193 protein-coding genes, 1 other RNA gene and 1 pseudogene (1 of these 195 running past the window's edge) are annotated in these 230,686 nt (G+C 38.3%); 69 read left to right on the top strand and 126 right to left on the bottom strand.

From position 1 onward, the window contains the following. Positions 1–50: 50 nt before the first annotated feature. A complete protein-coding gene (locus CKW03_RS09105; protein ID WP_236736449.1) occupies positions 51–1,217 on the bottom strand; it encodes an efflux RND transporter periplasmic adaptor subunit in 1,167 nt (388 codons plus the stop codon). Between the two features lie 317 nt (positions 1,218–1,534). Next, positions 1,535–3,277 (bottom strand): chloride channel protein, encoded by a 1,743-nt coding sequence (locus CKW03_RS09100; RefSeq protein WP_236736448.1) that lies wholly within the window; start codon positions 3,275–3,277, stop codon positions 1,535–1,537. A 267-nt stretch (positions 3,278–3,544) separates the two neighbouring features. Here CKW03_RS09100 and CKW03_RS09095 point away from each other — a divergent pair, with 267 nt between their 5' ends. Next, positions 3,545–5,710, top strand: coding sequence for a S46 family peptidase (locus CKW03_RS09095; protein ID WP_093095994.1), 2,166 nt, complete (start codon positions 3,545–3,547; stop codon positions 5,708–5,710). Positions 5,711–5,778: 68 nt separating this feature from the next. Here CKW03_RS09095 and CKW03_RS09090 read toward each other — a convergent pair whose 3' ends face one another. The 3 genes from CKW03_RS09090 to pckA are packed head-to-tail and all read right to left on the bottom strand — an operon-like array spanning position 5,779 to position 9,299. Continuing rightward, positions 5,779–6,636 carry a DUF6265 family protein gene (locus tag CKW03_RS09090; protein WP_093095992.1) on the bottom strand — a complete coding sequence of 286 codons (858 nt, stop codon included), beginning with the start codon at positions 6,634–6,636 and terminating at the stop codon, positions 5,779–5,781. Between the two features lie 51 nt (positions 6,637–6,687). Then, positions 6,688–7,713: a class 1 fructose-bisphosphatase gene (gene fbp / locus CKW03_RS09085; RefSeq protein WP_093095991.1), complete on the bottom strand. Its 1,026-nt coding sequence runs from the start codon at positions 7,711–7,713 to the stop codon at positions 6,688–6,690. 11 nt (positions 7,714–7,724) lie between these two features. Beyond that, positions 7,725–9,299 (bottom strand): phosphoenolpyruvate carboxykinase (ATP), encoded by a 1,575-nt coding sequence (gene pckA, locus CKW03_RS09080; protein WP_093095990.1) that lies wholly within the window; start codon positions 9,297–9,299, stop codon positions 7,725–7,727. Between the two features lie 541 nt (positions 9,300–9,840). On the opposite strand from pckA, the gene CKW03_RS09075 reads away from it, so the two are divergent. The 9 genes from CKW03_RS09075 to CKW03_RS09035 all read left to right on the top strand — a co-directional run bounded on the left by CKW03_RS09075 (position 9,841) and on the right by CKW03_RS09035 (position 24,031). Continuing rightward, entirely contained in the window at positions 9,841–10,845 is a 1,005-nt protein-coding gene (locus CKW03_RS09075; RefSeq protein ID WP_093095988.1) for an LLM class flavin-dependent oxidoreductase, read from the top strand. Between the two features lie 485 nt (positions 10,846–11,330). Then, positions 11,331–13,232 carry an FAD/NAD(P)-binding protein gene (locus CKW03_RS09070; protein WP_093095987.1) on the top strand — a complete coding sequence of 634 codons (1,902 nt, stop codon included), beginning with the start codon at positions 11,331–11,333 and terminating at the stop codon, positions 13,230–13,232. A 391-nt stretch (positions 13,233–13,623) separates the two neighbouring features. Beyond that, on the top strand, positions 13,624–14,148 hold the full coding sequence (locus CKW03_RS09065; RefSeq protein ID WP_169918990.1) for an RNA polymerase sigma factor: 525 nt from the start codon (positions 13,624–13,626) through the stop codon (positions 14,146–14,148). Between the two features lie 56 nt (positions 14,149–14,204). After that, a complete protein-coding gene (locus CKW03_RS09060) occupies positions 14,205–15,365 on the top strand; it encodes a FecR family protein (RefSeq protein ID WP_093095985.1) in 1,161 nt (386 codons plus the stop codon). 99 nt (positions 15,366–15,464) lie between these two features. After that, positions 15,465–19,133 (top strand): SusC/RagA family TonB-linked outer membrane protein, encoded by a 3,669-nt coding sequence (locus tag CKW03_RS09055; protein ID WP_093095983.1) that lies wholly within the window; start codon positions 15,465–15,467, stop codon positions 19,131–19,133. Positions 19,134–19,145: 12 nt separating this feature from the next. Then, entirely contained in the window at positions 19,146–20,402 is a 1,257-nt protein-coding gene (locus tag CKW03_RS09050) for a RagB/SusD family nutrient uptake outer membrane protein (RefSeq protein ID WP_093095982.1), read from the top strand. A 227-nt stretch (positions 20,403–20,629) separates the two neighbouring features. Next, the gene (locus CKW03_RS09045; protein ID WP_093095981.1) at positions 20,630–21,490 is read left to right on the top strand and encodes a substrate import-associated zinc metallohydrolase lipoprotein; all 861 of its coding nucleotides are present in this window, start codon (positions 20,630–20,632) and stop codon (positions 21,488–21,490) included. Further along, positions 21,487–22,752: a DUF4302 domain-containing protein gene (locus CKW03_RS09040; RefSeq protein WP_093095980.1), complete on the top strand. Its 1,266-nt coding sequence runs from the start codon at positions 21,487–21,489 to the stop codon at positions 22,750–22,752. Before CKW03_RS09045 ends, CKW03_RS09040 begins: the two co-directional genes overlap by 4 nt. A gap of 7 nt (positions 22,753–22,759) precedes the next feature. Next, positions 22,760–24,031: a DUF4302 domain-containing protein gene (locus CKW03_RS09035; protein ID WP_093095978.1), complete on the top strand. Its 1,272-nt coding sequence runs from the start codon at positions 22,760–22,762 to the stop codon at positions 24,029–24,031. A gap of 55 nt (positions 24,032–24,086) precedes the next feature. Here CKW03_RS09035 and CKW03_RS09030 read toward each other — a convergent pair whose 3' ends face one another. The 3 genes from CKW03_RS09030 to CKW03_RS09020 form a co-directional block, all read right to left on the bottom strand. After that, the gene (locus tag CKW03_RS09030; RefSeq protein WP_093095977.1) at positions 24,087–25,163 is read right to left on the bottom strand and encodes an acyl-CoA dehydrogenase family protein; all 1,077 of its coding nucleotides are present in this window, start codon (positions 25,161–25,163) and stop codon (positions 24,087–24,089) included. Next, complete coding sequence (gene pnuC / locus CKW03_RS09025; RefSeq protein WP_197700999.1) at positions 25,164–25,787, bottom strand: nicotinamide riboside transporter PnuC; 624 nt, start codon at positions 25,785–25,787, stop codon at positions 25,164–25,166. It lies immediately after the preceding gene. Between the two features lie 176 nt (positions 25,788–25,963). Continuing rightward, positions 25,964–27,460: a malate:quinone oxidoreductase gene (locus CKW03_RS09020; protein WP_093095975.1), complete on the bottom strand. Its 1,497-nt coding sequence runs from the start codon at positions 27,458–27,460 to the stop codon at positions 25,964–25,966. A gap of 1,272 nt (positions 27,461–28,732) precedes the next feature. On the opposite strand from CKW03_RS09020, the gene fabG reads away from it, so the two are divergent. Further along, positions 28,733–29,476: a 3-oxoacyl-[acyl-carrier-protein] reductase gene (gene fabG, locus CKW03_RS09010; protein ID WP_093095971.1), complete on the top strand. Its 744-nt coding sequence runs from the start codon at positions 28,733–28,735 to the stop codon at positions 29,474–29,476. Between the two features lie 189 nt (positions 29,477–29,665). Next, the gene (locus CKW03_RS09005; RefSeq protein WP_093095969.1) at positions 29,666–30,646 is read left to right on the top strand and encodes a LuxE/PaaK family acyltransferase; all 981 of its coding nucleotides are present in this window, start codon (positions 29,666–29,668) and stop codon (positions 30,644–30,646) included. 1 nt (position 30,647) lies between these two features. On the opposite strand, the gene ypfJ is transcribed toward CKW03_RS09005, so the two are convergent. Beyond that, positions 30,648–31,517 (bottom strand): KPN_02809 family neutral zinc metallopeptidase, encoded by an 870-nt coding sequence (gene ypfJ, locus CKW03_RS09000; RefSeq protein ID WP_093095967.1) that lies wholly within the window; start codon positions 31,515–31,517, stop codon positions 30,648–30,650. A 150-nt stretch (positions 31,518–31,667) separates the two neighbouring features. Between ypfJ and CKW03_RS08995 the strand changes: the two genes are divergently transcribed. The 3 genes from CKW03_RS08995 to CKW03_RS08985 are packed head-to-tail and all read left to right on the top strand — an operon-like array spanning position 31,668 to position 33,371. After that, complete coding sequence (locus CKW03_RS08995) at positions 31,668–32,243, top strand: PhnA domain-containing protein (RefSeq protein WP_093095966.1); 576 nt, start codon at positions 31,668–31,670, stop codon at positions 32,241–32,243. Between the two features lie 29 nt (positions 32,244–32,272). Continuing rightward, the gene (locus CKW03_RS08990; RefSeq protein ID WP_093095963.1) at positions 32,273–32,971 is read left to right on the top strand and encodes a thioredoxin domain-containing protein; all 699 of its coding nucleotides are present in this window, start codon (positions 32,273–32,275) and stop codon (positions 32,969–32,971) included. Positions 32,972–32,993: 22 nt separating this feature from the next. Beyond that, entirely contained in the window at positions 32,994–33,371 is a 378-nt protein-coding gene (locus CKW03_RS08985; RefSeq protein ID WP_093095960.1) for a DUF423 domain-containing protein, read from the top strand. A 49-nt stretch (positions 33,372–33,420) separates the two neighbouring features. Here the strand turns inward: CKW03_RS08985 and CKW03_RS08980 are convergent, their stop codons facing one another. The 5 genes from CKW03_RS08980 to CKW03_RS08960 all read right to left on the bottom strand — a co-directional run bounded on the left by CKW03_RS08980 (position 33,421) and on the right by CKW03_RS08960 (position 39,084). Next, on the bottom strand, positions 33,421–34,140 hold the full coding sequence (locus tag CKW03_RS08980) for a menaquinone biosynthetic enzyme MqnA/MqnD family protein (RefSeq protein ID WP_093095957.1): 720 nt from the start codon (positions 34,138–34,140) through the stop codon (positions 33,421–33,423). Next, the gene (locus tag CKW03_RS08975) at positions 34,133–34,759 is read right to left on the bottom strand and encodes a histidine phosphatase family protein (protein WP_093095955.1); all 627 of its coding nucleotides are present in this window, start codon (positions 34,757–34,759) and stop codon (positions 34,133–34,135) included. Before CKW03_RS08975 ends, CKW03_RS08980 begins: the two co-directional genes overlap by 8 nt. A gap of 12 nt (positions 34,760–34,771) precedes the next feature. Next, the gene (gene mqnE / locus CKW03_RS08970) at positions 34,772–35,971 is read right to left on the bottom strand and encodes an aminofutalosine synthase MqnE (protein WP_093095952.1); all 1,200 of its coding nucleotides are present in this window, start codon (positions 35,969–35,971) and stop codon (positions 34,772–34,774) included. A gap of 61 nt (positions 35,972–36,032) precedes the next feature. Further along, complete coding sequence (locus CKW03_RS08965) at positions 36,033–37,856, bottom strand: ABC transporter ATP-binding protein (RefSeq protein ID WP_093095951.1); 1,824 nt, start codon at positions 37,854–37,856, stop codon at positions 36,033–36,035. 172 nt (positions 37,857–38,028) lie between these two features. Further along, complete coding sequence (locus CKW03_RS08960) at positions 38,029–39,084, bottom strand: LacI family DNA-binding transcriptional regulator (RefSeq protein ID WP_093095949.1); 1,056 nt, start codon at positions 39,082–39,084, stop codon at positions 38,029–38,031. A gap of 584 nt (positions 39,085–39,668) precedes the next feature. Here CKW03_RS08960 and CKW03_RS08955 point away from each other — a divergent pair. The 5 genes from CKW03_RS08955 (at position 39,669) to CKW03_RS08935 (ending at position 43,193) form a co-directional block, all read left to right on the top strand. Next, a complete protein-coding gene (locus tag CKW03_RS08955; RefSeq protein ID WP_093095947.1) occupies positions 39,669–40,832 on the top strand; it encodes a pyridoxal phosphate-dependent aminotransferase in 1,164 nt (387 codons plus the stop codon). A gap of 38 nt (positions 40,833–40,870) precedes the next feature. Beyond that, positions 40,871–41,710 carry a prephenate dehydrogenase gene (locus CKW03_RS08950; RefSeq protein WP_093095945.1) on the top strand — a complete coding sequence of 280 codons (840 nt, stop codon included), beginning with the start codon at positions 40,871–40,873 and terminating at the stop codon, positions 41,708–41,710. 6 nt (positions 41,711–41,716) lie between these two features. Next, a complete protein-coding gene (locus tag CKW03_RS08945) occupies positions 41,717–42,220 on the top strand; it encodes a GNAT family N-acetyltransferase (protein ID WP_093095944.1) in 504 nt (167 codons plus the stop codon). Positions 42,221–42,332: 112 nt separating this feature from the next. After that, positions 42,333–42,662, top strand: a complete 330-nt coding sequence (locus tag CKW03_RS08940; RefSeq protein ID WP_093095942.1) for an ArsR/SmtB family transcription factor — start codon at positions 42,333–42,335, stop codon at positions 42,660–42,662. A gap of 57 nt (positions 42,663–42,719) precedes the next feature. After that, positions 42,720–43,193 (top strand): DUF6428 family protein, encoded by a 474-nt coding sequence (locus CKW03_RS08935; RefSeq protein ID WP_093095940.1) that lies wholly within the window; start codon positions 42,720–42,722, stop codon positions 43,191–43,193. Positions 43,194–43,235: 42 nt separating this feature from the next. On the opposite strand, the gene CKW03_RS08930 is transcribed toward CKW03_RS08935, so the two are convergent. Beyond that, positions 43,236–43,829: an LURP-one-related family protein gene (locus CKW03_RS08930; RefSeq protein ID WP_093095938.1), complete on the bottom strand. Its 594-nt coding sequence runs from the start codon at positions 43,827–43,829 to the stop codon at positions 43,236–43,238. A gap of 190 nt (positions 43,830–44,019) precedes the next feature. Here CKW03_RS08930 and CKW03_RS08925 point away from each other — a divergent pair, with 190 nt between their 5' ends. Further along, entirely contained in the window at positions 44,020–44,223 is a 204-nt protein-coding gene (locus tag CKW03_RS08925; RefSeq protein ID WP_236736447.1) for a SusD/RagB family nutrient-binding outer membrane lipoprotein, read from the top strand. Between the two features lie 70 nt (positions 44,224–44,293). After that, positions 44,294–46,177, top strand: a complete 1,884-nt coding sequence (locus CKW03_RS08920) for an alkaline phosphatase (RefSeq protein WP_093095935.1) — start codon at positions 44,294–44,296, stop codon at positions 46,175–46,177. A gap of 105 nt (positions 46,178–46,282) precedes the next feature. On the opposite strand, the gene CKW03_RS08915 is transcribed toward CKW03_RS08920, so the two are convergent. From CKW03_RS08915 to CKW03_RS08865, 11 genes are all read right to left on the bottom strand, one after another. Next, positions 46,283–46,807 (bottom strand): hypothetical protein, encoded by a 525-nt coding sequence (locus CKW03_RS08915; protein WP_093095933.1) that lies wholly within the window; start codon positions 46,805–46,807, stop codon positions 46,283–46,285. A gap of 10 nt (positions 46,808–46,817) precedes the next feature. Next, a complete protein-coding gene (locus CKW03_RS08910; RefSeq protein WP_093095931.1) occupies positions 46,818–49,922 on the bottom strand; it encodes an efflux RND transporter permease subunit in 3,105 nt (1,034 codons plus the stop codon). 2 nt (positions 49,923–49,924) lie between these two features. After that, positions 49,925–51,031 (bottom strand): efflux RND transporter periplasmic adaptor subunit, encoded by a 1,107-nt coding sequence (locus tag CKW03_RS08905; RefSeq protein ID WP_093095929.1) that lies wholly within the window; start codon positions 51,029–51,031, stop codon positions 49,925–49,927. A 2-nt stretch (positions 51,032–51,033) separates the two neighbouring features. Next, positions 51,034–52,305, bottom strand: coding sequence for a TolC family protein (locus CKW03_RS08900; protein ID WP_139185428.1), 1,272 nt, complete (start codon positions 52,303–52,305; stop codon positions 51,034–51,036). Positions 52,306–52,354: 49 nt separating this feature from the next. Then, positions 52,355–53,689, bottom strand: a complete 1,335-nt coding sequence (locus tag CKW03_RS08895; RefSeq protein WP_197700998.1) for a sensor histidine kinase — start codon at positions 53,687–53,689, stop codon at positions 52,355–52,357. Next, complete coding sequence (locus tag CKW03_RS08890; RefSeq protein ID WP_093095925.1) at positions 53,686–54,375, bottom strand: response regulator transcription factor; 690 nt, start codon at positions 54,373–54,375, stop codon at positions 53,686–53,688. The genes CKW03_RS08895 and CKW03_RS08890 overlap by 4 nt, the downstream gene beginning before the upstream one ends. 136 nt (positions 54,376–54,511) lie before the next feature. Next, a complete protein-coding gene (gene rny / locus CKW03_RS08885) occupies positions 54,512–56,071 on the bottom strand; it encodes a ribonuclease Y (protein WP_093095924.1) in 1,560 nt (519 codons plus the stop codon). Positions 56,072–56,340: 269 nt separating this feature from the next. Continuing rightward, the gene (locus tag CKW03_RS08880; protein WP_093095922.1) at positions 56,341–56,631 is read right to left on the bottom strand and encodes a cell division protein ZapA; all 291 of its coding nucleotides are present in this window, start codon (positions 56,629–56,631) and stop codon (positions 56,341–56,343) included. A gap of 49 nt (positions 56,632–56,680) precedes the next feature. After that, complete coding sequence (locus tag CKW03_RS08875) at positions 56,681–56,989, bottom strand: coiled-coil domain-containing protein (protein WP_093095920.1); 309 nt, start codon at positions 56,987–56,989, stop codon at positions 56,681–56,683. A gap of 27 nt (positions 56,990–57,016) precedes the next feature. Beyond that, positions 57,017–59,410 carry a phenylalanine--tRNA ligase subunit beta gene (pheT, locus tag CKW03_RS08870; RefSeq protein WP_093095918.1) on the bottom strand — a complete coding sequence of 798 codons (2,394 nt, stop codon included), beginning with the start codon at positions 59,408–59,410 and terminating at the stop codon, positions 57,017–57,019. A 178-nt stretch (positions 59,411–59,588) separates the two neighbouring features. Next, complete coding sequence (locus CKW03_RS08865) at positions 59,589–60,776, bottom strand: class I SAM-dependent methyltransferase (protein WP_093095915.1); 1,188 nt, start codon at positions 60,774–60,776, stop codon at positions 59,589–59,591. Positions 60,777–60,922: 146 nt separating this feature from the next. Between CKW03_RS08865 and CKW03_RS08860 the strand changes: the two genes are divergently transcribed. Together CKW03_RS08860 and CKW03_RS08855 are read left to right on the top strand one after the other, a co-directional pair. Continuing rightward, a complete protein-coding gene (locus tag CKW03_RS08860) occupies positions 60,923–61,711 on the top strand; it encodes a Cof-type HAD-IIB family hydrolase (RefSeq protein WP_093095911.1) in 789 nt (262 codons plus the stop codon). Between the two features lie 77 nt (positions 61,712–61,788). Beyond that, positions 61,789–62,523, top strand: a complete 735-nt coding sequence (locus CKW03_RS08855) for a DUF3575 domain-containing protein (protein WP_093095909.1) — start codon at positions 61,789–61,791, stop codon at positions 62,521–62,523. Positions 62,524–63,462: 939 nt separating this feature from the next. Here the strand turns inward: CKW03_RS08855 and trxB are convergent. From trxB to pyrE, 10 genes are all read right to left on the bottom strand, one after another. Then, positions 63,463–64,431 carry a thioredoxin-disulfide reductase gene (gene trxB / locus CKW03_RS08850; RefSeq protein WP_093097732.1) on the bottom strand — a complete coding sequence of 323 codons (969 nt, stop codon included), beginning with the start codon at positions 64,429–64,431 and terminating at the stop codon, positions 63,463–63,465. Between the two features lie 19 nt (positions 64,432–64,450). Further along, a complete protein-coding gene (locus CKW03_RS08845; protein WP_093095906.1) occupies positions 64,451–65,395 on the bottom strand; it encodes a 3'-5' exonuclease in 945 nt (314 codons plus the stop codon). Between the two features lie 104 nt (positions 65,396–65,499). After that, entirely contained in the window at positions 65,500–66,534 is a 1,035-nt protein-coding gene (locus CKW03_RS08840; protein ID WP_093095904.1) for a cytochrome-c peroxidase, read from the bottom strand. Positions 66,535–66,592: 58 nt separating this feature from the next. Continuing rightward, complete coding sequence (locus CKW03_RS08835; protein ID WP_093095902.1) at positions 66,593–67,459, bottom strand: MbnP family protein; 867 nt, start codon at positions 67,457–67,459, stop codon at positions 66,593–66,595. 65 nt (positions 67,460–67,524) lie between these two features. Beyond that, on the bottom strand, positions 67,525–67,902 hold the full coding sequence (locus CKW03_RS08830; RefSeq protein ID WP_093095901.1) for a hypothetical protein: 378 nt from the start codon (positions 67,900–67,902) through the stop codon (positions 67,525–67,527). A 1-nt stretch (position 67,903) separates the two neighbouring features. Continuing rightward, the gene (locus CKW03_RS08825; protein ID WP_093095899.1) at positions 67,904–69,895 is read right to left on the bottom strand and encodes a TonB-dependent receptor; all 1,992 of its coding nucleotides are present in this window, start codon (positions 69,893–69,895) and stop codon (positions 67,904–67,906) included. A 5-nt stretch (positions 69,896–69,900) separates the two neighbouring features. Beyond that, the gene (locus CKW03_RS08820) at positions 69,901–70,824 is read right to left on the bottom strand and encodes a hypothetical protein (RefSeq protein WP_093095897.1); all 924 of its coding nucleotides are present in this window, start codon (positions 70,822–70,824) and stop codon (positions 69,901–69,903) included. A 149-nt stretch (positions 70,825–70,973) separates the two neighbouring features. After that, entirely contained in the window at positions 70,974–71,270 is a 297-nt protein-coding gene (locus CKW03_RS08815) for a hypothetical protein (protein WP_093095895.1), read from the bottom strand. A gap of 1,444 nt (positions 71,271–72,714) precedes the next feature. Further along, positions 72,715–73,113, bottom strand: a complete 399-nt coding sequence (locus CKW03_RS08810) for an SRPBCC family protein (protein ID WP_093095891.1) — start codon at positions 73,111–73,113, stop codon at positions 72,715–72,717. 3 nt (positions 73,114–73,116) lie between these two features. Next, a complete protein-coding gene (gene pyrE / locus CKW03_RS08805) occupies positions 73,117–73,764 on the bottom strand; it encodes an orotate phosphoribosyltransferase (RefSeq protein WP_093095889.1) in 648 nt (215 codons plus the stop codon). Positions 73,765–73,786: 22 nt separating this feature from the next. On the opposite strand from pyrE, the gene CKW03_RS08800 reads away from it, so the two are divergent. Next, on the top strand, positions 73,787–74,374 hold the full coding sequence (locus CKW03_RS08800) for an NUDIX hydrolase (protein WP_236736446.1): 588 nt from the start codon (positions 73,787–73,789) through the stop codon (positions 74,372–74,374). Between the two features lie 52 nt (positions 74,375–74,426). Here CKW03_RS08800 and CKW03_RS08795 read toward each other — a convergent pair whose 3' ends face one another. The 3 genes from CKW03_RS08795 to CKW03_RS08785 form a co-directional block, all read right to left on the bottom strand. After that, entirely contained in the window at positions 74,427–75,071 is a 645-nt protein-coding gene (locus tag CKW03_RS08795) for a gluconate 2-dehydrogenase subunit 3 family protein (RefSeq protein WP_093095886.1), read from the bottom strand. Positions 75,072–75,081: 10 nt separating this feature from the next. Further along, on the bottom strand, positions 75,082–76,815 hold the full coding sequence (locus tag CKW03_RS08790) for a GMC family oxidoreductase (RefSeq protein ID WP_093095883.1): 1,734 nt from the start codon (positions 76,813–76,815) through the stop codon (positions 75,082–75,084). 576 nt (positions 76,816–77,391) lie between these two features. After that, positions 77,392–79,017, bottom strand: coding sequence for an ABC-F family ATP-binding cassette domain-containing protein (locus CKW03_RS08785; protein ID WP_093095882.1), 1,626 nt, complete (start codon positions 79,015–79,017; stop codon positions 77,392–77,394). Between the two features lie 225 nt (positions 79,018–79,242). On the opposite strand from CKW03_RS08785, the gene CKW03_RS08780 reads away from it, so the two are divergent. Next, positions 79,243–79,617, top strand: coding sequence for a PEGA domain-containing protein (locus CKW03_RS08780; RefSeq protein ID WP_093095880.1), 375 nt, complete (start codon positions 79,243–79,245; stop codon positions 79,615–79,617). A gap of 47 nt (positions 79,618–79,664) precedes the next feature. On the opposite strand, the gene CKW03_RS08775 is transcribed toward CKW03_RS08780, so the two are convergent. Continuing rightward, positions 79,665–80,618, bottom strand: coding sequence for a hypothetical protein (locus CKW03_RS08775; protein WP_093095878.1), 954 nt, complete (start codon positions 80,616–80,618; stop codon positions 79,665–79,667). Positions 80,619–80,845: 227 nt separating this feature from the next. On the opposite strand from CKW03_RS08775, the gene CKW03_RS08770 reads away from it, so the two are divergent. Together CKW03_RS08770 and CKW03_RS08765 are read left to right on the top strand one after the other, a co-directional pair. After that, positions 80,846–82,297, top strand: coding sequence for an alanine/glycine:cation symporter family protein (locus tag CKW03_RS08770; RefSeq protein ID WP_093095876.1), 1,452 nt, complete (start codon positions 80,846–80,848; stop codon positions 82,295–82,297). A 359-nt stretch (positions 82,298–82,656) separates the two neighbouring features. Further along, on the top strand, positions 82,657–83,982 hold the full coding sequence (locus tag CKW03_RS08765) for a Na+/H+ antiporter NhaC family protein (protein WP_093095874.1): 1,326 nt from the start codon (positions 82,657–82,659) through the stop codon (positions 83,980–83,982). A 17-nt stretch (positions 83,983–83,999) separates the two neighbouring features. On the opposite strand, the gene CKW03_RS08760 is transcribed toward CKW03_RS08765, so the two are convergent. The 7 genes from CKW03_RS08760 to CKW03_RS08730 form a co-directional block, all read right to left on the bottom strand. After that, positions 84,000–84,716, bottom strand: a complete 717-nt coding sequence (locus CKW03_RS08760; protein ID WP_093095873.1) for an AAA family ATPase — start codon at positions 84,714–84,716, stop codon at positions 84,000–84,002. A gap of 94 nt (positions 84,717–84,810) precedes the next feature. After that, entirely contained in the window at positions 84,811–88,458 is a 3,648-nt protein-coding gene (locus tag CKW03_RS08755; RefSeq protein WP_093095871.1) for a M1 family aminopeptidase, read from the bottom strand. Continuing rightward, positions 88,451–89,335 (bottom strand): ABC transporter ATP-binding protein, encoded by an 885-nt coding sequence (locus CKW03_RS08750; protein ID WP_093095868.1) that lies wholly within the window; start codon positions 89,333–89,335, stop codon positions 88,451–88,453. The genes CKW03_RS08755 and CKW03_RS08750 overlap by 8 nt, the downstream gene beginning before the upstream one ends. Positions 89,336–89,612: 277 nt before the next feature. Continuing rightward, positions 89,613–90,413, bottom strand: coding sequence for a M48 family metallopeptidase (locus CKW03_RS08745; RefSeq protein WP_093095867.1), 801 nt, complete (start codon positions 90,411–90,413; stop codon positions 89,613–89,615). Positions 90,414–90,487: 74 nt separating this feature from the next. After that, entirely contained in the window at positions 90,488–91,138 is a 651-nt protein-coding gene (plsY, locus tag CKW03_RS08740) for a glycerol-3-phosphate 1-O-acyltransferase PlsY (RefSeq protein WP_093095866.1), read from the bottom strand. 13 nt (positions 91,139–91,151) lie between these two features. Continuing rightward, positions 91,152–92,009: a carboxylating nicotinate-nucleotide diphosphorylase gene (nadC, locus tag CKW03_RS08735; protein ID WP_093095863.1), complete on the bottom strand. Its 858-nt coding sequence runs from the start codon at positions 92,007–92,009 to the stop codon at positions 91,152–91,154. 72 nt (positions 92,010–92,081) lie between these two features. After that, entirely contained in the window at positions 92,082–92,486 is a 405-nt protein-coding gene (locus tag CKW03_RS08730; protein ID WP_175486280.1) for a DUF4783 domain-containing protein, read from the bottom strand. 200 nt (positions 92,487–92,686) lie between these two features. Here CKW03_RS08730 and gpmI point away from each other — a divergent pair, with 200 nt between their 5' ends. Together gpmI and CKW03_RS08720 are read left to right on the top strand one after the other, a co-directional pair. Beyond that, the gene (gpmI, locus tag CKW03_RS08725; protein ID WP_093095860.1) at positions 92,687–94,222 is read left to right on the top strand and encodes a 2,3-bisphosphoglycerate-independent phosphoglycerate mutase; all 1,536 of its coding nucleotides are present in this window, start codon (positions 92,687–92,689) and stop codon (positions 94,220–94,222) included. Positions 94,223–94,241: 19 nt separating this feature from the next. Then, a complete protein-coding gene (locus CKW03_RS08720) occupies positions 94,242–94,766 on the top strand; it encodes a hypothetical protein (protein WP_139185427.1) in 525 nt (174 codons plus the stop codon). Between the two features lie 104 nt (positions 94,767–94,870). On the opposite strand, the gene CKW03_RS08715 is transcribed toward CKW03_RS08720, so the two are convergent. Continuing rightward, the gene (locus tag CKW03_RS08715) at positions 94,871–95,404 is read right to left on the bottom strand and encodes an adenine phosphoribosyltransferase (RefSeq protein ID WP_093095855.1); all 534 of its coding nucleotides are present in this window, start codon (positions 95,402–95,404) and stop codon (positions 94,871–94,873) included. A 5-nt stretch (positions 95,405–95,409) separates the two neighbouring features. Continuing rightward, positions 95,410–96,315: a ComEA family DNA-binding protein gene (locus CKW03_RS08710; RefSeq protein WP_093095853.1), complete on the bottom strand. Its 906-nt coding sequence runs from the start codon at positions 96,313–96,315 to the stop codon at positions 95,410–95,412. A 68-nt stretch (positions 96,316–96,383) separates the two neighbouring features. Here CKW03_RS08710 and CKW03_RS08705 point away from each other — a divergent pair, with 68 nt between their 5' ends. Continuing rightward, the gene (locus CKW03_RS08705; protein ID WP_093095851.1) at positions 96,384–96,998 is read left to right on the top strand and encodes a polysaccharide deacetylase family protein; all 615 of its coding nucleotides are present in this window, start codon (positions 96,384–96,386) and stop codon (positions 96,996–96,998) included. Here the strand turns inward: CKW03_RS08705 and CKW03_RS08700 are convergent. The 6 genes from CKW03_RS08700 to CKW03_RS08675 all read right to left on the bottom strand — a co-directional run bounded on the left by CKW03_RS08700 (position 96,987) and on the right by CKW03_RS08675 (position 105,646). Continuing rightward, positions 96,987–97,793, bottom strand: a complete 807-nt coding sequence (locus tag CKW03_RS08700; protein ID WP_093095849.1) for a DUF4249 domain-containing protein — start codon at positions 97,791–97,793, stop codon at positions 96,987–96,989. The two genes, CKW03_RS08705 and CKW03_RS08700, sit on opposite strands and share 12 nt — an antisense overlap. 1 nt (position 97,794) lies before the next feature. Next, positions 97,795–100,131: a TonB-dependent receptor gene (locus tag CKW03_RS08695; RefSeq protein WP_093097730.1), complete on the bottom strand. Its 2,337-nt coding sequence runs from the start codon at positions 100,129–100,131 to the stop codon at positions 97,795–97,797. A gap of 146 nt (positions 100,132–100,277) precedes the next feature. Beyond that, a complete protein-coding gene (locus CKW03_RS08690; RefSeq protein WP_093095847.1) occupies positions 100,278–101,087 on the bottom strand; it encodes an alpha/beta hydrolase in 810 nt (269 codons plus the stop codon). A gap of 5 nt (positions 101,088–101,092) precedes the next feature. Next, positions 101,093–101,980, bottom strand: coding sequence for a hypothetical protein (locus CKW03_RS08685; RefSeq protein ID WP_093095844.1), 888 nt, complete (start codon positions 101,978–101,980; stop codon positions 101,093–101,095). A gap of 49 nt (positions 101,981–102,029) precedes the next feature. Next, a complete protein-coding gene (locus CKW03_RS08680; RefSeq protein ID WP_093095841.1) occupies positions 102,030–102,674 on the bottom strand; it encodes a hypothetical protein in 645 nt (214 codons plus the stop codon). Between the two features lie 47 nt (positions 102,675–102,721). Then, on the bottom strand, positions 102,722–105,646 hold the full coding sequence (locus CKW03_RS08675; RefSeq protein ID WP_307724193.1) for an FAD-binding and (Fe-S)-binding domain-containing protein: 2,925 nt from the start codon (positions 105,644–105,646) through the stop codon (positions 102,722–102,724). 249 nt (positions 105,647–105,895) lie between these two features. Here CKW03_RS08675 and CKW03_RS08670 point away from each other — a divergent pair, with 249 nt between their 5' ends. The 6 genes from CKW03_RS08670 to hisD all read left to right on the top strand — a co-directional run bounded on the left by CKW03_RS08670 (position 105,896) and on the right by hisD (position 113,539). Next, positions 105,896–106,375 (top strand): Lrp/AsnC family transcriptional regulator, encoded by a 480-nt coding sequence (locus CKW03_RS08670; RefSeq protein WP_093095838.1) that lies wholly within the window; start codon positions 105,896–105,898, stop codon positions 106,373–106,375. An 8-nt stretch (positions 106,376–106,383) separates the two neighbouring features. After that, entirely contained in the window at positions 106,384–107,574 is a 1,191-nt protein-coding gene (locus CKW03_RS08665) for an EamA family transporter (protein WP_093095836.1), read from the top strand. A 454-nt stretch (positions 107,575–108,028) separates the two neighbouring features. Continuing rightward, entirely contained in the window at positions 108,029–110,608 is a 2,580-nt protein-coding gene (locus CKW03_RS08655) for a DUF5686 and carboxypeptidase-like regulatory domain-containing protein (RefSeq protein WP_093095831.1), read from the top strand. A gap of 240 nt (positions 110,609–110,848) precedes the next feature. Next, on the top strand, positions 110,849–111,145 hold the full coding sequence (locus tag CKW03_RS08650; protein ID WP_093095829.1) for a hypothetical protein: 297 nt from the start codon (positions 110,849–110,851) through the stop codon (positions 111,143–111,145). Positions 111,146–111,399: 254 nt separating this feature from the next. Continuing rightward, entirely contained in the window at positions 111,400–112,251 is an 852-nt protein-coding gene (gene hisG, locus CKW03_RS08645; RefSeq protein WP_093095827.1) for an ATP phosphoribosyltransferase, read from the top strand. Position 112,252: 1 nt separating this feature from the next. Beyond that, a complete protein-coding gene (hisD, locus tag CKW03_RS08640) occupies positions 112,253–113,539 on the top strand; it encodes a histidinol dehydrogenase (protein ID WP_093095825.1) in 1,287 nt (428 codons plus the stop codon). 60 nt (positions 113,540–113,599) lie between these two features. On the opposite strand, the gene CKW03_RS08635 is transcribed toward hisD, so the two are convergent. After that, positions 113,600–114,466 (bottom strand): hypothetical protein, encoded by an 867-nt coding sequence (locus CKW03_RS08635; RefSeq protein ID WP_093095824.1) that lies wholly within the window; start codon positions 114,464–114,466, stop codon positions 113,600–113,602. 327 nt (positions 114,467–114,793) lie between these two features. On the opposite strand from CKW03_RS08635, the gene ssrA reads away from it, so the two are divergent. From ssrA to CKW03_RS08610, 4 genes are all read left to right on the top strand, one after another. Then, positions 114,794–115,162, top strand: a transfer-messenger RNA (tmRNA) gene (gene ssrA / locus CKW03_RS08630). 91 nt (positions 115,163–115,253) lie between these two features. After that, complete coding sequence (locus tag CKW03_RS08625) at positions 115,254–116,192, top strand: hypothetical protein (RefSeq protein ID WP_093095823.1); 939 nt, start codon at positions 115,254–115,256, stop codon at positions 116,190–116,192. Positions 116,193–116,249: 57 nt separating this feature from the next. After that, on the top strand, positions 116,250–116,549 hold the full coding sequence (locus tag CKW03_RS08620; protein WP_093095821.1) for a helix-turn-helix domain-containing protein: 300 nt from the start codon (positions 116,250–116,252) through the stop codon (positions 116,547–116,549). Between the two features lie 246 nt (positions 116,550–116,795). Next, positions 116,796–117,689, top strand: coding sequence for a hypothetical protein (locus CKW03_RS08610; protein WP_139185426.1), 894 nt, complete (start codon positions 116,796–116,798; stop codon positions 117,687–117,689). A 27-nt stretch (positions 117,690–117,716) separates the two neighbouring features. Here the strand turns inward: CKW03_RS08610 and CKW03_RS08605 are convergent, their stop codons facing one another. The 25 genes from CKW03_RS08605 to CKW03_RS08480 form a co-directional block, all read right to left on the bottom strand. After that, on the bottom strand, positions 117,717–118,760 hold the full coding sequence (locus CKW03_RS08605) for a hypothetical protein (protein ID WP_093095817.1): 1,044 nt from the start codon (positions 118,758–118,760) through the stop codon (positions 117,717–117,719). Between the two features lie 16 nt (positions 118,761–118,776). Beyond that, positions 118,777–121,644, bottom strand: a complete 2,868-nt coding sequence (locus tag CKW03_RS08600) for a type I restriction endonuclease subunit R (protein WP_093095815.1) — start codon at positions 121,642–121,644, stop codon at positions 118,777–118,779. A 4-nt stretch (positions 121,645–121,648) separates the two neighbouring features. After that, positions 121,649–122,494, bottom strand: coding sequence for a hypothetical protein (locus CKW03_RS08595; RefSeq protein ID WP_093095814.1), 846 nt, complete (start codon positions 122,492–122,494; stop codon positions 121,649–121,651). Positions 122,495–122,501: 7 nt separating this feature from the next. Beyond that, positions 122,502–123,074: a hypothetical protein gene (locus CKW03_RS08590; protein WP_093095813.1), complete on the bottom strand. Its 573-nt coding sequence runs from the start codon at positions 123,072–123,074 to the stop codon at positions 122,502–122,504. Between the two features lie 37 nt (positions 123,075–123,111). Continuing rightward, positions 123,112–124,368, bottom strand: coding sequence for a restriction endonuclease subunit S (locus CKW03_RS08585; protein ID WP_093095811.1), 1,257 nt, complete (start codon positions 124,366–124,368; stop codon positions 123,112–123,114). Positions 124,369–124,370: 2 nt separating this feature from the next. Next, positions 124,371–125,921, bottom strand: coding sequence for a type I restriction-modification system subunit M (locus CKW03_RS08580; RefSeq protein WP_093095810.1), 1,551 nt, complete (start codon positions 125,919–125,921; stop codon positions 124,371–124,373). Positions 125,922–126,588: 667 nt separating this feature from the next. Further along, a complete protein-coding gene (locus CKW03_RS08570; protein WP_093095807.1) occupies positions 126,589–127,920 on the bottom strand; it encodes a tyrosine-type recombinase/integrase in 1,332 nt (443 codons plus the stop codon). A 122-nt stretch (positions 127,921–128,042) separates the two neighbouring features. Then, positions 128,043–129,602 carry a recombinase family protein gene (locus CKW03_RS08565; protein WP_093095806.1) on the bottom strand — a complete coding sequence of 520 codons (1,560 nt, stop codon included), beginning with the start codon at positions 129,600–129,602 and terminating at the stop codon, positions 128,043–128,045. A gap of 96 nt (positions 129,603–129,698) precedes the next feature. After that, on the bottom strand, positions 129,699–130,550 hold the full coding sequence (locus CKW03_RS08560) for a nucleotidyl transferase AbiEii/AbiGii toxin family protein (protein ID WP_093095804.1): 852 nt from the start codon (positions 130,548–130,550) through the stop codon (positions 129,699–129,701). A gap of 5 nt (positions 130,551–130,555) precedes the next feature. Then, on the bottom strand, positions 130,556–131,209 hold the full coding sequence (locus CKW03_RS08555) for a type IV toxin-antitoxin system AbiEi family antitoxin domain-containing protein (RefSeq protein WP_197700997.1): 654 nt from the start codon (positions 131,207–131,209) through the stop codon (positions 130,556–130,558). A 42-nt stretch (positions 131,210–131,251) separates the two neighbouring features. Continuing rightward, complete coding sequence (locus CKW03_RS20745; RefSeq protein ID WP_093095801.1) at positions 131,252–131,440, bottom strand: hypothetical protein; 189 nt, start codon at positions 131,438–131,440, stop codon at positions 131,252–131,254. A gap of 74 nt (positions 131,441–131,514) precedes the next feature. Then, complete coding sequence (locus tag CKW03_RS08545; protein ID WP_139185425.1) at positions 131,515–131,817, bottom strand: hypothetical protein; 303 nt, start codon at positions 131,815–131,817, stop codon at positions 131,515–131,517. 10 nt (positions 131,818–131,827) lie between these two features. Further along, positions 131,828–132,619: a hypothetical protein gene (locus CKW03_RS08540; RefSeq protein WP_093095797.1), complete on the bottom strand. Its 792-nt coding sequence runs from the start codon at positions 132,617–132,619 to the stop codon at positions 131,828–131,830. Positions 132,620–132,629: 10 nt separating this feature from the next. Next, positions 132,630–133,454 (bottom strand): conjugative transposon protein TraN, encoded by an 825-nt coding sequence (traN, locus tag CKW03_RS08535; protein ID WP_093095795.1) that lies wholly within the window; start codon positions 133,452–133,454, stop codon positions 132,630–132,632. Positions 133,455–133,490: 36 nt separating this feature from the next. Further along, entirely contained in the window at positions 133,491–134,702 is a 1,212-nt protein-coding gene (gene traM / locus CKW03_RS08530) for a conjugative transposon protein TraM (protein WP_157739453.1), read from the bottom strand. 139 nt (positions 134,703–134,841) lie between these two features. Then, a complete protein-coding gene (locus CKW03_RS08525) occupies positions 134,842–135,141 on the bottom strand; it encodes a hypothetical protein (protein ID WP_093095793.1) in 300 nt (99 codons plus the stop codon). 20 nt (positions 135,142–135,161) lie between these two features. Further along, positions 135,162–135,782, bottom strand: coding sequence for a conjugative transposon protein TraK (traK, locus tag CKW03_RS08520; protein WP_093095791.1), 621 nt, complete (start codon positions 135,780–135,782; stop codon positions 135,162–135,164). Positions 135,783–135,794: 12 nt separating this feature from the next. Then, positions 135,795–136,994, bottom strand: a complete 1,200-nt coding sequence (gene traJ / locus CKW03_RS08515) for a conjugative transposon protein TraJ (protein WP_093097726.1) — start codon at positions 136,992–136,994, stop codon at positions 135,795–135,797. A gap of 10 nt (positions 136,995–137,004) precedes the next feature. Further along, a complete protein-coding gene (locus CKW03_RS08510; RefSeq protein WP_197700996.1) occupies positions 137,005–137,643 on the bottom strand; it encodes a TerB family tellurite resistance protein in 639 nt (212 codons plus the stop codon). Between the two features lie 3 nt (positions 137,644–137,646). After that, positions 137,647–138,288, bottom strand: coding sequence for a hypothetical protein (locus tag CKW03_RS08505; protein WP_139185424.1), 642 nt, complete (start codon positions 138,286–138,288; stop codon positions 137,647–137,649). A 16-nt stretch (positions 138,289–138,304) separates the two neighbouring features. Continuing rightward, positions 138,305–138,985: a conjugal transfer protein TraI gene (locus CKW03_RS08500; RefSeq protein ID WP_093095788.1), complete on the bottom strand. Its 681-nt coding sequence runs from the start codon at positions 138,983–138,985 to the stop codon at positions 138,305–138,307. A 51-nt stretch (positions 138,986–139,036) separates the two neighbouring features. Then, positions 139,037–141,502 carry a TraG family conjugative transposon ATPase gene (locus tag CKW03_RS08495; protein ID WP_093095786.1) on the bottom strand — a complete coding sequence of 822 codons (2,466 nt, stop codon included), beginning with the start codon at positions 141,500–141,502 and terminating at the stop codon, positions 139,037–139,039. After that, positions 141,483–141,851 (bottom strand): DUF4133 domain-containing protein, encoded by a 369-nt coding sequence (locus CKW03_RS08490; RefSeq protein WP_093095783.1) that lies wholly within the window; start codon positions 141,849–141,851, stop codon positions 141,483–141,485. The genes CKW03_RS08495 and CKW03_RS08490 overlap by 20 nt, the downstream gene beginning before the upstream one ends. A gap of 2 nt (positions 141,852–141,853) precedes the next feature. Beyond that, entirely contained in the window at positions 141,854–142,189 is a 336-nt protein-coding gene (locus CKW03_RS08485; RefSeq protein WP_093095781.1) for a DUF4134 domain-containing protein, read from the bottom strand. Positions 142,190–142,318: 129 nt separating this feature from the next. After that, on the bottom strand, positions 142,319–142,789 hold the full coding sequence (locus CKW03_RS08480) for a hypothetical protein (protein ID WP_139185423.1): 471 nt from the start codon (positions 142,787–142,789) through the stop codon (positions 142,319–142,321). Between the two features lie 353 nt (positions 142,790–143,142). Between CKW03_RS08480 and CKW03_RS08475 the strand changes: the two genes are divergently transcribed. After that, positions 143,143–143,613, top strand: coding sequence for a JAB domain-containing protein (locus CKW03_RS08475; RefSeq protein WP_093095777.1), 471 nt, complete (start codon positions 143,143–143,145; stop codon positions 143,611–143,613). Between the two features lie 340 nt (positions 143,614–143,953). Here CKW03_RS08475 and CKW03_RS08470 read toward each other — a convergent pair whose 3' ends face one another. After that, positions 143,954–145,075 (bottom strand): hypothetical protein, encoded by a 1,122-nt coding sequence (locus CKW03_RS08470; protein ID WP_093095775.1) that lies wholly within the window; start codon positions 145,073–145,075, stop codon positions 143,954–143,956. Positions 145,076–145,126: 51 nt separating this feature from the next. Beyond that, on the bottom strand, positions 145,127–146,125 hold the full coding sequence (locus CKW03_RS08465; protein ID WP_139185422.1) for a helix-turn-helix domain-containing protein: 999 nt from the start codon (positions 146,123–146,125) through the stop codon (positions 145,127–145,129). Between the two features lie 188 nt (positions 146,126–146,313). Between CKW03_RS08465 and CKW03_RS08460 the strand changes: the two genes are divergently transcribed. From CKW03_RS08460 to CKW03_RS20350, 4 genes are all read left to right on the top strand, one after another. After that, positions 146,314–147,255: an AvrD family protein gene (locus tag CKW03_RS08460; RefSeq protein ID WP_093095772.1), complete on the top strand. Its 942-nt coding sequence runs from the start codon at positions 146,314–146,316 to the stop codon at positions 147,253–147,255. Continuing rightward, positions 147,221–147,955 (top strand): ATP/GTP-binding protein, encoded by a 735-nt coding sequence (locus CKW03_RS08455; protein WP_093095771.1) that lies wholly within the window; start codon positions 147,221–147,223, stop codon positions 147,953–147,955. The genes CKW03_RS08460 and CKW03_RS08455 overlap by 35 nt, the downstream gene beginning before the upstream one ends. 48 nt (positions 147,956–148,003) lie before the next feature. Further along, positions 148,004–148,993, top strand: coding sequence for a helix-turn-helix domain-containing protein (locus tag CKW03_RS08450; protein ID WP_157739451.1), 990 nt, complete (start codon positions 148,004–148,006; stop codon positions 148,991–148,993). A 208-nt stretch (positions 148,994–149,201) separates the two neighbouring features. Beyond that, positions 149,202–149,567, top strand: coding sequence for a hypothetical protein (locus CKW03_RS20350; RefSeq protein WP_093095768.1), 366 nt, complete (start codon positions 149,202–149,204; stop codon positions 149,565–149,567). A gap of 77 nt (positions 149,568–149,644) precedes the next feature. On the opposite strand, the gene CKW03_RS08440 is transcribed toward CKW03_RS20350, so the two are convergent. From CKW03_RS08440 to CKW03_RS08430, 3 genes are read right to left on the bottom strand one after another with little or no spacing between them, the layout of a single operon-like run. Then, positions 149,645–151,018, bottom strand: a complete 1,374-nt coding sequence (locus CKW03_RS08440) for a RagB/SusD family nutrient uptake outer membrane protein (RefSeq protein WP_093095766.1) — start codon at positions 151,016–151,018, stop codon at positions 149,645–149,647. A gap of 9 nt (positions 151,019–151,027) precedes the next feature. After that, the gene (locus tag CKW03_RS08435; RefSeq protein WP_157739449.1) at positions 151,028–154,222 is read right to left on the bottom strand and encodes a SusC/RagA family TonB-linked outer membrane protein; all 3,195 of its coding nucleotides are present in this window, start codon (positions 154,220–154,222) and stop codon (positions 151,028–151,030) included. 2 nt (positions 154,223–154,224) lie between these two features. Next, positions 154,225–154,800 carry a TlpA family protein disulfide reductase gene (locus tag CKW03_RS08430; RefSeq protein WP_175486278.1) on the bottom strand — a complete coding sequence of 192 codons (576 nt, stop codon included), beginning with the start codon at positions 154,798–154,800 and terminating at the stop codon, positions 154,225–154,227. 560 nt (positions 154,801–155,360) lie between these two features. Here CKW03_RS08430 and CKW03_RS20905 point away from each other — a divergent pair. Further along, positions 155,361–155,588, top strand: a complete 228-nt coding sequence (locus CKW03_RS20905; protein ID WP_093095763.1) for a helix-turn-helix domain-containing protein — start codon at positions 155,361–155,363, stop codon at positions 155,586–155,588. Positions 155,589–155,691: 103 nt separating this feature from the next. Beyond that, positions 155,692–156,093, top strand: a complete 402-nt coding sequence (locus tag CKW03_RS08420) for a hypothetical protein (RefSeq protein ID WP_093095761.1) — start codon at positions 155,692–155,694, stop codon at positions 156,091–156,093. A gap of 207 nt (positions 156,094–156,300) precedes the next feature. Here the strand turns inward: CKW03_RS08420 and CKW03_RS08415 are convergent, their stop codons facing one another. From CKW03_RS08415 to CKW03_RS08400, 4 genes are all read right to left on the bottom strand, one after another. After that, positions 156,301–156,828, bottom strand: coding sequence for a GNAT family N-acetyltransferase (locus CKW03_RS08415; protein WP_093095760.1), 528 nt, complete (start codon positions 156,826–156,828; stop codon positions 156,301–156,303). 422 nt (positions 156,829–157,250) lie between these two features. After that, a complete protein-coding gene (locus tag CKW03_RS08410; RefSeq protein WP_093095758.1) occupies positions 157,251–157,616 on the bottom strand; it encodes a VOC family protein in 366 nt (121 codons plus the stop codon). Positions 157,617–158,189: 573 nt separating this feature from the next. Beyond that, positions 158,190–158,801 carry a hypothetical protein gene (locus CKW03_RS08405; protein ID WP_093095756.1) on the bottom strand — a complete coding sequence of 204 codons (612 nt, stop codon included), beginning with the start codon at positions 158,799–158,801 and terminating at the stop codon, positions 158,190–158,192. 320 nt (positions 158,802–159,121) lie between these two features. Next, complete coding sequence (locus CKW03_RS08400; RefSeq protein ID WP_093095754.1) at positions 159,122–159,928, bottom strand: helix-turn-helix domain-containing protein; 807 nt, start codon at positions 159,926–159,928, stop codon at positions 159,122–159,124. A 258-nt stretch (positions 159,929–160,186) separates the two neighbouring features. On the opposite strand from CKW03_RS08400, the gene CKW03_RS08395 reads away from it, so the two are divergent. From CKW03_RS08395 to mobC, 8 genes are all read left to right on the top strand, one after another. Then, complete coding sequence (locus tag CKW03_RS08395; protein WP_093095753.1) at positions 160,187–160,477, top strand: relaxase/mobilization nuclease domain-containing protein; 291 nt, start codon at positions 160,187–160,189, stop codon at positions 160,475–160,477. Positions 160,478–161,593: 1,116 nt separating this feature from the next. Beyond that, positions 161,594–163,891 (top strand): TonB-dependent receptor, encoded by a 2,298-nt coding sequence (locus CKW03_RS08390; protein WP_169918988.1) that lies wholly within the window; start codon positions 161,594–161,596, stop codon positions 163,889–163,891. A gap of 14 nt (positions 163,892–163,905) precedes the next feature. Beyond that, positions 163,906–164,490: a MotA/TolQ/ExbB proton channel family protein gene (locus CKW03_RS08385; protein ID WP_093095750.1), complete on the top strand. Its 585-nt coding sequence runs from the start codon at positions 163,906–163,908 to the stop codon at positions 164,488–164,490. Further along, positions 164,487–164,825 carry a DUF2149 domain-containing protein gene (locus CKW03_RS08380; protein ID WP_093095748.1) on the top strand — a complete coding sequence of 113 codons (339 nt, stop codon included), beginning with the start codon at positions 164,487–164,489 and terminating at the stop codon, positions 164,823–164,825. The genes CKW03_RS08385 and CKW03_RS08380 overlap by 4 nt, the downstream gene beginning before the upstream one ends. A gap of 3 nt (positions 164,826–164,828) precedes the next feature. Next, complete coding sequence (locus tag CKW03_RS08375; protein WP_093095746.1) at positions 164,829–168,791, top strand: cobaltochelatase subunit CobN; 3,963 nt, start codon at positions 164,829–164,831, stop codon at positions 168,789–168,791. Between the two features lie 574 nt (positions 168,792–169,365). Continuing rightward, complete coding sequence (locus tag CKW03_RS08370) at positions 169,366–169,755, top strand: plasmid mobilization protein (protein WP_093095744.1); 390 nt, start codon at positions 169,366–169,368, stop codon at positions 169,753–169,755. Further along, complete coding sequence (locus tag CKW03_RS08365) at positions 169,743–171,032, top strand: relaxase/mobilization nuclease domain-containing protein (protein ID WP_093095742.1); 1,290 nt, start codon at positions 169,743–169,745, stop codon at positions 171,030–171,032. Before CKW03_RS08370 ends, CKW03_RS08365 begins: the two co-directional genes overlap by 13 nt. 67 nt (positions 171,033–171,099) lie before the next feature. Beyond that, positions 171,100–173,088, top strand: a complete 1,989-nt coding sequence (gene mobC / locus CKW03_RS08360) for a conjugal transfer protein MobC (RefSeq protein WP_093095740.1) — start codon at positions 171,100–171,102, stop codon at positions 173,086–173,088. 17 nt (positions 173,089–173,105) lie between these two features. On the opposite strand, the gene CKW03_RS20740 is transcribed toward mobC, so the two are convergent. Beyond that, on the bottom strand, positions 173,106–173,237 hold the full coding sequence (locus CKW03_RS20740) for a hypothetical protein (RefSeq protein WP_261771997.1): 132 nt from the start codon (positions 173,235–173,237) through the stop codon (positions 173,106–173,108). 13 nt (positions 173,238–173,250) lie between these two features. Further along, positions 173,251–173,565 carry a DNA-directed RNA polymerase subunit alpha C-terminal domain-containing protein gene (locus CKW03_RS08355; protein ID WP_093095738.1) on the bottom strand — a complete coding sequence of 105 codons (315 nt, stop codon included), beginning with the start codon at positions 173,563–173,565 and terminating at the stop codon, positions 173,251–173,253. A 509-nt stretch (positions 173,566–174,074) separates the two neighbouring features. Here CKW03_RS08355 and CKW03_RS08350 point away from each other — a divergent pair. Continuing rightward, the gene (locus CKW03_RS08350; RefSeq protein WP_093095736.1) at positions 174,075–174,371 is read left to right on the top strand and encodes a hypothetical protein; all 297 of its coding nucleotides are present in this window, start codon (positions 174,075–174,077) and stop codon (positions 174,369–174,371) included. 749 nt (positions 174,372–175,120) lie between these two features. On the opposite strand, the gene CKW03_RS08345 is transcribed toward CKW03_RS08350, so the two are convergent. After that, on the bottom strand, positions 175,121–175,528 hold the full coding sequence (locus CKW03_RS08345) for a hypothetical protein (protein WP_139185421.1): 408 nt from the start codon (positions 175,526–175,528) through the stop codon (positions 175,121–175,123). Between the two features lie 3,004 nt (positions 175,529–178,532). On the opposite strand from CKW03_RS08345, the gene CKW03_RS08340 reads away from it, so the two are divergent. Together CKW03_RS08340 and CKW03_RS08335 are read left to right on the top strand one after the other, a co-directional pair. Next, positions 178,533–179,159, top strand: coding sequence for a hypothetical protein (locus CKW03_RS08340; protein WP_093095733.1), 627 nt, complete (start codon positions 178,533–178,535; stop codon positions 179,157–179,159). Positions 179,160–179,303: 144 nt separating this feature from the next. After that, positions 179,304–179,963 (top strand): DUF6766 family protein, encoded by a 660-nt coding sequence (locus CKW03_RS08335; RefSeq protein WP_093095731.1) that lies wholly within the window; start codon positions 179,304–179,306, stop codon positions 179,961–179,963. Between the two features lie 24 nt (positions 179,964–179,987). Here CKW03_RS08335 and CKW03_RS08330 read toward each other — a convergent pair whose 3' ends face one another. Further along, positions 179,988–180,203, bottom strand: a complete 216-nt coding sequence (locus tag CKW03_RS08330) for a hypothetical protein (RefSeq protein WP_093095729.1) — start codon at positions 180,201–180,203, stop codon at positions 179,988–179,990. A 584-nt stretch (positions 180,204–180,787) separates the two neighbouring features. On the opposite strand from CKW03_RS08330, the gene CKW03_RS08325 reads away from it, so the two are divergent. Both CKW03_RS08325 and CKW03_RS08320 read left to right on the top strand, forming a co-directional pair. Then, entirely contained in the window at positions 180,788–181,306 is a 519-nt protein-coding gene (locus CKW03_RS08325) for an RNA polymerase sigma factor (RefSeq protein ID WP_236736445.1), read from the top strand. 5 nt (positions 181,307–181,311) lie between these two features. Continuing rightward, a complete protein-coding gene (locus CKW03_RS08320; RefSeq protein WP_157739445.1) occupies positions 181,312–182,142 on the top strand; it encodes an anti-sigma factor in 831 nt (276 codons plus the stop codon). Between the two features lie 548 nt (positions 182,143–182,690). Here the strand turns inward: CKW03_RS08320 and CKW03_RS08315 are convergent. From CKW03_RS08315 to CKW03_RS08280, 7 genes are all read right to left on the bottom strand, one after another. Then, the gene (locus CKW03_RS08315) at positions 182,691–183,458 is read right to left on the bottom strand and encodes a ferritin-like domain-containing protein (RefSeq protein ID WP_307724192.1); all 768 of its coding nucleotides are present in this window, start codon (positions 183,456–183,458) and stop codon (positions 182,691–182,693) included. Between the two features lie 81 nt (positions 183,459–183,539). Then, on the bottom strand, positions 183,540–184,259 hold the full coding sequence (locus tag CKW03_RS08310; RefSeq protein WP_093095725.1) for a ferritin-like domain-containing protein: 720 nt from the start codon (positions 184,257–184,259) through the stop codon (positions 183,540–183,542). A gap of 774 nt (positions 184,260–185,033) precedes the next feature. After that, positions 185,034–185,480: a GNAT family N-acetyltransferase gene (locus CKW03_RS08300; protein WP_093095722.1), complete on the bottom strand. Its 447-nt coding sequence runs from the start codon at positions 185,478–185,480 to the stop codon at positions 185,034–185,036. Positions 185,481–185,602: 122 nt separating this feature from the next. Beyond that, a complete protein-coding gene (locus CKW03_RS08295) occupies positions 185,603–185,929 on the bottom strand; it encodes a 2Fe-2S iron-sulfur cluster-binding protein (RefSeq protein ID WP_157739443.1) in 327 nt (108 codons plus the stop codon). Positions 185,930–186,002: 73 nt separating this feature from the next. Next, a complete protein-coding gene (locus CKW03_RS20735) occupies positions 186,003–186,125 on the bottom strand; it encodes a hypothetical protein (RefSeq protein ID WP_261771996.1) in 123 nt (40 codons plus the stop codon). 129 nt (positions 186,126–186,254) lie between these two features. Beyond that, the gene (locus CKW03_RS08285) at positions 186,255–187,154 is read right to left on the bottom strand and encodes a dihydrodipicolinate synthase family protein (protein WP_093095719.1); all 900 of its coding nucleotides are present in this window, start codon (positions 187,152–187,154) and stop codon (positions 186,255–186,257) included. Positions 187,155–187,173: 19 nt separating this feature from the next. Continuing rightward, entirely contained in the window at positions 187,174–187,674 is a 501-nt protein-coding gene (locus CKW03_RS08280) for a cupin domain-containing protein (protein ID WP_093095718.1), read from the bottom strand. A 98-nt stretch (positions 187,675–187,772) separates the two neighbouring features. Here CKW03_RS08280 and pdxR point away from each other — a divergent pair, with 98 nt between their 5' ends. Next, positions 187,773–189,194 carry a MocR-like pyridoxine biosynthesis transcription factor PdxR gene (gene pdxR, locus CKW03_RS08275; protein ID WP_093095716.1) on the top strand — a complete coding sequence of 474 codons (1,422 nt, stop codon included), beginning with the start codon at positions 187,773–187,775 and terminating at the stop codon, positions 189,192–189,194. Between the two features lie 215 nt (positions 189,195–189,409). Here pdxR and CKW03_RS08270 read toward each other — a convergent pair whose 3' ends face one another. From CKW03_RS08270 to CKW03_RS20720, 5 genes and pseudogenes are all read right to left on the bottom strand, one after another. Beyond that, positions 189,410–190,168, bottom strand: a complete 759-nt coding sequence (locus tag CKW03_RS08270; protein WP_093095714.1) for a TIGR03915 family putative DNA repair protein — start codon at positions 190,166–190,168, stop codon at positions 189,410–189,412. Continuing rightward, positions 190,168–191,421 (bottom strand): putative DNA modification/repair radical SAM protein, encoded by a 1,254-nt coding sequence (locus CKW03_RS08265; RefSeq protein ID WP_093095713.1) that lies wholly within the window; start codon positions 191,419–191,421, stop codon positions 190,168–190,170. The genes CKW03_RS08270 and CKW03_RS08265 overlap by 1 nt, the downstream gene beginning before the upstream one ends. 539 nt (positions 191,422–191,960) lie before the next feature. Beyond that, positions 191,961–192,263 carry a type 1 glutamine amidotransferase family protein gene (locus tag CKW03_RS20730; RefSeq protein ID WP_236736479.1) on the bottom strand — a complete coding sequence of 101 codons (303 nt, stop codon included), beginning with the start codon at positions 192,261–192,263 and terminating at the stop codon, positions 191,961–191,963. Between the two features lie 284 nt (positions 192,264–192,547). Beyond that, positions 192,548–192,847 (bottom strand): catalase-related domain-containing protein, encoded by a 300-nt coding sequence (locus CKW03_RS20725; RefSeq protein ID WP_236736444.1) that lies wholly within the window; start codon positions 192,845–192,847, stop codon positions 192,548–192,550. A 16-nt stretch (positions 192,848–192,863) separates the two neighbouring features. Then, a pseudogene (locus CKW03_RS20720) lies at positions 192,864–193,073 on the bottom strand (catalase); the annotation flags it as partial. A 130-nt stretch (positions 193,074–193,203) separates the two neighbouring features. Here CKW03_RS20720 and CKW03_RS08250 point away from each other — a divergent pair. The 3 genes from CKW03_RS08250 (at position 193,204) to CKW03_RS20345 (ending at position 196,870) form a co-directional block, all read left to right on the top strand. Further along, entirely contained in the window at positions 193,204–193,710 is a 507-nt protein-coding gene (locus tag CKW03_RS08250; protein WP_093095710.1) for a pyridoxamine 5'-phosphate oxidase family protein, read from the top strand. A 557-nt stretch (positions 193,711–194,267) separates the two neighbouring features. Further along, positions 194,268–196,460 (top strand): ATP-binding protein, encoded by a 2,193-nt coding sequence (locus CKW03_RS08245; protein ID WP_093095709.1) that lies wholly within the window; start codon positions 194,268–194,270, stop codon positions 196,458–196,460. A gap of 188 nt (positions 196,461–196,648) precedes the next feature. Next, positions 196,649–196,870: a hypothetical protein gene (locus tag CKW03_RS20345; RefSeq protein WP_139185420.1), complete on the top strand. Its 222-nt coding sequence runs from the start codon at positions 196,649–196,651 to the stop codon at positions 196,868–196,870. A 356-nt stretch (positions 196,871–197,226) separates the two neighbouring features. On the opposite strand, the gene CKW03_RS08240 is transcribed toward CKW03_RS20345, so the two are convergent. The 8 genes from CKW03_RS08240 to CKW03_RS08205 are packed head-to-tail and all read right to left on the bottom strand — an operon-like array spanning position 197,227 to position 202,830. Next, positions 197,227–197,793, bottom strand: coding sequence for a lipocalin family protein (locus tag CKW03_RS08240; protein WP_236736443.1), 567 nt, complete (start codon positions 197,791–197,793; stop codon positions 197,227–197,229). Further along, positions 197,774–198,475 carry a lycopene cyclase domain-containing protein gene (locus CKW03_RS08235; protein ID WP_093095708.1) on the bottom strand — a complete coding sequence of 234 codons (702 nt, stop codon included), beginning with the start codon at positions 198,473–198,475 and terminating at the stop codon, positions 197,774–197,776. The genes CKW03_RS08240 and CKW03_RS08235 overlap by 20 nt, the downstream gene beginning before the upstream one ends. After that, positions 198,472–198,930 (bottom strand): sterol desaturase family protein, encoded by a 459-nt coding sequence (locus CKW03_RS08230; protein ID WP_093095706.1) that lies wholly within the window; start codon positions 198,928–198,930, stop codon positions 198,472–198,474. The genes CKW03_RS08235 and CKW03_RS08230 overlap by 4 nt, the downstream gene beginning before the upstream one ends. Before the next feature lies 1 nt (position 198,931). Next, a complete protein-coding gene (locus tag CKW03_RS08225; RefSeq protein ID WP_093095705.1) occupies positions 198,932–199,399 on the bottom strand; it encodes an SRPBCC family protein in 468 nt (155 codons plus the stop codon). 3 nt (positions 199,400–199,402) lie between these two features. Next, a complete protein-coding gene (locus CKW03_RS08220) occupies positions 199,403–199,861 on the bottom strand; it encodes a hypothetical protein (RefSeq protein WP_093095703.1) in 459 nt (152 codons plus the stop codon). Then, entirely contained in the window at positions 199,858–200,694 is an 837-nt protein-coding gene (locus tag CKW03_RS08215) for a phytoene/squalene synthase family protein (RefSeq protein WP_093095702.1), read from the bottom strand. Before CKW03_RS08215 ends, CKW03_RS08220 begins: the two co-directional genes overlap by 4 nt. Before the next feature lie 4 nt (positions 200,695–200,698). Then, complete coding sequence (locus CKW03_RS08210; protein ID WP_093095700.1) at positions 200,699–202,171, bottom strand: bifunctional phytoene desaturase/3,4-desaturase; 1,473 nt, start codon at positions 202,169–202,171, stop codon at positions 200,699–200,701. Beyond that, a complete protein-coding gene (locus tag CKW03_RS08205; RefSeq protein ID WP_093095698.1) occupies positions 202,168–202,830 on the bottom strand; it encodes a MarR family winged helix-turn-helix transcriptional regulator in 663 nt (220 codons plus the stop codon). The genes CKW03_RS08210 and CKW03_RS08205 overlap by 4 nt, the downstream gene beginning before the upstream one ends. Positions 202,831–203,255: 425 nt before the next feature. Here CKW03_RS08205 and CKW03_RS08200 point away from each other — a divergent pair, with 425 nt between their 5' ends. After that, on the top strand, positions 203,256–203,453 hold the full coding sequence (locus tag CKW03_RS08200) for a CsbD family protein (RefSeq protein WP_093095696.1): 198 nt from the start codon (positions 203,256–203,258) through the stop codon (positions 203,451–203,453). A 495-nt stretch (positions 203,454–203,948) separates the two neighbouring features. Continuing rightward, on the top strand, positions 203,949–204,203 hold the full coding sequence (locus CKW03_RS08195; RefSeq protein ID WP_139185419.1) for a hypothetical protein: 255 nt from the start codon (positions 203,949–203,951) through the stop codon (positions 204,201–204,203). A 42-nt stretch (positions 204,204–204,245) separates the two neighbouring features. Here the strand turns inward: CKW03_RS08195 and CKW03_RS08190 are convergent, their stop codons facing one another. From CKW03_RS08190 to CKW03_RS08125, 11 genes are all read right to left on the bottom strand, one after another. Next, positions 204,246–206,261, bottom strand: a complete 2,016-nt coding sequence (locus CKW03_RS08190; RefSeq protein ID WP_093095692.1) for a BCCT family transporter — start codon at positions 206,259–206,261, stop codon at positions 204,246–204,248. A gap of 234 nt (positions 206,262–206,495) precedes the next feature. Continuing rightward, positions 206,496–208,772: a glucosylglycerol-phosphate synthase gene (gene ggpS, locus CKW03_RS08185; protein ID WP_236736442.1), complete on the bottom strand. Its 2,277-nt coding sequence runs from the start codon at positions 208,770–208,772 to the stop codon at positions 206,496–206,498. Further along, on the bottom strand, positions 208,769–209,758 hold the full coding sequence (locus CKW03_RS08180) for an NAD(P)H-dependent glycerol-3-phosphate dehydrogenase (protein WP_093095691.1): 990 nt from the start codon (positions 209,756–209,758) through the stop codon (positions 208,769–208,771). The genes ggpS and CKW03_RS08180 overlap by 4 nt, the downstream gene beginning before the upstream one ends. Positions 209,759–210,057: 299 nt before the next feature. Continuing rightward, the gene (locus CKW03_RS08175) at positions 210,058–210,213 is read right to left on the bottom strand and encodes a hypothetical protein (protein WP_157739441.1); all 156 of its coding nucleotides are present in this window, start codon (positions 210,211–210,213) and stop codon (positions 210,058–210,060) included. A 1,368-nt stretch (positions 210,214–211,581) separates the two neighbouring features. After that, positions 211,582–212,121, bottom strand: a complete 540-nt coding sequence (locus CKW03_RS08165; protein ID WP_093095687.1) for a YciE/YciF ferroxidase family protein — start codon at positions 212,119–212,121, stop codon at positions 211,582–211,584. Between the two features lie 518 nt (positions 212,122–212,639). Then, positions 212,640–212,795, bottom strand: coding sequence for a hypothetical protein (locus tag CKW03_RS20340; protein WP_157739439.1), 156 nt, complete (start codon positions 212,793–212,795; stop codon positions 212,640–212,642). 984 nt (positions 212,796–213,779) lie between these two features. Beyond that, positions 213,780–215,537 (bottom strand): RagB/SusD family nutrient uptake outer membrane protein, encoded by a 1,758-nt coding sequence (locus CKW03_RS08155; RefSeq protein WP_093095684.1) that lies wholly within the window; start codon positions 215,535–215,537, stop codon positions 213,780–213,782. Positions 215,538–215,547: 10 nt separating this feature from the next. Continuing rightward, positions 215,548–218,718, bottom strand: coding sequence for a SusC/RagA family TonB-linked outer membrane protein (locus CKW03_RS08150; protein ID WP_197700995.1), 3,171 nt, complete (start codon positions 218,716–218,718; stop codon positions 215,548–215,550). Positions 218,719–218,826: 108 nt separating this feature from the next. Then, positions 218,827–219,975: an Sb-PDE family phosphodiesterase gene (locus CKW03_RS08145; protein ID WP_093095681.1), complete on the bottom strand. Its 1,149-nt coding sequence runs from the start codon at positions 219,973–219,975 to the stop codon at positions 218,827–218,829. A 1,885-nt stretch (positions 219,976–221,860) separates the two neighbouring features. Then, positions 221,861–222,148: a hypothetical protein gene (locus CKW03_RS08130; RefSeq protein ID WP_093095676.1), complete on the bottom strand. Its 288-nt coding sequence runs from the start codon at positions 222,146–222,148 to the stop codon at positions 221,861–221,863. Between the two features lie 79 nt (positions 222,149–222,227). Further along, on the bottom strand, positions 222,228–223,097 hold the full coding sequence (locus CKW03_RS08125) for an AraC family transcriptional regulator (RefSeq protein WP_197700994.1): 870 nt from the start codon (positions 223,095–223,097) through the stop codon (positions 222,228–222,230). A gap of 212 nt (positions 223,098–223,309) precedes the next feature. Between CKW03_RS08125 and CKW03_RS08120 the strand changes: the two genes are divergently transcribed. Both CKW03_RS08120 and CKW03_RS08115 read left to right on the top strand, forming a co-directional pair. Continuing rightward, positions 223,310–224,374, top strand: coding sequence for a flavin monoamine oxidase family protein (locus tag CKW03_RS08120; protein WP_093095675.1), 1,065 nt, complete (start codon positions 223,310–223,312; stop codon positions 224,372–224,374). 453 nt (positions 224,375–224,827) lie between these two features. Then, the gene (locus CKW03_RS08115) at positions 224,828–225,424 is read left to right on the top strand and encodes a hypothetical protein (protein ID WP_093095673.1); all 597 of its coding nucleotides are present in this window, start codon (positions 224,828–224,830) and stop codon (positions 225,422–225,424) included. A gap of 5,145 nt (positions 225,425–230,569) precedes the next feature. On the opposite strand, the gene CKW03_RS08095 is transcribed toward CKW03_RS08115, so the two are convergent. Further along, on the bottom strand, positions 230,570–230,686 hold the end of the coding sequence (locus CKW03_RS08095) for a glycoside hydrolase family 140 protein (RefSeq protein WP_093095666.1). It continues 1,254 nt past the right edge of the window; 117 of the gene's 1,371 nt are visible here — the last part of the coding sequence; its start codon lies beyond the right edge, outside the window; its stop codon occupies positions 230,570–230,572.

Raw genomic sequence — 230,686 nt, 5'->3', positions numbered from 1 at the left:
TTCCTGCAAATGCAGAGGAAAGGTTAGAATACGCATAATTAATTTGACAATTATTTTTGTTGAGGTATAGGCATGATCGCTGAGCCATCAGTTAGCTCTTCGAATCCACTTAGAATAACGCGGTCACCTTCTTGCAATCCTTCAGATACGATGTACTTATCTTTTGTAGAACCGTTCAATTTGATGTTTCTGCGTTGTGCCTGATTGTTTTTGTCTACAACAAACACAAAGGTTTTATCCTGCAATTCATTAGTTGCAACTTGCGGGATCTGCAAAACATCTTTCTTGACTTCAGCAATTTTTAAGGTACCGGTACTACCAGAACGCAAGATATTGTTAGGGTTAGGGAAAGTAGCTCTCAAAGAGATGGAACCTGTAGTTCTATCTACCTGTCCATTAACCGCATCCACAACACCTTTAGACGAATATTCTTCACCATCGGCCATCATTAACGTAACTTCAGGGAAAGTCAGGCGTTTCAACTTATCGTATTTACGCCCTTCCACACTATCAGCTTTAGCTTGTGCTTTGGAGAAGTACAAGAAATCTGATTCGTTCATAGCGAAATAGATATAAACCTCCTGAATATCCGATAAATTAGTTAAAGGCTCTTTGTCACCCTTGGTAATTAAGTTACCGATACGTTTCGGAATACGTCCAATATAACCACTCACTGGCGCGGTGATCGTTGTAAAATTTCTACTTAATTGTGCGGAACGCACTTCTGCAGCAGCTTGGTCAAGCCCTGCTTTTGCGACTTGATAATCAGATTCAGCCGAAGCTAATCTAACATCTGCAATGACCTCGTTCTCAACCAATGGTTTCAAACGGTCAACTTCTAACTTCGCATTTTTCAACTTGGCTTGCGCCACTTTCTCTGCAGCATACATATTATTTAAATCCTCTTGATAAAAAGATGGATCTATTTTGAAAAGCTTCTGTCCTTTTTGGACATAAGCACCTTCATCGACATAGATTTCCTGCAGAAGGCCCTCAACCTGAGGACGTACTTCGACATTTACCTTACCTTCAATGGTACCTAGGTAATCTTTTACCGTTACAGCATCTGATTTCTCGACGGTGTAAACTGGTAATGCCATGGGTTTTGCGGTGTCTTCTTTTTCTTTGGATTTACTCTCAGAACAACTGGCCATGATGCCGACTGTTCCTATTAATAATAATGTTGCTTTTAAAATTGATAACTTTGTTTTCTTCACAGTAATTTTCCGATTTTGTACTTTGTCTTCGTAATATTTTTATTACACTTCCATCTTATTAACGTATCATTTAACAATTATTGTACCGTTTAACATTTGTTAACATATTATACTTTAGTTAACATTTTGTTAATTATGAGATATTTAAGCTATAAGACGTTGGTTTTCAAAGAATAAAACCAATCATTCGGAAAATAAAAAAAGACTGATTTATCTGATTTTTTTGATTAAACCTATGGCGGGTTTATTAGTCAAAGACAATCTTTTGTATGATTTTAGGGAATATTAAGGTAAAAAAGGAGTAATTCTAACTTATATTACTCCAAATATTGACCTTGTCTGATCAATAGCCAACGATATTTATTGAAAACAGAAGACTTAGAAATAAAGCCTAAGTATTGTTCATCCTTATTGACTACAGGAAGGATCCAAACATCTTCTTTATTCATCTTGGTCATTACATGCTCCATGTTTTCCGTTTCAATGATGATATCATTTGGTTTTTGGGCCAAGGCAGCAAATGTCTTTTCTCTTCCCTCCTCTTCCCCTAATAAAATGGAGAACAGTCGCTCACTATAGAGTATTCCAAGAAGCTTACCTTTTTCATCGACAATTGGAAATATATTTCGTTTAGAATGAATAATATCAGATTGACGGTCTAATGGTGTTTGATCTGGTCTAAGGACCACAAAATTGGTTTCAAGCACATACCTCAGCTTCATCATACTGAGAACCGTTCGGTCCTTATCTTCATAAGAAAGTAAATCCCCGGATTCCGCCAATACTTTGGTATACACCGAGTGTTTCATTACTCCTCTATTGATTAGATATGAAATTGAAGCTACCAACATCAATGGGACCATCAAGGTGTATCCTCCAGTGATTTCTGCAATCAGGAAAATCCCTGTTAAAGGGGCATGCATAATACCGGCCAAAGCAGCCGCCATCCCCGCCATAACAAAATTGGGAACATTCAGTTGTACAAAGCCTGTTTGGTTCATACCATAGGCAAAGGCAAAGCCGATCAATCCACCCATTACCAAACTTGGCCCAAAAATACCTCCATTCCCCCCTCCATTAATCGTGAACAGCGAAGCGAATGACTTTCCAAATAATACCAAAATCGTATAACAGACCACTACCCAGGCCATATCTCTATAGTCTGAAAAAAGGGAATTCTTGACAATGGAATTGAAATGACCGTCAAGAATTTGCTGAATGGTCAGATATCCCTCACCATATAAGGCCGGAAACACAAAGATCATGACTCCTAAGGAAATCCCACTGACCCAAACCTTATTGTATGGATTCTTGATCTTTGAAAACCAAGTCTTGACGACCTGACTGATCTTTGAGAAATAGATGGTATAAAGCCCTACCAACACCGCCAAGAGGATATAAAAGAAAATAGAACTTACTTCCCAGTCTGTAGCTGCAGTATGAAAAAGGGGTTCACTGTACAAGATCCTAGAGATAACAGCTGCAAGTGCTGAAGAGATCAATAAAGGGATAAATACCGGAATTGAAAACTCAGGCAACAAGATCTCAATGGCAAAGACCATCCCAGCAACAGGGCTATTGAAAGCCCCAGAGATACCTGCCGCAGCTCCACAAGCCAATAGCATGGTGACCTCCTTGTAGCTCAATCCGAAAAATCGTCCAATATTGGACCCAATCGCAGAACCTGAATAGGCAATCGGTGCCTCTAACCCAGAGGATCCACCAAAACCTACCGTAATGGCACTGGTAACAATTTGGGAATAAATATTATGTAGATCGATTCGACTGGAACGTCGTGAAATGGCGTATATAATGGGTGTGATTCCGTGCTCAAGCTTTTTGCCTTTGATAAATTTCCGGACGTAGAGCACACTGAGAAAAATACCTATCAGCGGAAATATTAAATAAAGGGAATATTTGAAATGCCATTCTAGGTCATCCTGCAATTTGGCCGCGATAAAATGAGTCATTCCTTTTAAAAGAGCAGCCGCTAAACCTCCTACGATACCCACCACAAAGGCTAGAACGATTAGAAAATTCCTGTTCGAAATCTTCTGCATTCTCCACCTATTTAAAGCCTCTAGTTTCTTTAGAAATTTTTGTCTCATTCCTTGGTCATTTCCCCTTTAAAACAGCTAAAACTAAACGTTCGCTATTAATAAAGGTTAAGGTTCCTATTATTTAATTAGCGTGAATATATTTCCTTAATTTCTGCAAATATAGGAACCATTTATCGAATAGTTAAATAATACCCTAGCTATTGCAGTAATAAATCTGATTTGGCGATTAACATTTAGTATTTTTGGGATGAAACAAAATCTATAGTTATGTTAAACTTTATCAAAGCAGGGATAATTGCTGCTTTCTTAACAACCGGAACGGTCATCATTCCAAATGCCATTCCTGATGAAGGGATGTTCCCTTTAAGTGAATTGGGCAAAGCAGGTTTGAAAAAAGCAGGATTAAAAATTAGCGAAAAAGAAATCTATAATCCAGGACAGATTGGGCTAGTCGATGCCTTAGTTCAGGTAAGTGGATGTTCAGGTTCGTTCGTTTCTCCAAATGGATTGATTATCACCAACCATCACTGTGCTTTCAGTGCAGTTCAATTAGCCTCTACTCCAGAACACAATTACCTAGAAAATGGATTCGTTGCTAATTCCCATGAGCAAGAGATCGAAGCAAAGGGACTCAACATTAGGATTACGGACTCTTACGAGGATGTGTCGCAAAGAATCTTAGATGCTGTGGCTAATGTCACAGATCCTAGCCAAAGAATTGACATCATTACCAATAAAAGAAAAGAAATTGCCAAAGAGGCTGAAGCTCAAGATCCAACCATAAAAGCTGAGGTATCTGAGATGTTCATCGGCAAGAGCTATGTGTTGTTTAAATATAAAACGATAGAAGATGTTCGCTTGGTTTATATTCCTAGACAGAACATTGGAGAGTTTGGTGGCGAAACTGATAACTGGGTATGGCCAAGACATACCGGCGACTTCTCTTTCTTGAGAGCCTATGTTGCTAAGGACGGTTCCTCTGCAAAATATTCTAAAGATAATGTCCCTTATAAACCAAAGAAACATTTAAAGGTGAACCCTAAAGGGGTCAATGAGAATGATTTCGTGTTTATCCTAGGCTATCCAGGTCGTACTTTCCGTCATAGACCTGCTCAGTATATCGAATACCAACAGCAATACCTATTGCCATATACTTCTGAACTTTATGATTTCCAAAATCAACAGATGTTACTGGCTGGGAAGGATGATAAAGCCACTGAATTGGCACTTGCAACAAGAATCAAGAGGAATGCCAATGTAATGAAGAATTACAGAGGTAAATTAAAAGGCCTAAGAAATATCGACCTTGTCAACACAAAAATCAAGGAGGACGAGGAACTAGCCAAGTTCATTGAAAATGATGCTGAACTAAAAGCTCAATATGGCTCTTTGATGAAGGATATTGATCAGCACTATCAATTGGTTTTTCAAAATGCTGAAAAAGAATTATGGTACAACAATGTATACTCCGGAATTCGTGGTTTACAGCTTGCTTCTTTGACAAACAGCTTCCAAGATGCAATTAACAAGGAATTATCTAGTAAACGTAAGGAAGAATTGTACAATGCTAACATTGAAAACTTTAAAAAGCAATTGGCTGGTCTTTACGAAAGCTTCAACTTAAATGTTGATAAAAGCATTGCGAGCACAATGTTTGCCCAAGCCTATCAATTAAAGGATGGTAATGCTCTACCATTTGTTGCAACTCATAAATTCAGCAATGAACAGGCAGCTTCTGACTTTATCTCGAAAACCATAGAGGACTCAAAGCTTTCTAATCAAGAGTATTTTGAGAACACCGTATTAAAGGATTTGAATTCATTCTTGAAATATTCGGATGATTTAATGAAGTTCCAAAAAGAACTGGACCAAGAAATGCAGCCTTTTTATGCTGAGCAAAAAAGAAGAGAAGGTAATTTGAACAAATTAATGGCGGACTATATTGCCGTGAAAGAAAAATTCCAATCTAAAAGCTTTATTCCTGATGCGAATTCAACTTTAAGATTAACTTTCGGAAACATCAAAGGCTATAGTCCAGCTGATGCGACCTATATGGAGCCATTCACGACCGTTAAAGGTATTATTGAAAAAGGTAATTCTGGATTAAACGAATTCCATTACCCTGAAGCAATCAAAACAAATTGGTTGGACAAAAACTTCGGAAACTATTTCAAAAAGGACCTGAATGATGTTCCTGTCAATATGCTATATAATATGGATACTACAGGCGGAAACTCCGGATCTCCTATTATGAATGCTTATGGCGAATTGATCGGAGTAAATTTCGACAGGGCTTATGATGCGACCATCAATGATTTCGCTTGGAATGAAAGCTATAGTCGTTCCATTGGAGTTGATATCCGTTATGTATTATGGATTGCTGACAAGATTGATAATGCCCAATTCATTATCCAAGAAATGGGTGTCAAATAAGTAACCCCTAATAAAAAAGAAATCGGTCAGTCTTGCTATGCAGACTGACCGAATCTTTTTTTACTATATTAGAATTTGGATTTGGTAATTTTTTCTGAATATGGCAGATACATTGGAAGAGCAGCCGAACCATACCATGTATAAAGGGAATAAGTCAAATACCCCGCTTTTATTGCTGGATCAGTTTCCAGAATCGCTTTCGCTTCGTCCTCAGATTTCACATTGTTCAGAATAAACAGACCTCTATATTGATCCGCGTTCTTCCCAAATGGACCTGCAACAATTAACTTCTCCTCTTTAACCAATCTATTGATGTTGTCCATGTGACCCTTGAAAGCTGTATTGATCGAATCTTTATCTTGATTCTTATTCTCCCCAGATTTCAATACCACATAAAAGTAGGACTTCATCCCATATTCATCTGAACCTAACTTTTCAGCTAGCTTCTCATCATAAGCAATTTCCTGCGCCTCATCTGAACCCTGGATCGGCTTCATGATTTGGGTATGCTCCTTTCCTTGACCTGCAATCTTGACAATCAAATTCCCAGTGGAATCAGAAGACTTGCTATAGGTGATTTCTTGAGGAAAATCATGCTTATGATTTACAAACTTGATCTGCTTATCAAAACTTTTCCCTTCAGCAATGAATTCAATAGGTTTTCCGTTATTCTGACCTATCACTGTTGCTATCAAAACCAGTTTCCCTTTTTTTAGCTGAATATCCAGATATTCAGTAACCTGGGGAATAGCATGGTCAATTTTATATCCGAAGCCTTTCATGCTCTCAGCAGAAAGAACATCCCAATGCTCTTCGTTATTACTTCCTTGTATCCCCCAATGCCCTTTTAAGAACAGAGGTAGTTTATTTTGGGCAAAAGAAAGTTGAAAAAAGAACAAACACAGTAGGCTAAAAAGTAATCTCATAATTAGATGTTTTTGCAAACATAATTATTTTCAAACTTCTTAAGTAATGCCCTATACAAAAGATGGTTCTACACTCGAATATTCAGCAATGAATTGCTCCACTTTTTCAACCATATTTTTACTTCCAATGATCAAAGGAGTTCTTTGATGCAGTTCTACTGGCTCTATATCCAATATTGCCATTTCACCCGTAGTTGCTTTCCCTCCTGCTTGTTCAGCAATAAATGCCAATGGATTACATTCATACATCAAACGTAATTTCCCATTTGGATACTGATAAGTATCAGGATACAAGAACAAACCACCTTGAATCATATTTCTATGGAAATCAGCGACCAATGAACCTATATATCGTGAAGAATAGGGACGATTGGTCTCTTTATCGATTTCCTTACAGAATTGAAGGTATTGTTTTATTGCAAGTGAAAATTGATTGTAATTACTCTCATTGACCGAATATGTCTTTCCATTTTCAGGAATCCTTAAACCTGGATGAGAAAGACAGAATTCTCCAATAGAAGGATCTAAGGTAAATCCATTCACCCCTTTTCCCGTACTATAAACAAGCATCGTTGAAGAACCATAAATAACATAACCAGCGGCAACTTGCTTTCTGCCGATCTGTGCAAAATCTATGCTTTCTAGGTCCTCTCCTGTACTTACTCTTTTATAGATAGAGAAGATGGTACCAACTGATACATTTGCATCAATATTAGAAGAACCATCCAATGGGTCAAAATAAACCATATACTTTCCTACAGAAAATCTATTCCGTTTCGTAAGATCTATCCCATCTTCATGTTCCTCTGAAGCTAGATAACAACATTCACCGAATCTTTCCAATGCATCCATAAAATAATGATCTGCAAAAACATCTAGCTTTTGTTGCTCTTCACCTTGTGCGTTTGTATTTCCTTGTTTACCTAAGATATCAGCAAGGCCGGCTTTATTTACTTCTCTATGAACAATTTTAGCTGCTAACGAAATCCCTTGTAGCAACCGCGTCAACTCTCCTTTAGCTTGAGGAAATTGAGTTTGTTGCTCAGAAATAAATTGCTCTAATGTTTGAATTCCCATTTTTGTTTTTATTAACTCAATACCTTTTCAACTGGTTTCGGGATAAATTGAGCATAGTTTTCATCAAACATTCCCTTTAATTTCTCCGCTAACTCCTCATAAGCCTCTGGGTTATCCCAAACACGTTTTGGATTTAATAGATTAGTCGGGATTTCAGGACATTCCCTTGGCATCTGCAGGTTAAAGATCGGATGTTTCTCATATCCTGCTTCGCCAATATGGCCTTCCATTGCCGTGCGGATTAATTGACGTGTATATTTTAATTGAATTCTTCTACCTACTCCATAAGGACCAGCAACCCAACCAGTATTGACTAACCAAACTTGGATCTCAGGGTTTTCCTCAAGTTTTTTCCTTAACATTTCAGCATAGTGCATTGGGTGCAATGGCATAAATGCAGCGCCAAAACAATCTGAGAAAGTTGCTGTTGGAGTCTTTACGCCCATTTCAGTTCCTGCTACCTTCGCGGTATATCCATTAATAAAGTAATACATCGCTTGTTCAGCAGTAAGTTTTGAAATTGGAGGAAGAACGCCAAATGCATCAGCGCTTAAGAAAAAGATATGTTTTGGTGAAGCACCATATCCTCTAGGATTCACATTTTCCAAAAACTCGATTGGATAAGATGCGCGCATGTTTTCAGTGATGCTGCTATCATCGTAATCTGCTTCACGAGTTCCCGGTTTGAAATTCACATTTTCTAATAATGCACCAAACCTGATGGCATTAAAAATCTGTGGTTCGTGTTGTTGAGTCAAGCCAATTGCTTTCGCATAACAACCACCTTCAAAGTTAAAGACCTCTTTTTCTGTCCAACCATGTTCATCATCTCCGATCAATAAGCGTCCATGATCAGATGATAAGGTTGTTTTACCCGTCCCAGATAGGCCAAAGAATAAAGCGGTGTCATTCTTCTTGCCAACATTAGCAGAACAGTGCATGGTTAACACGTTATGCTTTAATGGCAAATAATAATTAAGAGCAGAGAATATCCCCTTCTTAATCTCTCCTGTATATGCCGTTCCGATGATGATTACCACTTTACGGCTTAGATCCAAAACCACACAATGAGAAGTGGGTAAACCAAGTGCTGCATAATCATCTACTTTTAAATTTGAAGCAGCTAAGACAGTCCAATCAATTTGTTGTTGGGATTCTACATCAACATTGATAAACATATTGTTTACAAAAATATCCTGACATGGGCTTTGCGTAACTGTAAGTACATTTTGCGCGTAATCTTTATGATTACATGCCTGTACTGATCTTACATAAATGGGATTTAATGAAAGGTATTCAGTTACCCTTGCAAGCAACAGGTCAAACAGCTCGATGCTCATGGGCTTGTTTACTTTTCCCCAATTTACATGTTCAGCTGTCTCGGAGTCTTTCACGATAAATCTAGACTCTGGCGAGCGCCCTGTAAAGATGCCAGTCTTGAAACTTAATGCTCCTGTTTCTGTTAAAGAAGCTTCATTGTTTTTAATCGCTCTTTCTACCAGCTCTGGTACTGGAAGTTGAAAATAAATTGGACTTGATGGACGGATCCCAAGTGACTCCAATTGACTACTGATTAAATTTGTCATATATAGGATTTATTTTGCGAACAAAGCTATATATATTTTTAGCAATAAAAAAAGTAAATTTAGCATATTGTAAAATTTACACAATTGTAACTGCCTTATTTTCAATTCAATAAAATCAAAAATATTGATATAATTAATTTAGCAATTTTTTATAGCAAAAAACAGGGTTTTTCATAATGTGCCTTTAAACAGTTTAAACGCAATTTTCAATGTTTTTGGCGATTTTTAAAGGATTTTAAGGCATTTATTATTTTAATTGAAATGAAAATGTAGTCATAATTCTACCTTGCTAAAATGAAATGACAATATCCTTTAATAAATTGACAATATATGTTAAAAATTATTCCCATTTTGATTAAAAATCAAAGGTAAATTTTGAACTTACTCAAAGAAAAAAAACTCCAATTCCTATGTTGATACTAGACTAATGCCAACTCCTTAAATCTGGCCAGCCGCAAATTTTGACAATCATGACAAAGCTCAAATAATTCCATACATTAAGATTACCATTTCAATGTATTTTGAAATGTATATTTACCTTATGAAGAACATCCAATATTCCCTACTGGAATTAGCTACTCTAAAGAAGAACAATACCGCTGCTGATGCTATTGAGAGAGCATCACAAGGTGCCAGACATATAGATAAACTAGGTTATACAAGAATTTGGCTTGCAGAGCACCACAATATGGAATTCATTGCCAGTTCCGCGACTTCCGTTTTAATTGGTCATATTGCTAGCCAAACAAAAAACATTCGTGTGGGTTCCGGAGGTATTATGCTTCCAAACCACTCTCCCTTGGTCATCGCTGAACAATTTGGAACCTTAGAATCAATCTATCCAAACAGGATTGATCTAGGGCTAGGACGAGCTCCAGGTACTGATCAGGTAACCGCCATGGCCTTAAGAAGGAATAATTTAAATACAGCATTCTATTTTAAAGATGATGTGCAATCCTTACAACGATATTTCAGCCAGGAAAACCATAGCTCGAAAGTCCGCGCTTTCCCAGGAGAAGGATTGGATATTCCAATTTGGATCCTAGGATCAAGCACTGACAGCGCCTTCCTTGCTGCCGAATTAGGCTTACCTTATGCATTTGCGGCACATTTTGCACCTAATATGTTGAAAGCAGCTTCAGAAATCTATAGAATGAATTTCAAACCATCCGAGCAATTGCAAGAGCCCTATTTTATGGTCTGTGTAAATATTATCGCCGCAGACTCGAATGAGGAAGCCTTATTTCTATCCAGCAGTCTACAGAACTTATTTGCAGGAATAGTGACCAGTCGAAGGATGCCACTATTCCCTCCTACCGAAAAAACAATTTTCCATGGTATCCCAGAAATTGAACAGGCAGTCCAATCCATGACCTCTAGTACCTATACTGGCAGCCCAGAACAATTGGCAAAAAGTCTAAAAGAATTAATCGATGAAGTGCATGCTCAAGAGATCATGACCACAAATTATATATACGATGACGAAAAGAGATTGAAATCTTTTGAATTAATTAAAGAAACGTTCGACTTAATAAACCAACAATAAAGAACTTCTTTATTATCGTAAAGCAACAAAAATGGGGATTTCACACAAATCCCCATTTTTATACCCTAATTGTAGGGTATTCATAAAAAAAATTAATAAAATAAACTCAAAAAACACATTTCTCTAAAACGTTTATGGTTATTTACTGTTATATTTACTACATCACACATAACTAAATCTTTGTTGAAAAGATTGCGAAGCAAGTGGCACATTAACGCTTGCCTAGCTTAATAAGGTACAAATAACATTAATGTGATTTAGTAATTAACAATTTTGGAGATATCAGTTAGATGTCCTTGGAGGGTTATGAATTTATCCCAAGGGTTAAAACATTGATTGAAGCAAAAAAAGTGAATTTCTAAACAAGTGAATCTAAACTGTTAGGCCATGGTTGATCAATCATAGCCAGATTTACAATGCACTAAAACGCTTAAATCTATTAGTAAATTTAATTGAGCTCCAATGATTAATAAAAAAAATAGATTATGATTTGGAATTCTGCATATCTAGACCCACACCTTTGTAAGGTGACGAAAAACATTTACAGTCAAGTTGTGAATGAAGAGGAGTTGCTTGCCAAACAATCCGAAGCGATTTATATCGCTATTATTGGAGGTGGCCCAAAAGGATTTTATGCTCTAGACCGATTTATTTCTAAAGCTATAAATCAAAACATCAATAGATCTATCAATATCCATTGGTTTAATCATAACCGAGATTTTGCTTCTGGGCCAAATTTCCAACCAAACCTTCCATCATACCTCATCATGAATGATTGTATCGCGGAAATCAGTTGTTGGGAAGAATCCGATTCGCCACATTATATCCCCAATAGATTAAAACTCATTGATTGGATCCATCATAATAAGTCCGCAGAAAGCAATCCGAATCCTTCTGATTTTTGCTCTAGGGAATTGATGGGATTATATCTGATGGATGCATTGCAAAAGACCATCAGCAATAAGCCAAATCATATCGAGATCAGCTTAGTCAACAGCAATATTTGGGATATGGATATAGAGGAAGATAAGGTTAAATTAACAAGCTCTAAAAAGACGTTGCCTTTCCTGTACGAATCCGCCATTTTTTGTACTGGCCACAGTTATTCCAATATGGAAGAGGAGGATTTGCTCGCGTCTGACTACAATGAAAATATCCTTTACCTTCCGCAAACCTATCCTGTTGAGCTCTTGGATGAAATCCCAGCTCAGGTTGATGTGGCAATTAAAGGGATTGGTTTGACCTTTATGGATGCAGTCCTGCATCTTACGGAAGGTCGTGGAGGAATATTTTACAAGCAGGACCAAGAGTATCGCTATCTCCCTTCTGGATACGAACCTACCATCTATCCTTTCTCTAGAAGGAACCTCCCGATGTTACCTCGTAATGCATTCTGGAAAGGGAATAAATATGAATTAAAACTCATGAATGAGGATTGGCTCAATTTATTGAAAAGCAGAAATGAGCCCTTAAACTTCGAAAGAGACATTCTCCCAACCTATAATTTAGAAGCGCAATTGGCATTCTACTCTTATGTACACGCGACACAAGAATTGACAGTTTCCGAAATCCTAGATTTCATTGATACTTTTGACTCCACTAAACTGTTCTCTATTTCAGCGCTCATCGACCCGATGACTTATTCTAAAGTGCAGATGGAAACAAATTATCATGAGTTCATCGTAGATCTGAGTATTTACAGCATGAAGTTATCAGATCAAGGCGAATTAAAGAGCCCAATGGCTGCAGCGCTAGCAGCATTAAGGGAAGGATTTTACCTGATTGCAGAACTTTTTGCGCACAATGGTTTTGATGAAGAATCACAAGAATCTTTTGAAAAATATTGGCAAGGATTCATCAATCATACCGCCTTTGGCCCACCAAGAGACAATATTGATAAATTATTCTGCTTAGCGCGGGATGGCTATGTGAAATTTATCTTTTCCGAAGAACCGGTTATTGAAGTCCAACAGGAGGCCTTATTGCTGAAGAATTCTTACGTATCAAAAGAGTTTAATTTCTTGATCGATGCTAGGATCCCAAAAGGGGATCTCAAACTTCGCAATAACAAATTATACGAACGGATGCGCAAGAAAGGATTCGTCCAAGAAATCGTCAATGGGAATTATAGTAATGGAAAAATAGCCGTAGATAAAGATGGAAAACTAATTGGGAATATCCAAAATAGCCTAGTTTATCTGTATGGTATCCCAACTGATGGCACCTTTTTGCAGAATGACAGCTTATCAAGAGAATTAAACAATTTTAGCATTCCTTGGTGTCAGGCTACTTTAGAAAGGATCAACAGCAATCTTAAGCAAGATAGCCGACCGCATTATAGTTTAAGTTTTTCCAATGTTAATTACACAAACTTAACACCGAATTAATACACAGATTAAAGTCTATTTATATTTTTGATAATAAAATTTATTAAAGATGATAAAAGACGAAGTATTAACACAAGAATCGAATTCTATACTGATAGAATTCCTGTATGATGGTGATGATTTTAATTCAGAAGAGGATTAAAATCCACCATCATTTTTTTTACCCCTCCCCCAACAAAACCAACTCCATTTCACCCTTCTTAATTATTACAATTCGATTTTAGAAGAATCGAATAATCCTTTTGTTTTTATCCTATAAACTCAAAAACGCGATTCACACTGTCATTTTTCTACAATATGCAATATATTTAATTTTTAATTATATATATTTATTCATATTAAACCATTATAGCGGCACCTTTATTATTTTAAGATGAATACTCCAGTCAATATGTCTGACAAAAATTTGTACCTACAGTATTACAAATTCATAAACTTTTATGCCTACAAATTAACAGGGGATTATGAGCGTGCAGAGGACTTAACTCAAGATGCTTTCACGTCATACCTAGTAAACAAATCCAAGATTTCCAGCAATCCTTCCGCCATCAAATCCTTTCTTTATACGACCGTCAGGAATAAATTGATCAATGAGCATAAGAGAATCGAAATTTCCCAAAGATATTGGAGGATTACAGGCTTTAATGAAAAAGATCCTCAGGAAATTGATCGTTTAGTGATCTATACCGAGCTGTTGCAGGAAATTGATAGACTCGTCAATTCCCTTCCTAATATGTGCCAGAAAGTGATCAAACTTAGTTTTTTTGATGGATTGACCAATAATGAAATCAAGGATCAATTAAATATCAGTATCAATACGGTTAAGACACACAAAAAAAGAGGGCTAGCCTATCTTCAAAAGCATTTGAATCCTGAATACTTCTTACTCTTTCTCAATTTCTTAACCTCCAATTAAATTTATTTTAATAATCGTTCATCCTTTTCACTAATTAAGTTTTCTTAATTATAATTATGAACCAAAAGGAGAAACTAATAGCCATTCTGATTTTCAAATACATCCAAGGTATCTGCACATTCCGTGATATCAGGAAACTCAATAGTTGGTTGGAAGAAAACATGGATAACAAAGACTTTTTTCGTGATGCTGTCAATACTTCCCAACTGAAAAAAGACCTTGACTTATTGAATTCTTTCGACGCTGAAAAATCATGGAGGAAGAGGCAAAGGAAAAAGCAAAAGCAAATGTTCAAATGGTCTATTGCAGCATCCGTTTTCCTTGTTGCTATTTCCATTTTGTTCTTGGATTTTGAAAGCTGGATGACCAATAATAAAACTGTTCATCGAGATAAATATGAATTCATAGATAAACCACATTCAGAAGATAAATTACCAGCAAAGGTCGGAGCTCAGCTTATCTTATCAAACGGAGAAAGGATACAATTGAAAGAACCTTTGCAGGTAAAGCTTTCAGGTGAAATAGTCAATTCCGAACAAATTGTCATTGCTAAAATCGATCAAGAAGCAAAAAATGAGGACATAAAATGGCTTGAGGTCCAGGTACCAGCTGCTCAATATTATTCTATTGTATTACCTGATAGCAGCAAAGTCTGGTTAAATTCTAATTCTAGAATAAAATTCCCTTCTCAATTCAATGCGCAAGTGAGATTGATCAACTTAACTGGGGAAGCCTATTTTCAGATCAAACACAACCCAAAACAGCCTTTTATTGTCAAAACAACCGATGCAGAAATTAAGGTTTTAGGGACCTCCTTTAATGTCAATAATTATAACAACAATTTAATCGCATCTCTTGAGGAAGGTAAAATTGAAATTAAGTCAAAATTAGACCTAAAGGAATTAAAACCTAATCAAAAAGTGGAGCTTATTGCCGATAAACTTATCGTATCGGACTCCGATTTACAAAAAGAATTGGCCTGGAAAAACAATAAATTCATTTTCAACAATGACAAACTCATGGATATCCTATTCCAAATTGAGAATTGGTATGGGATAAAGACCAACTACCATTCCATCCAGAACAATGATGAAACTTTTACAGGAACTATTAATCGAGATGTAAATCTTTCCAAGATACTGGACATCTTAAATAGTACTACCAGATACAATTTTCGGATTATAGATAACCAATTAATTTCAACACTTAAACATTGATACCATGAGCACATAACATCTATTTTAGGGACAAAACGAAACCTTTTGTAGTCCCATTACAAACAAGAACCAATTTTAAACATCTAACAAATTCTTAAAATGCTGTACTTTTTAGTTCATAAAAAACTAGGAAGAGGGAAAGGTATTGACCTTAAATTCCTAGTTAAAATCCTAAAGTTCATAATCCTATTGATCCTATTAATGCTATATAGCATCATCGTAAAGGCTAATGAACAATTAATTTCCGTAAAGTTTCAAAAGGCAAAATTAAACACTGTCCTAAAAGCAATTGCTAATCAAACCGATTACCAATTCTTCTATAACGACCGTGTAAATCTAATTACAGGTCCCGTCACCATTGATATTGAAAAGGGTACTGTTGTCCAAATCTTGGAATTAATCCTTCCAAAGGAAAAACTGGCCTATGAAATTTCTGAAAACCAGATCACGATCAGTATCCGAAGGCAAAATACCCTGACATCCATTGAACCTAGACAAGAAAATATCCAAGGTACGGTCAGAGATACTGAAGGCAAGCCTCTTCCAGCTGCGTCAGTCAGTATTAAAGGAACCAACAAAAGCACCTCGACAGATCAAAACGGAAAATTTGAGATCAGTGCCTTACCAACCGACATTATCATTGTCAGTTTTTTAGGCTATAAAAGACAGGAAGTTTCCATTGCCGGGAGAAAAACCATAAACATCAGTATGCAAAGGGATCAACAAACCTTAGAAGTTGTTGATGTCGCCGCAACTGGCTACCAAACCATCGATAGGCGCAAGTTTACCGGAGCAGCCACTAAGGTAAAAGCTGAAGATGCACAACGCTTTGGTGTACCCGACGTTTCCAGAATGTTGGAAGGTCAAGTTTCCGGTGTCAGTGTACAGAATGTCTCGGGAACATTTGGAGCGGCTCCAAAAATTCGTGTACGGGGTGCGACTTCTATCACTGGTGATAATAAACCACTTTGGGTAATCGATGGTATTATCTTGGAGGATGTAGTCAACATCTCAAATGACCAGTTATCTACAGGAGATGCAAATACATTATTAGGCTCTTCTGTTGCAGGGATAAACCCTGATGACATCGAAAGTTTTGAAATCCTAAAAGATGCGGCTGCTACTTCACTTTATGGAGCAAGGGCAATGAATGGGGTAATTATTATTACAACCAAAAAAGGTAGGGCCGGTACACAAGCGGTTTCTTACCTAGGAAATTATACGACCTACCTTCGTCCCTCCTATTCTCAATTTGACATAGTCAATTCCTATGATCAAATGTCAATCTATTCAGAAATCGCCAGAAAGGGAGCCATAGATTATGCGCTGATCCGGAACAACATGAATTCAGGCATTTTCGGAAACTTATCCAGAGGCTTATCGACATGGAAAGAAGATGGAACGCCTTTAATTGAAAACACACCTGAAGGTCGTGAAGCCTTCCTGAAAAGATACATTTATCAAAATACCGATTGGTTCAAAACTCTTTTCAACAATTCATTATTGCAGGAACATTCTGTGAGTTTCTCAAATGGCAGCAATAAGGTCCAAACCTATTATTCAACTTCATTTTTACAGGATAATGGCTGGGCAAAAGCAAATGGAGTAAGAAGATATACGGCAAACATTCGAGGAAATTACAATATCACTGATAAATTATCGATAGGCTTATTGACAACAGGATCTATCCGTGACCAAAAAGCTCCCGGCACATTAGGCCAAGATAGTAACCCAGTTACTGGTGTGGTGTCAAGAAATTTCGATATCAACCCTTTCTCCTATGCCATGAATACTTCCAGAGTCATCGCACCATTCGATGAGAATGGAAATAGAGAAAATGTAACCATGAATTATGCTCCGTTCAACATCCTAAATGAATTGGACAAAAATATTATGGAATTAAAAATGATCGATCTGAAGGTTCAAGGAGAATTAAACTATAAACTTCCAAAGAACGTTAATTACAACTTCATTGGTGCCTACCGCTATGCTAGCACAGGAAATGAACACAAAATTAATGAAACCTCAAACCTGTCCAATGCTTATCGCGCAGGAACGATTTACGGAGTAGAAGGTATTGAAAATAGCATCATTGCAAACCAAAACAGGTTCCTATATAGAGACCCTGCGAATCCAGATGCTAGACCCATGTCTGTTTTGCCTTATGGAGGTATTTATATTACCAATGAAAACATCCTAAAGAGCTTTTATTTAAGAAATAGTTTCAATTGGAACCTAACATCCCAAAAACACTATTTCACTGCATTTGCTACCCAAGAGATAAGATTCTTGGACAGAATGACGAAAGATATGACAGGCTATGGATACCAGTTTGATAAAGGTGGGGTTCCATTTATTGACCCAAATATCATCAAAATGACTGTCGAAGGAAATCTACCTTATTATAAAATGCAGGTATTTTCTGACCGCTTTGTAGCCTTTGCTGCCAATGGAACTTACTCATTCGACAGTCGCTATCAATTCACCGGAACAGCTCGATATGATGGTTCTAACCAATTAGGTCGAAGCCGAGTAGCAAGATGGCTGCCTACCTGGAACCTTTCAGGATCTTGGAATATAGACCAGGAAAACTTCTTCAAAAACCAGACTTTCTTTAACACTTTAACCTTGAGAGGAACTTATGGTTTGACCGCCAGTATGGGCCCAGCTACCAATGCGAGTTTGGTGTTGCGCTCCGGATCCGTCAATCGACCTTTCATCCATGAACAAGAACCTGTAATCAACATTGATTTCCTAGAAAACCAAGACTTGACCTGGGAAAAGCAATATGAAACCAATATTGGCCTTGATGCAACTTTCGCCAACAGAAGGTATCAGATCGTCTTGGATTTATATAAAAGGGATGCATTTGATCTAATCGGTCCTATGCGGATATCAGGGATAGGTGGTGAAGCCATAAAATTTGCCAATTATGCCGATATGAAATCCCGAGGGATTGAATTATTGTTCAAGGCAACTGTATTTGACAGAAAGAATTGGGGCTGGAAAACCCAATTGACCAATGCTTTTTATGACAATGAAATCACTTCGATAAGAAACGAACCCAATATCTGGAACTTGGTCAATTCTGTTGGTGCAGCAAAAGAAGGTTATCCACATCGCGGTCTATTTTCTATTGACTTTGAAAAATTGAATGAGTTCAATGGTACCCCAATATTTGTCAATGAAAACAATGAAATCTCTAACAATGTTTTCCTTCAAAGTATACAGACAAATTACCTAAAATATGAAGGTCCTGTTGACCCAACTTTCAACGGTGGTTTTTATAATAATTTCAACTATAAAAACCTTAACCTTTCCTTCCTAGTCACTTATAGTGCTGGAAACAAGGTCAGATTAAATCCTATCTATAAGAATCAATATTCTGAATTGGATGCGATGTCCTATGATTTCTTGGATAGATTTCTTGCACCTTACGAAAACCTTTCCCCATCTATTGCGACCTCTAGGACCTCATCCAGATTACCTGGAGACCAAGTCTATAACGCATACAATTATACGGATCAAAGGGTGGCAGATGGTGGATTCATCCGGATGAAACAAGTAACCTTAGGGTATCAATTTCCAAAAAAATTCTTTGGGAAATCAATTTTCAACAACCTCTCTTTAAATCTGGTTGCCAACAATCTGTTCTTGATTTACTCTGATCCAAAATTGAATGGACAAGACCCTGAATTCTATGGATCCGGAGGGGTGGCATTGCCAATTCCTCGTCAATTTACACTTTCCATTAAAGCAGGATTATAAACGAAAACCATTATGAAAACAACTGTAATTTTAACTCTCCTTTCTGCCTTCCTTTTGTTGGGATGTTCTAAATTTTTAGAAACTCCCCCAGATTTAAGGACAGAATTAGATTCTCCTAGCAAGATTGCAGAACTTCTAACTTCTGCATATCCTAGGGGAAATTATATTCCCTTTACGGAATCTGCATCAGACAATGCTGGGGACAAAGGCATGACCAGCAGTTCAAACGTTCAAACGAATATGAATCCTTGGATGTTCCTAGATGTGGAAACCAACGATTCCGATTCTCCGACTTATTATTGGTACACCGCCTATAAAGCAATTAGTGCATCAAACCATGCCCTTGAAGCCATTGAAAAACTCGGGTTAAATAAGCAAACTGCCTCTTTAAAAGGTGAAGCATTGTTAACTAGGGCTTATGCACACCACATGCTGGCCATCTTGTACTGTAAAGATTATGAACCTGAAACTTCAGCTTCTGATCCAGGGATTCCATTTATTGATAAACCCGAAAAATTCGTGCTCAATAAATATGAAAGAGGTACAGTAAAAGGTCTATATGACCTCATTGAAAAAGATATCGTGGAAGGTCTTCCCTTACTTGATGACAACAGATACAAGGTCAAAAAATACCACTTTACCAAAACTGCTGCCCATGCCTTTGCAACTCGCTTTTATTTATTTAAACATAATTATACCAAGGCCGTTGAACATGCAAATCTAGCTCTTGGAGAAAACCTCTACAATTATATCAGACCCGTAAACAATAGAGCTTTTGCAGCAATGGAATACTTGACCTTGCAACAATGGTATTCAAGTACAGATAACCCCACCAATCTTTTGATAGTGGAAGCCGTGTCTTCTTGGGGTCGAGATTTACCATTCAATAGGTTCGGATTTACCGCTCCAATTCTAGGTGAATTAATATTTGGAGATAATATTACTACTGGACGTTTTGCCTACCCAATATATGGCGGAACGGACTACTCGTTGAACATCCCAAAATTCCGCGAACATTTTGTGAAAGGAAGTTTAAACGCGGCCTATGGTATTCCCTATAATATGATCCCATTATTGACGGCTGATGAGCTGCTTTTAAACCGTGCCGAAGCCTATGCCCGTGTAAAAAACTACGACAAGGCCATCGCAGACTTAAATACATTCATCAGTCGAAAAGTGTATCACAGTGCTGATCTACCCGTTTATGAACCAAATGGACATAATGTCAATCCCACTAGAATAAATGGTTTTTATGGAGTTTTAATCTAGAAGAAAACATTATTAAAACTGCCCTAGACTTTAAAAGAAGGGAATTCCTTTTTGAAGGGCTTCGCTGGTTTGATATTGTTCGACATAAAATCGTAGTAACCCATCGAACACATGATGAGAAAGAAACTTATGTTTTAGGCGCTAACAGCCCTATGCGTCTCTTTCAACTGCCTGCTGAGGTGGTATTATCAGGTGTTCAACCCAATCCAAGATAAAATCAAACTGTTATGAAATATTTAAAATACTCGATTGCCTTTATCATATTTCTCTTCTGTACTGCATGTTCAAAAGAAGAAACCTTGCCAGATGAACCCATTGTCGATTTAGGTGGTGAAAGATGGGTAAATGGTCCTTTAGACAAATTCATCTATCAAGAATTTATTAAATCCTACAATATTGAGATCAAGTACAAATGGACACCTTTTGAAATCAATTTTAATAGGACTTTGGTACCACCCCAAGAAAAAAGGGTCATTCCAGTTTTAACCGCGGTAAGAGATATCTGGATGAAACCTTATGAAAAAGTTGCGGGCAAAGAATTCTTGAAAAGGTATTCGCTTTCCAAGTTTATCTTGGTGGGTAGTGCGGAGTACCAAAACAATGGTACCATTATTTTAGGTACTGCAGAAGGTGGAACTAAGGTTGTTCTATATGTAGTAAATGACTTTGAATTATCAAATCCTGATGCCGTTAGTCAGATGCTACATACCATTCATCATGAATTTGCACATATCCTGCATCAAAACATCCATTATCCTCAAGCATGGAGAGGTATAAGTACAGCTTGGTATACCCAAACTTGGTTTAATACGCCAGAAGAAACAGCAAATACTCAGGGGTTTGTGTCAAGTTATGCTAAATCTGCTGAACAAGAAGATTTCGTTGAAACGATCGCCTACTTGTTGGTGGAAGGGCAGGAAAAATTCGATGCTTTAGTAAAAGCCAATGCTCCTGTGGAAGCTACTTTCCGTCTCAAGGAGAGCATCGTGGTCCAATACTACAAGGAAGTCTTCAACATTGATTTCAGGGCTCTTCAGAGAGAAGTTCGAGCCGCATTCCTATCATTAACTAAACCAACTACAAAATGAAACCAATAATTTTCTCATTGATTATGTGCTTGCTCCTAATTTCTTGTAAAAAGGAATTTGATGGAGTTCGACCGGATGCCAAATTGAATAAATTAAAAGATGAATATGCTAAGCAATTAACAGGCTCGAAAAATGGCTGGATCGGATATTTATACCCAAAGGGTGGCGGAAGTTATACTTTTAAGTTCAATTTTGACGATAAAAACAGGGTTAAAAGCTTTGCCACTATTGATAATATCAAAGCTGGCACCTCCGACGAAAGTTCTTACCGCTTAGCAGCTGATCAGGTAGTCAGTCTTTATTTCGACACCTATTCCTACATCCATCAGTTGTCCGACCCAGACGAACAAAAAAGTGGTGGTTTAAGAGGTGGCGGTTTGATTTCTGATTTTGAATTTTCCATCATTGAAACCTCTAATGATACCATAAAACTAGTTGGAAATCATAATGAAAGCACATTAACTTTAATCAGGGCTAAGGAAAATGAAGGTGATGACTATATTAGAAAAGCTTTTCTCTTGAATACAAAGGTTGAAGAAATCAACCAGTTGGCAAACTACTATAAAACTGTAAAAATCAACAACAAGGATTATGGTGTGATTTTCAATACGGAAACCAACAATATCGCTTTTTATTATGAAGAGAACGCCACTTTCAAAAGCTTTATTACAGAGTATGCCCTTACCGATAAAGGTATTTTTCTAAAGGACCCCTTAAATGCAGGAGGCTTGGCAGTGAAAGGTTTTGATAACTTCATCATTGACAAGACCAACAATAAAACAACAGCAAAATTGAATGGAACTGTAGATGTTGATATCCTTGATCAAAACAAACCAGTCTCTATCGATAAAGATGCACCAAGAAGGATGTACCTGATCAATAAAAGATATGCTTCCTCTTTTGGGTTTACGATCGCCGGAAAAAAAGACGCCTTAGGCATTAGAACTTTCCCTGGCTTCAATTTCCTGCTTTATATTCCTAGAAGATACATTGATCCCCTTGATGCCTTGTACATCATTTTCTTGGGACAGTTTAACCTTGGACCTTTATTCAATACCCTATATAATGATCAAGGCATTTTATCCTTCAAGGTATTTAGCGCCCTCACCGGCCTAACTCCAGGTACCGAATTTGAAGAAATAGCTAGAAAACAAAATCAGATCTGGTTTGATCCTCAGGGTTTTTACGTATTTGAAACTGGGGATGAGCAATTTGATTTTGTGAGCGTGAAAGATAGCAAGGTATGGATAAGATTTAATTAATAAAATCATGAAAAAATATATATTATTTATGTTGTCCCTTTGCTTCATTTTCTCTTGTAAGAAAGGAGATCTGAATACATTTGAAGTAGTAGAAGTCTGGGAAAAACCTGAAGTTAAGTTAAAGCAACTTACTGACGCAATTGCTTCGCATAAAACAGGTTGGGAGTTTGTAATTGAGTATGGCCCGAATCAAGTAGTCACTTACGGTTACCTAGGATTTAATTCTGAGAATTCGTCGGATTTTATCAGTGATTTCTCAAAGAATTTTTCAACATTCGATAAAACTAATTATCAATTCGGAATCATCAAAACCAATCCATCAATACGGTTTCCTAAAGGTAGTAAATTTGCAAATCTAGCGTCTGATGCCCGATTAATCGATACATTATTTACTTTTAAGAGCATCAAGTCGGATACCATTACTTTGGAAGGAGAAATGAGTAAATCCATTATGAAATTGACTAAATGCTCTCCTGAAAAATTAACACAATTAAAAGCAAATTCAATTAGTGCAGATTATGAAAAATTAAAGAAATTGGCAGAAATGCCTAGATATTTCTTTTCATATAAGCAAAACGGAAAAACCTTTGGTTTAGAAATTGACACGGCTAACCGTCTTTTATCATTTATTTCAGGGACCAATCAAAACCCAGTGGTTACAAAATCCAATTATTTCTTTAATGGAAGTGGAATATCACTGGTCAAACAAGTTGATATTGAAGGTGTTAAAATAAAATTGATTGAAGGTTTAGAAGTCAAAGCGACATCAATGAGCTCTAGGAATGGTGTTGAAATTTCCAATGAAAGTAAACCACAGATTTACGATATAAAAACAGCAAAGGAATTTACGGAAGTGAAAGGAAAAAGGTTATGGTGGTTATCGACAGATGGCTTTGGAAAACGAAATCAACCCGATATTGCAGGTTTTCAAAAGATCCCAAATTTTACGGATTTTAATTTAGCCCCTAATTATGATTATTATGAAGAATACAAAACCTATTTCTGGTTTATGGGATTCAATCTAAGAGGTGAAAATCCCGGCAGCTTTCATGGTCCTGTTTCAAGGTTTGCTGACAATGGCATTCTCAGATTCATACCTTTTTTGGAAGGTGCTCCTGCAACTATTCCATCTGTTATTCAAGCAATGAATATCACTGCGAGATATATCTATAACCGAAATGGGTTTTATGTGATTAAAACCGGTATTGGCTACACTTTAGTCGATGCAACCGATGGTTTAACGTGGGCATATTTCCAAGCTCCACCTGATTTATCTTAAATTTATTCAAACAACTCCCCAAAGTAAATATTAAACTGGGGAGTTGTTTTTTATATTACCACACATTCAACAAACTATGCTGACTTGCCGTAAAAATATTCCTAAACACAATATTTAATTCATTTTCCCTTTGTGCTGCCCGAATCCCTAACAAGGGCAATATTTCCGCACAATCCATCCGCACATCTTTAGCAATTTCTCTTGATAAATCGTCAATCTGCTTGTATAAGCCTTCCTCTACCTCTTCTCCTGCTACAGCATTATCCCACAACTCAACTCCATAAGCCTTCACCCTACTCAGCTTTTCCTCAAATTTGGACCGCATTTGATCAAGCTGTTTAAACCTCACCTTGCTATGCTTTTCTGCCCAATTCACATCCTTTGACTTCTCGAAGTAATACTTTTCGCACAGGTCTAAAAACCGTTTAAACATCCCAACATAATTCACCAATAGGGTCAATTCTGCAAATGGCATAAAAGGAATATTGAATAGTGCCGAATCAGATTGCTTATATTTCGGATCCAGTACAAAAGCATTTTCCTTTGGTACTTTGAGGTCCTGAAAGGAAAACGAATGGCTAGCGGTACATTCCAAGCCAATGGTATCCCAATCATAATGGATCAGGACATCATCTTTTGGCACCAGAAATGAATAATATTTAGCCTGTCCAGATTCATCCTTAACCAGTTCTCCATTTTCAATGATTTCAGCATTAAAGGTGAAATGCGTTAAATGCGGAGCCCCAGTTGCATAGCTCCAAAAACCAGAAACCACATAATGGTCCCCAGCATCAATGGCCTTCCCTCCGACTCTTCCACTTCCGCCCAAACAGATCTTGGGATCAGACCATAGTTTCTGCGCAAATTCTGGCTGGATAAATCCAGCAAACATATTCGCTCCAGCACATAAAGTCAATGTCCAGGCCAATCCCCCATCCCAATAGGCAATCTCTTCCAATAAGTCCAAGCCTTCCGGGAATGACATCTCCAAGCCATTTAATGATTTTGGAACCCAGAGGTTAAACCAATTGTTTTGATATGCAAGCGCTAGCTGTTCCCCGCTAAGGGTTTTATTCTTGATACCTACAGCCTGTAATTCTTTTATGATTTGGATTTGTTCTGATGTCAACATTTAAGGGTTTGTTTTTAATTCTAAATTTTGGGATTTCATAATACGCTGCCAATTCAGAAAGCCAAAAATAGCAACCACAAATAAAAAGGTAGTCAATGCAGCGAAAAGGTAGAGGTCCTTATGGATCAAAAGTGGGATGGCAAAAAAGTTACTGATATTGAGCAATATCCAATTCTCTATTTTTCTTTTTGCCAATAGCCACATTCCTGCCCAGGCAGTGGAAGTCACCCACGCATCCCAGATGGGTACATCGGAATTGGTAATGCTGCGAAGCAAAAAATAAAAGATCAAGAAACCTCCAAATACGATGCTGAGGACGGTGATCCATTCTTGCTTAGTCGCATGGGTAATAGGCTGTTCTTTCGCAGTCTTATTACTAACCCAAAACCACCAACCATAAATACTCATGACCAAGTAATAGATTTGCAAGGCGATTTCAGCATAAAGTCCAGCATTGTACAGTACCAACATACCGGTAGTAATCCCTAAAATCCCAAATAGATAGTTGGATACTTTATTGTTCTTGGACAATAAGACTTGAATGATTCCACAGATTACAGAAAACCTTTCCAACCAGGAAGCCTGCTGCAATGTTTGAATAATGTTATTAAAGATTTCCTCCAATTTCGCTGAATGGTAAAAGCACTTATGGAGATAAGGGAAAGGATTTTTATTATTCCTACGCCAGCATTACCTGGATCAGGTTCATTCTGAATAAAATCAGAATTGGGTATCATCTCAGCCTAAAATATGTCCCGTTTGCAACGGGACATATTAGCACCCCATAAGTATTGTAAATATTATTTATCGATCTGCAAAATAGCAGAAGTACGATTTCTAGTTGATTGACACAGCTCGGCGTCATCATTTAATTTCTTGCCCCAAGATGGGATCATCTCACGCAATTTTTTACGGTAAGAGTCAGATTTTGCACGATCTGGGAAACATCTCTTCAACAGATTGATCATGATCGCTACTGAAGTCGATGCACCTGGTGATGCCCCCAACAAGGCAGCTATAGAACCATCTGCACTTGAAACTACCTCAGTTCCGAATTCCAAGATCCCCCCATGTTTCGGATCTTTCTTGATAACCTGAACACGTTGCCCTGCTTTTTCGATTTCCCAATCTTCCAATTTAGCGGTAGGCATAAATTGTTTCAAGGAATCTAATTTGTCCTGAGGTTTCTTCATTACCTCGGTGATCAAATATTTAGTCAATGGTAAGTTATCCAAACCTGCTGACAGCATCGGACCGATATTCGAAAGTTTAATCGAGGCTGGTAGGTCGAAATAAGATCCTTTTTTCAAGAATTTAGTTGAAAAACCTGCATATGGACCAAACAACAAAGCTTGTTTTCCATCGATATAACGGGTATCCAAATGCGGTACCGACATCGGAGGCGCTCCTACTGACGCTTTACCATAAACCTTAGCATGGTGTTGTTTAATGATCTCTTCATTATTACATCTCAACCATTGTCCACCCACTGGGAAACCACCATAGCCTTTCGCTTCAGGGATTCCCGATTTCTCTAACAATAATAAAGAGTGGCCACCTGCACCGATGAAAACAAACTTCGCCAAGATTTCTCTTTTCTTGCCTGTTTTCAAATCTTTAACTTCTACTTCCCATCTGCCATCATCTTCACGGTCAATATCTTTAACTTCTTGGTTCAAGGACAACTTGATGTTATCTTTCCCGTCCAAGTAGGTAATCAAATCTCTGGTAAGAGCACCGAAGTTCACATCAGTACCGATATCCATCTTTGTAGCAGCAATAGCCTCATCAGCTGATCTGCCTTCCATCATCAAGGGAACCCATTCCTTCAACAATGCTTTATCCTCGGTATACTCCATACCTTTGAATAAATTTTGTTTGGTCATGGTCTCAAATCTGGTTTTCAAGAATTGCACATCTTTATCGCCGAATACTGCCGACATATGCGAAACACGACGGATAAAGTGATTAGGATTCTTGATAATATTCTTTTCTACTAGGTAAGACCAAAACTGCTTGGAAATCTCATATTGTTCGGCAATACTGATTGCCTTATCAATTTTCACACTTCCATCAGGCTGCTCTGGTGTATAGTTTAGTTCACAAAGTGCTGAGTGACCTGTACCGGCATTATTCCACGCATCTGAACTCTCTGCAGCAACAACATCCAAACGCTCGATTATCTCTATATTAATATCTGGACTTAGCTCATTAATTAACGTACCTAACGTCGCGCTCATGATACCTCCACCAATCAGAACGACGTCAACTTCCGTTTTTTTTGTTTTCTTACCCATGGTTTTTAAATGAAATACAAAATTAATATTCGCTTTATATTATAGCGAATAAATTTGTCAGAAACATTTCAAATATTTGTGATTTTATCAATAAACACCTATTTCCTTATTCAAATCTACCATAATCCCATTTTTTTGAATTTTTGAGAGGTGAAATGCGCTGTTGGGGGTAATTTTTGAACCAGGATTCCCTTCGGGAATCATCATCGGAGCCGAGATGCCGGCCAGGGTACGGATATTTGAACCAGGATGGAAAGGATGAGAGGATAAACCAAGATCTGGGGAGGAACCAGGATTCCCTCCGGCGCCGCTCAGGGTACGGGATGGGAGGATGGACTAAGATTATTGGCGGATGCCAATCGCCTATATATTTATTCTTCATTTTTCCATTTCCCTTGTCTTCCTGACGCAGGAAGGATCTAGGAACTATTTATTCAATAAATTTATTGGCGAACAGGTCATCCATCTTCGATGGATAATGACAAGAACGTTGTGGGGCATTTACGTACAGATTCTTCACTCATCGTTCAGAATTGGAAGCCTCCTGAGAGGGATTCAGAGCGCAGCGAAGAATCTATTGTTGTTTTTTTTGTGGAATTTGTCATCGTAATCGTAAGATGAGGAAACTATTTTCTTTATTTAGAAAGAATTATTGAAAAATATTTCACCCCCGCTAGGGGTTTTACCTTTATCAATTCATCCTTCTACAAAGATGCCACCCCTTCCAGGGGTTTTCCACAAACATCAATCCTTCCGAAGGAAGTCCTTTAGCCCGCGGCTCATTTCCAGTGGCGGAAAAATGGGTAGAATGCCGATGCCTGTGCGTTGGGATTGTCCTTGGAATGCTTTCAATAGCTCATCCCATTAAAAGGGATGATCTATTGAAAGATATTCCCGACAACAAGGCATTCTATCCATGTGCGCTGGATTGTGCGAAAAGCCACCTTAAATGGGCCGAAGCGTTTTGGTTACTTTTGCGCTTCAAAAGTAACAATGAGATTTGTAATCCTTAAATGGGCCGAAATCGTTACGGATTCGAGTTGTTTTTGGTATCCGTGAGCTCCTTCGTCGGTTTGGTTACTTTTGGGCTCCAAAAGTAATAAAGAGAATTTGCTAAAAACATTTCGCCCCCACTTCCCTTCCCCCTTTATCGATCCCTCTTTCCATAAATATGTCATTTAAAAACTTCCTATTACTATTCATTTTTTGTATTATGCAGTTTATTTTCCACTTTTGTGGACTTTATATTATTGAACATAAATATTTATTTATATGAAATTGTTAGCCGGAAAAACAGCCTTGATCACTGGGGCATCCAAAGGGATTGGTAGAAAAATTGCTGAAGTATTTGCACAGAATGGTGCAAACGTTGCATTCACCTACCTATCTTCTGTAGAAAAAGGTCAAGCCCTAGAAAAAGAACTTGAACAATTCGGAACAAAAGTAAAAGGATACCGTTCTGACGCTTCTAAATTTGATGAAGCTGATAAATTAATCAATGATATCGTTGCTGATTTTGGGACCCTTGATATTGTTGTGAACAATGCCGGGATCACTAAAGATGGTTTATTGATGCGTATGACGGAAGAAAATTGGGACGATGTGATCAATATCAACTTGAAATCAATCTTCAACATTTCTAAAGCAGCTTCTAAAGTGATGATGAAAAACCGCAAAGGTAGCATCATCAACATGAGTTCTGTAGTAGGTGTACAAGGTAACGCTGGACAAGCTAACTATGCAGCTTCTAAAGCAGGCATCATTGGCTTCTCTAAATCTCTTGCAAAAGAGCTGGGTTCTAGAAACATCCGTACCAATGTGGTTGCTCCTGGATTTATCCGTACCGAGATGACCGATGTATTGGATCCTAAAGTTGTTGAAGGATGGGAAGCTAACATTCCATTGAAACGTGCTGGTGAGCCTGAAGATGTTGCAAACGCTTGTTTGTTCTTGGCTTCAGACCTTTCTTCTTATATCACTGGACAGGTGATCCCTGTTTGTGGTGGTATGTTATAAGATCGAACGAATTTTTATATATTTCTTCGGGTCAAGTTCGGGTCTCATTCGAGACACATTCGGAAAATTCCGAATGTGTCTCGAATAAGGTCAAAGCTTGGCCCGAATTTTTTTTGTCCAATTTTTGGATTTTTTAAATTCGATGGTATTAAAAAAACATTTAATATTTGATGTTGTATATTTGCAGCAATGGAAATTTCGGACAAAATATTCGCTATTCAAAATGAAATAGACTTTAACAATTGTGCAGTTGAAATCTTTAGATTCCAAGCCAAGAACAATTTAGTCTATCAGCAATTTCTGGATATCTTAAAAGTGAATCCGGAAGCAATCCAGCATTACCGAGAAATCCCTTTCCTCCCTATCCAATTCTTTAAATCACAGGAAGTAATAATCGAAGGATTAGAACCAGAAGTGACCTTCTCTTCATCGGGAACAACGGGCATGATCACTAGCAAACATCTGGTAGCCAAGAGTGATTTGTATGTGGAGAGTTTCAGAAGAGCTTTCGAACAGTTCTACGGAAAAGTTGAAAATATGGCCATAGTAGCCTTATTGCCATCCTATTTGGAGCGTTCAGGATCTTCGCTGATCTATATGGTGGATGACCTTATCAAGCGTTCTAATCAGGCTGAAAGTGGTTATTTCTTATACAACCATGATGACCTGTTCCATACACTGACAAAACTTAAGGAATCGGGAACCAAGACCGTCCTATTTGGCGTGACTTATGCCCTATTGGATTTCATTGAGCAATACCAGATTGATTTTCCTGAGTTGATCGTGATGGAAACTGGTGGCATGAAGGGCAAGAGAAAGGAAATGATCCGTGAGGAATTGCATCAGATCTTATGTGAAGGGTTTAATGTGAAGAGCATTCATTCTGAATACGGCATGACTGAATTGCTTTCCCAAGGCTATTCTTATGGAGAAGGTTTATTCCATACCCCAAATTGGATGAAGATCTTGATCCGTGACACCAATGACCCATTGTCCCTATTGGACAATAAAAAAACAGGAGCAATAAATGTCATTGATTTAGCCAATTATTATTCCTGTTCCTTTATTGCTACGCAAGACCTTGGAAAGTTCCATACAGATGGATCCTTTGAAATCTTGGGTAGGTTTGACAACTCGGATATCCGAGGTTGCAATCTTTTAGTTCAATAGCTTATTGCAAGCTTGGATCTTCAAAGGTGTTACCAGCATTGATATCACCAGTATCATAACCTTTTTTGAACCAATACATACGTTGTTCTGAAGAACCGTGGGTAAATGATTCTGGATTAGACTGTCCATACGCTTGTTCTTGGATATGGTCATCGCCTACTGCTGCTGCTGCACGCATTCCTTCGACAATATCATCATAGGTAATCTCTACATCCGTAGATTTATTTAAGTGATGTGCCCAGACGCCAGCATAAAAATCTGCTTGCAGTTCAGTCATCACTGAGATTTTATTGTTCTCACGTTCACTCAATTTTCCTCGCATGGCATTGGTTTGCGATAGAACACCAAATATATTTTGGATATGGTGACCTACCTCATGTGCAATAACATAAGCTAAAGCGAATTCACCTTTAGCACCATATTTTTGAGAAAGTTCACGGTTAAAGCTTAGGTCAAGATAGACTTTCTGGTCCCCTGGACAATAAAAAGGTCCATAAGCTGATCTACCGACACCACAACCACCTGTTTCAGTACCTTCGGTATAAACTACCATAGTTGGTTTTGGATATGATTTTCCATTTTCCTGAAAAATCTTGCCCCATACATCATCGGTACTTGCCAAAACCACATCCGCAAAATCCATCAATTTATCTTCTTCAGGAGTAGATTGATACTCCCCTTGTTCATTGACCGTGCCTTGTTGCCCTGAACCTTGCATTTGGTTCAACAAATCATTTGGATCACCACCCATTAAGAAGCCGATAATCAAAACGATAACACCTCCAATTCCCCCAAGAGTCATTTTCTGCCCACCAGACATCCCTCTACGATCTTCAATATTTCCGCCGCGGCGGCCGCCTTGCCATTTCATAAATATTTCTTTATTTAATTTTAGTTTGTTTTGGTTACACTACAAATTCTTTGCCATAGCTATTATCAGGTGATAATATTGGTTAAAGGTACAATTCATTCCCCTCATTTAAAATGCTTATCTTTGAAATCATTATATATTACCAAACATATGTTATTAGACGATCTGAAAAATAGAAGTGAGAGTCAATGCGAATTATGTCGCTCATCAGAAAACCTGGACATTTATGAAGTTCCTCCTACTTCCAACCCTTCTTTAGATAACAGCATTTTGATATGTTCTGTTTGCAAAGCACAAATAGAAAAAACCGAACAGATTGATCCGGAACACTGGAAAGTACTTGCTGAAACCATGTGGTCTGAGCACTTGCCTGTTCAAGTGGTTGCTTGGAGAATGTTAAGCAGATTGAGAAATGAAGCTTGGGCAGCCAATAATTTAGATATTTTATATTTAGATGATGAGACCCTCGAATGGGCAAAGAAAACAGGTGATCATGAAGCTGAGGCAACCGTAGAGTTCCATCAGGATTCAAATGGTACACGCTTGTTTGAAGGTGATACCGTGGTCTTAATCAAGACCCTAGACGTAAAAGGCTCCAGTATTTCAGCAAAATTGGGCACCGTCGTTAAGAATATTAGACTTGTTCCTGACAATACCGAACAGATTGAAGGTAAGATTGAAGGGCAAACAATCGTTATATTAACAAAGTACCTGCGTAAAGGCTAAGCTTTTAGGCAGCTAGAAAAACGTAAATCATGAGAAAATTATTATTCACCGCATTAATTGGCTTTGTTTGCTTACAAGTAAATGCACAAGAAAAAATTGATGCAAAAAAAATGGAAGAGGTCATAGCAAAACCTCAAACCCAATTATTGGATGTGCGCACTGCTGCTGAATATGCTGGCGGCCATATTCCAAATTCAGTAAATGTGGATTGGAACGAAAAAGAAAACTTCCAGGAGTCCATCAAAACATTGGATAAAAATGAGCCTGTTTATGTGTATTGCCTAGGTGGAGGAAGAAGCAAACAAGCTGCTGCATTCTTGACAGAAAATGGTTTTAAAGTATATGACTATTCAGGAGGAATGATGGATTGGAGAAGTGGAGAGAAACCAGAAATAAAACCGGATAACGCGAAAGAAAGCAAAGGATTAAGCACCGAAGATTTTGATAAGATCATCAATTCTTCTGAGCTAGTCTTAGTAAACTTTTCTGCTGTATGGTGTGCTCCTTGCCAAGAATTGAAACCAACAATTGAGAAGATTGAAAAAGAACAAGCAGGTAAAGTTAAGGTGGTAAGAATTGACGCGGACCAGAATAAAGAGCTGATGAAAGTTTTAAATGTCCGTGGCATCCCCCAACTATTGCTTTTCAAAAAAGGTGAAGAAGCATGGAATAAATCAGGCATTGCAACCGAGGCGGAAATTCTAGCACAGATCAAAAAAGCGAAATAAAAAATCAAATAATTAGAAAAAGGTGAATCAAACTGCATTAATATCCGGAGCTGTCCTAGGAATTCTATCCATCGTCTTTGGAGCATTTGGGGCACATGCCCTAAAAAAGGTTCTAACTGAGGAAAGATTAAGTTCTTTTGAAGTTGGAGTCCGCTACCAAATGTATGCTGCCATTACCTTGCTTATCATCGGTTTTCACCTTGATTTCAATAGTTCTATTGAAAACTGGGCTTATTATGGTCTATTTTGGGGCTGTATCCTTTTTTCAGGAAGTATCTATATCTTGAGCTTCAAAGATCTTTTGAAATTCAAAATGAAATTTATCGGACCAATCACCCCTTTGGGCGGTCTATTGATGATTGTTGGTTGGCTAATGCTCTTGATTTCTTTTATAAATTAAGAAGATAAAGTATAAAAGAATGCCTTCGAATAATTCGAGGGTATTCTTTTTATAACTCTTTATACCATTTTAAATACTGTACAATGGCTTTTTTCTTGTCATCGTCCAAATGGTAATTCAAACTCTCATTTAAATATTTGTGGTAATCAAAATTGGGAAATACCGGGAGACCCGGAATAACATCATCAGGTCTAGAAACGCCATCCGCTAAGGCAGCATTGAATTTCTCCTCAAAACTATCTGGTAATTTTTTATTGGAAACCCAGACTGCATAGGCAAATGGTAAGACTGTCAATTCTTTCCAATAATGCCCCAAATCATAAGCATAAGGAACTTGTTCTTTCTTACCAAAGGTTCTGTCACCGATCAATACAAAGGCATCAGCCTCTCCTTCCGTGACAATTTCTACATCTCTCTTCCAGTAATGCTTTAATAGTATTCTAGCTAGACCATTTGAAGTCCTAGATTGCTTATCTAACAGCAAAGTATTGATTTCCTCAATGGGTTTTGTGGAGAAGATAAAAACAGAATCTACATAATCGGTTGAACCAATACAATAATCACCGATATAATGGTATTCCTGTAGATCGGTTAAAGCGGCGGTGGGAATAATTCCCATATCAGATTCGTCTGCAATAACCTTACGAGCACATTCTGATGGATAATCTACAGAAAGCTCAATATCGTTCATTACATCTGAGTTTCTTATTCCTTGCAAAAAGGGCAATGTATTGGTATAAGAAACTGCAGATATTCTAATCTTATTCATTTAACAAACCTTCTAAATGTTTGGTGTTGAAATAATCAACAATAGAAAAACTGTTGTTTTCATACTCTAATTTATATAGAGCAGTATTAGTGTGTGGGAAGTCATCCATTTTACATACGGGAACATCAGTCAGATGGCAGAGCATAATCCGCATCGCACGACCATGCATGCAGACTAGGATAGTTTCTTCCTCTTGTTGTTCGAGCATATAATCAACGGCTTCTTTCTGTCTGAAGACGAGGGCATTTGGAGATTCCCCGTTTTCAATAGCTAGATCCAGATCATTGTTTCTCCAAGAAGTAACCACTTTATCAAATCCCGAAAGGATATCTTCCGTTTGCTCCTGACCTTCATAGATCCCCCAACTGATCTCATCCAAGCCCATCAATTGTTCCATTGGAACTCCATCTTTTAGGAATGGGGAAACCGTCTGGTGGGTCCTCAGTAAAGTTGAGGTATAAATCTTGTCAAAAGGGATGTCTTTATAAGCATCATAGAAGGCTTGGGCTTGCTTAAATCCATTATCATTTAATGGGCTGTCCACACCTCTGCCCTGCACAATACCTTTTAGATTTAAATCGGTTTGACCGTGACGTATAAAATAAAATGTTTTCTTCAATTTAACTCCAACTTATGAATTTACGACAGGCAAAGAATAATATTGTTTCTTTGGATTGGTTTCTTCAAATACAAAATCTTTATAATCTGTCACCACATTATAAAGGGTATCACGTTCGATCGGATGACGACCAACATTCTTGATCAATTCAACCAGTTCTTTCGTACTCATGGCAGGAGTCTGCTCCTCTGCGCCAGCCATACTATAGATCTTGGTGGTATCATCCAATGTGCCATCGATATCATCTACCCCAAAACTTAAGGACATCTGAGCCGTATTCCTGGAGATCATCGCCCAATATGCTTTGATGTGGGCGAAATTATCCAAATAAATCCGGGCAATGGCGTAATTCCTCAAGTCTTCAATCACCGATACTTCAGGGACATGATCCATTTGGTTATCCTTATTCCTAAATTTCAAAGGAATAAAAGTTTGGAATCCACCGGTTTTGTCCTGTAATTCCCTTAAGCGTTCCATATGGTCCACGCGGTGCCAATATTCTTCAATATGGCCATATAACATGGTAGCATTGGTATGCATCCCTAATTTATGCGCCTGTTCATGAATATCCAACCATTGTTCGGCATTACATTTATCATTGGCAATTTTCTCGCGAACTTCAGGATGAAAGATCTCGGCTCCGCCCCCGGGCATGGAATCCAAGCCACAGGATTGCAAGAATTTCATGCCATCGTAATGGCTTAATTTTGCTTTCTTGAAAATGTAATAGTATTCTACTGGGGTCAGACCCTTGATATGCAGTTCAGGACGATGCTCTTTGCAACGTCTAAAAAACTCGGCATAAAAATCAAGATTTTGCTTAGGGACAACTCCCCCTGTGATATGGACTTCGGTAACTGGCTCATCATCGTATTTCTTTACGATGTCCAACATAGCATCTACATCCATTTCCCAACCTTCAGTCCTATTCTTGACTAATCTCGAATAAGAACAAAATTTACAGTCATAAACACAGACGTTGGTGGGTTCTATATGGAAATTACGATTGAAGTAGGTGTAATCTCCGTGTTTTTTCTCTCTGATATAATTTGCTAATACGCCTAAATAGCCTAATTCTGCGTTTTCATAAAGGTATACCCCCTCTTCAAATGTAATACGCTCGCTATTAAGTACCTTCTCTGCAATTAGCTTTAATTCATTCGATAAATTTTTGTCGTTCAATAAAAACGATAATTTTTCTGTTGCTTCCATTTCGCGGTCCTTACTATACAAATGTAGGAAAACATACCCGAAAAAGCTAAATTTTGGAGGCCTAAGCTTCTACAAATTGTTGCATATCAATCAGGCGTTTGTAAAGACCATTTTGTGCGATCAAATTCAAATGTGAACCAACTTCAACGATTTGCCCAGCTTCCAATACGATAATCTTATCTGCATTTTGGATCGTACTCAATCGGTGTGCAATAACAACCGTTGTCCTGTTCTCCATCAGCTTGTACAAAGAATCTTGAACCAAACGTTCAGACTCGGTATCCAAAGCTGAGGTAGCTTCATCTAATAACATGATAGGCGGGTTTTTCAATACCGCCCGCGCAATACAGATACGCTGACGTTGCCCACCAGATAATTTAGACCCACGGTCACCAATATTCGTTTGATAGCCAGCTTCCGTACCCATAATGAATTCATGCGCATTGGCAATCTTTGCTGCTTGAATTACCTGTTCTTCCGTAGCTTCGGCATTGGCAAAGGCAATGTTATTGAAAATGGTATCATTGAACAAGATAGACTCTTGATTTACAACGCCAATGATCCTTCTGAGCGAATCTTGCTTCAAATCCTTGACATCAACTCCGTCAATACTGATTGCACCCTGCGTAGCATCCATAAATCGAGGGATCAAATCTACTAAGGTAGATTTTCCACCTCCCGATGGCCCCACAAGTGCTACAGTTTCGCCCTTATTGATCGTAAGGTTAATATTTCGTAAGACTTGTGTCTCTTCATAAGCGAAATAAACATTATTGAATTCAATTTTGCTATCAAACCTATCAATATCTAAAGCAATTGGTTTATCAGCTACTTGGTTTTTCTCATCGATCAATTGCAATACACGCTCACCGGCAGCAATACCATTATGGATATTACTAAAGGCATCGGTCAATGCTTTTGCCGGGCGCATAACCTGCGAAAAGATAGCGATATAAGCGATGAATTCAGAAGCTTCCAAATCACCTTGACCACTTAGGACAAGATGACCACCATATAGCAATATGACTGCAACCATGCCTACTCCCAACAATTCAGAAACTGGAGATCCCATTTGTTGACGACGTACCATCCTACGATTGATCTTGGCATATTCATCATTCTCTGCATTGAACCTCCCTTTGATGAAATCAACAGCATTAAATGATTTGATGATTTTTATACCAGATAAAGCTTCTTCCAATAAAGTAATCATATTGGCATAAATCTTTTGCCCCTGTTGGGCTTGATGCTTTAAAGTCTTTACGATCTTGGAGATAAAAAATGCCGAAACGGGAATGACCAACAAGGAAAACACAGTCAGTTTAGCCGAAATCAAGAACAACATCACCAAATAAGCAATCAGTTGCAAAGGCTCCTTGAAAGCGACCTGCAAGGTTCCGGTAACCGAAAATTGAACTACCTGAACATCTGAAGCGATTTTGGAAATAATATCCCCTTTTCTTTGGTTCGAAAAATAACCAAGGTGCAGGTTCATCACATTGTCAAATACCGATTTCCTCAGGTTTAACAAGGTATGTATCCTTAGGTTTTCCATAATCCTTTGGGAAAGGTACCTGAAAAGGTTACTGATAAAAACAGAAGCCACAATGACAATACAGACATATTTCAAGGCATCGTATGCACCTAAACGATCGTTCAGATCATAAGCATAGTAATTGAAATAACCCATTACGTCGAAGCCTTCAGGCTTTGCAACAGGTTCTATTACGGCATCTTGGGAATTAAATAGGGTATGTAATAGCGGTGCTAATAATGCTAAATTCAAGGTGCTGAACACCACCATTATCAATGTACATATGATATAAGGAATAGCATATTTTTCTATGGGTTTCGCGAACGAGAGCAGTCTAAAGTATGTCTTCATGCAGATTACTAAGATTACAAATGTAATAAAAATTGTAATCTAAGCGGTTTTCCTATCCTAATGGGAATGAATTGTTGCAAACAAATGTCAAAAATAGAGATGACAAAAACATTCTTTCTAACCATTAAGCTCACAATATTACAGCGAATAATTCTCCTTGAATCAATAAGATTTAGTTTTCATAATATTGAAAGTTCTCGCGGGTGACAATGTCTATTGGCATATATTGTAACTTCACGACCTTTCTTTTTGCAATAAAGAACTCGTACAAGGCTAAAAAGGCTTTATAACCTTGTTCCAAAGGTTTCTGGCAGATCAAGAAATCTATGATGCCATCTTTCAGGAATTCAATGTTCTTGGTATGATAACCATTACCAACCAATTTGATATGGTCTAGGCCTCTGCTTTTGAGATAATTTGCAACGATATATGCCCTTGAATTGGTTACATAAATAAGTTTAGGGTCCTTATTCAGTAGGTAATCGTCCATGAATACCGAAAACTCGTCATTTTCATTGATTTCAATATTGAAGCTATCAATAGAGCAATTGTATTGGCTGTCCAAAAAGTATTGCTCAAAACCACGGATCTTTTCCTCCAAATGCTGGATGGAATCTTTCTCACGCACCACATTAACCACTAAGATTTCGTCCTTGGGCTTAATGAGATATTGACAGAGGTGCCCCACTACCCTTCCGGACTGGATCAGATCTTGGCCAATATAACTTAATGGGTGTACTTTGGGAATTTGGGATTCAATAAAGACAAACTGAATTCGACGCTCAACACATTTGGCGGCAAATTCCCTGGTTTCATTGATAAAGATGGGAGCTACAATTACCCCGTCAATATGTTTGTTCAAAAGCTCTTCACTCTGTTCTATAAAACTCAAGCGGTCTTCCATATCAAAGAAATAGTAGCGTAAATCCACACCAAAATCCCCGAATTCAGAAAGTGCCTCCTTTATACCTGACACTGGAGCATTCCATTGATCTGCTTCCGAACATTCTTTGGGAATCAGGATACCAAACTTGTACACTCTTTTTGATGCTAATCTCTTAGCTAAAATGTTTGGCTTATAATCCATTTCTTTGATTATGGACAATATCTTTTCCTTAGTTTTTTGCGCTACGCCGGTTCGATTGTGAAGGACTCTATCGACTGTGGCTATGGAAACATTTGCTCTGCGAGCAATCTCTTTTACACCAGATAATTCAGATACTTTCATGCGTCTAGATAATTAAAGAAAATTTTTTACTCTTTGTTGTATTACACTATCATTTAAACGAAAATACACTTTTATATCTTTAATTATTATTTTCTTTTAAATTAATTTTCAATGAACAGGTTTTTACATATTAAAATCAAGGGTAAACCGATACTTAACAAAAATTTTGGTCTAACTTGACTAGGTTAAGTAAACATTAAATAATGGGATGAAAGCATCAGATGATAGAAAATGCTGAAATCTGAAGAAGAAAAATGAAGGAAACTTACTTAAAGTAATTAAATGTATATTGATTAGGAATACAGCAAACAAGCTGACTTTCTTTGGGTTAAAAAAATTAAGTAAGTTCGCATTTTCCTAATAATTATTTTTCAATTGAGATCCAGAGGTTTATTCGGCTTTAAGTTTATGCTTTTGGAGCATTGAATAAAATTAAAAAAGATTTAAAAAAAGTGGATGTTTAAAATACTTTTGCTTTTAATGAAAAACAGTCATTAATTATTCATAAAGTAGCTTTATTATTTATCATAATTGAAATAAAACCATTAAGATTTTATAATTTTATCGCCAAATTAAATTAAATAATGGAAATAGAAGTAGCGAAACGACTTCAACGAACTGAAGAATACTACTTTTCGAAGAAGTTGAGAGAGATCGATGAGATGAACAGGAACGGTGCGCAGGTAATCAACCTTGGCATCGGCAGTCCTGACTTGCCTCCTCATCCCGAAGTGATAAAGACACTTCAGGAGCAGGCCGCATTATCAACCACTCATGGCTATCAAAGTTATAAAGGCGCTCCTGCCCTTAGAACTGCCATGGCGGATTGGTATGCTCGATATTATCGCGTTTCACTAAATCCTAATACAGAAATCCTTCCATTAATTGGTTCTAAGGAAGGGATCGTCCATATTTGCATGACTTACCTGCAAGAAGCTGATGAGGCTTTGATCCCTAATCCAGGCTATCCTGCCTATTCAAGTGCGGTAACCATCACTGGAGCGACTCCGGTAACCTATAACTTAAAGGCTGAGAATAATTGGTTACCTGATTTCGAAGAACTTGAATCAAGAGATCTAAGTCGGGTTAAACTGATGTGGATCAATTACCCGCATATGCCTACTGGTTCATTAGCAGACCGTGCTTTCTTTGAAAGAATCATTGAATTTGGAAAGAAACACCAAATCCTGATTTGTCATGACAACCCATACAGTTTTATCCTGAATGAGCATCCGCAAAGTATCATGGAGGTGCCAGGTGCATTGGATGTGGCAATTGAGCTTAACTCGCTTAGTAAGTCCTCTAATATGGCAGGTTGGCGTATCGGCATGCTGATCGCGAATGAAAACAGGATCGGACAGATCATGAGGTTCAAGAGCAATATGGACTCTGGGATGTTCCTGCCGCTTCAATTGGCTGCTGCAAAAGCGCTGAGTTTAGATAAAGAATGGTACACGCAACTGAACCAAGAATATAAGCTGAGACGTGAGAAAGTTTTTGAAATCATGGATCTTTTGGGCTGTACATACGACAGAAACCAAGTTGGCCTATTTGTTTGGGCACGGATTCCGGAAGGGTTTGAGAACTCCTATCAGCTTTGTGATGATATTCTGTATAAAGCACATGTCTTTATCACTCCTGGAGGGATATTCGGTTCTGAAGGTGAGCAATTTATCCGCATCAGCCTATGTGCAAAAATCGAGGTTTATGAAAGTGCTATTGAGCGAATCAAAAAAGCATTAGTCTAGATCTTAGACCCTTTTTATTAATTTTTGAAGAATTTGAAATGAATATAGCAATCGTCGGAATAGGTTTGATCGGTGGTTCCATCGGTATCCGACTTAAAGAAACCACACTCTTCGATAAGATCATCGGAGTAGAAAAAAGCGAGGCAAATCAGAAAAAAGCCCTTCAATTGGGCTTGGTGGATGAAATCCAAACTTTAGATCAGGCTTTAAAATCCTGTAAAGTAATTGTATTGACTGTTCCTGTTGACGCCATCATGGTCTTGCTGCCAAAGTTATTGGATATAGCCACAGACCAGGTAATCATTGATATGGGTTCGACCAAATCGAATATCCTGAATCTGATCAAAGACCATCCTAACCGAGGCAGATACGTTGCTGCCCACCCTATGGCTGGTACTGAATATTCTGGTCCTGAAGCAGCTATCCCGAATTTATTCAAGGATAAGATGATGGTTTATGTAGAAGCCTTCCGCTCGGATGAAGATGCATTTGAATTGGCAGACAGCGTAACGGAACAGTTGGAAATGAAAACTTCTTTCATGACTGCTGAAGAGCATGATATGCATACAGCTTATGTGTCGCATATCTCCCACTTGACTTCCTTTGCCTTGGCGCTGACCGTCCTTGAAAAGGAAAAATCACAAGGTAGAATCTTTGAACTCGCTGGATCAGGTTTCCAATCGACCGTACGTCTAGCGAAATCATCTCCTGATATGTGGACCCCAATCTTCAAGCAAAACAGGACCAATGTGCTGGAAGTTTTGGAGGAACATATCAAACAACTGCAGCATATCTACGAAAAGATTGAGAACGAAGATTATGATGCAGTCCATAAATGGATCAAGAAATCCAATAAAATTAAACGTATCATTAAATAAGAGCTTATGTTGGAAAGAAAAACCTTAAGCAACGATTTGGTAAAATTAATCCCCATGATCAAGAATGATTTTGAATGGGTATTTGCTGCTGCATCTGATCCAGAAATCTGGGCGCAACATCCAGACAGCAATCGGTACACCCCGGTGGGTTTTACCAGATATTTTCAAAAACTGATTGATACTGATATCCCCTATTTGATCATTGACAACAAAACTGAACAAGTTATTGGTGCCACTTCATTCTATCATTATGATAGAAATGAAAAATCAATTGCGATTGGCTATACCTTTCTGGCCAAGGAATATTGGGGTGGAGAATACAACCAGTCTGTTAAAAACCTGATGATGGATTTCGCCTTTGAAAAAATGGACAAAGTAATTTTCCATGTCGCATCTGAAAATACGCGTTCTCAAAGAGCTTTGGAAAAAATCAATGCAGTAAAAGAGAATGAATTTGAGGAAAATGGCAGTATGAAATTTACTTACGCCATTTATAAAGACAAGAGATAATCAAATTATCAAACTGAATTTGAATCCCTTACAGTAAAAAGTAGGGGATTTTTTTTATGTTTATTTCATTTCAAAAATATAATATCGTAATATTGCGATACAGAGGTTTGATATGGGAATTACTAAGAGTGAGATCTTTACAGAGGAACAAAACAAGCTGGCCAATTACTTTAAGGTTTTGGGGCATCCAGCAAGGATTGCTATACTTCAGCATATCGTGAAGCAAAGGGGCTGTATCTGCAATGATTTAGTGGATGAGCTGGGATTGGCACAAGCCACCATATCGCAGCATCTGAAAGAGCTCAAAAGCGTAGATATCATTCAGGGTAGCATAGAAGGAAAGAGTGTATGCTATTGTATCAATGAAACGGTATGGAACGAGCTTCAAAATGTAATCCATCATTTCTTTGAAAAACCTTTTAAAAATGAAAAATGCTGTTAGCATTTTTTTTACCCTTAAGCATCGCAATATTACGATATATAAGTAAAAACAAATATTATGAAACTATCAGAAATAAAAGAAATCCTTCCCACACTGGACAATGTGGAGTTTCAATTAGAAAATGGAGTCCAAGTTCCTGAACATTTCCATGTCACTGAAGTCGGAAGCATCCATAAGAATTTCATTGACTGTGGTGGAACTATCCGTAATGAGAAAGTGGTCAATTTTCAGTTGTGGAGTGCCGACGATTTCGACCATCGTCTAAAACCAGCCAAATTATTGGACATCATCAAATTATCGGAAGAAAAGCTTCTGATCGAAGATGGGGAAATTGAAGTAGAATATCAGGCAGAAACCATCGGAAAGTATGATTTGGATTTCAACGGAAAGCAATTTATCCTGAAGAATAAGCAAACTGCTTGCTTAGCTGAGGATGCATGCGGTATTCCTCCAACAAAACAAAAGGTAAACTTGGCTGACCTGACTGTAATTGAGGGTTCTTGCTGCGTTCCTGGTTCGGGTTGCTGCTAAGACCAATATTTTTAAGGAACAAAAAAAAGGAAGGAATGGCGATTAACCATTCCTTCTTTCTATTAGGACCATCAGCATCAAACTGAGGACAAATCGTTCATCATCGACCTCCTGCTGGGTAAGTTTATTTACGGTGAATTTACGTCCAAAGAAGGAAGGTTCCTTTACAATTTCAAAGACCGGTTCATCCCGGTCATTTCGCAGGATATAAGCTGGATTGAAAACATAGCCAGAAAGTATCCCGATCAATGGAAGCTCTCCGAAAAGGCCATCCCAAAACTTTACCCAAGGGTTCTTTTCCTTGATGGTATGGTCTTGTACATCATTTGAATCCATCAGATTAAATGTAGAGCGCCAAAGGGATTTGATTGACTTCCTCCTCACCTTTCCAATTACCTTTCCGGTACGGTCAGAGATCGTGAAGGTTTGCTGAAAATCGATGAGCTTGTTCGAACGGAGCTCATACAGCAACTCAGCCTTGCTTTCATCCCTATAAACCATGATATGATCGCGCCAAGAGAAAATTTTCTCTCGGACATAGTAAATGCTGTTGCCATTGGCATCCTTCGCCGAGAAATCATTCGCGAGACTCGTAACACGAAATTGGAAATGTAAAGGATATTGTAAGTCTTTCATAAAATAAAAATATGGAATAGAATTGATATTTGAATATGACCATATTTCACATTTTCTTAATAGACTAAATGTTTACTTCACCTAAACCTAATTAATAAGTAATAATCCGATAACATCACCTGTATATTTTTGAAAAGGTTTTTGGATTCCAGATTTAAAATTGGGGTTCAACAAACAATAAATTAGCTTTTTGAACGGTTTTGAAGGCTGGGCTTCTTGGCGTCGTACTGGGATTCCAACGATAAAACCGGGACCATCTATACTTGCAAATATTCCCGTTCGTTATGTTTATTCAGACAATGAACAAAATAATCCAAGCCTATTGGATTGGGTCAATGCAAATATGGGTGGAAAAATGCCTAATCAAAATGTGAAAGTTTGGTTTCAACCATAATGCTTATTTTTAATAATTACTCTTCCTATCTAATAATTATTAGATAGGAAGAATTACTGTAATCAACCTTATGAAGAAATTAATAATTACCCTTAGTATTGGAATCTGTTTGTTTTCAAACTTCAATTCCTTCGCCCAAGTTAAACCAATCGCATTTCTTCCAAATGCCCATTCCCATAACGACTATACTCGAAACAATCCTTTTAACCAAGCTTATGGCTTAGGTTTTGGATCAATTGAGGCAGATTTATTCTTAAAAGATGGAGAGCTTTTTGTTGCCCATGACCCTGAAGATATTACAAAGGATAGGACCTTTACCAAACTATACTTAGAACCCATCCTTGATGCTTATAAACATAGTACTGATGGATACCTGTTCCCTAACAAAGGTCAATTGCAATTATTGATTGACCCTAAAACTGAGGGTGCCCCCATATTGGAACACCTTACAAAGTTGTTAAAACCGCATCGTGAACTTTTTGACAGCAAAAATAATCCTAAGGCGGTCAAGCTTGTGATAAGTGGGAACCGTCCTAAGCCTGCAGATTTCCATAAATACGATGAAATCTTCTTTTTCGATGGAACTTTGAATGAAAAATACAATCAAAAAGAACTTGCAAGAATAGGATTGGTGAGCGCTAGTTTTGGCTCTTTATCAAAATGGAATGGCCTTGGTCGATTAACTGACAAGGATTTGCAAAAGGTTAAATCTAAAGTTGATTCAGTACACAACTTGGGAAAGAAAATCAGATTTTGGGCGGCACCAGATACCAAAACTACTTGGTATGAATGGCAAAAAATAGGGATAGATTTTATCAATACAGACAAACCATTCGAGTTAAGTGAGTTCCTGGTCAATGAACCGAAAACAGCTTATCAAGAAAACTCTCCTTATTCGCCCTATCAGATTAAAGGGGACTTCAAAACTGGCTTAAAGCCAAAAAACATTATACTTTTGATCAGTGATGGTGCTGGACTATCCCAACTCTGGGCGGCTGCCATGGCAAACAGAGGTAATTTGAATGTCCTCAACATGCCTTATACAGGTTATCTTAAAACACAGCCTACTGACAATTACCATACGGATTCAGCGGCTGGAGGTAGTGCCATTGCCACTGGACACAAAACAAAAAACAGATACATCGGCGTGGATAGCCTTGGCAATAAAGTGGCGAATCTACCTGATCGCTTAAACAGCATTGGAATGCGTACTGGTATTGTTTCCAATGATGATATCACAGGTGCCACTCCTTCTGCTTTTTTCACTCATGTCAACGAAAGGGACCTTTCGGATAGTATTGCAAACGATATCCAAACCAGTACGTTGAACTTATTTATCGGTGGCTCTAACCAATCTTTTACAAAACAAGACAGTTCATTGATTAAAAAGTTAAGATCTAAAGGTTTTGAAATAGGAACTTCTTTGGAAACCGTTAAAAGAAGTTCAGCTAAGCAACTATTGGTATTCCAAGAAGATCAAGTTGACCATAAATGGAATAAATTGGACAAGGAGCAATCGGAAATCAAAACTTCATATCGCTTTATCGAACATGCCTTAGAACCTTCGATTGATTTCCTGAAAAAAGGAAACAACAAAGGTTTCTTTTTAATGATTGAGGGAGCTAAGATTGATGGTGGCGGACATAGCAATTCCACTGGATTCTCCATTACCGAATACTTGAGTTTCGATAGATTAGTTGGTCAAGCGCTGGAGTTTGCAGAGAAAGACCAGGAAACTTTAGTCATCGTCACTTCGGAACATGAAACTGGAGGAATGATTATCCTAGATGCTGATCCTAAAACTGGAAGAGTATTGGCGAATTTTGCTACTAATGACCATACTGGAATACCAGTTCCTTTGATGGCTTTTGGACCTGCTGCTGAACGCTTTCAAGGGTTTTTGGATAACACGGATATCGCAAAAATTATTTATGAATTAAAAGGGCTAAACTAGTCGGTCTTTCAAGCATTAAAAAAGGCTAGTCTTAATTGGAAACTCAACCAATGCAGACTAGCCTTTTATTATTTATATTTCTCTTATCTCTTCAAAGAATTCGGATTAATATTTCCATTTCAATCTGTCAAATACTTTAGACCACATCCAAATCGGCCCAATCGTCAATAGCTTCAAGAATGAAGCATTTCCTTTTTTCACTTTATTGCTGCTCACGAAAAGCCCTAGCAATCCGATGATGGCAATGATACTACATACCAAGATCACTGTTGGTCCACCGTCACGTTCTACATATTCCAATTGAACTATGAAATAACTCATGATCCCAATCGTGAATAATACCGCATAAGACAATGTAGGAGCTAGTTTCAAATAGCAATAGATTACGATAGCAATAAAAAATGATCCCCAGTTCAAAAAGGTATGGGCATTCATCTTCACCAGAAAGTCTAACTGCGGAAAAGGAATCATCCAGATTAAGCCCATGATCCCGAAGAAGGCCAAAAACAAAGATATGGCATATATTGCATAGTTTCCTGTTCCATAAGTTTGATCCAATTCGTAAAAATGTTTCTCTACAGGTCTGGAAAACTCTACCTTTTTATTGGTTTCATTAGCCTTTTTCTTCATGCCTGCAAAGTTAACTATTCTTCGCTAAAATTTTATCCTTTCTATACGCATAATAAAACACCACTGGCAATACTGCAAAGGATAGAATCAAACAGATCAACAACCCTCCAACGATCATAATCGCTAATGGTTTCTGTATCTCCGATCCCATTCCACTCGAAAGGGCTGCTGGCAATAATCCCATGGAACCCATTAAGGCAATCATCACAATGGATCTGATCCTACTTTTCACTCCTTGGTCAATAGCTTCTTTGAGAGGCTTCTTCTTCAGGTACTCTTTCATTACGGCAATCAAGATGATACCATTGATCGTATTTACACCGAACAGGATAATCAATCCTATACCGGCAGAAATCCCAAAGATGGTGCCTGTGATCCATAAGGAAAGGAATCCTCCGATAAATGCAAATGGAATGGTTATGGCAGCAATGGCTGTATCTTTCATGTTTCCAAAATTGCTATAAAGCAATATGAGAATCAAAACCAAGGAGATAGGAATAACCGTCATCAATTGCTTGGTTGCACGTTCCTTACTCTCAAATTCACCTGCCCATTCCATATAGTTCTCTTTTGGGAGTTTTATGGAACTAGCTACCACTTCTTTGGCCTCTTCAATCGTACTTCCCAAATCCCTTCCTGAAATGCTAAAACCAATACCGATATAGCGGCTATTTCCCTCGCGATAGATAAATGCTGGTCCAGTCACATAACCGATACTGGCAATTTCCTGCAATGGGATGTTTTCCCCTGTGCTGGTCGGAATCAAGATATTCCCTATTTTCTCTGGTGTATCTCGATATTCTTTATTGAAACGCAGCACCACATCAAACTGCCTGTCTTTTTCATAAAACTTGGTTGCAGCCTGCCCACCGATGGTCATCGCAATTACTGCCTGAACATCTTTGGTAAAAATGCCGTACTTTGCCATTTTAGAATCATGGAGTTGGATCCGCAATTCAGGCAATCCGATGTTCTTGTAAACATTGATATCAGTTATCCCCCGGACCTTTCCTATCGCATCTGAAACTTGGTTCGCATAGTCTTCCAATTGATATAGATCATCACCAAAAATCTTGATTACCAAAGAACTCTTAACCCCTGCTACATATTCCTCTACGTTATCTTGGATTGGTTGACTAAATCCGAAGTTAATCCCTGGATACTGATTCAATTTCTCTCTTAGCTCTTCAATGATCTCCTCCTTATTCAATCCTCGTTTCCAAGTATTCTGTTCGGTCAATTGCACATTGAACTCAATATTAAAAAATCCTGTAGGGTCTGTTCCATCATTAGGCCTCCCCGTCTGGGTTAAGATAAAATCAATTTCAAGACTGGTTTCAACCATCAATTTCTTCATCTCTTTGGTCAATCTGCTAGATTCGTCCAGATTAATGCTGTTGGGTAAAGTAGCTCTAATATAGATTGCACCCTCATTTAATTGCGGTAGAAATTCAGAACCGTAATTCATGAATTTTATAGAACATAGCGCTAGGATACCAACAAATAGGATTAGAGTTAATTTCTTGAATTTTAAAGCATAGCTATAAAGGCCATAAATGGATCTGTGGAAGAATCTTGTCACTATGTTTTCCTTCTCTTCCATACCCTTTGTAAAAAGCAATTTACACATCGCTGGAACATAGGTCAAACTCAATATCAAAGAACCTAACAATGCATAGCCTAAGGTAAAGGCTAATGGGGTAAACATTTTGCCTTCTACCTTTTGGAAAGAGAAAATGGGCAATAAGGCAACAATCAGAATCATTAATGCAAAGAAAATATAGGATGCAACGCTTCCTGCACTTTTCTTGATGACCCCCATCTTGGACATCTTAGCGAACCGCTCTGGACCTACCTTATGCGACAGGGTCGCTAAAGCGACAAATACCGTTTCCACGATCACCAAGGTTCCCTCCAATAATAAACCGAAATCCAAAGAGCCCATTGAAATCAAATTCGCTGGCAGCCCCTGGATCTTCAGCATTATTATGGCAAATAAAAATGAAAGTGGAATAACGGAAGCCACAATAAAGGTGGATTTCCAATTGTAAAGGAAAATAAATACGATCAGCGACACCAATAAAACACCTTCTACAATGTTTTTAGACACTGTCTTCACGGTACTGTCGACTAATTTAGTTCGGTCAACGGCTGTTTCGATCTTTACATTATCAGGTAATGTCCTGGAATTTAACTCTTCAATCTTCTCCTTTAGCAATCCAATAACCTCGGAAGGGTTCTCCCCTCTCAACATTACAACGATCCCTTCTACAACATCTTCTTGATCATTGTATCCTACGCGACCCAACCTTGGTTTATTGGAAACTACAACTTCTGCAACGTTTTTTATCAAAACAGGTGTAGAGCCATTTAATTTGACTGTAATATTTCCTATATCTTCGATCTTGTCCAATAATCCAACACCCCGAACCACATAAGCCTGATCGCCTTGTTGGATAACATCTCCACCCACATTGATATTGGATTTTGACACCGCCTCATACACATCAAGCGGAGTCAAACTGAAATTCTTTAATTCCGTTGGATTGATCTTGATTTCATAAATTTTCTCCTCTCCTCCAAAACTGATCACGTTGGCAACACCCGGTACAGATAGAAGCTCCCTCTCAATCACCCAATCTTGGATAGCAGAGATTTCTTTAATGGGCAGATCACTTTTAATAATGTACCTGAAGATCTCCCCGGTAGCACCGGAAGGAGGTTCGACCTCAATTTCAGTACCTTCAGGAAGATCGATGCCTGCCAATTTATTCGAAACATATTGTTGTGCATAAAAGTCATCAACCCCATCATCAAACTGAACAGTGACAACGGAGAGACCAAACAAGGAAATCGAACGGATATTAGACTTCCTCGGAATGCTGTTCATCTCCTTGGAGATTGGCAAAGTCACCAACTTCTCGACCTCCTCTGCACTTCGACCTGGCCATTGGATGATAATCCTTGCCCTAGTATTGGTAACATCAGGAAAGGCCTCAATCGCGGTATGCTTCAACGCATATATCCCAGCAAACAGGAGCGCAAAGGTTGCAATTAAAATAAAAGTGGTGTTCCTTAATGAAAAGGTGACTATATTCTGAACAAACTTCTTCATTCTTACAATCCCTTAATCTGTTCAAAAATCAACAAAGCATTACTACCTATAACCTTCTCATTCTCGGCTAATTTATTGCTTACATAAGTAACCTCTTCATTACTTGAAATGACATCAAGCTTCTTCGCTTCTAATTGGCAATCTCCTTTGTAAACCACCATGAAATTCTCATTATTGCTGAATACAAGTGACTTATTCGGAATAGCTAATGCAGTTTCTTCTGATTTGACCTTGTCGATGATGATATCGGCACTTAAGCCTGGCATCAAGTTTAGGTTTTGGTTTTCCAAAACCACCCTAGCCTTCATGACATGCTCGTTGGCATCAAAAACATTGTATATTTTATCAATCTTTCCTGTATAAACCTGGTCTGGATAAGCAATGGTCCTGACCTTTACCTGATCCCCAGTTTTGATAAATCTCAGATTACTCGCATAGACATTCAACATCACCCATACTTCCTTCAGATTCGAAATAGAAAACAATGGATCGCTTTCTTGGGTGATAATCTGTCCTTGACTGATATCTTTCTGAATGATATATCCATTTTTAGGCGCTAGGATTTGAAATGTACCCTCACCTACAGCATGATAGAGCTGCAAGGATTGATTAATGCGTTTCAATTCAATCTTGGCACTTTCCAACTCATGCTCCACCTGCAACATTTCAGGTTCCGAGATCATCCCATCTTTCAAGAGATCTTTCTTGGTAACCAAAAGCTTTGCCAAGAGATTGATCTGGTTTTGCTGTGCATTTTTCTGTTGAAACAAGCTCTGGATTTCCGTTGATTTGATCGTCGCAAGGACCTGCCCTTTTTTGACCTGATCACCAAGCTCAAAATCGACCCTATCAACTACCCCCAATAACAAACTTCTAAAGGTCACCAGGTCATTCTCATTATATTCAATCTTCCCAGACAAGGTTAATTGCTCTACAATGGGGCTTTCCTTGACCGTAATAATCTCTGTACTCTTTTTTAATTGATCACTGATACAGAAAGCTTTTGTGCTGTCCTGTACATCGATTTGTTGCTGCTGGCTGCTTCCACAGCCAGTGCAACATGCAATCAGGGTAATTAAACCTAAGGGTAAACTTTTAATATTTTTCATTATTATAGTTCTTGGCCAACAACATACTGTAGTTGCTCAAATGTGATTAAATAACTTTCCTGTAATTCCAGATAGGCTTGCTGTGCCTCACGAAAGGCTTGTGAGAAATCAATGAATTCAATTAAAGTAACCTGTTGGTCCTTTAGATATTTGATATAATTCTCCAGAACCTTTTGCTGAGCTTCCGTATTATTGTCTTTCCAATTCGTCAAGTTCTCCCGATATAAAGCCAGTTTATTCAATAACTTGTCGATTTCATTCCCAATCTCCAATTGTCCAGCATTTAACTGAGCCTGTCCTTGTTCTACTTGTATTTTTGCAGCTTGTATATTTCCCTTATTTCTATTGAAAATGGGCAGATCAATATTGACCCCAATACCGATGAAATTACTCATCACATTTCCCCCACGCTCATAATTCATCAATAGGTTCAAGTTTGGAGTCCTTTGTGCTTTCTCTAAGCTCAATTGTCCTTCAGATAGATGAATTTCATTAGCCATCGAGCGCAGATAGATATTTTGGGATTTAGCTTGTTCCTTGAGGTCAGAAGATAACAGGGGCTTCTCTTCGACCTGAAACTGATCAAAGGATAATTGTCCCGCATTCAAATCCGGCAATTGTGTAAGGGTTTTTAACTGTTGGAGGATCTCATTTTTCTGGCTCTTCAAATCCAAGAGCTCCTTCTGTATACCAACCAACTCGGTATGCACCCTCAAATAGCTTACTTGGGAAACATGCTGCTTTTCAGCTTGGACTTTATATTGTTCATTCAACTTAGAAAACAATTCCAAAATGGAATGCAATTGTTGTTCTTCTAACTGAATTCTTTGCAGACTATAAAAATTGGTTCTTAGATCTAGTTTTAGTTGCCTCAGGATTTCTTCAAACTCCAATTGGGCCGAAGTCTTTTCCAAAGTTTTTATGGCAACTCGCTTCTTTCGTTTTCCGGCAGTCTCGATCAATTGTTCCAAACCCATATTGATCTGTTGCTTGCTGCCAAAATTGCCAATCATATTGGGCATGGTTTCAAAGGAACTATTTGCCCAAAGGTTTAGATTATCCACAGTAAGGTTAGGATTGGCCCACAACTTTTCCTGCACGATCAAGGCTTCCGCTTTATCAATATGAAACTTGTTCGCGATTAACTGCAAATTGTTCTTCAGAAACTGGGCTTCTAAATCCTTAAGGGAATAAGTCTGAGCTTGCAGAATAACAGCAAGGCTGCTTAATATGAAAACTAGATAGAATTTCTTCACCATTAATCTTTTCTGCAAACCTATAATTTGCAGATTAAGGTGAGTTTTAAATTAGATTAGAATTTGATTAGAATTTTAAAGAGACCTGTGTGCCGACCCCTTCACTATATAATTGCATGTCAATTTTGTGCAGCACAAAAATAATATTGGCCATAGAGAGTCCAATTCCTTTTCCTGCATATTTTCCGGTATTCTCACCACGGTAGAAATTCTCCTTGACCATATTTAGATCCTCTTGCGAAATCCCGATTCCTTGGTCAACTACCAACACCTCCAACCTTCCAAGTTCTTCATGGATTACAACAGTTATTTTTTTATTATCCGAATACTTTATTGCGTTCTCAATGATATTATTGAAAGCTAAAGCTAATAATTTCTCATTTCCATCCCATTCCAATAGATTGGCTTTCTCAACCTCGATCTTCACTTCAATATCAGCTTGGTAATAAAGCACCGCATTTTCAATGACCTGCCAAATGATCTCATCGACCCTTAATCTAGAAAACTCAAAATTTGTTTTAGCACCAGAAAGCAACATCATGTTTTCCAAAGTCTCTTCTAGGTCATTGGTATATTGCTTGAGCTGTTGAATGACATCCTCGTATTCTTCCTTACTCCGCTCTCGTTGATTTGTCACTTCCAAAGTACCCAGCAATGCCGTGATAGGAGTCCTGAGCTCATGCGAAACATAATCAATGAAATTCTTCTGCACGTTAAAGGTCTGTGAAATACGATCAACAAATAAATTATAGGTATTCACCAAATCCTGGATCTCGGAATAAGAGCGATCTAAATGGATGGGTTTTTCAAAATTCTGGCTATCTCGGTCTTTGATCTGTTTGATCACATTCACGATCGGTTGGTACGCGATATAGCCCAAGAATCTGGAGAAGAAGTAAATGATGCTTAAGCCAACAAAAAATGCAATGATCAATATATGCAACAAGGATTGCATCTGCTTGTTAAAACCGTCCTTGGATTCCCTGGTGACAATCACGAAATCACCTTCATTGTCATTATAGAAGATTCCATTATAAAAGAAATGTTCTGTATTGAAGAAGGCGTTCTTTTCTGTTCTTGCTTGTTGTAAAAAGTCTTTCGAGATATCAGAAATAACAGACATATCGCCAGCCTTCCTCTTATCTAGGCTGTCAAATACGACGATATCCCTTCTTGAAATCGTCTTCTGCAGCTGCTTTTGGATATTCTCGTGGTCCAAGCTGCTCAATTCATCTCGCTCCAGATAATAGATCGCTGCCAAAAGGGATTTACTTTCTAGCGCATGCTGTTCAGACTTTTCCATCTGCACGTAATAGGCAAAATAGATGGTAACTGAAATCAGCAGTGTGACCACACTAAAAATACAGATAGAATATAAGGCTAACCTATGCTTTAACTTCATGAATCGTACTTAAACATATATCCAATCCCTTTAACGGTCTGGATAAACTTCTGATCTTGACTTTCGACTTTATTCCGCAGATAGGATATATAAACATCCACTACATTGCTATGATTGTTAAAAGTGATACCCCAAACAGCATTTAAAATTTGCATGCGGCTAACCGTCTTATTTCGGTTTTCAATCAGGTACATGAGCAATTTAAATTCCCGCGGTGAGAGATCGACCAATTCGCCCTTTAAATATACTTTATACTGATCTGTATCAATTTGCAACTCATCAAATTCCAATATCGGGTTCTTTGGCTTATCCTGCATCTGGTATTGCTTCCTTCTGCTCAATGCATTGATACGGGAAAGCAGTTCCTCAAAATGGAAAGGTTTGGTCAAATAATCATCAGCACCATAGTCCAAGGAGGTAACCTTGTCCTGAATGCTATTTAGGGCACTCAGCATCAGTACAGGCGCATACACCTGTTTATAGCGTAAGGTCTGCAGTAGCTGCACCCCATCTATACCCGGCAACATGATATCCAAAACGATCACATCCCAATCCACCTTCAGGTTCTCCTCCAACAAGGCATCTTCCGCATTCCTGCAGAGGGTAACCAAAAAGCCATTTTCCTCTAATCCTTTAATCAAAAAGGAGCTTATCCGATGATCATCTTCAACAACTAATACTTGCATTTCTTTTAATTATTTCAAATTTAGCCATTTAGCCTATACCTTAATGCTATTTTATTGAATTCTAATCAAATTCTAATATCATAAAAAAGAAAAAGCCCATCAATTGATGGGCTTTCCAATAAATTCTATTTGAATATTATTTCGCATAAGAAACCGATCGGGTCTCTCTAATAACTGTCACTTTAATCTGACCTGGATAAGTCATTTCTGTCTGTATACGGTTTGAAATATCTGCCGCCAAGATTTCAGCTTGTGCATCAGATACTTTTTCACTCTCTACCACAACACGTAATTCACGTCCTGCTTGGATAGCGAATGTTTTCTCCACACCTGGATAAGACAATGCTAAATCTTCCAATTCTTTCAAACGTTTGATGTAACTTTCCACAACCTCACGTCTAGCTCCTGGACGAGCACCTGAAATAGCATCACAGGCTTGGACGATAGGAGAAATCATAGAGGTCATCTCGATCTCATCGTGGTGCGCACCGATGGCATTGCAAACATCAGGATGTTCCTTATATTTCTCTGCCAATTGCATTCCCAAGATCGCGTGAGGCAATTCCGGATTATCATCGGGCACCTTCCCAATATCGTGCAGCAATCCTGCTCGCTTCGCATGTTTCACATTAAGCCCCAATTCCGCAGCCATAGTCGCCGCAAAATTAGCTACCTCACGAGAGTGCTGTAATAGGTTCTGCCCATAAGAAGAACGATATCTCATTCTACCCACCATCCTGATCAATTCTGGGTGTAGACCATGAATCCCTAAATCGATAACCGTACGTTCACCGATTTCAACGATTTCATCCTCGATCTGCGTACGTGTTTTAGCCACGACCTCTTCGATACGAGCCGGGTGGATACGACCATCCGTAACCAATCTATGTAAAGATAAACGCGCAATCTCACGGCGAACTGGATCAAAGCCAGAAAGGATAATCGCTTCAGGCGTATCATCAACGATAATCTCAACCCCTGTAGCTGCCTCTAAAGCTCTAATGTTACGACCTTCACGTCCAATAATACGACCCTTGATCTCATCATTTTCAATGTTAAAGATAGATACCGTGTTTTCAATTGCCGATTCTGTTGCAGTACGTTGGATAGTTTGGATAACTACCTTTTTAGCCTCTTTCGATGCTGTCAATTTAGCCTCATCAACAATATCCTTGATCTGCATGATCGCTTGAGAACGAGCCTCTTCACGCAATGAATTCACTAATTGTTCCTTAGCTTCCTCTGCTGAAAGACCGGCCATGCTCTCCAATTGCTTGATATGTTGGCCTTTTAACTGTTCTACCTCTTCCTTCTTCTTGTCATTGAACTCAATCATCTGATCCAGTTTCTTGGTCTTGTTATCCAAATCCTGTTTTTCACGATTTAGATTCTCCAATTTCTGGTTCAATGATTGTTCTTTTTGACGAATGGTATTCTCTTTTTGGGAGATGGTATTATTTTTTTGATTTACTTCTTTTTCATGTTCAGCCTTCAATTGCAAAAACTTCTCTTTTGCTTCTAACTGACGCTGCTTTTTTATATGGTCTGCTTGCTGCTCTGCATCCTTTACGATTTGGGCAGCCTTTTCATTCGCCGATTGCTCCTGTTTCTTGAACAACATCTGTAATAGATATCGTCCAATAAAAACACCGACAACCAGTGAAATTATTATTGATATAGTAGTGAAAAACTCCATTTGTTATTATTTATAATTTAATATGTTAATGTAATAGCATTTATTTTCCAAAAAAAAACCGCAATTAAATAAATCAGGTACCATGTATTATTAAACTTCGATTACACATGATTTGAGCGTATGATTATGACCTAGATGGCTTTCGCAAAATGGCCTATATCTTTAATTTGCTCGTGATATTGAAGCGTTAAGTTTAAAATAGTGACAACCCGAATTTAATTGCGGCAAATTCGTCGTTACAAGCTCTAAATTCTAAGAACGTAAACGTATTATTTTTTGAAGAAATCTGTCAGAATATTGTCCAGTTCATGAATGGAATTTTCTAAACCAGAATCCTGGTTTTGACTGTTCCGCTCGGCCTTGATCATACCCGTGGCATATTGCAATACACACATCGACAACAAGTCTTGCTTATCACGAACCGCATAGTTATCCTGCAGTTCCTTAATTTTCTCGTTTATTAGCTTCGCGGCATACCTAATCACCTCTTCCTCCGCCGTCTCTACACGTAAAGGATATACTCGATCTGCTATATTTATTTTTATGGAAATCTCTCCCATTTTCTTTGAGCTTAATAACGTAATAAGTCTATTCTCCTACTCCCTTTGCCTACTTCAATAGACTTATACATTTGTCTATTTCTCGCACAAAATCGTTAATTTTTCGTTTTGTGTCAAGTACTTTTTCATTTATAGCGTCTTTATCGATCTCCGAATTGTCTAAAGTTTTGGCAACTGCCAAGGCTTTCACCTTGTCTTCCAGCTGCTTAACCTTATCTGAACTCGTATCAAATGCAACTTGCAATGATTGAACTTCTAGCTTTAACAAGTCATTCTCCTCTTGCAAGGCTTCACACAATTGAATAAGATTTTTCGTTTTCTCAACGATAATATTCATTTGGGAAGATAATGACGCCATAGTATTTCGCAATTAATGTATAAATTTTTAGCGCACTGATGCGCCTACTTCTTTCTCAAAGTTAATAATTAATTTTTGAATAATTGCATCAATTTGTTTGTCTGTAAGTGTTTTTTCTTCGTCCTGAAGCGTAAAACTCAAAGCATAAGACTTCTTGCCCGCTGGCAATTTATCCCCCTTATAGACATCAAAAATCTGTACATCCTTCAACAACTTTCTCTCTGTCTTTGTGGCAATTAAACGCAATTGTTCAAAGGAAACCTGATCATCCAATAACAAGGCTAAATCACGTCTTACGGATGGGAATTTAGAAACTTCCTTGTAGGTGATTTTATTTTTCTTAATCACTTTAATCATCAGATCCCAGTCAAACTGCGCAAAGAATACCGGTCCATCAACATCTGTTTTCTTCAGGTTGGCTTTTGAAACCGCCCCAAAAGATACCAAGACCTTCTCTCCTTTTTTATAACTCAAGCCGTAATCAAAGTAAGTACCTGCATAATCCTCAATACGGATACCTTCTACTTTCAACCTCTTGATGATATCGTCCACTACCGCTTTGATATCATAGAAACTCACGCCTTTCGAATTATTGTTCCATTGCTCTGCTTCTTTCTTGCCTGAAAGTGCAATGGAGAACAATTGTTTTTCTACATAATTGTCATCAACGATGTTATACGACCTTCCGTATTCGAAAATCTTAAGGTCTGCATTCTTACGTTTTTGATTATATCCGATGGCAATCAAAGCAGAGAACAACAAGTTCTGACGCATCACATCCAAATCACTGCTCAATGGATTCAATAACTTCACTGCGGTCTCAGCATTTTCCAAGTAATCATCCTTGGTCAATGAATTCGCCAAGATCTCCCTATAGCCATTGGCAATCAATAGATCTGCAATCTGATTCAGCACAACTTCTTTATCTGGTTTCTCCGAAGTATTTAAAGAAGCTTTTATCTGTGTCTTCAACTCAATATTGTTGTATCCGTAAATACGCAATACCTCTTCTACCACATCAATCTCACGGATAACATCAACCTTGTAGGCCGGAACCTTAACATCAAATCCTTCTTCGGTCTCATTTTCGATCTCAATGCCTAAGCTTAAAATGATCTCTCTAATGGTTTCCGCTGGAATATCTTTACCGATGACACGTTGGATATTCTGATAGCTTACAGGAAACTCGAAAGGCTTAATCGGGTTTGGATATAGATCCACAACACTTGAAGCCACTTCTCCACCTGCTACCTCAGCAATCAGGATGGCTGCTTTTTTCAGAGCATCTACGGTAATATCTGGATTGGTACCACGCTCGAAACGGAAAGATGAATCCGTTTTTAAAGCATGTCTTTTCGAAGTTTTCCTTACAGTAACTGGGTTAAAGTATGCCGATTCCAAGAAAATCGAAGTTGTTCCTTCAGTTACTCCTGAGTACTCACCACCGAAAACCCCCGCGATACACATCGGTTTCTCGGCATCAGCAATCACTAGATCCTCAGAAGATAGCTTACGCTCAACACCATCCAATGTCTTGAACAATTCACCCTCTTTAGCCTTCCTAACAATCACTTGATTTCCGGAAATCTTATCCTGGTCAAATGCATGCAAAGGCTGACCTAAATCATGAAGGATATAATTGGTAACATCGACGATATTGTTGATCGAACGAACACCAATTGCACTCAATTTATTTCTTAGCCATTCTGGTGACTCACCAACTTTGATATTCTTGATATTGATACCTGAATATCTTGGCGCATCTGCTTCAGATTCTACTTTCACTGCGGTTCCATTAGTGGATACCGATTGAAAAGAACCTAAATCCAAGGCTTTTACGGTAGATCTAAAATAGGCTGCTAAATCCCTAGCCACACCTAAATGCGAAGCCGCATCGGCACGGTTTGGTGTCAAACCAATTTCATAGCAATAATCATCCTCCATCTTGAAGTATGATTTCACTAGACTGCCAATCTCCGCATCTGCAGATAGCTCAACGATACCAGCATGGGAAGTCCCTAAGCCAATCTCATCTTCTCCACATAGCATCCCTTCAGATGCTTCCCCACGAATTTTAGATTTGGTGATTTTAAATGGATCCCCTGCTGTAGGGTGACAGGTTGTACCAACCTGTGCAACGATCACTTTTAAACCTGTGCGCACATTGGGTGCACCACATACTATGTTCAATAATTCAGGCTTACCTACATTTACAGTAGTTACCTTTAGTTTATCAGCGTTTGGATGTTGCTCACAAGTAATCACTTCCCCAACAACCAATCCTTCCAAACCTCCCGGAATACTCTGCTCAACCTCCAAGGATTCTACTTCTAAACCAATATCTGTCAAGATTAAGGAAAGCTCCTCTGGGGTTTTATTTATATCAATAAAATTCTTTAACCAATTATAAGAAATTCTCATCGCTACAATTTTTCAAGACACAAAGATAGGACTTTGTGACCTAAATGCACAGGTTTTTTGGACTATTATCAGGATTTACCTAATTCCAAAAGAACAGCGTCTCCGCTGCTCCATTCCCGATAAACAAAAAGCCTGTTTATTATCTAAATAAATATATTAATTAAAACTAGGTAAAGCCTTATTTATCAAGACCACACAATCGCTCTAAGTGCTGGTAATTGATACCAAAATAAGCTTTCAAACTTTTAATCTTTTCTAAGATTTCCACTTGCTTCTTAGGATCAGTTTTCCTCTTAGAACCGACCAACATCACATTTTTAGGTGTGTGCTGATCCGAAATAAATTGCATGACCCGCATTTCATAACCATAATATTCCATGACCAAAGCACGGATACTATCGGTCAACATCTCAGCATGACGTTCCAAAAATATTCCATATTGGGTCATAAAATCCAAATCGTTTTTTGCTTTCACCGCTTCCAGTTCCCTTCGGACCTGCTTATGGCAACATGGAGCCACCACGATCAGCTCAGCATCGTTTTGGATCCCTTTGTAGATGGCATCATCCGTAGCCGTATCACAGGCATGCAAGGCGATCAACACATCAATAGCCTCCGAAGGATGATAGTCCTCAATACTGCCTTCCTCAAAGCTTAAGGAATCAAAACCCGACTCCTTGGCCACCTGATTACAAAAATCAACCAAATCCTGCCTGTATTCTATACCAACCACGTCAACATCTTTTTCCAGGCTGTTTTTTATATAATCATAGAGCGCAAAGGTTAGATATCCCTTCCCTGCCCCCATATCAACCACTTTGATCTTCTCCTTAGCAGGGAGTTCTTTTAATGAAGTACTCATCAATTCTATATAATGATTGATTTGCTTCCATTTATCCTGAGCATTCTTGAACACTTTGCCCTCAGCATCCGTTAGGTTCAACTTATGCAAATAGGCCTTACTGGAATCGCCTATTTTTCGTTCTTTCAACTTATCGTGAGATAGTGATTGCTCCTTTCTATTCGCGACAACTTCTTTTTGCAGGCGCCATTCACCTTTCTTGTTCATCTGGAAAACTAGATTCTCATTTAATTTCTGAACATTCAGCAACCTGAAACCTCTAAAATCAACTAGCTTTTCCAGTTCCAAGATGGCATCATGAATCGAATAATTTTTGGTGATATCTTTCGTTTGATAACGATATACGAATGAAAGCATTAGATCCTGCTTGATTAACACCGGCTTTATATAGATATTCTTTAAATTAACGTCTTCGCCACGGTAATTACCTAAAGAAATTTTCTGAATCTCTTTCTTTAGGACCATCCCTTCCATCTCCCCTAAAAAATCCTTGAGTATTGACATATTAATAATTTTTCCAAGGCAAAGATACTCATTGCTTAGAAACTAACCCCTTTTAGAATATGCAAAAACAAATATTATAGGTCATTTAAGCGTCTAAATCAAAGCTGATGTTTAGGCTAATTGCCCCAATTAACGTACCTTTGTGCATGCTAAATCCTAAAATTAAAGCCGTATTCTTCGATATTGATGGAACATTATTAAGTTTCAAAACCCATAAAGTTCCTGAGTCAACAGTGGAAGCTATTCGCCTCCTACAGACCCATGGCATAAAGACCATCCTTTCTACAGGCAGGTCCATCAACAGTATTGATCATATCAAATTTCTGGATTTTGATGGCTATATTACCTTCAACGGCGGATATTGCCTAACGCATGATTTTGAAGTACTTTTCAAGCAAGCCATAGCCAGTCAAGATATTCAATCGGTGATCGATTACGCAAAAGAGCAGCCCCTGAGTTTCTCCTTTATGTCCGAACAAGAAATCACCATCCACGATGTGACCCCAGAAATTGCAGGTATGTATGCCCACCTGAATTTACCGGTACCTAAATTGGTAGATATGGATAAGGTAGACGTCAATAGCATTTTGCAAACCAATATATTTCTTGGACCAGAAGAGGAAGAGCATTTCATGAACACGGTCATGCCAAACTCCCTGGCCTCCCGATGGACACCATTATTTGCCGATGTGAACCCAAAAGGCTTAAGCAAAAAGGTAGGGATTGATATATTTTGCAAACATTTTGGAATCCCTTTGGAAAATACCATGGCTTTTGGTGATGGCGGAAACGATATCAGCATGCTTAAACATGTACAGTTAGGAGTTGCAATGGGCAATGCTAATCCAGAGGTTAAAGAAATTGCCAATTATGTCACGGATGATGTTGATAATGATGGAATCTGGAATGCGCTAAAATATTTTTCGGTTTTATAAAATACCATATTCTAGGTATTGTTGGTTTCATATCAGTTAAATATATTTGGACAATCAAAACCAAAAGTTAACTCAAAATGAAAACAAAAAATTTTCTAGGACTTACTTTCCTGTCCTTAACGATCATCCTGTGCCTGATGCCAAAGCTCTCTTCAGCACAACAAAACACAGTGAAATTCAACCTATTACCTTTAATTGGCAAAACCTTTTCTTTCGAGTATGAACGTATGGTTGCTCCAAAAATGAGTGTCAATGCTAGTGTAGGTTTTAGAGCTAAATCTTCCCTGCCCTTCAAAAAGTATTTTGATGATTTAATTGAAGATGAGAATTTCACTTCCGACGCTACATTAGATCACTTTACTTTTTCTCCTGAGTTCAGATTCTACACCAGTAAAAATGGAACAGGTGGCAGAGGTTTTTATGTGGGTCCCTTTTTCAAATATGGCAAGTACAACATAGCCACAAACTATCCTTATGAGACAGATGAAGGTAATACAGAAACTGTGCCTCTTAAAGGTGGTATTGGCACTTGGGGTTTTGGTTTTGTGATTGGATCTCAATTTAAACTCGCCAAATCCGTGTTTATGGATTTTCGTATCCTTGGACCGCATTACGGAGGTGCAAGTGGTACTATTTCAGGTAAAATGGACCTTTCCCCTCAAGAGCAGCAATACCTAAGAGAAGAGCTTGAAAATTTACAGAATGATATTGTAGATATTGAAACAACAGTAGACGCCCAAGGAGCATCCCTAAAAGCAAAAAGCCCATGGGGAGGTATCCGCGCTGGACTTTCTATCGGATATAGGTTTTAAGGGTAGACAATAGACATAAGAACTTTGCACCTCCCTATATAGATTGAAATATTTATAGAAAACAAGGCGCTGAGTAATTAAGATTATAATATAACAAAAGCGGAATTCTTGCAAATATCAAGAATTCCGCTTTTGTTTTTTTCCAATTCTGAACGGGTAGTGAAGAATCTGTACGCTTACCCTCCAACAGATCTTGTCATCGTGTACCGAAGGTACAGGAACTGTACGCCAGTGCAATCTTATTTGTAAAGTTCCCAGAACCTTCCTGCGTACCAATGACACGTTTGTTAAATCTGTGTTTCTAGATATTTAGACCTATATTTCCTCTCCAGAAGAATATTTTTTTCCGGCATACATCCCCAGCGGGGATAAATTATTTTAGCATGGATGGTAAACAATATAGGGGTAATGCAAAAACGATGTTCGATTAATCGAACATCGTTTTTGCGCGACTTCCAGGCTAACGTACCATGCCAGCTAAAATAATGGAACCCCAAAAGGGGTTCTATATTTAAAAAATAAAAGAGCTAATTTATTTTCATTGCCAACATGCTGTCATCACTTTCCAATAAATTTAGCTCAAATTTTTCCTTCTCAGGGTGACAGTTTGGGATTAACCGAAGGTGCAGGAACTGCACGCCAGTGCTAACCTATTATATGTTCAAAATAAGAAGCGGGCTTATGTAATACGCCTACCGTGGATGATGATCCTGTGCCGGATCTCGACGGATATCGAGCAAAGCCGAGATGCCGCTCACCATCGGTTTGATCTTGGTCTATCCTCCTATCCCATTAATCCTGGTTCAAATATCAAAAAGAGCCTATCTAAAAAATTAGAAAGGCTCTTCATTATAAAATATTTCAAAACACCAATTCATAAAATCTAATAGATTTCCTTTTCAATCGGCGAAACAAATGATCTTATGTCTATTGTCTACCTTAAGAAAGAACCACGTCTTCCTTCGCCATTAGATAGCGTTCCGCTTCTAATGCAGACATACAACCTGTTCCTGCAGCTGTAATAGCTTGGCGGAAAACATGGTCTTGAACATCTCCACAAGCAAAAACACCAGGGATATTAGTTGCTGTACTATCGGCTTTGGTTATCAAATAGCCAGTTTCATCCATATCCAAGATACCTTGGAACAATTCGGTATTCGGTTTATGGCCAATCGCCACAAAGAACCCTGTAACATCTAGGTCTTGAAGGTTTTTAGTCTGATTATTGATCACGCGTACTCCGGTCACCACTTGGCCATCTCCTAAGATCTCTACTGCTTCGGTATTATACAGAACTTCAATGTTCGCGGTATTGTTCACGCGGTGAACCATTGCCTTAGAAGCACGGAATTCATCACGGCGAACCAACATATAAACCTTTCTACATAATTTAGCTAAGTAGGTCGCTTCTTCTGCAGCTGTATCCCCTGCTCCTACAATGGCAACATCTTGACCTTTGTAGAAAAATCCATCACATACTGCACAAGCAGATACACCAAATCCATTATATTTTTCTTCAGAATCCAATCCTAACCATTTTGCTGTTGCACCCGTAGCGATAATAACGGTTTCAGCCTCAACGGTCTTCACCCCATCAATCTCTACCTTATGGATTCCACCATCAGTTGAAAAATCAACTTTGGTCGCATATCCAAAACGTACATCTGTACCAAAACGCTCCGCCTGAGCACGCAAATCTTCCATCATTACCGGACCAGTGATTCCTTTTGGATAACCAGGGAAATTATCAACTTCTGTAGTTTGGGTCAATTGTCCTCCCGGAACCATACCCGTATAAACAACAGGTTTTAAATCAGCACGTGCAGCGTAAATGGCAGCAGTGTATCCAGCAGGTCCTGATCCTATAATTAAACAGGAAATACGTTCAATCTCTTGTTCTTTATTCATCATAATATTGAATGGTTCTTTATTTTTTAAATTTATCTTGCAAACCCTTTAACATATCATTGGTAATGGGTTTACCGGGCTCAGGTTTCCTTTCCGGCTTCTTGTATTCCTTGTTAGGCTGAGTTGCCTGAACAGGATTGTTTACCCTCGCCTCTTTTTTCTTGTTTTTATGCTCGTTCCAAATCCCTTCCAATACCTTCTTGGTATACAATGGAAAATCGCCGTTTTGCATCCAAGCATAATAGCTCGGCTCTACATCAAAGACATCAACAACTTTTTTCCCTTTGTGTTTCCCAAAGTTAATCGTTGCATCACCATCTTCATCATAGACCAAACGTCCTGCAAAATCAACCGGTTTACTCAAGTTGGTAAAAGAATGCAAGGCTTCAACGTCATTTACTACAGGAGTAGAAACTACGCCATGCTTATCTTCATATTCTGCATTTTCATATTTAGATAACTGCGCTTTCAAGACTTCATAGGTTGCTCGCACATCGGCTTCAGCAGTATGGGCATTGTCAAGACTCTCATTGCAATAAAACTTATAGGCTGCCTTTAACGTCCTTTGTTCCATCTGGTGAAAAATGTTCTGTACATCCACAAAAGATCTTCCGTCCAAGGAGAAATCAACGCCAGCACGTAAAAACTCTTCCATCAACATCGGAACATCAAACTTATTTGAATTATATCCTGCTAAATCTGCATCAGCAATAAAATCAGCAACTTCTTTCGCTCTCGCTTGGAAATTCGGCAGGTCCTTCACATCTTCATCATAAATCCCATGAAACATAGAAGACTCCGCTGGAATAGGAATCCCAGGATTCACTTTCATCGTCAATGTCTCTTCTTTTCCTCCTGGACTTACCTTCAATATAGAAAGCTCTACAATTCTATCTGTTGATACTTGGACACCCGTAGTTTCCAAATCAAAAAAGGCCAACGGGCGCTTTAAGTTTAACTCCATTATCTATTTAATATTATGCTCTTGCAAATATGACAAAAATACAAAATCTATTGTTCACAATAGACCAATTAAACCAACAATAAGTGTTTTGAATGTAAAATCAATTATTTTTGAGCAACAAAGGAATGATCGCTCAATGTTTTCAGGAAAGCGATGATGTCTGCTTTCTCTTCTTCATTCATAGGTAACCTATTTCCATTCGCTTTAAAAATAGGATCTAAATTCTCTGCGTACAAAACTCCTTGGTCCATATAATCTAATACGTCTTTTAAAGTCTTAAATTGCCCAAAGCTTCCATAAGGCGCAGTAAATTCAATATTTCTTAACGAAGGAACCCGGTAGCTCATCCAATCTTTTTGATCACCAGTCACCCTTGCTCTTCCCGCCTCTTCGGTATCAGGGTTTACCGGAAACCCAATATTGCGAAAGGTCTGGTCGGTAAACAGCCCTGTGCTATGGCAACTTTTACATTTCGCTTCAAACAATCGGAAACCTCTTTCCTCTGAATCTGTAAAACGCTCCTTGGCAGCGTGCATTACCCTATCGTATTTGCTATTTGCACTGATCAATGTATATTCAAATTGAACGATGCTTTTATAGATTCGGTCAGCCGTGATTTGCTCATCTCCAAAAGCCTTCCTGAACATTTCTTTATAGGTTGGATCATCCCGTAGTTTGCCAATGACCTCCATGATCGATGAATTCATCTCCTCATGCGTAATGATTGGTACCAAGGGTTGTTTCTCCAGTTGCAGGATATTACCATCCCAGTTATAATGCCTCATAAAGGCCATGTTTTGGACAGGAGGTGTATTTCTAAGCCCAACTCGATTGTATACCCCAATGGATTTTGGATTCTCATCCGCAAATGCCTTTTCAGGCCGGTGGCAAGAAGCGCAGGAAATGGTGTTGTTTCCGCTGAACCTTTTTTCATTAAAAAGCATCTTCCCAAGTTCTACACCATACTTGGTGGGCTTATTCCCCTGAACTGAGGAATTCATCGCAGGAAAATCCATAGGAATTTCCAAGGGTAATTCAGGATTGTCAAATGGAATTTCTTCAATTTCTTCCCTGTCTTGACAGGAACTCAAAAATCCAAGCACAAAGAATAGAACGACTAACCACTTTATCTTTCTCATATTGAAAAAATAAAAGAAAGAGCCTTCCTTACTCTAGAATAAGAAAGGCTCTACTGTATTAATTTTCTACCTTGCTAATGGAGAACATACCTGAAAGGTCGCTGCTTCCATTTCCACCTAAATTATCTACGAATTTCACCATCTGCACAGCAGTATGGATGTTCGGAGTGGCATTGTCACCCATTCCAGTACCTGTAGACAAAGTAATGGTATTGGTTTTTCCACTTAATAATTTATCAAAATCAGCATTGATGGTGATTTTTGGAGATGTACGACCTACAGTAGCTACTGAAGTCAGATTCAAAGAGATTTCTCTATAGGCATCTACTCCTTGGGTATAAGCACCTTCTTTACCTTCAACGGTACTTCCAGTATGGATAGACATCTTTTTATGGTCTGCACCATAAAATCCCTCTAGCTTCGTGAAACGGTAGCCTGAACCCCATTCCCACATCATTTCCGTATCATTTGCTCCTGCCGATTTATAAAAGTTAGGAAACTTGGTCTCATCCAAGGTATTCAACTCCTGTTTTACGCCTAAACCAAATTTGATCTGTTTATACTCACCTGATGGAATATTGCTCAATACAAAATCCAAGGTTTGTGCTTTAGCTTGATTGACAACAGCTGCCCCTTTATCCAAATCATTAATGTTATATGGGATTTCCGTACCTTCTGCTTTGATCAAACGAATATTACTGATAACATACTTGATTTCTGAGAATTGATGCTCCTGCCCAGCAGCTGAAGTGTTTTTACTAGCAGTACTGCTATTGGCATCTCCCAGTACAATGGTTTTACCTTTAAAGGTATTGTCAAAGTGTAAAGTAATATTATTAGCAACAGGATCTACATTATCCTTAGAACAGGATACGAACAAAGAAACAGCAAGTAAAGCAGCAATATATTTAATTGAATTTTTCATTAGAATAATTTCTTATTTATTTTTAATTATTTGATTTTTATAACATTAACTTATCTTATATAAACTTAAACTATGCTATATATGGGTGGTGGAATAAAAATCTCCCTTAAGGGTTCCTTATAATAGACCTCCTGATAGCCTGTGATTACATCACACAACTCCGTATCGGAATCATTGACTATGAATTCAAAATCTGCAACAACGAGCATATCAACCCTCGGGTAGTTCTTGACATTTGCGGTCTCCGAACTTTCCTGGTCTTCCAACTGCTTTTTCAAATGACACAAGCCGTGGCATTGCAACTCCGGTTTATTCTTATTCTCACAGAATTCCTTCTCAATTCTTTCTTGGTTGAGCTTAAAGTGCATAACGATAATGGCCTGCTGAAAACCAATCAGCACGGACAATAGCATTAACAAACCACTTATAACTCGAACCAACATGCTAGAAGCTCAATTTTATGGATGTAAAAATATTCCTACCCATCCTTGGGATATTCCCCCAGTCTGCATAGGTACTGTAATATTCATTGAAAAGGTTTTCAGCGCCCACCTGCAGCATAGCTTTATATTTGCTAAATGCCAAGCTATAATCAGCTGAGACATTCCATACCTGATAAGCAGCTGTTAGGTCTTCACCATATTCAGGGCTATAATTGCGCTGTTCCATATCACCGTTCAAGGAAGTCTGAATGCCAAACTTCTTGTACATGTAATGCAATGAGGTCTGATAACTCAATGGTCTGATGAAAGGTAGGTTTCCCCCTCTTTCATCCGTTGCACGGGCATAAGTCACATTTCCTTTCCAATGCAAATGCGGTAGGATATCATAATTTGCATTCAAACTGAAATTGAAGATCCTAGCATGATCTAAGGAGGTATAGCCTTTTACGCCTACCGATTGGTAGTTCATCGGGCTCCCTAAGCTTAAGATCCTTCCTACGATATAGTTTTGAATGTAGAAATAGTTAACCTTTGCATCGATCCCCATTCTTTCTGTCTTGAAACCGGCACTCGCATTTCCTTCATAAGAAATTTCATTTTTCAGGTCCGGATTACCGATATAATCGTAGCGGTCAAAACTATTGTAGATATAATAACCATAACCTTCTGACACTGATGGTGCGCGTTGTCCATAACCTGTACCTACAGAAAAATTAAACCTATCTACGCTTAGGTCATAACTGGCATGCAATCCGGGAAGAACCCTGCTTTTTTCCTGAGGAGTACCCGGATGAAAGATCCAGTTAAATTCTACATACTTGGAGTGGTTATAGTTATAGCCTAATGAACCCCCAAAATTTACCCTACTATTTTCCGTAAAGTCATAGGAATTGTTCATCGAAACACTTGCAAATCGACTGGTTACCCAAGGCCAACTGTAGGCAAACATGGTTTTCTTGCTACGGTCTTGAGGGTACATGGTCATTTCTGCAATTGAAAGGTTCTGATAGGCGTTCAATTGGATATCCGAACTGTAACGGCCTTCTTTCATGTTCACGCTAGAGACCAGACCAAATGTATTGCTCCAACCCGGCATATCCATATGCACAAGATTTTCTGGTCTTTTGGTATCGTCCATATAATGTTCGATGGCATTGAAATAGACTTTAGTGTCCCAGACCTTAAATATGCCCTCCTCAAACAATTGTTTATAGGCAGCTGAAGTAATAATCGCCCTAGAAAGCCATAGATCCATAGGTAATGCCGGGAAACCAACATCGTTAGCTTGGTCAAAGATGGCATCTACACGGATAGAGGACAGTTCGCTGGTCTTATAGGCTAATCCCAAAGAACTGTTGAACTTCCGGTACTGCGAATGCTTGACCACGTCATTATTCCCGTCCTGGTAATTCCCAGCTTTACGATATGCCACACTGGCATCAGCAACAAATTTATTGCTACTGTAGGAAAGGTTACCTAAGTTGAAAAACTGGTTGTTATTGAATTCAAAACCACTTTGGTAAGACCCTTTATATTGGGCTATACTATCAAAAGCACTGCTTTTGCGCTTCAGATCAATGCTTCCAGAGACTGTTGCTCCATGCATACTGCCTTCCTGACCAGACTTGATATCGATGGTAGACAGGTTATTACTCTCCACGTAGGAAGTAATAGGATCCATTTTATCGGTACAGGCACCAAAAATATGCATCCCATCGATAGTAATGGTCGATCGCTCCGAACTCATGTTGTTCAACATAGGCTCCCAGGCATAAGCCCCTCTTTTGATAAAGCTGATCTTATCTGAGGAAGCTAGGAACTCATCTACCGAAACAGCCATTTTCATCTCAGTCTCAATCTTACGTTTCCTCAGGCCAGTAACTTTCACCTCCTCGATCTTTTGAACCGTATCTTTTTTATTCTTTAAGGTATCCTGTGCTTGTGATTGTAGGGAAATAAGGATAAGCACGAATATGGATATGATTTTACGCATAGACTCTAGAATAAAATATCAATGAACAGTTCACTTTTTTTACCCTCTACCCCAGGTGTAAAATCTTTAGGCACTTCGGTTCCTTTAAGGATCTTTCCATTTTGGTTCATGAAAATGAAATTCAAGGTCCAGTTTCCTGTCATGGTATAGTTCACTACCCCATGATAGAATCCATCATCTCCTTGAACTAGATCCTTATTGTTTGGCGAAGAATGGTTACCCATAGAAGGTTCGGGCATCCTTGGATCTAATTTTAGCGTAAAGCCTTTGACCTCAGAATAATTGAACTGGCTTGGATCCGGAAACGTTCCATTTGCAGGAGTCGAAGGCTTATTATACTTGTAAATCCCCGCTTGCAAATTGTTTTCAGCCACTTTTGGTGCTCTAGGACCTAATAAGGCTATAAAGTATTGTTCATCATCATTCCCAAAAAAGGAAACCATATTCAGGTTTTTATTCGTCTGCTCCTTTACCATAATAGGCTCCTTGATCAGTACCTCCTGGTTTCCAACCTTTAACCTTAAATACAGATCCCATTTGTTTTCACTGCTGCTCAGCTCCGTAAATACGGCATAGGCAGCATAAAACTTCTCTGCGGAATTATAAACCAATTGATAGCGATGAGGACAGGAAACTTGATTGCCTTGAGCATCATTTAAAATGGGCAAGAAACCTAAGGCTGCAGAATTAATCTCTGCATTGTTCTCTTTATTGTAAACTTTTAACCTCAGCTCATTGTAGCCTTTGGTCAAAGTCCCATTCAAAGCTTGTACACTTACTTTCAAGCCATTTTTTTCAAATGAATAGGCTTCCTTAAACTCTAATTGTCCAGGTTGTTCTGTACCGATTTCGGCTTCATAATCTGTTTTTTCTTTTGTACAGGATATGAATAATAGGCACAGCGAAATAATTAATATTATTTTCTGCATTATGTAAAAAGGTATTGCTGTTTAAAATGTAATGAAGGGCAGTAAGGAGGATGGAGTTAAGCTATCGCATATAGACCAACAAACGAAAAAATCGCTTGGACGTCAATTAATCCATAAAACTCAAATAAGGGGTATCCTACTGCAAGGGATTAAGCAATCGGAGGACGGAATAGTGGATTACTGAATTCGAATCTATATTCAGAAATATAGATCGGAAGCGGTTTTTCAACAGGCTCCTCTACAGTAATAGGTTTGATCAATGTACTGAATTCTTTATGGACATAGTGAGAACTATATTCATAAACCACGAAATTCTTTTTGGACTCTTTTTTCTCTTTGTCTCTGATCTTCTGCATCAATACACACTGACCATTACAGTGTAAGTCCGGGCGGCTCTTGTTGATACAGTTGGCAATGTAATCCGGAAGATGAATCTCATACTCCATAGTCAAGATACTGCGATAAAAAGATTGCAGTGTCAAGCTCACTAAAAGGATATATGTAAAGAAGAGTTTCAAATCTGGGTTATTGTCTTTAGCAAATATGCCACAAAGATAAGGAAAGATTCTATCATAATAATAAAATTGAGGTATTATTTTGGAGAATTTGAACCAGGATGGAAGGGATGGGAGGATGGACCAAGATCATGGTATGAATATGGCTTCCTAGACTATATTTGTCCACAATCCCGTAGGGGCGAATCGCATTCGCCCGCTTCATATTTTGAATAAATAGTTGTATTGCATTGGCGTACAGTCTCTGTACCTGCAGTTAATCCCACACTGTCACCCTGAGAAGTAAAAATTTGAGCTAAATTTATTGGAAGGTGATGACAGGATGTTGGCAATGAAAATCTATCAAATCTTTTGTTTTTTTTAAATATAGAACCCCATTTGGGGTTCCATTATTTTAGCTGGCATGGCACGTTAGCCTGGAGGTAGCGCAAAAACGATGTTCGATTAATCGAACATCGTTTTTGCATTAACCCTATATTGTTTACCATCCATGCTAAAATAATTCATCCCCGCTGGGGATGTATGGCGGATAAAAAATATTCTTCTGAAGAGGAAATATAGGTCGAATACCTAGAAACACAGATTTAACAAACGTGTCATCCTGACGCAGGAAGGATCTCGGAACTTTACAAACATTCAACTGGATTTATTAAGAACAGCATTGGCGTACAGGTCCTTTACCTTCGCTTTCTCTTGCAGCGCGTCATTCTGACGAAGGAAGAATCTTGGAACCATGCAAAGGTTCAACTAGATTTATTAAGAACAGTATTGGCGTACAGGTCCTTTACCTTCGCTTTCTCTTGCAGCGCGTCATTCTGACGAAGGAAGAATCTTGGAACCATGCAAAGGTTCAACTAGATTTATTAAGAACAGTATTGGCGTACAGGTCCTTTACCTTCGGTAAAGAATGACAGCACATGTGATAGTAGAAACCGTACAGATTCTTCACGAATTGTTCAGAATCGCTCTTTAGCGCATTTCCAATTCTGAACGAAAAGTGAAGAATCTGTACGCAAATGTCCAAATACCTGCTGTCATCCCCATCGAAGATGGAGGACCTGTACGCCAATACAAACAAAATCATAAAGCGGGCTTATACAATTAGACCTTCCAACCTGTCGATAAACTATTTATTGATCTTGGCCCATCCTCTCATCCCATCAATCCTGGTTCAAATTTCAGCGGGCGTATTCGATACGCCCCTACCGTAATATAGTCAAATATAGTCCATGAAGCCACGTTTATGCCAAAATCTTGGTCCATCCGGTGGGTGAGCGGAGTCGAACTCCGAATCCCTTCCATCCTGGTTCAAAAACATCCACAAAAAAAGAGCAATTCTCATTGCTCTTCCCTATTCCATATCTTCAGGACATTTCTATCCCAATACTGATTTCAATTTATCAACCTGAAAATCCACCAACTTCTGTAAAGGACCAGAAGCCATCATTTTCATCATCATATTCAAACCTGCTTCTATAACAAAGGTAGCACTGGTGCTATTATCAGATGAAGGTTCCAACTTCCAACGTAAAGTCAATGGAAAAGGTGCTTCCTCGATAGGTACACTTACCAACTCTTTGTTTTCTAATCTTTCACTGATACGAAGGGACAATTTAGCCATATTCTTGATGGTAAATCTTGCCTCATCGGCTGTTGAGCTCCAGTTAACAATGTTTTCTGGCATCAACTGCTCGTGATTGTTCATATCCGAAAGAAAATTATAAACCTCTGCAACGGGTTTATTGATTTCTACAGTGTTTTGAATAATAGTCATAGTTTATGATTCTGGGTTCCAGTTTGCTGGATCAATTTTCCATTTCTCCAAAAGTTCGATATCCGATTCTAAGATATAGCTATTAGAAGCGGCAACATGAATTAGGGCATCGTAGTTACACAAACTGTGGAAAGTACATTTTGCTTCTTCAAAGTTCTTGCGTGCAACTTCTAAACCGTAGGTAAAGATCGATACTAATCCCACAACATTACAACCTGCCTCGCGCAATGCTTTCACGGCCTGTAAACTGCTTTTTCCGGTAGATACCAAATCCTCAATGACAACAACACGCTGACCTGAGATTACTTCACCCTCAATCAGGTTCTGACGACCATGATCCTTAGCACTGCTGCGAACATAAGAAAAAGGCAAACCTAAATCTTGTGCTACCAATACGCCCTGAGGGATCCCTGCTGTCGCTACTCCCGATATCATATCAACCGAACCAAACTCCTCTTGGATCAATTGTGACAACTTTTGACGAATGTAAGTACGGATAGCTGGATGCGATAACGCAACACGATTATCACAATAAATTGGTGACTTCCATCCAGACGCCCAAGTAAAAGGGTTTTTAGGTTGTAATTTTATTGCTTTAATTTGCAATAAGGATTCAGCAACTTTTTGTTCAACCTCATTTAAATAATTCATGGCACAAATTTATAAAATTTATATGAACCAATCTCTGTTAATTTTGGCAGATTTTACCCCTCATATTAAAGAAAACGTTCAAACAATTGGTTTACAAGACATTGATCTGGAAAAACTTTTCAACGAGTCCGCCCACAGCACAGATAAAACTGTGTACCTATACATACACCCTAATATCAGAAAAGTTTTTAAAAAGATATTATCTACAACCCGTATCGTTAAAGCAGCCGGTGGATTAGTTACAAATGGAAATGGCGAATACCTATTTATCCATCGCCTTGGAAAATGGGACCTGCCTAAAGGGAAAGTGGAAGAAGGTGAAAAAATGAAAGATGCCGCCCTCAGGGAAGTTGAAGAAGAATGCGGAATCGAGGTCGATTACATAGGTAAAAAGCTGGCAACAACTTACCATACTTATTATATGCGAAACAAATTCGTATTGAAGCAAACCAAATGGTACCAAATGGGAGTTAACAAAATCCCTAAGCTGACACCACAACTGGAAGAAGACATTGATCAGGCTGAATGGCTGAAGGCTTCTGAATTGAAAAAAGTTAAGGAAAACACCTATCCTTTGATCATGGAAATCGTTGAGACCATCAAAAAATAAATAAAAAGGGGAGCTGAAAATCAGCTCCCCTTATATTTTCTGTTTTTTGATTCTATCCAAAGAACTTTTCTGGGTCGAAACCATATTGCTTCAAGACATCAGCTGGCACACCATTCCAAACACCTGGCTTGTTACCAACGTATCCGATATCCTTTACCCCCATTTCACTGGTAAAAAATCCAGTTGAGGTCAAGTCCCGCATCAAGGAAAAGAAGGCTACCCCCTGAGCCATCTCTGGCTTAGCTTTTTGCGGATAGGCAATCTCATCGACCATGGCAATCTGTTCATCTTTTTTACATTTCACAAAGGCATTTCCATAGGTCTTTTGACATTGAACGTCAAGCCATTTCAAGCCTCCACGTAAAGGTGTCTGATAGCTTGGGATATCTTTGGACATGAATTCGATAAAGGCCGGTACTCCAGCTTCTGAAGCACTGCCAGAGACATCGTCTTTTGGGATAATGATATCTGCCAACACCGTAATGGTCGCTAATTCATGATCTGTAAAGAACTTCTCGGCCATTAAGGCTTCAGTCCGTTTATATTCAAATTCCTGTACCCCGGGTAATTTTTCAGAACTGCCTGCGGCAGCTTTCCCGGCTTGCCCTGAGCTTTTTTCATCTTTACAGGATGCTGCCAATACGCCAGATCCTGCTGCAAGTAGCCCTAAGGCTTTAAGTGAATCTCTTCTGTTCATCGCTTTTGGGTTATGCTAATTTTTTGTTTTCTTCTAATATATATTCTGCTGTACGCATGGACAAAGCCAAGATGGTCCACGTCAAGTTTTTATCGCCCTGTTGCACGAACGGACCTGCATCCACTACATACACATTCTTGCAGTCATGCGCTTGCCCCCATTTATTCAATACCGAAGACTTCGGATCATTCCCCATTCTGGTGGTACCACCTTCATGGATAATCTTTCCTGGAGCCTCTAAGCCATAAAGGGTATCCGCACCTGGGATATTGGAGGTAATAATTGCCCCCATCTCATGCATAATAGATTGGAAGGTATCTTGCATGTGCTTAGCTTGTGCAATTTCCTCGTTGGCCCATTTATAGTGGAAGCGCAATACCGGGATACCAAACTTATCCACCTTCGTAGGATCGATCTCACAATAATTGTCTTTCCTGGCCAAAGCGGTACCACGACCTGCCATCCCTACGTTTGCACCATAGAAACGACGGTAATCATTTTTCAGTCCAGCTCCATAGCCACCCATATCCTTTTTAGCCCCATCTGCTCCGGGAACCATCCCGTTTACGTTAGGAACCCAGTTCATAAAGCCATAAGATGGCATGTGCAATCCACCACCATACTCAATATGGTAACCTCTCGGGAAATTCAATTTCTTGTTGTCCTCCCACCAAGGCGAATAGATATGTACGCTTCCGGTACCATCTTCATTATATCGTTTTCTATCCAACAGTTCAGGAATAAAGCCTCCTAAACTAGCTCCTGTAGAATCATGTAAATATTTTCCAACTAGACCACTGCTGTTTCCGATTCCACCTGGATGTGCTTTGGATTTTGAATTTAATAGCAACCTGGCACTTTCGCAGGCACTCGCCCCTAAAATCACCTTCTTACCTTTTACAGCATATTCCTGCATGTCCGTGGTATTCACATAAGAAACCCCAATAGCCAATCCCTCGTCATTGGTCAGAACCTCACGGACCATGGCATTATCGATCACTTTCAAATTACCGGTTTTCATCGCAGGGATAACCAAACAAGAAGATGAGGAAAAATCTCCGTATACCTTACATGAACGGCCACATTGTCCACAGTAGAAACAAGTTCCCCTACCCTTGATCTCAGGAGAAGCTTCCGTCAAAACAGCACCACGTCCCGGAATTACAGGTACGCCTGCCTTTTTAGCGCCTTTATGGATAAACAGTTCATTTAATCTAGGTTTTGGTGGTTTCATAAAGATCCCATCAGGTTCATTATGGATGCCCTCAACCGTACCATAGATACCGATCATACGGTCTACACGGTCGTAATAAGGTTTCACCTCATCATAAGTAATCGGCCAAGCATCGGTAAGTCCATCTGTAGGCTGGAAATCATCCGGTCCCATCCTGAGGGAAATACGGCCCCAGTGATTTGTCCTACCGCCAAGCATCCTTGCTCGGAACCATTCAAATTCAGTACCGGCAACTTTGCTATAAGGTTCACCATCTAATTGCCAACCGCCATAAGCCGCATCAAAATCACCAAAAGGTCTTGTGACACCTGCCCCTCGTCGTGGAGACTCCCATGGCCAGCGCATTTGCAATGCATCCTTCGCAGGATCAAAAAACGGACCCGCTTCCAGCATGAGGACCTTTAGCCCTGCATTTGCCAAAATATATCCTGCCATACCGCCTCCAGCTCCTGACCCCACAACTATGGCATCAAAAACCTCAGGGTTTTCTTTAATTTGAAAAACACTCATAAACTTTTGTGATCTTGATTTAAATTCGGTTTAAATGAAAGCATATTCTTGCTTATACTATTTAGCAACACTAAATATAGCAATTCTATCGCCCAATCCAAGTATCATTAGATAAAATTTTTGATACGCAATGATCAATATTTCTTCATAAAGGTAAATTTTTCTCTAGCAAAAACTCAGGCAAAGTGAAGTAGAATCCCAAACTCAATCCATGAAATAAGCGAGCAATTTCTTCCTAGCATGTTCGAGACTCATTCGAGACATATTCGGGAAATCATCCGAAATGCTTTGACAAGGAAGGCTGTATTATTTTGGACATTTTGCGAAATTTCCGAATATGTCTCGAATAAGCACAACCTAAACTTTTAATAAGAAAAAAGGAAAGAATTTTAGCTGTCTGGATCGGCATCCATTTCCAAACAAGAAATTAGTTGAAAATAAAATTACAGACAATCATACAGGTTATTCATTCTAACCCTTGCTTCTACTAAGTTACAAACTGATTTTATAGAAAATTTTTAAATAAAAAAAAAGGGACTGAATTTCTTCAGTCCCTAAAAAAAATAAAAAAAATATCTATCTGTACATTTCTTCACGTTGAGCTTTTACAGCTTCAGAATTAATGTACTCATCATAAGTCATCAACTTATCGATAATACCATTTGGCGTAAGCTCGATGATACGATTAGCTACGGTCTGAGTTAACTCATGATCTCGTGAGGTAAATAACACCGATCCCTTAAAGTCATTGATACCGTTGTTCAATGCCGTAATGGACTCTAGATCCAAGTGGTTGGTAGGTTCATCGAAAATCAAGAAGTTAGCACCTTGCAGCATCATCCTTGAGAACATACAACGCATTTTCTCACCCCCTGAAAGCACCGAACATTTCTTAAGCACTTCTTCGCCAGAGAATAGCATCTTGCCCAAGAAACCACGGATAAATTGCTCATCAGCATCTGGTTTAGTGGTATAATCTCTTAACCAGTCTACCAAGTTATCTGTTTTTCCTTCAAAGAATTCAGCATTATCAATAGGCATGTCGGCAGGTGTAATGGTTACTCCCCATTTAAATTCACCAACATAATCTTGATCGCGTCCAGCAAGAACATCATAAAAAGCAGAAGTAATCAAATTATTTTCTGCCAATACAGCGATCTTGTCCCCTTTATTGACCATAAAGCTGATATGCTTGAAGTATACTTCGCCATTCACGGTCTTGCCTAAATTCTCTACGGTCAAGATTTGATCTCCCGGATCTCTGTCCATCATATTGAACATAATAGCAGGATATTTTCTGTTTGAAGGTTTGATGTCTTCAATGTTGATCTTATCCAAAGCTTTCTTACGGGAAGTCGCTTGTTTTGATTTAGAAGCATTGGCAGAGAATCGACGGATAAATTCCTGTAATTCTTTCACCTTATCTTCCATTTTCTTGTTTTGGTCAGCACGCTGTTTCAATGCCAATTGTGAAGACTCGTACCAGAACGTATAGTTACCGGAATAGATAGTCATTTTACCAAAGTCAATATCGACGATATGTGTACATACCGCATCAAGGAAGTGACGGTCGTGGGACACGACCAATACAATCGCTTCATAGCTAGCAAGGAAATCTTCTAACCAAGCAATGGTATTGATGTCCAAGTCGTTGGTAGGCTCATCCAGGATCAAGATATCCGGATTACCAAACAAAGCTTGCGCCAATAGGACACGAACTTTTTCATTACCATCCAACTCCTTAACTAATTTATAGTGAAGTTCTTCTTTAATCCCAAGGTTGCTCAATAGGGTAGCTGCATTGCTTTCCGCATTCCAGCCATCCATCTCTGCAAATAGGCTTTCCAGTTCACCAGCTCTTTCACCATCTGCATCAGAGAAATCTTCTTTCATGTAGATTTCATCCTTTTCCTTCATCACCTTATACAGCTCTTGATTACCCATCATGACCGTTTCGATAACTGAGAACTCATCAAATGCGTAGTGGTTCTGATTTAATACAGACATTCTCTCCCCTGGAGTAAAAGCAACGGATCCAGAAGTAGGATCTACTTCTCCAGAGATAATTTTTAAAAAAGTCGATTTTCCGGCACCATTCGCTCCGATAATACCGTAACAGTTTCCAGGAGTGAACTTTAAGTTGACATCTTCGAATAGGACACGTTTGCCATAACGAAGAGATAAATTCGAAACGTTAATCATGTCGCAAAGATACAGTTATTTATTGAGTTTGGGAAGGTTGTAAGCAGCCCTTTTTATCGCTTGTTCTTGACTAATTTTTATGCAACTAACTCAGTTTCATTTTGTTTCGAGAACATTCTGAAATAGCAGGTTAATTTTATTGAAATTTTTTAAAAAATACTCTTAAACCTTTCATAAATTGCGAAGTCAATACGATATACTTTAACAATTATTAATTAAATTAACATGAAAGCAGTATTTTTAATTGCCTTGTCCTTTGTTGTTTTGTTTACAAGCTCATGCGGAACTATTTTTACCGGAACCAAGCAAAATGTGATGATCAAATCGTTTCCAAGTGGAGCTAAAATCCAAGTGGATGGCGTCGACCGAGGAGTCACTCCTGCTACGGTATCCCTGAAGAAAGGTTTTAACGGTCCGGTCATTACCTTGACCAAAGATGGTTATGAAAAATACCAATTCAATCCTGAAACTACCTTCAACACGGTTTCTATTTTAAACTTACTAGGTATGGTAGGTTGGGCCGTGGATGCTGCCACTGGGGCCATGATGAAATATGACCCTAAATTCTATGAATTGGAACTGAAACCAGCAAATCCATAATTTTTAGAATTTTGAGAAAAAGCCATGCTTCATTGCCATGGCTTTTTTTATAATCTTTCCAATTCGGCAGAGAGCGCTTTTAAATCCTGCTTCATCAAATTGATATTTGATTCCAATTGATCATACATATCTGCCCTATTTTCCAACTGCTCGCTAGTATACTCGCCCCCTTCGCCAAAATAGAGATCCAACATCTCTTCTTCTGATGATTTGGTAATCTGTCCGAAGCTGCTCCATTTCTGAACGATTTGTTCCCTTAAAGAAGACTTGATTCCATTTTCAGGACTGGAATAGTTTAAATAATACCAAACCGCTGCTGGGAAGTTCTTCGAAGTTGCTGCACCAAACCAAACATCGCGCAGGGCATTTCTCTTATGGAAGAAATCGGTCTTTTCATCATTCAGCAACATCATCACACCGAATGAAGCCTCAGCAACACCCGTGGAGATACCCACCACATGGCTAGCCCCTTCGTCCTTGACAACACCTTCCGTTAAGATAGCACCCAAGGCACCAACCACGATAGCTGCCACAGTGAGTTTAGATTCTTTATCTTGAATTTTTCCTTCAAGGTAGTTGGCGACTTGGCTGGTCCGCTCCTCTTCACAGTCCATTTCTGAAGAAATGGCTGAAATTTCTAGAGAAGAACTATTGATCTTCTGATCGATCGCCTGCTTTAACTCCAACAAGTCCAATCTATATTTCAGATCATCGGGAGCTGGGTTTTGCTTTAATTCCGCATATTTTGAGACGGTCGTCAGAATGCCAATCGCATTGGCCATATTAAGGCTATTGAAGGTCAATTTACTTTGCAATAAAGGGGATACCGATTGTTCGTGCAGGGGAATTGGTAGACTATCCACATCATATTCATACACATTTTGCTGATTACAGTTGCTATGGTGCAACAGGTCCCTAATCTCAAGGTTTTTGACAGAAGCGCAGGAATTCAGCAAGATAGTTCCTATAAGCAGGAGGAATGAGAAATTTAACCTTTCCATAATTTTGTTGGAGCAAATAATAGTCGTGTAATAATTAGACAATATTCTAGCTTGAAATCGATAATTCCAAGTAAATTCGAAAATTTTCGCGAACTGAAAATCAATTAACCCGAGGGTGGAGGGAGGATTTCAAGGATAATCTTCACAGAATTTATTTGTGATATTTTCTAAAAAAAACCTTTACTTTACACAATAATTAATGGCTAATAACTATTTAAACCAAATTAATGGATAATATTATCTCCTCGATCTCCAATCTAGTATGGAGTGAAGTTTTAATTTATTTGTGCTTATGCACAGGGCTTTACTTCTCCATTCGAACAGGATTCCTTCAAGTTACATACCTAAAAGACATGATCAGGTTGCTCTTCGCCAAGAAGAAATCTGACGAAGGTATCTCATCTTTTCAAGCCTTTGCTTTGGCAATTTCAGGCCGTGTCGGTACAGGGAACATTATAGGTGTGGCTACCGCCATATTCTATGGTGGGCCAGGCGCCGTATTCTGGATGTGGGCAATTGCCTTTTTAGGTTCTGCATCAGCTTTTGTGGAAGCAACTTTAGGTCAATTGTACAAACAAAAGGAAGGCAATGAATTTAGAGGTGGTCCAGCCTTCTATATCGAAAAAGGTCTTGGCGTAAAATGGTATGCCGCGATATTTGCTATTCTTACCATTGTAAGTGCTGGTTTATTGCTTCCGGGTGTGCAAAGTAATGCGATTGCATCCTCGGCATTCAATGCCTATCAAATCGACCCATCCTATACAGGAATTGCCATTGTAGGATTATTGGTCCTTATTATTTTCGGCGGTGTAAAAAGACTAGGAACTGTAGCCGAGTTTGTGGTGCCATTTATGGCTGGTGGTTATATCTTGATGACCTTGATCATCATTGGAATTAACTTCCAACAAATTCCTGAGGTATTTGCACTTATCTTTAAAAGTGCTTTTAGCTTAGATGCTACTTTTGGTGGTATTATCGGTATGGCGATAGCATGGGGTGTAAAACGCGGAATCTACTCCAACGAAGCTGGACAAGGTACTGCACCTCACGCAGCTGCAGCGGCAGATGTATCCCACCCCGCTCAACAAGGATTGGTTCAGGCATTCTCAGTTTATGTAGATACCTTATTTGTTTGTACCGCAACAGCCCTGATGATTTTATTTACTGGCATGTACAATGTAACAAATGTGGATGCTGCAGGACAACCTACGACATTGTTGGTAGAAAACCTGCCAAATGTAGATTATAATGGCTTTACACAAGCAGCAGTATCACATCACTTCCCTGGATTTGGAAATGGCTTCGTTGCTATTGCCCTATTCTTCTTTGCGTTTACTACCATTATGGCTTATTTTTATTACGCAGACACCAACGTTGCCTATTTGGTAAAAAGTGAAAAAGCCAGAAAAATCATTGGCTGGATCTTTAAGATCGTCTTTTTGAGCACGGTTTATTTTGGAACGGTAAGGACAGCAGACACTGCATGGGCGATCGGTGATATCGGTGTAGGTTTAATGGCATGGACCAATATTATCGCCATCTTGCTATTGAGCAAACCAGCTATGAAGGTTTGGAAAGATTATAAAAGTAAAAGAAAACAAGGAATTGAAGACCCTTCGTTTGACCCTAAGGCTATTGGAATTAAAAATGCCGAGTATTGGGAAAACAATCAGGATTAAAACCAAGCTTCTGAATAAAAAAAAGCGAGATTTGAGTGCGTTATCAAGTCTCGCTTTTTTAGTTAATGAATCCCGAAGCAGGTAGTAGCAAACACTAAAACGAATGCCACTAATAACAACAGAATTAAAGTTGTCAATGGGGTCCTTTTCATTTCCTTTGCTTTATGTTTATTCTGGTGATTGTAACTAAAGTTACACAATATTTCCTATTAGCAAAGCATCAAGGCTTTGGAAATCAGTTTTTAATGGTTAAAAATATGGCCTAATAATGCCAAAGTATAGATTCTCTATCCACGAAAGATTTGATTGTCTGAATAATATGCTAATTTTGGGAAATTTTTTTCATTTAATCTAAGCTTATGAATAAAGGCAATTTCTGGGCCTTATTACCGCTAATCCTGTTTGTCGTGATATACTTTGCAGGATCATTTATACTAGGGGATTTTTATGCCTTACCTGTCCTTGTTGTATTTGTGCTTTGTCTTTTTGTTGCATTTTTTCAATTTCCTAAGAAAGCATTCAATGAAAAATTAGTCCATTTTGCTCAAGGAGCGGGAAACGAGAACATCTTGATCATGATCTTAATTTTCCTTTTGGCAGGCGCCTTTGGCGAATTATCCAAAAACATTGGGGCCATCTCCTCCACCATCAATTTTGCCTTAACCTATATTCCGGCTCAGTATGTGATAGCAGGACTGTTTTTGGTTTCCTGTTTTATATCCACCTCTTTAGGGACATCTGTAGGGACGATTGTCGCCCTTGCACCCATTGCTGTTGGTTTGGAAGAGAATATCAGCGGTATCATGCCTATTGCCTTGGCGGCTGTCATAGGCGGATCCATGTTCGGAGATAACCTATCTTTTATTTCGGATACCACCATCGCAGCGACCAGAACGCAAGGCGTTGGTATGAAAGAAAAATTTAAAGTGAACTTTAAGATGGTACTGCCTGTAGCCATTATCGTGATGATCATCTATGCGTTCCAGGGTAACCAGATGCTGCATAATACCACCAATATGAATGTGGGGGATTTTGAATTGGTCAAGATCCTACCTTATGTATTGGTGTTTATTTTGGCCTTGTCTGGCCTAAATGTGATCTGGACTTTGGGAATCGGTATCTTAAGTGCAGCAGTCATCGGATTGAGCACAGGTTCCATCGACTTCCTAAAAGTCTTAAAATCCATTAATGATGGATTTGCAGGCATGTTCGAATTGAGTATCCTATGTTTGATCATCGGTGGTGTTGTGGGTATAATACGATACAATGGAGGTATTGACTATTTGTTGAATACGGTGACCAAGCGCATCAATTCGAAGAAAAGAGCTGAACTGAGTATTGCTTTTTTGGTTAGTTTGGTCAATTTGGCTATTGCAAACAACACGATTACCATTGTCATTGTTGGTCCAATAGCAAAGGATATTTCAGATGAAAACGGATTGGAAGGAAGCCGGGTAGCCAGTATACTGGATACGATTTCCTGTTTTATCCAAGGATTGGTTCCTTATGGCGCGCAGATATTAGCAGCTATGGCGGCAGCAAATGTGGTACTTTCGGAAGAAGGAAAGACATTGCTCTCTCCAATAGATGTGATGCAATATCTTTATTATCCTGTTTTGATGGGTATAGTTGCTTTCTTGTTTATTGTCTTCAGAAAGGACAAACCACAGTTACAGGCTGCATAGACTTTCTATAGATATTTTTATAGCATCCTGCCTTTCATGTCCAACTTCTTGATCAGATTGGATTTTACGATGGCATACAGGCTATCCTTGGCTTCAGCGAAAGATATTCCATAACGCCTTGTTCTTGGATGTAATTCATCAGGGAATCTTGCCAATAGAGCATCATAATATGCATCTAATCCAGCTTGGTCGGGCATTTCATACTGGATCCTGATCTGGAACCTTCTGATCAGAGCACTATCAATGATGTTTACATGGTTGGTCGCACAGATCAACAGGACATCAGCGGGTAAATAATCGATCTGTTGGATTATGGAATTGACCAATCGGCGCATCTCACCTACATCATTGTCATCGTCTCCCCTCGCCTTTCCCAATTGATCAAACTCATCCAGAAACAGAACCGCCTTATCGCGAGCTGCACGATCGAAAACCTGCTTCACATTTTGGGAGGTCTCACCGATCCTTGAATTGATGACATTACTCAGATTCAGGATGATCAATGGCTTGCCTAAGCTGTTTGCTATGGCTTTGGCGGTGGTCGTTTTCCCACAGCCTGAATGTCCGAACAGGAGAACTTTATTGCTTACGGGCAGACCATACTCATGGAGCTCCTCAAAATACCGATGCTCTTTAATAAGCTGATCGATCTTTGAGCGATTTTCTTCACTCAAGAACACATCATCAAGTAATACAAGGTCTTTATCCTTAATAATAAGGTCCTGGATATTCATAATTTCCTGTTACTGTTAAAGCCGTAAAGATAAGGCTTAAATAGATATATGCGACAATAAAAAGCCGCTCAATTCATTTTGAGCGGCTGATCTATTAAACCTTTTTTCGGTTATTCCCCGAATCGGTATCCAATAACTTATTATTCGGATCGACCCCTACCTCTACTGGTTTTTTATCGACCGTTATCTTCAGCTTATTGTTGATCTTATCGATCTTTACCTTTTTTAGGTAAAGGATATTATCTACCTTAAAGCCATTCTTTTCGATAGGATCGCCAAGGACTGCAACCTCTACATAATCCTGTAATGGTAAGGATTGGACAGTGTTTTTACCGTTTTTAATGGTTAAGGCTGTTCCTTTGGTATCTTCATAGCTCTTTTTGCCCAAAGGGTCAGTCCTATATTTTGATACTTGGAAATCAATATCCACTTCGTATTTACCGTTTGCCAGCTTCTTAACCTTGGCATCCTTGACCTCATTGTCGTAAATCGTAACGGTTTCAAACAAGTCTTTAATCAAATATTGCAAAGAATCTGGAACTACGGGTCTCAGCATATCGACAAATTCAATGGAGGTGGTATATGGTGGATTCTGGAACTTCACTTTCTTATTATAGCTTTTTAGGAATTCGTTGAATTTCTTCTCCCCTAAATATTCGCTCATGGCATACATCACCAAAGAACCTTTGTTATAATGGATGTAGCCTTGGTTTTCATTGAACATCAATGGATTTTCACGGATCTTTTCTTGAGCTCTTCCCAAGAGATACTTATCTAAGGCATCCTTCAGGAACCTAAACATCTGTTCTTTGCCATAGGTATGTTCCAAGACCTTTAAGGAACTGTATTCTGCCAATGATTCAGACATCATGGTTGTACCCTGGGTATTGGCACCGATCACCTGATGGGCCCACCATTGATGGGCAAACTCATGGGCAACCACGGAATATGGGTAATCTACTGCATCTGGGTCATCCTCATCCACCTTGGCAATGAATCCAATACCTTCTGAAAAAGGCACGGTATTGGCAAATGCCTGCGCAAATGTCCCCATCGAAATTGGAAACTCAATAACCCGCATTTGCTTGAACTGATAAGGCTCATAATTGGACCCATAATAGTCTAAGGACTTCTTCATGGATGCCATCATCCTATCGAGGTTATACTCATGTCCTTTATGGTAATATATCTCCAAATCCACCCCATTATGCTTTTCTTTTTTGGTCTCATATTTAGCAGACATAAAAGAATAGAAATTCAAGATTGGCGTATCCATCTTATAATGGAAGTAACGTTTTTCTCCGCTGGTCCTTTCTTTTTGCAAATAGCCTGGAGCAATGGCAATCTGATCTAGGTTCGTGCTCACAATGGATTCATAATTGATCCAATCGGCGTCGTTGGAAATGTACGTATTCCCTAGTTTGCTTGAGTCTCGAGGATCTGCCATCCTGTTTTTATCAGGTAAACCATATTTCTTACGAACCCTATTATCGGAAAGCTCTGCAGCTTCAGAATAGGTTAGGGTTGGAAACATCATATTGTTCAGGAATGTGCCATTCTCCAATACCGGGGAACGATCGAACAAGAAACCATTCTCTTTATTTTTGATGGTATAATCAATCCGCAAGGTATCTCCAGGATTTAAAGGTCTAGCCAGGGTATAGATATCAACCGCCAAAACCGTATCTCTTAAGAACAACTTGGATTCCTCTTCAAATTCGATATCGATGAGGTTATTATCGCTTTTATTCATAAAGATGGTATCGATGGGTTCCTTCGTTTTATTCAAATAAGTGAAAGAAGCCCCTGCCTCGAAATTTCTATTTTTTGGATCTATGTCCAATTGAACAGATACATCAATCAATCGAGGTATGGCCCTATCCGCATACTTTTTGTATTTCTTTTCATAGTCAACCAACTGCATCTCACTTTCAAGCGCGCTATAACGAGGCTGTTTAATATTATTTTCTACATAGATCGCATAGCCTAACCCGATAAAGCCAACAAAAGCTAGTAGCATAGGTATAAGCAATGCTGGTTTAGATCGTTTGACAAGAAGGTTGATTTTCTCTTTAATATTGGAAACGATTCCTCGTCTCCAGAACAACAGCGTTATGCCGAAAAGTCCCAGTCCAAAAAGGATCCAATAGATTCGATAATAGATAAAATGGCGGATATCGGCATAGCCATTCATATCTGAATATTGGAACGATGCCCCCTCTCCTGGTTTGAAGATTGCTTGTTCGATTCCAATCTTGGATAAATAAGGAATGGTGAAGAACAAAATCAAGCAAATAATAAATCCTATAAAATAATTCTTGAAGAAATTATGGATGAATAAGGAGAATAGGATCAGGAAAAGGAACTGTAAAGGATATAAGACGAAGAGTTCAAAGGCATAGTGCCCAAGCTCGAAGTTATAGAAACCTTTATAGGTTTGATATACAATACCATTGATCAAACAAACGAGCATAACCAAGTACACTAATTTTATCATGGCCAATACCTTTGAAAGCAGTAATACCCAGTTAGGAACTGCTGTAGCCTCAATCAAGAGGAACATATTGCTCTGTCTGGACCTTTGGATTAGCATCCCCGCAAATAGGAAGATCATGATGTTCAGGAAGAAAGTATAGATACTTCCCATGGCTACCAGCACTTGCCAGGTTACGGGATAGGTATAGGTTCCAAACAATTCGCCGGAAACTGAAATCACGATCAAGACAAACAAAAAGGCAATGCAGAGCAGAATGATAAAAGTCCAGTTCTTGATCAAGAACTTAAAGTCCTTATTGGAAAGGCTCCAACTGAGCTTAAGGTTAGCAAAGAAGCTATAGTCCTTTTTAACTTTTGGAAGTGCGATTTTTAGGATGCTTCCAAAGTTATCCTTCGTCATCCTTTCGGATTCTTTTGGCTTCTTAAAGGAAATACCAAGCTGAGAAAAGCTGAATTTAAAGTAAACCAAGCCAAAAAACAAGAGTGAAACGGCTAACCAGATTAACCTATTGTAGATCAAAACACCTTTGATCGGTAATAGATTGGTATTCTGCTCATCTACACTCCAATAGCGGCTATAGTATTGAATAGGCTCAAATCCGAATGGATCTAACAATGCTACTAAATAGCGATTGTCTACATTTCTAACTGCTGTATCAAACAGGGATTGCAATAGGAACAAAATAAGGACGAAAACAAAACCTACATATATGTTTCTGCTGAAGGTAACTAGGGCAAAAATAACGCTTCCAAAGAGTATAAAATTAGGTAGAACGGTTATCAGGAAGCCTACGATATAGGCCATTGGGTTATTAGGGCCCAATAACTCTGGATTAATCCCTGGATAGAACTGCCCTGCGTAATAGCCTATACCACAAATAATAGCTATCAGCGTAACTACGACAAAAGAACTCAGAAATTTTGCTGAAAGGTAATTCAGCTTATCCAGTGGATAGGAAAACAGTAAGGTATGTACGTTATACAGATAATCCCGATAGACCGATGCGCCGATGATAGTCGGTAGCAGGAAATAAATGAGGGTGGCAAAACTATTGAAGAAGCTAGCGATCCTGATTGGGGAATTTAGGTATACAGGTGTCGAGGTGGTACTCGTCACAGCATCAAATGCTCCCAAATTGGATATAGTTGTTAAGAAAGCTAGACCAAAATAAATAGCACAGTACACATAGAACACTGGTTGCTTCAACCAACGCTTGATCTCAAAGAGAAAGATGGTCTTAAACATTTACCTTATCGCTCTTAAGGGTTACGAAATAAACATCTTCAAGGATCGGAGTCGCCGGACTAAAGGATTCGTGTGGCTGCTGATCGGCATGCACACGGATATTTAAGCTATTATCCTGGTTGTAATTGGAGGAGATCACATTATAGATGGTATTTTCTTTCTCAAAATCAGCGCGATCAATTTTCTTCTTCCAGATCTTTCCTACTAGGCGATCAGTACCTTCCTGCGTACTTCCACGGAATAGGACCTTCCCACCATTCATAATAGCGAGTTCATGGCAAAGCTCACGTACATCATCGACGATATGCGTGGAAAAGATTACCGTATGTTGTGCGCCGATTTCTCTTAAGACATTTAAGAAACGATGTCTTTCGGCAGGGTCTAAACCGGCAGTGGGCTCATCAACAATGATCAGTTTGGGGTCGTTTAGCAGCATTTGAGCAATACCGAAACGTTGCTTCATACCACCTGAATAGCCACTGACACTCTTGCTTCTAAAATCGTATAGGTTAGTGATTTCTAAGGCATTGGATACAATCTTCTTGCGGTCCTGTTTATTACTGATGCCTTTTAATTCCGCGAAATAGTTCAGCAGGTCCTCAGCGGAAAGGTTGGGATATACACCAAACTCTTGCGGTAGGTAACCGAGAATACGCCTCAAGGCATTGTTGTCCTTCAGGACGTCAATATCTCCGAACTGTATACTTCCACTATCAGGGCTTTGTAGCGTAGCGATAGTCCGCATTAGAGAAGATTTACCGGCACCATTAGGCCCCAATAAACCAAACATCCCTGCTCCGATTTCTAAATTAACATCATCAAGTGCTTTTACACCGTTGTTATATGTCTTCGTTAAATTACTGATCTTAAGTTCCATTTATAATTGATTGTTGTTTTCATAAATTAGTACGTTTTTGTTAAAAAAAGTAACAGAAAAATTAAAATATTTTTTTCTGTTACTTTTTTTAAGACTTAAAACTGTTAGGCATTAGACCTAAGACCTATGGAAATGGAACAAAAAACAATGTCTGGAGATGAATATTAATGCCTAGGAACAATTTGCAAAAGTCTATTGCCTGATGTCTGTTGTCTCTTAGTCTAAAACCAAGAAAGCCGACAATTTCTTGTCGGCTTTCTTGGTTTTATATTAATTTTTATTTTTTGTAATACTTCATGGCTTCAGGAACCATTGCTTGCAATTGGCTAATACGTCTAGCATCACTAGGGTGAGTACTTAACCATTCAGGGTTCCCTCCTTTTTTGCCTTGGGACATTCTTTCCCAGAATGCTACAGCTTCTTCCGGATTGTAACCTGCCATTGCCATCAAGATAAGACCAGCTTTATCAGCTGCTAATTCATCATTTCTTGAGAACTTCAATGATCCTACTTGGTATCCAATACCGTAGATCTGGTTGAATAGACCTGTATATCTGCTATTACTGATTGTTCCAGCAGCATTTAATAATTGTGCACCGAACTGTGCCGCCATTGCATTTGAAACTTGAGATACCGAATGCTCTTCGATGGCGTGTGCAATCTCATGGCCCATTACAGTAGCCAAACCAGCATCATTCTTAGCAATTGGTAAAATACCTGTATAAACTGCCACTTTACCTCCTGGCATACACCAAGCATTCACTTGGTCACTTTCAATTAGGTTGAATTCCCAGTTGAAGTTAAATTTATCAGCAGCCCCAATCTGCCTCAAATATTCATTTGTTGCCGCAGCAATTCTGTTACCCACTCGTTTTACTTGCGTAGCAGCAGCAGAACCTGTTTCAACTTTAGAGCTATTTTTACTTAAAAAATCTTTATAAGCCAATGCAGCTTGGTTATTGATAGTCTGAGAGTCTACCAGTTTTAGATACTTTCGCCCGGTTATGGCGGAAGTGGCACAACCTACCAATGTAGCTCCTAAGAGCAGCATGGAGGCGTATTTTGTTATTCGTTTCATAAGTGTTCTTGATTTAGTTTATCTAATACATTTAAATTATCTTGAAGTATTAAACAAAACTTGTACCCAAAAGTTTAATCCTGTGTTTTTTTCTTGAATAAATATATTTTGGATTCTTTGCCTTTGAGCAGTCTCTCTATGTTTTTCTGGTGAGTGACTAAAATTAGGGCACAAATTGCGATTCCATATAAGAGAATGGAAGGTACGGTGGTCTTAAAAATAAATGCTACACTAAATGGGAAGGCGAAGCCAGCCATAATGGAGCTGAGGGATACATAATGCGTGACAAGGAGTACGACTAGGAAAACCGATACGCAAACCAAGGCTGCAGGCCAATGGATCGCAAGGACCATCCCGAATAATGTCGCCACACCTTTACCGCCTCTAAAGCCAGCAAAAATGGGAAATAAGTGTCCTAAAACAGCGATTACACCCAATGCCAATTGAACATTGACAAATTGAGGGGCATCATGGTTTCCTACAATCGTGGCATCTAATAAATAAGGTAAATTGGTTGCAGTCCATCCTTTCAAGATATCGACGAACATCACAATGGAACCAGCCTTTTTGCCTAATACCCGGAAGGTATTGGTGGCACCAGCATTTCCACTTCCATATTCACGTACATCAACTCCATAAAATGCCTGCCCAAACCATACCGCAGTAGGGATCGAACCGAAAAGATATGCTAATATGACAATTCCAACAAGGTATATTGATATCATTTACAGCAATTTACTAAATAAGTTTTGCTTTTAAGCTTAAATCCAGACTTTTGACGGAATGCGTCAATGCCCCTACAGAGATAAAATCTACCCCCGTTTTTGCATATTCAGCAATCGTATCCAAAGTGATCCCGCCAGAAGCCTCCGTCACCAATCTATCCGCAACTAAATCAACGGCCTCCTTCACTTGAGCAGGACTGAAGTTATCTAACATAACACGATCCACAGCCTGTAGTTTTAGGACTTCGGTTAATTCTTCAAAATTCCGGACTTCTACTTCGATCGCAATATCTAATTGGTTTTGTTTTTTGTAATCAAAGGCTGCATTTACCGCAGCTGAGATACCCCCGGCATAATCCACATGATTATCTTTGATCAAGATCATATCATATAGACCAAAACGATGGTTGGAACCTCCTCCAATTTCAACAGCTTTCTTCTCCAAAAACCTTAATAAAGGCGTTGTCTTCCGGGTATCCAATACCTTTGCAGCAGTTCCAGCTATGGCCTGCACATATTGGGCAGTTTGGGTAGCAATACCAGACATGCGCTGCATAATATTGAGCACCAAACGTTCACCTTTAAGAATAGTATGGATTTTACCTTTTATTTTGAAGGCGATGTCTCCGTATTTTACAGAGCTGCCATCAGCGATAAGCTGTGTAAATTCTATGGATGGGTCAATTTGAGAAAATATTTCTTTAGCCACTTCCACCCCTGCAAGGACACCCTCTTCTTTGACTAATAATTGAGCCTCTCCTAATTGTTCTTCTTTTATCGTAGATAATGAGGTATAATCCCCTGCTCCTACATCTTCAACAAGGGCTTCTTGAACAAAATGTACTAGTTTATCTTTGAATTCTCTCTCCATTTACAATTTAAAATTAAGCGAAGATGAATAAAAATATATTTATATGGAAACTTAAATACGAAAAACTAAACATTATTCTATCCGAAGTTCATTGATTTGGGCATCTCCCCCCGACTGAACTAACTTGACAAAAACACGGTAAGAACCTTGATTTGTCTTGATCTGATAGACTATATAAAAACTGTTGTTACTGCTGTTAGTTCGTTGAACCTGTTTTACTTCGGAGGTTTTGGTCAACCGGAAAAAGTCGCTCAATATCACTTCAGCTTGGAACTTTGAATAATAACCCGAATCATTCTTGATGGAAAGAGAAACATTTTGCCCAAAAAAGTTTGCCACGTTCTTGGCGTTGTTCGCCTTTAGAGCACCTAAAAGCTCTAAAGCTACGTCAGATTGAAAACTAGTGAGCAATAGAAACGGCAAAAGCAGCATTGCAAGAGCAATCTGCCTTATTTTTTTCCAATAACCATTCCACATTCCTAACATAATTGACTTGGTGTCAAAAGCAGCTCATTATATTTCATAACAGCCACTAAACATTAAATTCATTTTCCGAGGAACAATAAGCGAAAATTATGCCAATCCTTGTTAAAAACACATATTCACTAATTTGTTGCAATACAAACTATACCCTGCCATTCCTTAACATTTTTATGAATTATGAGTATATTTGTGTAATGAGTTCTGAAAATAAAAAAGTAGCACTATTGATCCTGGATGGATTAGGCTACGGAAAAAATGATAATTCAAACGCTGTAATAGCCGCTAACACTCCTTTTTTAGACTATTTGCTTTCAACCTATCCTAACTCCAAACTTGAAGCATCTGGCGAAGCCGTAGGATTACCTGCTGGTCAAATGGGCAACTCTGAGGTTGGCCATATGAACCTAGGTGCTGGTAGAATTGTTTACCAAGAATTAGGTCGTATTAATAAAGCTGCCCAAGAAGGTATCTTCAAAGTAGACCCGACTATACAAGGTGCTTTTGAATACGCTAAAACAAATAACAAAAAGGTACATTTCATTGGTTTGCTTTCTGATGGAGGTGTACACGCACATATTGAACATCTTAAAGCCTTGACGGATGCAGCGCAGGTTGCTAACCTTACAAATGATCAAGTGTTTATCCATGCCTTCTTGGATGGTCGTGATACTGACCCTAATGGGGGTGCTGGTTATATTACTGATTTAGAAAACCACTTAAAGCATTCTGTAGGCACAATTGCTTCGGCAATTGGTAGATACTATGCCATGGACCGTGACAACCGTTGGGAAAGGGTAAAACAAGCTTATGACCTATTAACTAAGGGTATGGGTATCCCTTCCAATAACCTTGTCGCTTCAGTCGAACAATCCTATGGCGAAGGTGTAACGGATGAATTCCTAAAACCAATCGTAATGGTTGATGCCAATGGCCTTCCTAAAGCTACCATTCAAGAAGGTGATGTGGTTATCTGTTATAATTTCCGTACAGACCGCGGTCGTGAGATCACTGTTGCCCTTACACAACAAGCATTTCCGGAATATGATATGCATCCATTGAAGTTGTACTATGTGACAATGACTTCGTATGATGATACGTTTAAAGATGTGAAAGTAATCTTCCAAAAAGATAACCTTACTCAGACTTTGGGTGAAACCTTATCCCTTCAACATAAATCACAGGTTAGGATTGCTGAAACTGAGAAATATCCTCACGTTACTTTCTTCTTTTCTGGTGGTCGTGAAAACGAATTCGAAGGTGAAAGAAGATTATTGATTCCTTCGCCGAAAGTTGCTACCTATGATTTACAACCAGAGATGAGCGCAAATATAATTGCCGACTCTATCTGTAAGGATATGGAGGAGAATGGTCCAGATTTCATCTGTTTAAACTTTGCAAACCCTGATATGGTTGGTCATACTGGAGTATTTGAAGCAGTTGTTAGAGCTGTGGAAACAGTGGATGCTTGCACCAAGCGTGTGGTTGAAACAGGTATTAATAATGGCTATTCCTTTATAATTTTGGCTGACCATGGTAACTCCGAGTTCATGATCAACGAGGATGGTTCAGTGAATACTGCCCATACGACCAACTTGGTTCCTTGTATCTTGATCGATAGTCAATATAAAAACATTAAAGACGGTAAATTGGGTGATGTTGCTCCTACAGTATTGGCGCTGTTGAATTTACCTATCCCTACCGAAATGACAGGAGATGTCCTTGTATATTAATATAAAAAACATTCAAATCGTGGCAGCAGTGATCCTTACTGCTGCTTTTTATAGTTGCGGTAACAGCAGCCAAGAGAAAAAGCAACAGGCGGGTCAAGAGAAATATTTTGACATCCCTGCTTTTTTCCAAAAGGAAATAGACTCCTTAGCAGCGTTAAATCCTGAAATCAATAAAACGGTAAAAAAGGACGAGCAAGAAGAAACCAAGAAACTAAAGATCAAAGATTGGCAGGTAGAGCTATCCAGCTTTCAGGCTATTGACTTGAATAAACCAGCCTATGCCGGTTTTGTCAAAGTTGATGCGACAGATTCATTGATTCAATATAGTTTTACTAATCCGGAATTAGATTTGTCCTGCGTACGGATTAAAATGGACAAAGCTGGACAGCTTGAAATGATTTCCATTGAGAAGGAAGTTCGGAACACACTTTACAAAACCTCTGAATTTCTGGTTTATGAGAAGAACAATTTTTATTTGGTAGAAAAGAACCAGCAGGTAAAAGTAATGGGTGCAAATTATTACAAAGTCCAAGGCGAGTTTTAAAACCGTCCAAAAAAATAAAGGCTCGAAACAATACTGTTTCGAGCCTTTTTTATTAATAAGCGTCGTCTAACTCAATAAACCAGCTTTTAATAAGATTGTTTTAATTAATCTTCATAGTGGACTAATGAAATAATATTTTCACTGAATCGTGTCAACCTTCCAGCGCTTTGCAGGAAATCTAAGCTTATCACAAAGGAGTAACCTGTAATGATACCGCCAAGCTTTTCTACCAATTTACTCGCAGCCACAACCGTTCCTCCTGTCGCCAATAGATCATCATGCATCAATACCTTCGTACCTTCCTGTATGGCATCCTCATGCATTTCTATAGTCGCTTGACCATACTCAAGCTTATAGGATTCAGAAATAGTATGGAAAGGTAATTTACCTTGCTTACGAATCGGCACAAACGGCTTATTGAGTTCCTGAGCCAGTAGGAATCCGAATAAGAAACCTCTGCTCTCAATTCCGGCAATGACATCAATCTCTATTCCCTCAAGTTTTCTAACAAACTCCTTCACTGCCAATTTCACCAATTCAGGTTGTTGCAATAAAGGGGTAATGTCTTTGAATACTATCCCTGGTTGCGGAAAATCAGGAATATCACGAATATAGGCCTTCAGTTGTTCTTCAATCATCGATGTTATCTAAAATCCAAATAAAGTTCAATTTTACGGAAAAAATCTTCATCCAACGAAAGAACTTTCCTTAAATCGGCCATGGATTTAAATGCACCGTGCTGTTTCCTATAATTGATGATGGTTTGTGCTCTTTTGTACTTTACATAAGGGTGTTTACCTAAATCACTCTGATTGACATGATTGATTTCAAGTCGCTTGACCAAGCTTGTATCGATGCTTAGATACGGTAAAATGTTCTGAAATGTTTCCTCGGGTAAGCCATATACCTCTGCAATCTGCTCAACTTTTACAAAACCTCCTAAAGCTTCTCGAAAACGAACTATACGTCTTGAAAAGGCTGGACCAATTCCATGCAATTCCATGAATGCTAAGCTATCTGAACTGTTGATTTCTACAACCCGATTCCTCTTTTTAGCAAATTCCTTTCTTTCAAAGTTAGGTTTTGCTGCAACGAAATCGCTTTTCTCCAGCTCGGCTATTTCCGCATACGGAAGGATTTCTTGCAGTTTCTCCTCATGTAGCGAATATATTTTCTTTAGGTCCTCATTCTTGTAAAACCTTCCTCCCTTATTTCTATAATTGATGATTACCTGTGCCTGTTTGCTACTTAATCCCAGTCTTTGCCAACCTTCTTTGTCCAAGGTATTCGGATCAAACCTGAAGAGTTCAACCTTAGGCTTTCCTCTATAAATAGGTTTATTAGCTGAATATGCCTTCACCTTTGAATCAGGGTCAGCAGTTTCAGTTACCGGAAAATGTTCTATTCTGATTGGGATTTCTTTTTTTGGGAAAAATAGCGGGAGGAATACATGGGCTAAAAAGAGCAGGAATAAGATACAGATCAAAAACAACATACCCCTTTGCTCCTTTTGGGTCAGTTGAAAGTACTCGGCAAGCTTCCGCATCATCAAAAAACTTATGCTAATCCATTGTTAAAACTTTGATTAAATTTGTAAAAATATCTGATTGATACAATATGCATTTTGTCCGCCCTTTTTTTATCCTCAATTATGTGTATCCACAGGCGATTTGGAGAAAAGAAAAAGATAGAAATAATATATACTTAACATTTGATGACGGTCCTATTCCAGAAATCACACCCTGGATCTTGGATTGTTTAAAGGATAAAAACATCAAGGCTACCTTTTTCTGTGTCGGAGAAAATGTCCAGAAACATCCTGCTATTTTCCAAAGGATCCTTGATGAAGGACATGTGGTCGGAAACCACACCTTCAATCATCTGAAAGGCTGGGCCACCGAAGACGAAAAGTATCTGGATAATATTGCCAAATGCAATGCATTAACTAAAACATCTTTATTTCGCCCACCTTATGGCAGGGCCAAAAAATCCCAGATGAAGATCTTGTCCAAAGACTATAAAATCATCATGTGGGATGTATTAACGGGCGATTACGATCATAAGATCGGCCCAGAAAAATGTTATAGAAACTGTGTTGACTACACTCGAAACGGCAGTATCATTGTCTTTCACGACAATATCAAGGCTATTGATAATGTGAAATATGCTTTACCGAAAAGCATTGATACCCTGTTGGAAAGAGGGTATCAATTTAAAACCTTATTCGTCTGAGGGTTTAGCAATATCAACGGTATAATCCCTTGCACTGCTTACGCTGAAATAACCCAATGCACCATTACTGATGTTGGATGTTGGGTTACCTGGAGAAGCACTTCCTGGATTAGTTGACATATATTCAGACCAATAATTATACGATTCTTTACTGATCACATACCTTCTCACTAACAATTGGTCACCTGGCTTGATCTCATTGCCATATTCCCTACCCAATTGGTGAGTTACCTCATTGCCATTATTGTATTTATCAGAGAAAACAGCATTTGATTTAAAAGGTCCATCATTGATCTTGATGCTGTACCTATAATAGTTATCCTCGCCTTCCGGGTCATAGAACTTAAAGTTCAGGAAGTAATAGGTATTATTAAATATCGTCTCCTGATTGACACCAATGGATTCCACCTCGATATAAGGCAGCATCCTGGTGATAGATTTATATTCCTTGCCATCAACCGTGACGGTTAAGGTATAGGTTTCTCCTACTGAAATAGGCATATTGGAATTTGCGTACCTGCCCTCGCCGATGGAATTAAACCTAAAGATCCTTCCATTGCCCAATTGAATGAACACAGATGCATCCAAAATAGGCTCATAAGGTCTCGGCTCATCAAAATCAACCGTCCTCGTCACAAGAACTTCATGGCTACTCTCCTCATTGTTCATATCCCCAACAATCACGACCTGTGGATTGACCTTGTTAAGGTCTACATCAATCAACTCTTCACAACTACTAAATAAGAGTATACAGGAAAAAATGAACAAACTATATATCGATCTCTTTTGCATCATTTTAAAATTTAAAGTTCCAGGTTACTGAAGGAATAGCTCCAAACAAGGCTATTTTATAAGCTTCAGTGATATTAGCATTCTCTTTATTCTCTCTAAAATCAATTACATAAGCATTTTTACGGTTATAGGCATTGTAGACGCCAAATACCCAGCTAGAATGGAATTTCTTACGTTCATTCTTAGGCTCATAGGTTAACGACAGATCCAAACGATGATAATCAGGCATTCTATAACCATTACGCTCCTCATAGTAGAACATGGTCCTTCCATCGATTAGGTATTTACCACTTGGGAAGGTAATGGCATTCCCTGTATAATATACAAAGGTAGCTCCCAAGGTCCATTTCTTGGACATCTGGTAGATTCCCACCAAAGAAACATCATGCGTACGGTCTTGCCTTGCATTAAACCAAGTACCATCATTGATCTGGTCAAACTGCCTTTCACTCTTCGAAAGCGTGTAGCTTATCCACCCGTTCAATTTTCCTTTTTTCTTTCTCATCAGGAATTCTGCCCCGTAAGAACGACCTATACCATACAATAGCTCACCTTCCAATTGTTTATTGGCCTGCAGGTCCGCACCGTTCCGGAAGTCAATTTGGTTGTCCATAAACTTGTAATAGGTTTCGACGGAAAACTCATAGGTATTATCCCTAAAATTACGGAAGTAACCCAATGCAGCTTGATCCGAAATTTGCGGTTTGACGTTCATGCTACTCACCATATATTGATCAGTTGGCAAACTCGCCGTGGTATTGGTCAACTGGTGCAGGTTTTGGGTCATCCTATTGAAGCTCGCTTTGATACTGTTGCTTGAATTGAAGGCGTAAGAAAGAGAAAGCCTTGGTTCAATATTGAAATAATGTTTCGCGATCCCTGATTCATAATAAGATTCAGAAGTCGCATCTCCCTCTTCATTAAATTCGTAGAAAGTGCCAGGTCCCATCACCATGAAATCACTTAATCTAAGTCCATAGATCAAGGAAAGCTTCTCAAAAGGCTTCCAATCATGGGATATATAGGCCGATGCCTCCACACCTTGTCTACTTTCGATCGTGATGCTATTGATATCCGATTCGTCGACTGCACTGATGCTGGCAGGACGGATTTCTTGACGCAATAGATTGACACCAAATCGGATGGTGCTATTATCGTTGGAATAATAAGAGAAGTCTTGTTTCAGGTTTAAGTTCCTGATCTTCGAGGCAATCCTAAACTTTGAATCATCACTGTTTACATTAACGTGATAGGCAAAATCACTATAGATAAGGGAAGTATTGCTAAACAATTGCGAATTGATGATGGAATTCCAACGTACTGTCGCCGTTGAATTGCCCCAATCAAATGCAAATAGATCTGAATAACCTAAATCGTCCTTTCCAAAGTAACCCGATAAGTAAATGGTATTCCGATCATTCAGTTTATAGTTGAATTTGGCGTTCAAGTCATAGAAATACAGTTTACTTCGCTTAGCCCTATCATCCGAAGAAAACTTCAAGAACAGATCCGCATAGGTACGGCGACCACTGATCATAAAGGAACTTTTATCCTTTACAATTGGTCCTTCAAGCTTCAATCTAGAAGCAATCAAACCGATCCCACCTTCGGCACTGAACTTTTTATTATTACCATCCAGCATGCTGATATCCATTACCGAAGATATACGGCCACCATATTGCGCCGGAATACCACCTTTGTACAGATTGGCATCCTTGATGGCATCAGAGTTGAAAGTAGAGAAAAAGCCCATTAAATGGGATGCATTATAAACGGTAGCCTCATCCAATAAGATTAAATTTTGGTCTCCGCCACCCCCACGCACATAGAAATTTGCACTACCTTCACCCCCAGAAGAAACACCAGGAAGTAATTGAATGCTTTTCAACACATCCTTTTCACCAAAAAGGACCGGTATATTCTTCAATTCCTCCATGCTGAACTTCAAGTTACCCATTTGCGCAGAAGTGACATGGTCGTCCTCCTTTTTGCCGGTAACAACGATTTCCTCGATCACACTCGAATTGGAAACCAATTCAAAATTATGACGCTTAGAGGCATTGACTTCAATTTGCTCTTCTTTAGTGGCATAACCTACATAGGAGATTTCGATCTCATGCTTACCTTCCGGCAACGAGATAGAATAAAACCCATAGTTATTGGAGTAAGTGCTTAAATTAAGCGCTCTTACTCGAATTACAGCCGCAATTAAATTTTCACCAGAATTGGCATCGCGAACATAACCACTTAAGGTTAATTTTTCTTGGGCAGATGCAAAATCACATACAAAAACTAACAGCATTATGAGACTGATGCTCATGCATTGAGATAGCGATTTCATTCGCTTTAGGTTAAAAATCATGGTCAAAAGTAAAAAAGCCCTTCTGAACAACAAAATGGCTTTTACAGGTTTATAATCAAGTATAAAGTCCAAATTTATTAATGTTATTCAATGTAGCAAATAATTTATCCAATATAGTCATAATCCTATGCTCTAGAAAAGAACTCTTGAAAGAATATTAGTTGATATTGAATTGATTTACCCCAATAATCCCAATTGTGCGCCCCTGGCATGCTTAAATATCGATGTGGGATATTTAAGTAGGCTAATTTTTCATGAAATTTATGATTTACCGCATAAAAAAAATCATCTGTGCCACAATCGATAAATATTTCTAATGATTTTGGTTTAATCAAGTGTGTTAGTTCCATCACTGTATGGCTATCCCAAACTTGCGGATGTTGGTCGTACGCTCCTATCCTTTTCGCCATATCCCAATTATTAGGAAACGGACGGATGTCCAAACCACCAGCGGTACTACCTACAGCTGCAAAAACATCTTGATGGCGGATTGCTAAATAAAGCGCTCCATGCCCGCCCATGCTCAACCCAGTGATGCCACGCTTCTTGCGGTCTTTGATGACCGGATATTTCCCATCGATATAATCCACCAATTCTTTGGCAACAAAAGTCTCGTATTTAAAATTTTGATCAATTTCTGAATCCCAATACCAACTACCAAAACCTCCATCCGGACAAACAATCAATATTCCATATTGGTCTGCCAAATCCTTGATTACAGGTGCCTTGTTTACCCAATCAGCATAATTTCCAGAGTAGCCATGTAAAAGATATAAGGTGGGCAGATCTTTCTTTTTTGACCCTTCCGGTTGGATAACAACCGTCTTGATCGATTTATTCATGGCCGCACTATGCACGGCAATGGTATCCACCTTGGCCGCTCGGACAAATCCCGAACTTAGGAGCAAGAGCAGTAAGGATAAAATAATTCTCATAGGATTTAGTGTTTTGATATATGATAATAATAAAGATACGAGTCAAGGCCAAAAGGACGCTCACTTATTGTAAAAAAACCATCAGATTTTCGATCAAAAGTGATGGCCTCACCTTGTGGCTCCGGTTCATAGGGAATTGGCAAAGGTTGCTTCTTCAATGCTTCAAGCAAAGAATCATTTCTACCTATAGGCCAATAAAATATGCTAGTTAAGTTTTTCATGATGACAGCATCCCTTTTAGGGGAAATATCTGCCGCTGTAATAAAAGTAAAAGGAAAACTAAATCTGGGATTGAGCAGATAAATCTGCTTCTTTTCCTTGAAGATATCCGCAGAATACAATGAAGACCTAAATTCTCTTTTCGATATCAAATAGAATTGCTTATCCAAAGGGTCAATAAAAACGGCCTCAGCATCTCTTGCTTTTCCTGGATATTTCAATTGCTTGATGGAAATGCTAGCCTTTGCAATCGAATCCTGCTTCACTCCCTTTTTCAAAACCGGTTCAGGAAAGACATAAAGGGACAGATTGGACCGTTCCGCCAAATTATCACCAATATCCGCTAAAACTACATAAGATTGCCCCTCTAGTTCTACCCAGGCAATATCTTCGATATCTTTAGCTTCTACGCCCTCCAATTGAAAGCTGCACATAAGCCTAGCAGCCGAATCAATCAAATAAACTTTGGCCTCATCCCCACTATCATTATGTACCCAAAACATTCCCGGATTATTAATAGAAGCAATTATGCCGGATATCTCATCCAGTGCAGGATCGCTAACCTTTCCCTTGGATACACGTTCAGAATGAAGAACCTCTTGAGCAAGCAATTCATTGTAGCCCAGGACTAGAAAAAATAGACAAAATATTAACCTGATGTAGTGTAATTGCATAAAAAAGGACCAGCTTTTAACTGGTCCTCTAAAATACACTAAATAAATTTTATTTACCTTCAAATGCAGAAATTAATGCTGCTCGATTGGTTGAATCTTTTTCACCAAGTTCGAAGGATTGTTTGTAGGTATCAACATAACCAAAAATCTCAGCTTCCTTGCCAGAACTGTTATCAAAGAAATACTTAAAACTATAGGTTCCAGGCTTTGAAAGATCAACTTTTTCTTTGTTCGATGAAAATACCAAAGGAACCAAAGTGTTGGTAGTCATCTTACCATCTGTAGGCAAATTGAACAAATTACCCAATGATTTCACGAAATTATCAGAAGGAGCTCCATTGGAGGTAATCCGCACTGATCCTTTCCTAAATCCTAATTCCTCATCCGGTTGCCCTTGCGCATTAATACCTGCATCAATGGTCTTCAGCACCTCCACTTTAAAGCCCACAGGCTCATTATTGTATTCTGCTTTTGCATCATAAACGATAGAAGAATCAGTCGGGCTAGGATTTGTTAAATCAAAGTACAGGTGCAGCAAACTCCCATCTGCTGTGTTGGTCATCGGTTTCAAAGCAGTAGAAGCCGTTGTCGCCGTGGAATCACCTGAACCACCCTCGGTTTTGTTTGAATTACCACATGAACCCATCCAAACCGCTGTAGAAACTAGCAAAGCTAAAGTTGTTATCTTTTTCATAATCTCTTTCGTTTATTTTTAATACAATAAATTACAAAATTTGTTTATTATTTCTTGATCAAAGCGTCATATATAATCTCCACAGGATGGAATGATTTCCGCTGAAGCCCATCCTTGATCTGATGCCTACAACTAGTTCCTGCTGCTGCAATAAGGTATTCTTGGCCAGTTTTGCGCAATGTAGGATATAAAACCAGTTCAGCTACTTTTTGGGAAACCTCAAAATGCTCCTTCTCGTAGCCAAATGATCCAGCCATACCACAGCAACCTGAAGGTATAACTTCTACTTCATAATTCGAAGGGAAGGATAAAAACTCCTTGGTAGCATCCACCAATTTAAAAGCTTTCTGATAACAGTGACCATGTAGCTTGATCTTTTGAGGTTCTGCCGTGAATTGTTCAGGATGTATCCTACCCGCTTTCATTTCACGGACCAAAAACTCATCGATCATCAAGGCATTCTTCGCCAATATATTAGCTTGCTCACGTTTTGACTCATCCACTAAATCTGGATATTCATCGCGAAATGTGATAATTGCTGAAGGCTCAATACCCAATAATGGACTCTCCGAAGTGACTTCCTGAGAGGCTAAATCCACGTTCTGATTTGCCAATTCTTTTGCCTTCTTAACAAAACCTTTCGACAAATAAGTCCTACCGCTTTCCTTTAGCTTAGGAACGATAACTTCATATCCCAGAGCAGTTAATAATTTATGGGCAGTGATCCCTACTTCCGTGTCATTGTAATTTGTAAACTCATCACTAAATAGAAAAACCTTACGTTTATTATTACTAAGAGGTTGTTTGGAAGCCCATTTACTAAATGTCGTTCCATGCACTTTTGGCAATGACCTCCCAGGAGCAAAACCCACCACTGATTTGATGATGCTAGAGGTAAAACCATTTGTTGCAAAGAAATTATAGATTGGAGCAACTAAAGAACCCAATTTTTGAGATTCCGTAAAATTGGCAATCAACTTCGCTCTAAACGGACTACCATTGGCATCATAATAATGCTGCAGGAATTCGGCCTTCATCTTCGCGATATCGACGCTAGACGGACATTCCGTTTTACAGCCCTTACAACTCAAGCAAAGATCCATTACCTCCTTGATCTCCTCATGATTGAATCGATTACTCTGGGTCGAGTTGGTCAGAAATTGACGCAACATATTCGCCCTTGCCCGGGTTGTATCTTTCTCGTCCCGAGTTGCCATAAAAGATGGACACATCGTGCCCCCTGTTATTTCTGTTTTCCTACAGTCCCCAGAACCCGAGCATTTCTCCGCCAAACGAAGGATGCTTTCATTCTTCGTAAAATCAAAATAGGTCTTGATTTGCTTCGCATCCGTAACATGGTCATAACGCAAATGGGTATCCATTGGAGGTGTATCGACTATCTTTTTTGCATTAAATATATTGTTTGGGTCAAATATGTTTTTTACCTGTAACAGAAGTTGATATACTTGATCACCTAAGACTTTACCAATAAACTCTCCTCGCAATCGACCATCACCATGCTCACCACTTAATGAACCATTATACTTCAAGACCAAATCCGTGGTTTTCTCTAAAATCCGGCGGAACTGCTTTTTTCCATCAGCTGTCTTGAGGTTTATAAAGGGTTCGATATGCAGCTCACCTGCCCCAGCATGGGCATAATACGAAGCATGTACCTGCTCTTCCTTCAACAGCTCTTGTATATCGGAAACATAAGCCGGCAGATCCTCAGGAGAAACGGCACAATCCTCAATAAGGTTGACCGGTTGGGAATCGCCAGGCAGGTTCCGGATCAATCCTAATCCGGCCTTTCTCACATCCCAAACCAGGTTGGTTTTTTCAACACCGGTAATCCAAGGATAGGCATAACCCAATCCGGCAGCTTTTAGTTCATGGACCAAACGCTCGGCTTTATGCGCAATCTCTTCTTGGCTATTGCCCCTAAATTCAACGATCAATAAGGCTTCAGGATCACCCTCGATAAAAAAGCGGTTGTATTGATAGGTTGGATGCCCAACTGTAAAGTCCAGAATATACTTATCGACCAATTCGGAAGCTTCAGGTTTATTGTTCAAAGCGATGACATTCCCGCGCATACATTCTACCATATCGTTGAAGTGAACACAAAGAAGGCCAATTTCCTTTGCAGGAAGGGGCATCAACTTTATTTTTGCTTCCGTAATGATACCAATTGTCCCTTCCGATCCTGCCAATAGTCGACACAGGTTGAATGGTTGACTGGTATCTGACAACATATCCAAAGCATAGCCCGTATTCCGACGGGTAATTTCAGACTTAGGATAGCCCGCATGGATGGCATCTTGGTTTTCTTTATTGGTCAATAGAGCGTTCAGGTTTCTATAAATATCACCTTCACGAGATTTTAAGGACAGCTTTTCAAAGTAGGCAGCTTCATTCAGTTCTTTAAACTGCACTTCAGACTCATCATCCAATATCACATTAGCTTCCAATAGATTATGACGCGTATCTCCCCAAACGATTGAATGCAAACCGGATGAGTTGTTTCCAATCATCCCGCCGATCATGGCCCTACTAGCTGTAGAAGTTTCCGGCCCAAACATCAACCCATAAGGTTTCAAATAGGCATTCAGGTCATCCCGGATCACTCCCGGTTGAACCCTCGCCCATTGCTCTTCTTGATTGACTTCCAATATCTGATTGAAGAACCTAGAGATATCGATCACAATCCCAGCCCCCACAACTTGACCAGCCAAAGAAGTACCAGCAGTCCTAGGAATCAAGGTAACCTGGTTTTCATTTGCAAACCGAATTAGGGTTTTCAGATCTTGTATTTGTTGGGGAATACAGACTGCCAATGGTAACTCCTGATACACCGAAGCATCAGTAGAATAGGCTAAACGCATCGTCTGATGAGATGCTATACTTTCATCATAAAAGAAATCTCCCTGTAGGGATTCTGCTAAGGCAGCTAATTTTAACTGTACTGACACGATAAGATAGATTGAATAACAAAACTACACATTGTTTCACTAATTATAAGTGATAAACATATATTTCCATATCTAGCTCGAATTGACTATATTCGTATAAACCTCAGCAACAATAATTTGAGAAAAAATTACAATTGCTTGCTCAAAAAAATCTTTCCTATCCTAATAAAGTCATAATTCACTGAATAAAATTCTTTTTTTACCTATTTTCTTTGAATTTAATTCGGCTTTACCGATATTTGCGCCATTATGGCGAAACTAGAAATTTCATTGGATCAAATTGATCTTCAGATTATCAGAATTATGCAGGACAATGCCCGCACGAATAATGCTGATATTGCTCGCGAACTAGGCATGGCCCCTTCAGCAATTTTGGAAAGGGTCAAAAAACTGGAACAGAAGGAAGTAATCCTACAATATAATGCTCGGATCAACCCTGCTGCCTTAGATCAAAAAATGCTTTCTTTCATCTTTATCAAAACCCAGGATATCATCGGTGTCCAGAAAGTAGGTTTACTTTTGGCCGAAATCCCTGAAGTATTGGAAGTCCATGATATTGCTGGAGAAGATGGTTACCTGATCAAAGTGAGAACCAATGACTCTGCAGGACTTGTTGACCTTATGCGCAACACCCTGAGCAAGATAGAAGGTATCATATCAACAAGAACTACTATCGTTCTAGAGACAGTAAAAGAAGATAATAAATTAGTAATTCCTTCAAAGGATTAACATAAAACATGGTAAAATCATCAAATCCATCAGGCAGCATCATCATCTTTGCCTACTTGGTGGTGTACATCGTTTGGGGATCTACCTTTTTCTTTATTGAGAAAGCCTTGCACGCTTTCCCTCCTTTTGTATTGGGGTCTATCAGATTCATCATTGCAGGATCACTGCTGATGTTTTACTGTTGGGTAAAAGGATATAAAATTTATATTAAGAGTGCTGTAAAAGACGCCGCATTGGTCGGTTTCCTTTTACTTTTTATTGATATGGCGGCCATTATCTGGTCAGAGCAGTATATCTCTAGCGCCATCGTATCTATTCTTTCTGCCGCTACCGCTATTTGGTTCATTATCCTGGATAAACCAAAATGGAAAGAAAACTTCTCCAGCATACCGACCTTATTAGGCCTTATCCTTGGTTTCCTCGGTGTTGTCATGTTATTTGCAGAGCAGATTTTTGGAGCTTCAGCAAATGAAGGTGACAATGACAAAAAACTTACCGCCATGATCGTCATGACTGTAGGAACCATAGGTTGGACCGTAGGTTCACTTATTTCAAAGTACAATAAGAAATCGGACAACAAGAAGTCTGCTGATCCAAACACTGCTAAAGAGCCAGAAGAAGACCTAAATGTAATGGTCAAGACTGCTTGGCAAATGGTCGTGGCAGGCGTGGCCTTTACCACGGTTGCTTTGTTGAATGGAGAATATAAAAGTTTCGAATTCGGATCAGTTCCATTAGAATATTGGGGAGCCATGGTTTATCTAGCTTTAATGGGATCCATCTTGGCCTTCAGCTGTTATATTTTCTTATTGCAGTATCGTCCAGCCACAGAGGTCAGTACCTATGCTTATGTCAACCCAATTGTTGCCCTAATCCTGGTGCACTTCTTTACTGATCATTTGGTCAGCCGCATGCAGATCATCGGACTTGCTGTCGTGCTGTTCAGTGTATTGCTGATGAATTGGAACCTATATCGAGATAGCTCCATTATCAAAAACTATAAACGCAGGCGTAAAATCCGCAAACTGCGCCATATGGCACCTAAAAGTAGTATCCCAAGGATCGTGGAGGTGGCCGAATTTGGACAGAAGAAAACTAAAAAACCGAAGGATAACCCAGAAAAAGGGAATTCTAATCCGCAGAATGATGCTACTGACAAAAGCAAAGGAAAAAACTTTGATCAGGAATTCTACGATTAGAAAAATAGAACCATATTATTTTAAAAGCGGCTGCATATACAGCCGCTTTTTTTATTAGATTCGATTATTCTTCAATGACTGATGAGCCATCTGAGTCTTCTGCCAAACTCTCCTTCCCAGCTATTCAAATTTTAACAGTAAAATAGATTCAAAATTTACGTTGTCAACTTGGGTTTTATTCGAGACACATTCGGAATTTACCGAATGTGTCTCGAATGAGGTCAAAGCAAGGTCCGAAAAAAACACCCCAATGTTACAAATCAAGAAGACTATTACACCGATTTTATTTGCAGCAGAATCCTCCTGTAAACAAATTGTCATAACAACAAATAATTATTGACTAATTATCATAAAAAAGTCAAATCGTCAATAGGACTATTTAATAAATCATCAATATTATCTTTATTTGCAATACTTTTTGAACACAAAGCATAAAAAGTCAAAAAGTCATAGCATGAAAACGAGATTATTTTACTTTGCCATACTAATCGGAATGATTTTTTCGTTCCAAGGCCTATCTGCCCAGAGTTTCATCACCATCAAGGGGAAGGTAATGAACGCTGATAACTATGAGGCTATCCCTTATGCATCCATTAAAGTAATGGGCGCCAATAAGGATATTGGGACAAGTTCCAATGAAAATGGAGAGTATACCCTGACCATTCCAGCAGAGTATAAGAAAATCAAAATCAGTTCGGTAGGATTTGACCCTGAAGAGTACCCTGTAAGTGCTGAAAGAGAACAAACTATCCGCGTGATGTTGTTCCCTGCCAACTCGATTGAGGAAATTGTAGTCAGAGCTCCTAAAAGAGGCAAATATTCCAACAAAAACAATCCTGCAGTAGAATTGATCAGAAAGGTGGTCCAACATCGTGATCAAAACCGCTTGACAGGCCAGGCTTATGCTGAATACGATCAATACGAAAAGATCAGTTTGGGATTGAGCAATTTGGATGAAAAGTTCAAGAACAAAAAGGTATTCAAGAAATATCAGTTCCTATTTGAAAAGGACGATACTGCACAGACAGCATCCAACTATGTATTGCCGGCTTATATGGAAGAGAAATTTTCAAAGGTTTACTTTAGAAAAGACCCTAATGCCAAAAAGCAATATATCATAGCAGACCGTAAGGCTGAGTTTGACCCAAAATTTATTGATAATGATGGTCTAAGTAAATACTTCAACCGACTTTATGATGAGGTGGAGATCTATGACAACAATATCACCATCTTGACGAATCAATTTTTGAGTCCAATCGCCAATTCGGCACCTACCTTCTATCGTTTCTACATTACAGACACGATAAAGAATGAAAATGAATCTTTGGTAGAGTTAAGCTTCTTCCCTAGAAATAAAAACGATCTTTTGTTTAAAGGAAAGCTTTATGTAACACTTGATGGAAATTACGCCGTAAAAGGCGCTGAAATGACCGTCAGTGATGAGATCAACTTGAACTTTGTTCGGGATTTGAACATTGAACTTGGTTTCAATAAAACCAATGACAATAAGTATTACTTGACAAAATCAAGTTTAGGGATCGATTTCTCCATTACCAATAAAGGTAAGGGGATCAAAGGCAAACGCGTTGTCTTGATCAATGATTACGTCAATGGAAATGTCCGTCCTGATAGCATCTATGCGGTACCAGATAAATATGTGGTAATTCCGGAGGAGAAGCAAGAAGTAGCAGAAACAAAATCCGAAAGCTATTGGGCTACCTTACGGCCTGAGCCGCTTTCCAAATCGGAACGCTCTATCTACACGAATATTGACTCTTTACAGAGCATGCCATCTTTCCGAACCTTCATGGATATCTCTGCTTTGGTATTGTCAGGATATAAACAAGCAGGTCCAGTTGAAATCGGTCCTGTGAACACATTTTATTCCTATAATCCTGTAGAAGGGTTCCGTTTACGTGTTGGTGGTCGTACCACGGAGCAATTGAGCAAGCGTTTCTATGCGGAAGGATATGGTGCTTACGGATTTGAGGACCAAAAATGGAAATATTTCTTAGCAGGAACTTATTCCTTGAACAATAAGTCGATCTATAAATTTCCACAGCATTATTTGCGGGTATCTGCTTCATACGACACTAAAATCCCTGGACAGAACTTAGAGTTCGTACAAGAGGATAACGTATTGTTATCGTTTAAACGTGGTGAGAACAAGAGTTATCTGTACAATGAGGTTTACCGATTAGATTATAAGGTAGAGTTCAGCAATAACTTCTCGATGAATGCAGGTTTGGGAACTTGGAAACAAACGCCAGCCGGTGTCCTTTCCTATACCCTACCAATGGCGGATGGTTCACATAAGATCGTGAACAACTTGCAGAGCACTGAATTCAACGTTGGATTCCGATATGCTCCAAAAGAAGAATTCTATCAGGGAAAATTATACAGGACTCCAATTTTCAATAAATACCCGATCATGACCTTCAACTATACAGCGGGCGTGAAAGGAGTATTTGGTGGTGAATACAATTACCATAACTTCTCTGCGGGTATTTTCAAAAGATTCTACCTATCGCAATTGGGTTATGCTGACATTAACGTAGATGGAACTTACATTGCTGGTAATAACTTGCCTTTCCCAGTATTGAACATCCATCGTGCAAACCAGACGTACGCTTATCAATTGCAGTCGTATAACTTGATGAACTTTATGGAATTCATTTCCGATCATCATGCTTCATGGAATGTGCAGTATTATATGAATGGTTTTATTTTCAATAAAGCTCCATTATTGAAAAAACTGAAGTTGAGAGAGGTCTTTAGTTTCAAAGGCGTCTATGGTGGATTGCGTGACAGTAACAACCCGAGCTTGAACAATCAAGTTTATGATTGGCAGACCAATGGATCGGGTGAACAGATGTCCTTTACCTTTGGAAATAAACCCTACATGGAGGCAAGTGCCGGTGTAGCCAATATATTTAAAGTATTACGAGTTGATGTGGTAAAGAGATTAAACTATTTAGATCATCCAGATGCTCCAGAATGGGGAATCCGTGCACGAGTGAAGTTTGATTTTTAAGGAGCGAAGGAGATTTTAGAGGGTTAGTAAATGTGGAAATAGTTTAAATAATGTGAAGAGGGTCAGTGATAGAAAATGTGTGGTTGGAATGTGTAGAAGTTTTATCAGCTGACTAAGAAAAGCGGGCCTAGTGTCCGCTTTTTTTTTTGTATTAGGCACCTATCAATGAAACACTTGTAATAGGTAGTTAATAGGAAATATGCGAATGAATGATTAAATTTAAGAATCTAAAATTTGATCATGGATCCAAAAACTTGGAATATCATCAAAACGGTAGCAGCATATTTCTCCTTGTTGCTGAATGTGTTCTATATTTCCACTTGGATTTATTTTACTGAAAACTCCAATGGTTTTGAAGATGCACAACAGCGATTTGGCAACCTCTGGAAAATCGACCATACCCTACTAATCGCCTCAGCAATCATCCTCAGCATTTTCTCCATCATCTATTTTGCCCGGACCCCTGGTTTCTTGTCGAAGTTATTTTTATTCGTCCAGATTATTTTCGCTGGTTGGTTTATTTGGTCGATGTTGTAAAATAATAGCCACCCCCAGCTCGTTTGAGGCACAAAATACCCAGTCTATTCTTTTTTGATAATTTCCTTGCATAGAAAGTTGATATCCATTACTTTTGTTGCGTTATTAAAATGAAGAACGCTTGTACACATCAATACGTAATGCATCATCGCCATTGTGGCGATAGATATTAGTATTGGCTTCTACGTGGAGCGCAAGTAACCCCCAGATTCTTTATTGTTAATAATTTTTTCACTCAACATAAACTCTACATTTTGAAAAATCTCAAAATTGCTATCCAAAAATCAGGTAGATTAAACGAAAAATCAGTTCAATTACTTAAAAATTGCGGATTGGACTTCGAAAACTATAAAAGCTCATTAATTACAACCGTATCCAACTTTCCACTTGAAATATTATTCTTAAGAGACGATGATATCCCAGGCTATGTAGAACAGGGAATTGCTGACCTCGGCATCGTTGGAGAGAACGTGATAGAAGAAACCTTATCGAATGTTCAATATCTGCAGCGTTTGGGTTTTGGCAAATGTACCTTGAAACTGGCCATACCGAAAGACTCCAGCATCGACCGCCTTGAAGACCTGAACGGCAAATCCATCGCAACCTCCTACCCTAATATCCTACAACAGTTTTTAGATGAATATAAGATCAACGCTGATATCCAGATGATTTCTGGATCTGTGGAGATTGCTCCGGGTTTGGGCCTGAGTGATGCCATCTGTGATATTGTATCGACCGGAGGAACCCTAAAAAGCAATGGTTTGAAACCTTTTGTGGATGTAAGAAATTCAGAAGCGATATTGATCGGTAGAGATGGTCTTGAAGAGAACCCTATCATCTGTGAGCTCTTGCAAAGAATCCAATCGGTTCTGCGTGCAAAAGAAACGAAATATGTGGTATTGAACGTGGAGAAAAAGAACTTATCCCAAATTACCGAGCTCTTGCATGGTGTAAAGAGTCCAACGGTGGTTCCATTAGCTGAAGAAGGATGGGTAGCGGTACATACGGTAATTTCTGAGGATGATTTTTGGGAAAAGATCAACAAACTAAAAGCGGCAGGTGCACAGGGAATCGTGGTGATGCCGATCGAAAAAATCATTATGTAAGATGCTAAAAACCTATTTATATAAAGACTTAAGTAAGGAGCAGATCCAGGAATTGGTGAATAGAAACACCGATCCGAACCATGCGATCCAAGATACGGTCCTCAATATCATGGAGGAAGTGAAGGCGCATGGCGACAAAGCTCTAAAATCTTATGCGAAGCAATTTGACAAGGTAGATCTGGAGCAGCTTTATTTGGGTCAGGATGATATCGATGCATTGGCATCGACCATCTCTAGAGACCAGATGCGAGCTTTGGAAATTGCCTTCCAGAATATCCATAAATTTCACCAGACCCAGCTGAAACGCGAACGTACGGTGGAAACCATGCCCGGTGTAAAATGCTGGCGCGAGGTAAGACCGATCGAAAAAGTAGGTCTATATATTCCCGGCGGATCAGCGGTACTGCCTAGCACCTTGTTGATGCTAGGTGTACCCGCGAGAATTGCGGGCTGCAAGGAGATCGTAGTCTGTTCACCTCCGCAAAACAATGACAAGATCAATGGATTTGTGGCCTACTGCTTAAAATTATTGCAGATCAATAAGATTTATCTGGTTGGCGGAGCCCAAGCGATTGCCGCAATGGCTTATGGTACGGAAACCATTCCTAAGGTCAACAAGATCTTTGGTCCTGGAAACCAATTTGTCACCAAGGCAAAAAGTTTGATCCAAGGATTAACCGACGTCAGTATTGATATGCCGGCTGGACCTTCGGAAGTACTGGTGATTGCAGACGAAAGCTGCAATCCTGCCTATGTAGCAGCTGATTTATTGGCGCAGGCAGAACATGGGATCGATAGCCAAGCGATTTTGGTGGCAACATCTACCACCATAACCGAAGCGGTGCAGGCAGAGCTGAAGAAACAATTGGAGGTTTTGCCAAGAAAAGAATTGGCTGAGAAAGCGATGCAAAATTCATATATGCTTGTTGCGGATACCCTTCAAGAAGCGATGGATTTCTCGAATCAATATGCGCCAGAGCATTTGATCCTGGAGACCAATGAATGGAAAACCCTAATCAATAGGGTATTGAATGCAGGCTCTGTATTCTTGGGCCACCTAACGCCAGAGAGTGCTGGCGATTATGCTTCAGGAACAAACCACACCTTGCCTACATCTGGTTTCGCTAGATCATACTCAGGTGTATCGGTGGATTCCTTTGTCAAGAAAATTACCTTTCAACATATTTCAGAAGAAGGCTTGCAACAGATCGGTTCAACCGTCGAGATATTGGCGGAACTGGAAGGCTTACATGCCCATAAGAATGCTGTGAGCATCCGAAAAAAATAAAGAAACAGAAAAAGGGATTTCCGAGCGGAGATCCCTTTTCAATTTCGATTGATTCCTCAATTATTTCTTTTTCTTCTTCTTTTTGCCTTTATCTTCACCTACGATCTTATGGTAGATTTCAGCGAAAGCGGTTTTTAGTTTCTTTAAGGTCTTACCCTCGTTCTTTTTAGCTTTTTTAGAAGATTTTTCATCTTTTGCTTTAGCGGAATCCTTTTTAGCTTTTTTCTTAGGGGCTTTTTTAGCTTTTGGCTTTTCCTCTTTTACTTTAGTTTCCTCTTTCTTCTTCTTGCTGTCTTTAGATTTCTTATCATCTTTTGCTTTCACAGCTTTCACCGCTTTCTTGTCCTCTTTTTTAGCCTTAGCTTTTTTCTCAGGGTTTTCCTTAACGGTTTTATTGTTTGGAACTTCTTCTTTGTAAGATGCTTCTTTTTCAATTTTCACCTCTTCAGCTTTTGTCGGAACTGTAGCTTTAGCATCTGCCTTTGCAGCAGGTTTAGCCTCTGGCTTAGTTGCTGTAGATTTCGCTACCGGAGCTTTTGACGTACTTGCTGCTGCTGGTTTAGCAGAGCTCGCAGGCTTAGCAGCTGGAGTTGATGATTTGGCTGCAGGTTTTGCTGCAGCAGATTTTGCAGTAGTAGTTTTAGCTGTTGCTGTTTTCTTGCTGGCAGTTTTTGCAGAAGTATCAGCAATCACAGGACTAACTTTAACATTTGGGATTGACGTCTTACGAGCGCGAGTTCCTGCACCTTCGCCACCAGAATTCCCAGAAGTCGGGTTAGGTTTCGGGGTTGGAGTTTTCGCAGCTGGTTTATTTGCTGGAGTTGTCTTTGCAGGAGCTCTTCTAGTAGTGGCTCTTACAGGTTTAACGGGGCTGCTGTTATCGGCAGTTTCCGTAGCTGTTGTTTTCGCGTTGTTTTCCTCAGCCATTGTTTATAGTTTTTGTATAGTTCAGTAATCTGTTCCTTTGAGGTTTTGATGATCAAAACCTCATTATTTTATTCATAGAGGCTTATTTTGCCTTCAGTATTGTTCAATTTTACAGGAAATAAGTTTCGGTATTGTTGTATAATATGTACTGTTGTTAAAAACAAAAATCATAAAGTCAGAGCATATTAATTCAATCAGGACAATATTTTAACTTATCATCTTTTAAAACAGTAATATAGCAAATATGTTTATAAAATCCTATCCAATTAAACTTAATTGGGTTTTTGAAGTCATATAAAATGATTACATTTGTTGCCCATACATAATGGGGTCGACCGGAATTGACAGGATAGCGATGGTTATGTAAGCATGCAGTGCATTGTTAGTCTAGCACTTTAATCTGAACTTTCAACTTTTCAAATGGCGAAGAAAACTACGCCTTAGCTGCTTAATTTAGAATTAAGATTTAGCTTTTGTCTCGTCAAGCATTGTTCTACCGCTTGACATCCGAGGCACCGAATCGTAGAACTGGTCCTTGCGACGTTGCTAAGTAAGGACGAGAAACAGCAACTACGGAGTACGGTATAGGTAAGCGACTCACCTTCCCTCTCCCGACAATCAAAGAGAAGCTAAGCATGTAGAAAGCGTAAATCATACTATGTTTGGACGAGGGTTCGAATCCCTCCGGCTCCACAGTTTAAAACGGCTAATATTTGAAAATCAGATAGTTAGCCGTTTTTATTTAGTACAGGTAGCAAAAAAGGTAGCAATTATAAACTAGATTTTTATGATTTCCGATAAACCCAATTTACCATTTAATTTTTTATTTGATAAACTGACTCGTCAAGAGGTGCAAAATATAATATTAAAAAAATACGCACTTACAAATGAAATCGATAAAACCGATTCTCTCTTAGACAAACTTGAATTTTATATAAATCAACATTTTTCCATAGTTACATTCTATTCTAGTAGCAATAGTGAGAATCTAATAGATAAGAGTTTCAATTTTGACTATCGTAAAATAATTTTTGAAACTTTTTTTGAAGAACATCCATTATTAAATAATCAAAATTATGAAACCTTTATTCAAGTAGTAGATGCACTTATTCTCAATAACTCGATCTTTACAAGACATTTATTAGAATTGTACCAGTCATTAATCATATTAGGCAATCAAAAAATTATAATTGAATTAAAAAACTGGATAATAAGTGATATTGACAATGTAACATTAGATCAAAAGTTAGATATAATAAATAGTGATCTACTCGAATTAAAATTAAATTTTAATGCTAATAAAGATATAATCAATTTATACTCATCATTAATTGATTACTTCAAAACAAAAAAACAAATAGGAAATGTTAAAGCAAACAAATGCATTTTGAAAGCCAGCCCCCCTCATGAACAACTAAAATTAGAAAGTATATTCATACACACATATAAATCAAAGTCATTTTTAGTGACTGATTTTCTCATAAATCACAATATTATATGTAGTAAGAGTAAAAAATGGGGAACAAAAAATAAAGGTGTTGCTTCAATGCTCTACAAAGAACTTACTCATAATAACTTAATTAGTTGCACTCAAGCTACATTTAAAAATATATTTAATGTAGAATACAGTTTTAATGGGGAACTAAAACCAGAACAGTTTTATAAAATATTGGATAAACATTTCCAAAAAGATTTAGAAATGTTGATTAACGAAATCAAAAAATAAATTTTCCTCATTTTTCCGCGCGGAAAGTTTCCGAAAATATATGCTGTTTCTTGCAGCATGTTAAATAAAAACACCTCTGTATTTATCCTCCAAGGTGAGGAACTATACAGCACAATTAAACAAGTATTTTCAGAATACTTAAATACAAATACTCTTAACCCTGAGACATCAGATAAGAAACATATTGAACTTCTTACAACAGAACAATTAGCTGATCGTTTAAAAGTAACAATACAGACAGTTCATCGATGGAGAAAGAAAAACCGAATATCCTATATAAAAATCGGAAAATCATATCGATATGATTATGCTATTGTCATTCATGAATTAAAAAACAAGAAAGGAGGAAAGAAATGATTACTTCTCCTAACAATAATAATTCAATAAGATATCTAAAAGCTAAAATCTGTCTTTACATTTCTCACAACAAGCAGATTGATATTAATGACTTCATATTTCAATTCGAAGGCTATAGTCCTATCTGCATACTTTTAGCATTATCTCAATTGACTAAAGGATTAAGCAAAAAATCTGTAAAGTTAGCTACAAGTATCCTGTTAATTAGATTATTTAGTTTTGATTGATATGTTTGACTGGATTAGCATGTCTACAAAAAAGTCAGAAACCAGAAGTAAGATAGAAGATTTCTGTAATAAGAATTATATCAATATTGAATCTACAGTTTCTGATCATGGTGAAATCCTTAACTCTGGAAAAAGATTTATTGAGTATAGAGGAATAAAAATAATATTACTTTCCAATGGTTGTGTAAAGCTTATGTTTAGTCTGCATAAGCTTTATAATGAATTACATGGAATATATGATTTCAAAAATCAAGCTATGAATCATGATACATTTGATTTTAGTAAGGTTAAATACATTATAACTTGGCTAGAACTAAATTTTCAAATAGATCCAATGCATACTTTAATCCATCAATTAGAATTTGGTTTTAATCTCAGCAATCTCACTATAGATTCAAAAACTATAATAGATCAATTCATAGCTTACAAAGACAGAAGATTTAATAGTTTGGATGTTATTGGCTTAGGATATGGTATTGAAGTATTATTTCCAAAATATTATAAGATAAAAATCTATGATAAAGCTTTACAATATAGATTACCACAGCAAATTCTTAGAATAGAATACAAGGCTTTAAGATTAAAATCTATCGAATTCAAAATATTTAACGGTGATAATATGCTTTGCAAGTTGTTAGAAATAGATACCTGGAAAAGATGCAAAGACTATATACTGCAACAAATTCAAGCCTGCATAATATCAGACAGATTCAAATGCAAAACAAAACATGATTTATTTAATTGGGAAAATCCTAAATTTTGGGAATTATCCAAAGCTCATATCAGATATAAAGCAAAAACTAAATTCGATAAATTCATAAGAGAAAGGGGCCTTCTCCAAATTAAAAATTCCTTAATTAATAACATAAATACTGAATACAATACAATGTTAATAGGTCATAATTTCCACTAGTAAAATAAGAGGAAATTATGACCTTCCTTATCCAAAAAAATAAATAAACTTTAAGTAACTCATTTCTTTTTTCTTCCCTTTTAACTTTTCTTTATCTCTTTCACCACATTTGTAAAAAGTCCTTATTTGCATAACTTTAGATTTTATCCCTAAGTGATCTAAGGTCCTATAGTCTATCCATAATATATATATATCTTTCCTAAATTCAAGCAGTATATACTGATCATCAATGTTTATTGGAAATATAAAAGAATAGTGCCTTAAAATTTCCTCAATTGAATATGGAATATTTCTTATATCTATTAAGTCTAACTCGGTATTAAAAGTTACATCTACTAAAAAATTATTTACAGATGGCATATAATGCCTAGATAGAATATGAACATATGAAAATACATCAAAAACAAACTCAATTCCACAAATTATAAATTTATAATAAGAAGTATTTATATTATCAAACCAGAATTTCACTAAATAATAAATATGAAATGAAACTAACTGTAATTGTTTTTCTTTGTATAAATAATCGACTGAACTGATTTTCTCTTCGAATCTCAATTTATCTAATATTTTTACCTTTCTATTGTATTCATTTAGTATGAAAGGTATGTAACGTCCTGAATTTGATTTTAAAATTTTTAACCAAGATTTTAAGTTCCTTTCTATATATTTTCTATCTCTTTGTATTTCTGAAGTGGTTAAATTGCCGTATGGTCCCTTGACAGGAGATTGGAAATATAAATTTTTGAAATATGTTAAAATCAATCTATAAAATAAATATTCATCAGCTTCTTGAATATCATATAAATCATACTTAAATTTTAATAATTTTTTTCGCTGAAGGAAATAATATAAATCCGAACTTTTAGAAAATTTGATTTCCAGCTCCAAAGGAACACAATCTTTTTTTTCTTCAAAAATTATTAAATTACTAAAAAAGAAGTCTTTCTCATGAGTTTTCAATTTTTTAAACTTCTTTTTATCAGTATGAAACACATGTAAATACCTTTGTACTGCAGAATGTAAAAATTGAATATTTTTATTTTCTAAATCAAATTTATTATAAATCATGGCAACAATCTCCTCCTTAACTCACAAAGCCACTTATATAAGTACTCACAAAATCATAGATCTTATGAGTGACACGTTCTATTTTTGAGGAGCGCTCCCTCAATGCAGGTTTATGTTCCATTATACCTACTATATCTTCTCGTAGAGGCTGTTTATTTGTAAATAGGTATTCACCTATCACTTGCTCCAAAAGTTGCTGATTCAACTGTTCATCATTCGTCAATGTACGAATTGCCCCTTTACGTTCTTGTTCCAAGAAATTATCAAATTCATCCATAACCTGATCATTATCTTTAATCATTGGCAAATGCTTTTGAATAAACTTCTCTATTAATTCTTTCTTACTTCTTAGCTCAATATCCGAATTCAACAAATCCTGGATAACCTTTTCTTGTTTAGCTTTTTCATCTATTGGAGCAGCTTGCAAACGAATCAATAAGTTCATAATATAAGTTACATTGATCTCATCACGATGAATCAATTCAAGCTCAAAATCCAAATCATCCAAAATAGAAGCTTTGCCAGAAGCACCATCACCCGAATGACCTTTGACTTCTTCATATAAATCTAGGTACTTGCTTTTATACCCATCAAACTCAAACTCAGAAAAAGGAAGGTTATCGAAAGAAAAATCAGCGTACTGCTTCATCTTATTGACCAAGCGCATGATATCACGAAAAGTCTTTATAAATTCAGCCTGCTCCTCTTCATTTGACAACTTATTAACCGCATCTACTGTAGGCGAAATACCAATTAGCTCATCGTATCTTTCAGCAAGCTTCACAGCAAGATCTTCAAATGGTGGTTCGATAATATCTTCGATAGCATCTTTGTTCGCAAATAACTCAATAGCCTTATCCGTTGCTTCTTTCAAGTTTCGATAACATACAATATTACCATGCGACTTTACTTCATTTAGTATCCTGTTGGTTCTGGAATAAGCCTGTATCAAGCCATGATACTTCAAGTTTTTATCTACATATAATGTATTAAGTTCTTTACTATCAAATCCAGTCAAAAACATATTGACCACAATAAGAATATCAATTTGCTTCGTCTTCACACGAGTAGCAATATCATTATAATACCCATAGAATGAAGCTGAATCCTGTGTAGAATAATTTGTCTGGAATGTACGGTTATAATCAGCTATTATATCATCCAAATACTCTCTGCTATGTTTAGTAACGTATTTCTCCTCTCCTTCTGCAGCTACACCAAACTCATCTTCATCAAGTCCAAATTTCCGAACTGCCTCCGCTTCCTTGTCTTCTTCATTTGCAGTATAAGTAAATATTGTAGCAATATTTACCGAAAATTCACGTTCTGCCAAAAGCTCTTTAAATAGACTATAATATTCAATAGCAGCATTCACATCAGACACACAAAACATTGCTGTAAAATCCTTATTATGTGTTTTCAACGAATGATTCGCCAAAATATGTTGAGCGATTAAACGTCTACGAATTGGAAAGTTCATCACTTCCGCTTCATCTATAGCTTCGATATCTATATCCAGTATCTCATCACGCTGTTTGAATGTGCGTATGTATTCAATCGCAAAACGTAATACATTACCATCTCGAATAGCATCGGTAATCACATACTTGTGCAAGCATTCACCAAATAACATTTTGGTTGTACGTTTCCCCCATTCATTATTTCCTGCGTTAGCTTCAAAAATTGGAGTACCTGTAAATCCAAACATTTGACAACCTATAAAGAAGTTTTTTATATTCTCGTGTGTAAGACCAAACTGGGAACGATGGCATTCATCAAAGATGAAAACAATTCGTTCCTCTCTATGTGCATCCATACCACGTAAGTATCCTTTCTTAGTAATAGCATTGTTTAGCTTTTGAATAGTAGTAACAATCAATTTATTTTTACCATTGAATTGCTTTACCAGGGTTGCGGTATCATTGGTAGAATCGATAGAACCTTTGGCAAACGAATTAAATTCTTTAGCTGTTTGATAATCCAAATCCTTACGATCTACAACAAACACCACTTTATATACTTCTGGCATAGCAGATAGTATCTGTGCAGTTTTAAAAGATGTCAACGTTTTACCTGAGCCTGTAGTATGCCAGATATACCCATAGTCTTTAGATGTCTTTACTTGGTTGATGATAACTTCTACAGCATAATATTGATAGGGTCTTAGCACCATCAAAGCCTTCTGTGATTCGTTCAATACAATATATTGTGTGATCATTTTGGCTATATGACATGGATTTAGAAAATTATCAGTAAATTCTGGAAGATTCGTTATTAATTCATTACTCTTATCTGCCCAATAAAACGTCTGCTTGAATACCCGATCCTTTATACGACCATTGACATAATACTTAGTATTGACACCATTACTGATAACAAACAGTTGGATGAATTGGAATAAACCCATTCCAGCACCATAAGAATGACGTTGATAACGATTTATTTGGTTGAATGCTTCTTTAAGCTCTAATCCTCTTCGCTTTAACTCAATCTGTACCAATGGCAAACCATTAATCAAAATCGTTACATCATATCTATTTTTATAGCTACCAGCTAAGGAAATTTGATTGGCTACTTGAAATTCATTTTTGCACCAACTCTTTTGATCAATCAACTGGATTGTTTTATTCTCCCCTTTATCGTTGACATAAGGAATACGAGAACGTAATAACTTAGAACGCTCGAAATTATTACCCTTATTGATATACAACAGTATCTGATTGAATTCCGAAGAACTCAGAAATACTTTATTGTGCTTTTCTAACTGCTTCTTTAGATTCGCTAATAAATCGGCTTCATCCTTTAAAGTAATTCGTTCATGACCTAAAGCGTGTAATTGATTGATTAGTTCTTGCTCTAATAATTGTTCTGGTTGGGCATTCATAATCTTAGGATTTACTATAATTTCTCAAATTATATGCAACGCTTAACTCAGATTGATATAAATCTTTTTTATATTTTAAAAGAATTTGTTGGCGGATTTCAACATATTTTTCGTAGGATGCCTTGGGATCTAAATAAATTATTATATCATTATAAAAGTCCCTATTCATTCTAATATAAAAAGCTTCTCTTTCAAAAGAACTTTCATTTTTTATCACTAATCTAAGTTCTCTTTCATCACTATAAGAATTATGCTTTCTAAAAGCTTTATACTTCAAAGGTTGAATTTTTTCTGATTTATTAAAATCATAGTATCTAACGATTCCATATATAATTGTCCCAAGTTTTTCATTTAAATATGAGGAACTAATTAAATGATCAAGAAAATATTCTAATTTTATTTTCACCAAATAACCAAATTCTTCAGAAGTACCGTAGGACTTCCACATCAATTCATTTTCATGCTCACTATCAGGTAAATACCAACAGGAAATAAAATATTTTTTTTGTTCTTCCCCTATATTTAAAGAAAGATCTTTTAGTTTTTTATAAGAGTTGTCTTTAATTTTTGCTAATTCATCAGAAGTATAGTCAGGGTTATTTTCTGGCCATAACTCTTGATAATTATGTAAATGCTTAACTTTTTTAATAGTTTCCTTATCAATACATTCTAAACCATCTGAAAAACTACAGGCTGAAGACATAAAAATTCCATTCTCTAAAAATTGTTGCAGTCGATCACATGATTTAAAATACCTATATATATAATGCTTATTTGAGGATATAGTAAAATAATAAGGTTCAACAGACTTATTTTTATATTCTTTAAGTTTATTTGTTTCTTCTTTCATAATTACTTTAATAGGTAATATCCTTACTAAATAAGTATAACTCCAATTCAGCAATAGATATAATCTCACCTGGCAAAACACCTTTCCATTTCAGATCTTCTTTTGCTAGGATAGCTTTAGCTTTATTGATAACCGTCATGTATTGATTCTGCCGTGTCATTTTTGTCCACGGAAATGAATCTTTGCCCATCTTTAGATACTCTTGTATTCGTGCGTCAACAGGAAAATGAACAGGCTCTTTGATATACCCTCCAACCCAAAGGTATTTCAAATACAAATTCAATAGTTTTTGAGCTATTCCATATTTAAAAGTATTATCATAGAGAAAACCATAGCCAATACTTTCAGCATGTTGTTTAAAAGCAAGAATATTAGCAAGATGATTTTCTTCTGTGACACCTACTTCATAATCATTTAATAACTGTAGATCTATATACTCACGTAACCCCTGACGAAACGCATCACGTAAATATTCATCTTGCAAACTACTTTTCTCATTTTTAAGATATATCCCTGCTCGTTGAAAAGCTCTTTGGATGGATAAAATCCATAATTCATTCTTTAAAAATATATCTCTCACTAATCTAAGTTTATAATTGGTTTATTTGAAACTACACCTACACAAACATCTGCTGCAACATCGCCTTCTTAAAGCGTTGCGTTTCTGCCAACTGATCCGATACTTTATCTATACTTTCATCTATGGCAGATAAAAATTTGGCTATTTTTTGTTGTTCGGTGAGAGAAGGTATTGAATACTTAAATAAAACCAGATCTTCATAATTAAGTGTTTCGCGAACACTACCCGATGACCATTTTTTTATATTATCATTAAATGATTTTAATTTAGTTAGATAGTTGAAAAACTCCCTATTTAACTCTTCTTTAACTTTAAAAACAACATACATTGGACTAACAATACCTTCTTTAAAATTTTTAAGTAAAGCTATTGAACCAATATTAATTCTACTTGGGTTGTAAGCAAATTCACCTAATGAAACAACTTTATAATTTGTCACGTCTTTACTAGCAACTCTGTGATTTTCAAATTGTTCTCCTTGAGAAATAAACCCCTTTGTATTGCTTACAGACAAAACATTTTGAATACTATTATTTTTGTTTCGTTTTGAAACATGAAACAAAACTTCCCCCAAACGTTTCTCTTCCCAATCTGCAAAATCATTTCCATTTTCATCTTTAAAACGTATTTCTTGCGAAAAGAGTTTTTGCATCATCGCTTTTTTGTAGCGAGTAAGTTCAGTTTTCTTCTCCTCCAACAATTCGATTTTACGATCTATAGTTGTTAGATAATCCGCTATATTTTGTTGTTCGGGTAGTGAAGGAAGTTGTATATTAAGTTGAGCAACACGATTTGATGATAAACTTAAAACCTTAGTTCCTTGAGCGATTTTATAAACTTGGTGTCTATAATTATTTGTTTGAAAGTAATAACTATTGTAACCTAAATAATTCTTATTTGAAATTCTTCTAGCTAGAAAAGTATGCAAACCTGATATAATACGTTCATTATTAATATTTATAACTTCGATAGATTTGCCAATATCTTCATAATTTTCAGATGCATCCGCTATAATAACATCACCTTCCCTAACATACGAATCATCCTTTATTCTTGATAAATCAACATCAGAATTAATAAAAGGAACATGTTCTTTATTTACATCAAAAATTGTTTTGAATTTAACATGAATATCTCCGTAATGAATATTTTTAACATTGAAAACTTCATAATTCAATTTATCTCGTGACAATGAATTCGTTGATTTAAAATCATACAAATCATTAAACTTAACTACTTCCCACTCTTCTTCATAGCCAGGAAACCTTAATTTGGGTTGTAACACTTTTTCCATGCTTAAAAAGGTGTAGGGATATTCAACTCATTACAAAATTTAGCTAGCTTCTCGTCTACATCTACTAGTTCTGAATTAATCGCTTGCAGACGTACTGATACAGCCTCTACATCTATAGCTTCCTCCTCTTCGAATGTATCTACATAGCGAGGTATATTTAGGTTGTAGTCGTTTTCAGCTATTTCGGCTAGTGTAGCGATATTACAATATTTATCTATTTCCTCTCTGTTTGCATAAGCCGACACAATTCGTTCTACATCTTCCGTACAAAGTTTGTTTTGCGTGCCATCTTTAATATAATTCCCTTCTCCACTCGCATCAATAAATACGATATTATCATCTGCTTTACGACATTTCTTCAATACCACGATACATGTAGGAATCGATGTGCCATAGAAAATATTAGCCGGTAGACCTATAATTGCATCTATCGCATTTAGCTCTTTGATGAAATACTCACGGATAACTCCCTCAGCTGCACCACGGAATAATACACCATGAGGAAATACCGAAGCTACTGTACCATTATCAGCTAACTGATAGTACATATGTTGCAAGAAAGCAAAATCCGCCTTAGTCTTAGGCGCTAACTTTCCATATTGCGCAAAGCGTACATCCTGATTATTCAATGGATTAGCATCACCTTTCCAGTGTGCTGAAAACGGCGGATTGGCAACTATAGCCTCAAAACGATTTTCGAGATGATGAGGACTTTCTAAAGTATCATCTTGTTCAATATTAAAGCGTGAGAAATGCAAGTCATGCAATATCATATTCATTCGCGCGAGATTATAGGTCGTTGGATTTAATTCCTGACCATAGAAGTCCGCAACCTTACATTCTCTTGCTACACGTAGTAATAAAGAACCAGAGCCACATGTTGGATCATACACAGAGCGCAATTTATCCTTGCCAAGTGATACCAACTTAGCCAATATGGTAGATACTTGTTGTGGTGTATAGAATTCGCCTGCAGATTTCCCTGCGCCTGCAGCAAAGTTTGATATCAAATATTCATACGCATCTCCCAATACATCCGATTCGATATCTTGAAGTTTGAAATCTATTTCATTCAGCTTCCCTAATATCTCGACAATAACTTCATTACGCTTATCAGGAGTTTTTCCCAATTTTGAGGAAGCCAAATCTACATCCTGGAATAGACCATTGAAGTCTTCTTCCGAATCAGTCCCCATAGTAGACTGCTCGATATAGTTGAGTGTAGCTTCTAATTCTTCAATGATGAAAGCGTTTCCACCTTTTTTAGCTATGACATCAAACAGTTGTTCAGGTGCTAGATAATACCCCAACTGAGCCAATGATTCTTCTCTAATCGCTTCTAAAGTTTCACTATCCTTTACATCCGTATATTCTTTCACAACCTCATCCTGCAACAACGTATTTGCATAGATATGTTGCTTCTCGGACAGGTATTTAAAGAATATAAAGCCTAATATGTAGTTACGGTATTCATCCGCATTGATACGTCCTCTTAATGTATTAGCTATATCCCAAAGCTTTTGCTCCAGTTGTTGTTTTTGACCTTCTGACATTTTTATCTTGCAAGTATTCGGTTAATGAATTACTTGCAAAATACTCATTTTAATTATTTAAATACAGTTTCTAATTAAAAAATTAATCAATATCATGTAGTCTATAATCAAAGCTTATTTGAGCTATATAAACCTTGGCTTCATCGGAAAGCAAAATCCAATTGGCTTTACCTCTATTCTCATTAAATCTAAAGTATTTTATTAGACCTAGCTTATTCATACTACATATAATCTGATAAGTGTTTATATAATTAGTATGCAATAGCTCGCGTGAAATCTGAGATATAGTAACAGATCTTTTCTCATAAATAAAAAAGAGAATATCAAGGTAATTTCGAGTCATTTTCATCCCTTTGAAGTTAGTATCCCTAATAATCTTTCTTTGACACTCAACAAATCGTAAATAAGTCATAATAAGAGAGTTTATTGATACAAATATAATATTTAAAGAACTCAGTATACAATACGTCTTATGCCGAAAAAAGATTATACAACTATCGAGAGAACGAACAGGCTACCCCCTTAAAAGCCCCACCTTCCTTTGCGATTTTAAAAACTTTTATAAGTTACCGGGTAGGCATCATTTAAAAAAAATCAGATAAACAAAAACTTCCGAGAAGATGAATAACTTGTTTTAAGATTTTACTAGAACAATTTATAAAGAAAACTAAACAATTTTTAAGCTAAAGTTATGCTCAGGTTTTCCCCAAGCATTGACTACAACCTGAGCCTTACTTTTTTCAGTCAGATCAATATAACGTTTGAATGATTTATAGTCTTTGTGACCTGTAATACGCATAATATATTCAGCAGCTATACCTTTTTCTAGTGAAAGAGTTACAAAAGTCCTTCTTCCAGTATGCGCAGATATAAGCTCCCATTTTTGTTTAATTGTCACAACTCTTTCAGCACCTCTATTCCTCACCATCTCTATAGATGTGTCAAAACTCAACAATTGACAAAGCTCTTTAATGTATTTATTAAATGTTTGTCCAGCAATCCTTGGTAATGGTGTTGGAAGATCAAGCTGCTTATACTTATACAATATAGCTGCAGATATTTGTGATAATGGAATACTTAACTTTTCTCTTGTTTTATGTACAGTAATTATAATTTCATTACCACGTATATTATGCCATTCCAAGTTTTGAAGATCAGACCACCTCAATCCTGTAGTACAAGAAAAACAAAATATATCACGTATACGCTCCAATCTTTTATTTTCTGATAAATCCGCATTGTAGAGTAAATCGAATTCATCTTGTGTTAAAGCTATGATATCTTTTTCATCTTTTTTAACTGTAAAATCTTCATAAGAGCGATCAACAATAATACCTTGTAACCTAGCATATTTTAAAAATGTTTTAAGCGTTTTAATTTGCTTTGCAATGGTACTATTTAGCATTTGCCTTTTTTCATCCCCTACTTTTCTTTCTAGCTGAAATAGATATGCTCGAAACTCTTGGAAAAAGCTATAATTAATCTCTCCAAAAGTCACTTTTTTCTTTCTATAAATTTCAAAATTTTGAAGATGTTTTTTTAACGTTCCATATACTTTTAAGCTACCTTTTACACGTGTAGCTTGATTCTCTTGTATATATCTATCGATAAAATCATATACTAGGCTTCTAGGTTCAGATTTAACAATATTAGGATTTGATTGCAATTTTAATTGCTCAATTACTAGACTAGAAGAAATTTCCTTACCATGAAACGCACGTTCAATATTTAAAACATTACCTTTTAACAAATTCAAATCATTATTAAATTCATCAATCTGGACCTTATCTAAAATTGTATTTGAGAAATACCCTTTTAGAGCTGTTTTATTTACCACTTGAAGCATTTGTTCATCTTTATTCCAATACGCCTCTAGACAAGTTAATTTAGTGTTATAAACAGACCTAATACCTGCTATAGAATAGATCATTTGAATAGGACATCTGCCATCTTTCAATTTCTTATCTGTTCTTAAAGAAAACCTAATCGTACCAATCATAAATCAAGGGGTAGCAAAAAAGGTAGCAATAGTTATGATACCTCGTTATAGTTAATAATACCCAAAGATAACAAAAACAGCTAATAAACAATGTTTTATAGAAATTTAGTAATATTTAATTATCAAGATATATCAAATATTCGAATCCCTCCGGCTCCACCCGAGGGGATTGAAGACATTTCAATCCCTTTTTTTGTCACTTTTAACAAGTTTAATTCACTCATTTTCTGCAAGTTACGATTAAACAAAGGATTGATTTCGAGAGTTCGATAGCTCCCATTATCGATGATGAGCCCCAAATTGAACACCCTTGAAAGTAGCGTACGCTTATCTATGACATTTGATGATTCATAGAGCTTCGATAGATCCGAGAGCTTATTCAACTCTGAATTCAGGATCTTTTTCAGCCTTTCTTTATCTTTTCCAAGATCAAAATCATTTAGTTTTAGCGATTGTATTTTTTGCGTTAGATCGCTATGCCATCTGGAATAGGTCTCCTGATTAATGCTATTGTTGATCCATTTCTCCTCGACCGACCGCAAGGATTTTTCGGCTGCCGCAAGTTCCTTGTTTCTATTTTCTTTGCGCTGTTTTTCTACTTTAACTTGATGGTTCAAGAGCTCTGTGGCCAGCGTTCGAACATCTTGAATGAGATCCTCAGGGAGACTTATTAACCTCAGGATATCGAGGAGTTTTTCATGCGCCTTTATTGCACTGATATTGTTATGCTTCGAGGTTAGCCTGCAGCGGTAATAGTAATAATATTGTCCTGTCTTTCCACGGGAGGCGGCACCAGTCATATAACGTCCACAGTGACACTGTAACAATCCTCGAAGTGGGATATCCTCATGCAAAGTAACAACTGTCCGTTCTTCTTTCCGGAACTTCTCTTGAGCTCGGCTCCAAGAATATTGATCGATAATAGGTTCTGCATTTTTTACTGGAAACATACCACCAGGATTGGTTTTCCATGCTTTTACTTTTTGGTAACCACTGTACAGCGGATTCTTTAAAATACGATGGATGCTAGAATTTCCTGTATGCGGGAACCCTTGGGATATGGCAATTTCCTGAATCTTATAGATGGGGACATCCTTTAAAAATAGATCATAGATGTTCCGGATTATTTGCGCTTCCTCCTCCTCGATTACCAACTTCATTTCGCGTTCGCTTCTCACCTTTACATAACCGTAAGGCGCTGCACCACCATGAATATATTTCCCTTTGATAGCCTTGGCGGAATAGATACCCCAGTTGATATCGTTTTGCCGCTTGATGTTTTCCGAATCACCCAAAAGAAATTCCAGTCCCATCATAAAGTAAGAACTGTGATCGGTAACATCGTAGACCATTCCCCGACCTGCACTGACGATTTTTATTCCGTATTCCTTTTGGATTTTCATGACCATGTTGATCGCATCTCCTGTAATTCGGCTGAAGCGTGTCAGTTCAGAAACAATGAGGTAATCAATTTCCCGATGGTTCTTTTTGATAAATGAAAATAGTGCTTTTACATCCGGTCGATCTAATGTTTTGGCACTATAACCTTCGTCCCGGAAAGTATCGATTATTTCAACATCTGCACTAGTTGTCCATTGCGAGGTAATAAAATCTTGTCGTTCGATGCTGTGACGGCTTTGGTCATAGTTACTGAACCTTAAATATCGAATCCCTTTTTTCATAATTTTAACAGGATGGATTTGTTAAATAAACAATATTAAATCGGAAAAATTCCGATTCTATATGCTTCTATTGACATATTTTATCGAGGATGGAGATCATTCAAACTTAAGTTGTTCGATGAGTTCCAAGAAATATTTTTTTGACCAGATATCAAGTTTTTTGTTATCTGGAATAAATTTGACAATATCCTCCTTCACTGCCTCCATGGATACAGAGTCGATACGTTTCTTTAAAAGATCCAATAATTCTTCTTTCTCGATGGTTGAATTCGTCCAGTTTCCTGTATCTTGCGCTCTGGCTAGGAAATGATCCAGATTCAATGGAACTCCTTTTCTGATGTACCACTCTAGGTCATACCAATCCCTACCCTTCACCCTATTTTTCCATTTACGAAATAGTAAGGCATGCATTTTTCCTGCAAATAGATTGGATTTGGTAAAGCATTTTACATAAAAAGAGAAAGGTTTTATCAGAAGCTTCTCCTCGGTTTGAAAACGCAATGGTGGTTGTCTATCCACCTCCAATTTGATCTTGAGACCAACCATTGCACTCAAGCCTGCTTCTAGCACCATTCCTTCTAGGATCAGTTCTCTCCAGACTGTTTCCGGTTTTAAGAAGGCAGAATCGATCGAAGTTCCTTTAGTCTTTTTCTTTTCTTTGATACTTACTTGCAACCCAACATTAGCAAACTCCTCCACCAGTCCTTTAAAATAAGGTTCCAACGAAAACTCAGGATCACTCGATAGCAATGAAAAATCCAAGTCTTCTGAAAAACGATCCAGTCCGTAGAATATACGGAGGGCAGTACCTCCATAAAATGCCGCCTTCTCAAAAAATCCAGATCGTTGAAGACCAGCCAAGGCTACTTCTTGCATAATCTCACGAAGGGCAGAGAATGCCTGTTCTTGATTCTTTGGTTCATAGGATGCCAGCCATTCTTTTATCATAATAATCAATTGTTTTTAATGACCCTAATTAACCATTCAAGGCTTTTCTTTTTAGGTGAGAACTTCAACCATTCCTCCATCATTTGCACATCCAACATGGACAGTTGATCACCATCCATTCGTAGATCTTCAAATAAAAATGATTCAGTTTGTAATTTACTTCTCAATAAAATACCCGAAGTGAGGATGATCCGGTCAAACAGTGCTTTTTCAGGGCTGGCTATCAATACGTTCTGTCTTTCCGTTACCTTCACGCTTTTAATTCCTAAAGAGTAGTAGCTTTCTTCAACATGGTAATACCGAAAACGGCCAATAGGTGTTTTATAATACTTGGCCAATTTAGTGGTACAGGATAACACCTCAAAAACCTTTTCTGGAATCATTCCCCAATAGGAAAGTGCAGAATCCAAAGATACATAACTTGGACCCCAAAGATGGTTGGCAATTAATTTCTGATTAGGTGGATCCATACGCAATTCCGGTCCAGGAATATAAAGTCCATTCTTTAAGGGAATCAATTTCCCCTGTTTCATCATTTCGCTGATCTTGTCATTGGGACGTTGATAGCCATTCATCAAACTCAGGAGAATTTGGCGCGTGAGTACCTGTTCGCGGTAATTCAATAAGGCATCCTCGACTTTCATGTTAAATATTTGCATAAAAATCGGAATAAATCCGATTTAACCAAAATTATTTACCAATTATTTTCGTCTCGGTGGTCCTTTATATCCCCATATTCCAAAATCAGTTTCGAGGTACCTTCTCCGCACGTTCTGAAGGATGATATCTGCCAACAGCCTAATGGTCTTTTGGCGTTCTATTTCCAAAGGCTTATTTGACTGATCGCTCTGGTCCATGTTCATTGGTGTTCCTTTCCGTGGCTCTTTCATCAACTATCTCCTCATAAAAAATGCTGCCTTCCTATAATCGACAAGGCAGCATCATTTTCTAATTTCCCGTTAGTTCAAAATCCCGTCTCCATTTTATATAGGCTTATACGACTCGGTTTATTTCGGTTGTACGAGGGTTCATAATGCAAGTAACCAAAATCATTCAAGTCGGATAAACACCCGTAATAGGTACTTGATGCCCGGATCTTAGCCATAGGCATAATTTGCCTTGCATACACTAAGATCGATTCAGGTTTATCACATTCTAGCCAGAACAACCAAATTGCCGCATATATAGCTATATGGGTTGCTCCTATCCTTCCGTCATTTTGGATTGCTTCCATAAAGTCCTTAAATCGTAAAAAACAGACTGACATGTAATTGATCTTAATTTAAAGATTGACCTACCCTTTTCTTTTTCATGATAGGTTTGCCTTCCCCAGGTTCTTCATCAGTGGCTGTTTCAGATTTTTTGGTCTTTTGCACTTGTTGGCGCTGATCCTTTTCCTTGTTGAAATGGTTTTTCAGGTGAATCTTCTTCAGATTCCCATCGTAAATATTCACGGTTTTATATTGTGGATTTGCCTCGATAAAATGTTTACTGTTTTGACCGGAAATGTTTAAGTTGACCGATTGAAGATTTCCTTTTTTTAGGGAATTGATGAGTTCCTCCTTATAGACCGGGTGCTGCAGTTCCTTGATTTTGTGTTTTTCTAGTTCCTTTTCCAGATCATAACCATAATTTTCATGGTAATATTTGATCTTGAAATTCCCCTGTCCGTCGGTCTCTTTGAAGTCCATTTGAAGCCAGGCTTTATACGATTCACCCTCTTTATTAAGCAGCTCTTTATGGACCGATCGTCCATCCATCAGGTTATAGGCCTCTTTCATAGTGACAGTATTTCCAAAGTGTACATAAAATTGTTGTTTCAGGGGCTCCTCTTTACCTTCCTTGTGAAGTTCAACCTGGTAGGAATTGAAAAAATACATATCCGTTTCTTTAGACTTGTCGAAGTTCAGCTTGGCCTGCACGAAATCATCCTGATAAGTGGCATCAAAGTTCAATGAAAAGCTGGGTTTCCCCGTCAAAATCTGTTCCTTTAGTTCGTTTTCTAGGCCTTCACCAAATCCTGTGTACTTTACCTGATCGCGCAGGTATTCAAAATTCTTTGTATTCATATCCTAAAAATTAGTTGATTAATGTTGCTTTTATTAAATGTCTATTGCCCATCCTTAACCGCAGGTGCCTACCTCCGCCTAGCTCCTGAACCTCCAGTAGGAATTCCTTTTTCTCAGGGATTGTAAATTTGGGAAGAACTGCGATGATCCTTTGGGATTCTTGCGCCTGGACTGTTTCTTTCTCTCCTACCAGGCAAACGGGAGATAGCTCGATCTCCTGGATAGCAGTCCGCTTGGCCTGTTTTTTTTCCCGCACAAAGAAGCGTAGACCATCCAGATCATAGCTCACTGTTGATCTATTTTCAAGGCTCAGAAGCAAATAGTATAAATCGTCCTGAATATAAAAGCCGATGAGCGTCATTTGGACACCATATTTTTTATGCTTTGGACCTGCAAAATCAGGTTTTAGCTGCCTGACTAAACGAATGTTGTCTTCAATGTCCTTCTCATTTAAAGTTTTTCCATCTACTAGTTTTCGGTTGAAATCATGCTCCGATACACGGGGTATAGAGTAATTCAGCTTTACCGGATCATCTGCATAGTTGACCAGAAAGGAATGGAACTCACCATCCCCGGTTACGACCGATAGATTGGTTTGCTGGAAATGGGATTTGGCACCTTTAAGTTGAAGGATATTTTCTACCCCTACCGCTTTTTGCACCAAAATATCCTGGCTTCCGCGATCCACACTTTTTATGGAATATGGAAAGATGATGTTGGAGGTCTTCCTGCAGCTCACCTCCACGGTTTGAGGAACGATTTCTTGAGAGAAACCGGACATTCCTTGACTAATCACCAGAACTGCTGATAGTAAAAATCGATTAATTGATTTCATAGAACTTATTTTTAAATAATATCTGAATTCAGTATCCTACTGCTTTTGCTGAAGGATCACCTGGTAGCCATCCCTGACGGTCACACGCACAAGCTTGGCTTTTTGACTGAGTAGGTTCTTGGCAGCGTCCACACCCGAGCTGACTACCTGAGCCCCTAGGGAAAGATCGAGACTCCGCAAGTCCAGGCCCTGAATGGATCGGTCCATGGCATTTTTGGCGACATCACGATCGATGGATCCCGGAATATAGATCCCCTCAAGACCATCCATATCGTAGAGCTCCAGATCCACGGGTAAGACGGATTGACCTATCAGGATGCTTTTGATGGATACCTGCAGTCGGTCTCCCTGCAATCGCGCCACCCCATTTACAAAGTGGTCTTTTGCCAATGGCTGGCCTCCAATAGAAACATTCTGTGTCAGCCTTAACTTAACGGTCGAGCCGTTCACCAGAGTTTGAGAACCATGAACGACAGCACGAATGCCCTGCTCGGACTCACCCAGAGCTGAACTGCTATCAGAGAAGGAATAAAATCCAATTTTCGAGAGTGAATCCTGAGGACCTAAAAATCCCAGTTCCGCTCCTTTTTCCAGGGCTTTTATCGAATATACGGGGTGGCGGTGCATCAGAAGGCTATCGCTGATTTGCGCTTGCCGCCGCTCTGGATTTTGGATCTCCAGAATTTTTTCCAGAATGCCGGACACCTGTTTTAATTCCTGGTCCTCCCCAGAGGGAAAAACCATGCGCTGCATCATTTCATCCAGTTTGTCAATATCATCCGATAGCCCGCTCTGTAGAAAACCATTCCGATGGTCTAAAGAAGCATAGGGTCTGGCTTCCTGTTCCTGGATCTGCTCCTGGAGTAGCGCTAAGCGTTGATATATTTCCCTTTCATGAGATCCTCCGCTAGTTCCTCCACCTGGCTTAGAGGAATCCAATGGAATTCCAAGCGGAGCTAACTGTGGATCGGCCAGGTCACCATATGGATCAAATGATCCAGCAAATAGATCCCCTTCAGGCGTAAATGCCTCGGAGTTCCCTAGCATATCCTGATCCTGTTTTTTATAGAGTTCCATTTTACTCATCGGATCATTTTCGTTCACCTGGGCTCCTGGGACTTGTAAGATCAGTTTTCCGTTTTCAGCATCTTTAACTGTCCCATTATCAAGGGAGCCTCCTTCAAAACTCCAGAATCCAAGCGTAGTAAAGGGAATGACCATAACCGGAAGCAATATCCATATTCTCATCTGCCGACGGACTTCTTCTGGTGATTTTTCTCTTGCATGTATCATGTTAAAGTTTGTTTATTTGTGGGTATATTTTTTAGGTTTTTTTGCGGGCTTGTTGTTTTGAAATTATTGATCCGTTACTTCTAAAAAAATATGTTCATTTGCTTGGTTCCCTTTTTCCTAGGCTGTCCGCTGCTGGCGGAAGAAATCTCCTTGGTGGATCAGGCGAAATCGTTGATTTGGTCCCAAGGTGATGAATGGACTTCGGTAAGGCCAATCGAGTGGTATTCCCCCAGAATAGCTGAGCTAGCAGATAACTGTACAAAAGGATCATCAATAGGAAACACACCAGTATGCCCTTGATGGAATAGCGTTTCAACTGTTTATAATTCCTGATCAAGATTCCATTTCCTGGGAACACCGATGGAAATCTATGTTTAGTTATTCTCTGTACCATGATGGTTGATTTTGATGTAATCAATGCCGCTTTTTGTTGCTCAGCTCCTTGTTTTCAATGGTTTTCCAGCGTTCGATAAGCATTCCATGAGGATTGTTCTCACTCCGGGATACAATCCGTAGCTCTCCCCCGGTTACCAGGGATCTGACCGTGGTACTCGTCGAACGGGTGATAATCTGCTTGCCAAAGAAGCGAAACCGGATAGGTAGCCGTTCCATTTCAATGGTAATACTGTCGATCTGCACTTTCTGGCTTACGTTCCCTGAAACCATATTCAGGTAAAAACCACTTTCTTGCAGATCATCATAGATCCGTTTAGCGCTTTCATCTGCTAAATACAGTGCGCTTCCAACGTTTTCGCGGATTACCCGCTCGTCCGGATCGAGGCCAAAGAAGAGCCTGTGAAATCGAGCAACATGGTCTCTGGCCTCTACCGGTATATTTTCACCCCTTGGAGACGTAAAAGCTTCCAGCGCCTTTCCGTCTGCCAGTACATAGATCCTGTCATCAACCCGTGAAACAAGTAAAAAGCTTTTATGCAGCACATAGCAGCTTAGCAAAGCACAGCCTATAATTACCGCAGAGGTAAATAGTTTGATGTGCTGGAATGCCATCTCCAGGTTCTTTAACTTTCCGAACATGCTACTCCCTCCTTATTCATTGCCCTTTAACTTCTTGTTCATATAATTCTCTCCATCTGCTCCCCGCTCCTTGAAATACGGTCCGGACTGTCCACGCTCAGACATACCCTGGCTGATCCGGGAGTAGCTGTCCCCCAATCCGTCGCCTGCCATGCTGGCACCTGCAGCCTGTACCACACTTCTTGAGGATTGCGACAGCATCCTGTTCACTTTTTGCACCAAGGCACTTCCCCCAGAGGCATGGACAATGTAATTGGCTACCGAAGGCACGCAGAAGTAACCCACAATGCCAATGATCAGGAACACTTGATAAGCCATACCAGTTCGACTGAAATAAGTGTCTCCCTGCTCGGCGATCTGGGAAAGATCGATCTTGAGCATATTTTCCTGGATCTTACCGATGATGCCACCGAAAATATTGGCCACAGGCAGCCAAAGGAATATATTGAGGTATCTGGCAAGCCATACAGTCAAGGTATGCTGAAAGCCATCAAAAACGGAAATCCCAAAAATCAGTGGGCCAAGAATGGACAGGACCACCAGCTGAAAAGTTCTCAGCGTATTTATGCAGAGTGCAGCAGCCTGAAACAGGACCTGCAAAATCTCGCTCATCCACTCCCTGACAGAATTCCTGAAATTATAGGATGCCTTGTCCATCGCAAATTTTATGTCGTTTCCGATCCCATCCAGAATCCCCTCATCTCCGGCATCATCGCCATGGGTATATTTATACCATTCCGCCCGATCACCATCACCAAGCTCGCCGACGTACATCTGCCAGGCAGAGGTTTTCTTGATCGCTTCCTGCTGTTTTTCCAAAAGCAATTCTACCGCCCGGTCAGAATGCTCTACCATTGCCGAGGTAGCTCGAACCACCGGCTGCATCACGCCGTTGATCAGCGCCAGCACCAGGGGAAAGGCCATAATACAGAAGCCGATCACAAAAGGCCGGAATAAAGGGTAAAAATCGATCGACTCGGCATTGGCAATTTGGCGCCATACCCGAGATCCGATATACCACATAGCAGCAAATCCGGCAATTCCCTGACCAACGCCCATCAACTGGCCACATAAGGGCATCATCTCCCGATAGAGCTGCTCGAGTACCTCGTGCATGCTTTTCATTTCATCGGCAATTCCCTGTGCGTAGGACAAAACAGGTACAAGAAGATCTATAAAAAGGATTCCTCCCAAAATTTTCATCTTTTTCATCTTACTTCCATTATTGTTCCATGCCATGGATCTTTCCCATGGACCGGTTACTGTTCATCTCTTTTTTACGCTGAAGATGTAAAATCGAAGCCTCAGTGTTGAAATGATCAAGGAAATGAAGCTTTTCTTCCATCTGCCGGTGGATCGCATCGATGTGCGATAAACGCTCACCATCACCCATCTCCAAGGTCTGTTCGCTCAGGACCAACAGCAGTTCGTTCAGATTGCCAAGCGATAGCCTCAGGAGCCGATCATGGATCCCGCTAATGTAATGGAGTTCCTGAGGGTTAAAAAGCAAGGAAGCTCGCAGCCTGCTGTACCCCCGTTTGCACTGCTCAACAACACGCACCTGCATATCGATGATCTCAACTATTTTGCGGTACCTAAGGACCGACGGACTTACCCTCAACAGTCCATCGAGGAAAGTTCGGTGCAAGGTGAAATTGCCCTCGGACAGATCCTTTACTGTTCGGTAGCCGCTATTGAGCACAGCATAGCCTTGTTTCATCTGCTTCAAAATAGATCTGAACTGTGCTAATTTCTCCACGTTGAGCGATAACTGGATCACTTCACTCGATTGCCCCATTACCGAGCAAACAGAAAACAGGAAAGCGAACAACGGAACGAAATACTTTGCCTTATGTTTCATGTTTTAATACATTAAGTCATTCAACTTCAATAATTCATCAACATCGTTATTTCCCCTCCAGCGGTTTATGACCAGCAGCTGGATATCCTGAGAAAACCGTTTCAAAAATCCATGCTGAGCACTTATATCGCTATGGACCTGCTGTAAACGCTTGATGCGCTCATGATCTCCAAGATCCATTTTACCTTTTTCCAACAGATCCAACAGACCAAGGAAGGAGCCCTCAGATGCTTTCCTCACGCTTCTAGCCACCCGATCGATATAGCTCAGCTCCTGTTTGCTGAGCAGTGCATTTTGTTCCACGAACCGTTTTAGTGCCGCACATTGAATAAGGATGTCTCGCTCTAGGGCAATAGTTTCCGCGACCCGAGCATAGCGCCGAACCGATGGACTTACAGTCTTCAATGAAGCAAAAAATTGGTCATAAAGATTAAATTCACCGCGCTTTAGGTCGCCTATGACACCAATTCCACTATGCACGATCCGGTAGCCTTTTTTGAGCAGGTCAAAATAGAGCTGGTTCGCGGCGACCTGGGTAAGGAGGTACTCCTTTTGGGTTCTCCTCTGACGGACCCATTCCTTGAGAGTCTGCGCCTGGCAATTCACTGAGAAAAGCAAGACGAGAGCTAGCATTAGGGTTTTCATATATATCCTCTTTTTGTTAAGGTAAACCATATAGTTTCTTTATAATCAACACTTCCTGTTCAGATCGGGCGCGTTGGATGCGAAGCATTATATTCTGCCTGTTGAACCGTCTGAGGTCATTAAAATTCTTGTCGATCCTGGCCGAAGCCTTTTCAAGGATCTCCATCCGTTGCCCATCGGACATCTGTAATGTATAGGACTGGATGATCATAGTAAGCCCATCGATGTTCTTAAGGCTCTCCTCCAACATGCCGATGTAAACCTTGGCCATGTAATCCAGTTCTTCTATCGAAAAATGTCCGTCCCGCTGCAACAATCCCCAGACACGTTTGTACTCCCTGACCATCGCCACCTGCTTTTCGGTCAGTTCCTTTACTTGATGGAACTGACCGATCACGGATTTCACCTTCATCAAGCCTGAATAGTACTTGCCAAAAGCTTCCTTTTGCTTTTGCGACCACAGGGCAATTTCGTCCAGACGGGTTTTCGAAAGGATATTTTCCATTGTTTTCTGCGCCTGCTGCAGCCAGATGGTTTTATTTTGCAGGCGCTGGATTTTCAGGTCCACCGCCTTAACTACTTTTTTAATCGCGCTACGGATGACTTCCGCAAGGACCAACTGACCATAGCTTGGTTGATTGGCTAGAGGGAGGAGAGCGACCAATAGGATCAATATAATTTTAACTACCTTATTCATATTAGTTTACATAACTTATAATTAGGCTAAACATCAGGTAAATTCTATCTATCAGAACTTTTTTAGTCCCTCGACCATGGCTTTCAGGGCCATCTTGACATCTCCCCGATAATGTTCGATCCATTTATTCAGTTGTACCTTCTCGCTCTCTTCGGTCGTATAGATCAGGTACTCTTCTGCAGAGACCTCTGTACGGTAGACTTTGCTCAAGGCGCCGCCCAAGCTGATAAATACCTCTTTATATTTATTTAGCGGATCGTTCGATTTATTCATGGAAAGGACAAGCGCTCGCTCCTTTTCTGTCAATCCAAGGAGCTGCTGGATCTCCTCAAACCTATTCTGGTATTTGCTCTGATCCAACAGGATCTTGCAATCACTGTTATTGATGATCGCCTGTTTCACTATCGCAGAAGAAATGATATCTTCCACGTCCTGGGTGACCACAACGGCCTCCCCAAAGAATTTACGGACCGTCTTGAACAGGTATTTGATATAGGACGCAAACCCTTCTTTCATCAGGGCCTTCCAAGCCTCTTCGATCAGGATCATCTTGCGCACTCCTTTCTTCTTGCGCATCTTATTGATAAATACTTCCATGATAATGATCGTCACCACTGGAAACAGGATCGGATGATCTTTGATGTTATCCAGCTCAAAAACGATAAAGCGCTCGTTAAGTAAGTCCAGTTCCGCCTTGGCATTCAACAGGTAATCGAATTCTCCACCTTGGTAGAAAGGGCGCAGCTCGTACAAGAAATTATGTACATCGAAATCCTTTTCCTTGACCCGCTCCTTTTCGAGTTCCTTGATATAATCGTCCCTCAGGAATTCATAGAACGAGTCAAAGCAGGGTATGACCGATGTAGATCCAGCCAAAAAGTTATAATAACCCGAAATGGCGTTCGATAGGGCGACATATTCGGATCTTCTGAAGGACTCATCGTCCTTTTTCCACAATGCCAAGAGCAAGGTTTTGATGCTTTCCTTTTTTTCGGTATCCAGGCTATCTCCCACTCCTATATAAAATGGATTAAACTGGATCGGGCGCTCATCTGTATAGGTAAAGTAATAGCCACCGACCATCTCACAGAGCCCCTTGTAGGAATGACCCACGTCCACCAGGACAATATGGGTTCCCTGTTCGTAGTACGAGCGCACCATATGGTTCGTAAAAAAGGATTTCCCGCTTCCTGAGGGACCCAGGATAAACTTGTTACGGTTCGTACATATGCCATTGCGCATAGGTTCGTCACTGATGTCCACATGCATCGGCCGGCCAGTTTGCCTGTCCCCCAAACGCAGGCCCATCGGACTGACCGAATTACGGTAACCCGTCTCCAGGTTCAGGAAGCAGGCTGCCTGGGCAGCGAACGTATCAAAACTGTCATTCATCGGGAAATCAGCGCTGTTACCCGGGATTCCTGCCCAGAAGATCTGGGCGGCCCCTACGGTTTCCTCCTTGCAAGGACAGTCGATCTGCGACAGCGCTGAGGACACCCTGTTGCGCACTTCCTGTAGTTGTTCCGGGTTCTCGGTCCAGACCAACACATTGAAATGTGCTTTTACAGGTTGACGCTGTTGGGAGATGGCTTCGTTCAGAAAATCGTTCGTCGCTTCCCCAGCAATAAGGTTCTGCCGGCTGTAGGCTGCAAGGGACTGCAGTCGCAGTTTTTTGCTCTCCAGTCTTTTCATCGTCCTATCGGCGTCTTCAATGAAAATATATTGGTTATAGATATGATTGCAAGGAAGTAGCTGCCCCAATGGTGAGGCAAAACCAATACTGAACTTACTCAGCTCCGTCGAATACCGCTCATAGGTCAGTCTGCTCCCGCAGAGCGATGGCAGGGATTCCCCATCACAAAGTGTGTACAGCTGAACGTGTTTATGCCCGATCCGGATGCCTTGAGAAAAATCCATATCCCTTAGCCTGAGATCATCGGCTCTATCTGAAAGTGAGCAGTACCGTTCGATCAGGCCTTTCTTTTTAAGTTGGCTGCTCAGTTCGGAATTGCCAATCTGGGTGAGCCGAACAAGACCACTTTCTTGCAGGATGCTCACAAACTGACCGCAGGATTCCAAAAACCGCTTGTAGGATCCTCCATCGAGCAATTCTCTGGGAACCAGGTTCGGCCTGATCAGATTGGAAAAAATCGAGCTGGAAAGCTTTCGACCTTTAGGTTTTTTGGTCAGCATTAGGTAACAGCGGTGATCTAGAAAGGGGCGCTCATGAAAATGTCGTCCCGAAGCCAAATCTAGGAAACTCGGCTCTCGGTCAGTAGGATGCTCCCTGTGCATATCCTTGATAAACCAGTCCTGTTTATGCAGGATAGAGTGGTTTGGCAAGGTACGGATGGCCTTTACCCACGATTGGTGGAACAGCTCAAACTCCATTTCTGAGAGCGTGAAGATTTCCGGCAGCCTCAGTTCATAGGCTACAGTCAGGTCCCCCATCTTGCTGAGGATACAGTTCTGATCTACTTCTAGAATGGGGAAAATTTTATCCAAGCTCTTCACCATAACTCTTGCTTTTATGATCTCTAATAAATGTATGTCCTTCAAAACGAAATAGACGCCTTTCCATGCACACCACATGTTTTGGCAATTGCTTATTTGCAAGCGCTTTCATCAGACCAAACTCCCCGTACCGTTGACTGAGCCGATATACCTGCATGAAAAACAGCGATCCTGATACACCGATGATGGCTACACAGATCAGTGAGGGGATCCCGAAAAAATACAGCATGGAGAAAAGGACAACCAATAAAACCACACCAATTCCTAAGTACCCTATATACTGCGCCTTCAACCCACGAAACTCAACGGATAGATTGACTCCTTTATTGATTTTAAAAACCTGGCTGGCCATTGCTAATTGACATTGAAAAAAGTTTTAATGACCGTTGTCACCAGCACTAGGAAAACACAGCTCCCAAACCATGCAGCGGCAACCTTTCCGGTATCCGGATCGCCGTTATTCCATTTTTGGTAGACTTTCACAGCGCCGATAAGGCCCAATAGGGCTCCAACCGCGTACATCAACTTCGTTCCAGAATCAAAGTAACTCCTGACCATATTGTTCGCCTCATTGATGCCCGCAACGCCATCCTGCCCATAGACCAGTACCGGCAGGAACCAGCTGCAAAGAACAAGGACAGATACCTTCCTATGTTCGAGCTCCCATTCAAATGTCTTTAACTTCACCATATCCGTTCAATCTCTGATTATTAAATCCCACTGCCATTAAGCGGTATGTCCCAGCCGTCAACGGACCATACTCCTACATCCCGATTGCCCTAACGCTGATGGTCGGACGGGGGGACATCCGCTAAATTATCATACCGCACCTTTCCATATCGCACCCAATTCATCCCCATCGGGTATAATGACCTGAAAACGCTCACATTCTGAAAGGATAAACTCGTTCAACGTGTCCCTTAATCCCAAATCATGAAGTGATGGGAATCTACTGAGTACCGACCTGATTTCCTCAACGAGTTGTTTTGACCCATGCACTCCAGAAGTCTTGGACTCCAATAGCACGCGCAGATCTTTGACAAACCGCTCAATCGGTTCTCCTTGGGGAATGGAATCTTCAAATTCCCTTTCCGCTGGAAGGCCCGATGGGATAGTACCGGAAGATTCCGTAACTGCGCCTGCATCGTCATTCCCTTCAAATTCAAACCGTGTTTTGAAAAGTGACAGGATCTTCTTTCGATAGATGATGACCGTAACCGTTAAATAATATAGGAGGGTCATTGCAGAGACAAGCTTGATGTATTCCATCCATGAGATATCCTTAAGCATATTTTTACACATTTAATCCAACATTTTCGCTATTCCGCAATCCTTGCAGAAAGAAGCTTATCCAAAGGAACGGACTCTGACGGCTTGTCAAAAGGACAACTATCGCTTTGTTCCCTTTCTGTTCCCTGTTCTCTTTCCATATGATTCCAGAGCGGCATTTTTATCATTTACTCCCTGGAAAGAATTCTGCCATGAAGTCCGGACTTCGGGTCGGAGGCGGAACAAAAAATTCCGGCATAAACACTGTCCCAGCCAACTTCCCTTCATTTATTCCGTTGCTTTTTGCCCTTGCTTCCCTTCATCCGCACCAGATGCCATAATTCATTCCATTCGTAAACTTAAAACTGAAAACTATGGAAACTCAACAAAATCAACAGGAATGGCAACAGGTTGCCGAAGTACGCATATCTTACCAAAACCCAGTTCGACCTTCCCAAAGACCAAAGCTCACATCTTCCAAAGAGGTTTATTCCCTACTGCTCACCTGTTGGAATGCAGAAAGGATAGAGTATGCCGAAGAATTTAAGATTCTATTGCTCAATACAGGAAATAGGGTGTTAGGAATCTATCAAGTTTCTGCAGGTGGTATTGATGCCACTCCAGTGGATGCCAAAGTGATATTTACCGCAGCCCTCAAGGCGAATGCCTCAGCTTTGATCCTGGTGCACAACCACCCCTCGGGAAACCTGGTTCCCAGTGACCCTGATATCCTGCTCACAAAGAAGATCGACCAGGCAGCACGGTTGCTGGACATCCGCGTACTGGACCATCTGATCATATCTCCAGATGGTTATTATTCCTTCAAGGATTCCGGAAGGCTATAATTACAGACTTCCTCCTCCTTATTGAGGCTTATAGGATAGGGTTCCATAAGCCTTTTTTTATGGAATTTGAAAATTCACAACTTAAAAGCAAACCCGCTGTGCATGGATAAATAAGGCTAACTTTCAACTTAATGATAGTTCAGTTGAGGGGTTTATGTTGATTCCACCAGTTTGAAAGTTATGTTCTTTGATCCGCTCATTACTTCCCTTCTACAGCAAGTTTAGGAATAGGAACCGATCTTTAGGTAGAACAGAGAACATTCAAAAGGATAAATCGTTTGATTCGGTCCTTAAACGAGATGAAGTTAGTAAATAAGTAAGTAAGGGATAATTGCAGATTTCAATAGCTTTGGATCTTTTCGATCATCTTCTCCAGCAGGCCAACAGCAACCTGTCGGTCCCTATCTTCTGGAGAGTACGCTTTGCTGCGGACCGCTCCATAGGAAAGATTTACCTTGCGGTCGGTACTTAGGAATGGGATGATTTGCCGAAAGACCGCGTTCATGGATTTGGCGCCGACCAATCGGCTTTCATCCATGGCACGCAGGATGAGCGCAAGCTGGTCAGCAGAAAGGTTGCAGGTAATTTTCTCCATACCACTTTGCTTGGCCTTGACTCCATCCTGAAATGGAGGTCGAACACCTTTTTTGTCTTCAGAGGACAAATACCTTTCGATAAACTGTTCCAACAACCCTATCATTCGATTTTTTCTGACACCGTTCAACCTTGAGGTTTTCTTCAGTATCAGAAGGTATTTACCGAATGATTCCATAAAGGAAATCTGCTCACTGGGATCCGATTTTTCGATTCCCCTTTTAACCCTTTCGAGTAAACTGCTCAGGTACAGCCCATCCCGATAATCCAACAGGATCAGGTTCGCATCGACCCAGGTTAACGGAGGGTGATGGAAACTCTGAGGGACATGCTGCTTAAATCTATCCATAAAGACTCTCAGTTTTTTCAATACGCCATAGCTAGGATTCTGTTCCAACCGTTCACTGAGGACCTTTTTGAGCAAATCGATAGTATCTCCTACATTGGTTGGAAGGGGCACCTGAGCGGGGTCAAAAGACTCGTCAAGCTCCCTTTGGAATGCCTTTACCATCCGTTTGCTCAAGGGATCATTTCCGTTCAAATGCTGGGAAAACCGTTCATCGATTTCCCCTAAAAATGTCTCTAATAGATTGACACATTCGAAAGGCCTGCCTTGTAAACCATCAGGTTCAATTTCCTTTGAAAGGTTCTTCAACATATAAAGGATTGTATTCCGTACTTTCCTGAATTCCCTTTCAAATTGGTATTCCTTTTTTCGTAAGAAGTACATTCGTTGGATTGATATTGCGGTTTGGGTCAGTAGTTCTGATAGAGATGTATCCACAAGTAAACCACCATTCGCACACATTGAAGCGGAATCGTACCACCCAACCAGTGCCATCAATTTTTCCGTTAAATCCTTTCCCATAATCACCGAACTGCATGAAAATTTTTTTCCAATCGACAATCATCCCTATGCTCAGGCCTGAGGAAGGTTCAATCGACCGGCCAGGCCATCAATACAGCCATCCAAATGGTTGAAGAAATGGATCCGCTCCTTTTCCGAAAGTTTGCTCAGGCAGCTGGACTTATTCAATACGCCACGGATCCAATCAATGGTTTCGGTAACGTACCTCATGTCCAAAGTAGCGATGCTATTGATGGTATAGAGCTTGACCGATACGGACTGCTCGCCATCAAATCGGCACAGCATCTGGCTTATGCCCAGGTTCACGGGCGATAGGTAGAGGTCAAAGTGCACACCCTCGTGTTTTTCCTGCCTTTTGGTCCATCTTTTTAGATTCGTTATGAGATGGCCGAGCTGCTCCAGTAGCAGGCCAATGCTATCCTGATTTCGAAAGCTACCGATGTCATAATGGTATTCCAGGAGTTCCAGGATTGGCCCGATCGTGCCCCTTGACCAGATTTCCCTGGATGGGATCCTGCAGTAGGTTTCATGTAGGTTTTTAAACACCGGTTCCAGGTGCTGCTTTTTGAGTTCATAAACAAAATCCTCATAACTGACCCCAAGGTTCAGCACTGCTTGGTTCCAGGAGTAGAGCTTAAAATAGGTTAGCTCGGCAAATTCCATAAAATGGAAGATTGGGACGTCGTCGGCACAGAAGATAATCTCCTTTTGCTCGCAAGAAACCATGTGCTGAAGTTGGAGAAGCATCTGGTGGATATATTGGCTATAGTTATAGCTATCCTGATGGTTGAGGCTCGTGTGCTTAAATACTACATTGTGCCGGTCACTAAGCAGATAACTGTCCAGCGAAATGCCATATTGGCGGCAGAGCTTCCCTAGTTCACTGGCAGTGAGCTGCACATCACCACGCTCCCTGCGGTAAACCGCATCCCTGCCCAGGTGCAGCAGTTCGGAAATTTCCTTTGACCAGGCGGCCGGATTGGAAATCCTTGACCGAATTTCCTCAAATAACAATTTTTGAATATCCATAACTGGAAAATTTAGGTTCAAAAACTAGACGAATTTGCAAAATATAAATTAATAATTAATATCACAATCTTTTTGCTGCATTGGTTAACAAATATTTTATTCAGTTAAATAATTGCAGAAACGGCGAATGTCACTGGACCTCTTACGGCATTCGCCAAAATTATCATTGTTCCCTGCCCTACTTTTAGCTAAAAGCAATACAGCTAACCATGAAACAGCCAATTGATAGCTTAGACAGCATATTGGGTCCTTCCCAGACCCGCTATTTTTCCTTTGGATTCAGCAGGTTCCAATTTCAGGTTTCCAATTTCAGCCTGGGTGGACAAAACCAGATCCGAGGATCCTTTTCCGTTCATTATGATGGTCCGCAAAGGCCAAACCAACAGGCACTACACTTGGGAAGCATGGAATATGTTGCCATGGGCTTATTTTTGGCAGAGGGCATACTCATCAAGCAGAAACGGCTGACCAGGCATGAAATTAACCGCTCCATCCTGCGGAACCTTACGCTCCAAATAAAAAAACCAATGGACATCACGAGCGGAATGACCGTACCGTTTGAAATATCCATTGCTGAATCCCATCAGGATCTCAATTCGATCAACATTGGCTTGACAAGCATGGAACTAAAGATACAGAATGCCCACGTGCGTATCGTTATAGACCATCCCGGCCCAACCCAGATCGATTTTCGGGATTTTGATCTCTGGCCTTTTGGGGAAGGTTCCCTCCACCGAGAGCTATACAGGCAGCGCAACCTCGAATTGGACCAAATCTACATGGACCTACAGACTGAATCCATTTCTGCCCAATTATCGAGACCGTTACCGTATCCTTCGGATGTTTGGGGATTCAGTGCCTATGACAATCCCCTTAGTCCTTTGGACAGCGTTCGGATATCGGGACAGCTGATGCAGGTGCTGCTGTATACCCTTCTGTCCAAAGATCGGTTGGATTGTCCCAATATTTGGCTTAGGAGCATGGAAATCGACTTTAAGCGTCCCTACCGATCCGATTGTTACCGAGTTGATCTGCAGTTCGACCTCCGCCAGCAGACCATGCTGCGCGGGAAAGCTTGGCAGACCGTTTCGCTCATGAGCCAGATGGGCAACATGGATGCAAAATTTAAGATTTGCCATGAGATGCCCTGAACATAAGCCCCGGATCGTGATCAGCGGGACCTACTGCACTGGAAAGACCAGCCTCTCGATCGCCCTTTCCCTAGCTACCGGGATTCCAACGACCCATGCCCCAACCATGCGTGAGATCCTTCCTTGGTTATTTCCGGGCACCTCGCTAAAGGATTGTTCCTATGCACAGTTGCTTCGTTTGGGGATGGAACGCTTTGAGCGGCGCGTTCATGCCGAAGCTGGATTGTCCACAGGCTTCATCAGCGACGGCTGTCCACTTCAGGAATGGCTCTATGGCAGCACCAGGCTGATCACCGGTGCTTATCCCGAGGAGAATAGTTGGACCATGCTGTGGAAGAAACTCAAGAACTATCGCGAATTTCGGGATTTTGAACTGTTGCTGGCTGGTTTTGAAAAGATGGCCAAGACCTATACAAAGAACAGTTATGACATCTTCTTTCATCTCCCAGTCGAATTTCCTTTTATTGAAGATGGCCACCGACCTACCTCGGAGCGTTTCCGAGAGGAATCAGAAAGGATACTGATAAATACGTATCGAAGTCTTCAAATTACCCCGATATATGTTTCCGGAACACTCGAAAACAGGCTGAAAACGATACTAAGTCACTTAAACATAACATCAAAAATACCACTCGCAGAGGCAGTCGACCTTTCGGTAAAACTCAAAGAACGTCTATTCGATCGGATAACCCTTGAATAGAAGCCCATCACTTTTATTAATGAAGGGCATTTCAAAATGAAATGTATCATGAAATTTATACTTACCCTTCCTGAAATAACCTCCAAAGAGCTACTGCTAAAAGGAATAGTAGATACTGTCTTTCTCCCACTACCCTGTTCGGCTTACATGTACTTAAAAGGTGGTCGTTGCCAGATCAAAAATGCCAGTTTTGACAGAGAATGCCTGCTGATCGAACATTATATTATTAGCTGTGAAAAAGAATATTCCCTAACCATACAGGCTACCTCGAATGTTTATGTTTTGCTCATGCTTTTTAAAGGTTCGATAGCCTATACCAATATAAACGGCATCAGTCCCATAGTCCTGCATCCTGGAGAGACGATACTGCTGTTTGCCCGCCAGGACATGTATAATATCACCTTTCTTGACCAGAAGATTGAACTCTATACCATTAGCATATTAGACACATTTTCTCCGATACTCTTTCATCGAAACAGCCTGCTACCTGATTTTGTTGCAGATTTTAACAATAAGAAAATAAATGGAACCCTGCCTCAAAAAATGGACACCTATTTCATCATGTCTTTAAAAAGATTACTCAAGGTTCCGAAAAACAACAAAACACGCTACGAAAATTATCTCATCAATCGCTTTTCTAAATTACTGTCTGCCTACAAAGGACTGAACGGGAAATACAGTGTTCAGCACACCTCATTAAAAATCAATGAAATTCATAGCGATTTAACGATTCATATTTTACAGGCCGACAACCAGTTTATTCGAAGGCTGGCCAGAAAAAACGGAATGTCCATTTCCAAAATGGAACGTCTGTTTAAAGAGAAGTATGGGACAACGGTCCGAAAGTTTATCAACGAAAAGAAATTTGAACTCATCTCTGACCTATTAATAAAAACAGAAATATCACTTTTGGAGCTATCGATGAAATTCAATTTCAGCTCTGTCAGCGCCTTGAACAGAGCGTTTAAAAAACATTACGGAACAACCATGAGAAAATTCCGAGGTACCTATAAAAATCAACCACTTTCGAAAAAGTAAAAAAATAATACGCATCAAAGTTGGTTAACCTCAGATGTTTTTCCTGCTTACTTTTGAAATAGATTGGACAACCGAATAACGAACCATGTTAAGCACGCCGAAACATACCAGAAAATTTGCTCTGTTCCCCATCAAGGGTTTGCTGGATATTTTCAACAGCAAACCCAGCGAATGTAATCCGAATACATAACCAATAAAAGAAATAGAAATGAAATCAATCCATAAAAATAGAACGTCAGTACTTGGACTAGTACTGTCGCTCATAGCACTAAGCGCCATAACGCTAACATCCATAAAAGCAGGAGAGAAAGCCAGCGAAAATGAAACAAGAATCCCTGCAACTTGGAGTTTCACCGGAACAAATCCTCTGGATTCAAGCCACTACACATTAGGGCAGCCCCTGCCGTGTAACGACGTTCCTGAACAGATCTGCAGTATAGAAGCTGACGCCAGCGGCAGCTACCCAGATCTTACTCCTGAAAGAAAGGCCGACATTCAAGAAGTTCTCGATGCACTGGATAACAATGAGGTTCCCTCTACGAACAACACCGTAACGGGATTCCGCAGCGAATAGTGAAGCACCCCTTTTTTAGAGTTCCCATATCTTCCATTAGATATGGGAACTTGTTGATTAATAAACTGGGCCATGGATTAACGAGGGTTTTGTTGCATCCCAGAAAGTTCAATAACCTGATCCGGTATAGCAGAAACATAACGCAAATCACCGGCAGGAAGTTCATACTCCTCCCACGAAGCACCATCGAAAACTCTGCGCTTCAGATCCTTCCGAAATCTAGGATCCCGATTCAGCCTCCTTAGGTCACTCCATCGCACCCCCCGAAATAACAGTTCCTTTCTGCGCTCTGCAAGGACCGTGTCTAGAAGCTGGTCTTGATCAAGTTGTCCCATCGGTTCAAATATGTTTGGATCATATCGATGGGCAAGCAACAAGTTTAAGATCTCCATTCCTCGAGCCACATTTCCCCTACGGGTTTCGCATTCGGCGATGATAAGGTAGAGCTCATCAGTAGCAAGACCACAGAACAATGTGGGCTCAAGTCCGCTATAAAAACCTTTAAATGCGGAATAACCATTGGATTTCTCTTCAAAGAAAGCTTCCCTCCTCAGGTCACCTTGCTGATATTGGCTAAGAAGCAACGTGTCCATATTTGAACGGCTTTTGGTAATGTATGTTGCCGAAGATACATTTTTTGCAAAATAAATAATTTCCACATTCTTGGAAACTTCAAAAGGATTAACTGCAGAAAGGTCTATCGTATTGTAATTCAAAAGCTTATTATTCAAAGAATAAGCTTCTTTTGCGAATTTCAGCGCTTCCGCGTATTTTTCCATAGATAAATAAACCCTGGCAAGCAAGGCAAATGCTGCCACCTTATTGGGTCTAGTTATAGTTTCTGAGTGAACAGGTAAAAGTTCTAAACTTGCTTTCAGATCATCCAGTATAGATGTATAGGTGTCCTCGACGGTATTTCTTTGAAAGGTTTCGTTGATATCTGAGGATGTACGGATCGGAATACCCGCAGAGCGATTGTCTCCATTGGGATCGTATGGTGCACAATAGAGCTGAGAGACCGTAAAATGACGCATGGCTCGTGAAAAAAGTGCTTCGCCTTTCATGAGGTTGAGGTTGTACGTGGTTCCATGGTCCTTGATCTGCTTTTCGATTGATTCCAGCACGACATTGGAAATCATGACTGCTTTATAAGAAGAAAACCAGCTTGAATTTTGAAATGTTGAGACATCTCCGTCCCACACGTAAAACCTTTGGTCAAGCTCCGATCGGGACTTCCATACCGTATAATCAATGAAATATTCATCACTGAAAAGATCATTCAGCCCGGGAAAGGCGCTATTCATCAAACCATCGTTATCAAGCAGGGCCCTTATGTCCTTTTCATTTTCGGGAATGGACAGCGAACCGTCAGATTTCTGATCCAGAAATTTTTCACATCCCGTATTCAGGACAATTGCTGCCAGCATTAGTATATATAAACTCTTCATCATGCTATTGATTTAATATCTCCAATTAATGCCAAAACTGAAACTTCTCGGCTGCTGCCAGGGATAAGCCTCTGGATCGAGATGCTCAGAATTTTTGGTCCATAACAATCCCAAATCATTGGCCACTCCGAAAACTGTAATTCTGGAGCTGCGTTTTGCCAATTTCAGATAAAATGCGTAACTGACTCTTAAATCCCTTACCCGGATATAATCTGCCGCGTAGATATTGGCCTCCGACTGAGCATAAAAGGCATCCCTGCTGGAGTTGGCAGGGTAGGTCATGCTTGGAACCGTTGTCCTCAGCTCGTCTCCTGGCTCCTTCCACCTTTTAGCATAATCGCCATGCGTTCGCCATAAATTGTAAACTTCGCCGTACATGATCGTTTGCTTTTGCGCAAAAGCACCGAACTTATAAGTCAGCTGCAAGGAGACTTCCAAATCCTTCCATCTGAGAGATGTCTGAAAATTACCAAAATAAGGCGCCATAGAGGTTCCGAAATAGTTTAAGTTTTCTACCGAATCCCGCATGAGAGCACTATAATCTTTGGATAGCGAGCCATCCATCAATCCCTGAGGGTCTCCGTTTTCAGGATCAAGTCCCGCAAAGTAATAGGCAAAAACCGGGTAGGGACTTCTATTCTCCAAAGGCCTCATCGACGACCCCACGTTTTGGGTATAGAAAGATCCGTTGACCGATGCTCCGTAATATTTAACGATGGTGTTCCGGTTTTTGGAAAGATTGAGTGACGACGACCAATAAAATGCTCCGATCGGAATTCTAAAGTTAAGGGTAGCATCGAAACCCGCTCCTTTCATCACCCCTACGTTCTTGGTTACGTCTGTAAAGCCCATCGTAGGGTCCAAAAGATCGTCTGCCAGCAGATCTGTCGATTTTTTCCAATAATAATCAAAGCTGCCCGACAGTATACCCCGGAAAAGGGAAAAGTCTGCTGCAAGATTATACATCGCAACATCCTCCCACCGAAGGTCCGCATTCGGTAGACTGCGCACTTGGGCCTGCGGAAAGTTATTCATCCAGCGCGAGGAATAATTGAGGTAAGCGATAATGGGCAATGTCGAGGTGGTCCCGCCTGCATTTCCGCTATGGCCAAAAGTTCCCCTGATTTTTAAAAGATCAATTACGCTGCTAAGCAGCATCCAGCGTTCCTTGCTTAGTTCCCAGCTCATTCCAACAGACCATAAGGGATTCCAGCGACGATTCGTGTTCACGCCAAAAATATTCGAGGCATCCTTTCTAAAGGATCCACTGACACTATATTTTTCCCGGAACCTATAGGCTGCGTTTCCATAAAATGAGACAAAGCGTTTGTCGTTCCGTGTGATGTTCTCACCAGTTGCAATCCGCTGGCTACCCATTAGTCCATTGTAGGTAGGAAAAAGACTATGTTGGTCTACAGGAACGGTGGTAAGCGTACGCTCATCGTACCCGTAGTATCGGAAGGAATTTGTTTTTACGGCCATACTGTTTATATCCGTTCCAAAGATCATGTTGAGCTGGTGACCTTCTCCAAATTGTTGGTCAATATTGACCATAGCTCTTCCCCGATGTGCGGTAAGATCATTAAAACCCATATCATGAATGGCACCATAAGGAATCGGATAGCTGTAATTCCCCTCATCAACCTGAGTAAACAGATTGACCAGATCGCGAACGTAAAATGATTCTGCATCATAGATACCGGACTTATCAGCGGACTGTCTCCCAAGGCTATACATCAGGTTAAGATTCATCCAATTCAGAACAGAATATTGAACGTTAACATTCGCATTTGTTAGCCTTATCCTATTTATTGACCTGCTCAAACCGATTTCTTCCAGCGGGCGATATTCCCAATCCATTAAGCCTTTATTATCTAGCTGAGCCAGATAATAAGAATTATATGTACGGGGGATACTCGATGCCCTTCCATCTTTTCCGATCAGTTCGGCATAGGGATATAAGTTAGCCCGTCCCCCGCCGATGGAAATAGGAAAATCATTTCCACCTAGTGGCAATGTGCTCTTGCTGCTACTGTGATCAAGGCTTAGATCAATTTTGACTTTCTGAAAAGGTTCATAAGATATGTATTGCGAAAACGTCGTCCTCCCTGAATTGGAAGTGTGTAAATTCGCACTGTTTCGGTCATAGCCAACACTTCCCCTAAACCCTAATTTATCCATTTGCTTTCCAAAAGACACATACTGCTGGAAGACGGAAGGATTCTGATAGTAATGCTTTAGCATAGTTTCCCGGTAATCATTCTTCGATAAACTTTCAAGTGTTTTCTCAAGGTATCCCTTAGTAATTAAACCTTCCTGATGCTGTTTTAACAGATCTACAACCGGAGATATAATAATGCTTCGGTTAACGGCAGGATCAAGCAGGGAATTAAAAAAACCCTTTTCGAAGAGCATGCGCTCCACCTCAATAAATTCCGCACTGTTCATGATAGAATATTTCAAAATCCGTGGTTTCTCCGAGATCTTGAAATTGCTTCGAAAGTCTATAGCCATGTTTTGGCCGGAAGCTTTTTTTCGGGTGATCACCAGGACGCCGTTGCCGGCACGCGATCCCCAGATACTGGTCGCAGCAGCATCCCGAAGCAGCGTAACGGACTCCACGTCGGCCGGGTTGATCGAATTCAGGTCGCCGTCGAATGGAAAATTATCCACCACGATAAGCGGTGAGGTCATCGTCGTCGTAAAGGTACTCAGGCCACGTACCATGAGCTCCTTGCTCCCTGCCCGGGTCTCAAACTGAAGTCCGGGCATCGAGCCTTCAAGGCGTTCAATGAGCGAGCTCCCGACACGCTTATCGATCTGATCGGATCCGAGAACAATGTAGCTTCCCGTCGATCTCTCTTTAGAAATCTGCTGATACCCTGTATGAACGATATTGACCGTCTCCAGGCTATCGCTGGTTGGGCGAAGAGTAACCAAAATTTCAGGCCTTTCCACATCAAATATCAGTACCTGCTTTTCATATCCGAAATGCCTGACAGCGATTTTACCTTTATCCGAAGAAACAGCAAGAGAGAACATTCCATTGCTATCGCTCAACGTTCGCTTGTCCGATCCAATTACCTCGATCGTCGCTCCAGTAATAGTTTGCTCTTTCTCATTTATAATTTTACCATGAACCCTATACTGTGCCCAGACATCTATCGACGTAAAAAACAATAGACTTAAAATAACAATTGTTTTCATAATCAATCGATGTAAGGTTTGTCGAATTTCTGATCCAATAGGTTTCGATACGTGATCAGCTGAACAACACCATATTTGTTGATCCATACATAATACGGAAATCCGCGATTGGGAAACAGCTGCTGAAGATAGCCATCCTCGATGACCGAAACCATATCCTTAAATCCGATACCGGTAAATTTACCAACCTGACCATTCAAGGCCTTTTCAATCGTTTTCAGATTGTCCTTAGAACGGTTCGGGTTTACTCTAATAACCGCTAGGTCTTTTGTATGACTTTGGACATAGCTTTCTATTTCAGGTTGGTTTTTGAGGCATGCAGAGCACCATGTTGCCCAGAAACCCAGAACTAGCATTTTTCCTTTATGCTCTGTAAAATCTCTTCTGAGCGTATCGCCCTGCGATACAAAAAGATGTTTATGACTCCAAAAGCCGGCAGGAACTTTGTCACCTACCCTTAATTCAGGGATTTGAGTGCAAGGGCAAGCAGCAGCCTCCGGGATTGGAGACTGTGCCAGCACAGGATTACTAAACAACAACATTTGGAACGCCAAGAGCAAGGCAATGAAAATTCTCAAGGTACATGTTTGATTATTTAAAGCAGTATGCTCTATTAGACAGATTTTTTTGGACAGTTCTCTCCTGCCCCAATAAAAATTCTTCATTTTTTAGGATTATTAATTGTTTCGGAATTAGAAAATCTATGAATAAGTGGGGATTAAGAAATTAGTATCAACACCAAATGGTAGATACATCAATCCTATCAAAAATCAAACTGGCGATTTGATAAGGTTTTTTAAGAATTGTTTTTTCATAACTCACTGTTTTAGTTTATAAAGTGAGTCTCTAATGAAAGGAACCTATAGTGGGTTACTGCCAACCGTACAGCAGGCTTCCGACAGCCAAACAGAGCGGAATTACAGCAGTAACCCAAGAACTATAGTGAATACCTAAGGTACACAAAATATTCTTGGGCATTACACTACCGTCTCGTCTGTTTGCAGTTTGTCGGAATTTGCTGTCGAGACTCTTTTAGTCTAATGCACTTACACCAAATAATGGTGTGATGATACAAATATAAATAAAAGGACATAAATGTCCTAATAATTTTTAACTTATTTTTTGACATTAGTATTCAATGTCGGAAAAAATTAGAGATATAAATTTTTTAAAACAATTTGGGCAAAATCTTAGGTCCATAAGAGAATCGAAAGAAATGTCTCAGGAGGAATTTGCTTCCTTTTGTAATATCGATACGAGGCAGTTGGGGAGAATTGAGAGAGGTGAATCCAATTCAACAATTTTAACAATAAAGAATTTAGCAGATAAACTTAACCTTCCAATTAGCTATTTTTTTGACTTCTAGCAGAAATCAATCACAAAAATATTGATTTCTAGGATATCAAAATAATGATTAAAAGTAGGGTATGCCCAACTTCACTTTACTCAGGCTCAGGTGACTCGCTCAGGTGACTCAGGATGATCATATTCCAGAATCTATTTTAAAATTAAAGGAAACCATTAAAAAAGGAAGATCAGTGGTTTCTATTGGATTCTCTGTGGCACGGAAAAGTTCTTTAGTTTATACAGGCTGTAATGAAAATATATTAAAAACAGCTGAATCCACTTCTTCTACCTCGAAATGGAACCACTCATCAACTCTTAGTGAGATGGTCTTAATGAAGATGAAGGGGCCTGCAATCTTGATGCATACACCAATCGTCAGGGAATTGCGAATAACAATTAAGGGCCAACGTCATATTGCTGATTTTTTAGATATTTCAAGCTCCTCCAGACATTTTCATTTTAAAAATTTTGAACATATAAACGAAACCGGATATGTTTTAGATTCAATAGAAAACGGAGATTAAATAAAAAGTTAATCTAAGCTATCTAAAACCAACGAATCAAGCATCACCGTTCACACATTCAGAACATGAAAAAAGGAAGAAATGCAAAAAAATGTGAAAATATTGAAAGGTATTAAAATGCACAAGCCAAATTTGCAATAGCCTTATTTAAAACAGTGGATGCATTAAAAACACCTCTCCTGTACTATAGAGCATCAATCCCGACAATCATCCGTAAAACTCATTTGGATATTCCACCATTCCCTGTACATTTTCCAATGCATTATCTGTCAATTCTATCAACATACAGTTTTTATCAGGAACATCAAAAGGTAGTTTTATCCCGTAATTTTTCATCATTTTGTATCCGAACTTCGGATAGTATTTCTCATGGCCTAATAATATTATAGATCCATAATTTAATTTTTTGGCTACTTCATGGGCCTTTTTTATCAGACCAGCACCGATCCCCATCCCTTGAAAATTTTTCAATACAGCCACAGGAGCTAAAGCTAAGGAAGATGTTACCTTTGAATTATTATCAATAATCTTAATTTTAGTCAGTAAAATATATCCAACGATCTGTTCATCTATTTCAGCTACCAGAGATAACTCAGGAATGAATGATTCGGATTTTCTTAACCTTTCAACTAAAAATTGTTCCTTGTGATCAGTGAATTTTTCACCTTTGAAAGCATTTTCAATTAGCTTGAAAACTTCCTTATAATCCTTTTTCTCTTCTTGTCGAATGTTCATCCTTTAAATTATTTGTTTAATAGATCTTGACCAATGAATCTTTTCATTTCTAACAGAAACCAATTGTTTTAGCAATCTGCAATATCCAGTTCAATGTGTTCTATATTAGATAAATATATCTGTCCATTTCTTACATTTCAATTTGGACCTTGTCGTTGGCAAATGGGTCGATTCAAACCAATCCATTGATTCCCAAAATAGGATGATTTAATGCAACGATTGATTGATTTTATGATATTCTTTTTGTTTAAAATCAGGAAAATATATACTATTGAATTATTGTCTCGAAACAATCCTAAATTTCATTTCTTTACCTATATTAATATAAAAGACTTTATTTCTTAGGCAGGCTTAAATTGGATATATGACTGTATAATAAATTTTAAGTCATTCTTTTCCAACTTAAAAAAGAAGAAACAACATCATCTTTCCTGCAAGTTATATACTGTTCCTGCAGGATCTTGGATCCAATGCATATTTTTGGGAAGTTCCTCAATTTCGTCACAAGTTTGAACACCCTGTGATTCTAAATAGCTTGTTGCCTCCTCGATATTAGGGACTGTAAGCTGTAACCAGGTTTCAGAATGTGTATAATTATCGACACAGTCCAACCAGATAACATTTCCACCAAATATTACCTCATGTGTTCTTGAGACTGTTGGATTACTAATCGGTTTCTCTTCTACAGTTAGTTTTAGAATATCTCTATAAAAAGCAATCGTACTCTCATATTTACTTTTGGGTATTTTTATGGCAATGTTAATACCCGCTTCAAATCTAGTTTTCATACGCCTGTTAATTAATATATTTCAGTATTTAATATTTCCTTTCATTCTAAGGAAATCCTTCATTTTCATTAGCTAAAAAATTCTGAAGATTTCGCCTATTGGGCTAAAAAACTGACAAGTTTTTTGTTATTTTAACAAATGAAATTGATTTGCATATATCCTTTTCCAACAAATCCTTCATCGTTATTAATAAAACCCCTTTCGAATATCTAGGTGTGACATTCAATAAAATACTTATCATTTAAAATTGAACGTGCCATCCCCACGCTTTCACCTTTGAGATAAAATATTCAATTCTACAATTATCAACGGAATGGGTTACATCTATAGTTTCAAATGTTTCACTACTCTCCTTTCCCAATTTACAACAGCTTTATGTCAAATAAACTCTATGTCCAAGATAATTTCGTATCTGTCAAAGCCTGCCAGTATGGAATTGGATGTTAATTTTATCCATTGCTTACTACATGTTCCAATAAGTCTGCTCAAGGGCGTGCTTCCTGAACCTTCAAAATGACCTGGAATGAAAAATTTGCCTAATTGGTGATTTCTCAAATAGTTTGATTACTCTTATTATTTTCTTAAGGGACCAATCTCCTTAACTATTTCACCATCACTGTTCATCATTTTTATCATGGGATTCCCCAAGGTGTCAACAGAAAGTATAATTCTAGGTTTTTCATCTGGACCATTAATTATCAAGCTAGAATTACCATTTTCGGTCATCAAGTTGATTCGATTTGTATTACCACCAATTTTGCCAGACAAGTCTTTATCATTAATTACAATCCCTGATTTATAGGTATTGGTCTTGTTATTTTGCTGGGTCAAGAAACCTATAGCATCCGCATTGTCATAATCAAATGCCAAAGCGTAGGTATTTGTTTCAGGATTTTTAGATATTGCAATCCCTCCACATTCATCACCTTTTTCATTATAAAATATAATCCCTGCAGGATTTAAAGCTCGCTTATATTTTTTGCCGAACAAAATGGGTGGTTCCATCCGCTCTTGATTGGAAATGATCATTCTGTTTATGCCATTGTCATCAACTATATTAATCCGTTTTACGGTAATTTCATCAAAATTTTCATTTAATGATTTAAAAGAATATAAAAGCATAAGAAAAGCCACTGTTACCGTTCCTGCATAAAATCCGATTAACATCTTGGTTATTTTTTTCATATTAAAATACATTATAGTTTTTTTAATTTACTGGTGCTAGCGCTTAATCATAAATCAGTAGGCAATTATCCGAGCATTTGAATTAGTTTTCTTCTAAAGATGCATGGCACCATGAAATAAGTAAACAAATAAATGGAATTTCAAAAACTAGAAATTGTAAAATATCATTTTTTTTCAAGAGAGTTAAATTTTGTCTTGACAAAATACACCAGTACTCTAGAAATATTAACTTGGGCTAATAAGCTTAAAATGAATTTGTTTTTTTGGAATATCATTTCCAAAATATCAATGGTTTATTCCTAAAGAAGAGATATGTTAGGTTACAGGAATTTAGATGGATTTTTGCCTGTAATAACTTTAAAATCTTTAATAAAGTGAGATTGATCATAGTAACCAGCATTTAGCCCCATTTCGGTAAGAGTGGTATATTTATATCCATTTTCAAATAGGTTCCTGAACCTCACAATGTTTGAAAATTTTTTCGGAGAAGTCCCTACTTGTTTCCTGAATTTTTTTTCAAAAGAATCCCGACTCACGGCTAATACATCTACTATTTTTTTAATGGAAGTAGAACCCTGACTATGAATGATTTCATTTACGGCTTCTTTAATGTTATCTTTTTTTTGCGTAAATAGGATTTCATCGAACAGGAATTTTTCAATCCTTTTTATCAGATCAGCATATTTACCCTGTTCAGCAAATATTTGCTCAATTTGGGACAATTGGTTTGGATTTAAAAAATTACTATAAGCAATAAACTTCTCAAAAAAATCATTTATAGGGCATCTAATTAAGGAAGGAGCCATCCCTGGATTAAAGATAATGGCAAATAAAGTCGTACCTTCAGAGAAATCAAAATGTAGAGAAGTTCTAGCTACACCAAAAGCAAAAGCCTTTGGCAATTTGATTGTTGCATCACCTTTTTGTTTCATTTCTATCGAACCACTAATGATATAGTTTAGAGATACAGATGTACTTGGCAGGGTTTCTAAGCTAACCAAATCTGAAGCCTCCACAATCAGGAATTCTTTGACATAATCTTTCAGCATCCGATCTGGATCGAATCGATATTCCTTTACTTTGCTAAACTGACCATGCTCAAAAAAAGCAATGTTCTTTCTCTCCATTTTAGTAAAATTCTAATTTCTCTTCCTTCCTATAATCAATAAGGCAACCTCCTGCCTCTCTTGCTATTCCGGGATTTTGTCTCTTCTTTTATATTGATTTTAGATAAAAATAACAATTTTACAACATATTTGGCCCGCTTTCAATTTCCTGCTTAAAATGAATTTCAAACTACCCTCTGCATAAGACTCTACCTATCTATTTGACGATAATGGATATGTGGACGTTACATCCTCTGGATATCCCTGTACAATGATATTATGATTGATTTGGACAAAGCAAGGTTCCTTTCGGCTATAAATATTCCGAAGGAAGCGCACCAGCCGAGTTCTTCTTTGCTGTTGAATGGGCTGTTGCAGAAAGCAGCGTTGAACAGCAAGGTTACACGAAATATCGTTCACATTTCCTTGAACTTTGATCCAACCGAAAAGGATCTATCCGATGATAAGTTGATCGAGATCGCCAAAAGTTATATGGAAGGAATCAGCTTTTCGAATCAGCCTTTCTCATTTACCTACACCTCGATGCTGCACATCTTAATAATCATCTAGTAGATATAAATGTACCCTCCGATGGAAGTCACATTGAAATGCACAACATGGGTCGTAATACGACAGAAAAGATGAGGTGTTTGATTGAACGGGAATTCAATTGGGACAAAACAGGACAAAGGACGCTGAGGCTGTCTAATATTCCCAAAGGTAAAGATCTGGCAAGGTGCAACATGGATGGAGTGAGAACCGAGCAGCCATTCAGCATGTGCTTGAGGAAATGAAGCGATTAACTATACATTTTTTGATACCACCATTTTCCTCGTGTATTGTGATAACAACACGAAAAAGGAAACCAGGGTACCCCAGCCAAAAACGGAATCCGTCATCAACGATACCGTTCCTTAATCTTTGTATTCAATTTTACCGGACGTCCGCAGGAGTTTTAGATTATTATTTTGCCAAAATGCCGTTAATCAAATGGTGGATATACTCCGAAATTGGTAGTTCATATTAAATAGATTTACGACACATTATACCAACAATAATCAATAGATAAATCCAATATCAATTGATCGCTACCTAAATGGTAGAACTAGTTGCTGATGCAAGGGAGGTTTTAGTGAAAGGTACAATTGAAAAGTAAGATAATTATTCAATAAAGTCAGACTGCGAAAATTGAATTGATATTCTAGACGCACAACTCAATGCTTATAAACTTGACGTAAAACAGAAGCTAAGTTTTAAAAAGCTCGCATCAGCCTTTTAAAACCCATTCAGTGTCAAATTTAGTTTTCCTCTTCTAACGGGACATAACAACCAAGGGAAGGAAAAGTAAAATAACTAACAAGTGTTTTATTATGGATTAACATAACATTGGAAATTTGTTTTCTAATTAAGAAACTTAAAATGATGAATATTTATCAATAGGAATTGATAGAAATACATTCATGACTGGAAACAATGGATAGAGCTGAAAAGGAGATGGATGTTAAAGTGAAATAATTTGGAATTTTCCGAATGTGGGTGTATTGAGGGCCATGTGGATAAATTAGTTATTGCATCTTAGTTGCATTAATAAATTCTAGTATATATATTTGCAACATTATTGCATTTATAGGATTATACAATTATTTTATGTCTCATCTACTCTATCCATTACAAATTAAAATAAACTTGAAAGTTTATTTTACTGTTTTCCTTCTCTTTGCTTCAAATTTTTTAGCCTCATCCCAGGAAACGAATCGCAAGGTTTCAAATCAATTAACCGTTACCTTATTGGACAGCATTGGACAGCCTATTTCAGGTGCCACTATAAATCGTTTTGGGAAAGGCACCATTGCCATCAGCGACAAAAACGGAAATTTTAGCCTTTCCCTGAAAGAACCTATAAAAATTGAAATTAGGCACATTAATTTTGAAACCCTTTCAAAATCCATCTCAAAAGATGTGATTTCATCCGACCAGACCGTCCACTGGGTTTTAAAAAAGAAACCACAATTCTTAGATGCAATCACCGTCACTGCCTCTACCGTTTCCAGGGAACTACGTCAGGTTGCTTCCAGCGTTTCCGTTTTGCAAAACGATGACCCGGAGTTAAGCCAGATTCAATCTATTGATGAGGCATTGGCCTTTATTCCCGGGGTAATGGTGGATCGAAATCGAGGTTTGACTACAACGGGCACACATACGGGAGTTGTCCTTCGAGGGACTGGTGCTGCCAATCGCACCTTGGTTATGAAAGATGGCGTACCCATTAATGATGCCTATATCGGCGGAGTTTCGGAATGGAACAGCCTTGCTGCCAATAGTATAGAACGGATTGAAGTAATTCGTGGACCTGGCTCTTCCATTTATGGGTCTAGCTCCATGGGTGGGACGATAAATTTAATCACCCAAAGCCCCATTGAGCGACCAGTGCTAGGTGCGGAGGTACGATATGGCTCCATGAACACTTTCCAGGCAAGTGCCAAAGCCGGAAAAAAATTCGGCAAACGTTTTGGAGCAATAGCTTTTGCCGAATACAAAAGAACAGATGGCTACCAATATATGGCCGACGACCTCTGGAAAGAGTATTACCAGAAGCCAAAAATGGCATTATTAAATGTTAATAGCCGATTGACATACAATTTTGAAAACGGAGGCATTTTATTAGCCACGGCCGATTTCAATACCCAAGAACCTCTTTCCGGAACAACCACACTCTACGACGATTATACTTTCACCGGCAATTATCAGGTACGTTATAAAAACATGTCTGCCAAATTTGCTCCTGATGTCTTGATGTATTACAACGTCCAAAACCGAACCTCTCAAGCTTTAAACTGGAATATAAAGGATAATCAATACAACACAGAGAATTATAACTCCCATATCCCATTGGATACTTATGGAGTGATTGCCAAAGTAAGTCATAACTTTTGGAACAATGACCTAACTATCGGCGCTGATCTGCGCTTTACAGAAGTGGTTTCGAAGAAAAATTACGCTAATAAGGGCGATCAGAACTTCAACGGAAGGCAAGATTTCATCTCCTTTTTCTTAAATGACGATGTCAGCATCACACAGAAATTACATGTCAACTTAGGTCTTCGTTTTGACCATTGGGCAAACAGAAACGGGTATTTTTCCGATGATATCTCCGGAAAAGAAATCATTATCCAATACGACGACGCCACCTCCTCGGTTTGGACCCCAAAAATTGGTTTAACCTATGATGTTAGGCAGAACTTCCGACTAAGATCGGTTTATGCGACCGGTTTCCGTGCCCCTGGAGCCTATTACATGTATAATTCCACCGCATTGGGAAGTTCCTTCCGATTAGGAAATCCAGCCTTGAAACCTGAAAGAATGAAGTACTCTTTGGAATTAGGCACAGATTGGAAAGCTGTTGAAAACCTGGAATTATCAGGAACGGTATATACCTCCCAATACAGTGATTTTCTTTCTGCCATCCTGATTGATGCCTCCCAGGTACCGGATTATTTCGACCCTGGAAATTTACCAGTCAGACAATACATCAATATTGGGAAGGTGAACCTTTGGGGCTTGGAGAGTTCCCTAAAGTACCAGGTTAGTCCCTCGCTTTCAGTTCAGGGAAGCTATTTCCACAACCAATCGAAAATCAAAAGATATGAGACTAATCCTGGATATGAAGGAAAACAAATGAATGACAATCCGAATAACATTTATTCGGGTGCAATCATTTATGACAATCCAAAAATTGGGCAGGCAAGTTTCTGGGCACGACATTCTAGCTCTTACTTTGGGGATCTCGAAAATACAGAAGAGAAGAGAATGGATGCTGTCAGTCTCTTCGACCTAAAGTTAGCTAGACAAATAGGTCCTGTAGGTTTAAATTTTACCGTCAACAACCTGTTTGACAAACAATATTATGGGACCTACTCCTCCCCTACATCCTATTATTTCACACCAGGAAGGACTTTGTTGTTAGGTATTAATTATCAACTATAAAAGATATTTTAACTATGATTCAATTTATTGAGAACCTCTTGTTCCAAATTGGGAACCTCCTTCACATCCCGGTATTTCTTGGACTTATCCTTATGGTCATCTGGGTGGTTTGGTCACTTGGCACCTTTGTGGTGGAATGCTGGAATAACAAAAAGCAAAAACGCGTACATGAATTCCTGAGGAAAAACGATTCCGAAATCAAACGTATTTTTTCTCATCAGGAAGAAGCAGAGATTAATCTAACGGAATTGGTTCAAGGATGGGAGAAGAAAGAAGATGCCGAGTTGGACAAAATTAGATTTCTAGTAAAAATAGCCCCATCCCTAGGGTTGGTCGGCACATTGATTCCTATGGGACAATCTTTGTCCACTTTGGCAACAGGAGATATGTCGGCGATGGCAAATCATATGGTAACAGCCTTTACGGCGACCATCATTGGTCTGGTTTGCGGGATTGTCGCTTACCTGATCTCTCTCAAAAAGGAACAATGGTTATCTCGTGATTTTTTAACCTGTGAGGCGATCCTCGAACGTAGATTGCGAATTTCCCAAAAAGCAGACCAGTCATCTTTATTAAAAAAGGAATATTTAAAATCATGAGGAAATTATTGAGTAATAAATCTGAATATAGCCAGACTCCTTTGGAAGACCCTATTAGTGGAGTTGCCAATCTTTTCGATATCAGCATTGTATTAATTGTAGCTATGATAATCGCTTTGATGTCTGCACTGAATGTTCTCGACCTCCTTAATCCCGAAGCGGACATGACCTTGACCAAGAAAAATAAAGATGGTCAGATGGAAATCATCACTAAAAAAGGTAAAGAGATAAGAGTCCAAAAGATATATCCTGAGGAGGCCTCCGGACAGGGAGAACGTCTGGGAACCGCATACCAACTCGAGGATGGCCAGGTAATTTATGTTCCCGAAAAATAAATTATGAAAATGATCAAGAGTATCTATGGGTTATTATTGGTTTGGAATTTATTTTCATTCGCAACCCATGCCCAACAGCTTAAATCAAAAAACAGAATCGCCATATTGGTATCCGATAATTATAGTAAACCCTTATCAGACGCGATCATACAATTGGAAAAATTCCCTGACTTTGACCGTCAGTTTGAAGTTTTAACGGCGAATGAGGACCCCTCCAGTATAGAACAAGCAGACTTAGTCGTCTGCTATGTTCATACAGGTCAGGTCATCCAACGGTATACCGAAAAGCTGAAAGCCATTGTAAAACGTGGGGGGAAAGTTTATGCTGTCGGTATTACTCCTGAAGCTGCCAATTACCAAGCCTGGGGAATGCAATTTGACAGCAAGCTGGATAGTTATTTTGAGAATCCAAGTTCTGAGAACCTGGTTCGCATGGTACAACTTCTCTGCGACAGACATTTGGGAAGTTCCTTTCAACCTGAAGGTCCAATAAAATTCCCTAACTATGCCATTGTAGACTGGCAAACCAATAAAATTTATCAAGATACCGTATCCTTTAAACGGGAGTTCCAAACCCTAGCAAATGCTCCCTGGATAGGGATTTACGGCTTTCGCTATGAGTTTGTCACGGGGCAATATGACTACCTGAAAACGTATGCTAAAGCACTCACTGAGCAAGGCTTCAATGTTTTGATGTTCTATGGATTTCCTCTGGACCATGCCGTACAACAGTTTTGCATCGATAGTCATGGCCAAGCAGGGATTGAGGTTTTGTTGAACACCTCCTCCCTGCCTGGCGGATCTCCGGAGAAATTATCCAAAATCTTCTCCAAATTAGGCGTGCCTGTAATCAATGGTATTACCTATGCCCAAAATAAAAAAGAATGGGACAACACTTCCATAGGTTTAAGTGTAGCTGATAGGAGCATGACCTTGGCACGCCCCGAAATCATGGGGCAAATCCAGCCTACCATTCTGGCAACGCAGGAAATACTGGTTGACAATTTGGGTAATTCTTATAAACAAAAAAAAGAACTGCCAGACCGTGTTCCGCATCTGGTAGAAAAGATTAAAGCCTGGGCTGCAATTAGAAAAAAGAGTAACGATGATAAGAAAGTGACCCTCATTTATTACAACGGTCAATCAGGGAAACACAATATTGGAGCGAGTTATTTAAATGTTCTACCGAAAAGTATATTTCATATTTTGGGATCTTTGGGGAATGAAGGTTATGATTTAGGCAGGCAGAAGATCACAGAAAAAGAAGTGTTCAACCGAGTCATGTCGGGTGGGAGGAACATTGGCACCTGGGCACCTGCTGAATTATCAAGAATGGTCCGAGAGGACCAACCCATTTTAATTCCGATAAAACAGTACAAGGAATGGTTTTCCCGATTAAACCCGGATTTCCAGGAACAGGTCATCAAGAAATGGGGAATCCCGGATTCATCCCAAATAATGACCTGGACAAATGGGAAACAACAAAAGTTTTTTGTCCTTCCACAAGTACGGTTTGGTCATATCAACCTTATGCCACAACCTGCCAGAGGTTGGGAGGAAAATGAGGAAGCCTTATTTCACGATGTGTCGCTACCGCCACACCATCAATACATTGCTTTTTACCTCCATCTTCAGCAAAAAGGAGAGACGGATGCGTTGATTCATTTAGGAACACATGGTACACTTGAATGGCTCTCCGGGCGTGAGGCCGGTATGGATGGAAAGGATGCCTCGGATGCCTTACTTGGCTCCATGATTAATATTTATCCGTACATCATGGATAATGTTGGTGAAGGGACCCAAGCAAAACGTCGTGGCGGGGCTGTCATTATTGATCACCTGACACCACCTTTTCAAAAAGCAGGGTTTCGACCCGAACTCCGGGAACTGGCCGGATCCATCAATGATTTTAATATTGCTAAAGAAAAAAGCCCGCTATTGGCTCAGGCGAACCTAAAATCGGTTAACCATTGGGCCAAGGAGGCTAATATTGCCAGGGATTTAAACATGAGTGAGGAAATATTGGAATCGGATATTCAAAAGCTGGAACATTATCTCCAAGAACTGAATGAGAAAATTACCCCGATGGGTATGCATACCTTCGGTATTTCTCCGACAAAAGAACAGGCTTTTTTGACCGCTGAGGCCATGGCAAGCAAACAGACGGGATTGTCCGCAAATCAAAAGGAAGAATTTATCGCGGAATATCTCGACAAGCTACTAAAAAGTGGACCTTCCGAGATGCAGGCTTTACTGGATGCGTTGGATGGGAAATACGTAGAGCCAGGTTTAGGAAATGACCCGATACGCAATCCAGATGCCCTCCCTACTGGTAAGAACTTTTATGCCTTTGACACTTCCAGAATGCCTTCTCCCGAAATATTTAAAAAGGGACAAGAGATGGCGGAACAGTTAATAAAACAATATACGGAGAAACATCATGGAGCCTATCCTGAAAAGGTTGCTTTCAATCTATGGTCTGTAGAAACCATTCGCCATGAAGGAATTATGGAATCACAGATACTCAGCCTGCTAGGTGTAAAACCTACCTACGATGGCTTTGGTAAGATCAGTGGACTTGAATTAATTCCTCGTGGCCATTTGAAAGGACCTCGGGTGGATATTGTGGTTACTCCATCAGGATTATATCGGGATATGTTTCCAAACATGATGACCATGTTGGATAATGCCGTTAGCCTAGCTTATTCTGCAGATGAAAAAGACAATATCATTAGAACGCATGTTGATGCAACACAACAGCAATTGGAAAAATCAGGCGTTAAGGATGCAGATCTGAGAAAACGACTGGCTTTGGTTCGACTTTTCGGTTCAGCGACCGGAAGCTATGGTATCGGTGTGGATAATGCCGTCCAGGCCACCGATAAATGGGAGGACAATAAAGAGATTGCCGAAGTCTATTTTAACCGTTCGGGACATCTTTATGGACAGGGATTCTGGGGTGTTCAAGAGGATCAAATTTCAGAGTTAAAGAGTCTCGCGCTCTCCATATTCAAAAAGGCGCTATCCGGAACAAATACCGTGGTACATAGCCGTTCAACCAATGTATATGGGGCTTTGGACAATGATGATTTCTTTCAGTATTTGGGCGGAATGACTTTAGCTATTAAGACCATTGATGGCAAGGAGCCTGATGTCATCATCAGTAACCTCATTGATCCTGCTAATTTAAGTCAGGAATCTTTGGGTAAATTTATTGGTCGAGAAATGAATACCCGTTATCTCAACCCGGAATGGATAAAAAAGATGATGGACGAAGGCTATGCCGGTGCGAGGATGATAGGTCAGGTGACCGATAATATGTGGGGCTGGCAGGCGACTACCGACCAGGCTATACGAGCGGAAGACTGGCAGCAATGGCATGATGTATATGTGGCTGACAAGTATGATCTGGATATTAAGAAACGTTTTGCAGATGCTGAAAACACTTATGCCTACCAAAACATGCTGGCGAAAATGCTGGAAGTCGTGCGAAAGGAATATTGGAAACCAGATGAAGAAACAAAAAAGAAGTTGATTTCATCCTATCTGGAAACCGTTGAAGCAACTGGACTTTCATGTTCTGGCCAAGTATGTAATAATGGAAAGCTATTAAAATACATCGAAAGCAATACGTATGGAGCTACAGAAAAAAACTCCTTATGGACTCTTCATCAACATTTGGGGAATATTTATTCGTTTCCTGAGCAGGCTCCTCTTGGTTCTCGCCCGAACCAAAAGAACATTTCAAAGCCAAGCAACCAAAACCCTAGAAAACAAAAGTCATCCGCAAAACCAGATGTATCACCTACAACTAACTCTACTGTCAAAGGATTTAAAATGGAGGAAAAAACCTTGTTAAAAAACAATAATACGAAGACATTTGATAAAGATTTGGATTGGCGAATCATCGTTGCATTAGGTGCTGTATTTACACTGGCTTTGTTTATTGAAAAAAGGCGGTCGTAATGGGAAAAGCGTCCGCAACATTCGCATTCAAACTTTCGGTATAATATCTTTATAAATTAGTAGGGATTGCTTCAGGATAAAGATTCATTTTCCTAGACCTGATGTTCCCTAGTATAAAGATAATGTTCGAATCGGCTACAGCAGAAAACAAAAGAAGCGATACTATATTTGAAAACAACCATGACAGCTAAATCTCTAACACTCATGAAAGTTATGAATACTAATTCCAAATACTTGTGAAACGTGGCAGGATTTGAACTTTTCTTTTTTTTTCCATTTTGTTTAATGCGACTTACGGATTTATCTTAAAGAATTGTAAGTTCCAAACTCCCTAAAAAGCTCTTTTGTAAGCTTTCCATAAAACATTAATATTGACCAAATCGATCCTAATCAATTATTAATTAGGTTTTATAAATAAGAAATTCTTATTATAGATTTAACGAAATGGATTGCTGATTCTTTTGCAATCGGCAAGATGTCCGGTTGTTAAACAACCGCAATAATAAACTTGACTCGAAACTCGTGGTTTTGTGGATTTAGGTGTTTTGATGGAATTGTGCAGAAAGGGAATGTAATGGATAGAAAAAATCAAAATAGAAACAGAATCGTTGGTGTTCGGTTAACAGTTTCTGAATTCCATAAATTGGAGCAGCAGTGGCGAGGTTCAACCTGTAGAAAGCTGAGTGAATATGCTCGTTCGGTTTTGTTAGGAAAGCCAATTATCAGGTCCTATCGCAATAAGTCCTTGGACGAGAGCATGACCCTGCTCATTCAGCTTCGTAATGAACTCAATGCCATTGGAATCAATCTCAATCAGTCGGTAAAGAAGCTGCATACCTTCTCTCCTCAATCAGATCTGAAGTCTTGGATCCTGAATCATCAGCTCCAGGCTAGGTTACTTTCCAATAAACTAGCGGAGATTAAATTGCTCATTCAAAAGATGGGGGAAACATGGTTGCAGTGATCAAGACTGGAAGTTCCATCCGCCGGATATTTTTGTACAATGAAAACAAAATTGAGCTTGGAGTGGCAAGGTGCCTCTCCGCTATAAATTATCCGATGGAGGCGCACCAGATGAATGCCTCCATGCGGTTGAATAGGCTCTTGCAACAAGCTGCCTTGAACAGTAAGGTTATGCGCAATAGCGTTCACATTTCCTTGAACTTTGATCCGACCGAAAAGGATCTATCTGATGATAGGTTGATCGAGATCGCTAAACGTTATATGGAAGGGATCGGTTTTTCGGATCAGCCCTTTCTCATTTACCGGCACTTTGATGCTGCACATCCTCATATTCATATAGTAAGTATCAAGGTACGCTCAGATGGAAGTCGCATCGACATGCACAACATGGGCCGCAACCAATCCGAAAAGATCAGGTCTTTGATTGAGCGGGAATTCGATTTGGTCAAAGCAGGTCAAAGTACGCTGAAGTTGTCGCATATTCCCAAAGGTATAGATCTCACCAAGGTACATTATGGACGGAGTGAGACCCGAGCGGCCATTCAGCATGTATTGGAGGAGGTACTGAATTCCTACAGCTTTAGTAATCTCCATCAGTTGAATGCCATTCTTCGACAGTTCAATGTGCTAGCAGACCGAGGAAGCGAACGTTCTAGGATCTATACCAACAAGGGTTTGCTGTATCGTCTAATGGATGAGCATGGTAATAAGGTTGGCGTCCCAATCAAGGCTAGTGATTTATTCAGCAGACCCACATTAAAGAATTTACAGGGTCGCTTTGAGCAAAAGCAACCATTTCGAAAGCAGCACAAGGTACGGACAATATACTCCATCGATAAGGCCATGCTGGGGCAATTTAAGGATATCGAGGAATTTAAGGAAAGGCTTAAACGACAGGCCATTCATGTGATGCTCCGAGAAAGTTCCAGTGGGATTGTTTATGGCATTACCTATGTAGACCACAAGAACAAGTGCGTATTCAATGGAAGCGAGCTTGGCAAGCAATACAGTGCCAAGGCTATATTAGCACGATTGGCTGATCCAGTCCTTGAGAAGAATTCCATAAAGCTTCAGGACCATCCTTTCGTTAGGTTGAATATTGCCCCAGCTAGATCCGAACCAAATAAGGTTAATGGTAGGTCTGGAATTACGATGAAGGTTGTTTCGATAGCTAAGAACCCTTTTGAAACACTTTTCAATGTCCCAGATTCCGCAGATTACATTCCCCATGCCTTTAAGAAACGAAGGAAAAAGAAGAAGCGAAAAATCCAGTATTGATGGTTTGAGAAGGGATGATTTAATAGTTGTATAATAGATGAGCAATAGATAAATTAAATGACCGAGCATGGCACTACAGACCGGAGAAAATGAACAGGCACTTCGAAAGATAGTCGACCTCACACGTTGGATAGCAATCGGACTGCTCCTGATTCACTTCTATGCGAAAGGATACAATTGGTTTAGGGAGTTAGGTTGGCAACATGCGTTCACCGATCGCATCATGCTGATGCTGCACAGGACCGGTCTTTTCAGCAGCATGCTGACCTCGAAGATGCTCGCACTGGGATTTTTATTGATCTCCTTGATGGGTGCAAAAGGAAAAAAAGATGAAAAAATCACATATCAAAAACCCATTGCCTATATATTAATCGGGTTATTATTATATTTCTTTAGCGATGTAGCTTTCCACATACCGCTTACTTTTGAGTTTCGGTTATATGGATATATGTTGCTGGCAAGCTGCGGCTTTTTGACCTTTCTAATGGGCGGTACTTGGATGACTAGGGTAATTTCTGCTAAAATACTCCAATCCGACATTTTTAACAGGGAAAATGAAACCTTTCCACAGCATGAAGAACTCCTGGAAAATGAATATTCCATTAACCTGCCGGCGACCTACCTGCTAAAGAATAAGGTGCGCAAAAGTTGGGTCAACATCATTAATCCATTCCGAGGGATATTGGTTCTGGGAAGTCCAGGTTCAGGTAAATCTTATTTCATCATTCGGCACATTATAAGCCAGCATATTCAAAAAGGATTTTCGATGTTCATCTATGATTTCAAGTTCGATGATTTGACGACCATTGCCTATAATCATTATTTGAAGTATTGCAAAACTAATGATAGTCCCTTAAAATTTTACAGCATCAATTTCGATGACCTGAGCCGGTCGAGTCGTTGCAATCCCCTTGATCCTAGCTCCATGATCGACATTACTGATGCAGCAGAAAGTGCTCGGACAATTCTTTTGGGACTGAACCGGGAATGGATAAAGCGCCAAGGTGATTTTTTTGTGGAGTCGCCCATCAACTTCTTGACGGCCATCATTTGGTATTTACGGCGGTATCGACAAGGGGAATTTTGTACACTTCCCCATGCTATCGAATTGCTGCAGCTGGATTACGACACCTTATTTTCACTTCTGCGCGCCGATAAAGAAATCGAGGTACTCGTCAATCCCTTCACCAACGCTTACCTCAATGATGCCATGGATCAACTCGAAGGACAGATTGCATCGGCCAAGATTGCTTTGGCAAGGCTCTCCTCCCCCCAATTATATTACATCCTTTCGGGAAATGACTTTACTTTGGACATCAATAACCCGCAGGAGCCCAAGATATTGACCATGGGCAACAATCCCCAGAAAATTCAGATCTATGGAGCCGTGCTTTCCCTGTACATCAACCGATTGGTCAAATTGGTCAACCAGAAAGGAAAGATCAAGTCAAGCTTGATCTTTGATGAGTTTCCAACAATATACCTCAATAATATCGATAGTCTGATCGCAACGGCCCGCGACAATTTAGTCTCCACCAGCATCGCCATTCAGGACCTAAGTCAACTGCGCAAGGATTATGGCCGTGAGCAGTCCGACGTGATCATGAACATATCTGGAAACGTGTTGTCCGGGCAGGTAAATGGAGATACGGCAAAACAGCTTTCCGAGCGTTTCGGAAAGATATTGCAGGACAGGGAAAGCTATTCGCTGAACAGTGCCGACACTTCGATCAGTCGTTCCAAGCAGCTCGAATATGCTATTCCGGCATCTAAAATCTCTTCTCTGAGTTCCGGTGAGTTTGTGGGCATGGTTGCCGACAATCCAAAAAGCAAGATAATGCTCAAAGCATTTCATTGTTCCATAATCAATGATCATCATTTATTGGAAAAGGAGATTAAAGATTATAAAAAGATACCAATCGTTCGCCAGCTAACCACTGAGCAGGTAATCACAAACTTCAATCAGATAAAGAAGGATATCGAAGATTTGGCATTCCATGAAATGAGGCGCATTTCCGATAGCCCTTCCCTGGCCTATTTATTGGTTAAGAAATAATTGGATGTAAAGATGTGTCAATATTGACCGAAGAAAGTCCATTTTAATGCGATATAGGAAACCGGGATTTGAGATGAGCTTCTCAATTGTTTATCCTCGCCTGAATCGTGATCTTTCTTTGAACATAATGATGTTAATTTCTTTTCCATAATGAAGATTTTTTCAGGGAGCCAATTTTAGATTAAACTGCCTCAGAAAATCATAGATTTGGTAGCCCCTCCTTTTACCAAAAGATTTTATTCTCAATAGATCGGTTATGGATTTACTGCATAAATCACCTACCGTATTTATTCCATGGTCATTTAAAAGGGTTACTAATTGTGGGTCTAAGGAAAACCGTTCATTAAAAAGGTCTACTCCATACAGCAGCTCTTCATTTCGCCGCTGAATAAAGTCCAACAATTCCGATATGGAGACCATGTGTTCTCCCCTTGCTTGAAGTTCTTTCAATTTGGATATTATTTCTGAGGGATTCATAATCAATTCTTTAGGTAGAGAACTTAAATTTAAGGAATCTATTTAGAAATAGAATATTTTTATGGAAGTATAATTATTAAGCGAGACAAAGAGCTGAAAATCGCTGAAAACGTTTTCCATGTTTTTGGTTTAAAGAAACTTAAAATAAAGGATGGGAAAAACCTGATCAGAATTGTTACTTCCATAATACTTAAACCTGATTTTTGAAGGTTTTGGATTATGGCATATCGAAATCATGCCTAGTTCATGGTTCCGGTTTAGATCTTGGCAACCCTTTTGGGTATATTACAATTCACCAGAATGCCTATTTAAAGAAATTGTGAAAGCTTTGGGGCAATTGCATGATTAATATTCAAACCTTTCAAGGTGAATGGACAAAATTACATTAAAAAATTACACGACTACCACCTACGATATTGGTATCATTTGATAATAAAAAATAGGTTTAAATTAAATCTGTTGTATTTATTTCTAATTTTAAGGTCTTAACTGGTTTTAAACCATAATTTATGAAAAAACTCATGTATTTACTCATGTTGCTTTTGCTAGGTTTAAGTTCATGTAAGAAAGATGAAACATTTAACGAAATGGAAACATTTGTCATCAATGGTGAAACATTTAGTGTAAGTGAAACTAGAATGAGGCTTGCAGTTATTTTGGATATTGATGAGAACAGATTAACTTATATACCGGAGAAGGTTGCATTTAAATTGGACACCCGTAATGATCAGGATCTTATATATATCGAACCAATTATTGAGTCGATTAAGAATGTTAAGTTACCAAAAAGTCAATCATATCGTTAGGCTTTTTTATTTAATGATTTGTAAAACCAAATTTTCGAAATAATGAAAATCGATTTCACTATTGTGTTACTTCTCTTTTCCCTTTCCTTATTTTCTCAATTATGCAATACTTCATAGGGAATGATAGTAGAGGAGGTTAAGAAAATGAACCTTCTTTACTAATTCAGGAATATAAAGGAGATTTAAAATACAATGTTGATTTAGATGATCTTAAATGTGGGGGAGAATATATTTTTGCAAAAAATAAGTTAATTTGGATTATGTACAGATTAAGCCCTGTCGTACAGGAAATAACGAAAGAAAATCAAACAGGAATTTGTGTTAAGCCCTAAAGAATATCCAGCAGAGATTTGGAGATCCCAGAATTAGAGAAAATGATAAATTACATATTTGGTCTCTTATTGACTTTTCAATTAAGGCATCTAATAAAAGATTTCTTGTATCCTAATCTAATATTAGGTTTTTGTTTTGAGTTCCCTTGGTATCCTTTCAGCTAAGCAAGTATTTACTGGCTTCATTTATTGCCTATATCCAACCATTTAGCACAGAGCCGTACCGCATCCCTTAACATATACCGCACACATTGAACTTAGCCGTCTTAATTAGAGAACACTCCACTGGGAGTATTCTATGCCCTTTGAAGCATGCTATAACTACGATTTTTCAAGATCCTTCATATTATTGCAACTAATTAAAATAAAAAATCTACTTTTTATTGTAGGATATAGCTTACCACGTCTTTCTAATTTTTATTCCAATTTATCATAAAATTGAGTACCGATCCTCAAACCATTTCCTTTTTCTCTCCAAATTCTAACAAATCCATTGGAACTCCATTCGGGATTCCTTCCCGGAACATACATGAAGTTTTCACCTTGCCATAGATTCTCCCCCATATATTTGACGTCTACAACAACATGAAATCCCTTTGCGCCAGGAGGAAATGCAGTGCCGACCTCGTCTATTTCCACATAGCCCCATTTTAAACCAATATCATAATGCATATCAATAATAAGTCCCGTTTGGGTATGGATATATCTTCCATTTGCTCTTGCAGCTGGCTCGATATCGGATTCATTGTCCTCTGGTTCACAGGAGAAAAACATGGCTATCAATACTGTAAAAACAACCATGCAGGTGATTCTAATTAATTTCATAAAATTGGTTTTGGGACGAATTTAGAAAAAGTTCCTAAATCGGGATATACCCAATCTTAGGTATTTTATATGCCTGAGATTTACATGGCCTCCACCTAAGTCCAGAGAACCACCATAAAAGTAAACTATTTAAAAACCTTTTCTTATATTGGTTGTTAAGTAAAATGCATAAATAGCTAAATAATCCCAATAATCGGTTTTTAATTGGGATAGTATCTTTCCCCGGACAGGTCATTTGTCCGGGGATATTTTGTGTGTATTGGAATTTCATGTATTAGGGTTAGGGTGGTAATTCTCGTTCAATGCTGCAGTAGTTTTCTAACATTCGCTGCTTTATTTTACAATTGGTATTTTCTTAAAAAAAAGCTGGTTAAACTTACTGGTTCCTCGTGAGAAAAACTTTTCTAGTGATTTTATCCCTTCTATTTATCCATGCTGTTCCTATCATGGTTTATAATTGCTATATCTTTTTAGTAGTTAAACTTGTAAAACATTTTACCCTAAATTATTGTCATTCATAATCGGACCTTCTGCATTTGGGCAGTTTTCATTTCTCACCGTTAATTCACCATTCTTGTGTAATTAGCTGTTTTATTGACCCTGTCCCGTAGTACGTTCGTTCCGCCTTTGACACGCTTCCTCACTGCTAAGAGGAAGGTTAGTGAATAATCTTTGCCAATCCCCAGAAACCGCGAACTTTGAAGTCTTTCAATGCAGTTGGAAAATAGAACTCTTATGTTTCTATCAGATCTGGATTGGCTCCCATTATTCGTAGCAGATCATTAATTCTCTCCTTCCATTTTATTTCCTTTTCACCTGATTTCATTTTTCCACTAATTAATTTTATATTTATTTGCTCAGCTTTATAAATTATAACTATTTAGCCCAATAGATAGTAGCTATTGGGCTTTTTATTTTTTATTCTCTATATTTAAGAACTTATATTCTACTTCCCCAAAGTAGGATGTTTTCATAGATAGTATACCCAATGACGAATTCGTTATTGGGTTTATTATTTTTAAGATCTTTTGCTTAACTTTAAATCAATCATAGATAGTTTATTGATAAGACATGCCCAATGGATAGGGGAAATCCATTGGGTTTTTTGTCTTTATCTATACTCTGAACCATATTTATTTTTGTTATTTTTGCCCATTCAGGGTACTTCCCGGGGCGTGATTTTTAACCCAGCGGCAGGATGCCGTTGGGTTTCTTATATTTAATCCCTATCTTTAATCTTCAGGCATGCAAACCCTTCATAAGGTTTAATTTAGGTAGCCCAGTAATTCCTGTTACTGGGCTTTTGTTTTTAATTTGTAACTTCATTACACCATTCTATCCCAATTAGAAGGATTTCGTATTCCGAGCCCAGCAGTCTATATGTTGGACTTTTTATAATATTTTATTATTTTGGGGCGGATTTTTATGAATCCAAACAATTAGCGATATGCCCAGTGACTTATGATGCTGGGCTTTTTGTTTCATGTTCCCGCACCATCATATTTTTATATCAGCCCCTTCCAAAATAGGTGCTTGGTAATTTTAATTTATTATCTTTATTGCGTTAACGGCACCACGCATGTCGTTTCTCGGTTAATAAGTGCACCCCTCAACCACTCATAGTTGAGGGGCTTTTTTATACCCTTATCAAAATACTTGCTCCCCATTTAATGACCAAACCAATTCTTGTCCCGATCAATCCGATGAAGTCAAATGACGTCCTTAAAATATGGGTCGCTTTATACACGGTCATTTGTCGGAAAAATACCAGGTGAACAGGAAAGCTTTAGTTGGTACGTTTGAAGGGACCACCCGGGAAACATTTGAGACTTTGCCAGGCGTGCTGAAATTTTTATAACCGGAGATGTGGCTAGAGAAAGGACAACGGGATTGAAGCCATTTTACCCTACCAAGAAAGACATGTCAACAATAAATTGACTGTTACTTAGATGGATCAAATCGGCCTCATTCAGAGCAATTTATACACTGAAATACCTCTCAGGTCAATATTAAGGGCAATGGTTGCTTGATCGTGCAGTAAAGGAATTTTTGCCAACACCAGCTAATCTAATATTTATGAAAACATCGCCATAATAAGCCATTAGATATAATTTGCCATCTATGACACCCTCCCTCACCGTTCTGGTAATCTTCCTGATCCAATCATATTCCAGAGCTACCCATAATCCGGCAGACCGAGCCTTGCTGCCTCCTACAGTATCGAAAATTAGCGGCTAGAGATGCTCTAATAACTGGATGCCTGCCGTAGCTGTCAGCTACCTGTGCCAATGCACAAAATCGTTGAACCATCCCTAGGAAACAAATGCATCGTTTATGCCTTTGATCAGCCTTGTGTTGTAAGTATGATATTATTGTTCAAGAATCCGTATTCCCACTGAGAGGTCAATTTCTTCCAGATTTAATCCAACCCGTCCAGGATGTAGTAAGATGTGAGATATTCGGTCGGTATAGATCTCATCTTCATAATCATGGCGCATAGAGCTCTTTTCTGCCAATCTTCCCTTGACGGTCGCGCCCACCTGATTGGAGACTTCTGATGAACATGTGTGTGGATAACGTCACTTTAGACCATTTCCCCCTGACCTTGACCCCTTCATTCCGATACCGAGGGACCACCAAGCGATCAGGACTATCCCAAAGGCCAACCTATTTTGTTGACGAATAACGCACCTTTATCCGGAGCCTTCGTTTCTTCGACATAGTGGGCCTGTTTTTATTTCCTACAGTTTGAATCTTTAGATAAAATTGATTCCTAATATCAATTAAGAAAATTAGCCTTCCGGTCTATGTTGATAAAGTGGATGACAAAAAATCATTGAATCAAAGAAAATACAGAAATATAACCCTCTACGCCGAGTTTTTTTTGTTTCTCACCTTTCTTTAATGGGAATAGAATTTTTTTTTATTGTAATTCAAAAAAAAACAGTTTTACTATGTAGCATTCAAGATAAAGGTTTCGTTTCATCTAGAAACCAGATCTAAAATGAAAAATAAAGCATTCACCACCTTTACACTTTTTCTATTATTACTATCAACCATTTTTTTCAATAGCTGCGACAAAGAAGGAAATCCCCTGCCAGATGATAGGTTTGTCGAAATAGCTTATAATGGAGAAACCTTTATTCAACAAGGAAGGGCATTTGACTTGAACTATCGCAGTGGGCCAAAATTTGATTATAATTATCATAACCTGCCCCAATATGCAAATGGAGTTAGGTATATTACATTACATGCTTCCTTGAAAAAGAAAGGTTCAAAAGAATCTCCCATACATACTATCTTTGTAAAGATTCCTGTCGGTAAGGAGATCCTTCTGAACCATGAGTATGTTATCAGATCACTCCCAGGGAAACAGATAATTAATAAAATGGACGATTATATATCAATTAATGAAAGGGAGAACCTTTCATTTATTAGATATAATCCATTCTTAGATTATTCTCAATACATTTTTGGTGATGGTAAGGTCTATTTTACCAAAATAACAAAGAAAGAAAATGGAGCTGAGGATATTGAAGGCACTTTTGAATTCACGATTCCATCGTTTGCGGAAGACGAGGGATTTGATGTAGTAAAAGGGAAATTCAAGCTTTATCTTAATAAAATCTAATGTTGAATATATTTGTTGAGTTTTAATCCCCTCCCTATCCGAGGGGATTTTTTTATACCATTAACCAGCCAGCTTATCAAAAAATAAAAGTTGCCTAAACCAATTATTGATCTAAATGTTCCTTATATATATCTAATAATGTAAATGAAAGCAAATAGAAGTTTTTTTTACAGGAATTCATTATCAATCGTTTTTATTTCTTTGTTCTTGTTGGCCCTGATTGGTCAGATTTACTTTGGTTGGAAGGAAAGTGTTAGTGAATATCAAAAACATGGGAAGGAACTTTTATTTGGTGATTATTTATTTTCTGGCCATTTTATATCAGCGACATTTGAAAATTTTCAAAGCGAATTCCTTCAGATGGCGCTTTATGTTATACTTACTATTTTCCTTCGCCAAGTTGGATCAGCTGAATCAAAGGAAATAGACAAAAAAGAAGAGGTGGATCGGGAACCCATTTACAGACCAGGCGCGCCAGCGCCAGTGAAAAGTGGCGGATGGAGACTCTTAATATACAAACACTCACTTTCTATTGCGTTTTTGATTCTTTTTATAGCATCTTGGGGATTACATTTATTCGGCAGTTATAAGGGGAAAATGGAGGAGAATGCACTGGAAGGTAAGCCTTCCATATCGATAAGTGAATATTTGTATGAACCCACTTTTTGGTTCGAAACTTTTCAGAATTGGCAAAGCGAATTTCTATCGGTTGCTTCAATAGTTATATTAACAATTTTTCTTCGTCAAAAAGGCTCACCAGAATCCAAACCAGTTGACAGTCCACATAGGAAAACAGGAAAATAGACTTTATGCTGTTTCAAACATAGATTACCTAAAAAGATGCTTTAAACCCCTTTCGGTAAGCTCAAAGTCATAAGGATAATCAAATTGTATATATTTATTTAATGGAACGATCATTTTCTCCTCCAGAAGAAATGTTAGATCCTCTGTAAAATTTTCAAAAATTTCCAATTCAAAGATTGGTTTACCAGTATATAACCTGAATAATATTAAATCCTTTATAGGCAATGGAGTTTCCATCATATATTATTGAATCTGACAAAACAACAAGAATCTGTATTAATATAAAAATGTCATAAACCTAACCCACTATGTTGAGGAATTGTTTTTAGAAAATTAATAAATCAAAATATTAATATAAGGTAAACATCCATTCGCATGAATGGATATTTACGTATAGCGTGAAAAATGAACCAATTGTTGTGCTTTTAGGCTCTTTAATCTTCCTTTTCTGCCTGTGGATTTATGGGATTTTTCAAAGGTTTAGTTATGGAAAAATATATTGTAGAAATTAGTTAACTCAAGTTACAAATCCACTTCATTGGTGGATAATGAGCAACCATATTCGACATTCCTGAAGTAAAGCTTGTTTTATGCAATAATTTTATTGAGGTTCATTTTAAATTAAACACAATCTATTCACTGCTGCCGGGGTAGTGTTTTTTTTTCTCCGGGGCTCAAATCCTGTGCCCATTGAACAATCCATTATTAAACTCTATTGGAAAAAGGATCACATTCAATTATATTTTTGTATATTCGATTTCGCGTATAGAATATACCACTTGAGTCCAATACAGCACTTATCTGAAGATACACTAATCGATTTATTGAAGAAAAGAGATCGGCGTGCGTTTAATTATCTATACGATAATTATGCAGGCGCATTATACGGTATCATAATCCGCATTGTAATACATAAAGAATATGCAGAGGAGGTAATACAGGATGTGTTTGTCAAAATATGGAAGCACGTCGACTTATTTAATCAGGACAAAGGCAGGCTGTATACCTGGATGATAAACATTGCACGCAATGCTTCCCTGGACTACCTTAGATCAAAGGGTGTTCAGAACGAACAAAAAAACCAATCATTTCCAGATATCGTAAATAATAAAGAAAGTCATATTTTTGCGAGTACTGACCAAGCTGATAAGTCTGATTATATTGGTTTTGGTACCGTGCTGGATAAATTAAAACCTGAGTGGAGAAAGCTCATTGAAATGGCATATTATCACGGTTATTCGCAGCAAGAAATCGCCGACCAACTTCATATCCCGCTAGGTACGGTGAAAACAAGGGTAAGGTCGGCTTTAATTCAGTTACGTGAGATTTTGAAAGAACAATAATAGATTTGAACATTAAGGAATACATATCGTCTGGGATTATTGAATCATACGTTTTGGGGCTCGCCACCGAGGAGGAAGTGGGCATCCTGGAATGCATACGTAAAAATTCACCAGAAGTCCAACAGGCGATTCTTGATGTGCAATTACTCCTGGAAGATCTGGCTAGCAATGAAGCCATTGCTCCCCATGAAGATATTAAACCATCGATATGGGATCGATTGTCCACATTAACAGTGGAGGAGCAAGCCACTCTCTCTGCTACCGTCAACGGCAATACTCAGATTGAAGGCAAAGAAATGGAAAAGAGAAATACTCTTCCGAATTTGGGAACAAAAAGATGGATGCCATTGACCATAGCAGCTTCAGTCCTATTAATCCTAAGTTTAGCCTCGAACATTCTACTCTTGAACTATAGGGAAAGAGATCTAGAAAAAATGCAACAAGCAATTTCTTCAAATCAAGAATCCCTAGACAAGTTGAAAGATGTAAACGAACGTTGGCAAATAATACAACGTCCTTCGGTTGAGACCATCACCTTGCATGGTATTGAAAAATATCCTGAGGCCAAAGCGGTTCTCTTTTGGGACACTAAAACTTCCGATGTTTTTTTATCTGTATCAAACCTACCCCTGGTACCTTCAGGAAAACAGTACCAACTTTGGGCTATTGTTGATGGTCAGCCAGTTGATGCAGGACTACTCCCTCTTTCCAATGATCATTCCATGGTGAAAATGCACCATATTGACAAGGCAGAGGCTTTTGCAATAACATTGGAAAATGAAGGAGGCAGTTTAGTACCGACCCTTACAGAAATGTATGTGATGGGAAATATTTAGTCAGCAAAAATTACCGGGTAAATGATAACCAGTTCACAGAGAAAATTAATTTAAACATTATGGTTAATTTAGAAAATTGTAAAACGTTTAGGTCTATAGAAAAATTCATAAGCTTTTTTAATTTATCAGGATTTATTTGGCCCTAGAAGATATTGATGTTTATGGAATATTCTCGAAAAACTCAACAGAACTGAAGGACATCTACTTACTAATGGTAGATAAAAAGAAAACCAATTCTATTTGAGAGGAAATTATAAAGTTTAAGTTTACCACAAACTATTGATAATCCAAAAAGTTTATTATCATAGGAATAAGCGGTGAGTTATATTTTCTTTATGCTATTGCAACTAACAAATTAAAGTGCAAAAATATTATGCAGATCCCCATCAACTTTTCCATGGTAGCTAAAATGATAGAAAATTAGCATATTGAATGTTTTAGTACATGTTATTACGTATTTAATCCCAAAGAATAACACAATCTATTATGTTACCAATTAAAGCCCGCACCTTCCGATACGGGCTTACCGTTACATCAAATCAACCCTACTATTTTATGAAAAGTTTCGCGATATCTAGAACAGCTGAAGCAGACAACGGTTCGTCAAACGATTGTGTCGCAGCGGCAGTGGAAATTTTACCACCTATTCCTGGCAACATTGTTATATCCACATCAGCCTGAACTTTGTTATCTTCCCCCGCATAAACTGGATCTACGGCAGCGCCTATGCCTGAATCGTTTGCTCCTGTTATCCACGGTTTCTGATCGGCTGCAGCTCCTCCTCTGGCTTTGCGCATCTGTCGGATATGGGAGGCATGCCTAGCCTCTGCCGAATGGATCTGCAATGCTGCCGTTAACACAACTTGATTACCCTTTAATAGGCCGGCCTGTCCTTTGTATGCACGTACACCGGTGTCCTCAAAGGCTTGGGCAAGCGCCAGAAAGGTGTCATAATTACTGAAAACATTGGGAAAAGCACCTCCAGCTGTAAAATCGAATATTGGTTTGGAAACCGCTTTCTCTCCAAGTACCTGTTTTAAAAATGCCACATGGGCAACTTCATGGTTGCGAATGGTTGCAATAGCCCCCGCGGGTTTGCCTGAGGGCACTAAATTTGATGCTGCTGCACCTTTTGTATAATACTCCGCTTCAAGGTATTCAAGCGTTAGCGCATAGTTCAGAACACCGTTCACATCGGTAGGTGCCTGGCCATAGGCACGTTTAAAAAGATCGCTAAGTACAAAGGGCATCGCGGCAATGCTCACCTTTTTGCCAAAGGACATCATATTTCGGATCGCCCGGCGACGAGGGCTCACTCGCTCGTCGAACTCTGGATCGACTTGCATAATCTGGTCAAAGATGTTAAATAAATTCATTTTAATAAATTTTAAAGTGGATTAATAGGTTGGTAAATCTCTTACATCTATCTTAGATTTAATAAATGGGGCTGCGATTTCCAATACTTTCGTCGGACTATAGGCAAGGTCCAAACCCTGATTATCAATTACCTCGTTGTTGGCAAAAGTACCGTTGTCAATTAAATCGCGAACTAAAGCTGCATGTCTTGCTTCCACCGAGACAATTTTGCCTGCCAAAACCAGATAGGCTTCATTCTTGATTAACCATCCTGCTCCGTTATATGCCGACACGCCCAAATCTTCAAAAGCCTTGGCCGTAGCCAACACGTTTGCACGATTGGAGAAATTGATGCCCGAAAAATTGAATTCCAAATTCGCAATAGCGCTCTTTCCTAATGCGGTTTTGAAAAACTCCCGATGGGCAATTTCATGGTCACGGATGTCACTAAATAACATCGTCTCCCAATCGCTGATTCCGCTATAGGGTTTATTCATGACCTCTATATAAAATGCTGCCTCTAATTGCTCCAGGGCATATGCATAGTTCAATATAGCAATATCGCCGCTACCGAAATACAATCCATTACCGCTCATATCCGGTCCGTGGTCGTCTTTCTGGCACCCGACCAATCCAAATGCTGCTATCCCAACAGCACCGGCTCCGGCAATCTTCAGAAAATTCCTTCTGCCTAATCGCTCGCTTATTTGTCGATCATTCTCTTCAATAAAGCCCTCTTGTTTAGTGGTTGTTTCTTTCATAACCTATTTGTTTTTTGTTTATAATGTATCGTTAGGTTATATACGAGAACTCCTAGGTTTCGGATTTATTTTTTCTATTTTTAATCACCCCCCTTGTATCATGACTAAATCTTCTGTTTGTAACTCAATAATTGCTAAGTTTATGTTACTACATTGAATGTGGATAATATCATCATAAATAAAAGGTATAATGTAAAAAAGGCAAGCATTCTCTTTCCTTCTAAATCATTTTACAGAATGGGGCATACTGTTGAACGTAAACCTTCGGGTACGTATTTCAATCCTGTTTAAAAAGTTGATCTGATTGATCGCGATGATGAGCTGTACTACCTGATTTCTGTATCAAACCCATTCAAATTATGAAAGGTTTCATCTCTCCAACCATGGACAGCGATATGGTTAACTTCTTCCACCATCACCCATACGGCTTTCTCTGCTACGGTAAAAAGTTAACTCACTTGCCATGCTGACAGTGCATAGATTGGCTGTTCCGTTTCCCTTGTTATTCGTGCCTCTTGGGTATGGACTTTAATGCACTAGGGACATTTATTTATTTGGGATGCACGAAATTTTTCAACCTCTTTGTTTGTTATATTCAGATCGAAATTTGAAAGGTATTTTTCCATTTCAAATAAGATCTGGTTGCTTGAGGTTCTAGTTCTCTGATGTTGATCCGTTGTTTCCATTTCAATTTTTGTATTTTTTGGAATTTTGCTGCTCGAACCGCAATAGCATTTTTTGTATAGGGCAAACCGCTCAAGTTTGCCCCTTTTCTTATTTCCACCAATAGTAATAGTTGTGGTTGGCATCATATTCAAATCCGCAACGTGGATATAATCTGTTGCCTATATCATTTGTCTTTTCGGTTTCAAGCATCAATCCGCAAGCACCGGTTTCATCGCACCATTGCTTAGCTTTATCTATCAGCGCTACCGAAAAGCCCTTGCCTCTGTAGTCGGGATGAACAAACAAATCGCTCAATAGCCATTGCTTGGCCAATTTGATGTAATGGTAAAGTTTGTACAACTGGACAAACCCAACTGCAGTGCCATCAGCATAAACCACAAAAATGTGGGATTGATCGTTTTCCATCCGGTCTTGAATGAACTTTTTGCACTTTTCATAATCGTCTTGCTGTCGGTAGAAGACCCGATAGCGGTTGAATAACTCTGCTGTAGCGTCCAAATCTTCCAGACCTACTTTCCTGATGTTGATCTCCATTTTGTTAAGATTAAATATTTGCTCAAAAGTATCCGATCTCCGGTGTATCATGTCGGTACAGTTTATGGATAATTAGGTAGTCCAGGCCAAAAAGTGGTAACCGTACAGTTGTTTTAGTACGATTAGAACTCGTCATAATTTATCTTTATCCTCGTACTTATGGGCATTGCTACACAGGCCAAGATCAGGCCTTGCTGTATGTGGGTTTCAGACAGAACAGAATTTCTCATTAAACGTACCTCCCCTTTCTCCAATTTACAAGTACAGCTGCCACATCTTCCACTGCCACAAGAATACGGTGCGTCAATCCCAGCATTTAGCATGGCAGACAGCAAAGGCATCTGCTTATTCCATGGGATTTGGTATGTGGTGCCATTGATGGTCACGGTTACTTTAACCTTGTCCGATGCCTTAGCATCTGGATGTTTGTTTTTTGAATGTGGATTCATATGGTATATCATTTAGCTGTGGACAATGAACTATAGGCCCGAAAAATTCACATCTTCGGGCTATAGATAGTTATTACCTTAGCTCTTCTATGGAAGCCCCAAAGTTAATATGTAATACATTCCCATTGGGGAGAACTAAGGCTGGAACAGATTTTACACCTGATGCCGCCGCTTCGTCTACTTTAGATCTTTCCATACCCAAATGGATTACCATAATCTGACCTTCGGGTATGAGGGTCAAAATGTCCTGTTCCGCACTTATGCATACAGGGCAACCTGCGTGATAAAAAATTGCTTTTTCCATTTTACTTTGATTATATGACATTTAATATTGGTAGACTTCATTGTCTATTGTTGAAAGTATCCTATCCAGTTCTGCTATTTCATCTGCATCAAGGGGTTGCAATGGGCTTTTGAATCCCCCTCCGCCAACTCCCAATAGATCTAGACCTGCCTGGATGGAACGGGGCAAACCTTTGGCAACAATGAATTTCAACAGGTCAACCTGTTTGTAGAATACCTGCTGTGCTTTTTCAAGATCATTTTCCTGTATAGCATCATAAAGAGCTAGATTGAGTTCTGGTATCAGATTCGGCGCAGCCGTACACCATCCTCTTGCACCTGCTGCAAAAGCGGATAATGCCAAGGGATTGGAACCGTTGAAAAAAGCCACTCCATCGTCTAATTCTTTTCTTAAAGAATGCATACGTAGAATATCACCCGAACTTTCCTTAATCATCGTAACATTTGGGATTTCTAACAAACGCTTCAAAAGTGCTGGGGACATATCCACGCCACTGGTGGCAGGGTTATTATAGGCCATAATCGGAATGGAAATCTTAGACGCAACAGTGTCATAGTGTTTTGCAATTTCATCATCGCTCAATTTCCAATAACTCATAGGGATAACCATTACGGCCGTGGCACCGGCTTTTTCGGCAAATTGCGCATGGTAAACAGTTTTCTCCGTGGTAAGGTTTGAAACACCGACCAATGTTGGTACTCTGCCGGCTACCTGTCGTAAGCAGGTTTCGGTCAAAGACTCTTTTTCATCATCGCTGAGGTAAGGCATGACACCCGTACTTCCCAATGGCGCAATGCCGTGAGAACCTACCCTAATCAAGCGTTCCACTTGTTTTCTGAATAGTGGGATATCAATATTCTCGTTGTTGTCGAATGGTGTAACCGGATATGCAATTACACCTTTAAATGGCACTTCATTCATTTCTTTTCTCGATTTAAGGTTAAAAATCTCTTCCCTCTTCTTCACGTAATGCCACACCTAGGTTTTGAAGTTGCGGGGCATTCTCACAAGCGATGTATTTTGCAGCCTCGACTTCGCTTAGGTTGTGGTGCTGGTGCCAAGCCCAAGATGGAATGTAAACTGCATCCCCTGCTTGCCAATCTACGATTTCATCTTCTACAAGCGTAGATCCTTTTCCCTCAAGCACATACAAAATGGTTTCGTATGTATGGCGGTGTTTGTGAGTTTTTTGTCCTGGCAACAGGCCACCTATGGTCATGCTTACGTTTTTGCTTGGCAGGTCCACAAAGAAAACTGGGTGCTTTCTTTCTTCCGAAAACTGATTGTGGATACCTGCATTTTCAACATTTTTGTGGATGACGTGTGAGGTTCTAACAAAGGATGGTCTTGCAAAGGTCTGATGGAAATCCTTTGAGCTGAACTGTTTCTGTTCTGCGTGGATCGATTTTTTTACTTCTGTGGCAGTTTCTAATTTTGACATAATTAAATTATTTATTGTTATTGCAATATTGCTATACAAAAGTATCGTACATTTGGACCATTAAAATGATACAGTTTTTATATAATTAGATAGTCCAGATGCTGAGAGGTTGGAAATTTGAAATATTATTAGATGGAAAATCAGATAAAGCCATTTATCTGCAGATTGCCGATGCCATTATAAATGATATCCAATCCGGCAGGTTAATGCCACGCGAGGCGCTGCCCGGAAGCAGAAAACTTGCACAGCTCTTGAAGGTCAATAGGAATACCGTTGTAGAAGCGTTGGACGTACTGATCATGGAAGGCTGGTTAACTCCCAAAGAGAGACAGGGTACTTTTGTGTCCGATACCTTGCCCGATTTTATGGGAGGCAAAAAAAGCAAACGTGGCACTCTTAATGCAAAAAATGCCATAAACAAACATTATCATTTGCAGTTTGATGATGGAAGCCCAGACAGTAAAATTGCTCCCATCACAGAATTGGCAAGGGCTTACCGCCAGATCTTCAACCAAAAAGCACGTTGGCAAATGATGGGATATGGCAACGAATTAGGTGATCTGGAATTTCGAAAATCCATAGTGCAAATGCTCAATCACCAGAGAGGCATGCAGGTCAATCATCATAATATCTGTATCACCCGAGGCAGTCAAATGGCGATGTATCTGACAGCTCAATATTTGTTTACAGAAAATGATTACGTAATCGTTGAAAACCCAGGATATAAGCCTGCTTGGTCCGCCTTTGAGAATGCTGGGGCAACATTGTTGCCGGTAGGCGTAGACAAGGACGGCTTGCTGATCGAGGAGGTTATTGCCTATCTGAAATCGGGTAAAAAGGTAAGGGCAATTTACGTTACCCCACACCATCAATATCCGACCACTGTGACATTGAGTCTGAAGAGAAGGTTGGAATTGATACAGCTTTCCAACGAATACGGTTTTACGATTATCGAGGATGATTATGATAACGAGTTCCATTTTGGTTACCGCCCTGTATTGCCTTTGTCAAGTTTCGGCGAACTGAAAAATTATGTATATATAGGCAGCATGAGCAAGGTGGTTGCGCCTGCCCTTCGCATAGGTTATTTAGTAACCCATGACGAAGCCCTGATGGAGAGGGTAAGTAGTTTGCGAAAGATTATTGATGTTCAAGGAGACAGTATTATGGAACAGGCAGTTCTGCAACTTATCAAGGATGGCACCATAAAACGCCATATCAAAAAGGCGTCTCACCACTACAAAGCCAAAAGGGATTTTATGGCCGGTTTGCTCAAAAAATACATGGAGGACAGAGCAACTTATTCAGTTCCCGAAGGTGGTTTGGCTTTCTGGATTGTACCCAATAAGTCCATGGATTGGTCCCAAATTCCCAAAAAACTTAATAGCAAGGGAATCAAGATCATCAGTCCCGATACCTATAGCTTCAATGAGACCATATATGGTATCAGGTTAGGCTATGGTTCACTTTCTGAAAAAGAGCTGGAAGAGGGCATAATTGCCCTACAAGAAATCCTATAACAAGTGGAAGCTGTCGACATAAAAAACTCCAATTCACGGTACTTCTTGATATACGCCCAGGCTTGTTTTCAAAAAATGTTTTAACCTTTACATATTTGAAAAATGAACCAATACAAGCCACAAATCTAGGTTTTGTTCATTACAAGCTTTTGGTGGCAAATTTTCGATAAGTAACCTGAAAAGAAGTTGAAATACCTAGGCATGGAATTGCGCAATTATTGCTTTTCCACTAAATATTTCCAATATCTTTTGGGTACATGTCTCAGGTGTAATTTGATGTTTTTCCTTTCTTCAATATTCGTACTCTTAAAGTAGGTTTTCCATAAATGTTGAAATTCCGTTTCTCTTGAGTCAAGATCCAATTCTAAGGCATATGGATTTTCGATTTCCTGGTTCTCAGAGGTAAGGACTTCGTGAATCTCCCGTCCATCATAATGATATCCGTAATTTCTTCGGATATCATAAATCAACCAATCCTGATCAGAAAACCGATTCTTAAAAAATGGGATAATCAAAGGTAAAACATTTAAATCTGGCTCAATGAGCGCTGTGTAGAGACCATCTGAAGATTTGACGAATCTCACAAATGCTTTCATTCTATGCCTTTCTCGACTTACTTGCTTAATGGTTTTGTGTATCTGCAAAATTTCAGGGTTTCCGTAGTCCCGAATGTCAATTTTACCATACTTAAATAAACGAATGATAGTCCTAAAACCTATTTCCCATGCTCCTTTTTGATCTGCAAGAAAATTATGATAGAAAATATTCAGGTCCTTCTTTCCTATTATCTTTTCGATTCCTTTCAAAATACGGGAAGATTTTTCAGGGACGGTCATAACTTGTCTCTGTTGATTGAAAATATTTGGTTCTATCATGTCCAGCACTTTAGGAGTAACATAAAACTCTTTTCTCTCAAATGCCTCGAATACACAGCATAGGTAACCGTTGAAACTACCATCAAAAACGTAATCCATCAGAACAGGCTTAACTGTGATTCGGAATTCGAGACCCTAGGCTCCGGATGGTGATCCAATAAAGCCTTCTTAATAGCATCTGGATAAATAAATCCCGTATTGACAATCATATCTTGGCAAACCATAAAATATTTGGCCCTGTTAAAGGCTATTCCCATTTTCTTTAATTGATATTCCCGAAGTTTTCCATATTTCCTGGCCTGAACGATTTTATGGGCTGATTGCCTTCCAATCCCAGGAATTCTAATTATCCATTTATATTCCGCAGTATTGACATCAATTGGGAAGAATTGTGGATTCCTCAATGCCCATGAAAGTTTGGGGTCAATTTCCAATTCCAGATGTTGATGGCTATTGTTTAAGATTTCATGAAGAGAAAATCCATAAAACCTCAATAACCAATCAGCTTGGTAAAGTCTATTTTCCCGCACCAATGGCGGAGCTGTGCCAATTTTAGGCAATAGGCTATCATTAGAATTTATTGGGATATATCCTGAGTAATAAACCCGTTTGAGATTGAATTCTTTATAGAACCTGCTGGCGGTTTCCATGACCTGAAGGTCATTTTCTGGAGTGGCGCCAATTACCATTTGTGTACTTTGTCCTGCTGGAACGAAATGAGGAACCTTTTTGAACTTCCTTTTATCTCGCTCAATGGTTTCGATTTCATTCTGAACGATGGATAATGGCTCGATTACAGTTTGATGGTCTTTCTCAGGAGCGACCAATTTCAGGCCTTTTTCCGTGGGTATCTCTAGGTTTACGCTCATACGATCCACATATAACCCTGCTTCTTTTAATAGAGCCTCACTTGCTCCGGGAATTGCTTTCAAATGGATATAGCCGTTGAACCTTTCTTCGCTTCGAAGTTTCCTCACCACCAACATCATTCGTTCCATTGTATAGTCTGCAGATTTAAAAATTCCTGAACTTAAAAACAATCCCTCAATATAGTTTCTCCTATAGAAGTTCATGGTAAGATCCACAACCTCTTTTACCGAAAATGCTGCCCTTTGAACATCATTGCTCCTACGGCTAACGCAAAATGAACAATCATAAATACAATAATTGGTCATTAAAATCTTAAGTAATGAAACGCATCTTCCATCTTCAGTATAGGTATGGCAAATTCCACTGGTAGAGGCATCTCCGATCCCACCATTATTTTTTCGCTTTCCTCCACTGGAACTGCAACTAACATCATATTTTGCCGCATCAGCTAATATTTCCAATTTATCATCAAACCCAAACATTCGCTATATATATTAGTAAGTTGAAACAAAATTACTAATTTTATTAGCGTTAATTAAAGGTAATTTAAATTTTTGTTCAATTTCAAGATATTCATGTTCTCTGGGTAGCAAATGAACAAACTATACATTATTATTTACAAGAAAATAATTTTACTTTCAACAGGGATAATTTAAAATCAGAACTTAGTTAACTGTGGAAAAAAAGTAACAAATCATCCATATTTAGATTTATGACCTATCTAGTTCCGGGAGATGCAATGGTCAATTTACCTTCTATTGTTTTGTTGTTTTAGTTGATAAAGAATTGGCAACTATTGAAAATAGTTTATTCCGATACCAGTAATGTTACTATTACGGAAATCAGTGAGATGTTAGAACAATTGCCCAGAAAAAAACAAATTGAATCTTTGCAAACCTTAAAATCAGAATTGGTTTTCGAAATTTCTTTTAAAGTAATTATATTGAGTAACAGACACAAATCTGGAGAAGCTTTGAGAGTTCAACGGATTTTAAGATGGCGGAAAGATAATTGTAATCTATTATGAAGGGACTTTTCTAGGGTTTTCTCTTTCCCATACCCTATGTTTTTTGAGTGCATTAACAAATGCATCTGTCAAATTTGGATCTGACTCAAATATTACACCTTGATCTTTTTCTATAAAAGATTTTGCTGCTAATTGCTCTGTTCCTTTGGCAAATGCAATTACTTTACTGTGACGGTAACCTTTATTAATAAATTGAAGATAATCTGGATTTTGAGCGAACTTGGATACAGAGTCGCCATTAGGTGTATAAAAACCATCAAAACAAACTGATACATCGGTTAAATAACTATGCTGTATGGGTTCTTCCCCCCCCTTCCTTATATTTCAAATTTCCAACATGCGAAGAAATCAGCACAGCAATAGCTCCATCTTTCTCAAGTCATTTTTTCATTTAATCTACCGATACTTTACTTACACTATCATCAACTAAAATACAATTTTCCGGCTACGGATATTACCCTCTTCACCTTTAACCTTCATACTTAAGAATTCAGACTTTTCAATCTCAGGTTTATTAAGCTTTAATGGATAATTTGGGTGATTTTGCCTTGCAAATTGTAAAGTAAGCGGATCAAGGGATTCTATGGTGTCAATCCTAAGTTTTTCCCAATAGCTTTTGCCAATGTTGGATGAACATGATTTAAATTGGCCAATTCACGCTTTCTGATATCTTCATTATTTACTGTCGAGAGCTCAAAACTAAAAGCATTGATAACATGGTTTTGCTCCTCAGGACTTAAATAATTAAAAAATAATCTAGCTTGAGTAAAGTGTTCTGCAAATGAACTCGACTTTGCTCTTACTTTCTTTACCATCAACCTGTCGTTTTCCTGTTTGGTAAGCTTTTTCCCCTTTAAGCATAGCTTGGTATGGACATCCATTTCCTTGGCTATTTGGAAAATAATTTGTATTACCCTTTAAGATATCCATTCTTGCAAACACATCCTTTTGATTGTTGTGTGTGCCATTTATCGGCCTATTGATGGGCAATTCATGGAAATTTGGACCACCCAGTCTATAGTTCTGAGGATCTATATATGAAAAATTCCTTCCTTGCAAGAGCGGATCATCAGAGAAATCAATTTCTGTAACTACTCTTCCAAGGTCAAAGGCAGCCTGTTATTTTAAATAGCATGAAGAATGCTTAAAATCATTAACAAAAAATTGAATAAAAGTTCTGGTAATTTTTATCTAAACAATTGTGAACTATTAAGTGTTGAACCCAAAAGAACATACTATGGCAGAGAAAATTATTAGAGATCAAGAAGCTCATAAAAAATTAAAATCAATTGTTGATCAAATTGACATCGGTACAATTTGTACATTTACTCCAAATTCACCCTATCCTCATGGTGTCCCTATGAGCAGACAAGAAGTGGATAAAGATGGAAATATATGGTATATCTGTTCTGCAGAAAGTGAAACGCATAAAAATTTAGAAAAGAATGATAAAATTTCAGTGTTTTATGCCGATCCTAAAAATTATAGCTTTTTAAGTATTAATGGCACTGCAACACTAAGTAGAGATCAAGCAAGAATTGACAGATATTGGAATAAGATGATGCAAGGCTGGTTTGAAAAAGGAAAGGAAGATCCAAATATTAGATTAATTAAGGTTACACCCGATGAAGCGCACTATTGGGATTCTGGCTCCAATAAAATCGCAACTTTATTTGGTATGTTGAAAAATGCGATTACAGGAAGTAAGGAAGGTATTGGTGAAGAAGGAGAATTAAAACTCTAAATAACCAAAAAGCCAGGAAAGACAATTTTTCTGGCTTTCAATATTAATCTTTTATTCCCTATTAGCACCGCATCCAGTAAATTTCACTAATCTTCATCTTCTCCCTTCCGATTAACGAGAATAACAAATTTTTGAAATGGTACCCACAACATATCCATTTTAAATAAATAATGCAGTTTCTAAACCGGTTTTATTAATGCTAGAAAATGATATTTTCAATTTTAGTTCCATTCCTAACATAAGATTTGATAACAAAATATGGAAACAACTATTTTTTCCTGAAATCCCACAAACGAAGGCAATAAGAATTATTAGGGCAAAAATTAAATTAATTGCCCGTCTTAAAACCAATAATATTTTTTAATTTGAGAAATATACACACTCCATAAAACCACGTTTCGTATATCATAAACGTTAAAGGAAAGATCAGGGATTGATATTATATTATTTGTCAATATGTTTTAACATATTTTTAAAATTTTTCTGCTTACTTTGTTAGGAACTGATTTTCTTAATTTGCTTTTTAAGAATTTCTACAAACTAATAGATTAACATAAATGGAAAAGATAAATTGTGAGGATGAAAAGATCCAATTTCTAGGTAAGATTCAAGATTTAGGATTTGTAATAATTGTTAATCAATCCTTAAATATTGAAGCAGTTAGCGAAAATATCCAAAAGTACCTGCCAAAAATATCTTCAAAGGATCTTATAGGCAAATCCCTATCCGATGCATTTGTTTTAAATATTGCAGAGAAGGATTTCATACTCAAAACCATTAAAGAAATTGAAAATCGCCCTGATCACAAAAGATGCACAAATTTAATAGCGATTGATGGTAATCCATTCTATTTAAGCATCTCAAATTCCTTGGATGCTATAAACTTGGAATTTGAGATCTCAACCATTCAAAATAATAACATTAGCAATATTATCAACAATAAATTGATAGCCTTGCAAAATGAAGGGCAGGACATCTGGGATGGTTTAACAGAAGTACTTTCACAAAATCTAATGGTAGATAGGGTGATGGTCTATCAATTCAATGAAGATAGTAGTGGAATCGTCATCGCTGAAACTTTAAATAGACCAGAATTACATTCTTATTTGGGGTTGAATTATCCAGAATTTGATATTCCAAGACAGGCACGGGAACTTTATAAAACAAAACACTGCAGATTTATAGTCGATACGGAGGAAGAGGGGTCAGTGATCAGTTCTCTTGATAATAGGGATATCGACCTTCGAAATATTTCTATCAGGAGATTGTCGCCTGTGCATTTACAATATCTAAAAAATGCGGGGTTTCGATCCAGCATTAGTTTTTCCATAATAATCAAGGGAGAACTTTGGGGACTTGTATGTTGCCAACATGAAACACCCAAACATATTGATCTTAGTATTCGCAATTTCTCTTTAATGGCCACTAATTTTGCAGCGAATAAATTTCAACAGTCGGAAGATAGAGAAAGAATTATTTATCTGAAAGAAGTTCAGGAACTTGAACTTCAGCTGAAAGAAAAGGTTTTACTAAAGACCAATATTTTCCCTGAATTAAGGGAATTCTCAAAAACCCTTATACATATCTTGGAAGCGGATGGAATCGCCATTGGATTTGAAGACTCTGTTTTCCTGGAAGGTTTACATCCGGAAAAGGAAACGTTGAGATCTCAAGTCCCCCAACTAAAAGAATTAGCCCAAGATCACATCTTTACAACTCACGCTCTAGATTCTCAGAATCAAATATATGAAGCCTTTGGAAAAACAATTGCCGGTCTAACTTTTGCCAATATTGACCATAAAAAAGACTTCTTTATCATTTGGTTTAGAAAAGAAATCCTGTTAAATAGAGAATGGGCAGGAAAACCTGAAAAATTTTATGAAGAGGATATGCTGACGGGAACCCTCAAACCTTCACCGCGTTCCTCTTTCAATGTTTGGCGCGAACAAGTGAACGGAACCTCCAGAAAATGGAGTTCCAAACACCTTCATTTTATCTTACGTATCAGAGAAATCCTAAGAGACTCGATGTTAAATAAAGCCGCTGAAATTGATTCGCTGAATACCCAGCTGATTGAAATGAACAATGCACTGGATACCTATGCCTATACCATTAGCCATGATTTAAAGAATCCTCTTTCTGCAATAAAAGTTTCAACTGAATTTCTTCAATATCGGCAGGATGTCAATCCTCAGCTCTTAAAGAAAATGACCTCAAATATTCTGGATTCCGTACACATCATTATGAATATGCTTGATAAGATCCATCAATTCTCAAAAGCAAGCTCATTTAATTTTGAAAAAGAAGTGGTAGAACCTGAAAACTTTGTGTATGAAATTATCAATATGAGCAAAAATAGATTCGGGTCCAATAATGTTCATGTGGTCGTTAATAACTTACACCCTGTACTCGGTGAGAAAACTTTGCTTTATCAATTGTTTTTGAACATTATTGGCAATGCTATAAAATATTCATCGAAAGTGGATTCTTCATTGGTCACTGTAGATTCTTTTACTACCGATAATGGCATAATCTATACTGTTTCAGACAATGGAATAGGTATTGAAGAAGAAGAACTAACATCTATTTATGAAATGTTTAAGCGCATGTCTAACTCTTCAGGCTATGAAGGCTCAGGAATTGGAATGTCCATTGTAAAAAGAATAGCTGATAAATTGGGAATTGATATCACCATTAAAAGTAAAATTGGAACCGGAACTTGTGTAAAACTGATGTTCCCTCCCAAATAACTATTGAATTCCAACCTTATTTTGATTAAAGACAAGTCATATATTATTAAATTTATTTAATGAAAATCACCGATTATTTAAAGCAAGAAACTAAAAAATTCCATCAAATTTCCGAAGCATTGGTTATTAATTATATCCGAAATATGAATTCTGAAAAAGATTACACGGATCTATAAAAAAAGTTCTATGTGTTTAACAAAGAGATACATCACTTTACGAATTCACATGTACAACAATTTACGGAGCACTATCCTTTCTTCTTAGGCTTAAAACAAATTGAGAATGATTTTGTCGCCTTAAAATTAGATTTACCTGAGTTGAAGGAAATGAAAATCCTCACGAATCTACATTCTGAACAACAGGCATTATGTTCTCCAAGGATCATCATTGGGAAGACCATATATTGCTAAAATCCTTAACAAACTTGATTTCGTTTCAACCGATCATTATTTTAACGAGAAATCAGATATTGCCCCAAAGGATTGGGACCGATTTAAATCAATATTAGATTCCAATATCCCAATAACAAATAGCGATGAAGCTATTTACTGGACAAATTTGACGTTTAAATTTTTGATAGACTTATTTAGGAACAACTAAAAATCATGGTAACTATTAATTACTTGAAAATGATTAAACTTTAGATCTTTGTACAAGAACTATTATTTTTATATAATTTTTGCAATTGAAACATTTTTTTTAAAAAATGAAGTCCTTAAGGTTCAAAAGATTTAGACCTACAGAAATATAGCCATCCCTATAAAATTTATTTCTCATTTAGGAATGGGTTATCGGTCCTATCGTGCTTTACCCAAATCAGTTTAGAGGTGTCATAACCAATCCTTTGCGCACTGTCTAGAAAGCTTTTTTTAATCCCATCGGGTATATCTTTTGTCCTTGATAAAATCCATAAATATTTCAAACTTTTTCCAGCAACCAGCGCATATCGATAATTTTCGTCCAATGCAATGACGTTGTATCCCGAATAAAAAGGGCCGAAGAAACTTACTTTTAATTCAGCAATATGCATATTATCGCTAAATTTTGCTAAACCAATGGCTTTTTTCCATTTCCCCTTCTTGTAGTTGTAACCGCTGTTCAATACCTTAACAGAGCCATCATCGTTCAAGCTGTATTGAGCGGAAACATTGTCCAGATCCTTTTCAAAACTGAAATCAAACCGGGCAATTTCATACCAAGTTCCCAGGTATCGACCCATTTCAAAGTTTTTTACCGCTTCAGCACCTTTGGGAATGGATGAACACGAATTTAGAAACGTAAACAGAACCACAGAAAATGCGATTACCAAAATCCTATTTTTTATGACCATCATTTCTTTTTTTAAATAATTTAAAAAAATAGAGAACCAAAAGGAATTGCGTATATCCATAGACGGCATCCTCAATTGGTATAGTTAATATGCGTACCCCAAGAAAGTCCCGGGGGTTGTAGTTCACTATGGGCGATTCCAATCCGGTTCCTGTCAGTACGCCGTTTACTGGAAGGAAACCCAACATCAAAACCGTAAATACTAGCGATGCTTTTCCAATCCATTCTGCCCGAACAATAAAATGCAGGTAGATTAAGGTTGTTAGGGTAGCGATTGCCGTGATAAGTGTGTATATTTTATCATAATGCAACAATGCCATAACCGAACAGATTACCACACTGATAAAAACAATCAGGTTATTAAACCCAGATAGCCATCCCAACCTAAAGAACTTCTCGAAACAGAAATAGGTAAATATACATGAAAACGGAATACAGATAAAAAAAAGCCATTCCTCGATCGGTAACCCAGCCAGTACTATTCCGAGCGTATAATCGGTATTGAACCACCAAACACCTTTTGCCGTAAACCATATATCCCAAGCGATGAAAGGAATGGCAACAATAATTGCAGATTTTAAAAACTCCCCAAAATGACGATTAAAATAAATTCGTTTATCGTATGAGGCAATGAAACATATGATGACCGTAAAGAACAATATTGCGGAATAGGTATAAGCCATCATTTTTTTCCAGAGTTAAAGTACATTTTAAAATATTTGAATGGAACGAAAAGAAATCCAAAACATTCACCGTCTTCTTTCCCGATATGCCTGTGATGTTGCTTGTGTGCCCTGCGGAGTGCCAAAAAATAGGGATTTTGGGTCTGGGACAGAAATTTTACCCTTTGATGGATAAAAATATCGTGCACAAAAAAATAAGCCATTCCGTACAGCAAAATGCCTAAACCGATATGTAACAGGTAATTGAAATTTTCTACCGACCCGAAATACATCAAAGCAATCGTTGGTATGGAAAATATTACGAAAAAGTAGTCGTTCTTTTCAAAAGCGCCCTCACTGCTGTGGTCGTGATGGTCTCTGTGCAGGAACCAAAGGAAACCGTGCATGACATATTTGTGGATAATCCAGGTTGCCCCTTCCATCAATGTAAATGTGATCATTACGATTAAAAAAGCCATATCAGTTGTTAATTGGGTTAAAGAGTTTTTCTATGGTGTCGCGCCGGAAATCGAAAATATCCGTCAATTTCCTTTTCACTAACAGCAAATGTGCAATCTGTCCTACCAGGCCGAAAGGCAGTTCGTAATCTACCGTATCCTTCATCAAGACCCCATCTTTATTGGGGAAGAATTCATGAAGATGCCTCCAGTACTTATAAGGTCCTTTCTCCTGTAAATCAATAAAACATTTATTGTGTTCAACATGGGTGATTCTTGTCCTCCACTTCAAAGGGATTGTAAGTAACGGAGAAACGATATAATCGATGATCGTACCCTCAGCAATCTCCTCAGCGACATATTCCGACAGCACTGTAAAACCAATACCTTTAGGCGTAATCTTGGAAAGGTTCTTGGGAGAAGAGAAAAAACGCCAGGCTTCTTCGACGTCACAATTCAATTGTTGCTCTCTGTATAGCCGATTTCTCATAAATTAATCTTTTAAAAGTGTCCCTATCATCTTAAGAAGAATCTCCGACCTAATTTGGAGACTGTTTTCCTTAATAAAAGCGGAATCCTCATTTATGTTTGATTTGTACCCTAAAAAGGATGGAGCATTTTTTTGGACAGAAAGCCTGATAAACCTCAATTCAACATTCTCAGGTTCTTTTTTGATCGCTTTCTCGATGTTTTTCTTTCCTTCTCTGAATGTTTTGAGTTTGCTAATCGGACTAAAAACATGATTGGCCCAAATAGTTTGCAATCCACCTAAATATCCCAGATGAGTAGCCGAATTGTTTTTAGATTCCATCAATTCTCCAATCATTCTTTCGCACAATGCCCGGTTTGATACCAACTTGCTGTAATTAGACCTCACATCTTCTACAGCAATTGGACTAAAAATCCTTAAAAAGAATACTGAACTAATGAGCAAACCAGTTATATTCATCATAAAAAAGCCGTTTTATATCGTACATAACTTTTGAACGCCACGTATGCCTTTTCGGCATTGGGAACCCGAATCCTATTATTCAATATCTCTTTGGAGGATCTTCTTTTTATTTTTTGGAACAATGACAAATAGTACCTATAAGCTAAATATACACCGAACCTAGCGGAGCTGGGCAGTTTCTTAATTCCAACAAAAGCAATTCTAAACTCTTCTTCTATTTCCTTTTCAATCCGACATTTCACGCAATTATCAAATATGCGCATATCGATATCTGGAAAATAGGTCCTTCCCAAAACCTGATAATCATCCCTCAAATCCCTTAAAAAATTAACTTTTTGAAAAGCGGAGCCTAATTTCATTGCATAAGGTTCCAGTTCTTTATACCTTTCGGCGTCGCCATCCGTAAAAACTTGCAGGCACATCAACCCGACTACTTCCGCGGAACCAAAAATATATTCTTCATATAGCGCTGAATTGTAGTCTATTTTCCGCAGATCCATTTCCATACTATGCAAAAACTTTTCAATTAGTATTATGTCTATTTTAAAAAGATTTACCGTTTCTTGAAAGGATTGAAGGATTGGATTAAGGGATATCCCCTCGTGAAGTGCAACATAGGTTTCTGTTTTTAACCGGCTCAAGAGCTTCTCTTTATCATATCCATGAAAACTATCCACGATTTCATCGGCTAATCTCACGTACCCATATATGGCATATATTGCAGATCGAATTGAGGGTTTCAGCGACAGGATTCCCAAGGAAAAACTAGTGCTATATTTCTGGGTTGTTATCTTGCTAACCGAGTATGAAAGTTCGTCAAACAGCTGTTTCATGGTTTTATTTTTTTAGTTTGATTATTTCGTTTGCAACAATTCTACCTGAAATTATGGATGGAGGGATCCCAGGTCCGGGAACCGTCAATTGACCTGTGTAGAATAAATTTTTCAATCTTTTGTTTCTTATTTTGGGCTTTAGGACTGCAGTCTGACCTAGCGTATTAGCCAATCCATAGGCATTCCCACCATAGGCATTATAATCCGAAATAAAATCGCTGACACAGTAGCTTCTTTTGTATTCGATCTTTGACCGTAGATCTTGTATCCCTGTATGCCTTTCTATCCTTGAAAGCATGTTGTTCAAATATAGTTCACGTGTAGTTTCTGCATCGTCAATCCCGATTGCCAACGGCATTAGAAGGAATAAGTTCTCTTTGCCCGGGGGAGCTAAAGTACTGTCTGTTTTGGAAGGGCAACAGGAATAAAAGAGAGGCCTCTGTGGCCATTTTTTTTCTTCATATATAGAATCGACATGTTCATCAAGATCATTCTCAAAAAAAAGCGTATGATGTTCGAGGTTGGGAATGCTTTGATCGATCCCTAAATAATAAATCAGACTGGAGGGTGCAAAGGTTCTGTTTTGCCAGAATTCTTCTGAATAATTTCTGTTCTCTTTACTTAATAGGGTTTCTGTATGATGATAATCCGAAGAAGCAATGACAGCATCAAATTCATGGATCTTGCCATTTATGGTTAACGAGGTAACCTTTCCGCTACATGTGTTTATACTTTCAACGGTTTTGTTGAAATGGAAATTAGCACCTTGACTTTCGGCTACTTTTTTCATCGCCAAAACCAATTGATAAAACCCGCCCATCGGATAATAGGTCCCCAAAGCATAACCACCGTAATTCATCAAACTATACAATGCAGGGATATCCTTTGGAGAAGCACCCAGGAAAATTACGGGAAATTCCATCAAGGTCCTTAGCTTTTCACTTTTAAAATATTTAGCAACGTAAGGCCTGAAACCCGTCAACAAATCCAATTTAATCGCACTTTTGACTATCTTGAGAGAGAAGAATTCACTCCAATTGTGACAGGGTTTATTAATAAAATCCTGCATTCCTACTTCATACTTAAACTTTGCCGCTTGCATGAATTTATCCACTTGCATTCCAGCTCCTTTTTCGATTCCTTCAAACAGGACTTTAAGCTCTTCCAGACATTCGGGAATACTAATTTTTCCTTCTGAAAAAACCACTTCAAACTGTGGGTTTAACGATATCAACTCAAAGAAATCAGAAGTTTGACAACCGAAATCAGCAAAAAAACTATCCATAATATCCGGCATCCAGTACCAGCTGGGACCCATATCGAAAACATATCCATCATCGGTTGAAAACTGCCGCGCTCTACCTCCCGGCCGATCATGTTTTTCAAACACGTGAACATCATTACCTGCCTTTGCCAGGTAGGCACTTGCAGATAGTCCCGAGAATCCTGACCCTATAATGGCTATTTTCTTCTTCATCGCCTTTTATCCTTTAAAGCTTCATTCAATAAATATTCTGTTTCAATATTCTTGTAATATATCCGTTGATGGAACTTATTGAGTTTATTGAGCAATTTGATCAGCTCCATTTTTTCGGGATGGTTTAAGTCTCCTGTAACTATTTCGGTCGCTTTCCTGATTCTGTCCATTTGGTTTTCTAAAACATTCAATCCTTTGAAGCTGATTTTTAAAACTTTACTTCTTTTGTCAATTTCAGAATCAGTTTGATTGACCCAACCTTGAGAAATCAGACGATTGATAATTTGCATTCCAGCAGGTTTCTCGTGAACGTTCTTTTTTATCAAATCCATTTTGGTCATTTCACCAAATGCCTTTAGGTTAATCAGGTAAATAAAGTCTTCCTGCGAAGAGAAATCAGAACCGTATATGGCTGATTTGGAATAACTTTTAGCATATCTGTTCATATGGACAATTAAGGTACTAATTACACTTTCTGGACTGCGCCCACTTTCTTTTCCTTCCCAATAAGGCTCGGTCTCCATCTCCTGGCTGTTATATTTGACGTTTATCCATCTTTTAAAACCTTCGATATCATCAGGATATATGTTTTCTAACGAATTTTCTATCTCAAATTCTTCAACTAGATCGATAACACTTTTTAAAATATCGTACTTCATGTTTGTTTTGTTATACAATTATACTAATTTTTATTTACAATAGTATTTTTTTATACTTTTTTAAATTTTGATTTTAAATTTGAAAATAACAATATTGCATATCCTTGTTCACCAAACTTACTTAATCCCATCCCAATCAAACCTCTTCGCCTTTCACATCCAAATACGGCTTTGCACCTTAAAATTGGGCACTGTTACCGAATCAGGCGTCGTTTTTTGTCCTTAAATAATATTCTTGATTTTGCAGTGCTTATAAAAATTATGATAAGGGCCCTCATCTTTCAAAATGGAATAAACGTAAACTGAAAAAATTATTATTATTCGTAATCCAAAGTGGAATAAACATTATTTTTTATCTAATTTAATATTTTCGAAAACCTTATTTAATTGGATGTGTTATTTAGTTTATACTAAATTAAATATATATGGATTCTTTAGATTTAAAAGGAAAATGGAACATCCTCAAAGGTAAGGTTAAACAGAAGTATGCAGATTTAACGGATGACGATCTTCTTTATGTTGAAGGAAAAGAAGATGAACTCTATGGAAGGCTGCAGGAAAAAACGGGCAAGACCCGTGAAGAGGTAAGATCATGGTTAAACGATTTGGATAAGGAAGCATAGATAACAGTTTAGAATCTGGGAGCCTAACCTTATCAGTTAGGCTCTCTTCATTAAAACTACTTGATTTGGTTCAAGATTTAATAATATTCCTAGATTTCTTAAATCGATATCCTGCCACTAATGACAGATGCTCGATGGATACATTTTTTCCATAGAATTGGATTTCTTGAAAATTTCAAGAGTAAAATAGATTCTATCGTCAAACCCAAAGGGTAACTACATCATGGAAAATTATTTGAGAGCATTCCTAACGTATTTTTTCGATTAAAATATTTTGTGGTATTAGTGACAGGATATAATGGTACATCTAATAGAATAATTACTGGCACCCTTGTTAATTATAGAAATTTGATGTAAAATTTCATCAATTATCCTGATCAAGATCATTTTTCAATCAGTCCCAGTGCTTTAGCTTTGGGTTTGTTTTTTAAAATGCCCAGTGAACCAATTCAGTTTATGATGAGAAATCAATTTATCTTAGTTTGCCTAAAGTCAATGCTGGATGGTATTTTTGACTATTATGACATCAGCCTAACTAAAGTAGATACTAGACTCCATGCTGAAGAGAGCTGGCCAATAGGAACTGATGTTTATGTACTTTGCGGAATTTATGCCTCGCAGATCTATGTTCAAAGACTCTACATTGTCAGAGAAGCAACCGAAAACATGATCAAATTGCAGATTGAAAAACTAGCTGTTCGATTGAAAACAGAAATATCTAAGTCAAATAATCAACTCTCCCAAGGATAATTGGGAAAAGTTTGCCTTTTCCGGTCAAAGAAAAGGAAATTCCTACCTGATCCTTCTATTGGCATTGCTGCTGATGAACATTTCATTTTTTCCCTCAGAGATTATGGCCACAAATCTTTCATAATGCTTAAGGATATCAGCGATCAGTTCTTCCCTTGTGAAAAATCTCACATCATATCCCTGCCGGGCGTCCCCAAAATATGCCAAAGGAAAGTAGGCCTCCCCTTCCCCACTATCCGTAAGGTTTTCTTCACTCTGGAAATATTCAGGGACTTCCCTGGATTCACGCCTGATGCCGTAGAGGAAATTGTTGACAAGGTCATACTGAATCTCGATCTCTACGAACTTTGGTTCTGAACCCTGGGTAACCTTAGCTTCGACACCATTCTTCATGAATTCTTGCTGTAGCTCATGGATAGCTTCAGCAGCTATTTGGTTGATAAATTCATCTACATCGCTCCGGGCGTCAGCATTTACGATTTGTTTTAGCCGTTCTTTCCAGAATTTCCCCGACCACGGAACAGTCGATACCGAGAACTCTTGTTCGTAATACTTCTTATCGATCGATAGGGCCTTAACAAGGCAAACTATCATCATCAGTATGATTAACGAAAAGGGAAGTGCTGTGATCAGGGTCATGCTCTGCAGTGCCTCCAACCCTCCGGCATTCAATAAGAATAGTGCCAAAACGGCCAACAGCCCGCCCCATCCTGCAATCTGCCTTTTAGGGGAAATCTTTGCATTCTTGGTTGCGATGCTGTTCATCACGAACATTCCTGAATCTGCCGAGGTTACAAAAAAAATCATGATGATCCCTATCACCATAAAGCTGATCAATTTGGTTAATGGCAGGTATTCCAAAAACCTGAACATAAGGGAATCTGGATCAGTTGCCAGTGCGCTCAATGCACCTTCCGCAACATGGCTGTCCAGCCATATGGCACTATTGCCGAACACTGACATCCACATAAAATTGAAGATAGAAGGAAGGATAAGCACCGCAGCGATAAATTCGCGAATGGTTCTTCCTTTTGATATCTTGGCGATGAATAGGCCGACAAAAGGGGACCATGAGATCCACCAAGCCCAGTACAGGATTGTCCAATCGTAGAACCATGGCAAGGATTCTTCTTCATAAACATGGGTATTGAACGTTAGGCTGAAGAAATTATTGATGTAATTTCCAATCCCTTCCGTGAAGCTCCCTATCAGATAGACGGTCGGACCAAGAAAGAGCACGAAAACCATCAGCAAAATAACCACCCCTATATTGATGTTACTCAAGATCCTTACCCCTTTATCAACTCCTGTAGTAGCTGAAAAAACTGAAATCGATACCAGGATAACGACAATGAAAACCTGGTTGATGAAATCGGTACTAGGAACGATACCAAGGATCTCCAATCCTGAATTTACCTGGACCACCCCAAAGCCTAGGGTTGTCGTTATGCCAAAGAAAGTACTGCATAGGGCAAAAACATCGATTGCATTGCCCCAATTACCCTGGATCCTATCCTTCAATAATGGATACAGACAACTTCTTAGCGATAGGGGGAGTTTATACCTATAGGCAAAATAGGACAGTGCTAGACCGACAAGCCCATATATTGCCCAGGCGTGGATACCCCAATGGAAAAATGTATAAAGTTGGGCATTTTTAGCCGCATTGACATAACTCTTCTTGGCAAAAATCTCATTGGTATAATGTTGCATGGGTTCTGAAACACTAAAATACATCAAGCCTATTCCCATGCCTGCAGCAAAGAGCATAGATATCCATGAAAAAAATGAATAATCCGGAGAGCTGTCGTTCCTGCCCAGTTTGATGTCGCCAAATTTACTGACCATCAAAAATAAAAGGAAAAGTACAAAAATGGTTACCGACCAGACGTATACCCAATTCAGGTTTACAAAAATAAAGGCCTTAATATCATTTAGGATCTTGTTCACTGCCTCAGGGAAAATAGCTGATGCCAAACATACCCCTACAATAAATATCAAGCTTGGAATGGTGACTCCCATGCTGAGGGATGATCTGAAATTTTTCGTTTTTGACATAGACTGGTTCTATTTTTTAATCAAATTAAATTTATGCCTTTTCAGGCAATATTATCTGTTTTTTTTCTAGATCACACCATTGGTATTTTGACAAGGTTTTGAAACATGCAAATCAACCATTTTTCAAAAAACAGTACCTATTCTTCTGACACCAATGAAAAGTTAACAATAGGAGCATTCGCAATTGTACCATCATTAATTGCTCGATTTCCCTTATTACATTTTCAAATTGATCTACATTCTTTTGTTTTGATCCTTTACTTGGTTAGTGTAATTGCTCGTTTCAAGTTCCCTGACAAAATCCTCTCCCCAGTAATGAACATCATAATGTTTAATTTGTTGTAAGGACCTCTTGATCCGCAAAAGGGCTTCCTCTTCCGGCATGGTAAGGGCTTGGTGTAAGGACTCGATCATGCTTCGGCGATCATAGGGATTTGTTGGGACACAATATGGGAGTTCGACAGACGCACCAGCAAATTCAGAAAGTACCAGAACTCCCGATTGGTTCAAGATCCCCTGCGTTGCGACAAATTCCTTGGAAACAAGGTTTAGACCATCTCGCAAAGGTGTTATCCAAGCCACATCTGCCAGAGCATATTGGACAAGGACTTCTTCGAATGGAAGCGCTTGGAAGAAATATTGAATTGGAGTCCAGTCCAGAGTAGCGTACCTACCATTGATTTCTCCCACAGCCTGATTGACCTGATCCCTGATCTTGTCATAGATGCGCATGCCTTTCGATGGTGGGGTACAGACGTTTATCAGTTCGACCTTTCCCCGAAATTCGGGATATTCCTTCAGAAACTCCCCGAATGCCAATATCTTTTCCAAAGGTCCCTTCACATAATCCATCCGCTCAATTGACACAATTCGTTTCATATCTTTATTTTCTGCCTCCGCTCTGTATTTTTCGATCCGCTGCGCAATCCCTTCCTTAGTTATCAAGCTCTCAATCAACTCATAATTAACTCCAACCGGTTGTGCACCTAATCGAATAGTTCGTCCATCAACAGAGATTATTTTGGTCATCTCTTCAACACCCAACGCCATACTATAGGTAAGAAACTGCTTGGAAACATTCACCGATCTCATCCGCTTAAAAGGAGTGTGACTGCGCAGGACATCAATAAAATTCTCCACATACCTGGGGATATGGAAACTGATAAAATCACACATTAACAAGCTCCCAATGATCTCCCTTCGCCATGGAATTGTATTGAAAATATCTGCTGCGGGGAAAGCAGTGTGGTGAAAAAAACCAATTTTAAGATCTGGACGCATCATTTTTAGGAATGAAGGGACCATCCAAAGATTATACTCGTGAATCCATACCAATGCTTCAGGTTCGGCTTCTTTCGCTATCCGCTGGGCGAAAAGCTTATTTATTTTTAAATAATGAGCCCAGTCCAGGTGATTAAATTTAGCCTTATCGACAAAAGAAAAAATTGTTGGCCAAAATGCTTCCTTGGAAAACACCCTATAGAATTTATCAATGTCTTTCTGGGAAAGTGAGATAGCTGAGACATCAAGGTTAGGGTATTTATCGATATCAACCTTTTGCCTTACATCCTGATTTCCTTCCCCAAGATCCACTTCCTCACCAATCCAAATGCCGGGTCTCCCCTTTTCAAAGAGTCCTAATAAAGAAGGGATTATTCCATTGGGGCTTTGCGGGGGAACATTTTTCATGCTCCCTTCAACCATGATCTTTTCGAAAGGCAGTCGATGGTAAACCATCACCAACTGGCGATCTTTGGAAGATTGCCGAAGCAGGGGTTCTTCAATGAAATTATCAACGAAGGGGGCAAAAGATTCGATTTTTTCCATACATTCAAGAATCCCCCCAGCTCCCGGAAGACGTGCCTGATATACATTCAACAGATCTTCAGTAGCATCAAGAAGTGCGGTTTCAGACTCCCCAACAGCAACACCTAAAAATCCAGTATGGAACATGGAGAGGTCGTTCAATGTATCACCCGCAACCAAAACCTTGTTTTCTGGCACACCCAAATGAGCCACCAATTTTTTCAGTGAACTCCCTTTATTGACGCCTTTAGGAAGAATATCCAAATATTTTCCCAAGGATGTGACCACATCACAATTTCTCCCTTCAGCAATAGCGCGAACCTTAACTAAATCCGTACTTGCATCGTAATAATATGAGCAGCGTCGCTGCTGGGGGACTCTTTGATATACCAAACCGGGAATCTCTGAAAAATCCCCCTGAAGTTCATATACCGAAGGCCAATTACTTTCGATTTCATGTTGAATGGAGTCTATCGTAGTGAGTGTAGCACCCTCGCAAATAGTAGCCCCCACATCGGCAATTATAAAATGTGGTGTTGGGATCGTTGGATCGTTCAACAAAGGGATAACAGATTCCAATCCTCGCCCCGTAACGAAGACCAATTGAATATCCCTATTTCCCTTGATAATCTGATAGAGTTTTAGGCGATCTTCCATTGACCCCCCTAAAAATGTTCCATCCAAGTCAGTCGCTAATAGCATCATTTTAATTTCCCTTCCAATTCCTTAAATTTTGATCTTACGGAATGGTTTCCGTATAATATTTCATAAATAGATTCAAGGATGGGTAAACCCAATCCCTGTTCTTTCGCATAGCAAAAAAGCCCTTTAGTTGCCCAGTAGCCCTCAGCTACCATCCCTAATTTATCCATTGCTCCTTCTGCCGAATGCCCTTGGGCAACAAATTCTCCAAAACGACGATTTCGGCTGTTGTTCGAGTATGCCGTCACCAGCAAATCTCCAGCATAGGAAGAATTCAAGATCTCTCTTTGCGCATCCCTTTCAGTCCCTAGGATACATTGCATTTCGAAAAGAGCATTGCTAACGAGAACAGCCAGGAAATTATCGCCATAACCTAAACCTTTGGCCATACCGCTAGCTATACCTAATACGTTTTTATAGATAGAACCATAACCAACTCCAATTGGATCAATGTTGCTGCGCACTTTAACATAAGGTCTTTTAAACAAAACAGCTAACTTATCAGCCGTATCTGGGTTTGAGCAGGATAAGGTCAGGTAAGTTTGTTTGTTTTCTGCAATTTCTTCTGAATGGCAAGGTCCCGCAATGGTCACGATATGGGACTCTGGTAATTTCAAAGTTTGGCTCAGAAAACTGCTGGGGACTTCACAATTAGCTCCAACAGTACCTTTCATTGCGGCTAGTACAATCTTGTTTTCAAAAAGTGAACAATCTAGGTCATAACAGACCTGCTTAAGGGTGGCACTTGGAACGGCAAAAATGATAATCCTTGATTGAGCAACCACATGCCGCAGGTTTCCACTGGGAAAAACAAATATAGGATTGAGTTGAACTTGCGGAAGGTAACTAGGATTGTTTCCATTTTCCTTGACATGGTTTACCTGTTCTTTCCTTCGCAGGTACCAATATGTTGGGATCTTGTTTTCGGTTAATATTTTTACTAAAGCAGTAGCCCAACTTCCACCACCAACAACACTTATTTCAATCAAACTTTGGGGATTAATTTGCAGAATATTGGCTTAGAATTCTGCAGTTAAATAATTAATGAGCAACAAATGTATGAAATAATAAACTAATAAGCAATTTTTTTGGCAAAATACTGGGATTACATAGTTATTTATACCCAATTTAAGTTAATTGGAGGAGTTAAAAATGATACTTACTGCCCTAATTAGTTGAGGCTTCAAAATAAGCGTTTAAAATTCAATCCCAACTGAATTGCTTAAACTTCCTCATAACTTCCGCTGGATACCTTTCTAGTTTGGACAAGCTTTTTCCTTGACCGTTCTTACCTGGATAAGATCACCCCCAATTGGAACATCCTTCTGGCATTATGCTTCGCCTTCATGGAATTGATGGACTTTTCAATGAAACTCAAGCTATTCGGTCTGATGCCCTGACCTTTGAGTTCAGTTGAGATTTCCCCCTGATTCATACTTTGCATAAGGAATTCTATTATTTTATATTGGATTTCCATTATTCCATAAAGATAGAACAAGTGCTGCTATTATAGATATGATAAAAAAAATCCGGAGTAGACTTACTCCGGATACGCTTAACAAATTTATTGGCCGTGAGGTTGCCACTATAGTATTTTGGAGTTCCTAAATATATAAAAAAACAAGCTCTTCCAGCCACTCGAGGCGTTTTTTTTGCCAATTGACCTCACAATGTAGATACGTCTTAATTCAATCAATCGAACATTTCTTACATCCAGGGTTTTCAAATGACTTCATCTTCTCCATCCACGAGGATAACCCACTGAACAAAATTCAGGGAACTAAAGATTCCGTTTGCAATATAGATATCTGTTCATATTGACCAGTTCTGCTCAGAATTAAATTATTTATATAAATATCAGTTTATTGGGATTTTATCAACACTCCCAACTCCTCACTGATATGGTACCATCAGCATGGACCTCCCCTTTTAATCTTTACCCGAACAAGGGAATGAACCGCCTTCGGATATCTTCACAATTCTTAGGGTTGAATTTCTCGATCAGAGAAAGAATATTAAAAACCAAATCGAAACTGGGTAAGAAGGAAAGATTACCAAAAAAAGCCCACGGTTTGAATCTTTTCGATCATAACCATATATAGCATAGGTTAGAGAAACAAATCCGATAGTTCATTTTCTCGCCAACTTACTCCATTGCCCGTAGAGTAGATTATTGGGTTATGTTATTTCTGGAATTTCCGGATCAATGCAAAAAACATTTGGGAAATTTCAATCTTTTCTCACTCGTTCCTATATTTGACCCTAAAGCGTTTGAACTCTAACTAACGGGCCTAATGGATAGTAGCTATTGGGTTTTTTTGTGAAGAATCTTTTCATTAACTTTACTAGTCAATCATAGAGAGTTTATTCAATAATTCCCAATGGATAGGGTGAATCCATTGGGTTTTTATTTAAATCCTTAGATTTAATTCTATAGTAATTGCTCCAATTTGCTTTTCTAGCAAGAAGTCTTTGTTTTAGTCACAGTTGTCCTTATCATTCTCCATAATATCTATGGAAAAATTTGAAATGCAATTTTAAAGAATCTTAAAGGATGTAGGGTTAATGATGGTTTTAGCCAAATATTCCTGTGATAATTCATATTTGGAGAATTTTAGGTTCTGGAGATGTTTTTACCATTAGATAATTTGAAAGAAGGTTTATCAGTTATTGAAATTAACTAAAGTTTATATAAAGAATAGGAAAAAGCAATCACTTCTTAGTGAATCTAATTTTTTAAGCAGGGATGATAAATAAAAAATGCCAATCTTTCTTGATTGGCATTTTGTTAAGCACTCTAATACTATATTCTTTATTCGGCTTTGGAATTTAAGTTGGTATCGGCAATAGAGGTTAATTTTTCATCACAGGATTTTTCCTCCTTTAGGGTTGCCAAAAGCAGTTTTAACGCATCCTTATGCTGAAGGACCTTTGCGAAAGCTGCCAATGTTCCGTAAGTAGCGATTTCGTAATGCTCAACCTTCTGCGAAGCGGCAATTATTCCTGCATCACGGACAGCACCAGGCTCAGTTTCTTCCATTATGCCTTTTCCCTCTTCTAACAATCCTGCCATCGCATCACATTTCTCTGCTTTAGCTTTAACCCCGATTGACTTAAATACTTCTTCAAGCCTACTAACATGTTCCTTGGTTTCTTCCAAATGTGAAGAAATGGCAGTTTTTAGTTTTTGCGAGGTTGCATTTTTCTCCATTTTAGGTAACGCCTTTACCAATTCCTTTTCGGCCCAGTAAATATCTTTTAGACCGTCTTCAAATAGATCCTTTAAATCTTTAGCAGCATTACTTTTTGCTTTAATTTTAGTTTCTGTACTTGCTGATTTTGTTGTTGCCATAATGAAAATTTTTAGATTGTTTTAAATAAGAACAACCCTTATTTATAATAGTTCTATATTTTTTTATCTTCATTCCAAATAGAAATCCGAGCCCTAATCGAATACCTTAATCTTAGGATGAAATTGGCGTGATGGTTGTTCACGTACTCTAAAATTTTTAAGATATTTTATGACTTGGTTCAGTTTATTAAATTTGGGAAACGCTTTCGAAGTTCTCCTATTCACTATCAATTTCTGGCCTTTTGCCCGCTTGTATTTTTGTTTCCATTTTAATCCTTTCATTCATTTTTTCAATTTCGCGTTTGATAATGGCAATAGCAACATTCATTAGTTTAAAGCCTTAGAAAAATAAACATTTGATACCAACTGTTCCCAACTCCAACATTAGCTGTTAACTGGGCAATTTAGATACACCTCTGTTTTCTATTTTCCCCAGGAATTAATAAATAACAGAAAAAAACTTGGCTGAACCCAAAATTGAGTTATAAGATTATATTTTTGAACGTCACGGAAGTTATCTATAGTTTCTTTATTACATTCTTTAATTGGCTATCGTTATCCTTTAGGACTTCTTCAACATATTTAATGGCCAATTCCAATGACTTATGATCTCTTATCCATTCAGCGTGTGTCAGCACGAATTTTTCAATGTCCAATTTCAAGAGCTTTTCCATAAAATTTGCTTTTTTTACTGGACAAATGGTAGGATGAATAGGTTCTGTCTAATTTCAAAAAACCTTATCAAGCTGCAGTCCTCCCAATTGGAATTCTAGGAAATTTTTAATCTGTTCTAAGGAGCCCTTTTATTAAAATTAATGGAAAACCAAATAATTGACGGATAAAGGTCTTAAGGTATATTTGATTTTTTAATTCATAATCTATATAATTATAATTCCTGGTCTTTTTTAAAACCATTATTAAAGACATTTGTTACTGACAGAGAGATATAAACATATGAAAATTATGTTTTTGTTTAATTAGGCTCCCCAGATCGTCAAGGTTTTGGGGATTTTTTTGTATATTGGATCATCATCTTTTAGCATGATGATTATCGTTTAGAGCCTCAATTGTATTTCAGCATTCGATTGGGGCTTTTTTTTCCGAAAAAACACCTGATTGGAAGGGTTTAAGGACTTAATTAATTTATCTTCACCACATGATTCTTGAATTTTTGATTTTGTTAAGGAAACTTTCCCATAGTGCCATGGAATCCCTTTAGTAGAAAGTTAATGCATATTTGTATGAGATTCATCAACAACTCATCATAAAGGCTTTTTTTTGAGAAATTACTGTAGAATGAATTTATAAAATTTATTCATCAAATATTACAAGGAAAATAGTAGATTGAAATCCTTTAACAAAACTTGGACAATTAGGGAAACACTGATCCTTTCCCTTATCTCATAATAGTTTTTTTAGGGCTTTGTCCAAAGCAAGTTTCATCCCAATTATTACCAATGCTACCATTAAATCACATAAAAGCTATTATGTTTGACAAAGATTTCAAGTTGTAATGCGTGAAAGTTAAAACTCACTTTATCCTAATGTATATTAACGATATCAAAAATGCACTTCTATGGATTACCATGGCCTTATTAAATTAAATCGTCCTTAGAAAATCTAAGGACGATTTAATTTCAATTGTACAGTTAGGTGGATTACCATCCGGGATTTTGGCCAAGATCCGGATTTACAACTAAATCCGCATTTGATATTGGCTTCAAATATTTTTTATCATCAAACCTCCGATTCTCGTCTGCTCGCCAGATAATATGCCCTTTGGTTCCTTCAGTCAATTTCGCCGCTTTTCCATCAACAACAAAATAGGACACTCCTTGTTTTGGACTTGATGGTGTTTTGGTCACAAAGGATACATCAGGCGTTCCATTGCCATCTAGATCCATTTCTTGATCCATTCCCGGCACATAAATACCTTTCCATGGCATTTCTAATAAGGTTCCTTTTTTCCAACGCATCAGGTCATCATAACGTAAACCCTCATAAACCAATTCAATCCCTCTTTCTCTACGGACCTCCAACAAGTATTTATCAGAAATTTCCGGAAAATAAACCTGTTGCAAATAACGATCAACATCAGCAGGTGGTTTTGAACTGATTCCCGCACGCACCCGCAACGCTCCAATGGTCTCATTCCACAGGGCAGCATCACCCGATAATTTACCCAATTCTGCTGATGCTTCCGCATAATTCAGTAAGATCTCCGCATATCGCATCATCGTAATGGAATTGTACCCCTCCGTTACACCATCTAATCGCTTGTCATCCAAACTGAATTTCATAATATGGTAACCCGTAAAGGTATACCCAAAATTCGCCGGTGCTGCAGATCCATCTGAACGTTTATAACCCAATCCGCGAACCGTCTGTGATAATCGTGGATCGCGATTCTTCATCTCATCTACGAATAATAGCTCGTCATATCCTACTTGATCTGTAAAACGGCTTCCATCCACATTCAAATAGGTGTTGACAAATTGTTTGTTCAATCCCCATCTCGCACCAAATGTCGCTGAATTAAATTTCCAGGTAATTTCATGCCATCTCTTTAAAGCATTGTTATAAACATTGGACCACATGACCTCTCCTGAAACGGGATTCTCACTCGTAAATAGGGTTCGGTAATCCTTGCTTGGATTGCCGGTACTGTATAAGGTATATTGCTTTGAATCCACAAGCTCCTTGGAAGCATTCAAGGACTCTGTCAACCATTTTTCTGCCGTATTGGTCAACTTGATCTCTGGATGATATTTGCGATAGGTCCCTTCGAATAGACAAATTCTGGATTTCATCCCCAAGGCTACCCATTTTGTCATCATGGAAGAGGTATTGTCTTTCTTATCACGAATATTGGCTACCGCATAATTCAAATCCGCAAGAACAGAATCCATTACCGCATGTCTGGGATCGCGACCCTTATATAATAACTCTTTATCTTCTGTTGCCAATGGCTTTGAATACCAAGGCACATCCCCATAGTCTTTGACCATATCAAAATAAAACATGGCTCTGAACAACCGGGCAACCCCTGAATAATGCTTCCTTGCTTCTTCTGGAATGGATGGGTTATCGTATTTACTTAAGAAATAATTGATATTCCGAAGTTTCGTCCAACTCCATGCCCCTTGATCAACAGCTGAGAAATTTCCCGAGATAAATTTCGGAGAATTATTCTTGGAGGTATATTCACCCATTTCATCCGCCTGTACAATGGATAAACCAGATGGGATAAATTGTTGATAGAAGGAATTTGCATAAAGCTGTAAATCAGCCTCTGTTGTGAAATAAGTGTTTGGAACTAATTTATCAAATGGCTCACGGTCCAAGAAATCCTTGCTACATGAAGTAAATGCCAGCGCAGCCAATCCTAATATACTATATTTAATTTTTGAGTTCATGATGGTAGAATTAGAATGTTAAGTTAAGACCAAAAGTTGTTGTTTTTAATTGTGGATAGGCGTATCCCTCCCCTGAACCATTGGTTAACTCACCAATTGGCTTCTCTATAACTTCTGGGTCAAAATTCTCGGTATGTTTAAACAATCCTGAGAAAGTGAATAAGTTTTGCGCACTTGCAAAGACTTGTACATTGGCTAACTTAGTTTTCTGTAACCATTTTTGTGGCACATTATAATCAATGGTCAATGATTTTAATCGTAAATAAGAAGCATCTTGTAAATAACGAGTTTGAGGTGCACCCAATGAACGGTCAGTACCCAAAGCGGTATAACCTCTATATCTAGGGAAATAAGCATCTGGATTTTCTTCTGACCACATATCCTCCATCATTTTGGTTGGCTGGTATCCATAGGGTCTATTGTAAGGACCCCAGAACAATCCTGCTTCTGGTGAGAAATAATAATCACGCTTTGCAATCCCTTGGAAAAATGCCGATAATCCAATCCCATTCCATTTTCCTGATAAGGTAAATCCAAATTGGTAGCGCGGAGAATTATTACCAATAATTCGACGGTCTCCTGGATTATCTACTGTATTATCGCCTGAGTTTATGACACCATCCACATCTCCGTTCGGATTTGGTAAATCTGCAAATTTCAAATCTCCAGGTAACCAAACATTGTTGTTCGAGTTACGGATAAAACTTTGATCCGCATGGTTGGCAACATCTTCCTCAGATGTAAAGAAACCTAAGGTTTCATAACCCCAAATCTCACCAATCTCCTGACCTACATAGTAGTTGTTCAATAATTTTTTTGGATTGTTGAAGCGAGTAATATGGGATCTGCTATCCCATAAAGATCCATTGATTCCCCAGTTAAATGGTTTTCCGGCCAATTCAAATTGATTATTGTAATTCACCGTCAATTCCCATCCTTTTGTCGATAAGTCCGCAAAGTTTCCATAAGGAACAGCGGCACCAAAAACATTTGGCAATGGCTCACCCACGGTAAACATATCGTAGGTCATCCGGTTATACCAATCGAAAGTAAAGTTCAAGGCATTATCGAAGAACCCTAAATCTGCACCCACATTAAACGTTGTGGATCTCTCCCAGGTTAATCCAGATGGAATAACTCCTGGAATGGAAGTATAACTTGGTTGAACACCCCCTAGGATTACTCCGGTTTTGGCCACCGACATCTGTTCAAGATAACGGTATGGTGCTACGTTTCCATTTCCTAATGAACCATAGGAAGCTCTGAACTTCAAATTACTAACCAATGGTTTTGCATCTTGGAAAAACGATTCATTGGAAACAACCCATCCCGCTGATACCGAAGGGAAGAAACCAAATCGTTGGTCTTCAGGGAACTTCGAGGATCCATCATAACGACCGTTCAACTCAATCAGGTATTTGCTATCGTAGGCATAATTGAAACGGTAGAATACACCCAAATATGCCCATTCATTTCCACCTCCTGTAATATTAAAATTCAAGCCATCCATTAAATTGAAATCCGGTTTGTTCGATAAAATTATACCATCACGTTGTGAATTCAAGCTTTTTAAAGTTTGAGTTTCTACGTTGTAACCTAATAAGGCATTGATATCATGCTTATCTGCAAATTTCTTGGTATAATTTGCCGTTAAGTTTCCACCTAGATATTTTTTACGCTCGCTCAATTGTCTCAATAAGCTACGTCCAAAACGATCTATTACGCCCGGTGAATTACTATAGTTGATATAATTATTGGTTCTTTGCTCATCTTCCCAAGTTCTGGAATAGGTGAAATCGCCCTTAAGAGTCAATCCGTTAACTGGTTTGATTATCACTCCTGCAGTATTTCTCAATACAGTATTATTCAGGTCTGAAGCATTGTTCCCTTCAATAAAGGATGCTATTCCGGTATAAGCAGCAGAATGCGTAAAGGTGCCATCTGGATTATAAATTACCGCCATGGGATATCCTTGGTGCTCAAACTGCCTCCAGATATTGCCATCGCCATCAGCAAACATAGGATAGTGATAATCATAACTGCTGATTTCTGTATTGTTCTGGAAAGTCAACCAATCGGTAACTTTGATATCTCCTTTTCCACGAATATTGTACTTGTTGAACTTATCTGGATTAAAATTGAACAAACCTCCTTGATGAAAGTATCGGCCTGAAAGAAAATAAGAAGCTTTCTCTCCCCCTCCGGATACGCTCATCGCCTGTTCGGTACTCGGCATATTTTCCCTGTACACCATATTGTACCAATCGGTATTTCCAAAATACTCATAACGATTGGTCGCCTTATTGAAAACAACTTCCTCGCCTCCTGGATTCTCGGAATGCTTTTTCAAAGCTTCCAAATATTCCAATGAAAATGGATATATGTTATTTACGGAAATTGGAGTTGATTTATAATCATACCAGGCATTGAAGGCTTCATTAAAATTCTTTGCCCATTCATAACCATTGGTCACCAATTTTGGTTCTACCACCCGGTTATTCATGGAGAAGTTAGAGTTTAAGGTTACGGTTGCTTTTCCGGCTTTCGGGTTTTTCGTGGTAATCAATACCACCCCAAATGCGGCTCTAGATCCGTAAATTGCTGCCGATGAGGCATCTTTCAATACCGTTACACTTTCGATATCATTCGGGTTGATCATATTGGGGTCTCCTTCTACTCCATCAATCAACACCAATGCACTTCCCCCAGCACCAATCGAGGTTGATCCACGCACATTGAAAGTTGCTCCGCGCGTCGGACTTCCATCCACCATCTTTAGGTTTAAGTTGGGAAGTGCTCCTTGCAACATCCTACTTAAACTTGCCGCAGGACGGTTTTCAAGGACCTCTGAGGTTACCTGTGAAACGGCCCCGGTCAAATTGATCTTCTTTTGGGTTCCGTACCCGACAACTACGATCTCTTCAAGATCGTTCTTGTTGTCCAGCTGTATAACCACATTGTTCAAATCACCAGAAACCTGTTGGGTTTTGGTGGTAAACCCGACAAATGAGACAACCAAAGTCACATTGGATTTACTACTTTCCAAGGTAAATTGACCATTCTTATCCGTCGCTGTAGCACGATTGCTGCCTTGAATAGCAACCGTCGCGCTTTCAATTGGATTTCCACTCCCATCAACTACCCTCCCCGAAATAGTTTGCTGAAAATCAACTGAATTCATTAACTCAGTCCTCAATTTTGAAGCCGAGCTTTGGATTGGTAAGGACAAAACAGTCCCCGCCAATAGAAATATTGGTATGTAAGATTTCATAAAATTAGAATTCGCTTTTTACTTTAAATTGATGTCAAATTGTAAATGCTTATCGCTCCGAATAAATGTTGATATTATTTCATAGGTTAAATTCGATTGCCCTGCTTCGGCAGTCAAGATTTGAGTGGATTCTGGATATAAAACCAATCTCTTGGTGCCAGTCCCTCCTTTTAATTCCAACTCAAAATATAGATCACTATTGTTCTTAACTTCGTAATATTTGGTTCTTACCTTGGTTTTTACATTGGTTTTCTCATGGTAGGCTGGAGAAACTGAAATCGATGCTTTTACTAGATCTCTAACATTTTCTTCCTTTCCAAACAGGTAATTACTTGACCAGACTACCGTCCTACCAGCTTCCAATGCTTCGCGGATTCCGGCAGCTGTACGATCTTTCGCCATGACCAGTGTCATCGTTCTATGCACCCCCTGTTTCTCGATGTTATAATCATGAGCAATCAGGTTATGGATATCCGTATTTCCAATAATGGTTAAATTACGGTCCAAAGCCCAATCCAATGCTTTCTTATGAAAACCTAAGCCATTCACCACCTCAATTCCATGCAGCTTTTTCTCCTGATACATCTTTTCTACAAAATCAATCCATTCATAGGATCCAGGAATTGCTGTAGCTTTCCATCCAGGGTGATTCCAGAAAATAAATGCTTTTTGGACGTAAGCCTTGTAGATTGCTTCCTGATCTAAATTGGAATTGTTATCTGATACTAATTCGTTTGCATCTTGAATAAACAAAGCGTTAAAATGTCCTGGAGGCGTTTGTCTTGTCACTTCCGTTCCTTTGACCAAAACAATATTATTCTCCTTAGCCAGTTCAACAGCTAAGTCATGCGAACGATTGTGGTCTACCTTTACATCCGCACTGTGGGGGTTATATTCCATATGCTCGGTATATGAAATAGCATCCAACCCTTCACGCCAGGCTTCTTGAATTCTCACATTTGGCCATACATGACCATCGGTAAATACCGTATGCATGTGAAAATCACATTTCAATACTTGATAGCCATTGACATCGGGAATAATTAGATTTTCCCGTTTTACTGGATATGCGAATTCTGTTAAACGCATAATGCCATCATCAGTCTGTGCTTGTAATAAGCTAACCGAAAAAAAGAAGATTCCAATTAAGGATAATTTCATTTTCATAGTACACACTATTAGGTTGATTTATAACGGCAAAAGTAATTACGGTTTATTAATACAATATTAAGAACATGTTTACGATTGATTAATAAAAAAAGATTTTTTAAACAAAAAAGTGAATTTTTAAAGCATTTAATCAATAAATAAAAATAAAACTTAATTGTTTTTTATTTACAATCATAAATTGAATTTAACTATTACCGATAAATCGAAATAATCAGCATTAAGGAAGAAAAAGAATTAGGACATTTTTCCGTACAGATAAATTATATCTGTTAGAATTTTAGGAGGAGTTAAATATGGTTTTTAATAAATACCAATCCATAGGGATTTATTAACCCAAATAAAAGAAAGATACTCTTTCCAATATTTTATATCAATATAGCTTGGTAAATGCAAGCCAACTCCTTGAAAATATCTATTTAATTATGCTATTTTTTTTTGTAGTATTGAGATAGTTCAAAATAGGTTGAATCCACAACTACCATTGTGTCATATTCAAGAAAAATACTAAACATATTTCCGAGAGTTATGTTCAAGAGTTCATTGGTATCTTCAATATAGTCTGGAGTGGTGATTTTCCTAACGGATTTATGCAGTACATTCAAATTTTCAAATTTATTAGCTTTAAAAAATACTTTAAATAATTATTTAACTGAGCTAAAGCAAATATTATTTCACAACGAGGGGATATTTTTAAAAATTTATTCTAAAAAAAGAGTATTTTATCCGATATTGTTCAGGATTTGTTAAACCGAATAACTTTAAGATGTACAGTAATTTAACCAACATCGATTAATTGATACTGTAATAGCTATAATACTTATATAAAGGGATGTATTAATGACGTTAAAGTAACTTGGTTTGAAAAATAATTAAATTTTGCGTTAAATATAGATTGTGGAACCATCTTACTGGAAAAAGATAATTGAGGAATTAAAAACTTCCTACAAGAAATTTGAAAGGGTTTATATTGATGAAATTGAAGAGGAGGATTATAAAGATCCGCTCACATCAATCATATTTGATTTTTTCAAAATATCCTTTACGGTTATGTTGATGATTCTAGCATTTTTATTGTCATAGGAAGGAATAAAGCATGAGTACCAAACCAACTATTGATTTCTTAACCAGGGTTAAGGAAATGTTAAAAAAGATTAAGGAAACACTGTTAAAAGAGGGAGCTAATTTAGAGCCAGAAAGTAGGTTTATTAGAAGATTATTTTACCTTTTTGAAATAGTTACCATTTTTGCGATGTTTTCTTGCTTTTTTCTTCTATTTAAATGTAGTATTTAGAGCTGAATATGATTGATTATCATAAATATGATATTTTATCAATGAGTAATTGGAAATCCTAAAATTGCTAACAATTTAAAGCACATTTGATTGCAAATAAAATCCCCCATTAATGAAATGCTAAAAATCACTGTTTGATTCCACCAGTTAACGCCAAATACTTGGTACCTTTCTCTAAAACTTACTGCATACAATGATAGTTCCTTTTACGTTTTAAAGAAGATATTCAAATTTAACTTCAAGATAAAAACACAAAGTCTTCAGGCTTATTGGAAAAAGTGAATTGGTTAACATAAAAAAGTGACAACCTTTATTCAAGATTAAAAATCCGATAGTAAAAAATAACGGTTGGTCCCTGGCCATGCGCCGCCCAGAAACATTTTTATCTTCTCCTCGCCTACTTGGATTAATGCCTAGCTCCGTGAAGATAACACATATAGTTTTTTTGAAATGGAAAATTTCCCAGCAATTCAGCCTTGTGTGCCGAACTCAAAAATCAACATTTCATTTTAATTGTCTTCATCATTATATACTTTATGAATAATCAACAATCGAAAGGGCCTGAAGGACCATTCCTTCCAGTACTAAATATTAAGATACACTATAAATCTTAATGTTCGGCTTGCCCTTTATGTATGGTTTCAGGGAGGTAACCACATTTTTTTTAAAAAGGTTGCTCATCAGGTATTCCTGAGCGTCTTCTACACACTCAAAACCGTGCAACAGCAGCACATCGTCGATATGGTATAATAGTTCTTTCGACAGAGCACCTTTTATTGTCTCTAGAAAGGGATGTTTATACAGGCAATAAACTGCCGCTGCACCCGCTAAATCCATACCGACAATCGTAAGTGTAATCACTAAATATGCCGTTGCCATAGGTGTAAAATTTTGGTTAACAAAAGTCTTTGATTTACAGCTTTTAAACAATGAGCAAATAGAAAAACAAATGGTAATTTTAAGAAATGGACTTTCTAAAATCTTTCGGTGAAACACCTGTATATTTTTTAAAATATTTTACAAAATAAGAGGCATCTTCAAAGCCTAAACGGTAAGCCACCTGATTGACATTGGAGTTGGAATACAATAATAGACGCTGAGCTTCCAAAATAATTCGCTCCTGAACCATTTGGGAAGGAGTTTTATGGAGCTGTTGGTGGGTGAGGTCGGACAGACTCCTCGAAGAGATATGCAATGAACTGGCATACTCGGCAATGGTATATCCTTTTTTATAGTTTTCGTCTATCAGATTGATGAACCTCATAAGCACCAATCTTTTGTCGTTGAAAGTTGGAGACCAGACCTCAGAGCCCTGTTCAAAAATGTTCTTCTTGCGCTGTACCTGAATAAGGAATGATTTGAGGTAGCTGCCCAAAATCAATTCCTTGCCAAATGTTTCTTCATTGTTCAATTCATCCTTTATCTGTGAAACATACCTATCCAAGGTATCGACGATCCCCGTACTGACGTTTAAAGAGGATTGATGGAGGGAATTATTAAATAAATTGAAATGCAGGAAAAAATCTAATGGGCTTTGTTCCTGTAACAGGAATAACCGGTTAAAATGAAATAGCACACCTTCATAATCGTAATTTTCATCAAAGTGATGCACCTGATTGGGTCCAACGAAAAAAATCGAATTATCAAAAACATCGTAGGTCTTGAAATCGACAGAATGTTTCCCTTTTCCTTTTTTAAACCATATGACCTGATAAAAGCTGTGAATGTGCGGTCTTACTACTTGGCATTGATTTTCCATTAAATGTGCCTTCAGATCATATAAAGCAAACTGTGGACATTCAGGCTTGTGCCTATAGATGATATTCATTGATTATGTTCGACTTTTCTTTTGCCATAGACACTCAACTGAGAACACTGTACCTTTTTGCTAATTTACAAATTTGGTGTATACTCCAAATCCACCAGTATATAGATTCGCTTTTTTTTCCTATATGTTCCATTATTTTTCCGATTTGTCCACTGATATCAAAGGGATAAAAATGGAAATTTGAAGGTTAAAATCAAAAACGGTTCCATAAGATGAATGAAAAGCAACGTATTGTTATCATAGAAGGTGGATTGAGTGGGTTAACTTTGGCTTACCTGCTAACAAAAAGGAATATAGATTTCATTATTTTGGAAGCATCTTCCAGACTTGGCGGAAGGATACAGACCGTCACAGGAACCTTACAGACTCCTTTGGAATTGGGCGCAACCTGGTTCTCCGACCTGCATTCGAATCTTCTGTTTTTAATAAATGAATTGGGACTCCGAAAATACCCACAGTTCTCAAAAGGTTTAACATTGTTTCAGACCAAATCGTTTGAACAACCACAGAAATTCTATATCCCCGAGGCTGAAAAACCATCTTACCGTTTAACCGGGGGCACGCAAATGTTGATCGATACTTTGGGAGCTAAGCTACCCCAAGACCGTATTTTTTTGAATTGTAAGATCAGATCGATAAAACAAACAGGAGAAGGTATGATGCTTGAAAATGATATGGGCAAAGAAATAGAGGCTGACAAAGTCATCCTGTGCATTCCTCCACAGTTAGTATCTAATATAATGTTTTCACCATTGTTACCTGAAGAACTCACGGCCCTTCTTCCCAACTTACAAACCTGGATGGCAGGATCAATAAAGTTCACATTGGAATATGACCAACCTTTTTGGCGGAACCAGGGATATTCAGGAATGCTGTACAGCCATGCAGGTATCATTACTGAAATGTACGACCATACCAATTTTGAAGAGGATAGATTTGGCTTTACGGGTTTTCTAAACACAGGGGCTTCAGCTTACATGCCCAAAGTGAGAAAAGGGCTTGTTTTACAACAATTAGGCGAATTGATTGGGAAAAAGGCTCTCACCCCAACTGCTTATTTTGATAAGGTCTGGTCAGATGAATTTATATTGACTGGTAATCTGACAATCCAACGTCCGCATCAAGATAACGGGCATCCGCTGTTACATCACAGTTATATGAAGGGTAATTTGTACCTCGCAGCAAGTGAAACGGCAACCCAATATCCTGGTTATATGGAGGGGGCGGTTATTGCGGCTCGATCAGTATCCGAAAAACTGATTGAATTTATAACCTAGCGATTTTTGATCATTAATTAAAATATCTATTCAAAGTTTCAGTGGAACGTTTGATAGGGAACTCTTTTCAGTAACCAACCAAATTACACCATTAAATTTAATGTGAATCCGCACAGCAAAGTTTTATAGAAAATAATATCCTTATCAAAAAATGTCTTGGTTAATTAATTGGTGGTTATTTCAAGTATCGTCGTCCGAAAATCATATCGTTTTTTTTTTATTTGAAGAAATCTGGTCATGAAAGAAAAAAACTCCTAAATGTTTTATGTATTGAAAGAATTTATCCTAGGGATGAATAATGTTACAGCAGAAATGTTGTTCGCCAGCCAAAAAACATTCTGCTATTTTTTGCTTTAAGTAGCAATTAAACAAAAATATAACCAAAGAATTATACCGCCATATTTGCCTTTAACCAAATTACTATATATTTTCGAACCATACTTAAATCATTATATGAAACTTCTATTAGTTCATTTATTTATTCTATATCCCTTTGTGGTTTTGGGCCAATCCGAAACCTCAAACATTATTATGAAAACGGAGTACGGTTCAAAGAATAAAGAATTGAGAGAACTCTTGCGTTTTGAAAATATTGACCATTATAATGTGGTTTTCTCTGGGAAGGAGCTAAAGGGAAGAAATTTTTCCTTGATTTCAAAAACATATTTGGATGGTGTTAACACAAATATAGATACGATCGTGAACTCTAAGCAGACCGGAGATCCGAGGATCGCCTCTGATAGTCTCAGTTTTTCAGTTACCGGAAAGAAGATGGAGGGAAGGCTTAAGGTATTTTTTAAATTCCAAGGCCAAGGAAATGAAAGGTATTTTGAGGCTATTCAGTCTGATGATTATTCTATGCGTGACATTGGCGTGGATTGGAAAATAAAAGTAGGTGATCCATTCCCTGCTTTTGCATATATTTTACCCTATGAAAGAAATGGCCAAAAGATGTACTGTGAAGTGGATAAACACGGAAAAGATATAAACTCATGGGGAGCAAAATTTGGTATTAAGCATTATATAATCTTTGAGATTAAATTTGATTAAAATTTCTAAAAAGTATAACCTCATTAGCAAGATCTAGCAAGCTACAGAATTCAATAATGTTTATTTCGCAATTCATCAGTATTACCACTGAACTGAATTCTTACTTACATAAGGAATAACATGTGAAATTTAACGATATAAAACATCTCCTCAACCCAAGGTCTTGTTTTCCTGCTCATATGCTTAGATTTTATGAGTAAACCTTTTCAGTTCGATTTTGAACTCTATTTAGACCGTGGTGGCAGTGGTAATTTTACAAATCGCTTCAATCAATACTTTTCTCTTTTAAACCTGATGGACACGCAAAGAATGGTCCTAATCCCTATTCATTTCCAATCTCCTTCAAATGATTGATCTATTAGACCTTAACCAATGATAAGCGATTGTAGAAAGATCAATCAAAGGAAAATAGTATGCCAAACAAAATAAAATTTGAACTTTTTTCATACATAGTACAGAAACTTTAGTCTTTAAATTTCTTTAATACAATTAATACATTCGAATATGAATAAAGTTATTGATGGATCATGGACGTGGATGATTCCAGATTTCAAAAACTTAATAATATTCACATATTATAATAGTTTCACTTTGATAAAAAAATAAGAAAAAACTTATTTATATTTAAATGTTCATAAAGTAACATTGTTCAAATATTAAAAGCCCTGATTTGAATTTTCAGGGTTTTTACTTATATTTAAGTTCTCTTTGTACAACCATTAAAGGAAAATCAAAAAAAACCTAACGGATTAGCCTCATGTTAGGTTTTTTTATTTTCCGATCTAAATTACCAAAAATGATTCCACTGTTTCATTTTAAAACTTATATTAAACGGATGTTGGAATAAATGGTTTTGTATTTTTCAAGGATTTGCTTATCCGACCGCGATCAATACACTGTATTATTAAATATTGGTTTTGAATTGTAATCCTAATAAAATTCCTAAAATATCATCATTTACCTCTTGAATTGATTTGCTGAAAGCGTATTTTTGATATGCACAAATAATTCTATTCCTTACTCTTCAGATTGTTTTAATTTTCTTTCCTTTTTAGGGTAATTTGAAAATGATTTTTTTCGTATCCAATATAAAATATTCCCGATTTTCCTGTTTTTTTAATCTCAAAATTGAAATTTTGAATATTCCCAATACCTTTTTGGGAATAGGTTATCCAATAGATGTTCGCTCGTAATTTTCTTGAATTGAATTGCAGGATTTTATACAATCATTAATTATGAATAAACCATAATATCCCAAAACACAAGTCATATACAATAAGAATCCTGTGATTATTCCTATTAGTTTTCAAAAATCACAGAATTGTATTTGAGATATATTTACCTGAGAGAAATTATCCTTTAAAAACAACTTATCCTAGTATTCAGCTTGTTCAATATATTGGATTGGTATTATTAAGGTTTTCTAATATTATTTTTGATTTTTCAAATGCTTGATCCATCAGAGAGTCTCTCATATCAATTTCCTTTCTCAATTGATCTGTTTTTTTTATCAAAAATACATTTAGTCCAATGGAAATCAGTAGAAAGAGTAATAGTGCAAAGGCAGCAAAAATGAGGTTTTGTTTCATCCTAATATGCCACCAAATTAATATTTTTTCACTACTTGTCCAAAATAGTTATCGACATAGGCTCTCTTGATCAAAGACAAAAGTTAAAACTTCCCTTTCCATGTCCTCATAAGAATTAAATTTTTTCAACAGAAGCTAGAAAAAACAATAATTATTTTCAAGGCTAATGGTGGTGACTCCACTTTACCACAATTTATTAAGTTTAAATGGATATGGAAACAAACGTCATTCTAATTCATTCAGTAATTTGGAAAAATTGTTCAGGAAGGATTTTCCCACATTTGCTAACTTTATAATTTACAGATAACAAAATAAACGCCTTCCTTATCACGAAATTTCATTGCTCGGAATTCTGTATGCCGTGAAATTTCAATGATCATATTTTCAAGAACATTAGGATCCAAAATGCTATTTATTTCATTTGACCTGAACCTGAAATTTCTTTCTGCATATCTCTTCTCGTAGAATTCTGTAAGGAATTCTATTTTATCTTTTTTTGTTCCATTGACAAACATTTGGATGAAATTTAATTCAATTTTAAATAATAAAAACGATAATTACGCGCTTAATATTTGCTTAATTGTAAGATTAAATCCATAATAAGTATCCCCTAAATTTTAAAGAAAAATTTTCACTCGAAGATGAAATACGTGAGAAAAGAAATATTGGATTTAACAATAATCATAACGACTAAAAGCCAAAAAATGACATTCAAGGAATTTCCCAATGGACATTAAAATCAAATCCTATGTTAATCCTCATAATTTGTGACCAATTTTCTTGTAATTTATAAAACCTGTCGACAAATGGACAGAACTCGGTAAAAATTGATAAAAATTTAGAAATTAACCTCGTCACATTGCATAGAAGGTGTGTATACCGTCTGTTAGTTTCGGGTCTTTCCAAAGCGTCCATAAATAACTGCTCCGTTTGGATTCTATCAGTTTATTTCAATTTTACCTTCGAAATTCCTTTCCTAAAATTTCATGGATCTCTATTATTTTTTCTTTTCAAGGTCAATTTCTGAATAATTCACCCAATGGACCTCAATTGTTGAGATTTTTCTATTTGCAACATTCACATTACCGTGATTTATTTCCCATATTATTTGATACATTTATAAAAATGCTTTAAAAAGCGAATATTAAAATAAATTAGGTCCAGATCTTCCGCCGGAATGTTCTGGTTTTAAATTTATTCCATAATTTATGCACTTTTAATGTATCATAAAATGTAGTATGTTTTTTAGTTTGGCCCATTGGGAAAATTTCAATGGGCTTTTTTAGTTTCATTGCCTAATTTGATCTCTATTAAGGTTTTGTCCAGAAGCCTCCACAATGTACAATATATATTATTGGACTCTTTGATCTCTATTGTTTTTGCTTCTCTTAAATTGTCTTCCAAAAAATAGCTTGTTGATAATCATTCCCAATGAATTGGATGAATCCATTGGGATTTTTATGTGTACATCTGATCAGGGATCCTTTTATTTTTAATCTTACAACAGACCCCTCTACTATATTCTAAAAGCTCAATGCCGTGGATACGGTTGTTTTTTTCATTGGATGATTATTTCCGGTAACTTTTTATTTTTAATTCTATTTACTCCAAATCTCTTCTATCATTTTGTTCTTAATATTTCCGTCGAAAATTTCAAGAAGGAATGAAAGAGAAAAATTCGTATTCTATATACTATTCGATAATGACAACAAAGTATTCGTCCAAATATTAATTCACATTTCTATATGCCATTCATCACATTTTAATTTAGATAAAGGTTAATTAGATTTAAACAGACTGTCTTTTTTATTTTCCAGATTGGACAATCGGTATTTACTTTCTTTTAGTCTATTATTATATTTCAACCAGCTGAATAATTACCTATACGGACCATTCTTACGTAATATTCAACTTCTGCAAAGCCGAATTATTAAAATCTCTTTATCAAGCCTAATTATTATATTACATATCGGTTTATTTACAATCCTGACTAGAACAAACGTTATTGCATGGGATATATATAATTGGTACCTTTAAGCTCCTTAATTCTACAATAATTGGTTTGTGCCCAATGGCGTCCCCCGCTATTGGGCATTGTTTTATTTATAAGTTAATTAGTAATTTTAAGTAACTCATAAAAGTCAGCACCCAATCTTCACAGTGGAGGGATCACCGCTGGTTTTTTGTTTCACCAAGATTTTTTTCAAGAAAAAAAACAGGTTACAGATTATCTCATAATATCACAGATAGTAAAATTAGATTTTTACCCAATAGCATTTCCCGCTATTGAATTTTATTTTTATTTGTTATCTTTAAGTATTAATTCTACAATAGATCGGTTTGTGCCCAACTGCTTTTGCTTTTGGGCTTTTTATTCAAATTATTTCTCCTAGCTTTATTGTATAATCATAAATACATTTTATTATCAATCTTACCCAATGGAAAGGGACGTTCATTGGGTAATTTTGTTATATTTGACAAGTTCAATTTTTTACATTTGATCAAATAAGGCTACCCAATAACTTTTTCGTTATTGGTTTTTTTAATTATTATCCTTAACTTAACCTTTGCAATATGCAAACCTCTCATAGGTTTTTAATCTCAGGTGGCTCAGTGATTTTATTGCTGAGCTTTTTATTGCACTTAGGTCATGTAGGCTTTCTTCTCCCCTAACTTTATCCATATTCAAATGGTCATGAAAAAATTCTTGATTTCTAGTTCCAAACTATATGTGTTTATTGGCCTTTAATAAAGAAAATTAATAAAATTCATCTTTCTCCCTGCATTACACTTTCACAAATGTCCAGCTTATTCACAAAGAAAAAACACATATATTCTTAGTTAGGTAGAATCATGCGATAGTACATGCCGAGCACACCTAGCTATGGACTCCTCAAAAATGCTCTACTCCAAGGCTAACTTAAATTGCCCCATACTGAACTTGGCTGAAAAAAGAATTTTGCTTGGGCTGCTTGGCCGAAGGACGCCAACATTCATATTATAATTGATGATTTGAGATTCTATCTTTAAAAACCACTAAGACCACAACCTATTGACGCTCCTTTTAATTGACTAAAATGATAATTTTAATTCGCGACAATGAAGATATAATTTTTATCTAAATCAAATCTTTAATTGCAATTTTCAACGTTTTTTAGTAAATTATGATAAATCCTCTATACAACCATTTAAAGGAAAATCAAGAAACCTGATGGGATATTTCCTATCAGGTTTTTTTGAGGTTAAGAAATCAAATGTCAATAGATTATTGGATAAATTTTACATTAGTTTCGCAAATTACCCTAATTAATAGGATGTGTTAATTATCAATTTGCTATAACCTCCTGAATAAGAAATTCGTTTGGGTATATTTCTGCTTGCAAAACATAATAAATTGTTCAACACGTATCCAATGTTAGACTAAAGTGAAAATAACTGCTTATCAATGACTGATATTATATAAGATTATCAAAATACTTAATAATCCCTATTTCCTCTAAGAAATAAACCTCTGGAACGACCTAAAGATTAAATCTACTATAAGCCGATCTATAGGTTAAAAGTCGAGCACCAGAATCCAATCATTTCCACGTCCTCTTGAAGGAGCAGAGAATTTGGCAATGTCATTTCCTTTCAACTTCTTTTTAGTCAGCCAATTACCATTGCGTGGGTT

The organism is Sphingobacterium mizutaii, assembly GCF_900187125.1.
Classification (GTDB): domain Bacteria; phylum Bacteroidota; class Bacteroidia; order Sphingobacteriales; family Sphingobacteriaceae; genus Sphingobacterium; species Sphingobacterium mizutaii.
The sequence above is the reverse complement of the archived record's forward strand: the minus strand, read 5'-3'. Positions and strand labels throughout refer to the sequence as shown.

Excerpts from the sequence above, each read along its gene's own strand:
- CKW03_RS09100 (WP_236736448.1), bottom strand. The coding sequence starts at position 3,277 with ATGCAGAAGATTTCGAACAGGAATTTTCTAATCGTTCTAGCCTTTGTG.
- CKW03_RS09095 (WP_093095994.1), top strand. The coding sequence starts at position 3,545 with ATGTTAAACTTTATCAAAGCAGGGATAATTGCTGCTTTCTTAACAACC.
- CKW03_RS09090 (WP_093095992.1), bottom strand. The coding sequence starts at position 6,636 with ATGAGATTACTTTTTAGCCTACTGTGTTTGTTCTTTTTTCAACTTTCT.
- fbp (WP_093095991.1), bottom strand. The coding sequence starts at position 7,713 with ATGGGAATTCAAACATTAGAGCAATTTATTTCTGAGCAACAAACTCAA.
- pckA (WP_093095990.1), bottom strand. The coding sequence starts at position 9,299 with ATGACAAATTTAATCAGTAGTCAATTGGAGTCACTTGGGATCCGTCCA.
- CKW03_RS09075 (WP_093095988.1), top strand. The coding sequence starts at position 9,841 with ATGAAGAACATCCAATATTCCCTACTGGAATTAGCTACTCTAAAGAAG.
- CKW03_RS09070 (WP_093095987.1), top strand. The coding sequence starts at position 11,331 with ATGATTTGGAATTCTGCATATCTAGACCCACACCTTTGTAAGGTGACG.
- CKW03_RS09065 (WP_169918990.1), top strand. The coding sequence starts at position 13,624 with ATGTCTGACAAAAATTTGTACCTACAGTATTACAAATTCATAAACTTT.
- CKW03_RS09060 (WP_093095985.1), top strand. The coding sequence starts at position 14,205 with ATGAACCAAAAGGAGAAACTAATAGCCATTCTGATTTTCAAATACATC.
- CKW03_RS09055 (WP_093095983.1), top strand. The coding sequence starts at position 15,465 with ATGCTGTACTTTTTAGTTCATAAAAAACTAGGAAGAGGGAAAGGTATT.
- CKW03_RS09050 (WP_093095982.1), top strand. The coding sequence starts at position 19,146 with ATGAAAACAACTGTAATTTTAACTCTCCTTTCTGCCTTCCTTTTGTTG.
- CKW03_RS09045 (WP_093095981.1), top strand. The coding sequence starts at position 20,630 with ATGAAATATTTAAAATACTCGATTGCCTTTATCATATTTCTCTTCTGT.
- CKW03_RS09040 (WP_093095980.1), top strand. The coding sequence starts at position 21,487 with ATGAAACCAATAATTTTCTCATTGATTATGTGCTTGCTCCTAATTTCT.
- CKW03_RS09035 (WP_093095978.1), top strand. The coding sequence starts at position 22,760 with ATGAAAAAATATATATTATTTATGTTGTCCCTTTGCTTCATTTTCTCT.
- CKW03_RS09030 (WP_093095977.1), bottom strand. The coding sequence starts at position 25,163 with ATGTTGACATCAGAACAAATCCAAATCATAAAAGAATTACAGGCTGTA.
- CKW03_RS09020 (WP_093095975.1), bottom strand. The coding sequence starts at position 27,460 with ATGGGTAAGAAAACAAAAAAAACGGAAGTTGACGTCGTTCTGATTGGT.
- fabG (WP_093095971.1), top strand. The coding sequence starts at position 28,733 with ATGAAATTGTTAGCCGGAAAAACAGCCTTGATCACTGGGGCATCCAAA.
- CKW03_RS09005 (WP_093095969.1), top strand. The coding sequence starts at position 29,666 with ATGGAAATTTCGGACAAAATATTCGCTATTCAAAATGAAATAGACTTT.
- ypfJ (WP_093095967.1), bottom strand. The coding sequence starts at position 31,517 with ATGAAATGGCAAGGCGGCCGCCGCGGCGGAAATATTGAAGATCGTAGA.
- CKW03_RS08995 (WP_093095966.1), top strand. The coding sequence starts at position 31,668 with ATGTTATTAGACGATCTGAAAAATAGAAGTGAGAGTCAATGCGAATTA.
- CKW03_RS08990 (WP_093095963.1), top strand. The coding sequence starts at position 32,273 with ATGAGAAAATTATTATTCACCGCATTAATTGGCTTTGTTTGCTTACAA.
- CKW03_RS08980 (WP_093095957.1), bottom strand. The coding sequence starts at position 34,140 with ATGAATAAGATTAGAATATCTGCAGTTTCTTATACCAATACATTGCCC.
- mqnE (WP_093095952.1), bottom strand. The coding sequence starts at position 35,971 with ATGGAAGCAACAGAAAAATTATCGTTTTTATTGAACGACAAAAATTTA.
- CKW03_RS08965 (WP_093095951.1), bottom strand. The coding sequence starts at position 37,856 with ATGAAGACATACTTTAGACTGCTCTCGTTCGCGAAACCCATAGAAAAA.
- CKW03_RS08960 (WP_093095949.1), bottom strand. The coding sequence starts at position 39,084 with ATGAAAGTATCTGAATTATCTGGTGTAAAAGAGATTGCTCGCAGAGCA.
- CKW03_RS08955 (WP_093095947.1), top strand. The coding sequence starts at position 39,669 with ATGGAAATAGAAGTAGCGAAACGACTTCAACGAACTGAAGAATACTAC.
- CKW03_RS08950 (WP_093095945.1), top strand. The coding sequence starts at position 40,871 with ATGAATATAGCAATCGTCGGAATAGGTTTGATCGGTGGTTCCATCGGT.
- CKW03_RS08945 (WP_093095944.1), top strand. The coding sequence starts at position 41,717 with ATGTTGGAAAGAAAAACCTTAAGCAACGATTTGGTAAAATTAATCCCC.
- CKW03_RS08940 (WP_093095942.1), top strand. The coding sequence starts at position 42,333 with ATGGGAATTACTAAGAGTGAGATCTTTACAGAGGAACAAAACAAGCTG.
- CKW03_RS08935 (WP_093095940.1), top strand. The coding sequence starts at position 42,720 with ATGAAACTATCAGAAATAAAAGAAATCCTTCCCACACTGGACAATGTG.
- CKW03_RS08930 (WP_093095938.1), bottom strand. The coding sequence starts at position 43,829 with ATGAAAGACTTACAATATCCTTTACATTTCCAATTTCGTGTTACGAGT.
- CKW03_RS08920 (WP_093095935.1), top strand. The coding sequence starts at position 44,294 with ATGAAGAAATTAATAATTACCCTTAGTATTGGAATCTGTTTGTTTTCA.
- CKW03_RS08915 (WP_093095933.1), bottom strand. The coding sequence starts at position 46,807 with ATGAAGAAAAAGGCTAATGAAACCAATAAAAAGGTAGAGTTTTCCAGA.
- CKW03_RS08910 (WP_093095931.1), bottom strand. The coding sequence starts at position 49,922 with ATGAAGAAGTTTGTTCAGAATATAGTCACCTTTTCATTAAGGAACACC.
- CKW03_RS08905 (WP_093095929.1), bottom strand. The coding sequence starts at position 51,031 with ATGAAAAATATTAAAAGTTTACCCTTAGGTTTAATTACCCTGATTGCA.
- CKW03_RS08895 (WP_197700998.1), bottom strand. The coding sequence starts at position 53,689 with ATGAAGTTAAAGCATAGGTTAGCCTTATATTCTATCTGTATTTTTAGT.
- CKW03_RS08890 (WP_093095925.1), bottom strand. The coding sequence starts at position 54,375 with ATGCAAGTATTAGTTGTTGAAGATGATCATCGGATAAGCTCCTTTTTG.
- rny (WP_093095924.1), bottom strand. The coding sequence starts at position 56,071 with ATGGAGTTTTTCACTACTATATCAATAATAATTTCACTGGTTGTCGGT.
- CKW03_RS08880 (WP_093095922.1), bottom strand. The coding sequence starts at position 56,631 with ATGGGAGAGATTTCCATAAAAATAAATATAGCAGATCGAGTATATCCT.
- CKW03_RS08875 (WP_093095920.1), bottom strand. The coding sequence starts at position 56,989 with ATGGCGTCATTATCTTCCCAAATGAATATTATCGTTGAGAAAACGAAA.
- pheT (WP_093095918.1), bottom strand. The coding sequence starts at position 59,410 with ATGAGAATTTCTTATAATTGGTTAAAGAATTTTATTGATATAAATAAA.
- CKW03_RS08865 (WP_093095915.1), bottom strand. The coding sequence starts at position 60,776 with ATGTCAATACTCAAGGATTTTTTAGGGGAGATGGAAGGGATGGTCCTA.
- CKW03_RS08860 (WP_093095911.1), top strand. The coding sequence starts at position 60,923 with ATGCTAAATCCTAAAATTAAAGCCGTATTCTTCGATATTGATGGAACA.
- CKW03_RS08855 (WP_093095909.1), top strand. The coding sequence starts at position 61,789 with ATGAAAACAAAAAATTTTCTAGGACTTACTTTCCTGTCCTTAACGATC.
- trxB (WP_093097732.1), bottom strand. The coding sequence starts at position 64,431 with ATGAATAAAGAACAAGAGATTGAACGTATTTCCTGTTTAATTATAGGA.
- CKW03_RS08845 (WP_093095906.1), bottom strand. The coding sequence starts at position 65,395 with ATGGAGTTAAACTTAAAGCGCCCGTTGGCCTTTTTTGATTTGGAAACT.
- CKW03_RS08840 (WP_093095904.1), bottom strand. The coding sequence starts at position 66,534 with ATGAGAAAGATAAAGTGGTTAGTCGTTCTATTCTTTGTGCTTGGATTT.
- CKW03_RS08835 (WP_093095902.1), bottom strand. The coding sequence starts at position 67,459 with ATGAAAAATTCAATTAAATATATTGCTGCTTTACTTGCTGTTTCTTTG.
- CKW03_RS08830 (WP_093095901.1), bottom strand. The coding sequence starts at position 67,902 with ATGTTGGTTCGAGTTATAAGTGGTTTGTTAATGCTATTGTCCGTGCTG.
- CKW03_RS08825 (WP_093095899.1), bottom strand. The coding sequence starts at position 69,895 with ATGCGTAAAATCATATCCATATTCGTGCTTATCCTTATTTCCCTACAA.
- CKW03_RS08820 (WP_093095897.1), bottom strand. The coding sequence starts at position 70,824 with ATGCAGAAAATAATATTAATTATTTCGCTGTGCCTATTATTCATATCC.
- CKW03_RS08815 (WP_093095895.1), bottom strand. The coding sequence starts at position 71,270 with ATGGAGTATGAGATTCATCTTCCGGATTACATTGCCAACTGTATCAAC.
- CKW03_RS08810 (WP_093095891.1), bottom strand. The coding sequence starts at position 73,113 with ATGACTATTATTCAAAACACTGTAGAAATCAATAAACCCGTTGCAGAG.
- pyrE (WP_093095889.1), bottom strand. The coding sequence starts at position 73,764 with ATGAATTATTTAAATGAGGTTGAACAAAAAGTTGCTGAATCCTTATTG.
- CKW03_RS08800 (WP_236736446.1), top strand. The coding sequence starts at position 73,787 with ATGAACCAATCTCTGTTAATTTTGGCAGATTTTACCCCTCATATTAAA.
- CKW03_RS08795 (WP_093095886.1), bottom strand. The coding sequence starts at position 75,071 with ATGAACAGAAGAGATTCACTTAAAGCCTTAGGGCTACTTGCAGCAGGA.
- CKW03_RS08790 (WP_093095883.1), bottom strand. The coding sequence starts at position 76,815 with ATGAGTGTTTTTCAAATTAAAGAAAACCCTGAGGTTTTTGATGCCATA.
- CKW03_RS08785 (WP_093095882.1), bottom strand. The coding sequence starts at position 79,017 with ATGATTAACGTTTCGAATTTATCTCTTCGTTATGGCAAACGTGTCCTA.
- CKW03_RS08780 (WP_093095880.1), top strand. The coding sequence starts at position 79,243 with ATGAAAGCAGTATTTTTAATTGCCTTGTCCTTTGTTGTTTTGTTTACA.
- CKW03_RS08775 (WP_093095878.1), bottom strand. The coding sequence starts at position 80,618 with ATGGAAAGGTTAAATTTCTCATTCCTCCTGCTTATAGGAACTATCTTG.
- CKW03_RS08770 (WP_093095876.1), top strand. The coding sequence starts at position 80,846 with ATGGATAATATTATCTCCTCGATCTCCAATCTAGTATGGAGTGAAGTT.
- CKW03_RS08765 (WP_093095874.1), top strand. The coding sequence starts at position 82,657 with ATGAATAAAGGCAATTTCTGGGCCTTATTACCGCTAATCCTGTTTGTC.
- CKW03_RS08760 (WP_093095873.1), bottom strand. The coding sequence starts at position 84,716 with ATGAATATCCAGGACCTTATTATTAAGGATAAAGACCTTGTATTACTT.
- CKW03_RS08755 (WP_093095871.1), bottom strand. The coding sequence starts at position 88,458 with ATGTTTAAGACCATCTTTCTCTTTGAGATCAAGCGTTGGTTGAAGCAA.
- CKW03_RS08750 (WP_093095868.1), bottom strand. The coding sequence starts at position 89,335 with ATGGAACTTAAGATCAGTAATTTAACGAAGACATATAACAACGGTGTA.
- CKW03_RS08745 (WP_093095867.1), bottom strand. The coding sequence starts at position 90,413 with ATGAAACGAATAACAAAATACGCCTCCATGCTGCTCTTAGGAGCTACA.
- plsY (WP_093095866.1), bottom strand. The coding sequence starts at position 91,138 with ATGATATCAATATACCTTGTTGGAATTGTCATATTAGCATATCTTTTC.
- nadC (WP_093095863.1), bottom strand. The coding sequence starts at position 92,009 with ATGGAGAGAGAATTCAAAGATAAACTAGTACATTTTGTTCAAGAAGCC.
- CKW03_RS08730 (WP_175486280.1), bottom strand. The coding sequence starts at position 92,486 with ATGTGGAATGGTTATTGGAAAAAAATAAGGCAGATTGCTCTTGCAATG.
- gpmI (WP_093095860.1), top strand. The coding sequence starts at position 92,687 with ATGAGTTCTGAAAATAAAAAAGTAGCACTATTGATCCTGGATGGATTA.
- CKW03_RS08715 (WP_093095855.1), bottom strand. The coding sequence starts at position 95,404 with ATGATTGAAGAACAACTGAAGGCCTATATTCGTGATATTCCTGATTTT.
- CKW03_RS08710 (WP_093095853.1), bottom strand. The coding sequence starts at position 96,315 with ATGATGCGGAAGCTTGCCGAGTACTTTCAACTGACCCAAAAGGAGCAA.
- CKW03_RS08705 (WP_093095851.1), top strand. The coding sequence starts at position 96,384 with ATGCATTTTGTCCGCCCTTTTTTTATCCTCAATTATGTGTATCCACAG.
- CKW03_RS08700 (WP_093095849.1), bottom strand. The coding sequence starts at position 97,793 with ATGATGCAAAAGAGATCGATATATAGTTTGTTCATTTTTTCCTGTATA.
- CKW03_RS08695 (WP_093097730.1), bottom strand. The coding sequence starts at position 100,131 with ATGAAATCGCTATCTCAATGCATGAGCATCAGTCTCATAATGCTGTTA.
- CKW03_RS08690 (WP_093095847.1), bottom strand. The coding sequence starts at position 101,087 with ATGAGAATTATTTTATCCTTACTGCTCTTGCTCCTAAGTTCGGGATTT.
- CKW03_RS08685 (WP_093095844.1), bottom strand. The coding sequence starts at position 101,980 with ATGCAATTACACTACATCAGGTTAATATTTTGTCTATTTTTTCTAGTC.
- CKW03_RS08680 (WP_093095841.1), bottom strand. The coding sequence starts at position 102,674 with ATGAAAAAGATAACAACTTTAGCTTTGCTAGTTTCTACAGCGGTTTGG.
- CKW03_RS08670 (WP_093095838.1), top strand. The coding sequence starts at position 105,896 with ATGGCGAAACTAGAAATTTCATTGGATCAAATTGATCTTCAGATTATC.
- CKW03_RS08665 (WP_093095836.1), top strand. The coding sequence starts at position 106,384 with ATGGTAAAATCATCAAATCCATCAGGCAGCATCATCATCTTTGCCTAC.
- CKW03_RS08655 (WP_093095831.1), top strand. The coding sequence starts at position 108,029 with ATGAAAACGAGATTATTTTACTTTGCCATACTAATCGGAATGATTTTT.
- CKW03_RS08650 (WP_093095829.1), top strand. The coding sequence starts at position 110,849 with ATGGATCCAAAAACTTGGAATATCATCAAAACGGTAGCAGCATATTTC.
- hisD (WP_093095825.1), top strand. The coding sequence starts at position 112,253 with ATGCTAAAAACCTATTTATATAAAGACTTAAGTAAGGAGCAGATCCAG.
- CKW03_RS08635 (WP_093095824.1), bottom strand. The coding sequence starts at position 114,466 with ATGGCTGAGGAAAACAACGCGAAAACAACAGCTACGGAAACTGCCGAT.
- CKW03_RS08625 (WP_093095823.1), top strand. The coding sequence starts at position 115,254 with ATGATTTCCGATAAACCCAATTTACCATTTAATTTTTTATTTGATAAA.
- CKW03_RS08620 (WP_093095821.1), top strand. The coding sequence starts at position 116,250 with ATGTTAAATAAAAACACCTCTGTATTTATCCTCCAAGGTGAGGAACTA.
- CKW03_RS08610 (WP_139185426.1), top strand. The coding sequence starts at position 116,796 with ATGTCTACAAAAAAGTCAGAAACCAGAAGTAAGATAGAAGATTTCTGT.
- CKW03_RS08605 (WP_093095817.1), bottom strand. The coding sequence starts at position 118,760 with ATGATTTATAATAAATTTGATTTAGAAAATAAAAATATTCAATTTTTA.
- CKW03_RS08600 (WP_093095815.1), bottom strand. The coding sequence starts at position 121,644 with ATGAATGCCCAACCAGAACAATTATTAGAGCAAGAACTAATCAATCAA.
- CKW03_RS08595 (WP_093095814.1), bottom strand. The coding sequence starts at position 122,494 with ATGAAAGAAGAAACAAATAAACTTAAAGAATATAAAAATAAGTCTGTT.
- CKW03_RS08585 (WP_093095811.1), bottom strand. The coding sequence starts at position 124,368 with ATGGAAAAAGTGTTACAACCCAAATTAAGGTTTCCTGGCTATGAAGAA.
- CKW03_RS08580 (WP_093095810.1), bottom strand. The coding sequence starts at position 125,921 with ATGTCAGAAGGTCAAAAACAACAACTGGAGCAAAAGCTTTGGGATATA.
- CKW03_RS08570 (WP_093095807.1), bottom strand. The coding sequence starts at position 127,920 with ATGATTGGTACGATTAGGTTTTCTTTAAGAACAGATAAGAAATTGAAA.
- CKW03_RS08565 (WP_093095806.1), bottom strand. The coding sequence starts at position 129,602 with ATGAAAAAAGGGATTCGATATTTAAGGTTCAGTAACTATGACCAAAGC.
- CKW03_RS08560 (WP_093095804.1), bottom strand. The coding sequence starts at position 130,550 with ATGATAAAAGAATGGCTGGCATCCTATGAACCAAAGAATCAAGAACAG.
- CKW03_RS08555 (WP_197700997.1), bottom strand. The coding sequence starts at position 131,209 with ATGCAAATATTTAACATGAAAGTCGAGGATGCCTTATTGAATTACCGC.
- CKW03_RS20745 (WP_093095801.1), bottom strand. The coding sequence starts at position 131,440 with ATGAAAGAGCCACGGAAAGGAACACCAATGAACATGGACCAGAGCGAT.
- CKW03_RS08545 (WP_139185425.1), bottom strand. The coding sequence starts at position 131,817 with ATGTCAGTCTGTTTTTTACGATTTAAGGACTTTATGGAAGCAATCCAA.
- CKW03_RS08540 (WP_093095797.1), bottom strand. The coding sequence starts at position 132,619 with ATGAATACAAAGAATTTTGAATACCTGCGCGATCAGGTAAAGTACACA.
- traN (WP_093095795.1), bottom strand. The coding sequence starts at position 133,454 with ATGAAATCAATTAATCGATTTTTACTATCAGCAGTTCTGGTGATTAGT.
- traM (WP_157739453.1), bottom strand. The coding sequence starts at position 134,702 with ATGAGAATATGGATATTGCTTCCGGTTATGGTCATTCCCTTTACTACG.
- CKW03_RS08525 (WP_093095793.1), bottom strand. The coding sequence starts at position 135,141 with ATGGTACAGAGAATAACTAAACATAGATTTCCATCGGTGTTCCCAGGA.
- traK (WP_093095791.1), bottom strand. The coding sequence starts at position 135,782 with ATGTTCGGAAAGTTAAAGAACCTGGAGATGGCATTCCAGCACATCAAA.
- traJ (WP_093097726.1), bottom strand. The coding sequence starts at position 136,994 with ATGAAAAAGATGAAAATTTTGGGAGGAATCCTTTTTATAGATCTTCTT.
- CKW03_RS08510 (WP_197700996.1), bottom strand. The coding sequence starts at position 137,643 with ATGAAACATAAGGCAAAGTATTTCGTTCCGTTGTTCGCTTTCCTGTTT.
- CKW03_RS08505 (WP_139185424.1), bottom strand. The coding sequence starts at position 138,288 with ATGAAAACCCTAATGCTAGCTCTCGTCTTGCTTTTCTCAGTGAATTGC.
- CKW03_RS08500 (WP_093095788.1), bottom strand. The coding sequence starts at position 138,985 with ATGAATAAGGTAGTTAAAATTATATTGATCCTATTGGTCGCTCTCCTC.
- CKW03_RS08495 (WP_093095786.1), bottom strand. The coding sequence starts at position 141,502 with ATGGTGAAGAGCTTGGATAAAATTTTCCCCATTCTAGAAGTAGATCAG.
- CKW03_RS08490 (WP_093095783.1), bottom strand. The coding sequence starts at position 141,851 with ATGGCCAGCCAGGTTTTTAAAATCAATAAAGGAGTCAATCTATCCGTT.
- CKW03_RS08485 (WP_093095781.1), bottom strand. The coding sequence starts at position 142,189 with ATGGTGAAGTTAAAGACATTTGAATGGGAGCTCGAACATAGGAAGGTA.
- CKW03_RS08480 (WP_139185423.1), bottom strand. The coding sequence starts at position 142,789 with ATGCTTAAGGATATCTCATGGATGGAATACATCAAGCTTGTCTCTGCA.
- CKW03_RS08475 (WP_093095777.1), top strand. The coding sequence starts at position 143,143 with ATGGAAACTCAACAAAATCAACAGGAATGGCAACAGGTTGCCGAAGTA.
- CKW03_RS08470 (WP_093095775.1), bottom strand. The coding sequence starts at position 145,075 with ATGGGAAAGGATTTAACGGAAAAATTGATGGCACTGGTTGGGTGGTAC.
- CKW03_RS08460 (WP_093095772.1), top strand. The coding sequence starts at position 146,314 with ATGAAACAGCCAATTGATAGCTTAGACAGCATATTGGGTCCTTCCCAG.
- CKW03_RS08455 (WP_093095771.1), top strand. The coding sequence starts at position 147,221 with ATGCAAAATTTAAGATTTGCCATGAGATGCCCTGAACATAAGCCCCGG.
- CKW03_RS08450 (WP_157739451.1), top strand. The coding sequence starts at position 148,004 with ATGAAATTTATACTTACCCTTCCTGAAATAACCTCCAAAGAGCTACTG.
- CKW03_RS20350 (WP_093095768.1), top strand. The coding sequence starts at position 149,202 with ATGAAATCAATCCATAAAAATAGAACGTCAGTACTTGGACTAGTACTG.
- CKW03_RS08440 (WP_093095766.1), bottom strand. The coding sequence starts at position 151,018 with ATGATGAAGAGTTTATATATACTAATGCTGGCAGCAATTGTCCTGAAT.
- CKW03_RS08435 (WP_157739449.1), bottom strand. The coding sequence starts at position 154,222 with ATGAAAACAATTGTTATTTTAAGTCTATTGTTTTTTACGTCGATAGAT.
- CKW03_RS20905 (WP_093095763.1), top strand. The coding sequence starts at position 155,361 with ATGTCGGAAAAAATTAGAGATATAAATTTTTTAAAACAATTTGGGCAA.
- CKW03_RS08415 (WP_093095760.1), bottom strand. The coding sequence starts at position 156,828 with ATGAACATTCGACAAGAAGAGAAAAAGGATTATAAGGAAGTTTTCAAG.
- CKW03_RS08410 (WP_093095758.1), bottom strand. The coding sequence starts at position 157,616 with ATGAAAACTAGATTTGAAGCGGGTATTAACATTGCCATAAAAATACCC.
- CKW03_RS08405 (WP_093095756.1), bottom strand. The coding sequence starts at position 158,801 with ATGAAAAAAATAACCAAGATGTTAATCGGATTTTATGCAGGAACGGTA.
- CKW03_RS08400 (WP_093095754.1), bottom strand. The coding sequence starts at position 159,928 with ATGGAGAGAAAGAACATTGCTTTTTTTGAGCATGGTCAGTTTAGCAAA.
- CKW03_RS08395 (WP_093095753.1), top strand. The coding sequence starts at position 160,187 with ATGATTGATTTGGACAAAGCAAGGTTCCTTTCGGCTATAAATATTCCG.
- CKW03_RS08385 (WP_093095750.1), top strand. The coding sequence starts at position 163,906 with ATGATTCAATTTATTGAGAACCTCTTGTTCCAAATTGGGAACCTCCTT.
- CKW03_RS08380 (WP_093095748.1), top strand. The coding sequence starts at position 164,487 with ATGAGGAAATTATTGAGTAATAAATCTGAATATAGCCAGACTCCTTTG.
- CKW03_RS08375 (WP_093095746.1), top strand. The coding sequence starts at position 164,829 with ATGAAAATGATCAAGAGTATCTATGGGTTATTATTGGTTTGGAATTTA.
- CKW03_RS08370 (WP_093095744.1), top strand. The coding sequence starts at position 169,366 with ATGGATAGAAAAAATCAAAATAGAAACAGAATCGTTGGTGTTCGGTTA.
- CKW03_RS08365 (WP_093095742.1), top strand. The coding sequence starts at position 169,743 with ATGGTTGCAGTGATCAAGACTGGAAGTTCCATCCGCCGGATATTTTTG.
- mobC (WP_093095740.1), top strand. The coding sequence starts at position 171,100 with ATGGCACTACAGACCGGAGAAAATGAACAGGCACTTCGAAAGATAGTC.
- CKW03_RS20740 (WP_261771997.1), bottom strand. The coding sequence starts at position 173,237 with ATGGAAAAGAAATTAACATCATTATGTTCAAAGAAAGATCACGATTCA.
- CKW03_RS08355 (WP_093095738.1), bottom strand. The coding sequence starts at position 173,565 with ATGAATCCCTCAGAAATAATATCCAAATTGAAAGAACTTCAAGCAAGG.
- CKW03_RS08350 (WP_093095736.1), top strand. The coding sequence starts at position 174,075 with ATGAAAAAACTCATGTATTTACTCATGTTGCTTTTGCTAGGTTTAAGT.
- CKW03_RS08345 (WP_139185421.1), bottom strand. The coding sequence starts at position 175,528 with ATGAAATTAATTAGAATCACCTGCATGGTTGTTTTTACAGTATTGATA.
- CKW03_RS08340 (WP_093095733.1), top strand. The coding sequence starts at position 178,533 with ATGAAAAATAAAGCATTCACCACCTTTACACTTTTTCTATTATTACTA.
- CKW03_RS08335 (WP_093095731.1), top strand. The coding sequence starts at position 179,304 with ATGAAAGCAAATAGAAGTTTTTTTTACAGGAATTCATTATCAATCGTT.
- CKW03_RS08330 (WP_093095729.1), bottom strand. The coding sequence starts at position 180,203 with ATGATGGAAACTCCATTGCCTATAAAGGATTTAATATTATTCAGGTTA.
- CKW03_RS08310 (WP_093095725.1), bottom strand. The coding sequence starts at position 184,259 with ATGAAAGAAACAACCACTAAACAAGAGGGCTTTATTGAAGAGAATGAT.
- CKW03_RS08300 (WP_093095722.1), bottom strand. The coding sequence starts at position 185,480 with ATGGAGATCAACATCAGGAAAGTAGGTCTGGAAGATTTGGACGCTACA.
- CKW03_RS08295 (WP_157739443.1), bottom strand. The coding sequence starts at position 185,929 with ATGAATCCACATTCAAAAAACAAACATCCAGATGCTAAGGCATCGGAC.
- CKW03_RS20735 (WP_261771996.1), bottom strand. The coding sequence starts at position 186,125 with ATGGAAAGATCTAAAGTAGACGAAGCGGCGGCATCAGGTGTAAAATCT.
- CKW03_RS08285 (WP_093095719.1), bottom strand. The coding sequence starts at position 187,154 with ATGAATGAAGTGCCATTTAAAGGTGTAATTGCATATCCGGTTACACCA.
- CKW03_RS08280 (WP_093095718.1), bottom strand. The coding sequence starts at position 187,674 with ATGTCAAAATTAGAAACTGCCACAGAAGTAAAAAAATCGATCCACGCA.
- pdxR (WP_093095716.1), top strand. The coding sequence starts at position 187,773 with ATGCTGAGAGGTTGGAAATTTGAAATATTATTAGATGGAAAATCAGAT.
- CKW03_RS08270 (WP_093095714.1), bottom strand. The coding sequence starts at position 190,168 with ATGGATTACGTTTTTGATGGTAGTTTCAACGGTTACCTATGCTGTGTA.
- CKW03_RS08265 (WP_093095713.1), bottom strand. The coding sequence starts at position 191,421 with ATGTTTGGGTTTGATGATAAATTGGAAATATTAGCTGATGCGGCAAAA.
- CKW03_RS20725 (WP_236736444.1), bottom strand. The coding sequence starts at position 192,847 with ATGGATGTCCATACCAAGCTATGCTTAAAGGGGAAAAAGCTTACCAAA.
- CKW03_RS08250 (WP_093095710.1), top strand. The coding sequence starts at position 193,204 with ATGGCAGAGAAAATTATTAGAGATCAAGAAGCTCATAAAAAATTAAAA.
- CKW03_RS08245 (WP_093095709.1), top strand. The coding sequence starts at position 194,268 with ATGGAAAAGATAAATTGTGAGGATGAAAAGATCCAATTTCTAGGTAAG.
- CKW03_RS08240 (WP_236736443.1), bottom strand. The coding sequence starts at position 197,793 with ATGATGGTCATAAAAAATAGGATTTTGGTAATCGCATTTTCTGTGGTT.
- CKW03_RS08235 (WP_093095708.1), bottom strand. The coding sequence starts at position 198,475 with ATGATGGCTTATACCTATTCCGCAATATTGTTCTTTACGGTCATCATA.
- CKW03_RS08230 (WP_093095706.1), bottom strand. The coding sequence starts at position 198,930 with ATGGCTTTTTTAATCGTAATGATCACATTTACATTGATGGAAGGGGCA.
- CKW03_RS08225 (WP_093095705.1), bottom strand. The coding sequence starts at position 199,399 with ATGAGAAATCGGCTATACAGAGAGCAACAATTGAATTGTGACGTCGAA.
- CKW03_RS08220 (WP_093095703.1), bottom strand. The coding sequence starts at position 199,861 with ATGATGAATATAACTGGTTTGCTCATTAGTTCAGTATTCTTTTTAAGG.
- CKW03_RS08215 (WP_093095702.1), bottom strand. The coding sequence starts at position 200,694 with ATGAAACAGCTGTTTGACGAACTTTCATACTCGGTTAGCAAGATAACA.
- CKW03_RS08210 (WP_093095700.1), bottom strand. The coding sequence starts at position 202,171 with ATGAAGAAGAAAATAGCCATTATAGGGTCAGGATTCTCGGGACTATCT.
- CKW03_RS08205 (WP_093095698.1), bottom strand. The coding sequence starts at position 202,830 with ATGAAGTACGATATTTTAAAAAGTGTTATCGATCTAGTTGAAGAATTT.
- CKW03_RS08200 (WP_093095696.1), top strand. The coding sequence starts at position 203,256 with ATGGATTCTTTAGATTTAAAAGGAAAATGGAACATCCTCAAAGGTAAG.
- CKW03_RS08195 (WP_139185419.1), top strand. The coding sequence starts at position 203,949 with ATGCTGGATGGTATTTTTGACTATTATGACATCAGCCTAACTAAAGTA.
- CKW03_RS08190 (WP_093095692.1), bottom strand. The coding sequence starts at position 206,261 with ATGTCAAAAACGAAAAATTTCAGATCATCCCTCAGCATGGGAGTCACC.
- ggpS (WP_236736442.1), bottom strand. The coding sequence starts at position 208,772 with ATGATGCTATTAGCGACTGACTTGGATGGAACATTTTTAGGGGGGTCA.
- CKW03_RS08175 (WP_157739441.1), bottom strand. The coding sequence starts at position 210,213 with ATGCAAAGTATGAATCAGGGGGAAATCTCAACTGAACTCAAAGGTCAG.
- CKW03_RS08165 (WP_093095687.1), bottom strand. The coding sequence starts at position 212,121 with ATGGCAACAACAAAATCAGCAAGTACAGAAACTAAAATTAAAGCAAAA.
- CKW03_RS20340 (WP_157739439.1), bottom strand. The coding sequence starts at position 212,795 with ATGGAAAAGCTCTTGAAATTGGACATTGAAAAATTCGTGCTGACACAC.
- CKW03_RS08155 (WP_093095684.1), bottom strand. The coding sequence starts at position 215,537 with ATGAACTCAAAAATTAAATATAGTATATTAGGATTGGCTGCGCTGGCA.
- CKW03_RS08150 (WP_197700995.1), bottom strand. The coding sequence starts at position 218,718 with ATGAATTCAGTTGATTTTCAGCAAACTATTTCGGGGAGGGTAGTTGAT.
- CKW03_RS08145 (WP_093095681.1), bottom strand. The coding sequence starts at position 219,975 with ATGAAAATGAAATTATCCTTAATTGGAATCTTCTTTTTTTCGGTTAGC.
- CKW03_RS08130 (WP_093095676.1), bottom strand. The coding sequence starts at position 222,148 with ATGGCAACGGCATATTTAGTGATTACACTTACGATTGTCGGTATGGAT.
- CKW03_RS08125 (WP_197700994.1), bottom strand. The coding sequence starts at position 223,097 with ATGAATATCATCTATAGGCACAAGCCTGAATGTCCACAGTTTGCTTTA.
- CKW03_RS08120 (WP_093095675.1), top strand. The coding sequence starts at position 223,310 with ATGAATGAAAAGCAACGTATTGTTATCATAGAAGGTGGATTGAGTGGG.
- CKW03_RS08115 (WP_093095673.1), top strand. The coding sequence starts at position 224,828 with ATGAAACTTCTATTAGTTCATTTATTTATTCTATATCCCTTTGTGGTT.